Origin of the sequence: Mucilaginibacter sp. McL0603, assembly GCF_049992945.1 — a bacterium.
Lineage (GTDB): Bacteria > Bacteroidota > Bacteroidia > Sphingobacteriales > Sphingobacteriaceae > Mucilaginibacter.
On sequence record NZ_CP188251.1, the window covers coordinates 5,010,258 to 5,240,943 of the forward strand.

The 230,686-nt window shown below is 40.2% G+C and carries 220 protein-coding genes and 2 pseudogenes (2 of these 222 only partly in view); 67 read left to right on the forward strand and 155 right to left on the reverse strand.

Features of this window, described 5'->3' with window-relative positions; translation table 11 throughout:
• Window positions 1–301: the beginning of an alpha/beta hydrolase family protein gene (locus ACPPVU_RS22840; RefSeq protein WP_426669046.1), read on the reverse strand. The gene continues 1,592 nt to the left of window position 1, outside the view; 301 of the gene's 1,893 nt are visible here — the first part of the coding sequence; its start codon is at window positions 299–301; its stop codon lies off the left edge, out of view.
• A gap of 156 nt (window positions 302–457) precedes the next feature.
• Here ACPPVU_RS22840 and ACPPVU_RS22845 point away from each other — a divergent pair, with 156 nt between their 5' ends.
• On the forward strand, window positions 458–2,266 hold the full coding sequence (locus ACPPVU_RS22845; protein WP_426669047.1) for a tetratricopeptide repeat protein: 1,809 nt from the start codon (window positions 458–460) through the stop codon (window positions 2,264–2,266).
• Between the two features lie 231 nt (window positions 2,267–2,497).
• Window positions 2,498–2,806 carry a DUF4286 family protein gene (locus ACPPVU_RS22850; RefSeq protein WP_426669048.1) on the forward strand — a complete coding sequence of 103 codons (309 nt, stop codon included), beginning with the start codon at window positions 2,498–2,500 and terminating at the stop codon, window positions 2,804–2,806.
• Window positions 2,807–2,901: 95 nt separating this feature from the next.
• Here ACPPVU_RS22850 and ACPPVU_RS22855 read toward each other — a convergent pair whose 3' ends face one another.
• From ACPPVU_RS22855 to ACPPVU_RS22950, 20 genes are all read right to left on the reverse strand, one after another.
• Window positions 2,902–3,663: a metallophosphoesterase family protein gene (locus ACPPVU_RS22855; RefSeq protein ID WP_426669049.1), complete on the reverse strand. Its 762-nt coding sequence runs from the start codon at window positions 3,661–3,663 to the stop codon at window positions 2,902–2,904.
• Window positions 3,664–3,752: 89 nt separating this feature from the next.
• Window positions 3,753–4,580 carry an OmpA family protein gene (locus ACPPVU_RS22860; protein WP_426669050.1) on the reverse strand — a complete coding sequence of 276 codons (828 nt, stop codon included), beginning with the start codon at window positions 4,578–4,580 and terminating at the stop codon, window positions 3,753–3,755.
• A 21-nt stretch (window positions 4,581–4,601) separates the two neighbouring features.
• On the reverse strand, window positions 4,602–5,267 hold the full coding sequence (locus ACPPVU_RS22865; RefSeq protein ID WP_426669051.1) for a DUF2461 domain-containing protein: 666 nt from the start codon (window positions 5,265–5,267) through the stop codon (window positions 4,602–4,604).
• Window positions 5,268–5,360: 93 nt separating this feature from the next.
• Window positions 5,361–5,636: a hypothetical protein gene (locus tag ACPPVU_RS22870; RefSeq protein WP_426669052.1), complete on the reverse strand. Its 276-nt coding sequence runs from the start codon at window positions 5,634–5,636 to the stop codon at window positions 5,361–5,363.
• 116 nt (window positions 5,637–5,752) lie between these two features.
• Window positions 5,753–6,328: a DUF420 domain-containing protein gene (locus ACPPVU_RS22875; protein ID WP_426669053.1), complete on the reverse strand. Its 576-nt coding sequence runs from the start codon at window positions 6,326–6,328 to the stop codon at window positions 5,753–5,755.
• A 6-nt stretch (window positions 6,329–6,334) separates the two neighbouring features.
• The gene (locus ACPPVU_RS22880) at window positions 6,335–6,991 is read right to left on the reverse strand and encodes an SCO family protein (protein ID WP_426669054.1); all 657 of its coding nucleotides are present in this window, start codon (window positions 6,989–6,991) and stop codon (window positions 6,335–6,337) included.
• Window positions 6,992–7,032: 41 nt separating this feature from the next.
• Window positions 7,033–7,380: a cytochrome C oxidase subunit IV family protein gene (locus ACPPVU_RS22885; RefSeq protein WP_426669055.1), complete on the reverse strand. Its 348-nt coding sequence runs from the start codon at window positions 7,378–7,380 to the stop codon at window positions 7,033–7,035.
• A gap of 10 nt (window positions 7,381–7,390) precedes the next feature.
• Complete coding sequence (locus ACPPVU_RS22890) at window positions 7,391–8,101, reverse strand: cytochrome c oxidase subunit 3 (RefSeq protein WP_426669056.1); 711 nt, start codon at window positions 8,099–8,101, stop codon at window positions 7,391–7,393.
• 21 nt (window positions 8,102–8,122) lie between these two features.
• Window positions 8,123–8,710, reverse strand: a complete 588-nt coding sequence (locus ACPPVU_RS22895) for a cytochrome c oxidase subunit 3 (RefSeq protein ID WP_426669057.1) — start codon at window positions 8,708–8,710, stop codon at window positions 8,123–8,125.
• A 1-nt stretch (window position 8,711) separates the two neighbouring features.
• On the reverse strand, window positions 8,712–9,581 hold the full coding sequence (cyoE, locus tag ACPPVU_RS22900; RefSeq protein ID WP_426669058.1) for a heme o synthase: 870 nt from the start codon (window positions 9,579–9,581) through the stop codon (window positions 8,712–8,714).
• A complete protein-coding gene (locus ACPPVU_RS22905) occupies window positions 9,578–10,636 on the reverse strand; it encodes a COX15/CtaA family protein (protein ID WP_426669059.1) in 1,059 nt (352 codons plus the stop codon). Before ACPPVU_RS22905 ends, cyoE begins: the two co-directional genes overlap by 4 nt.
• 216 nt (window positions 10,637–10,852) lie before the next feature.
• Window positions 10,853–12,736, reverse strand: a complete 1,884-nt coding sequence (locus ACPPVU_RS22910) for a cytochrome c oxidase subunit I (RefSeq protein ID WP_426669060.1) — start codon at window positions 12,734–12,736, stop codon at window positions 10,853–10,855.
• A gap of 15 nt (window positions 12,737–12,751) precedes the next feature.
• Entirely contained in the window at window positions 12,752–13,933 is a 1,182-nt protein-coding gene (locus ACPPVU_RS22915; protein WP_426669061.1) for a cytochrome c oxidase subunit II, read from the reverse strand.
• A gap of 49 nt (window positions 13,934–13,982) precedes the next feature.
• Entirely contained in the window at window positions 13,983–15,245 is a 1,263-nt protein-coding gene (locus tag ACPPVU_RS22920) for a quinol:cytochrome C oxidoreductase (RefSeq protein ID WP_426669062.1), read from the reverse strand.
• Between the two features lie 14 nt (window positions 15,246–15,259).
• Window positions 15,260–15,844, reverse strand: a complete 585-nt coding sequence (locus tag ACPPVU_RS22925) for a c-type cytochrome (RefSeq protein WP_426669063.1) — start codon at window positions 15,842–15,844, stop codon at window positions 15,260–15,262.
• Window positions 15,828–16,364, reverse strand: a complete 537-nt coding sequence (locus ACPPVU_RS22930) for a DUF3341 domain-containing protein (protein WP_426669064.1) — start codon at window positions 16,362–16,364, stop codon at window positions 15,828–15,830. Before ACPPVU_RS22930 ends, ACPPVU_RS22925 begins: the two co-directional genes overlap by 17 nt.
• Before the next feature lie 2 nt (window positions 16,365–16,366).
• Window positions 16,367–17,839, reverse strand: a complete 1,473-nt coding sequence (gene nrfD, locus ACPPVU_RS22935) for an NrfD/PsrC family molybdoenzyme membrane anchor subunit (RefSeq protein ID WP_426669065.1) — start codon at window positions 17,837–17,839, stop codon at window positions 16,367–16,369.
• Window positions 17,840–17,862: 23 nt separating this feature from the next.
• The gene (locus ACPPVU_RS22940) at window positions 17,863–20,910 is read right to left on the reverse strand and encodes a TAT-variant-translocated molybdopterin oxidoreductase (RefSeq protein WP_426669066.1); all 3,048 of its coding nucleotides are present in this window, start codon (window positions 20,908–20,910) and stop codon (window positions 17,863–17,865) included.
• Window positions 20,911–20,948: 38 nt separating this feature from the next.
• On the reverse strand, window positions 20,949–22,217 hold the full coding sequence (locus tag ACPPVU_RS22945) for a c-type cytochrome (protein ID WP_426669067.1): 1,269 nt from the start codon (window positions 22,215–22,217) through the stop codon (window positions 20,949–20,951).
• 255 nt (window positions 22,218–22,472) lie between these two features.
• A complete protein-coding gene (locus ACPPVU_RS22950) occupies window positions 22,473–23,453 on the reverse strand; it encodes a deoxyhypusine synthase family protein (RefSeq protein ID WP_426669068.1) in 981 nt (326 codons plus the stop codon).
• 127 nt (window positions 23,454–23,580) lie between these two features.
• Between ACPPVU_RS22950 and ACPPVU_RS22955 the strand changes: the two genes are divergently transcribed.
• Complete coding sequence (locus tag ACPPVU_RS22955) at window positions 23,581–24,723, forward strand: polymerase (protein ID WP_426669069.1); 1,143 nt, start codon at window positions 23,581–23,583, stop codon at window positions 24,721–24,723.
• A gap of 102 nt (window positions 24,724–24,825) precedes the next feature.
• Here the strand turns inward: ACPPVU_RS22955 and ACPPVU_RS22960 are convergent, their stop codons facing one another.
• From ACPPVU_RS22960 to ACPPVU_RS22970, 3 genes are all read right to left on the reverse strand, one after another.
• Window positions 24,826–27,147, reverse strand: coding sequence for a hypothetical protein (locus ACPPVU_RS22960; RefSeq protein ID WP_426669070.1), 2,322 nt, complete (start codon window positions 27,145–27,147; stop codon window positions 24,826–24,828).
• 622 nt (window positions 27,148–27,769) lie between these two features.
• Window positions 27,770–28,264 carry a hypothetical protein gene (locus tag ACPPVU_RS22965; protein ID WP_426669071.1) on the reverse strand — a complete coding sequence of 165 codons (495 nt, stop codon included), beginning with the start codon at window positions 28,262–28,264 and terminating at the stop codon, window positions 27,770–27,772.
• Between the two features lie 50 nt (window positions 28,265–28,314).
• Complete coding sequence (locus ACPPVU_RS22970) at window positions 28,315–29,100, reverse strand: O-methyltransferase (RefSeq protein WP_426669072.1); 786 nt, start codon at window positions 29,098–29,100, stop codon at window positions 28,315–28,317.
• A gap of 42 nt (window positions 29,101–29,142) precedes the next feature.
• Between ACPPVU_RS22970 and ACPPVU_RS22975 the strand changes: the two genes are divergently transcribed.
• Window positions 29,143–30,012 (forward strand): transglutaminase-like domain-containing protein, encoded by an 870-nt coding sequence (locus ACPPVU_RS22975; protein WP_426669073.1) that lies wholly within the window; start codon window positions 29,143–29,145, stop codon window positions 30,010–30,012.
• 221 nt (window positions 30,013–30,233) lie between these two features.
• On the opposite strand, the gene ACPPVU_RS22980 is transcribed toward ACPPVU_RS22975, so the two are convergent.
• The 4 genes from ACPPVU_RS22980 to ACPPVU_RS22995 all read right to left on the reverse strand — a co-directional run bounded on the left by ACPPVU_RS22980 (window position 30,234) and on the right by ACPPVU_RS22995 (window position 33,315).
• Window positions 30,234–30,644 carry a hypothetical protein gene (locus tag ACPPVU_RS22980; protein WP_426669074.1) on the reverse strand — a complete coding sequence of 137 codons (411 nt, stop codon included), beginning with the start codon at window positions 30,642–30,644 and terminating at the stop codon, window positions 30,234–30,236.
• On the reverse strand, window positions 30,634–31,539 hold the full coding sequence (locus ACPPVU_RS22985) for an alpha/beta hydrolase (RefSeq protein WP_426669075.1): 906 nt from the start codon (window positions 31,537–31,539) through the stop codon (window positions 30,634–30,636). Before ACPPVU_RS22985 ends, ACPPVU_RS22980 begins: the two co-directional genes overlap by 11 nt.
• Before the next feature lie 13 nt (window positions 31,540–31,552).
• Window positions 31,553–32,645 (reverse strand): peptide chain release factor 2 gene (prfB, locus tag ACPPVU_RS22990; RefSeq protein WP_426669076.1). Its coding sequence is split into 2 segments (ribosomal slippage): window positions 31,553–32,584 and window positions 32,586–32,645, totalling 1,092 coding nucleotides; the frame shifts between segments, so codons are not numbered across the junction.
• 229 nt (window positions 32,646–32,874) lie between these two features.
• Window positions 32,875–33,315: a hypothetical protein gene (locus ACPPVU_RS22995; RefSeq protein WP_426669077.1), complete on the reverse strand. Its 441-nt coding sequence runs from the start codon at window positions 33,313–33,315 to the stop codon at window positions 32,875–32,877.
• 317 nt (window positions 33,316–33,632) lie between these two features.
• Between ACPPVU_RS22995 and pgi the strand changes: the two genes are divergently transcribed.
• Complete coding sequence (pgi, locus tag ACPPVU_RS23000) at window positions 33,633–35,279, forward strand: glucose-6-phosphate isomerase (RefSeq protein WP_426669078.1); 1,647 nt, start codon at window positions 33,633–33,635, stop codon at window positions 35,277–35,279.
• Window positions 35,280–35,322: 43 nt separating this feature from the next.
• Here pgi and asnS read toward each other — a convergent pair whose 3' ends face one another.
• Window positions 35,323–36,771 (reverse strand): asparagine--tRNA ligase, encoded by a 1,449-nt coding sequence (asnS, locus tag ACPPVU_RS23005; protein WP_426669079.1) that lies wholly within the window; start codon window positions 36,769–36,771, stop codon window positions 35,323–35,325.
• A gap of 216 nt (window positions 36,772–36,987) precedes the next feature.
• On the opposite strand from asnS, the gene ACPPVU_RS23010 reads away from it, so the two are divergent.
• Window positions 36,988–37,845: a DMT family transporter gene (locus ACPPVU_RS23010; protein ID WP_426669080.1), complete on the forward strand. Its 858-nt coding sequence runs from the start codon at window positions 36,988–36,990 to the stop codon at window positions 37,843–37,845.
• Here the strand turns inward: ACPPVU_RS23010 and ACPPVU_RS23015 are convergent.
• The gene (locus ACPPVU_RS23015; protein WP_426669081.1) at window positions 37,842–38,315 is read right to left on the reverse strand and encodes a hypothetical protein; all 474 of its coding nucleotides are present in this window, start codon (window positions 38,313–38,315) and stop codon (window positions 37,842–37,844) included. The genes ACPPVU_RS23010 and ACPPVU_RS23015 overlap by 4 nt on opposite strands.
• Window positions 38,316–38,463: 148 nt before the next feature.
• Between ACPPVU_RS23015 and dnaG the strand changes: the two genes are divergently transcribed.
• The 4 genes from dnaG to ACPPVU_RS23035 are packed head-to-tail and all read left to right on the forward strand — an operon-like array spanning window position 38,464 to window position 42,313.
• Window positions 38,464–40,389 carry a DNA primase gene (gene dnaG, locus ACPPVU_RS23020; protein WP_426669082.1) on the forward strand — a complete coding sequence of 642 codons (1,926 nt, stop codon included), beginning with the start codon at window positions 38,464–38,466 and terminating at the stop codon, window positions 40,387–40,389.
• On the forward strand, window positions 40,389–40,754 hold the full coding sequence (locus ACPPVU_RS23025) for a YraN family protein (protein WP_426669083.1): 366 nt from the start codon (window positions 40,389–40,391) through the stop codon (window positions 40,752–40,754). Before dnaG ends, ACPPVU_RS23025 begins: the two co-directional genes overlap by 1 nt.
• A 7-nt stretch (window positions 40,755–40,761) precedes the next feature.
• Window positions 40,762–41,817 carry a glutaminyl-peptide cyclotransferase gene (locus tag ACPPVU_RS23030; RefSeq protein ID WP_426669084.1) on the forward strand — a complete coding sequence of 352 codons (1,056 nt, stop codon included), beginning with the start codon at window positions 40,762–40,764 and terminating at the stop codon, window positions 41,815–41,817.
• Between the two features lie 40 nt (window positions 41,818–41,857).
• A complete protein-coding gene (locus ACPPVU_RS23035; protein ID WP_426669085.1) occupies window positions 41,858–42,313 on the forward strand; it encodes an SRPBCC family protein in 456 nt (151 codons plus the stop codon).
• A gap of 4 nt (window positions 42,314–42,317) precedes the next feature.
• Here the strand turns inward: ACPPVU_RS23035 and ACPPVU_RS23040 are convergent, their stop codons facing one another.
• Window positions 42,318–42,659 carry a hypothetical protein gene (locus ACPPVU_RS23040; protein ID WP_426669086.1) on the reverse strand — a complete coding sequence of 114 codons (342 nt, stop codon included), beginning with the start codon at window positions 42,657–42,659 and terminating at the stop codon, window positions 42,318–42,320.
• A gap of 73 nt (window positions 42,660–42,732) precedes the next feature.
• Here ACPPVU_RS23040 and ACPPVU_RS23045 point away from each other — a divergent pair, with 73 nt between their 5' ends.
• Window positions 42,733–43,971 carry an IS110 family transposase gene (locus tag ACPPVU_RS23045; RefSeq protein ID WP_426669087.1) on the forward strand — a complete coding sequence of 413 codons (1,239 nt, stop codon included), beginning with the start codon at window positions 42,733–42,735 and terminating at the stop codon, window positions 43,969–43,971.
• 175 nt (window positions 43,972–44,146) lie between these two features.
• Here ACPPVU_RS23045 and ACPPVU_RS23050 read toward each other — a convergent pair whose 3' ends face one another.
• From ACPPVU_RS23050 to ACPPVU_RS23070, 5 genes are all read right to left on the reverse strand, one after another.
• A complete protein-coding gene (locus ACPPVU_RS23050; protein WP_426669088.1) occupies window positions 44,147–44,344 on the reverse strand; it encodes a hypothetical protein in 198 nt (65 codons plus the stop codon).
• A 153-nt stretch (window positions 44,345–44,497) separates the two neighbouring features.
• The gene (locus ACPPVU_RS23055) at window positions 44,498–45,682 is read right to left on the reverse strand and encodes a M20 metallopeptidase family protein (protein WP_426669089.1); all 1,185 of its coding nucleotides are present in this window, start codon (window positions 45,680–45,682) and stop codon (window positions 44,498–44,500) included.
• On the reverse strand, window positions 45,675–46,127 hold the full coding sequence (locus tag ACPPVU_RS23060; RefSeq protein ID WP_426669090.1) for an SPOR domain-containing protein: 453 nt from the start codon (window positions 46,125–46,127) through the stop codon (window positions 45,675–45,677). The genes ACPPVU_RS23055 and ACPPVU_RS23060 overlap by 8 nt, the downstream gene beginning before the upstream one ends.
• Window positions 46,128–46,253: 126 nt before the next feature.
• Window positions 46,254–49,562 carry a preprotein translocase subunit SecA gene (gene secA, locus ACPPVU_RS23065; RefSeq protein ID WP_426669091.1) on the reverse strand — a complete coding sequence of 1,103 codons (3,309 nt, stop codon included), beginning with the start codon at window positions 49,560–49,562 and terminating at the stop codon, window positions 46,254–46,256.
• 392 nt (window positions 49,563–49,954) lie between these two features.
• Window positions 49,955–50,470: a hypothetical protein gene (locus ACPPVU_RS23070; RefSeq protein ID WP_426669092.1), complete on the reverse strand. Its 516-nt coding sequence runs from the start codon at window positions 50,468–50,470 to the stop codon at window positions 49,955–49,957.
• Between the two features lie 192 nt (window positions 50,471–50,662).
• Here ACPPVU_RS23070 and purD point away from each other — a divergent pair, with 192 nt between their 5' ends.
• The gene (purD, locus tag ACPPVU_RS23075) at window positions 50,663–51,937 is read left to right on the forward strand and encodes a phosphoribosylamine--glycine ligase (RefSeq protein WP_426669093.1); all 1,275 of its coding nucleotides are present in this window, start codon (window positions 50,663–50,665) and stop codon (window positions 51,935–51,937) included.
• A 113-nt stretch (window positions 51,938–52,050) separates the two neighbouring features.
• Here purD and ACPPVU_RS23080 read toward each other — a convergent pair whose 3' ends face one another.
• From ACPPVU_RS23080 to ACPPVU_RS23090, 3 genes are all read right to left on the reverse strand, one after another.
• Window positions 52,051–53,178, reverse strand: coding sequence for a redoxin domain-containing protein (locus tag ACPPVU_RS23080; RefSeq protein WP_426669094.1), 1,128 nt, complete (start codon window positions 53,176–53,178; stop codon window positions 52,051–52,053).
• A 74-nt stretch (window positions 53,179–53,252) separates the two neighbouring features.
• Window positions 53,253–54,407: a redoxin domain-containing protein gene (locus ACPPVU_RS23085; RefSeq protein ID WP_426669095.1), complete on the reverse strand. Its 1,155-nt coding sequence runs from the start codon at window positions 54,405–54,407 to the stop codon at window positions 53,253–53,255.
• A 55-nt stretch (window positions 54,408–54,462) separates the two neighbouring features.
• Window positions 54,463–55,644 (reverse strand): formimidoylglutamase, encoded by a 1,182-nt coding sequence (locus ACPPVU_RS23090; protein WP_426669096.1) that lies wholly within the window; start codon window positions 55,642–55,644, stop codon window positions 54,463–54,465.
• 290 nt (window positions 55,645–55,934) lie between these two features.
• On the opposite strand from ACPPVU_RS23090, the gene ACPPVU_RS23095 reads away from it, so the two are divergent.
• From ACPPVU_RS23095 to ACPPVU_RS23110, 4 genes are all read left to right on the forward strand, one after another.
• Window positions 55,935–56,906: an SDR family NAD(P)-dependent oxidoreductase gene (locus tag ACPPVU_RS23095; protein WP_426669097.1), complete on the forward strand. Its 972-nt coding sequence runs from the start codon at window positions 55,935–55,937 to the stop codon at window positions 56,904–56,906.
• A gap of 85 nt (window positions 56,907–56,991) precedes the next feature.
• Window positions 56,992–57,450 (forward strand): hypothetical protein, encoded by a 459-nt coding sequence (locus ACPPVU_RS23100; protein WP_426669098.1) that lies wholly within the window; start codon window positions 56,992–56,994, stop codon window positions 57,448–57,450.
• A 104-nt stretch (window positions 57,451–57,554) separates the two neighbouring features.
• Complete coding sequence (locus tag ACPPVU_RS23105; protein ID WP_426669099.1) at window positions 57,555–57,866, forward strand: antibiotic biosynthesis monooxygenase family protein; 312 nt, start codon at window positions 57,555–57,557, stop codon at window positions 57,864–57,866.
• A 101-nt stretch (window positions 57,867–57,967) separates the two neighbouring features.
• Window positions 57,968–59,260 carry an HAD-IB family phosphatase gene (locus ACPPVU_RS23110; protein ID WP_426669100.1) on the forward strand — a complete coding sequence of 431 codons (1,293 nt, stop codon included), beginning with the start codon at window positions 57,968–57,970 and terminating at the stop codon, window positions 59,258–59,260.
• Between the two features lie 92 nt (window positions 59,261–59,352).
• Here ACPPVU_RS23110 and ACPPVU_RS23115 read toward each other — a convergent pair whose 3' ends face one another.
• Window positions 59,353–59,826, reverse strand: coding sequence for a universal stress protein (locus ACPPVU_RS23115; RefSeq protein ID WP_426669101.1), 474 nt, complete (start codon window positions 59,824–59,826; stop codon window positions 59,353–59,355).
• Between the two features lie 80 nt (window positions 59,827–59,906).
• Here ACPPVU_RS23115 and ACPPVU_RS23120 point away from each other — a divergent pair, with 80 nt between their 5' ends.
• Window positions 59,907–60,854 carry a tryptophan 2,3-dioxygenase family protein gene (locus tag ACPPVU_RS23120; protein ID WP_426669102.1) on the forward strand — a complete coding sequence of 316 codons (948 nt, stop codon included), beginning with the start codon at window positions 59,907–59,909 and terminating at the stop codon, window positions 60,852–60,854.
• On the opposite strand, the gene ACPPVU_RS23125 is transcribed toward ACPPVU_RS23120, so the two are convergent.
• Window positions 60,851–61,273 carry a hypothetical protein gene (locus tag ACPPVU_RS23125; RefSeq protein ID WP_426669103.1) on the reverse strand — a complete coding sequence of 141 codons (423 nt, stop codon included), beginning with the start codon at window positions 61,271–61,273 and terminating at the stop codon, window positions 60,851–60,853. The genes ACPPVU_RS23120 and ACPPVU_RS23125 overlap by 4 nt on opposite strands.
• Before the next feature lie 75 nt (window positions 61,274–61,348).
• On the opposite strand from ACPPVU_RS23125, the gene ACPPVU_RS23130 reads away from it, so the two are divergent.
• On the forward strand, window positions 61,349–62,416 hold the full coding sequence (locus tag ACPPVU_RS23130) for a branched-chain amino acid aminotransferase (RefSeq protein WP_426669104.1): 1,068 nt from the start codon (window positions 61,349–61,351) through the stop codon (window positions 62,414–62,416).
• Window positions 62,417–62,479: 63 nt separating this feature from the next.
• Here ACPPVU_RS23130 and ACPPVU_RS23135 read toward each other — a convergent pair whose 3' ends face one another.
• Window positions 62,480–62,761 (reverse strand): ATP-dependent Clp protease adaptor ClpS, encoded by a 282-nt coding sequence (locus ACPPVU_RS23135; RefSeq protein ID WP_426669105.1) that lies wholly within the window; start codon window positions 62,759–62,761, stop codon window positions 62,480–62,482.
• 93 nt (window positions 62,762–62,854) lie between these two features.
• Here ACPPVU_RS23135 and ACPPVU_RS23140 point away from each other — a divergent pair, with 93 nt between their 5' ends.
• Window positions 62,855–63,715 (forward strand): hypothetical protein, encoded by an 861-nt coding sequence (locus ACPPVU_RS23140; protein WP_426669106.1) that lies wholly within the window; start codon window positions 62,855–62,857, stop codon window positions 63,713–63,715.
• Window positions 63,716–63,766: 51 nt separating this feature from the next.
• Here the strand turns inward: ACPPVU_RS23140 and dcd are convergent, their stop codons facing one another.
• Window positions 63,767–64,303 carry a dCTP deaminase gene (gene dcd / locus ACPPVU_RS23145; RefSeq protein ID WP_426669107.1) on the reverse strand — a complete coding sequence of 179 codons (537 nt, stop codon included), beginning with the start codon at window positions 64,301–64,303 and terminating at the stop codon, window positions 63,767–63,769.
• Here dcd and ACPPVU_RS23150 point away from each other — a divergent pair.
• The 3 genes from ACPPVU_RS23150 (at window position 64,302) to ACPPVU_RS23160 (ending at window position 66,467) form a co-directional block, all read left to right on the forward strand.
• Window positions 64,302–65,012: a 4'-phosphopantetheinyl transferase family protein gene (locus ACPPVU_RS23150; RefSeq protein ID WP_426669108.1), complete on the forward strand. Its 711-nt coding sequence runs from the start codon at window positions 64,302–64,304 to the stop codon at window positions 65,010–65,012. The genes dcd and ACPPVU_RS23150 overlap by 2 nt on opposite strands.
• Window positions 65,013–65,015: 3 nt before the next feature.
• Window positions 65,016–65,741 (forward strand): lipoyl(octanoyl) transferase LipB, encoded by a 726-nt coding sequence (lipB, locus tag ACPPVU_RS23155; RefSeq protein ID WP_426669109.1) that lies wholly within the window; start codon window positions 65,016–65,018, stop codon window positions 65,739–65,741.
• An 87-nt stretch (window positions 65,742–65,828) separates the two neighbouring features.
• Window positions 65,829–66,467 (forward strand): SGNH/GDSL hydrolase family protein, encoded by a 639-nt coding sequence (locus ACPPVU_RS23160; RefSeq protein ID WP_426669110.1) that lies wholly within the window; start codon window positions 65,829–65,831, stop codon window positions 66,465–66,467.
• Window positions 66,468–66,567: 100 nt separating this feature from the next.
• Here ACPPVU_RS23160 and ACPPVU_RS23165 read toward each other — a convergent pair whose 3' ends face one another.
• Window positions 66,568–67,008, reverse strand: a complete 441-nt coding sequence (locus ACPPVU_RS23165) for a VOC family protein (protein ID WP_426669111.1) — start codon at window positions 67,006–67,008, stop codon at window positions 66,568–66,570.
• 154 nt (window positions 67,009–67,162) lie between these two features.
• Between ACPPVU_RS23165 and parS the strand changes: the two genes are divergently transcribed.
• Window positions 67,163–67,567 carry a type II RES/Xre toxin-antitoxin system antitoxin gene (gene parS / locus ACPPVU_RS23170; protein ID WP_426669112.1) on the forward strand — a complete coding sequence of 135 codons (405 nt, stop codon included), beginning with the start codon at window positions 67,163–67,165 and terminating at the stop codon, window positions 67,565–67,567.
• A complete protein-coding gene (locus tag ACPPVU_RS23175; protein ID WP_426669113.1) occupies window positions 67,564–68,025 on the forward strand; it encodes an RES family NAD+ phosphorylase in 462 nt (153 codons plus the stop codon). The genes parS and ACPPVU_RS23175 overlap by 4 nt, the downstream gene beginning before the upstream one ends.
• A 55-nt stretch (window positions 68,026–68,080) precedes the next feature.
• Here ACPPVU_RS23175 and ACPPVU_RS23180 read toward each other — a convergent pair whose 3' ends face one another.
• Window positions 68,081–69,508: an L-serine ammonia-lyase gene (locus tag ACPPVU_RS23180; protein WP_426669114.1), complete on the reverse strand. Its 1,428-nt coding sequence runs from the start codon at window positions 69,506–69,508 to the stop codon at window positions 68,081–68,083.
• 120 nt (window positions 69,509–69,628) lie between these two features.
• Between ACPPVU_RS23180 and ACPPVU_RS23185 the strand changes: the two genes are divergently transcribed.
• Window positions 69,629–70,102, forward strand: a complete 474-nt coding sequence (locus tag ACPPVU_RS23185) for a DUF5684 domain-containing protein (protein WP_426669115.1) — start codon at window positions 69,629–69,631, stop codon at window positions 70,100–70,102.
• A 73-nt stretch (window positions 70,103–70,175) separates the two neighbouring features.
• A complete protein-coding gene (locus ACPPVU_RS23190; RefSeq protein ID WP_426669116.1) occupies window positions 70,176–70,463 on the forward strand; it encodes a DUF2752 domain-containing protein in 288 nt (95 codons plus the stop codon).
• Here the strand turns inward: ACPPVU_RS23190 and ACPPVU_RS23195 are convergent.
• Complete coding sequence (locus ACPPVU_RS23195) at window positions 70,445–71,188, reverse strand: RDD family protein (RefSeq protein WP_426669117.1); 744 nt, start codon at window positions 71,186–71,188, stop codon at window positions 70,445–70,447. The genes ACPPVU_RS23190 and ACPPVU_RS23195 overlap by 19 nt on opposite strands.
• A gap of 89 nt (window positions 71,189–71,277) precedes the next feature.
• Between ACPPVU_RS23195 and ACPPVU_RS23200 the strand changes: the two genes are divergently transcribed.
• From ACPPVU_RS23200 to ACPPVU_RS23225, 6 genes are read left to right on the forward strand one after another with little or no spacing between them, the layout of a single operon-like run.
• Window positions 71,278–72,237, forward strand: a complete 960-nt coding sequence (locus tag ACPPVU_RS23200) for a stage II sporulation protein M (protein ID WP_426669118.1) — start codon at window positions 71,278–71,280, stop codon at window positions 72,235–72,237.
• Window positions 72,224–73,117 (forward strand): hypothetical protein, encoded by an 894-nt coding sequence (locus ACPPVU_RS23205; protein WP_426669119.1) that lies wholly within the window; start codon window positions 72,224–72,226, stop codon window positions 73,115–73,117. Before ACPPVU_RS23200 ends, ACPPVU_RS23205 begins: the two co-directional genes overlap by 14 nt.
• Window position 73,118: 1 nt before the next feature.
• Window positions 73,119–73,877 (forward strand): hypothetical protein, encoded by a 759-nt coding sequence (locus ACPPVU_RS23210; protein ID WP_426669120.1) that lies wholly within the window; start codon window positions 73,119–73,121, stop codon window positions 73,875–73,877.
• Window positions 73,874–75,046 carry a DUF4350 domain-containing protein gene (locus ACPPVU_RS23215; protein WP_426669121.1) on the forward strand — a complete coding sequence of 391 codons (1,173 nt, stop codon included), beginning with the start codon at window positions 73,874–73,876 and terminating at the stop codon, window positions 75,044–75,046. The genes ACPPVU_RS23210 and ACPPVU_RS23215 overlap by 4 nt, the downstream gene beginning before the upstream one ends.
• Window positions 75,047–75,048: 2 nt before the next feature.
• Window positions 75,049–76,026: an AAA family ATPase gene (locus tag ACPPVU_RS23220; RefSeq protein WP_426669122.1), complete on the forward strand. Its 978-nt coding sequence runs from the start codon at window positions 75,049–75,051 to the stop codon at window positions 76,024–76,026.
• Between the two features lie 5 nt (window positions 76,027–76,031).
• Complete coding sequence (locus tag ACPPVU_RS23225) at window positions 76,032–77,378, forward strand: DUF58 domain-containing protein (protein WP_426669123.1); 1,347 nt, start codon at window positions 76,032–76,034, stop codon at window positions 77,376–77,378.
• Between the two features lies 1 nt (window position 77,379).
• On the opposite strand, the gene ACPPVU_RS23230 is transcribed toward ACPPVU_RS23225, so the two are convergent.
• The 9 genes from ACPPVU_RS23230 to ACPPVU_RS23270 form a co-directional block, all read right to left on the reverse strand.
• On the reverse strand, window positions 77,380–78,183 hold the full coding sequence (locus tag ACPPVU_RS23230) for a mechanosensitive ion channel family protein (RefSeq protein ID WP_426669124.1): 804 nt from the start codon (window positions 78,181–78,183) through the stop codon (window positions 77,380–77,382).
• Window positions 78,184–78,613: 430 nt separating this feature from the next.
• On the reverse strand, window positions 78,614–80,251 hold the full coding sequence (groL, locus tag ACPPVU_RS23235; protein WP_426669125.1) for a chaperonin GroEL: 1,638 nt from the start codon (window positions 80,249–80,251) through the stop codon (window positions 78,614–78,616).
• Between the two features lie 155 nt (window positions 80,252–80,406).
• Entirely contained in the window at window positions 80,407–80,682 is a 276-nt protein-coding gene (groES, locus tag ACPPVU_RS23240) for a co-chaperone GroES (RefSeq protein ID WP_426669126.1), read from the reverse strand.
• A 267-nt stretch (window positions 80,683–80,949) separates the two neighbouring features.
• Complete coding sequence (gene secG / locus ACPPVU_RS23245) at window positions 80,950–81,294, reverse strand: preprotein translocase subunit SecG (RefSeq protein WP_426669127.1); 345 nt, start codon at window positions 81,292–81,294, stop codon at window positions 80,950–80,952.
• 12 nt (window positions 81,295–81,306) lie between these two features.
• A complete protein-coding gene (locus tag ACPPVU_RS23250; RefSeq protein ID WP_426669128.1) occupies window positions 81,307–83,091 on the reverse strand; it encodes a hypothetical protein in 1,785 nt (594 codons plus the stop codon).
• A gap of 21 nt (window positions 83,092–83,112) precedes the next feature.
• A complete protein-coding gene (locus ACPPVU_RS23255) occupies window positions 83,113–83,628 on the reverse strand; it encodes an LptE family protein (RefSeq protein WP_426669129.1) in 516 nt (171 codons plus the stop codon).
• 3 nt (window positions 83,629–83,631) lie between these two features.
• Complete coding sequence (locus ACPPVU_RS23260; protein WP_426669130.1) at window positions 83,632–84,873, reverse strand: sigma-54 interaction domain-containing protein; 1,242 nt, start codon at window positions 84,871–84,873, stop codon at window positions 83,632–83,634.
• A 34-nt stretch (window positions 84,874–84,907) separates the two neighbouring features.
• Window positions 84,908–85,198: a four helix bundle protein gene (locus ACPPVU_RS23265; RefSeq protein ID WP_426669131.1), complete on the reverse strand. Its 291-nt coding sequence runs from the start codon at window positions 85,196–85,198 to the stop codon at window positions 84,908–84,910.
• A 126-nt stretch (window positions 85,199–85,324) separates the two neighbouring features.
• On the reverse strand, window positions 85,325–86,830 hold the full coding sequence (locus ACPPVU_RS23270) for a MiaB/RimO family radical SAM methylthiotransferase (RefSeq protein ID WP_426672222.1): 1,506 nt from the start codon (window positions 86,828–86,830) through the stop codon (window positions 85,325–85,327).
• A gap of 276 nt (window positions 86,831–87,106) precedes the next feature.
• On the opposite strand from ACPPVU_RS23270, the gene ACPPVU_RS23275 reads away from it, so the two are divergent.
• Together ACPPVU_RS23275 and ACPPVU_RS23280 are read left to right on the forward strand one after the other, a co-directional pair.
• A complete protein-coding gene (locus ACPPVU_RS23275) occupies window positions 87,107–88,933 on the forward strand; it encodes a hypothetical protein (protein WP_426669132.1) in 1,827 nt (608 codons plus the stop codon).
• 84 nt (window positions 88,934–89,017) lie between these two features.
• Window positions 89,018–89,731, forward strand: a complete 714-nt coding sequence (locus ACPPVU_RS23280) for a head GIN domain-containing protein (protein WP_426669133.1) — start codon at window positions 89,018–89,020, stop codon at window positions 89,729–89,731.
• A 54-nt stretch (window positions 89,732–89,785) separates the two neighbouring features.
• On the opposite strand, the gene sprA is transcribed toward ACPPVU_RS23280, so the two are convergent.
• From sprA to ACPPVU_RS23350, 14 genes are all read right to left on the reverse strand, one after another.
• On the reverse strand, window positions 89,786–96,802 hold the full coding sequence (sprA, locus tag ACPPVU_RS23285; RefSeq protein ID WP_426669134.1) for a cell surface protein SprA: 7,017 nt from the start codon (window positions 96,800–96,802) through the stop codon (window positions 89,786–89,788).
• A 64-nt stretch (window positions 96,803–96,866) separates the two neighbouring features.
• A complete protein-coding gene (gene ruvA / locus ACPPVU_RS23290; RefSeq protein WP_426669135.1) occupies window positions 96,867–97,451 on the reverse strand; it encodes a Holliday junction branch migration protein RuvA in 585 nt (194 codons plus the stop codon).
• A 16-nt stretch (window positions 97,452–97,467) separates the two neighbouring features.
• Window positions 97,468–99,777: an NADP-dependent malic enzyme gene (locus ACPPVU_RS23295; RefSeq protein ID WP_426669136.1), complete on the reverse strand. Its 2,310-nt coding sequence runs from the start codon at window positions 99,775–99,777 to the stop codon at window positions 97,468–97,470.
• A gap of 104 nt (window positions 99,778–99,881) precedes the next feature.
• On the reverse strand, window positions 99,882–101,108 hold the full coding sequence (locus ACPPVU_RS23300) for a transglycosylase SLT domain-containing protein (protein WP_426669137.1): 1,227 nt from the start codon (window positions 101,106–101,108) through the stop codon (window positions 99,882–99,884).
• A gap of 65 nt (window positions 101,109–101,173) precedes the next feature.
• Window positions 101,174–102,601 (reverse strand): Asp-tRNA(Asn)/Glu-tRNA(Gln) amidotransferase subunit GatA, encoded by a 1,428-nt coding sequence (gene gatA / locus ACPPVU_RS23305; protein WP_426669138.1) that lies wholly within the window; start codon window positions 102,599–102,601, stop codon window positions 101,174–101,176.
• Between the two features lie 133 nt (window positions 102,602–102,734).
• Complete coding sequence (locus ACPPVU_RS23310) at window positions 102,735–102,920, reverse strand: twin-arginine translocase TatA/TatE family subunit (protein WP_426669139.1); 186 nt, start codon at window positions 102,918–102,920, stop codon at window positions 102,735–102,737.
• A gap of 30 nt (window positions 102,921–102,950) precedes the next feature.
• On the reverse strand, window positions 102,951–103,418 hold the full coding sequence (locus ACPPVU_RS23315) for a Sec-independent protein translocase subunit TatA/TatB (RefSeq protein ID WP_426669140.1): 468 nt from the start codon (window positions 103,416–103,418) through the stop codon (window positions 102,951–102,953).
• Between the two features lie 58 nt (window positions 103,419–103,476).
• On the reverse strand, window positions 103,477–104,766 hold the full coding sequence (locus tag ACPPVU_RS23320) for a murein hydrolase activator EnvC family protein (RefSeq protein ID WP_426669141.1): 1,290 nt from the start codon (window positions 104,764–104,766) through the stop codon (window positions 103,477–103,479).
• Between the two features lie 18 nt (window positions 104,767–104,784).
• Window positions 104,785–105,564: a DUF4292 domain-containing protein gene (locus tag ACPPVU_RS23325; RefSeq protein ID WP_426669142.1), complete on the reverse strand. Its 780-nt coding sequence runs from the start codon at window positions 105,562–105,564 to the stop codon at window positions 104,785–104,787.
• A complete protein-coding gene (locus tag ACPPVU_RS23330; protein ID WP_426669143.1) occupies window positions 105,542–107,284 on the reverse strand; it encodes a tetratricopeptide repeat protein in 1,743 nt (580 codons plus the stop codon). Before ACPPVU_RS23330 ends, ACPPVU_RS23325 begins: the two co-directional genes overlap by 23 nt.
• Before the next feature lies 1 nt (window position 107,285).
• On the reverse strand, window positions 107,286–107,720 hold the full coding sequence (gene dut, locus ACPPVU_RS23335) for a dUTP diphosphatase (protein WP_426669144.1): 435 nt from the start codon (window positions 107,718–107,720) through the stop codon (window positions 107,286–107,288).
• On the reverse strand, window positions 107,717–109,222 hold the full coding sequence (locus tag ACPPVU_RS23340) for a polysaccharide biosynthesis C-terminal domain-containing protein (RefSeq protein ID WP_426669145.1): 1,506 nt from the start codon (window positions 109,220–109,222) through the stop codon (window positions 107,717–107,719). The genes dut and ACPPVU_RS23340 overlap by 4 nt, the downstream gene beginning before the upstream one ends.
• Before the next feature lie 32 nt (window positions 109,223–109,254).
• Complete coding sequence (locus tag ACPPVU_RS23345; RefSeq protein ID WP_426669146.1) at window positions 109,255–109,536, reverse strand: acylphosphatase; 282 nt, start codon at window positions 109,534–109,536, stop codon at window positions 109,255–109,257.
• Window positions 109,537–109,649: 113 nt separating this feature from the next.
• Window positions 109,650–110,822 (reverse strand): amidohydrolase family protein, encoded by a 1,173-nt coding sequence (locus ACPPVU_RS23350; protein ID WP_426669147.1) that lies wholly within the window; start codon window positions 110,820–110,822, stop codon window positions 109,650–109,652.
• Window positions 110,823–110,987: 165 nt separating this feature from the next.
• Here ACPPVU_RS23350 and rlmN point away from each other — a divergent pair, with 165 nt between their 5' ends.
• Both rlmN and ACPPVU_RS23360 read left to right on the forward strand, forming a co-directional pair.
• Window positions 110,988–112,049: a 23S rRNA (adenine(2503)-C(2))-methyltransferase RlmN gene (gene rlmN, locus ACPPVU_RS23355; protein ID WP_426669148.1), complete on the forward strand. Its 1,062-nt coding sequence runs from the start codon at window positions 110,988–110,990 to the stop codon at window positions 112,047–112,049.
• Window positions 112,050–112,076: 27 nt separating this feature from the next.
• A complete protein-coding gene (locus tag ACPPVU_RS23360) occupies window positions 112,077–112,775 on the forward strand; it encodes a ComF family protein (RefSeq protein WP_426669149.1) in 699 nt (232 codons plus the stop codon).
• Between the two features lie 88 nt (window positions 112,776–112,863).
• Here ACPPVU_RS23360 and ACPPVU_RS23365 read toward each other — a convergent pair whose 3' ends face one another.
• From ACPPVU_RS23365 to ACPPVU_RS23405, 9 genes are all read right to left on the reverse strand, one after another.
• Window positions 112,864–115,617, reverse strand: coding sequence for a PAS domain S-box protein (locus tag ACPPVU_RS23365; RefSeq protein ID WP_426669150.1), 2,754 nt, complete (start codon window positions 115,615–115,617; stop codon window positions 112,864–112,866).
• 5 nt (window positions 115,618–115,622) lie between these two features.
• The gene (gene glyA, locus ACPPVU_RS23370) at window positions 115,623–116,909 is read right to left on the reverse strand and encodes a serine hydroxymethyltransferase (RefSeq protein ID WP_426669151.1); all 1,287 of its coding nucleotides are present in this window, start codon (window positions 116,907–116,909) and stop codon (window positions 115,623–115,625) included.
• Between the two features lie 167 nt (window positions 116,910–117,076).
• Entirely contained in the window at window positions 117,077–117,814 is a 738-nt protein-coding gene (locus ACPPVU_RS23375; protein WP_426669152.1) for a segregation and condensation protein A, read from the reverse strand.
• A gap of 31 nt (window positions 117,815–117,845) precedes the next feature.
• Window positions 117,846–118,241, reverse strand: a complete 396-nt coding sequence (locus tag ACPPVU_RS23380) for a type II toxin-antitoxin system VapC family toxin (protein WP_426669153.1) — start codon at window positions 118,239–118,241, stop codon at window positions 117,846–117,848.
• Window positions 118,223–118,423 carry a hypothetical protein gene (locus ACPPVU_RS23385; RefSeq protein WP_426669154.1) on the reverse strand — a complete coding sequence of 67 codons (201 nt, stop codon included), beginning with the start codon at window positions 118,421–118,423 and terminating at the stop codon, window positions 118,223–118,225. The genes ACPPVU_RS23380 and ACPPVU_RS23385 overlap by 19 nt, the downstream gene beginning before the upstream one ends.
• A 143-nt stretch (window positions 118,424–118,566) precedes the next feature.
• The gene (locus ACPPVU_RS23390) at window positions 118,567–119,103 is read right to left on the reverse strand and encodes a DUF6252 family protein (RefSeq protein WP_426669155.1); all 537 of its coding nucleotides are present in this window, start codon (window positions 119,101–119,103) and stop codon (window positions 118,567–118,569) included.
• A gap of 73 nt (window positions 119,104–119,176) precedes the next feature.
• On the reverse strand, window positions 119,177–119,716 hold the full coding sequence (locus tag ACPPVU_RS23395) for a DUF6252 family protein (RefSeq protein ID WP_426669156.1): 540 nt from the start codon (window positions 119,714–119,716) through the stop codon (window positions 119,177–119,179).
• Window positions 119,717–119,789: 73 nt separating this feature from the next.
• Entirely contained in the window at window positions 119,790–120,329 is a 540-nt protein-coding gene (locus tag ACPPVU_RS23400; protein ID WP_426669157.1) for a DUF6252 family protein, read from the reverse strand.
• A gap of 60 nt (window positions 120,330–120,389) precedes the next feature.
• Window positions 120,390–120,938 (reverse strand): DUF6252 family protein, encoded by a 549-nt coding sequence (locus ACPPVU_RS23405; protein ID WP_426669158.1) that lies wholly within the window; start codon window positions 120,936–120,938, stop codon window positions 120,390–120,392.
• A 288-nt stretch (window positions 120,939–121,226) separates the two neighbouring features.
• On the opposite strand from ACPPVU_RS23405, the gene dxs reads away from it, so the two are divergent.
• Window positions 121,227–123,155 (forward strand): 1-deoxy-D-xylulose-5-phosphate synthase, encoded by a 1,929-nt coding sequence (gene dxs, locus ACPPVU_RS23410; RefSeq protein ID WP_426672223.1) that lies wholly within the window; start codon window positions 121,227–121,229, stop codon window positions 123,153–123,155.
• Between the two features lie 191 nt (window positions 123,156–123,346).
• On the forward strand, window positions 123,347–124,306 hold the full coding sequence (locus ACPPVU_RS23415; protein ID WP_426669159.1) for a glycosyltransferase family 2 protein: 960 nt from the start codon (window positions 123,347–123,349) through the stop codon (window positions 124,304–124,306).
• On the opposite strand, the gene ACPPVU_RS23420 is transcribed toward ACPPVU_RS23415, so the two are convergent.
• From ACPPVU_RS23420 to gmd, 3 genes are read right to left on the reverse strand one after another with little or no spacing between them, the layout of a single operon-like run.
• Window positions 124,303–125,928: a gliding motility protein RemB gene (locus ACPPVU_RS23420; RefSeq protein ID WP_426669160.1), complete on the reverse strand. Its 1,626-nt coding sequence runs from the start codon at window positions 125,926–125,928 to the stop codon at window positions 124,303–124,305. The two genes, ACPPVU_RS23415 and ACPPVU_RS23420, sit on opposite strands and share 4 nt — an antisense overlap.
• 14 nt (window positions 125,929–125,942) lie before the next feature.
• Window positions 125,943–127,532, reverse strand: coding sequence for a gliding motility protein RemB (locus ACPPVU_RS23425; protein WP_426669161.1), 1,590 nt, complete (start codon window positions 127,530–127,532; stop codon window positions 125,943–125,945).
• Window positions 127,533–127,570: 38 nt separating this feature from the next.
• A complete protein-coding gene (gmd, locus tag ACPPVU_RS23430) occupies window positions 127,571–128,707 on the reverse strand; it encodes a GDP-mannose 4,6-dehydratase (RefSeq protein ID WP_426669162.1) in 1,137 nt (378 codons plus the stop codon).
• A 278-nt stretch (window positions 128,708–128,985) separates the two neighbouring features.
• On the opposite strand from gmd, the gene ACPPVU_RS23435 reads away from it, so the two are divergent.
• Window positions 128,986–129,501, forward strand: coding sequence for a DinB family protein (locus ACPPVU_RS23435; RefSeq protein WP_426669163.1), 516 nt, complete (start codon window positions 128,986–128,988; stop codon window positions 129,499–129,501).
• 7 nt (window positions 129,502–129,508) lie between these two features.
• Here the strand turns inward: ACPPVU_RS23435 and ACPPVU_RS23440 are convergent, their stop codons facing one another.
• The 11 genes from ACPPVU_RS23440 to ACPPVU_RS23490 all read right to left on the reverse strand — a co-directional run bounded on the left by ACPPVU_RS23440 (window position 129,509) and on the right by ACPPVU_RS23490 (window position 139,874).
• On the reverse strand, window positions 129,509–129,961 hold the full coding sequence (locus ACPPVU_RS23440; RefSeq protein WP_426669164.1) for a hypothetical protein: 453 nt from the start codon (window positions 129,959–129,961) through the stop codon (window positions 129,509–129,511).
• 8 nt (window positions 129,962–129,969) lie between these two features.
• A complete protein-coding gene (locus ACPPVU_RS23445; RefSeq protein WP_426669165.1) occupies window positions 129,970–130,533 on the reverse strand; it encodes a DUF3109 family protein in 564 nt (187 codons plus the stop codon).
• 117 nt (window positions 130,534–130,650) lie between these two features.
• Window positions 130,651–131,439, reverse strand: a complete 789-nt coding sequence (locus ACPPVU_RS23450) for a DUF3108 domain-containing protein (protein WP_426669166.1) — start codon at window positions 131,437–131,439, stop codon at window positions 130,651–130,653.
• A 30-nt stretch (window positions 131,440–131,469) separates the two neighbouring features.
• The gene (locus tag ACPPVU_RS23455; protein ID WP_426669167.1) at window positions 131,470–131,985 is read right to left on the reverse strand and encodes a DUF2480 family protein; all 516 of its coding nucleotides are present in this window, start codon (window positions 131,983–131,985) and stop codon (window positions 131,470–131,472) included.
• Between the two features lie 181 nt (window positions 131,986–132,166).
• Window positions 132,167–134,269 carry a peptidylprolyl isomerase gene (locus ACPPVU_RS23460; protein ID WP_426669168.1) on the reverse strand — a complete coding sequence of 701 codons (2,103 nt, stop codon included), beginning with the start codon at window positions 134,267–134,269 and terminating at the stop codon, window positions 132,167–132,169.
• Window positions 134,270–134,452: 183 nt separating this feature from the next.
• On the reverse strand, window positions 134,453–135,031 hold the full coding sequence (gene lptC, locus ACPPVU_RS23465) for an LPS export ABC transporter periplasmic protein LptC (RefSeq protein WP_426669169.1): 579 nt from the start codon (window positions 135,029–135,031) through the stop codon (window positions 134,453–134,455).
• A 10-nt stretch (window positions 135,032–135,041) separates the two neighbouring features.
• Window positions 135,042–136,370 carry a hypothetical protein gene (locus ACPPVU_RS23470; RefSeq protein ID WP_426669170.1) on the reverse strand — a complete coding sequence of 443 codons (1,329 nt, stop codon included), beginning with the start codon at window positions 136,368–136,370 and terminating at the stop codon, window positions 135,042–135,044.
• Complete coding sequence (locus ACPPVU_RS23475) at window positions 136,363–137,106, reverse strand: type III pantothenate kinase (protein ID WP_426669171.1); 744 nt, start codon at window positions 137,104–137,106, stop codon at window positions 136,363–136,365. Before ACPPVU_RS23475 ends, ACPPVU_RS23470 begins: the two co-directional genes overlap by 8 nt.
• Window positions 137,106–137,798 carry a phosphoribosylformylglycinamidine synthase subunit PurQ gene (purQ, locus tag ACPPVU_RS23480; RefSeq protein WP_426669172.1) on the reverse strand — a complete coding sequence of 231 codons (693 nt, stop codon included), beginning with the start codon at window positions 137,796–137,798 and terminating at the stop codon, window positions 137,106–137,108. Before purQ ends, ACPPVU_RS23475 begins: the two co-directional genes overlap by 1 nt.
• A gap of 45 nt (window positions 137,799–137,843) precedes the next feature.
• A complete protein-coding gene (locus ACPPVU_RS23485) occupies window positions 137,844–138,830 on the reverse strand; it encodes a DUF6427 family protein (RefSeq protein WP_426669173.1) in 987 nt (328 codons plus the stop codon).
• A gap of 45 nt (window positions 138,831–138,875) precedes the next feature.
• Window positions 138,876–139,874 (reverse strand): glycosyltransferase family protein, encoded by a 999-nt coding sequence (locus ACPPVU_RS23490; protein WP_426669174.1) that lies wholly within the window; start codon window positions 139,872–139,874, stop codon window positions 138,876–138,878.
• A 284-nt stretch (window positions 139,875–140,158) separates the two neighbouring features.
• Between ACPPVU_RS23490 and ACPPVU_RS23495 the strand changes: the two genes are divergently transcribed.
• The 4 genes from ACPPVU_RS23495 to ACPPVU_RS23510 all read left to right on the forward strand — a co-directional run bounded on the left by ACPPVU_RS23495 (window position 140,159) and on the right by ACPPVU_RS23510 (window position 144,037).
• The gene (locus ACPPVU_RS23495; RefSeq protein WP_426669175.1) at window positions 140,159–141,712 is read left to right on the forward strand and encodes a hypothetical protein; all 1,554 of its coding nucleotides are present in this window, start codon (window positions 140,159–140,161) and stop codon (window positions 141,710–141,712) included.
• 27 nt (window positions 141,713–141,739) lie between these two features.
• Window positions 141,740–142,282, forward strand: coding sequence for a DUF6705 family protein (locus tag ACPPVU_RS23500; RefSeq protein ID WP_426669176.1), 543 nt, complete (start codon window positions 141,740–141,742; stop codon window positions 142,280–142,282).
• 138 nt (window positions 142,283–142,420) lie between these two features.
• A complete protein-coding gene (locus ACPPVU_RS23505; RefSeq protein WP_426669177.1) occupies window positions 142,421–142,915 on the forward strand; it encodes a DUF6705 family protein in 495 nt (164 codons plus the stop codon).
• A gap of 510 nt (window positions 142,916–143,425) precedes the next feature.
• Complete coding sequence (locus ACPPVU_RS23510; RefSeq protein WP_426669178.1) at window positions 143,426–144,037, forward strand: hypothetical protein; 612 nt, start codon at window positions 143,426–143,428, stop codon at window positions 144,035–144,037.
• A 256-nt stretch (window positions 144,038–144,293) separates the two neighbouring features.
• Here ACPPVU_RS23510 and ACPPVU_RS23515 read toward each other — a convergent pair whose 3' ends face one another.
• The 7 genes and pseudogenes from ACPPVU_RS23515 to upp all read right to left on the reverse strand — a co-directional run bounded on the left by ACPPVU_RS23515 (window position 144,294) and on the right by upp (window position 148,364).
• Complete coding sequence (locus ACPPVU_RS23515; RefSeq protein WP_426669179.1) at window positions 144,294–145,148, reverse strand: UDP-2,3-diacylglucosamine diphosphatase; 855 nt, start codon at window positions 145,146–145,148, stop codon at window positions 144,294–144,296.
• 257 nt (window positions 145,149–145,405) lie between these two features.
• The gene (locus ACPPVU_RS23520) at window positions 145,406–145,936 is read right to left on the reverse strand and encodes a DinB family protein (protein ID WP_426669180.1); all 531 of its coding nucleotides are present in this window, start codon (window positions 145,934–145,936) and stop codon (window positions 145,406–145,408) included.
• A 55-nt stretch (window positions 145,937–145,991) separates the two neighbouring features.
• Window positions 145,992–146,198 (reverse strand): type II toxin-antitoxin system HicA family toxin, encoded by a 207-nt coding sequence (locus ACPPVU_RS23525; protein WP_426669181.1) that lies wholly within the window; start codon window positions 146,196–146,198, stop codon window positions 145,992–145,994.
• A gap of 6 nt (window positions 146,199–146,204) precedes the next feature.
• Window positions 146,205–146,432, reverse strand: a complete 228-nt coding sequence (locus ACPPVU_RS23530) for a type II toxin-antitoxin system HicB family antitoxin (protein WP_426669182.1) — start codon at window positions 146,430–146,432, stop codon at window positions 146,205–146,207.
• 46 nt (window positions 146,433–146,478) lie between these two features.
• The gene (locus tag ACPPVU_RS23535; protein ID WP_426669183.1) at window positions 146,479–147,210 is read right to left on the reverse strand and encodes a YjjG family noncanonical pyrimidine nucleotidase; all 732 of its coding nucleotides are present in this window, start codon (window positions 147,208–147,210) and stop codon (window positions 146,479–146,481) included.
• Window positions 147,211–147,255: 45 nt separating this feature from the next.
• A pseudogene (locus ACPPVU_RS23540) lies at window positions 147,256–147,525 on the reverse strand (DUF4279 domain-containing protein); the annotation flags it as partial.
• Window positions 147,526–147,719: 194 nt separating this feature from the next.
• A complete protein-coding gene (gene upp / locus ACPPVU_RS23545) occupies window positions 147,720–148,364 on the reverse strand; it encodes a uracil phosphoribosyltransferase (RefSeq protein WP_426669184.1) in 645 nt (214 codons plus the stop codon).
• 453 nt (window positions 148,365–148,817) lie between these two features.
• On the opposite strand from upp, the gene uvrB reads away from it, so the two are divergent.
• The 4 genes from uvrB to ACPPVU_RS23565 all read left to right on the forward strand — a co-directional run bounded on the left by uvrB (window position 148,818) and on the right by ACPPVU_RS23565 (window position 154,247).
• A complete protein-coding gene (gene uvrB / locus ACPPVU_RS23550; RefSeq protein WP_426669185.1) occupies window positions 148,818–150,842 on the forward strand; it encodes an excinuclease ABC subunit UvrB in 2,025 nt (674 codons plus the stop codon).
• 287 nt (window positions 150,843–151,129) lie between these two features.
• On the forward strand, window positions 151,130–151,378 hold the full coding sequence (locus ACPPVU_RS23555; RefSeq protein ID WP_426669186.1) for a DUF4834 family protein: 249 nt from the start codon (window positions 151,130–151,132) through the stop codon (window positions 151,376–151,378).
• Window positions 151,379–151,654 (forward strand): hypothetical protein, encoded by a 276-nt coding sequence (locus ACPPVU_RS23560; RefSeq protein WP_426669187.1) that lies wholly within the window; start codon window positions 151,379–151,381, stop codon window positions 151,652–151,654. It abuts the gene before it with no gap.
• A gap of 103 nt (window positions 151,655–151,757) precedes the next feature.
• Entirely contained in the window at window positions 151,758–154,247 is a 2,490-nt protein-coding gene (locus ACPPVU_RS23565; RefSeq protein WP_426669188.1) for a YfhO family protein, read from the forward strand.
• A gap of 142 nt (window positions 154,248–154,389) precedes the next feature.
• Here the strand turns inward: ACPPVU_RS23565 and ACPPVU_RS23570 are convergent, their stop codons facing one another.
• Window positions 154,390–155,139, reverse strand: coding sequence for a glycosyltransferase family 2 protein (locus tag ACPPVU_RS23570; protein WP_426669189.1), 750 nt, complete (start codon window positions 155,137–155,139; stop codon window positions 154,390–154,392).
• A 5-nt stretch (window positions 155,140–155,144) separates the two neighbouring features.
• A complete protein-coding gene (locus tag ACPPVU_RS23575; protein WP_426669190.1) occupies window positions 155,145–156,416 on the reverse strand; it encodes a glycosyltransferase in 1,272 nt (423 codons plus the stop codon).
• A gap of 44 nt (window positions 156,417–156,460) precedes the next feature.
• On the opposite strand from ACPPVU_RS23575, the gene ACPPVU_RS23580 reads away from it, so the two are divergent.
• A complete protein-coding gene (locus tag ACPPVU_RS23580) occupies window positions 156,461–159,628 on the forward strand; it encodes a S41 family peptidase (protein ID WP_426669191.1) in 3,168 nt (1,055 codons plus the stop codon).
• Between the two features lie 102 nt (window positions 159,629–159,730).
• On the opposite strand, the gene ACPPVU_RS23585 is transcribed toward ACPPVU_RS23580, so the two are convergent.
• The 5 genes from ACPPVU_RS23585 to typA form a co-directional block, all read right to left on the reverse strand.
• Window positions 159,731–160,648 (reverse strand): sugar transferase, encoded by a 918-nt coding sequence (locus ACPPVU_RS23585; protein WP_426669192.1) that lies wholly within the window; start codon window positions 160,646–160,648, stop codon window positions 159,731–159,733.
• Window positions 160,649–160,656: 8 nt separating this feature from the next.
• Window positions 160,657–161,430 (reverse strand): class I SAM-dependent methyltransferase, encoded by a 774-nt coding sequence (locus tag ACPPVU_RS23590; protein ID WP_426669193.1) that lies wholly within the window; start codon window positions 161,428–161,430, stop codon window positions 160,657–160,659.
• Between the two features lie 3 nt (window positions 161,431–161,433).
• Window positions 161,434–162,081, reverse strand: coding sequence for an FkbM family methyltransferase (locus ACPPVU_RS23595; RefSeq protein ID WP_426669194.1), 648 nt, complete (start codon window positions 162,079–162,081; stop codon window positions 161,434–161,436).
• The gene (locus ACPPVU_RS23600) at window positions 162,078–163,394 is read right to left on the reverse strand and encodes a flippase (protein ID WP_426669195.1); all 1,317 of its coding nucleotides are present in this window, start codon (window positions 163,392–163,394) and stop codon (window positions 162,078–162,080) included. The genes ACPPVU_RS23595 and ACPPVU_RS23600 overlap by 4 nt, the downstream gene beginning before the upstream one ends.
• 174 nt (window positions 163,395–163,568) lie before the next feature.
• Window positions 163,569–165,380, reverse strand: coding sequence for a translational GTPase TypA (typA, locus tag ACPPVU_RS23605; RefSeq protein WP_426669196.1), 1,812 nt, complete (start codon window positions 165,378–165,380; stop codon window positions 163,569–163,571).
• Window positions 165,381–165,625: 245 nt separating this feature from the next.
• On the opposite strand from typA, the gene ACPPVU_RS23610 reads away from it, so the two are divergent.
• A complete protein-coding gene (locus tag ACPPVU_RS23610; RefSeq protein WP_426669197.1) occupies window positions 165,626–167,158 on the forward strand; it encodes a S10 family peptidase in 1,533 nt (510 codons plus the stop codon).
• Window positions 167,159–167,432: 274 nt separating this feature from the next.
• Here the strand turns inward: ACPPVU_RS23610 and ACPPVU_RS23615 are convergent, their stop codons facing one another.
• From ACPPVU_RS23615 to ACPPVU_RS23655, 9 genes are all read right to left on the reverse strand, one after another.
• Window positions 167,433–167,933: a hypothetical protein gene (locus tag ACPPVU_RS23615; RefSeq protein WP_426669198.1), complete on the reverse strand. Its 501-nt coding sequence runs from the start codon at window positions 167,931–167,933 to the stop codon at window positions 167,433–167,435.
• 1,008 nt (window positions 167,934–168,941) lie between these two features.
• A complete protein-coding gene (locus tag ACPPVU_RS23620; RefSeq protein ID WP_426669199.1) occupies window positions 168,942–169,604 on the reverse strand; it encodes a hypothetical protein in 663 nt (220 codons plus the stop codon).
• Window positions 169,605–169,770: 166 nt separating this feature from the next.
• Window positions 169,771–170,364: a dihydrofolate reductase family protein gene (locus ACPPVU_RS23625; RefSeq protein ID WP_426669200.1), complete on the reverse strand. Its 594-nt coding sequence runs from the start codon at window positions 170,362–170,364 to the stop codon at window positions 169,771–169,773.
• A gap of 75 nt (window positions 170,365–170,439) precedes the next feature.
• The gene (locus tag ACPPVU_RS23630) at window positions 170,440–170,925 is read right to left on the reverse strand and encodes an SRPBCC family protein (protein WP_426669201.1); all 486 of its coding nucleotides are present in this window, start codon (window positions 170,923–170,925) and stop codon (window positions 170,440–170,442) included.
• A 24-nt stretch (window positions 170,926–170,949) separates the two neighbouring features.
• Entirely contained in the window at window positions 170,950–171,453 is a 504-nt protein-coding gene (locus ACPPVU_RS23635; RefSeq protein WP_426669202.1) for an SRPBCC domain-containing protein, read from the reverse strand.
• Between the two features lie 12 nt (window positions 171,454–171,465).
• Window positions 171,466–171,771 (reverse strand): ArsR/SmtB family transcription factor, encoded by a 306-nt coding sequence (locus ACPPVU_RS23640; protein ID WP_426669203.1) that lies wholly within the window; start codon window positions 171,769–171,771, stop codon window positions 171,466–171,468.
• A 177-nt stretch (window positions 171,772–171,948) separates the two neighbouring features.
• Entirely contained in the window at window positions 171,949–172,515 is a 567-nt protein-coding gene (locus tag ACPPVU_RS23645) for a dihydrofolate reductase family protein (RefSeq protein ID WP_426669204.1), read from the reverse strand.
• A gap of 334 nt (window positions 172,516–172,849) precedes the next feature.
• Window positions 172,850–173,332, reverse strand: a complete 483-nt coding sequence (locus ACPPVU_RS23650; RefSeq protein WP_426669205.1) for a nuclear transport factor 2 family protein — start codon at window positions 173,330–173,332, stop codon at window positions 172,850–172,852.
• A gap of 154 nt (window positions 173,333–173,486) precedes the next feature.
• Window positions 173,487–174,302: an alpha/beta hydrolase gene (locus ACPPVU_RS23655; RefSeq protein WP_426669206.1), complete on the reverse strand. Its 816-nt coding sequence runs from the start codon at window positions 174,300–174,302 to the stop codon at window positions 173,487–173,489.
• Between the two features lie 131 nt (window positions 174,303–174,433).
• Between ACPPVU_RS23655 and ACPPVU_RS23660 the strand changes: the two genes are divergently transcribed.
• From ACPPVU_RS23660 to ACPPVU_RS23690, 7 genes are all read left to right on the forward strand, one after another.
• The gene (locus ACPPVU_RS23660) at window positions 174,434–175,141 is read left to right on the forward strand and encodes an esterase family protein (RefSeq protein ID WP_426669207.1); all 708 of its coding nucleotides are present in this window, start codon (window positions 174,434–174,436) and stop codon (window positions 175,139–175,141) included.
• Window positions 175,142–175,297: 156 nt separating this feature from the next.
• Window positions 175,298–176,398: an ATP-grasp domain-containing protein gene (locus ACPPVU_RS23665; protein WP_426669208.1), complete on the forward strand. Its 1,101-nt coding sequence runs from the start codon at window positions 175,298–175,300 to the stop codon at window positions 176,396–176,398.
• A gap of 69 nt (window positions 176,399–176,467) precedes the next feature.
• Entirely contained in the window at window positions 176,468–177,565 is a 1,098-nt protein-coding gene (locus ACPPVU_RS23670) for a carboxylate-amine ligase (protein WP_426669209.1), read from the forward strand.
• A 101-nt stretch (window positions 177,566–177,666) separates the two neighbouring features.
• Entirely contained in the window at window positions 177,667–178,500 is an 834-nt protein-coding gene (locus tag ACPPVU_RS23675) for a type 1 glutamine amidotransferase (RefSeq protein ID WP_426669210.1), read from the forward strand.
• A 146-nt stretch (window positions 178,501–178,646) separates the two neighbouring features.
• The gene (locus tag ACPPVU_RS23680) at window positions 178,647–179,840 is read left to right on the forward strand and encodes a hypothetical protein (protein ID WP_426669211.1); all 1,194 of its coding nucleotides are present in this window, start codon (window positions 178,647–178,649) and stop codon (window positions 179,838–179,840) included.
• Window positions 179,841–179,923: 83 nt separating this feature from the next.
• Complete coding sequence (locus ACPPVU_RS23685; protein ID WP_426672224.1) at window positions 179,924–180,064, forward strand: FeoB-associated Cys-rich membrane protein; 141 nt, start codon at window positions 179,924–179,926, stop codon at window positions 180,062–180,064.
• A 46-nt stretch (window positions 180,065–180,110) separates the two neighbouring features.
• Window positions 180,111–183,485 carry a glycosyltransferase gene (locus tag ACPPVU_RS23690; protein WP_426669212.1) on the forward strand — a complete coding sequence of 1,125 codons (3,375 nt, stop codon included), beginning with the start codon at window positions 180,111–180,113 and terminating at the stop codon, window positions 183,483–183,485.
• A gap of 196 nt (window positions 183,486–183,681) precedes the next feature.
• Here ACPPVU_RS23690 and ispF read toward each other — a convergent pair whose 3' ends face one another.
• Both ispF and porV read right to left on the reverse strand, forming a co-directional pair.
• Window positions 183,682–184,164 carry a 2-C-methyl-D-erythritol 2,4-cyclodiphosphate synthase gene (ispF, locus tag ACPPVU_RS23695; RefSeq protein WP_426669213.1) on the reverse strand — a complete coding sequence of 161 codons (483 nt, stop codon included), beginning with the start codon at window positions 184,162–184,164 and terminating at the stop codon, window positions 183,682–183,684.
• Window positions 184,164–185,363 (reverse strand): type IX secretion system outer membrane channel protein PorV, encoded by a 1,200-nt coding sequence (gene porV, locus ACPPVU_RS23700; RefSeq protein ID WP_426669214.1) that lies wholly within the window; start codon window positions 185,361–185,363, stop codon window positions 184,164–184,166. The genes ispF and porV overlap by 1 nt, the downstream gene beginning before the upstream one ends.
• A 265-nt stretch (window positions 185,364–185,628) precedes the next feature.
• Between porV and ACPPVU_RS23705 the strand changes: the two genes are divergently transcribed.
• Window positions 185,629–187,329 carry an SUMF1/EgtB/PvdO family nonheme iron enzyme gene (locus ACPPVU_RS23705; protein WP_426669215.1) on the forward strand — a complete coding sequence of 567 codons (1,701 nt, stop codon included), beginning with the start codon at window positions 185,629–185,631 and terminating at the stop codon, window positions 187,327–187,329.
• Between the two features lie 101 nt (window positions 187,330–187,430).
• On the opposite strand, the gene ACPPVU_RS23710 is transcribed toward ACPPVU_RS23705, so the two are convergent.
• The 31 genes from ACPPVU_RS23710 to ACPPVU_RS23860 form a co-directional block, all read right to left on the reverse strand.
• Window positions 187,431–187,928 carry a biotin/lipoyl-containing protein gene (locus ACPPVU_RS23710; protein ID WP_426669216.1) on the reverse strand — a complete coding sequence of 166 codons (498 nt, stop codon included), beginning with the start codon at window positions 187,926–187,928 and terminating at the stop codon, window positions 187,431–187,433.
• Window positions 187,929–188,016: 88 nt separating this feature from the next.
• Complete coding sequence (locus ACPPVU_RS23715; protein ID WP_426669217.1) at window positions 188,017–188,673, reverse strand: DUF4159 domain-containing protein; 657 nt, start codon at window positions 188,671–188,673, stop codon at window positions 188,017–188,019.
• Window positions 188,670–189,380: a 16S rRNA (uracil(1498)-N(3))-methyltransferase gene (locus ACPPVU_RS23720; RefSeq protein ID WP_426669218.1), complete on the reverse strand. Its 711-nt coding sequence runs from the start codon at window positions 189,378–189,380 to the stop codon at window positions 188,670–188,672. Before ACPPVU_RS23720 ends, ACPPVU_RS23715 begins: the two co-directional genes overlap by 4 nt.
• 14 nt (window positions 189,381–189,394) lie before the next feature.
• The gene (locus ACPPVU_RS23725; RefSeq protein WP_426669219.1) at window positions 189,395–190,735 is read right to left on the reverse strand and encodes a hemolysin family protein; all 1,341 of its coding nucleotides are present in this window, start codon (window positions 190,733–190,735) and stop codon (window positions 189,395–189,397) included.
• A gap of 8 nt (window positions 190,736–190,743) precedes the next feature.
• Window positions 190,744–191,289: an inorganic diphosphatase gene (locus tag ACPPVU_RS23730; protein ID WP_426669220.1), complete on the reverse strand. Its 546-nt coding sequence runs from the start codon at window positions 191,287–191,289 to the stop codon at window positions 190,744–190,746.
• A gap of 21 nt (window positions 191,290–191,310) precedes the next feature.
• Window positions 191,311–191,952 carry a DedA family protein gene (locus ACPPVU_RS23735; protein WP_426669221.1) on the reverse strand — a complete coding sequence of 214 codons (642 nt, stop codon included), beginning with the start codon at window positions 191,950–191,952 and terminating at the stop codon, window positions 191,311–191,313.
• Between the two features lie 57 nt (window positions 191,953–192,009).
• Window positions 192,010–193,395 (reverse strand): NADH-quinone oxidoreductase subunit N, encoded by a 1,386-nt coding sequence (locus ACPPVU_RS23740; protein WP_426669222.1) that lies wholly within the window; start codon window positions 193,393–193,395, stop codon window positions 192,010–192,012.
• Window positions 193,396–193,443: 48 nt separating this feature from the next.
• Window positions 193,444–193,812, reverse strand: a complete 369-nt coding sequence (locus tag ACPPVU_RS23745) for a four helix bundle protein (protein WP_426669223.1) — start codon at window positions 193,810–193,812, stop codon at window positions 193,444–193,446.
• Window positions 193,813–193,852: 40 nt separating this feature from the next.
• Window positions 193,853–195,346: a complex I subunit 4 family protein gene (locus ACPPVU_RS23750; RefSeq protein ID WP_426669224.1), complete on the reverse strand. Its 1,494-nt coding sequence runs from the start codon at window positions 195,344–195,346 to the stop codon at window positions 193,853–193,855.
• A gap of 24 nt (window positions 195,347–195,370) precedes the next feature.
• Window positions 195,371–197,275 carry an NADH-quinone oxidoreductase subunit L gene (gene nuoL / locus ACPPVU_RS23755; protein WP_426669225.1) on the reverse strand — a complete coding sequence of 635 codons (1,905 nt, stop codon included), beginning with the start codon at window positions 197,273–197,275 and terminating at the stop codon, window positions 195,371–195,373.
• A gap of 112 nt (window positions 197,276–197,387) precedes the next feature.
• On the reverse strand, window positions 197,388–197,717 hold the full coding sequence (gene nuoK, locus ACPPVU_RS23760; protein ID WP_426669226.1) for an NADH-quinone oxidoreductase subunit NuoK: 330 nt from the start codon (window positions 197,715–197,717) through the stop codon (window positions 197,388–197,390).
• Window positions 197,717–198,217: an NADH-quinone oxidoreductase subunit J family protein gene (locus ACPPVU_RS23765; protein WP_426669227.1), complete on the reverse strand. Its 501-nt coding sequence runs from the start codon at window positions 198,215–198,217 to the stop codon at window positions 197,717–197,719. The genes nuoK and ACPPVU_RS23765 overlap by 1 nt, the downstream gene beginning before the upstream one ends.
• Before the next feature lie 58 nt (window positions 198,218–198,275).
• A complete protein-coding gene (locus tag ACPPVU_RS23770) occupies window positions 198,276–198,776 on the reverse strand; it encodes a NuoI/complex I 23 kDa subunit family protein (RefSeq protein WP_426669228.1) in 501 nt (166 codons plus the stop codon).
• Window positions 198,777–198,789: 13 nt separating this feature from the next.
• Complete coding sequence (nuoH, locus tag ACPPVU_RS23775) at window positions 198,790–199,824, reverse strand: NADH-quinone oxidoreductase subunit NuoH (RefSeq protein WP_426669229.1); 1,035 nt, start codon at window positions 199,822–199,824, stop codon at window positions 198,790–198,792.
• On the reverse strand, window positions 199,824–200,834 hold the full coding sequence (locus ACPPVU_RS23780; RefSeq protein ID WP_426669230.1) for a 2Fe-2S iron-sulfur cluster-binding protein: 1,011 nt from the start codon (window positions 200,832–200,834) through the stop codon (window positions 199,824–199,826). The genes nuoH and ACPPVU_RS23780 overlap by 1 nt, the downstream gene beginning before the upstream one ends.
• Before the next feature lie 140 nt (window positions 200,835–200,974).
• Window positions 200,975–202,336, reverse strand: coding sequence for an NADH-quinone oxidoreductase subunit NuoF (gene nuoF / locus ACPPVU_RS23785; protein WP_426669231.1), 1,362 nt, complete (start codon window positions 202,334–202,336; stop codon window positions 200,975–200,977).
• A gap of 6 nt (window positions 202,337–202,342) precedes the next feature.
• Window positions 202,343–202,522, reverse strand: coding sequence for a hypothetical protein (locus ACPPVU_RS23790; RefSeq protein ID WP_426669232.1), 180 nt, complete (start codon window positions 202,520–202,522; stop codon window positions 202,343–202,345).
• 20 nt (window positions 202,523–202,542) lie between these two features.
• Entirely contained in the window at window positions 202,543–202,728 is a 186-nt protein-coding gene (locus ACPPVU_RS23795; protein WP_426669233.1) for a hypothetical protein, read from the reverse strand.
• A gap of 5 nt (window positions 202,729–202,733) precedes the next feature.
• Complete coding sequence (nuoE, locus tag ACPPVU_RS23800; RefSeq protein WP_426669234.1) at window positions 202,734–203,258, reverse strand: NADH-quinone oxidoreductase subunit NuoE; 525 nt, start codon at window positions 203,256–203,258, stop codon at window positions 202,734–202,736.
• Entirely contained in the window at window positions 203,251–204,462 is a 1,212-nt protein-coding gene (locus ACPPVU_RS23805) for an NADH-quinone oxidoreductase subunit D (RefSeq protein WP_426669235.1), read from the reverse strand. Before ACPPVU_RS23805 ends, nuoE begins: the two co-directional genes overlap by 8 nt.
• 82 nt (window positions 204,463–204,544) lie before the next feature.
• Window positions 204,545–205,048, reverse strand: a complete 504-nt coding sequence (locus ACPPVU_RS23810) for an NADH-quinone oxidoreductase subunit C (protein WP_426669236.1) — start codon at window positions 205,046–205,048, stop codon at window positions 204,545–204,547.
• Window positions 205,048–205,590, reverse strand: coding sequence for an NADH-quinone oxidoreductase subunit B (locus ACPPVU_RS23815; RefSeq protein ID WP_426669237.1), 543 nt, complete (start codon window positions 205,588–205,590; stop codon window positions 205,048–205,050). The genes ACPPVU_RS23810 and ACPPVU_RS23815 overlap by 1 nt, the downstream gene beginning before the upstream one ends.
• Window positions 205,591–205,710: 120 nt before the next feature.
• On the reverse strand, window positions 205,711–206,082 hold the full coding sequence (locus ACPPVU_RS23820; RefSeq protein ID WP_426669238.1) for an NADH-quinone oxidoreductase subunit A: 372 nt from the start codon (window positions 206,080–206,082) through the stop codon (window positions 205,711–205,713).
• Between the two features lie 78 nt (window positions 206,083–206,160).
• Entirely contained in the window at window positions 206,161–207,921 is a 1,761-nt protein-coding gene (locus ACPPVU_RS23825; protein WP_426669239.1) for a tetratricopeptide repeat protein, read from the reverse strand.
• Between the two features lie 88 nt (window positions 207,922–208,009).
• Window positions 208,010–208,933 carry a PstS family phosphate ABC transporter substrate-binding protein gene (locus tag ACPPVU_RS23830; RefSeq protein ID WP_426669240.1) on the reverse strand — a complete coding sequence of 308 codons (924 nt, stop codon included), beginning with the start codon at window positions 208,931–208,933 and terminating at the stop codon, window positions 208,010–208,012.
• Between the two features lie 234 nt (window positions 208,934–209,167).
• Entirely contained in the window at window positions 209,168–209,995 is an 828-nt protein-coding gene (locus ACPPVU_RS23835) for an energy transducer TonB (protein WP_426669241.1), read from the reverse strand.
• 38 nt (window positions 209,996–210,033) lie between these two features.
• Window positions 210,034–210,573 carry an ExbD/TolR family protein gene (locus ACPPVU_RS23840; RefSeq protein WP_426669242.1) on the reverse strand — a complete coding sequence of 180 codons (540 nt, stop codon included), beginning with the start codon at window positions 210,571–210,573 and terminating at the stop codon, window positions 210,034–210,036.
• Between the two features lie 3 nt (window positions 210,574–210,576).
• Window positions 210,577–211,188, reverse strand: a complete 612-nt coding sequence (locus ACPPVU_RS23845) for an ExbD/TolR family protein (RefSeq protein WP_426669243.1) — start codon at window positions 211,186–211,188, stop codon at window positions 210,577–210,579.
• Between the two features lie 97 nt (window positions 211,189–211,285).
• Window positions 211,286–212,125: a MotA/TolQ/ExbB proton channel family protein gene (locus tag ACPPVU_RS23850; RefSeq protein ID WP_426669244.1), complete on the reverse strand. Its 840-nt coding sequence runs from the start codon at window positions 212,123–212,125 to the stop codon at window positions 211,286–211,288.
• A gap of 267 nt (window positions 212,126–212,392) precedes the next feature.
• Window positions 212,393–213,997 carry a phosphoenolpyruvate carboxykinase (ATP) gene (pckA, locus tag ACPPVU_RS23855; RefSeq protein WP_426669245.1) on the reverse strand — a complete coding sequence of 535 codons (1,605 nt, stop codon included), beginning with the start codon at window positions 213,995–213,997 and terminating at the stop codon, window positions 212,393–212,395.
• 154 nt (window positions 213,998–214,151) lie between these two features.
• Window positions 214,152–214,493 (reverse strand): translation initiation factor, encoded by a 342-nt coding sequence (locus ACPPVU_RS23860; RefSeq protein ID WP_426669246.1) that lies wholly within the window; start codon window positions 214,491–214,493, stop codon window positions 214,152–214,154.
• A gap of 167 nt (window positions 214,494–214,660) precedes the next feature.
• Here ACPPVU_RS23860 and ACPPVU_RS23865 point away from each other — a divergent pair, with 167 nt between their 5' ends.
• Window positions 214,661–215,242 (forward strand): outer membrane beta-barrel protein, encoded by a 582-nt coding sequence (locus tag ACPPVU_RS23865; protein ID WP_426669247.1) that lies wholly within the window; start codon window positions 214,661–214,663, stop codon window positions 215,240–215,242.
• A gap of 66 nt (window positions 215,243–215,308) precedes the next feature.
• Here ACPPVU_RS23865 and ACPPVU_RS23870 read toward each other — a convergent pair whose 3' ends face one another.
• The gene (locus ACPPVU_RS23870; RefSeq protein WP_426669248.1) at window positions 215,309–216,199 is read right to left on the reverse strand and encodes a diacylglycerol/lipid kinase family protein; all 891 of its coding nucleotides are present in this window, start codon (window positions 216,197–216,199) and stop codon (window positions 215,309–215,311) included.
• A 237-nt stretch (window positions 216,200–216,436) separates the two neighbouring features.
• Between ACPPVU_RS23870 and metK the strand changes: the two genes are divergently transcribed.
• Window positions 216,437–217,687: a methionine adenosyltransferase gene (gene metK / locus ACPPVU_RS23875; protein ID WP_426669249.1), complete on the forward strand. Its 1,251-nt coding sequence runs from the start codon at window positions 216,437–216,439 to the stop codon at window positions 217,685–217,687.
• A gap of 90 nt (window positions 217,688–217,777) precedes the next feature.
• On the opposite strand, the gene ACPPVU_RS23880 is transcribed toward metK, so the two are convergent.
• Window positions 217,778–218,284: a hypothetical protein gene (locus ACPPVU_RS23880; RefSeq protein WP_426669250.1), complete on the reverse strand. Its 507-nt coding sequence runs from the start codon at window positions 218,282–218,284 to the stop codon at window positions 217,778–217,780.
• Between the two features lie 39 nt (window positions 218,285–218,323).
• Between ACPPVU_RS23880 and ACPPVU_RS23885 the strand changes: the two are divergent.
• A pseudogene (locus ACPPVU_RS23885) lies at window positions 218,324–219,051 on the forward strand (DUF4184 family protein).
• On the opposite strand, the gene ACPPVU_RS23890 reads toward ACPPVU_RS23885, so the two are convergent.
• The gene (locus ACPPVU_RS23890; RefSeq protein WP_426669251.1) at window positions 219,048–219,248 is read right to left on the reverse strand and encodes a YqaE/Pmp3 family membrane protein; all 201 of its coding nucleotides are present in this window, start codon (window positions 219,246–219,248) and stop codon (window positions 219,048–219,050) included. The pseudogene ACPPVU_RS23885 and the gene ACPPVU_RS23890 sit on opposite strands and share 4 nt — an antisense overlap.
• A gap of 78 nt (window positions 219,249–219,326) precedes the next feature.
• Here ACPPVU_RS23890 and ACPPVU_RS23895 point away from each other — a divergent pair, with 78 nt between their 5' ends.
• From ACPPVU_RS23895 to ACPPVU_RS23910, 4 genes are all read left to right on the forward strand, one after another.
• Complete coding sequence (locus ACPPVU_RS23895) at window positions 219,327–219,887, forward strand: NUDIX domain-containing protein (protein WP_426669252.1); 561 nt, start codon at window positions 219,327–219,329, stop codon at window positions 219,885–219,887.
• Between the two features lie 237 nt (window positions 219,888–220,124).
• The gene (locus ACPPVU_RS23900; RefSeq protein WP_426669253.1) at window positions 220,125–222,557 is read left to right on the forward strand and encodes an ABC transporter permease; all 2,433 of its coding nucleotides are present in this window, start codon (window positions 220,125–220,127) and stop codon (window positions 222,555–222,557) included.
• Between the two features lie 66 nt (window positions 222,558–222,623).
• Window positions 222,624–225,083: an ABC transporter permease gene (locus ACPPVU_RS23905; protein ID WP_426669254.1), complete on the forward strand. Its 2,460-nt coding sequence runs from the start codon at window positions 222,624–222,626 to the stop codon at window positions 225,081–225,083.
• A gap of 138 nt (window positions 225,084–225,221) precedes the next feature.
• Window positions 225,222–225,974, forward strand: coding sequence for a lysophospholipid acyltransferase family protein (locus tag ACPPVU_RS23910; protein WP_426669255.1), 753 nt, complete (start codon window positions 225,222–225,224; stop codon window positions 225,972–225,974).
• Window positions 225,975–226,029: 55 nt separating this feature from the next.
• On the opposite strand, the gene ACPPVU_RS23915 is transcribed toward ACPPVU_RS23910, so the two are convergent.
• Together ACPPVU_RS23915 and ACPPVU_RS23920 are read right to left on the reverse strand one after the other, a co-directional pair.
• Window positions 226,030–226,755: a LytR/AlgR family response regulator transcription factor gene (locus ACPPVU_RS23915; RefSeq protein ID WP_426669256.1), complete on the reverse strand. Its 726-nt coding sequence runs from the start codon at window positions 226,753–226,755 to the stop codon at window positions 226,030–226,032.
• Window position 226,756: 1 nt separating this feature from the next.
• Window positions 226,757–227,767, reverse strand: coding sequence for a sensor histidine kinase (locus ACPPVU_RS23920; protein ID WP_426669257.1), 1,011 nt, complete (start codon window positions 227,765–227,767; stop codon window positions 226,757–226,759).
• A gap of 201 nt (window positions 227,768–227,968) precedes the next feature.
• On the opposite strand from ACPPVU_RS23920, the gene ACPPVU_RS23925 reads away from it, so the two are divergent.
• Genes ACPPVU_RS23925 through ACPPVU_RS23935 form a run of 3 tightly spaced genes read left to right on the forward strand, consistent with a single transcriptional unit; the run spans window position 227,969 to window position 229,879 of the window.
• On the forward strand, window positions 227,969–228,175 hold the full coding sequence (locus tag ACPPVU_RS23925; RefSeq protein WP_426669258.1) for a hypothetical protein: 207 nt from the start codon (window positions 227,969–227,971) through the stop codon (window positions 228,173–228,175).
• Complete coding sequence (locus ACPPVU_RS23930) at window positions 228,169–229,062, forward strand: ABC transporter ATP-binding protein (protein ID WP_426669259.1); 894 nt, start codon at window positions 228,169–228,171, stop codon at window positions 229,060–229,062. Before ACPPVU_RS23925 ends, ACPPVU_RS23930 begins: the two co-directional genes overlap by 7 nt.
• 10 nt (window positions 229,063–229,072) lie before the next feature.
• Complete coding sequence (locus ACPPVU_RS23935; RefSeq protein WP_426669260.1) at window positions 229,073–229,879, forward strand: ABC transporter permease; 807 nt, start codon at window positions 229,073–229,075, stop codon at window positions 229,877–229,879.
• A gap of 27 nt (window positions 229,880–229,906) precedes the next feature.
• Here ACPPVU_RS23935 and ACPPVU_RS23940 read toward each other — a convergent pair whose 3' ends face one another.
• On the reverse strand, window positions 229,907–230,416 hold the full coding sequence (locus ACPPVU_RS23940) for a hypothetical protein (protein WP_426669261.1): 510 nt from the start codon (window positions 230,414–230,416) through the stop codon (window positions 229,907–229,909).
• Window positions 230,417–230,432: 16 nt separating this feature from the next.
• A protein-coding gene (locus ACPPVU_RS23945) for a M28 family metallopeptidase (protein WP_426669262.1) crosses the window boundary here: on the reverse strand, window positions 230,433–230,686 show its final stretch. The gene runs 1,099 nt beyond the window's last position; the window shows 254 of its 1,353 coding nt (coding positions 1,100–1,353); its start codon lies off the right edge, out of view; its stop codon occupies window positions 230,433–230,435.

Below are 230,686 nucleotides of genomic sequence, written 5' to 3' on the forward strand. Positions count from 1 at the left end.
CATCCTGTATGAGCGCTATCTGGTTACTGTAGGTCCATGAATAATTGCCAACAGAGTAGTCAGCAAATGAAGTGGCCATCTGTTCTTTTCCATCAGCCAGCGATTGTATAAATAAGTTTTGCCTTCCTTTATACGGTTTTAAGTAGGAGATATACTTGCCATCCGGTGATAGTCTAAAAAAGCTCTTTTCAGGATTCTTAAAAAAATCACTAATGGGTATTTGCCTTACATGTTCCTGGTTGCAGGAGCATGTTATGGATATTATGGATATAAAAAATAAAAATCTTAAACGGTTTAGCATTTTACGCAATCGGTTCAAACCACTATATTATGTTAAACTTAATCAAATTACTTAATGGAATCAAAATGTCACTACAATTTTACTGCATTATAGCGTTATTGTAACAATCATTTTGTCCATCGGCACTATTGGTAATAATTGATTAATTTTGATTTAATGAAGCGGATTATCCTGGCATTTTTCTTTCTGTTTATGCTTAGTTCCAGGCTTTTCGCCCAGGAAAACGACCTGCAATTGGCAAGGCAATTTACCACAAATGGCGAATTCCAAAAAGCGCTCGACATTTATCAAAAGCTATATAAACAGAATAATGAAGTATACTTTCCTTATTATATAAATGGGTTATTAAGTGTAAAAAAGTTTGATGACGCAGAAAATATCGCCAAAAAAATGCTCCGCAAGCATCCGGGCGATTATCAATATAGCATAGCTCTCGGCCGCATTTATACGCAAAAAGGAGAAACAGATAAAGCCAACTCCGTATATGACGACCTGCTTAAAAACCTGCCAGCAGATGCAGGTGCAATTGCTAACCTTGCAACACAGTTTTACCAGGCCGAGAATGTTGATTATGCCATTAAAATATTTGAGCAGGGCCGTAAATTACTGCGTAACGATAACCTATATTCTTTTGAATTAATTAACCTGTACCGGTACAAACGGGACAAGCCGGCGCTAACAGAAGAATATTTAAATTTTCTACCATCCAATCCGGCATTCATCACCCAGGCAGAAAACACGCTGTCTTCTCTATATGAGGGTGAGGATGATTACAATATGCTGAAGGCCGCCCTCTTTAAACGTATACAAAAAGATCCGCAGCAAATTATTTATACAGATCTGCTTACATGGCAGTTTCTACAGCAAAAAGAATATGACCAGGCGCTAAACCAGGCACTTGCATTAAGCAGGAGACAAAATGATGACGGCAACAGTATTTTTGATCTATGCCAGACATTTGTTTCAGACGAGGCCTATGAACCCGCTATACGTGGTTATGAATATATCATCAGTAAGGGAAAACAGAACCAGCTTTACATACCGGCAAAAATTGAGCTGATCAATACTAAAAACCTACTAGTAACGGCTGGTAAATACACACAAGCTGATCTTTTAAGCCTGGAAAAGGACTACCAGGAACTGATAAATGAATTTGGTAAAACAGGCAGTACCGTTTTTGCCATGCAGCGATTAGCCAAATTGCAGGCTTTTAAACTGCATAAGCTAAATGATGCCCAAAAACTACTGGAAGAGGCAATCAATATCCCTAATATTAAGCTTAACCTGCTGAATAGCTGCAAGCTTGACCTTGGGGACGTATACATTATGAATAACCAGCCCTGGGAAGCCACCTTATTGTATGGCCAGGTTGAAACAGGTTATCCGAATACCAACATCGGCCAGGATGCAAAATTCAGAAATGCAAAACTTGCTTATTACACTGGTGATTTTAAGTGGGCCAAAGGCCAGCTTGATGTATTAAAAGCTGCAACTTCGCAACTGATCGCAAATGATGCATTGAATCTATCGTTACTCATTACAGATAATATATTAGCTGATACTGCCGGAAGTGCCCTCAAAATGTACGCCCGCGCCGATCTGCAAATATTTGCAGAACAACCAGAAAAAGCGGTAACGATATTAGATAGTATCGATGTTAAATACCCGAATAATAGTTTAAGCGATGATATCTTGATGGCAAAAGCGCGCATACTGATCCAACAAAAGGATTTTAATGACGCCGTAGCTCCTTTAAAGAAAATAGTTGCCGAACACCCATTTAACCTTTGGGCCGATGATGCTGTATTTATGCTTGGTGACATTTACGAGAACCACCTTGCCAATAAAGACCAGGCGAAAATCTATTATCAGAAAATCATAACCGATTACCCCGGCAGCCTGTGGATCAATGAAGCCAGGAAACGTTTCAGGCTTTTAAGGGGTGATAAACCGGATGCTTCTTAGGTAGAGTAGAATCAAGAGCTAAGAATCAGGAGTCAAGACAAAGCTTCTAAAAATATATCTTGACTCTTACATCCTGAATCTAATACATGTCTTGATTCTTGACTCTTGTATCCTGACTCTAAATCCATATCTTGATTCTTGACTCTTGTATCTTGATTCTAATCTATATCTTGATTCCTGGCTCTTGCATCTTGACTCTAATCTATGGTTCTAAATAACTACTTTTGCCGCATGTTAGTTTACAACGAAACCTTTATTGTCGACGATACCATTATTGACGAATGGTTATTATGGATAAAAAATAATCATATCCCTGCCATAATGGCTACGGGTGCTTTTGACAGCTATAAAGCATTAACTGTTCTTGATTCCCCAAACGAGGGTGTTACTTATTGCATCCAGTATCATACTGATGCTATAGAACGATACAGTGATTTCTACTATAAACAAATGGAGCAATTACACCAGGCCCACAACGCCCAATTTGAAGAGCGCTTTGCCTTGTTCCATACGTTAATGGAAACGATAGATGAGATTTAATTTGGATTTCTGAGGACTGAGTTCAGAAGTCAGAGTTTCATATTTTTCTTTTTTCTGACATCTGACATCCGACTTCTGACATCCAAAATCCGACCTCATTCCACCCTCAACTCCTTCGGCATACGGCCATAAAGTAAAAAAGTGGCCCATTTCTCATTGCCATTTTTCCGGGCTGCTTCCGAGGCTTTGTGCCAGTCATAAGCGCAAAGTACCTGTTCAATGCTGACATGGTCCCCATCAGCATGTACAACAGCGTATTTGGCATGTGGCGTCATAGATTCCATCGCAAAACGATGCTCACCGTTACCGAGGTAAGCCGGTAATCCTACACTGCCGGGATTGAGGATGATCTTGTCATTGCTCAGATAAATCACCCGGTTTACATGCGAATGCCCGCATAATATAATACGTTCCTTAATATGAGCAGTGCGTTTAACAAGGTCTTCATCATTATGAATAAAAACACCTTTTGCTGTTACTTTTTCTAAAAGGTATTCATCATCACTTTCGGGTGTACCATGGCAAACAAAAAATAATCCGTCGCATGTTGAAGTTTTAGGTAAAGTTCGAAGCCATGTTATACTTTTTTCAGACAAGTCGGCTTTTACTCTGTCCATTCCTTCTTTGGTAAAATCACTATCGATAGCTTGTAATATTTCCCTATCGGTATTACCACTGATACATAGCATTTCATTTTCACGCATCAGATTGGCGACCGCCTCCGGTTCAAGCGCTCCAAAGAAATAATCACCCAGGTTAATGATCTGCTTTATTCCCCGCGACCTGATATCTTTCAAAACAGCCTCAAAGGCTAAAGAGTTACCGTGTATATCCGAAATGATAGCGTAAGATTTCATGATTTGAATTTACTGATAGTAACAAAAAACTAAGGCCCCTTGTTCAGGAGCCTAAGTTTTATTATTACCCCTTCAGGGGGCCAGGGGGTTTATTGTTTTATTAAATTATATAACTCATCCAGTTTGGGAGACAATACAATTTCAATACGCCTGTTCTTAGCCAAAGCATCAGCTGCTGTACCCGGATCGATCGGCTGAAACTGACCTTTGCCGGTTGCTGTAAGCCTGTGAGGGTCTACATTTTGTGTCTCGGTTAAGTAACGTGTTACTGATGTTGCACGTAATACACTCAAGTCCCAATTATCTTTGATTTGTCCAAGGTTGATCACTTTTTTAGTATCGGTATGGCCTTCAACTGCTATATTGATATCCGGTTCTTTATTAATTACTACAGCAAGTTGATTTAATGCCTGCTTGCCACGCTCATCAATCACAATACTGCCTGATGGGAAAAGCAATTTATCAGCCAGGGAAACATAAACTTTCCCATTTCTGATATCAACTGTTAATCCACTGTTCTGGAAACCTAATAACGCCTTCTGCAATTTATCCTTCAATGCATTGGTGGCTGCATCACGTTTCTTTAGCGCATCCTCAACCTCCTTTAGGCGTTGTTCCCTTTTTTGTAGGTCGCTTGAGAGCTGACTTACTTTTGTCGAGCTGCTGCTATAATTATCATTCAGTTTATTATAGTTGGCGTTAAGCGCGTTATAATTGTTTTGCAGGTCTGCCAATTGGTGGTGCAGGTTCATCGTATCAGCCCGTAAACTTGAAAGCTGTGCTTCCAGACTGGTATTGTGGTTTGAAAGCGAATCACGCTCTGCCAGCAATGCTTTATATTTTTTGGGTGACAGTATAACGCATGAATGCAGCATTGTACACAAAATAGCGGCTAATAAATAATATTTTAATTTCATGGTTTGTGGTTTTACAAATGGTTAAGCAAGTGCGTTTCTTAAGAAAATGTTAAGCGGGTATAGTTTACTGCAAACATCTGCAATATATTCAACTCCATCCGCTTTCATCAGGTTCTTATCACTTATCTGATGTGAAACTATGAAACTTTTTAGCTTTAGCAAATCAATATTTTCATTATCAGCACTATACTCTCTCGGAATGGTTTTTAATTGCTCCTGCTTTCTAAAATCGCCAAAGAGTTTTCTGAATTCTGCATCATCAATAACCTTTTTCAGATCAGCTGCATTATAGTCAATTTCCTGGCGTATCTTCTTTAGATGTTCGGTGTCGGGCATCCAATATCCGCCGGCGATAAATGCTTTGTCGGGTTGTATATGGAAATAATATTCTACCCCTCCTAATTTTGAACCCAAGGTGGGTATGCTTACTCCAAAATTATTTTTATATGGGATTTTATTCTTACTGAAACGGATATCCCGGTAAATGCGCAAAACACATTTTTTAGGATCAAGCTCAGCATCAACCAGCGGATCTACCAAATGCAATTGTTTGATCAATGCCCCGGCAAATTCAATTACATTTTCACGGGCTTTATCATGATCAGCTTTATTTGCCTGGAACCATTCGCGGTTATTATTTGCAACCAGCTTTTTTAAAAAATCAAATGTTTCCGGGTTAAGCCTCATGATCTGGACTACCTGCTAGTGTGTTTTTAAAGTGTTGTATTACAGACGTGAATATCTGAAATTTATCAGCGAAAGTAAAGTGGGAGCTGACTATTAATTTAAATTCAGTTTCTCGTGGTGAATGTTCAGATCAACATTCTTGCGGCGATATTTTTTGTACCATATAATCCCCACAATTGCTACTGCCAGGTATGGTGCTGCCAATAAATAAACAATGCCATTATTAAGACCGTGCGTAGTTTTGCTTCCGCTTTTGTTGTTAGATTCAACAGCAGTGGTACACATTGCACATTGCGCTTTCACTCCCAGCGAGCCTAATACCATCAGGCTGAAAGCAACTGAAACGAAGAATATTCTAATGCTTTTCATCGCTACAAAAATACTTATATAATTCGGATTTCGGATGTTCGATTTCGGATTTAGAGTTTGTTTAGAATTTAGGGTTTAGAAATTAGAATTTAGGGTTTAGAGTTTATTTCAATTTTCTACCTAAAAGGATAATATGGCGCAATCATGAAATAAACAATCACCCCCGTTACAGTAACATATAACCATATAGGGAACGCCCATCTTACCAGTTTCTTATGTTTTTCTACCTGCATTTGTAAACCGCGGTAAAAGCTCAATAGTATTAATGGTAAAACACCGGCAGCAAGTATTATGTGTGAGGTTAAAATGATTAGATATATAGTACGTACAGACCCTACAGCTGCAAGCTCATCAGGTGATAAAACGCCATCTCTATTCAAATCACCAAATTTGGTTTCGGGATTCAAATAGTGGAACAATATATACGATACCAAAAACAACGACGACAGGCAAAAGGTCAGGATATTTATCCGCTTATGCATTGTAATATTTTTCTGTTTGATAAAATAAAGCGAGGTCACCAGCAAAACGCTGCATGTACCATTCAATATTGCATTAAGCTTAGGCAAATAAGGTACAAATGACGGAACAGTGGCAGGCGCAGGTATCAGGTGCCTGTTTAAAACAAGCACTACCACAAATACAAAAGTAGATATCGCAGCCACAAAACGGAATATAAATTTATCAGTCATTTGTTATCAATATAAGGGTTGCTCCCTGTTCAACAATTCTTCTTTTATCAGCACTTTGATCTCGTCATTTAACCTCAAAACATCCTTTAATAAGGTACCGGAGTAATATCCTCTAATTCTTTTATGGCTATCAATTAATATCAGCTTATCTGAGTAGATATAATCATCATTACCGGCTTTCAGTGCATTAACCAAAAACCCCTCACGCGCAAGGTGATATATGGTAGCGGTGTCCCCGGTCATGAACGACCATTTTGGTAATGAGACAAATTTCTTAGTATAAGATTTAAGAGCTTTTACCGAATCACGTTCAGGATCAACGGTGATCGAAGCAAAATAAACCATTTTGTTTTTTGCCCAGGCTTGCGCCAAACTATCCATATTGGCATTCATCACATTGCAAACTGTTGGGCAATGTGTATAGAAGAAATTAGCTACAAATATTTTGTTATCAAATGAATGCAACGAGACTTCCTTACCATCCTGATCGTATAGACGAAAATCGTTTAAGGTATGATAAATAGTGTCAGGAATATCCTTGCCTTTAACACGATGGGTAGTTTTAGCTAACTCTTTAGGACCGAACTTAGGCAGACTATGATATCTGTTCTCCCCTTTTACGGTTAGCAAATAATATAAAAATCCTGGTAAAGCTAAGATCATTACCAGGATTAGAATTTTTTTTATTAAGCTTAATTTGCTCATTACATTCTCAGATCGATCCAGTGGTGGCTTTCATTTGTAAGCACAAGGATCAAACCGATGATAAACAAAACAGGGACTATGATTGCAAACACCAACCCGAGTTTTTCAAATTTAAGGTGCATAAAATAGCCAACGATATAGAACGCTTTAGCTAACGTTAAAACGATGTATATTGGATTAGCACTATGATAGGTCATATGACCGTGCGGTACCAAATAAAGAGCTATAAAGAACTCTACACAAGTGATACCCAGTAATACAAAGAAAACGTTCCAGATTCTTTTCCTGGTCATGCCCTCATGCTCCTCGGCATGATGTTCTGTATGAGTTGTTTCTGTTGAAGACATACGATGATTTTTAAACTAAGTAAAAGAAAGTGAACACGAATACCCAAACCAAATCTACAAAGTGCCAGTAAAGGCCTACTTTTTCGATCATTAAATAGCTTCCGCGTTTCTCATAAGTACCCATTAAAACATTAATGGTAATAATGATATTGATAACAACACCACTGAATACGTGGAATCCGTGGAAACCTGTTATAGTAAAGAATAAGTTAGCAAACTGATGTGCATAAGTAGTTGATGGCGCACCATGAAAAAGGGTTTTCAGCTCTTCTATACTCGGTATTGAGCCCCACCAAAAGCCCTCGCTATGTAAATGGTTCCACTCCAACGCCTGGCAGCCCAGGAACATTAAGCCACCGATAACAGTACCGATCATCCACCAAACAACTTCTTTCTTAGAATTACGATGGCCAGCCTCAACAGCTAATACCATGGTAACCGAGCTCATGATCAATATAAAGGTCATTAACCCAACAAATACAAGTGGTGCCCCGTGCTCAATCATTCCGGGTACCGACTGGAAAACCAGGTCTGGTGCCGGCCACGCGTTTGAACTGAAACGTAATGCACCGTAAGAGATCAGCAATGATGAAAAGGTAAACGCATCCGAAAGGAGGAAAAACCACATCATCATTTTACCATACTCAACAGCGAAAGGCGATCTTCCCCCCGCCCATGGCGTTGTTTTAACTTCGTCTATTTGTGATACAGTTGTACTCATTTGTACTTGATTGTTGTGTTATTAATATTGGTTCAAAAGTAAAAAAACATATAGATAAATCCATATAATATCGAGAAAATGCCAAAATATTGATGTCATTTCCATTTTGTATAAATTGATTACCTGTGATGTGTTGCGATAAACATTTCTTAAAGCGTTAATTATTACCAGCAAGCCAGCAACAATGTGTATTAAATGCACTCCTGTAAACACATAAATAAATGATTGCGAAGCATTCGCATTGCCGGTAAAAAATATCCGCATTTTATATGCCAGCAAATACCAGCCATATACCTGCAAGCAACAAAAAGTTATCCCTAATGCAAAGGTTAACCACAAAAAAAGCTTTTGTTTTGCAAATTCCAACCTTTTTGTGGCCCTTGATGCTAAAAATAAAGTTATACTGCTGATAATGATCACAGCAGTACTGTATTTAAACACATCAGGCAATTGTACATTTATTCCGTGTCCCCTGCCCCCCGAATACACAATAAAACCACTGGTAAATGCTGCAAAAAGCATAAATGAGGTGAAAATAAACAACCACATATTAAACTTTTTGGGCGACAGGTTTAACCTGTCTTTTTCTTCTTGTATCTGAGCCATCATCTCACTTTCCTAAAAAATCAAACAAAAACATTAATTGCACTACCGGCAAATAAAAAAACGAACCAAACATCAGTCTTTGAGCCGATTTAATATCTCGTTTAATTAAAAGCATTAAACCGAGGTACAAAAATAATAAACTGCAAACTAATGACACACCTCCTACCCAATATCCTCCATAATGATAAATAGTCGGCAATAAACTTACCGGCAACATAATCAATGTGCTGATAAAGGTGATAATAGCGCTTCCCAGGTCACGTTTCCCCGTAGGTAGCAATCTGAATCCTGCCAGCTTATAATCATCATCCAATACCCAGGCAATAGCCCAAAAATGCGGGAACTGCCATACAAACTGAATACCGAAAACAATTAAAGCAATTTGGTCTACCGTACCGTAACCGGCTACATAACCAATAAATGGCGCCAATGCACCTGGTATAGCACCTACAAATACAGCTATAGGTGATAATCTTTTAAGCGGAGTATACGCAAAAGCGTAAAATAAGATCGAAAATACTGAAAGCAGACCGGCAGTCAAGTTTAAGCTACCTAATAAATAAGTGCCCGCTAAAGCCATAATCAAACCTAATATCAGCGCCTGTCCGGTAGTCATATGTCCGGCAGGGATTGGCCGATCCTTAGTACGCTTCATTAATTTATCAAGGTCCTTCTCAATGATCTCGTTAAAACAATTTGCGGCTGCAGTCACTAAAAAACCACCTATAATAAGCATGCCCCAGTGCTTCCAGTTGATTACACCGTGGGTTGAAGCATTTGCCTTGCTTCCGATAAGGAAGGTAACCGATGCCGAGAAAACCACCAGGAAAGTAAGCCTGAACTTGATCAGTTTAGAAAAATCTTTCCACTTCATTTATACCCCCCTTGTCTGTTTGCTGATTGATATAAATTCAGCATTAAATAAAATTGTGCACCAAACATCAAACTGGCAAAAACAATATGAAGCGTTTGTGCAAACGGTGGCAAAGCTAAATAAGATAAAACAATACCCGTAACTATCTGCAGCATAATGATCAGAAAGTTAAAACTCATCAATTGCTGCTGTATAGAGTGCCTGCTAAAGTGACGTCGTATCAATGCATAAAGCATTATATTAATAACCAGTACCAGTATAGCCACGTCTCTGTGTTGAGTGAATATTTGTCCGGCACTATTTACCCAACCATCCCTGTAACCACTTAATCTGGTCGCTACAGCATCTATCTTTTCTCTTACTTCTGTACCAAAAGTGATCTGCACTATACTTAAAATCAATGCCAGCAAAGCTATAATATGGATGATAGGAATAGTATCGAGTTTGGGTTTTCCGTATGCTTTAGCCAAATGATAAGTAGTTATACTCAGGGCCAATATAGCCAATGCCAGCAACATGTGTACGGTAACAATCCATGCCACGAGGTTGGTTGATACCACTATCGACCCAAGCCAACCCTGGAAACCTACCAGGATCAGGTTTAAAATACTGAGAAAAACAATCAACTTGCTTTCTTTTGAATAGCTAAAAGCATATACAGCCGTCAAAAGCAAAAACAAACCGGATATAGCCCCAATTAACCGGTTAATATATTCCGTCCAGGTTTTGGCGGCATTAAATTCTTCGGGGACTAATATTGATCTGTCCTGACGCAGACGAGTAGCTAAATCACTAAATCCAAATACATCAAGTGTTTTTGCAAATCTTTGATTTTTGGCTTCGCGGCCAGCGACATATTTTTGCTTATAATCTGCAGGTAATTCGGAGCTTTCGGTTGGAGGCACATAGCGGCCAAAGCATTTTGGCCAATCCGGGCAGCCCATTCCTGAGCCCGTGCTTCGCACTACCCCGCCAGCAAGTATCAATACAAAAAGCAGAACAATTGTAATAAGATTGATCTTTTGGAACCTTTTTTGGGATACTGCTATGTTCATCTAAATATTAAAAATTTAGGGTACCTCGTTTTTAGTTTTGAGTTAGGAGTAGTGAGTCATAAGTCAATTTTAATGATCTTACTTAAAACTCAAGACTTAGAACTCAAGACTCCAAAACAGATACCCTAAAAGATCAGATCAGGAATAATTTAATTATTGATTTAGTGAATTAGTAATTGAGTGAGTTGCTGATCACCAATCACTGCCCATCGTTCACTATTTTACTTCTTCGCTTGATCTTTGCGTTTTTTTCCACTCATTATAGTGTTCCAAACCGGCAGGATTATCTTCAAAATCATGAGGTAAATTAGAGCTCATGGTTTCTGAATATGGTGTTGTCTGTTGAATGAAATCCGTATCATGACCTGGTTTGCTATAGTCATATGGCCAACGATAAACCGTTGGGATCTCTCCTGGCCAGTTGCCGTGAATATGCTCAATAGGTGCGGTCCACTCAAGTGTTGTTGACTTCCATGGATTCTGTGGTGATTTTTTACCAAAGAAAATGGTATGAATAAAGTTATAAATGAATGCTATCTGCGCCAGTGCAGCAACAATTGCAGCCCAGGTAATAAATGTATTTACTGATAGCCAACGATTAAATGCCGGGAATTCTGTCATGGCATAATAACGACGTGGTACACCATCAAGACCCATAAAGTGCATAGGGAAGAATACCAGGTAGGCGCAAATAAATGTTATCCAGAAGTGCAGATAGCCTAATTTCTCGTCCATCAGTCTGCCAAATAATTTCGGGAACCAGTGGTAAACACCCGCAAGCATACCAAATATTGCTGCCGAGCCCATTACCAGGTGGAAGTGTGCTACCACAAAGTAAGTATCGTGCAGGTTAATATCCAAAGCAGCATTACCTAAGAAAATACCAGTTATACCTCCAGAAATAAAGAATGATACCATACCAATAGCAAAAAGCATAGCCGGAGTAAACCGGATATTACCACGCCATAATGTAGCCAGCCAGTTAAATGTTTTTACTGCCGATGGCACCGCAATAATCAGCGTAGTGATCATAAACACACCACCCAGGAACGGGTTCATACCGGTTACAAACATATGGTGCCCCCAAACAATAAATGACAGCACAGTGATACCGATCAATGAGTAAACCATCGCATGATAACCGAAGATAGGTTTACGTGAGTTTACCGCAATAACTTCGGATGAGATACCCATCGCAGGCATAATTACGATATATACTTCAGGGTGGCCCAGGAACCAGAATAAGTGCTGGAACAGGATAGGGCTACCACCTTCATACGGCATAATTTTGCCATTCAGTATAATATCTGACAAGTAAAAGCTTGTTCCGAAACTACGATCAAAGATCAACAGTACCACACCCGCAACTAATACAGGGAATGATAATACGCCTAATACAGCAGTTAAGAAGAAAGCCCAAACGCTCAAAGGCATTTTCCAAAGGTCCATCCCCTTGGTACGCATATTCAATACAGTACTTATATAGTTTATACCACCCATTAGTTGTGATGCAATAAAGCATACCATACTGACCAGCCACAGGGTCATACCTAGCTCAGAACCTTTCATAGCTTTTGGCAATGCGGATAATGGAGGGTATATTGTCCAACCAGCACCAGCAGGGCCTTTTTGTACAAAAAACGAAGATATCATGATCACACTGGCTATGAAGAAAAACCAGTACGATAACATATTAATAAATGGAGAAGCCATATCCCGGGCCCCTAACTGTAATGGGATCAACAGGTTACTGAAGGTACCGCTCAAGCCTGCTGTTAATACAAAGAATACCATAATGGTACCATGTATAGTTACCAGTGAAAGATAAAACTCCGGATCCAAACGTCCGCCTGGCGCAAAACGTCCTAACAAAGTCTCCATTAATGGAAATGTTTTGTCAGGATAAGCCAACTGTATCCTGAAAAGGATAGAAAGTAGCATCGCAACAACCGCCATTATGATCCCTGTGATCAGGAATTGCTTGGCGATCATTTTGTGATCCTGGCTGAATACGTATTTAGTTATAAAAGAACCATGATGGTGTTCGTGCTCGTGCTCGTGACCCACTACCCCATGATCGTGAACTGCTAATGTTGACATAATCGCTATACTTGATTAATTATTTAATGCTATCCTGTTTTGTGCCTTATCCTGCTGACCTGCGTCTGCAAGATGCAATTCCTTTTTCAACTGATCGCTCAGGTAAGGTTTTTGATGTGAAAGCCAACTCTGGTATTCAGCTTCGCTAACTACACGTACTACTTTTTGCATGTTATAGTGACCGCCACCGCATATTTTGTTGCAATACAATAGGTATTCAAATTTAGGATCATCTAACCTGTTACGCATTTCAGCAGTAGTGATGGTTGGTTTAAACTTAAAAAAGGTTGGCAAGCCCGGTACAGCGTTCATCTGAACCCTGAAATGTGGCAGATAAACACTATGGATCACATCCTGAGCATGAATGTTAATACGAATAGTTTGATTTACCGGCAACACTAATGTATCCGCCTTCAAATCATCAAAACTATTCCTGTCTTTAAAATTAACTCCTAAAATATTGTTTGCTGTGTACAGTTGATAATTCACCGTACCCAGTTTACCATCTTTACCCGGGTAACGTATTTCCCATGCAAATTGGTGCCCGGTAACATCAATATTGATATCACCTTTGTTATTATCAACATTGGTAACTGTTCTCCAGGTGAAAAAACCGAATACAACCAGTATAGTTAAAACGATAGCCGGGATAATTGTCCAAACCTTTTCAATGGTATTGTTATGCGGTAAATAGTAACCCTTACGTTTGTCCGACCCACGATATTTGAAAAGGAAACCAAACAATAATATCTGTGTAATAAAAAATACAAACAGAGTAATGATAGTTGTGGTCCAGAACATGAAGTCGATCTTCGAACCATGCTCAGATGCTGATTCAGGAAGGATCATGCTGCCTTGTACTGTAAGTGACCAATATGCACCGTATAAACCTACTACGAGGAATATGATACAGATGATACCTATGATATTATTCCAGTTCATTCCCTTTTTGCCTTGCATTTGAAGGCTCAGGTCATATACCTTTAATATTTTACCGATCACAGCTACCACTGTACATGCTAAAAACAGCAGCAATACATAGTAGCCTACTCCCGCCCACATATTAGCCTTATCTGCTGATGATTGAGCAGCTGCACCGCTGCTATCCTGCGCCATAACCAAATTGGTTCCAAGCAGCATGAACGCAGCAGAAAGCGAAAGTATTTTTTTAGAGTTTATTAAATTTTTGAATCCCATTTTTAATGTCTGTTTGGTATTCTTTACCCGTTGTAAATTTAGCAATATATTATATGTGATGGTGAAGGCTCTCCTCCAGGAATGGATGCTTTTTAGGAATAAGCGATTTAAACTTACTTAACGCATTCAATACCACGAAAGTGAACAATCCCGCAAATCCGATAAAAATACCAGGTTCGATCAAACTAAACTCTGTGTACCAGTGTTCCTTTGGACCGATAGTTCCCGGCATGATCATTTGCCAATAATCTAACCAGTGACCTATGATTATAATAATAGCCATCGTTTTCAATACACTGACGTAACGTTTTGAATCACGTGACATCAATACTAATAATGGTGCAGCAAAGTTGATCACTATATTAAGCCAGAACCATGGCATAAACTGTGGCTCCCATCTTATGAAAAAATATGCTGATTCTTCCGGTATATTGGCATAATAGGTTAGCAGGAATTGAGCAAACCATAAATATGTCCAGAAAACAGAGAAAGCAAACATAAATAAGCCCATGTTGTGTAAATGGTCTACGGTGATCCATGACATATAACCTGCTTTTCTCAGATAGATGATCACTAATGTCATCGCTGCAAGACCGCTTACCCATAAACCGGCAAGGTTATACCAGCCAAACATTGTAGAAAACCAACGTGCCTCTAATGACATGATGGTATCAAATGCAAATACCGGTATGCTAAACCCAAATAATACCAGGAATACTGCTGATATTGCGAAACTTTTGTTGTAAAACTTCATGCCGCCCAGATCATCTTCGTTATTTGAATATTTATGAAGCAACCAGCCAAATATGCTATAGCAAAGCAGCATAGCAAAAATACGGGCTAAAAAGTATGGTTTGTTCAAATAACCTTCTTTACCTGCGATAACGTGATCGTATATACCGCTATCTTTCACATGCAGATCATGTGTTGCCCAACGGGCGTATAGATAAGGCTGTATGTGATCTTTTCCGTCAATATTTACCGTATGTGTAAATGATAATCCGCATACGATAATGATAAATAATATGATCGCAGCTATTGGTAATATCTTTCCAAATGCTTGTGGTATACGTAATATAGAGGCCGACCAACCCGCCTGCGCAACGTATTGTATAGCGCAAAACATGATACCTGCTGCGCAAACACAGGTAAAATAATACCCATTCAATAAGAGATTATCAAATGTTTGCTCCGTATTGGTCAATAACCCGGCTATAATGGTAATTACACCTATAACTATAGCAATCAGGCTCCAGGATTTAACTTTCCCGGTAAACTGGTATTGCTCGTCAAAACTGTTATGAGTCTTCATCTAAATTATAATTCTTATAAAGTTTGTAAATGGTGTACATACATAATTACTTTCCAGCGCTCCTCAGGTGCAAGTTGTGAGGCATATGATCCCATTGCATTCACGCCATAAGTTATGGTGTGATATATTTTGCCATCAGTAAGGTCTTTCATAGCGCCACCGCGTGATGATTGTCCTTTTGAGTATGATGGAGGAGCCGGATATCCATGTGCTACAACCAATCCGTCGCCCTGGCCTGACATACCGTGGCATGGCGAACAAAAATGTTCAAACAATACTTGGCCATCGGCAAAATTTGCCTGGGTTTGTGGTAGCGGGCTTTTCACTTCAGTACCAGCTAATTCATATCCATCCTTTGAGTTTGGATAATCAAACGGTGTAAAACCGATTGGAATAGTACCTGCTGGCGGTTTCTGTGCAGTCTTACCATCTTTAAAATTCGGGTTAGGCTGATCGGGATCATACGCAATATGTTCGTACATATTGGGGGCGTACTCCCATCCGGTATTTCTTTTGTCTTTGCACGATGTAATTACAACCGTGGCAGCAATAGTAACAACCGCAAACCCCAATATTTTCATTTTATTCATAGCTAACATATTTTCTATCGTTATGCTTTACTTCTACTGCTCCAGCTTCTTTTAATATATTTGTGATATCCTCATGCGGGATATTTCCTTTAGCGTCTATGGCTATTACAAAACGGTCATCAGTCGCTCTGAAATCCATCACCCTTGGCGCACGGCCCGGGAAAAGGTGAGTAGAGAAGAAAAACGTTATCGTCATACCAAAAGCGGTAAATAATACTGTCCATTCAAATGTAACCGGGATAAAATCCGGAACTGCGAAGGCTGGTTTACCACCGATATTTATCGGCCAGTCATGTACCAGGAAGTAATATACCAAACTGAATATGGTTGTACCGCCCAGGCAGCCAAACATGAAGGCAGCAAATCCTAAACGTGATGGTTTAACCCCTAATTTAGCCTCAATACCGTGGATAGGCATAGGTGTATACACATCGTAAATAGGAACGCTATTTTTTTGTAATTTGTCGATCCCATGCATCATTACATCCGGATCGTCAAAAAGGCCCAATATAAATTTAGTACTGCTCATTATTATACTTTTTCATATTTTGACAGTTCAACGCTGTCAAATTTGGTTAATGATTCTTTATAGAATTCAACATGAGACGGATCAACATGTCCCTCTTCAATTAATTTCTTCTTAGCCTGTTCACTTGAGCTCTTCAATAACAATTTCACTTCGGCCATTGCTATAGATGGTGCTACCCTGATAAACAATAAGAACAAGGTAAAGAACACACCGATAGATCCGATAAATACGCTCATATCAACCCAGGTTGGATAAAACATAGCCCAGCTTGAAGGGATAAAGTCGCGGTGCAGAGAGGTTACGATGATAACGAAACGCTCAAACCACATACCGATATTTACTACGATAGAAAGCACCCATGAAATTGGAATATTGGTTCTTACCTTCTTGAACCACATCATTTGGGTCATCAATACGTTACAACCATACATCATACAACCTGCCCACCAGTAAGGACCGATAAAACGGTTTAAGAATGTATACTGTTCGTATTCGCCGCCTGAGTAGTAAGCGATAAAAAATTCTGTCAGATAAGCCACACCAACTATCGATCCTGTTAAAAGGATGATCTTGTTCATCGATTCGATGTGGAACATAGTGATGTAATTCTCAAGGCCCAACACTTTACGTGCTATAAGCAATAGTGTTTGCACCATCGCAAATCCTGAGAAAATAGCTCCCGCAACGAAGTATGGAGGGAATATGGTAGTATGCCATCCTGGTTCCAGTGAAGTAGCAAAGTCCATGGATACAATGGTGTGTACCGAAAGTACCAGTGGTGTTGAAATACCTGCAAGGATCAATGACACTGTTTCAAAACGTTGCCATGTCTTTACTGATCCGGTCCAGCCAAATGATAATACTGAATATATTCTGCGGCGGATACCGGTAGCACGGTCACGGATTGTTGCCATATCCGGCAGCAAACCTGTATACCAGAACACCAATGACACAGAGAAATATGTTGATATCGCAAATACGTCCCAGATCAATGGCGAGTTAAAGTTAACCCACAATGAGCCGTACTGATTCGGGAAAGGCAGTGAATATACAGCCATCCATGGGCGGCCCATGTGTGCTACGATATAGGTAGCTGCGCAAATTACCGCGAAGATGGTCATCGCTTCTGCCGACCTGTTGATAGAGTTACGCCAGTTTTGACGGAACATTAAAAGTATCGCTGAGATCAGCGTTCCGGCGTGACCAATACCTACCCACCACACGAAACCGGTGATATCCCAGGCCCAGCCTACTGTTTTATTTAAACCCCACGAACCTATACCATACCAAAAAGTCCAGCTTACTGCAAACACCCAAAGGCATGCAGCTAACGACGCGACCGTGAAACCTATCCACCAAGCCTTGGTTGGCATATTTTCTACCGGCCTCAAAACATCATTCGTAATTTTTGCATACGTGATGTCGTTACCGGTAATTAACGGTTCCCTTATTATTGATTCATTATGAGATGCCATATTCTATATCTCTATCTTATAATTTAAGCTTCTAACTCAGTATTAGTTGTATTTCTAACTTTTACCTGGTAACCAATACCTGGTTGTACGTTCAATTCTTCAAGCACGTAATAAGTTCTTTCGCTCTTCAATGCTTTTGAAACTTCTGAATCCGGATCATTTCTATTTCCAAACACGATCGCATTTGCAGGGCAAGTTTGCTGACAAGCAACTTTGATATCTCCGTCTTTAAGCGGACGTTTCTCAATTTTTGCTTTAAGTTTACCAGCCTGGATACGTTGAATACACATTGAACATTTTTCCATTACACCACGGAAACGAGGCACAACATCAGGATTAAGTACTAAGTGTGTATGTTCGTTGATCAGGTAGTTGTCAAAACGTGAGTCGTTCCAGTAGTTGAACCAGTTAAAGCGGCGAACTTTATATGGACAGTTGTTAGCACAATAACGCGTACCTATGCAACGGTTATAAGCCATCTGGTTTAATCCTTCAGATGAGTGTACTGTCGCCAATACCGGGCAAACAGTTTCGCAAGGCGCATGATCACAGTGCTGGCACAGCATAGGCTGGTGCACTACTGATACATGGTCAAGATCTTCCAATGTTGAAATTTCCTGCTCTTCGGTTACTTCTTTGCCCTTATCATTAAAGCTATAATAACGGTCAATACGTATCCAGTGCATTTCGCGACGGCGGCGAACCTCATCACGACCAACAACCGGGATATTATTTTCAGCGCTGCAAGCTACCACGCAAGCACCGCAACCGGTACAAGCATTGAGGTCTATAGCCATTACCCAGTTATAAGCGGGGCGTTCGTAAGAGTCCCACAAATCTTCGTATGGTTTATGTTTTCTCTCTTCGCCGCTGCTTGATGACGGATCTTTTAAATATTCTTTAAATGAAGTCTCGCGTATTACGTTACGTCCTTCAAACGAGTGGTGTGTTTGGGTTTGAGCCAATATCACATTATCACCGGTCTTTGAAATCGACGCAACCGCTGCCCCCTGGAAAGTTCCATTAATGAAAGTAAGGAACGGGAAGGCATTTTTACCTACATCATTACCCGCAGGACCTGCTTGTGTACGGCCATAACCAACAGCTACAGAGATAGTGCCCTGTGCCTGGCCTGGCTGTGATAATATTGGCAATGCAATTGAATAACCATTTGCATCGATAGTAATCACATCACCCTGTACATGTCCCAGCTTTTTGATATCAGTTGGAGACATGGCAGCAAAGTTGTCCCATGTTACTTTTGATACCGGATCAGGCAATTCCTGCAACCATGGGTTGTTTGCACGTTTACCATCGCGCATAGCAACAGTTTGGTATAATTGCAATTCAAATTTACCAGCTGAAGTTTCCAGCTTATTGCCCTGGTTAATGATAGTTTGAGCAACACCATTCAAATCACGGCTGAAAGTATAAGTACCGGCTGGTTTATCTTCTACTTTTATAAAACCTGTTTGTAATAATGTTTCCCATCCTTTTTGACCGGATAATCCGCCTTTTGACAGCAGGTTTTTATCCCAGTTATTTCTTACGTAAGTATAATATTCTTTAACAGCATTATCAGACCATAATAATAAGCTTTGTTCAGCCTGACGCGTATTGTATACCGGGTTGATGGTTGGCTGTACTACAGTGTAATATCCTTCCAATACATTACTATCACCCCATGATTCAAGGTAATAATGATTTGGTGCTGCTACATTACAAAGTGCCGCAGTTTCATCACTACGTTCTGAGAAAGATATTTTTAAACGAACTTTCTTCAGTGCATCCTTTATAGCGGCGCCGTTATGATAATCATAAGCAGGGTTTGCATTCAGGAACATAACTGCGTCAACCTCGCCACGGTTCATTTCTTTTACAAACTCAGTATAGTCATGATCATTACCTGCATATTGATTAGAGTAATTATCAAGATCAATTGTAGTACCATAGCTGCCCAACAAAGAGTTGATAGCATTAACCAATACCTGCGTAGCGACGTCATTTGAACCTGATACCACTAAAGCTTTACCTTTTGCTGTCTGTAATTCTTTGGCAGCGATGGTAATGGCTTTATCAGCAGTAACGTTATTTAATTTTTTAGTTCCTGGTAAAGTAGTACCGGAAATCTGATTGTATAAATTAACTAAAGCAATTCCTTCTTCTGATGGCTTAACCGGGATACGCACATCGGCGTTTGTACCGGTAAGGCTCATACCCGTTTCAAACTGGATATGACGAGACATCTTTTTGCTTTCGAGCGATTTGTTGTTACGGTTCTGAACATACTGGTTCATGAACTCAACAGGTGAAATCCAGGTACCAAGGAAATCTGCTCCGAAACTTACTATAACGTCAGCTTTATCAAAACGGTAGTGCGGCAATACTGCTTTACCAAAGCTATTTTGGTTTGCCTGTATAATACCGGTATAAGAAACCGCATCATAAGTAACATGTTTTGCGTTTGGATAAGCTGCAATAAAATCAGCTATTACAGCTAACGTAGAAGGGCTGTGGATAGTTGATGAAACGATCCTGATCTGTTTGCCACCGGCTTTGATCGCAGTTAATTCATTTTTAACAAAAGCATCAACCTCATCCCAGGTAGAATCAGCTCCCTTAAGAACCGGATTCTTTAAACGGCTGTAATCGTACAGGTCCAATACGGAAGCCTGTGCTTGTCCGCTTAAGCCACCTTTTGATAACAGGTCATTAGGATTACCTTCTATTTTGATCGGCCGGCCTTCGCGGGTTTTTACCAGGATGGCGTGTCCTTCATAGGTCGAAACATAATAGTTTGCTATACCCGGAGTTACTTCTTCAGGTTTGATCAGGTAAGGGATCGATTTATGTACAGGAACTTTCTGACAAGCAGCCAGCGTAACTGCACCTACACCAAAACCCAATGCCTTTAAAAAGTCACGACGGGGTGTTTTAGCCATTAAGCCACCACCGCTCAAAACTTCTTCAATCGGAATAGGCTCGGCAAATTCGTGTTTATTTTTCTCAACAAATTCCGGCTCGTTGTTTAGTTCTTCTAAACCTTTCCAGTATTTTTTATTGCTGTCCATTTAAGCTATATAAACTGTAATGTTTTTTCAAATAATTATTAATAATGGCACTTGCCGCACTCAATACCGCCCATCATGGCTTCAGTTACTTTTTGGCCATCTCTGATCATTTTGTGCACTGCTTCCATTTTCTCATAGTAAGCGTTGCCTTTGATATTGATCTCGGTACGTTTGTGGCACTGAATACACCATTTCATTGTAAGTGGTGAGTATTGATAAACCTCTTTCATGGTTTCAACCGGTCCGTGGCAAGTCTGGCATTTTAAGCCCTGAACTTTCACGTGCTGTGAGTGGTTGAAATAAGCAAAGTCTGGCAGGTTATGAATACGTATCCACTGCATAGGGTGCGTTTTGGTACTGTCATATTTCTGCGTTGCAGGATCATATCCTAAAGCATCATATATCTTATGTATCTCCGGCGACTCTGTCTTTACTACCTTATGGCAGTTCATACACACATTCAACGAAGGAATTGAAGCATTCTTTGACTTGTAAGCACCTGAGTGGCAATACTGGCAATTGATTTTCATTGCCCCGGCATGCAGGTCGTGAGGGAATTTAATTGGTTGAACCGGCTGATAACCTGTGTGCACGTTAGTGTTCCACAATGTAGTCCATGTCCAGCTTCCTAAAGCTATTGTACCGCAAAGGATAACAAAGAATACGAATTTCTTATTCTTGGCTAACCTCTTTACCAATGCATAACGATCAGCAGGAACAACAACTTCAACAAGTTCTTCTTCCAGTCCAAGACCTTGTCTTTTTAACAGCAAACGCTCTAAAGTGCCAATTACCTTGTTCAGCACCAGTATAACTAAAAAAGCAACGATGATCACACCGATCAGACCGAAGATCACAAGGTCACTTGGACCTGATTCTTCAGCTTTGGCTGTGGCAGCACCGGCAGCAGGAACAGCTGCCTGCATTTTCTTATACTCTGTACGAACATAAGAGATAATGTTAGCTACATCCCCGTCAGACAAATCTGCAAAAACAGTCATGCCTGATTGATTGTAATCGTTATAGATCTTAAGCGCCTTAGGATCCTTAGCAGCGATCAACGCCTGGTTGTTCTGGATCCATTTGGTCAGCCATTTGTCGTCGGTTTCAGACTGCATTTGCGGGCCTAATGCCGGACCAATCAACCGCTGATCAAGCTTATGGCAGGTGGTACATTTCGACTTGAACAGGGCCTCGCCTTTGGCAGCGTCTCCCTGGGCATAAGCAGAGAATCCACAAATAGCAAGTCCGGCTACCAGTAAAACCGACCTTGAAAATTGTTTTAAAATCAATGAGATACTTCTCATAAAGTGTATTTATGCTAAATAATTTTTATTTATATGTTTGAAAATCGACAAAGATGGATGCTTTTTATCCGCTTTTTCAGCCACAAAAGTAAAATTTATTACAGTATGGCTGACAAATTAATGACAGTTATATATAATTTATAATCGTTCTAAATAAATGCAAAAACATACTTTAAAGTTGTAATTTGGCTCTTTTTTAGTAGGTGGAATCAATCAGGTTTGATAATACAATATTACCTTTTTTTTGAAATATAATTATTGTTTTAATATCCATGCAAAAATTAGCGGTACCACAATGGTTGCATCAGATTCTACTATGAACTTTGGTGTGTGAATGTCCAGTTTTCCCCAGGTTATTTTTTCGTTCGGTACAGCTCCTGAATAAGAGCCATAAGAGGTAGTCGAATCCGATATCTGGCAAAAGTAGCTCCAGAATGGTATATTCTGCATTTCCATATCCTGGTAAAGCATCGGTACCACGCATATCGGGAAGTCACCTGCAATACCTCCGCCTATTTGGAAAAAGCCGATGCCCTTACCTTCAGAGTTCTTCACATACCAATCGGCAAGCCAGGCCATATACTCAATACCACTTTTCATGGTTGTAGGTTTTATCTGCCCTTTTATCACATACGATGCGAAAATATTTCCCATTGTTGAATCTTCCCATCCCGGTACTACAATCGGAAGATTTTTTTCAGCCGCTGCCAGCATCCACGAGTTTTTAGGATCGATCTCATAATATTGCTCCAACTCGCCGCTAAGCAATATCTTGTACATAAACTCATGCGGGAAATAGCGCTCACCTTTGTCATCTGCGTCTTTCCATATTTTATGGATATGTTTCTGCAGGCGTCTGAAGGCTTCTTCCTCTGGTATACAGGTATCAGTTACACGGTTATAATGATTTTCAAGCAAATCCCATTCGTCCTGCGGACTAAGGTCGCGGTAATTCGGCACACGTTTATAGTGCGAATGTGCTACCAGATTCATAATATCTTCTTCCAGGTTAGCGCCGGTACAGGAGATAATATCAATTTTATCCTGGCGGATCATCTCGGCAAGGGATATACCTAATTCGGCAGTGCTCATTGCGCCTGCAAGTGTTACCATCATTTTGCCGCCTTCGGTCAAATGGGTCTCATATCCTTTAGCTGCATCCATTAATGCTGCAGCATTAAAATGCAGATAATTTCTCTCAATAAACTGCGAAATTGGTCCTCGTGTAGTGCTCATGGGATTAGCGGTATTAATTTGCTGCAAAAGTAGGTATTTTGTTTAATCTGCTGTTTTAAATTCAAAATTAGCAAACTGACAGAACAACTATGCAGAATTTGAGTTTATCTTAGCGGCATTCTGATCTATGAAAAAAATCCTTACCCTAATTATATTTCTATTCTGCATACACCACGTAAAGGCACAGGTAAAATGGCTGCCAAAGTTTGTTCAGAAAATGTATTTTGATAATGACAGCACAAAGCACAGCAGTTTTGTGGTGTTACCTGTGTTAAGTTCTGCACCAGAGACCGGGCTGGAAGTTGGAGGCGCAGGGCTATATTCCTTTTATACCGATACAACGAGAGGAAACAATACCAAGGTCTCCAATATTTTTGGTTATGCCACGATTACCACCAAAGGCCAGAGCCGTTTTAGTTTGAGCAATACTTATTGGACACCGCAAAACACCTGGCATATTTATTCAGCGATCAGTTATACACATTTTCCATTTAATTTTTATGGGATAGGCAACAATACCAGTAAGGCCGATGGTGAGCTGATAGATGAAAAACGCTTTAAGTTGAATTTCGATGCCGAAAAAATGGTGACCAAAAACTTCTATGCCGGTGTAGTAGCCGGAGGCTTTAATTACAAATATGCCAATGCTGACTCTACTAGCACCTTTTTTGAAACTAATCCGCAAGTCCAGGACCAGTCAGGTGGTGCGAGCGTTTACATAGGCCCAAGCCTGATATACGATACCCGGGATAATAATACCTACACCACCAGGGGTATAATCATTACGGCATATTATAATCTGATGCATGGCATTTTGAGCAATAATAGCTACGTGGGAGGATTTTTTAATATAGAATATTCACAGTTTTTTAAGCTAAGCAGAAAACTGATATTAGGCCTGGATATACAGGAACAAAGTCTTACCGGCGGGCGTTCACCATTCTATTTGTTACCCACATTAGGCAGCGACGAAATGATGCGTGGTTATTATAATGGCCGTTACCGCGACCGGAACTTTATAGCAGGCCAGGCCGAATTAAGATATCGCGTTTGCAACCGTATCGGAATTGTAGGATTTTTAGGCACAGGTGAAGTTGCCCATAGCAGTTTTAGTTTCAACTCACTTAAACCTGATTACGGTGGTGGTTTACGCTATTTCTTTGATACCGAAAAAGGACTCAGCATCCGCGCCGATTACGGCATCGGCGAAAAAGTACCAGGCGAATCACGTCAAAGCGGATTTTATATTGGACTTGGGCAAGCGTTTTGATGTGTCTGAAACAGAATTCTCAGAATTAAAGAATTAACAGAATTCAAACTCATAAAATTCGGGCAATTCTGCAAATTCAAAAAATCCGGTTCAGAATTTGGTTCAAGGTCTATTTATTTCAAATTCTTTTTCTCCATAAATGACGTCACTTTCGGTCAGGCCCTGAACTATTATCTTAAATGGGCCAGTTATATCGCTCGTATAAAAACTAAACTGTACATTGTTTTTTGAATTAATATAAATTAAGTGTTTCCAATAAATAGTCGAAAAATAGTCCGGTGCAGAAAGGCTAAATTGAGAGTAGTCGGAGCCATAAAATTCTTTGCTGTAATAGATGCCATTTACGGTCAACATTGACAAAGGCGGTAATAAGGGGCATCCTTTATAAACTATTTTGACGCCATGACTATTATAGTATTCCTCCCCTATAACCGGCATTCGGTTGTCCGCCTCATGAGGGTGAACTACACAATTAAGGAAATCGTAACGACAAACGTAATCGCCACAAGAATTCGACAGGTCTACGGCCTTCAGCGGCTTATCGAATTGATCGTCCTTGAAGACTTTTATGGTTACTCCTTTTAAATTGATCGTATGTTCAAAACCATTTATTATATCATTATCACCAGTTGAGTTGGTCGTTGCTGGTAAATTATAAATAAGTGGCTGGAACTCTTTAACCAGGGTATTATTAATTGAGTCAAAAGGATCTTTTATCGCTATTGAATACCCTTTTTCGGATCTATCGTTTAGCAACAAATGAATTTTTTTGTCTTGCGCGGTGATCATTTTTTTAATACCCAAAGAAAATTCCCCGTTTTTATTCGTCGTAATGAAATTGCTTGCAGAATCTGCCATTACTAATATCTGCGTAGATTTATTGACGTTTTTACCATTGTGCGTAACCACGCCGTTGAAGGCCGAGATAACCTGCATTTTGTTTACGGTATCCGAGGACTCCGTTTGCATCATTTCCTGCCAGGTAAATCGTCTCCAGCCCTTAATTAACAATACTTCTTCTAAATAAATCCTGTCAGCCTTACTCTGACCCATGTAGCTTTCTTTTAAGGGGATATCGTCCAGGTCATGTTTCAAATAAAAGTAGCTCTCGATGTCGTTGACTTTTTTCGTATCAATTCGGCTACTTTGAACACAGGCTACCGATACCCCTCCTTTAACCACAACAGAGTCCGCCGAAATGAGCTTCAACCGTACGCTTACTTTCTGCCTGGTATTATATTTTGGTTTATCGATCAATATTTTTATCGGTATGCGTGTATCGTAATGCGCAAAAAATATTCTTTCGATTAGCGGCCTTTGCATGCTATCCAAAATGGTTACGGAGTTCAGACCTTTGGGAACATCTTTTAAATTAATCAAAACTGTTTTTCCAGCTCCATTCAGTTCAATGGGGATATAAAAGAAAAACTGCCGGTAATTATGAATCATTAAAAAGAACTTTCCGGGAGATTTGCTCACTAACCTGATTTTGAGCGAGTCATTTGCTATCGAATTATCGACGTTGATTACCGGCCCACTCAATAATATTGAGGGCAAAGCGTAAACTGTGTCATTACCGTTACCGCCTATCTTAACTTCATATTTACTTCCAACAAGCGGGATCAATTTAAATTTACCCAATCCATACCTGTCGGTATGAACAGTATCAATGGGAACTTTATCTTTATACAAAATTCCATCGATTTCTAAAGGCATACCAAACGAATTCTTCGCTTCCCAGCCAATAATACTTTTAGTCGCATGTACCAGATTACCTCCTTCAGGATAAAATTTTACAGAATACCTGTTTTTTATTACAGGTAAAGCCATCTGTAAAGTCTTGATTTCTTTATTGTAGCTGACCTCTGCAGTTAAAATATTTGAGCCTGCATTGATTTTATCGATCGGAATTGAAAGCAGGTATTCTCCATTCTTATCGGTCTTTATTTTATTAGACGATAGTGCCTCAGAGTTTCCACCCAGATGAAAGAAGATTTCCGCGCCTGGCAATGGCAGTTTCTCTTTATTTGCGACCTTTATTTGTACCCGCCGGTATGCCCCAATCGGTGATTGCACTGAATCTACAAGATTTAAGGACGCTAAAATGCCGGAAGCAGACGTCGCTTTAATTGTGATAGGTTGAACGAAGCTGTCAATAGGCTTATCGGTAGCCAAAACATTATTATAGAGTAAAAAGCTGTAGTTGCCTGGAGGTATCGTATCAGGGATCAAGACATTTCCGAACGACAATCCATTTTCCATCACAAACCGTTGTTTAAGGACAATTGATTTTTTGTTGTCATTTACTAACAGTACTGAAAGTACCGTTGGGTTATTATTTTTCTCAGTATTCAGAAGATAAGCAGTAAACCAAACATTCTCATTATTTACATACACGTTTTTATCAAAGTGTGCAAATAACATGGAAGGTGACTTTGTGAGCTGATAAAATTTTAATTTTGAAAGTAAGGAATCAATATTTTGTTCGCCTGCTTGACCAAACAAACAGGACGTGTTCAACGATAAATAAATTAGTGTGATACAAAGTTTATAGATGGTCGTTTTCATATAGGCCACGTGCATCAATCTGTTTTAACCGAATGAATTTTTTAATTTAAAATCTATTGTAAATTCGATTTTTTAAGGGATTTTCAAGATGACTCCATTGGGAGAAAATAAGTGGGAATTATGACAATAATTCCAATATTGTATAGGTTGGCAACGTAGGTCATAAAATAGGCTGGTTAGGGTAATATAATTATTGAAGTTATAAGTAATATTCTTCAATAACTACCCGTAAAAACACCCATTTTTCAGAAAACGACGAATACGTATGTTAGGTATTTCAAAATCTGCATTGATGAACCGCTAAGCCGTATGTTATGAAGCAATTCGCTTTTATTGGGGTTTACTTCAGTTAGCATAATAGTTTAGTTTGGTTGATTCGGTTAAGTTGCATTTTTTTGTTCGAAATTTAGAATGCAAGAATTATAGTTGTGCTTCCTTTGATATTGATGCGCCAATGATTAGATAATTAAGTTTCTTCTCAATAAATCTTTTCCCAGAACCCTATACTTTGGGGACTTATTACAATATGTTCACTTTTCTGAAACGGTATTATAAAATCACTTTCAAAATGCTTTAGAAGTTCTTTTACACCTTGGCTTTCGATTGAATATCCCCCGATATTATTTGTTTCATTAAAAGCATCAACAAGTTTTATTATAGTTTCCGATTTATCGTCATTTTCTTCACAGACCAGGGCGTATGAAAAATTCTTGGAACTATCCTTGAGTTTGATTTCAATATCCCGGTAGCTAACATCAAGATTACTGCTATCACGAATTGATATCTTATAAGTTAAGTAAGGATTTGACTCTGAAAAGAACTGTAAAAATTGACCAATTTGTTCGATGCTGCCTGAGAATTTGTACTCCTTAATTGGTGGATATGTGGCACTGACACCGCCAACAAAATATACACATGTCCCAACAAAACCTAATAATATTAATCCGCAGACAATAGCAGTAATTTTTCTCATATAATAATTAGTCCATTTGCATATCAGCATATTTGCACATCTGCACATCATTAAATTTTTATCAAAAAATCCTCCTTCACCTGTCCCCTTTTAAAATACACCAGTCCTATCCAAAACAAGTCTACCGTAACTGTTACCTGCGGATTCGCTTTGATAATTTCCCAGGCTTCTTTCATGCCTTCGCTCCAATAAATATCATCGAAAATCAGCAGCGTGTTTTCGTGTACTTTAGGCAGGCACCATTCAAAGTATTTCAGGGTGGCATCCTTTTGATGATTACCGTCAACAAAAACAAAATCCAGTTGATCAAGGCCGTCGATCACACCCGGTAGCGTATCATCAAAATTTCCTATTACTTGTTTGATACTATTTATGTCAGCTTTATCGAAAACGTCCTTAGCCACTCCTGCCGTTTCAGGACAGCCTTCAAGAGTAAATAGTTGGGCATTTGGTGCGGCATTTTGTAAATATAGCGATGTTGTGCCCAGGCAGGTGCCTAATTCAATAATATTGCGTGACTGCAGGTCCTGCACTAACCGGTAAAGCAATTGTGCCAGTTTAGGTGGCTTCAAAGCATTGCGCGCAATGTCACTTATTTTCTTTTGTTTATTGTTGTTTACGTGTGAGCCAGCCCCCAAATCGGTTACAGTTATCACCTGATTGTCAGAAAGCAACCCGGTACGTATGCTTTCTATTTCATTGTAAATATCTTTGTATTTATAATCGTAAATAACCTCATCCACCAGCCTGTAAACAAAAGGCGAATGTAACCCATGCCTGCTTTTTCCGCGTATACGGTGCAGCAGGTAATCCTTCGCGAACCTGAAATTTAACATGGCTGTAAAATTAGAAAAGGTTTAGTATTTTAGACTTAATATATGTTAGACCCTAAAGTAATTAATTCGCTCATACGTTTGCTTGACGATCCGGACAGGGAAATATTTGAGCATATACATGATAAACTTGTTTCCTATGGCGGCGAGGTGATAGAATACCTCGAATCTGCATGGGAACAGGCTTTTGACCCGATACAACAAGAACGCATAGTCGACCTTGTACACGAAATACAGTTTGGCCTGATGAAAGAGGAATTGAAGCTTTGGTACCAGGGAGGTGCATTTGATCTGCTGCAAGGCGTGATCACCGTTAATAAATATCAATATCCCGATCTGGATGAGCAAAAATTGATCAACCAGATCGAAGCTATCAAACGCGATATCTGGCTGCAGATGATCTACGATGGCAGCCCGTCCGAGCAGATCAAACTGATCAACCATGTGTTTTACAATATTCATGGTTTTAGCGGAAATACCTCCAATCACCAGGACCCACAGAACAGCTTCCTGAGCCAGGTGCTCGAAACAAAAAAAGGCAATCAGATATCATTGGCCATTATTTATTCTATCATCGCCCAAAAGCTGGACATACCTGTTTATGGCGTAAACCTGCCGCAGCACTTCATTTTAGCTTATGTGGATGAAACGATGGAGACAGAATTTGAAGGCGGCATCCTGTTCTACATCAATGCTTTTAACAAAGGCTTTATTTTCGGTCGCCGGGATGTGGACATGTTCCTGAAACAACTGAATCTAAAAGCTGAAAAGCAGTTTTATGAGCCTTGCTCTAACGCGGATATCATCAGGCGGGTACTGCGTAATTTGATTAGTGCTTATGAAAACCTGGGCTCTGCTGAAAAGGTGGCTGAGTTAAATGAGTTGTTGGAGATAATGACCGGAGATCACCATTAATTACTCTTTAATTACCCTTGGCCTTAATTTCAGCTATCACCGGCTTTGATAACTATTTTTAATTCCGTTAGGAATAACCTGTTTATAGAATAACGCCACCAGGATATTTTAGGCTCCATATTCCAGGTGCCTCCTTTATACAGCCCAGATTTATAATCCAACCCAACGAGGAAAAGATTGCGGAGTTGAATGAGATGTTAAGGATATTAGGCTAGCAATAGTCACTTGCTTGCTAAATTTCGTATTATCGCAATGCTTGTATTCAAAGCAATTGCAAAAACCAAAACTGATATCACATACACGTTTCGTTTATAATTAAACTCCTTTGCTTTCAAATAGTCATACTCTCTTAGCCTTTCCTTATACATTTTATTTTTTGAAATTGACCAGTAAGGAATAATAAGTGCTGGCAGGCCACAAAAGGCTATAAATGCCATTCCTGATAATTTAATTCCAAATAAAAGGGCAATCTGTAACAACCCGGATAGAACTAAAAGTGTAATTAAATATAATAAATTGATTGCATTGCTCTGTGGTGTATTCTTCTCTCCCCAATTATAGGCGCTCCAATAAGCTGAAAAATATAAATACCACCAATAATGTCTTATTCCTTTTAAAATATTAAAACCCATTCTCATTCAACCAATTTGCAGCCCAATCAAACCAATGATCTTTGTTTTTGGGGTTGACCATTCCGAACCCATGCCCGCCCTCCTCGAATAAGTGCATTTCGGCTTTTACTTTATTATTCACCAACCCATCATAAAACATAATACTGTTTTGAACAGGCACGGTGTTATCATCTTCGGCGTGTATCAAAAAACATGGTGGAGTATCTGTTGTGATTTGTTTCTCGTTCGAGTACAAATCAATCAATTCCTGTGACGGGTTTTTACCGATCAGGTTTTCGCGAGAGCCTGAATGAGCAAACGGTCCGAAAGTAATTACAGGGTAGATCAGCATTGCAAAATCTGGTCGCAAACTGATATTTGAGGTATTTGCTATTACTGCTTTTTTAAAATGTGTCGCCAGAGTTGATGCCAGGTGCCCTCCGGCAGAAAAACCGATAATGCCTATTTTATCAGGCTTTACACCCCACTCTGAAGCCCTTTCGCGCACTATTTGTATTGCCCTCTGTGCATCCTGCAACGGCCCTATGGTTTTATCCACCATAATCTCATCACTCGGCAAACGGTATTTTACAACAAAAGCGGTAACGCCAATTTTATTAAATTCTCGTGCGATATCAGCTCCTTCGTAGGTTACTGTCAGGTTGATATAGCCACCTCCCGGAAACACAATAACAGCAGTGCCATTGGCTTTATCCTTTGCCGGAAAATAAGGTGTAATGGTTGGATCCGTCACTAAACTAACACTATACCCTTCCCGCTTTTCCACATAAGTAGTCGGCGCCTTTTTCGAATTAGGGACACCATTAGGGTATAAAAGAATTGGCTTTTGCTCTTGTGCAAAAAGCGACTGCGAAACCATTGCCAGCATAAATATAGCTCCTAAACGATTGAACATAGTATAAAATGAATTAACTCTTAGGCCCCCCAAATTCCATCAGGTAGGCTTTCAGAAATTCATCCAGTTCGCCATCCAGTACGGCATTTGCATTAGATGTTTCATGATCCGTACGCAGGTCTTTAACCAGTTTGTATGGATGCAGCACATAATTCCTGATCTGTGATCCCCATTCAATTTTCTTTTTATTGCCTTCAATCGCATTGCTGGTTTCCTGGCGTTTGCGCATCTCTATCTCGTATAATTGAGATTTTAACAGGCGTATCGCGTTATCCTTATTTTGCAATTGCGAGCGTGATTCCTGGTTCTTGATGATGATACCGGATGGCTTGTGGTACAAACGTACGGCAGTTTCCACCTTGTTCACATTCTGCCCACCTGCACCACCCGAACGAAAAGTCTCAAACTCAATATCAGCCGGGTTAATATCTATTTCGATAGTATCATCCACCAACGGATAAACATAGACTGACGCAAACGAGGTATGGCGTTTGGCATTCGAGTCAAAAGGCGATATGCGCACTAACCGGTGTACACCATTTTCTCCCTTTAAATATCCGTAGGCAAAATCCCCTTCAATTTGAAGTGTAACGGTTTTAACGCCCGCCACATCACCTTCCTGAAAATCCTGCTCGGTTACTTTATAGCCGTTCTTTTCGCCCCACATAATGTACATGCGCATCAGCATACCTGCCCAGTCGCAGCTTTCTGTACCACCAGCCCCTGCTGTGATCTGTAAAACTGCATTCAGCTGGTCTTCCTCAGCCGAAAGCATGTTTTTAAATTCAAGCTCTTCAACCGCTTTGGTAGCAGCGTTAAATTGCTCCTGCATTTCTGCTTCGGTAGCGTCGCCGGCCTGGTAAAATTCAAAAAGCACACCGGTATCTTCCACAACCGATACTACTTTCTGAAAAGCGTCTGTCCAGATTTTTTTTGTTTTGATCGAAGCCAGCACTTTTTCGGCCTCTTTAGGCTGATCCCAGAAATGGGGGCCAACAGTTATTTCTTGTTCCTTTTGTAGTGCATCGAGTTTCTTATCGATGTCAAAGATGCCTCCTCAGGGAAGCTGCTCTATCCCTCAAATCCTGGATCTGTTCTTTAGTCATGCGGCAAATATAGGTTTAATGTGCAAATTTCAGATGTGCAAATATGCAGATGATTGTAGCCTCACCCCAGCCCTCTCCAAGGGAGAGGGAGCTTAACGAAAATGTCGTTATAATACCCAAACTTAAAAGTCCTCTCCTTTGGAGAGGATTTAGGTGAGGCTAAAACTGTCAAAGGGGTTGCAAACTTAATTACACCCCCTCTGAACTCGTTTTTATAGGTAGTAGACCTTTAACTGGCAAGCATCAACCTGTTTACTATAATGCTCAGGTCGGCACGGTTACCATTAATTTTTGATAGAAATGAACTTAATGTAAATTCCTTGTTCTTTTCGCCTTTTGTTTGCTCAATCAGATCAAGCATTACCGGCGGAATCAAAGATTTTGAAATGTTTAAGGCTGAAGCAGGGTCGATATTATAAAATCTGTTTAGTTTATTGGCAAACTTATTAACCACACTCGTAGTCAACGGACTCTTATATATCTCGGGGAACTGGAAATATTTTACAAGGTCCTTTAACTTACCCGACTCCATCTGTCCTTTAAAGACTTCAATAATAGAACTTGACGCATCATTGATTACCGCTTCACGGTCTTTCTCGCGTATTTCCGGATTTTCCATAACAGCCTTCCCGGCGTTATTTTTTACAAGCAAAAAGAGTTTTTCGAACATAAATTTTTTCTTTTTAGCGGATTAACAAAATGATTATAAATAACACTTTTATTTATGATGTAGACAAATATATGATTTAATTGTTTTTAAAATCAAAATAATTGTCAAACTATTTTAAAATTTTAATAATTTTTCAGTGTAAAACAAACACTATGTATGGTGTGTTATTTGGACACCGAAAGCAGGTGTGTTTTTGACACTGAAACCGGGTGTAATTTCAACACTTAAACGACTTTTTTTGTCATTGAAAAAACACTAAAATTTATTTGTCATTCACCTGAATATTTAATTCTATTTTTGTGTAAAACCATTCAATTATGCTGCCAAACATTGATTTTACTACCACACAGGCTTATAAATATTTAGCCGACCATTTCATTGATATCACATCAAAAAACCTTAAGGACCTTTTTAAATCTGATAATCAGCGTTTTGAAAAATTTTCGGCGCAATTCAATGACATCCTGCTGGATTACTCAAAAAACCGCATCGACGACGAGACCGTTGCTTTATTGATACAATTAGCAAAAGAATGTAGGGTAAAAGAGGCAGCAGAGGCCATGTTTTCGGGCGAAAAGATCAACGTAACGGAAAATAGGCCTGTATTACACATCGCGCTCCGTAACCGCAGTAACAACCCTATTTATGTTGATGGCCAGGATGTAATGCCCGATGTGAACAAGGTGCTGCAACAAATGAAATCTTTCAGTGAAGCCATCATTTCGGGCGAGTGGAAAGGCTTCAGCGGCAAACCAATTACTGATGTTGTAAATATCGGTATTGGTGGCTCTGACCTTGGACCCGTAATGGTAACCGAAGCATTAAAATCATACAAAAATCACCTTAACATGCATTTCGTTTCCAATGTGGACGCTACCCATATTGTTGAAACACTAAAACCGCTTAACCCGGAAACCACACTATTCCTGATCGCATCAAAAACCTTTACCACCCAGGAAACAATGGCCAACGCACATAGTGCGCGGGATTGGACTATAGCCGGTGGTGCTACTGATAAAGATATTGCCAAACATTTTGCCGCATTATCAACCAACGCCAAAGCGGTTGAGCAGTTTGGCATCGACACCAAAAATATGTTTGAGTTTTGGGACTGGGTTGGCGGCAGATACTCTTTATGGAGTGCGATTGGTCTATCAATCGTATTAAGCATCGGTTTTGAAAACTTCACCGAGCTTTTAACAGGCGCCCACCAGATGGACCAGCACTTTAAAAATACCGAACTGGAGCAAAACCTTCCGGTAATACTGGCGCTTGTAGGTATATGGTACAATAACTTTTTCGAAACAGAAACTAATGCCATCCTTCCATACGATCAATACATGCATCGTTTTGCAGCATATTTCCAACAAGGAGATATGGAAAGTAATGGCAAGCATGTAGATCGTAACGGAAACACTGTAGACCACTCTACCGGCCCGATCATCTGGGGCGAACCGGGCACCAACGGACAGCATGCCTTCTATCAATTAATTCATCAGGGAACCAAACTGATCCCTTGCGACTTTATAGCACCTGCACAGTCGCATAATCCGCTTGGCGAACATCACCAGATGCTGCTTTCAAACTTCTTTGCACAAACCGAAGCATTAATGAATGGCAAAACCCGCGAGGAAGTGGTTGCTGAATTAAAAGCATCTGGCAAATCAGATGCAGAGATAGAAAAGCTGGCGCCATTTAAAGAATTTGATGGCAACCGTCCAACTAACTCTATATTGGTAAAAAAGATCACGCCGCGCACTTTAGGTTCACTAATTGCAATGTACGAGCACAAAATATTTGTACAGGGTATTATCTGGAACATCTACAGCTTTGACCAATGGGGTGTTGAATTAGGAAAACAATTAGCCGGAAAAATTCTTCCTGAACTAAGAACCAATGATGAAGTAAGCAGTCATGATTCATCAACTAATGGCTTGATCAATCAGTATAAGGCCTGGAGGTAAAATAACAAGGCCCTCTTTTTTGGAGAGGGCTTTCATTTTTCTATTAAAATTCCGCATTCTTCGGAAACCTTGGGAAAGGAATCACATCCCTGATATTACCCATACCAGTAACAAACTGCACCATCCGCTCAAAGCCTAAACCAAAACCAGCATGCGGACAAGCGCCGAAACGGCGGGTATCTAAATACCACCACAGTTCATCTTTTGGTATGCCCATTTCATCCATGCGCTGTTCCAGTTTTTCTAAACGTTCTTCACGTTGAGAACCGCCCACCATTTCGCCAATGCCTGGGAATAGGATATCCATCGCGCGTACAGTTTCGTGTCCGTTTGCATCAGGCTCATTCTGGCGCATGTAAAATGCTTTTATGGCTTTAGGATAATCGGTTAGAATAACCGGTTTCTTAAAGTGTTTTTCAACCAAATAACGCTCATGCTCTGATTGCAGATCAGTGCCCCATCCTTCAACCGGGTATTGAAATTTCTTCTTTTTATTCGGAGTTGATTCTATCAATATATCGATAGCCTCAGTATAGGTCAGGCGCTGAAAATCATTATCCAGGCAAAACTGTAACTTCTCTGTTAATGACATATCAGAACGCTCCTGTTGTGGCTTCTGCTTTTCTTCTTCGGCTAAACGCTGCGTTAAAAATTCAATGTCCTCTGCATTATGTTTTAAAACGTATGCGATCAGGTATTTCAACAGCTCTTCGGCCAGATTCATGTTATCTTCCAGGTCATAAAAAGCCATCTCCGGCTCTATCATCCAAAACTCAGCCAAGTGGCGCGTCGTATTGGAATTTTCGGCACGGAAAGTCGGACCGAAAGTATAAATATCACTCAGAGCCATTGCACCCAACTCGCCTTCCAGCTGACCGGAAACCGTTAAATTAGTAGCCCTGCCAAAGAAATCCTGTTTAAAATCAACTTCCCCGTTTTCAATTCTTGGCGGATTTGCCATGTTTAAGTTGGTCACATGGAAAGTCTCCCCTGCCCCCTCTGCATCTGATGCTGTAATAATTGGTGTATGCAGGTAAACAAATCCTCTCTCCTGGAAAAATGTATGCACAGCAAATGCAAGGCTGTTACGCACACGAAAAATCGCCCCGAAAGTATTGGTACGGAAACGCAGGTGTGCAATTTCCCTTAAAAACTCAAGGCTATGTTTTTTAGGCTGAAGCGGGTATTTTTCAGGGTCACTGTCGCCTAATATTTCTATTGTTTTGGCTTTTACTTCCACCTTCTGGCCTTTGCCTAATGAGGCAACTAACTCGCCCACCACGCTAATAGCTGCGCCTGTAGTAAGTCTTTTTAAAATAGATGGATCAGTGTTCTCAAAATCAACTACTATCTGGATATTGCTATTGGTAGAGCCATCATTTAAAGCAATAAACTGGTTATTACGAAAGGTACGCACCCATCCTTTAACTGTTACTTCAATGTTGGTTTGCTCACTTTCAAGCAATGCTTTGATCTTTGTCCGCTGACTCATAATAAATATTTAGAGGCGCAAAAATACGATTATTTGCTCTTTGTCTGAACCGGAATTAATAGAATTTATGAATTAACAGAATGAAATACACAGTGCTACATTTTCAATTAAAATTCTGGCAATTACTTAATTCGATAAACGGCGCAGCCTTCTTGAACGCCAATGAATAAACAATAGGTGATAAATTCAGGTTCAGAAACTTTACCTTTGCCATTAATGAACCCTAAAGCAAGCCTTATTATTGGCATTATCTGTATTTCCTTTTCGCCAATATTTGTAAAGCTTGCTGTTGCACCGCCAATTACATCAGGTTTTTACCGTATTTTCATCGCCTGGCTGTTCCTGGCGCCTTATTGCATTTATAAAAAACAATTAAAAATCAACAGAAAAGACCTTTTAGTGGCCCTTGTTGGCGGCGTGGTTTTCGGTGCCGATATCGCCGTGTGGAACCTGTCGCTTGTAAAGATAAGCGCTACCATTTCCACATTATTAACTAACCTGGCACCTGTTTGGGTGGGGTTATTAAGCTTTTTGATACTCCGCAAAAGGTCGGGCGTATTATTCTGGGTAGGTACCTGGATCGCAATTTTTGGGATGATTATCCTGGTAGGGTACAACAATATCCTCCATTTGCAATTCAATATCGGCCTGGTTTACGCCTTGATCGCCAGTTTTTTTTATGCTATTTATATCATGATCACCAAAGGCATTTTGCGCAGGATAACTACCGTTACCTTTATGTTTTATAATATGCTGGGGGCATCTGTTTTTTTGTTGCTCATCTGCGTTTCACAACATAACGAACTGATCCATTTCTCCACCTCAACATGGCTTTGCCTGTTAGGCATGGGATTAATTTGCCAGCTCGTTGGATGGATCACCATAAATTATTCTCTTAATTACCTGGAGGCCACCAAAGTTTCTATCGCATTGCTAAGCCAAACCGTTATAGCAGGCTTTTGGGCCATGCTTTTTCTGAACGAAACGTTGGCGTTTAAAGAAATAGCAGGCAGCATTATTGTGCTCGCGGGTATTGCGGTTACTTTTTTAAAACGGAAGTCTTTAAGCAATTAAGGTATCTGCATCCAAAATTGTCCGTTCGTAAAATCAAGTGTAGTACCCAAAGAGCCTGTAGCACTCGTTCTGATAAAATGCAACTCAAAACCTCCTGCTGAAACACCTGTTGCCGCATTATACTGATCAAAATGCACGTTATTCATCTTTGTAGTATCCAATTTATACTGACTTGTTACAACATCACTACCCATTGTTGTATAAAATGAGCCTTCATTAGCTTTCAGGGTATAAGTGCCAACGCCCCGAAATTTTACCTTAAATGTAATGTTCTGCTCGCCACCAGCATGAAATCCTTTTACAAGCAGTGTATCCCTGCTGTTATTAAGGAATTGGGTAGTTGGATCTGCTATCCAATTTGCATTATTAAAATTAGCACCAATAAATGCCTGGTGCACCGGATTATCCTTCTTGCAGGAAAAAGCAAGCATCACGCCCATCGCAATGATTGTTATTAATATCTTTTTCATAGTCCAATTGATTTTTTTCTCTAAATTAAGATACGACAAAATAATGCTTACTGCTACAATCGTTTATAAATTTATTGATACGATTAAGACCCTGCGATAAGTAAAAAAGTTATTTTTGTGATTACGCCCTTGCGCACAACAAACTAATATGATCACCAAACCCACCATTGACCGCATTATGGAAGCCATCGACATTGTCGAGGTGGTGGGCGAATTTGTGCAGTTAAAAAAGCGCGGAGCAAATTATGTAGGTCTATCGCCATTTGCTAATGAGCGAACGCCTTCATTTACGGTTTCACCTGCAAAGGGTATCTTTAAAGACTTTTCATCAGGCAAGGGCGGATCTGCCGTCACCTTTTTGATGGAACTTGAAAAGTTTACCTATCCCGAAGCACTAAAATGGCTGGCCAAAAAATACGGCATCGAGGTTGAGGAAACTGTAGAGGCGTCTGAAAATAAAGAAGAAGAACTTCGCCGCGAAAGCTTAATGATCGTCAGCGCGTATGCCGCTAAATTCTTTCACGAAAGCTTACTGGATACTGATGAAGGCAAAAATATAGGTCTTAGCTATTTTAAAGAGCGGGGCTTTAGTAACGATACGATTAAGAAATTTGAATTAGGCTACTCGCCCGACCAATGGGAAGCCTTTACCGGGCAGGCCTTAAAGGATGGTTACCAGGAGGAATTTTTAGTAGAAAGCGGTTTATCTGTTAAGCGTGATAATGGCTCATTATATGACCGTTACCGCGGCCGTGTGATGTTCCCGATACATGGATTTACAGGTCGTGTGATCGCTTTTGGCGGCAGAACGCTTAAAACGGACAAGAACGTACCAAAATACGTCAACTCGCCCGAGTCGGAGATTTACCATAAATCAAACGTATTATACGGGCTTTACTTCGCCAAAAAGGCAATAAGGGATGAAGATAATTGCTACCTGGTAGAAGGTTATGCCGACGTGCTTTCGGTTCATCAGGCGGGCATTGAAAATGTGGTGGCCTCGTCGGGTACTTCCTTAACAATCGAACAAATCAGGCTGATAGGCCGATTCACAAAAAATATCACCATTTTGTACGATGGAGATGCGGCCGGTATCAAAGCTTCACTGAGAGGTTTGGATATGATATTGGAAGAAGGACTCAATGTAAAAGTGGTTCTCTTCCCAGACGGACATGATCCAGATTCCTATGTACGCAGTGTGGGTACCAATGCCTTCAAAACTCATATCGATAAAAACCGCAAGGACTTCATTTTATATAAAACTGATATCCTGCTCAAAGAGGCTGGTACAGATCCGATAAAACGTGCTGATGTGATAAGGGAAGTGGTAGAAAGTATCGCCAAGATCCCGGATTCTATCAAAGCTTCGGTGTTCATTAAAGATTGCAGCCATTTATTACAGATAGATGAACGGGCACTGCTTTCTGAGCTGAACAAAATGCGCATGGCTAAGGCCAAAAAAGATTCGCAGCAGCAAGCTACGAAACAGGCAGAGGCCGATTATTATACCGCTGCTGAGGAAATAAGTCCCGAAAAGCCTGTCAAGGAAGATTTTACGCAAGAAAAAGAGATCATCCGCCTGTTACTGCTTTATGGTAGCAAGATGATTGATTGGGACGGCATCGCCAATACCTATATCGGACCATTTATGGTAGCCGAACTGAGCGACGTGGATTTCGAGCACGAACCCAGTAAAAAATTCATGGAGCTCTACAGCAAAGAAGTAGAAAATGGCGTTTTGCCCGATGAGCAATTTTTTATTCACTACCCGGACAAGGAAATTGTTGATTTGTCCGTTACCCTGATAGCTACGAAATATACCTTAAGCGAAAACTGGTACGAAATGCATAAAATATTGGTGCCGGACGAGCAAGTGAATATGAAAGCCACTATTTTGGGGGCGATATTTCATTTGAAAAAGCATAAGGTGGGTAAGATTTTAGACGGATTGCGTACAGAACTGCAGAGAGCCGAAGGAGAAGCAGATACAGATATCTTGCTGACCCAATACATGCAGATGAAAAAGGTGGAGAAAAGTATTTCGGATTATTTAGGCTCAGTGATCATCAGATAATGGCTGTACATCTCGACCTGGGCCGAAAAGGCGAAAGCCTGGCAAAAACATTTTTGGAAGGATTGGGTTACGAAATACTGGACGAGAACTGGACACATGGTAAAGCCGAAATTGACCTGGTTGCTTATAAAGATAAAGTGATCATATTTGCCGAGGTGAAAACACGAACCGGAAACGCATTTGGCGAACCGGAAGATTTTGTGGACAATCGTAAGCAAAAATTGCTGGCCGAAGCCGCAGATGAATATATTTACCTGATGGATCACCAGGGCGAAGTGCGGTTTGATATCGTATCCATTTTGTTTGATAAGAATGCTAATTATACACTAAAACATATTGAAGATGCCTTTTGGCCTTCTGCTTGATTAAACTATGAAAAATAATACCGTTCTGCTTTTAATAGCAGTTGTTGTACTGGCATTAGGCTGTAATAGCTGCAATAAAAAACCACAGGAAGCCAATTTATCTATAAGTCCCGAAGCCGGCACCAGTTATAAGCAGGGACAGGATGTTTCTGTAAAGATCAGCTATCCTGCAGATATGAAGCCCGACTCGATAGTTTACCTGCTTGATTCGGCCAGGTTTGCTTCCAAAAAGGATTCATCTGCCGCAACCTTAAAAACGGATACGATGCCTTTGGGGCCCAGGTCAATAACTGCGAAACTGTACCAGGGTGGCAAAAGCCAGGATATATCAACCAATATTGTTCTGCTGGCAGCAAAAGCTCCTGAAGAATATACTTTTAAAATTGAAAAGGTATATCCGCATGATACCAGCTCGTTTACCGAAGGGTTATTATATCATGACGGGTATTTATATGAAAGCACTGGCCAAAATCATTCAAAACTATTGAAGATAAACCTCGAAACTGGCAAAGCTGTTATGCAGGCGAAACTTGATACCCAGTATTTCGGGGAAGGCAGCGCCATCATCGGCGACAAGATCATCATGCTAACCTACAAAGACCCGAGGTCTCTTTTTGTGTTTGACAAAAACACATTTAAATTACTGAAAACCTTGCCATATCATGTGGGTGTAGAGGGCTGGGGCCTAACCTTCGACGGGAAAAAACTGTATACTGATGATAGCACCAACCGGATTTGGTTTTTAGATAAAGATACTTACCGCCAGACAGGCTTTATTGATGTGTATGATAACGAAGGTGCAATAAATAACATCAATGAGTTGGAATATATTGATGGTAAATTGTATGCCAATATCTGGGAGAAAAACACGATTGTGATCATTGATCCTAAAACCGGTGCTGTCACCGGAAGAATAGACCTGACCAATCTTTATCCTCAAAATAAAAGAAATCTTAACTCGGATGTATTAAACGGGATAGCTTATGACCCCCAAACCAAAAGGATATTTATTACCGGTAAAAATTGGGATAAATTATTCCAGGTGAAATTTATAAAGAAATAATTCTCATGAATCCTTCTCCTAAAGAAGCATTCTAAACCATATGCCCAAAATAGAACTCTTAACGGAGATCAGCGCACCTATCGAAAAGGTTTTCGACCTGGCCAGGAGTATCGATCTGCATATGGAATCGACCAAGCAAACCGGTGAACAAGCAATTGCAGGGAAAACAAGCGGCCTAATAGAACCGGGCGAAACTGTTACCTGGCGGGCAAAGCATTTCGGTATCTGGCAAACGCTAACCTCAAAGATCACAGAGTTTGATCGCCCCAATTTCTTTGCCGATGAAATGGTACAAGGCGCTTTTAAATCCTTTCGTCATGAGCATCATTTTATCAGGGCTGACGATCATACTGTAATGAAGGATATCTTTGTTTTTGAATCGCCGTTTGGGGTAGTGGGTAGGGTGTTTAATTGGCTGGTGCTGACCAATTATATGACTAAGTTATTGAAAGAGAGGAATAGGGTGATAAAAAAGGTGGCTGAAAGTTACCAATAAAACATTATCCCTTTTTCAACGACTTGCTTATTTCTTGAAGGCTTTCGGCAATTCTACCTATGTGTGTTGGAGATGGTGTAATTGTTGACCAATTTGACATCTCGTTTACAGCTATACTAAATGACTCTTTGATAGGTGATTTAAAAGCGTCTTTATAACTGACTGTAAAATGTGCTTCGTCATTCATCTTCGCTTTATAATTATTAACCGTTTCCAATATAAAGTATCTTTTAGTAAAGCCAGGAGGACAATATTTCATTCCATGTTTAAAGATTCCAATAAATCCAAGCCTACCAGAGCCATCGCCTTTTTCACGATCTTTTATATCTTTTGTAATATGAAGCATACATGAGTTTTTAACGCACACAGGGGCATGTAAATTGAAAGATTTGTAACTTTCTTAAAAGGGAGACAAATCGATGAATCAAGAAGCAAACCCATCTGTGGTATTATTTGAACAGGTTGTATTGCGAGGCTGCGGTTTAGATGTACACGAAAAGACCGTAGTAGCTACAATCGATGGAGAAGGGATCGTCCGGGAGACGAGAACCTTTGATACTTACACGAGTTCTTTGAATGAATTAAGCGAATGGCTGCAGCTACATCAGATTAGCGATGTAGCGATGGAATCAACAGGGGTTTACTGGAAGCCAGTGTTCAATATACTGGATGAGAGCTTTAAAGTTACGCTGGTCAACGCCAGGCACCTGAAGAATGTTCCGGGAAGGAAAACGGATAAAAAGGACAGTCAATGGATCTGCAAACTGTTGCTGGCAGGATTGTTAAAAGCAAGCTTTATCCCCGAAGAGAAGATTCGGGATTTAAGGAATTTGACCCGATATTCCACGAAGCTTACCCAGGAGATGGCAGCAGAAAAGAACCGGATACAAAAGATCCTGGAGGAGGCCAACATTAAACTAAGCAGCGTGGTGTCGGATATCAGCGGAACGGTGGCAATCAAACTGATCGACGGACTGATAACAGGCAGGACGGATCTTGAAGCGATGATCGATGAATGTTATCATGGTAAGATGAAAGCCAGTAAAGCAGAGCTGTTAAAAGCGATAACAGGAAGAATGGCCCCTAGTCATCGTTTTATGCTGAAGCAGATGAAACATCATATCTCCTACCTGGAATCGCAGATAGCGGTAGTGCAGCTGGAAATAGACAGCTTACTGGAACAAGACCAGCAAAGCATAGGGCTGCTGACGACGATTCCAGGCGTGAGTAAACTAACAGCGGTAAAACTGCTTGCAGAAACAGGAACAAAAGTAGAACAGACGTTCGGCAGTACCAAACGATTGGCTAAATGGGCAGGCATTTGCCCGGGTAACAACGAGAGCGGAGGGAAAAAACTGAGCGGGCGTACAACGCATGGGAACAAATACCTGAAAAGTCTTTTAGTGGAGGCTGCCTGGGCAGCAACGCGAACAAAAGGAACTTATCTGAGAGCAAAGTATAACAGCATGGCCGCAAGCAAAGGAAAGAAAAAAGCGCTACTGATAATAGGACATAAGATCCTGAACGCGGTTTATATTATCCTAAGCAGCCAGCAACCTTACCAGGCTTTTTCAGTAGAGGAATTTGAGATCAGACGTAACCAAACGCGTATTAAGCATTTGAAAAACGAATTAAAGGAGCTAGGCATAACAGCCTGACTCTAATAAGAAAGCCGTTTTTTTTACTGGTGGGCAAGACCCCGCGTATGAAACAGGTGTTACACAGCTAAGCACACAGGGTTGAGCTTAGAGCTCGAGGATGAAATTTTACAAACTCTTGGCTGTGTTTTATTAACAGAATTTAAACCGTTGACTTATCTGTCAACATAATTATTTACGGATGAAACTTAAGATCATACGCGGTTCCATGTCCATTATTTTCAACTACGATAAACATCAATGTTGGGTCTGTTTCCGCATGTTCGAAATAAACCGAAATATTTGGCCTGATTTGTTCTCCCCTCATTTTCCTTGTTTCATCAACTAATTTCCATGTGTAAATGGCTAATAGCACTGTTGAAACTGTTAGCACTAAGGTTAATGAAAAATCTGCAATTTCCTTAATATAAGTTAAATCCAAAATCATTAATTAGGTGTCAGCATTGGATAAGTTGTCCTGATAGCAGACCAAAAAATTTTATAATCTAATCGGTGTAATCTCAATATAATCAGTGTAATCCCAAAATCAATTCCCCAACTGCTTCAAAGCCAAATAAGCCATCAACCCAGTACTCACTTTAAAAGCATCCTCCTCCACATCAAATGTTGGAGTATGTACTGATGAGGTGATACCGCGGCTTTCGTTACGGGTACCAAGGCGGTAAAAGCAGGAGTCGGCTACTTGTGAGTAATAGGCGAAATCTTCGGCAGCCATCCAGATATCAAGATCGAGCACGTTTTCTTTCCCTAAATAATCTTCGGCATGTGCGCGGGTTGCGGCAGTTAGTTTTTCTTCGTTGATCAGGAAAGGATATCCACGCATTATATTAAAATCACAGCTTCCGCCCATGCTTTCAGCAATGCCTTCGGCCATTTTTTTCATCTTTTTGTGGGCATCGTTACGCCATGCCTCATCCATCGTACGGAAAGTACCTTCCAGGTAAACTTCATCAGGAATCACATTGGTAGCACCATTGGCTATCACCTTACCAAAAGAAAGCACCGAGGGGCTCTTGGGATCATTATAGCGACTAATGATAGTCTGCAAAGCGGTTAATATATGCGCAGTAATAATTACCGGATCGATATTTTGTTGTGGCTGTGCACCGTGGCCGCCTTTTCCTTTTACAGTTACATAAAGTTCATCAGTCGAGGCCATGTACTTGCCCGCCCTGAAACCTACCTTACCAGCATCGATCAAAGGCATTACATGCTGACCTAATACGGCTTGCGGCTTTGGATTTTCTAATACACCTTCTTTGATCATCAAACTGGCACCGCCGGGCAATTTCTCTTCAGCAGGCTGAAAGATCAGCTTTACTGTTCCAGCGAACTGGTTTTTTAATTCAGTCAATATTTTTGCCGTGCCCAATAAGGATGAAGTATGTGCATCATGACCACACGCATGCATTACACCTGTATTTTGAGATTTATAAGAAACATCATTGGCTTCAGTGATCGGCAGTGCATCCATATCGGCACGCAGGGCAATTACTTTATCAGATGGTTTACTGCCCTTTATCAATGCAACCAAACCGTTTTCTGCCATTCTATGATATTCAAGACCCAATTCATCCAACTTTTTGGCCACATAAGCAGAAGTCTCAACTTCGTTAAAAGAAAGCTCCGGATGCGAGTGCAGGTGACGGCGGTTAGCCACTACCTCGTTAAAAATACTGCTTGAAAGTTCCTGTATCTTTTCCTTATTCATCTGTTTCCGGTTTAGGCTGATTGATTTTTTCCTGGATGATAAACAGGCCTGTGAACCATTTTTTTAGCTCGTCCTGCATCTTCTCGGCATCTAAACGTGTTCTAAAATCTCCGACACGCACTTTAAAATTGGGATCATTATAGATCACATAGGTACGCACATCCGGAAATTGTTCCTGGAATTTTGCCTGGGTGTTGTAAGCTTCTTTTCTGTCGGCCCCTGTAAATATCTGCACCCTAAACCCGTTGATCATACCGCCATCAGCACCAACTGCTTTAGCCAATTCAAGTCGCCTTGCGGCAAAAGTATCTATCCTCGCATCTTTTACTATCTCAACCTTACCACGCGTTTGCGCTACGGCAGAAGAAGTAAAAAATAAAACAATAAAAAAGCAGCATCCGGTTAATTGCAAAAACGCTTTATAAATTGATGCTGCTTTATTCATAGTATAAATTTATTAAAACCTATTTGTCATTCTGAACATAGTGAAGAATCTTCTCCACCAAGTCTACGGGCGACTTATCTCTTTAAGAAGATCCTTCGTTCCTCAGGATGACAATATTGATATAGCTTACCCCTGCCCTACGCCGTGGCAATTCTTATATTTTTTGCCGCTGCCGCAAGGACAAGGATCGTTACGTCCTATCTTTTGCTCAACCCTTACCGGGGTTGCTTTTTGTGTTTCTCTGAAATCATCCATCGGCATGCCATTTGCCTCAGCTACCAATTCTGGTTTCGAGGTGCGCAGCTTTTTCATATCTGTTTTAGGCTGAGGTTTGGCTTCCCTTATTTCCTCTGGCTCCTGCTGAACCGGTATACCGCCCCTGAACAGGAAGCTCACCAATTCTTTATTCACCGTAGCCAGCATTTGGCGGAACAGCTCAAACGCTTCGAACTTATAAACCAGCAATGGGTCTTTTTGTTCGTAAACTGCGTTCTGTACAGATTGCTTTAACTCATCCATCTCGCGCAGATGCTCTTTCCATGCATCATCTATCAGATAAAGTACCACGCTCTTTTCAAACGATTTAAATACCTCTACCCCTTTATTTTCAACTGCCTTTTTAAGCGGAACAGAAACCTGGAGGGCATTAATACCATCTGTGAACGGCACCACAATATTTTCAATATACTCGCCACGGGTGGTAAATACATCTTTTAACACAGGGTATGCCTGGTTAGCTATTGCTTCTGATTTACGCTTGTAGAATGCAGTTACTTCGTAGAATACCTTATCCGTCAACGGGTTGATATGCGTTGAAGCAAATTCATCTTCGTTAATTTCAGTATCTACAGAGAACAACCGGATCAGCTCCAATTGGAAACCTTCATAGTTATTTTCCTCTTTGTATTGGGTAACCACATCAGCCACCACATCAAATACGGTGTTGTTGATATCTACTTCCAAACGTTCGCCGAACAAAGCATTTTTACGCTTAGCATAAATAACCGTACGCTGCGAGTTCATCACATCGTCATACTCCAACAAGCGCTTACGTATACCGAAGTTGTTTTCCTCTACCTTTTTCTGGGCACGTTCGATAGATTTAGTGATCATCGAATGCTGTATCACCTCGCCTTCTTCAATACCCATGCGTACCATCAGGTTAGATATACGCTCTGATCCGAACAAACGCATCAGGTTATCTTCCAGTGATACAAAGAACTGTGTTGAACCCGGGTCACCCTGGCGTCCTGAACGGCCACGTAACTGCCTGTCCACACGGCGCGACTCATGGCGCTCTGTACCTACAATGGCCAAACCACCTGAATCCTTTACACCTGGCCCTAATTTTATATCCGTACCACGACCAGCCATGTTGGTGGCGATAGTCACCGTACCGGCCTTACCAGCCTCAGCAACAATATCTGCTTCTTTCTGGTGCAACTTGGCGTTCAATACGTTGTGTTTGATACCACGTAGCTTAAGCATACGGCTCAGCAACTCAGAAATATCTACTGAAGTAGTACCCACCAGTACTGGTCGGCCAGCCTGCGTTAACTGTACAATTTCATCTGCTACTGCATTATATTTTTCGCGGATGGTACGATAAACCAGATCCTGGCGGTCATCACGTATAATATTGGTGTTGGTTGGTATTTCAACAACATCCAGTTTGTATATTTCCCAGAACTCACCTGCTTCGGTAACGGCAGTACCCGTCATACCACAAAGCTTGTGGTACATCCTGAAATAATTTTGCAGGGTGATGGTAGCAAAGGTTTGTGAAGCATCTTCTACTTTCACATTTTCTTTTGCCTCGATAGCCTGGTGTAAACCATCCGAATAACGACGGCCATCCAATACACGACCAGTCTGCTCGTCAACGATTTTTACCTTGCCTTCGTCAATAATATACTCGGTATCTTTTTCAAATAAAGTATAAGCTTTCAGCAATTGATTTACTGAGTGAATACGTTCTGATTTGATCGAGAAATCACGCATCAAAGTATCTTTCCTTGCGATCTTTTCCTCAGCGCTTAAGTTTGATTTTTCAATCTCAGCTATTTCCGAACCCACGTCAGGCATCACAAAGAAATGCGGATCTTCACCCGAAGCTGTGATCAGCTCGATACCTTTTTCGCTCAGTTCAACCTGGTTATTCTTTTCATCTATTATAAAGTACAATTCGGCATCAACCTTAGGCATTTCCTTGCTCTGATCCTGCATGTAGTAATTCTCCGTCTTCAATAAAACCTGCCTGTTACCGCCTTCGCTCAGGTATTTAATTAATGCTTTGCTCTTAGGCAATCCACGGTGCGCACGTAATAATGCTAAACCACCTTCATCTGTTCCGGTTTTGCCTTCTGCTATCGCTTTCTTGGCCTCATTAAGTACACCATTGATATAGCTTTTCTGGGTATTTACCAGGCGTTCGATACGTGGTTTCAGTTCATAAAACTCATGTTCATCACCGCGCGGAATAGGGCCCGAAATGATCAAAGGCGTACGGGCATCATCGATCAATACCGAGTCAACTTCGTCCACCATGGCATAATGCAGCTTGCGCTGTACCAATTCTTCAGGGGTACGTGTCATATTGTCACGCAGATAATCAAAGCCGAATTCGTTATTGGTACCAAAAGTAATATCAGCCAGGTATGCAGTGCGGCGCTCTTCAGAGTTTGGTTCATGTTTATCGATACAATCAACCGATAACCCGTGGAACTCATACAGAGGCCCCATCCATTCAGAGTCACGTCGTGCCAGGTAATCATTCACCGTTACAATGTGAACACCTTGTCCGGCTAAAGCATTTAAGTAAGCAGGCAATGTTGCTACCAGCGTTTTACCTTCACCTGTTGCCATTTCGGCAATTTTACCCTGGTGCAATACCACACCACCTATCAACTGCACGTCGTAATGCACCATATCCCAGGTAACTTCGTTACCGGCGGCAAGCCAGGTATTATGGTGTGTAGCCTTATCACCCTTTATTACTACGTTACCTTTGCGTGCTGCAAGGTCGCGGTCAAATTGGGTTGCGGTAACCTCAATGGTCTTGTTTTCTTTAAAACGGCGGGCCGTTTCTTTTACCACTGCAAAGCCTTCCGGCAGGATATCCATTAATATCACTTCCAGTTCCTTGTTGCGATCTTTTTCAAGCTTATCTGCCTGGGTATAAAGCTCTACCTTTTCGCTTACATCAAGGTCGGGGTTATTTTCTATCCTGTCCTTAATTTCCTGCAATTCAGCATCAATCCCGGCAAGGCCTTGTTTTATCGTTTCTTTAAAAGCTATGGTTTTAGCACGGAGCTCATCATTGCTGATACCGTCCAGTTTTGAAAATTCAGATTTGATTTTCTCCACTATCGGCAGTATGCCTTTCACATCACGTTCCGATTTGCTTCCAAAAAGCTTGCTTATAAAATTCAACATATTTAATTTGATATAATCCTACAAACTCAACAATTGCGCCATAGCAATTTATGAGGTCATAATGGCAGGCAAAGGTACATTTTTGGGCGGAATTCTTAATGTGCAAATATGCAGATGTGCGGATGTGCAGATAATTTAATTTACAAATGCACAGATATGCAAATTTTCAAATCGAATTTCTTTTACTTCAACCATCTGTACATCCATTATACATTTTTTCATTTGCACATCTACACATTTGCACATCCATTTGCATATCTGCACATCTATTAAATCATCTGTACATCCATTATACATTTTTTCATTTGCACATCTACACATTCGCACATCTGCAAATCCATTTACATATCTGCATATTCGCACATCTGCACATCTATTAACACATCTGCATATTAAACATCATCCTCCTCATCTTCGTCAAAATCATCATCTTCAAAATCATCAAAAAACTTATCTTCATCAAACATCAGCTCTTCCAGTTTCTCCTGTTCTGGTGTACTGGCATCAAAACGGATAGCCCAATTATCGGGTATATCGTAACTTTTATCAAATCCCCTTATCCAATCAACAAATGCCAGCCTGAATTCTTCAACCTTTTCCCGCATCAGGGTCACATAATCTTCTTCATTTATCTCAACCATCGCGGCAAATATTACCGCATTAAGCATATCGTGTGCCGCCAGTTTAATCAAAACCGCATTCTGCATCTTGAGCGAATACAAACCACCGCCCTCTGCACCGGCAATTTTCACCTGCATTATCATCGCATTACTTAATATCTCACTGTCCAGGTGCTCTTTTTTATCATCCTCTTTCAAAGTTTCGGCTATAACATTTGCCAGTTCCAGTATCTCTTCTGATTTTTGAAAAACGGGCAACTTGCGGTATTTATCCAACCTTTTAGACATATTGTAAAAATAATCTTTAACGGCTATAATTTGTTTTAAACTGTTTTAAAAAATTGCTCTCTCTCAAAGAATCGTAATAATTACAAATTTATTGTCCCAAAATATAAACAGATCGGATGAATTTGCACATCCGCACATTTACACATCTGCACATTATTTACACATCTGCACATTAAAAACTATCTTTGGCGAATGAATATCCTGCTCCTCGGTTCGGGCGGAAGGGAAAGCGCCTTCGCCTGGAAAATAGCCCAAAGTCCAAAATGCAGCCAGCTTTTTATTGCACCCGGCAACGCCGGAACTTCACAATACGGCAAAAATGTCAATATAAAAGCTACTGACTTTAAAGCTATTGGCCAGTTTGCCCTTGACAATGCCGTAGATATGGTATTGGTTGGACCCGAAGAACCATTGGTAAAAGGTATTCATGATTTTTTCCTGGCTGATGAGAAACTAAAAAGCATCCCTGTGATAGGCCCGCAACAAGAGGGTGCACAACTGGAAGGCAGCAAGGATTTTTCTAAAGAGTTCATGTTCAGGAACAATATTCCAACTGCTGCTTCCAAAACTTTTACCTGCGACACTTTAGAAGATGGTTTAGCATACCTGGCAACCCAGGGCTTACCCATCGTTTTAAAAGCCGATGGATTAGCTGCCGGCAAGGGTGTATTAATTTGCACTACATTACAGGAAGCACAGCAGGAACTAAAAGAAATGCTCACCGAAGCCAAATTTGGCGATGCAAGTTCAAAAGTCGTGATCGAGCAGTTCCTACAGGGTATAGAACTTTCAGTCTTTGTAATGAGTGATGGTGTAAATTATAAAGTTTTACCCGAAGCCAAGGACTATAAACGTATTGGCGAAAGTGATACCGGATTGAATACCGGTGGCATGGGCTCTGTTTCACCGGTTCCGTTTGCAGATGCCGCTTTTATGCAGAAAGTAACCGATAGGGTGATCATCCCAACGGTTGAAGGACTGAAGAAAGAAAACATCCCTTATAAAGGCTTCATTTTTATAGGATTGATGAACTGCGAGGGCGAGCCTTTCGTAATCGAATACAACTGCCGCATGGGCGATCCGGAAACTGAAAGCGTAATGCTGAGAATAGAATCAGACTTCGTCGATCTGCTAACAGGTGTTGCCGAAGGAAACTTAAATGAAAAAGAATTGGTTATTTCTGCCAAAACTGCCGCCACGGTGGTTATTGTAGCAGGAGGATATCCAGGCGAATACCTTAAAAATAAAGTAATAACCGGCACTGAAAACGTTCGCGATTCACACGTATTCCATGCCGGTACTTCCATGCAGGGAAATGATGTGATCACTACCGGCGGTCGAGTTTTAGCGATCTCAACTTTACAGGATAATATATTTGATGCCCTGCAACAAGCCACTGCTGACGCCAGTCGCATCTATTATGACGGCATGTATTTCAGGAAAGATATTGGATTTGATTTGTTGTAGTCATTGGTCATTTGCTGACGCGTCATTAGTCATTTGTTAATTAAATCAGAAGGCTGAACTGCTTTATGCAACTCAGCCTTTTTCAATGACCAATGACTAATAACCAATGACTGTTATATTTTACCAAATATCTCAGCTAATTTATCTGTAAGGTCAAGACCCATTAGATTTTTGCCGACTATTTTGCCATCCGGATCTATCAGGAAGTTTTGGGGGATAGCACGTACGCCGTACAGATCGGCAGTTTTACTTTTCCAGAACTGCAGGTCGGATACATGCGTCCATGTCAAACCATCTTTATGGATCGCGGCCAGCCATTTATCTTTAGCATTAGGTTTGTCTAATGACACACTTAATATGGTAAAGTTTTTGCCTTTATACGTATTAAAGGTTTTTACCACATGCGGATTTTCCCTGCGGCACGGGCCACACCATGATGCCCAGAAATCAACCAGCACATATTTTCCTCTGAATGAGGATAGGTTGATCACCTTGCCGCTCGTATCAGCCTCAGCAAACTCAGGGGCTGTTGCGCCAATAGCTACTGCTTTTAATTTAGGCAATCTATCGCCGAATTCTTTTCCGCGTTCAGATTGTTTTACCTCATCAGTTAATCCATTGTATAATGGCGCTATGTCAGCATAGTCATTACTGTAAGCAAATGATTCCAATGCATTCAGACTGATAAAAGAACCAGGATTGTCTTGTATAAATTTTTTATTGATGGCATTTTCTTTCGCCTCCAATGCTTTTGTTTCGCTATGGATATCTCTTTCAAAAGCATCTGAATTCCTTTGCTCTGGTGCAGTGTTCTTAATTTTGGCTTCCAGCGCATCATCTTCCGCATTCACCTGCTTCACAGCTTCCTGGTACTGAATATTCTCAGTGTTGGTTTTAGGGCCATCCACTTTGGCATTTTTCAGCAAATCACTGCTGGTGATGGTAACAGTGCCTTTTTCAAGGTATATTTCCTTATAATCTTTGTAACTGGCACCTGTGCCTTTCTCACTGAAAATAAGGTATGCATCTACAGGAACATTACCTACCGAACCGCTAAACTGGAATTTACCATCTTTTAGTGTAACAGAATCAGTCAACGTTTTCCCTTTAACGTAGGTTTGCAGGTACACTTTAGCCGGTGCGTTATAAGTACCTACTGTCCCCTGCACAATATACTTACCGTCCTGTGCAAAACCCATTGCCGGTAATAATACAGCAATTGCGAAAGTCAATTTCTTCATAAGTTTTCCTATTGAGTATTCAATAATAGCAATATTATTTGTGCATTTAGGGATCGAAAATCCGAAATCAAAAATTAATTGCTTTTACCCAACACCTTTTCCAGTTCAGCTTTCAAATCATCACCACGCAGGTCCTGCGCTATGATCTTGCCGGTAGGGTCTATCAAAAAGTTTTTTGGTATGCTTTGCACATAATATAATTGCGCTACCGCATTGTTCCAGAATTTAAGATCCGATAATTGTGTCCATCCACCCAAATGGTCGCTTCTGATGGCGTTTAACCAGGCGAAAGCATTCTCGCGTTTATCCAATGAGATGCCAATTATCGTAAAGTTCTTATTCTTATACTGATTATATACCTTCACAACATTTGGATTTTCCTGGCGACATGGACCACACCATGAAGCCCAAAAATCAAGCAGCACGTATTTACCTCTGAAAGATGAAAGTTTTACCGGGTGACCAAGCGTATCCGCTTGTTCAAAATCAGGCGCCATAGAGCCGTTTGCGGTAGTTTTTAAACTTTCTAATGCATTTCTGAGCGTCCTGGCTGTTTCAGTGTCTTTCAAATCTTTGGATAGTCCGTCCAGCAAAGGTAAAAGCTCGTTAGGGTCAGGCGAAGGGCCACCCAATGTACCAATTGTAAGCAAGCTTAAATAACTATCAGGGTTAGCTTGTATAAAGGCTTTAAGCGCATTATGATAATCTGTTTGTATCACTTTTAGCTTTGCCTGCAAGTCATTTTGATCAACTGCTTTGTTCGCATTTGCCGGATCATTGCTGGATTTTACCGCATCACTCATCAGCTTATTTGTCCGGTCTCCGGCTTCCTGATTAATAGCAAGCAGCTTTTTATACTGATCATTTATTGGTGAGCCTGTGATCTGCGCCTTATAAGCTGAGTCGGGGCTTTGGATATTGATCTTCCCCTTTTCAAGATATAACACCAGCTTATCCGAATTTGGACCAATATCCATTTTGGCTGATCCTACTCCCTTATAATCTACCACTATAATTGCAAGCGACGGATACATGATGTCGCCCTTAAATTCAAAAGCGCCGTTTACCGCCTGTGCCGAATCCAGCACCTTATTCGAACCCAACTGATAACCTATATAAACTTTAGCGTTCAGGCTACCAAACTTGCCAACCACATCAAAAGGTTGCGGAACCTGTGCAAACGCCATTACAGGCAATGTAAGCAACAGGCAAAAAAGTAATTTCTTCATTTATACTGTCTAAATAATGATTTTGATAACGTTTATTTTGTTAATGAATTGTATATCAGTTTAATTTTTGGTAGGTGCGCCACCAAAGATCGGGCATTTCGCCTGCAACAGCCGTCTTATAATCATCATACCTGCAGGGCACCAGGTGAAAGCGTTCATTCATCGAGCCGCCTGTTGGATATGGCACCTGCATCCACCAGCGGTCAGATTTTTTGCTTTTCACAAATACTACCTCATGGTCGTCGTGCTTCAAACTGGTTTTATAGATCAGATACTGCGATTTAGGGTTTAACGGAAAATCTCGTTTACGGTTGTAAAATCCGTCAATAAAATACCATATCATTTGTGCTACCAAAGTAGCCGTTTGGCCATTACTATCATAAGCCGGGTTAAATTCATAAAACCCTATCGAACTTAGCTTATCATTAAAACCTGCATAACGGGCTATTTGACAAGCTTCTTCACCATAAAAACCATTAGGTGTAGCATTAGCATTGCCCGTAGCATCTGATGAACGGATAGCCCCGATATCAAAGCTGATCATATTCGCATTACGGATAATGGGCTCTGTCACTGCTACCTGTCCGGTTATCTCGCCCAGCCTGTGCACATCAAAATAAAGCTTATCCATCACCCGCAAACTTTCCTGGCTCGAAAAATAGGTTTGATACCCCAGGTTACTGTAATTAAATAGATAATTCGGTTCGTGTAAAAATATTTTATTCAGATAGGATGCCGAGGTAGTCTCCAGACTTTCTGTTGCGGTTTCATCGTCAAGATCAAAACGCGGATCAACAACTACCAGGTCAACTTTTTGTTCCAGTTCTTCATAAGCCATGTACTGAGCGTAGGTTATATCCTGTCCGCCGCCAATAATGATGGGCAGTATATTCTTTTTTATCAGCTCATGTGCCACAGTTTTAACCGCGAAGTAGGTATCGGTAATAGTTGCTCCCTGCCGGATATTACCCAGATCGGCAATTTTGGTTTTATAGCTGCCTTCGAATAACTGGTAAAGCTTTTCTCTTACATAATCCGGCCCTAAGGCGCATCCGGGGTTATTAATCGCATTCCTATCATCCTGAACACCGATAATAGCAATATCCGTTTTCTGATTCAGGTCAGGAAAATCAACTGAAAAGTGCGCTATCTTATCCCCTAAATGACTGGTATAATACCCATTTTTAGGCATTATGCTTTTAAGATCTATCGGCGTAAAAAAATCAGATAAAGACATTTATGGATGTGCAAATTACTTTTGATGTGCAAATATGCAGATGTGCAGATTTTAATATGCAGATGTGCAGATGTGCAAATGTGCAGATTTTTTTAATACGCAAATATGCAGATGTGTAAATGTGCAGATTTTTTTATCTGAAATAGCATTTTCCAATTTCTTAACTCCAGTCGCCTGCTCATCAATTTGCAAATCCACACATTTGCAAATCCATACATTTGCACATCTGCACATTCGCACATCTGCACATCTATTCGCATATTTGCACATTAAAATACATATTAAATAAGATGATACTGGTTACGGGTGCAACAGGTTTTCTGGGTTCTGAAGTGGCAAAGCAATTGGTGTTGCAAGGCAATCCTATCCGATGTATTAAACGCAGTACTTCAAAAATACCTCCACTTTTATCCTCCTTACAAGCAAGTATAGAATGGGTTGAGGCTGATTTGCTGGACATCTTTGCACTGGAGAATGCTCTCGAAGGCATCACACAGGTTTATAACTGCGCAGCATGGGTCTCATTAAAACAGGCCGACAAAGAGCCGATGATCTACACCAACGTAACCGGCACGGCTAACCTTGTAAATTTATGCGTAAAAAATAACATACGGGTAGTACATGTAAGCTCAGTAGCTGCTGTTGGCGATGCCAAGCCCGGCGAATTGATCACCGAAAATCATCACCTCGACCAGGCCATTGAGACCGATGGTTATGCCATTTCCAAGCTGGAAAGCGAAATGGAAATATGGCGTGGTATTGCGGAAGGATTAGATGCCGTAATCGTTAATCCATCCATTATCATAGGAGTCAATGCCGGGACCGAAGGCAGTGGCGCATTATTTGAGACTGTACGCAAGGGACTTAAGTTTTATACTACCGGCAGCGGTGGCTTTGTGGATGTTGAAGATGTTGCCAAATGTATGATCACCCTGATGAACACCAATATTAGTGGTGAACGTTTCATCATCAGTGCCGAAAACCATAATTATAAAGAACTGACTGCTGAAATAGCGCGGGGCTTCGGCATAGAACCACCAGCTAAACTTGCCAAACCGTGGATGATGGAACTAGCCTGGCGCGGGGCAGCTTTAGCGGCATTTATTACCCGAAATGCTCCTTCTATCGATAAAGTATCAGCAAAAGCTGCATCGCTGACAAAGAATTTTGATAACAGTAAGATCAAAAAAGCCATCAATATTCAATTTAAGCCATTGAGCGGTTCTATTAAAGAGGTTTGTGTGGCATTGAAAATTGTCTGAACCAGGATTTACAGAATTGATACTCCGGATAAAATTCAAATAATTCTTAAATTCGTTTAATTCCGGTTCAGACAGATTAAACCCAATGAAGAAATACCTTTTCCTATTGGCAATATGCCTATGCGGCTGTGTGCACAATGAGCAGCAGTCAAAAGCCGAGAACGTGGCTGAAATCTATATTCGTACAGAATTGAGTAACCCTAAGAATTTTAAATCCGTCTCCTTTTCTGCATTAAAAAAAAGACGTTACACTACCGCGCTGGATAGCTCGATGACTTATGCCGGTGCAAATGCCGATAGCAGGCAGACTATGGAGAAATACGTCGACAGTGAAAATGGCCAGCGGCCTGATCTTGCTATTAATAATGACAAGGACATTTATAATATCGAACACAACAAACTCAGCTACTACTTGCTCATTTATTCATTCAGGATCGATTCAGCGGGGCAGAAAAAATTAAGAAAATACCGCTTCGAACTGGACACAGCCTGCAATATTATTAATGCTACCGATATTACAAATAGTCGCAGTACCGGGGAGTAATGTCATCACTCGTTAATTTCTTTCGTTGATATTAGCCTTAGATAATATACCATTGAAACAATACACAATACCAATAGTTGAAATTACAGTTCAACATTAATAAGATGATAGCAAGAATATGGCATGGGAAAACCAACAAGTCCAAATTTGATGAATACAGTGCAATACTGGAAAAAATTGCTATCCCCGATTATCAAAAAACTGACGGTTTTAAAGGCCTGACATTTTTGAGAAATATTGTTGGGGACGAGGCTCATTTTAACCTGATAACCTATTGGGAAAATATGGAAGTAATTAAAAACTTTGCCGGCGAGGACTTTGAAAAGGCCAAGTACTACCCCATTGATAACGACTACTTATTAGAGTTTGAAGAGAAGGTACAGCATTATGAGGTATTTGCGAGTATAACTATTTAATACGCTTTTCTGCAAGGACTTATCAACACTCTCCATACTCTATCAACAAACTCAACATTTGTTATGATGCATCGCAACTAATTTGCACCTTTGCAGGCAGTATGGACCAGTACTTTATTATCGATTTTGATAGCACATTTACGCAGGTTGAGGCATTGGACGAGCTTGCACGTATTTCGCTAAGAAAACATCCCGACAGGGAGCAAATTTATCAGCAGATAGAGGATTATACTAACGCCGCCATGGAGGGCCGTATACCTTTCAGCGAAAGTTTGGAAGGCCGTGTAAAGCTGCTGCAAGCCAATCGTGAGCATTTAAAGCAACTGATTACCCATTTAAAAAAGAAGGTATCTACCTCGTTCTCACGCAACAGCGCTTTCTTTAAACAACACCAGGACAATGTACTCATCGTGTCTGGCGGCTTTAAGGAGTTTATTACCCCGGTTGTTTCCGAGTACTATATCAAGAAGGAAAATATTTACGCCAACACTTTTGTGTTTGACGAAAACGATAATATCGTAGGCTACGACCGCGAAAATCCGCTATCACAAGAAGGCGGTAAAGTAAAGCTGCTGAGGCAGATGAACCTGCAGGGCGAGATATTCGGCATTGGCGATGGCTATTCTGATTTCCAGTTAAAGGAATCCGGACTGATCAAAAAATTCTTTGCCTATACTGAAAATATCGAACGCAAATCTGTAGCCGAAAAAGCCGACCATATTACACCAAGCTTTGATGAGTTTTTGTTCATCAACAAGCTGCCGCGTGCTATATCCTACCCTAAAAATCGTATTAAATGTTTGGTTGTGGGTGATATTGAAGAAGAGGCATTGGAACAAATGCGCAAGGAAGGCTATAACATTCGCCAGAAAGAAAGCATCGAGGAAAAATACCTGGAAGAAGCAGGTGTATTGTTTTGTGATGAGGCCAATCAACCTACTCCGGAGCAATTACAAAATGCAGGCAGATTAAAAGTGATTGGTTGTTTCGGTCGCGTGGCAAGCCGCAAACTGGCAGAAGCCGCATGCGAAAACGGTATCATTATATTTGACGATCCGAAATACAACCCCCGCAATGTAGATTTTATCCCCAAAAGGGTAATCGCATTTATGAACGAGGGTAAAACACACATGAGCTGCAATTTCCCTGATCTGCAGCCACCACGTAATGACAATACCCACCGCTTAATACACATCCATACCAACGTACCGGGTATACTGGCGCAAATAAATGGTGTATTGGCAAGGCATAATATCAATATTGTAGGTGAATTCCTGGTAACCAACGCACAGATAGGCTATGTGCTCACCGATGTTACAGCCGGATACCGCAAACAGGTACTAAACGAACTGAAAGCTATTGATCATACCATAAAGTTTAGATTGCTTTATTAATATTGGTTGATTAAGTTGATTGTGAGAGTGGTTGATTAGGTTGATGTAAAAAACTCAATCAACCTTATTCTAACCTAATCCAACTCAATCAACTAACTCTCCTCCCTTAAAGGCACAACCAGCACCGGCACGTGCGAATGGCGCACTACATGTTCGGATACACTTCCCATTATTAGCCTGTTAAGTCCTGTGCGGTTGTGGGTGCCAACCACTATCAGATCTGCATTAAATTCTACGCTGCATTTCAGTATACCATCGGCAGTTGAGCCGTATTCGGTAAAATGGGTAACCTTCCGGTCGCCGGCAAACTTTTTTATGGTTTGCTGAATAACATTTTCTGCCGACTCAGATTGTATTTTAATCAGTTCCGCTTCATCAATGTTCATTGATTCCATTGGTAAGCCGGTTATTACATCCGTGCTTGACTCAGGAAGTATAAGTGGCGCTACAATGCTTACAAGGCCAACATCGGCGCCAAATAGCTGCGCCATATCAAAACCTACTTCGGCTGCGTGCTCGGCATATTTATTATCGTCAACTGCGATCAGGATTTTATTTATTTTCATGGTAATTGCTTAACTATAAAGTTAATTGTTTTGTTTCTGTAATTGCAAGCTTTATTACCTTTGTTGGCATAAACCAATCAATGAGTATCACTCCCGAAATAGAAACACGCCTGGCACTCTTGCAGGAAAAATATGAAGCAATGGGCCAGGATATGATATCCTACCTTGACGGCCTGCTGCATGCCGATTTTTTAACTTACTGGGATTATATCCATTTGGATACCCTTTTAAGCCTGCAAAGCCCTAAAACACCTTTCCCCGACGAGGAGATATTTATCATGTATCACCAGATCACGGAATTGTATTTTAAGCTGGTGCTGCACGAGTGCAAACAGATCACCGAAAAACAACCGCTTACCGCTGATTTTTTCACTGCACGCATAAGACGTATCAACCGGTACTTCGATGCACTTATCCAGTCGTTTGAAATTATGGTAGATGGGATGGAAAAAGAGCAGTTTCTTCATTTCAGGATGTCATTGCTCCCGGCCAGTGGTTTCCAGAGCGGTCAGTACCGGATGATTGAAATTTATTCAACCGATTTTATCAACCTTGTAGCCAAAGATAAACGCGAGGAATTGCGCAGCGCACCAATTGAAGATCAGTTTGAATACCTCTACTGGAAATTTGGCGCTACAGAGCTATCAACCGGCAAAAAAACACTGACACTGAAACAATTCGAAAAGAAATATTCCAAAATCTTTATAGAATTAGGGAAGGCCACTACACAGCATAATTTTAGTGCCCTGTTACAGCAATTGCAATACAATCAGCAATCAACCACCGAACTGGAGAATGAATTGCGCCAACTGGACGTAAATGTAAACGTGAACTGGCCGCTTTCACATTACAAATCAGCCGTACGTTACCTTAACCGCGAGCCTGATGAAATAAAAGCCACCGGAGGCACCAATTGGCAAAAATATCTGCCCCCGCGTTTTCAGAAACGCATATTTTATCCTTCACTATGGACAACAGAGCAAATTGAGAATTGGGGTAAGGCTTGGGTTGAGGACGTATTAGGTTAGCAACCTCCCTCTCCTATTATTTGTTGTTGGTATAAAATCTTACCGCTCGATTTAATAGTAATGACACCTTTGAATTGATAATATTCGGAGTCAAGTTGTTTCACATTGACTTTTTTGACACTTAAGATATATTGATCTGAGGTATAAATCTCTTCGTTTTTATCATGACTTATCTTTTCATTTGCTTTTAGCCGGATTGATTTATTATTAATATGAATTAGTGCTGTAGCATAATCAGTCCTGCAAATAAGTATATCTTGCTTTTTATCCTTCTCGGACAAATAGCAATCATCTCCGCAACCCATCAGATCGTCAGGTACATTTTTAAAAGTTGAGATTTTTAATGCCGATGGTCGTTGAGCTTGATTAATATTTAATCCTATTGTAAAAAAGAGAATTGCAGATAAGAGTAATTTCATATGATTTAGGTTCAATTAGACAAATATGATCAATTTTTCCTAACTTGCCATTTTCCGAATTAATAAACCAATGCTATGACTGAGACGCTGGATATCAAGATCACAAAAACTACCAATTCCCGTTTGGCGCAAACGGATTTCAGTAACCTGCCCTTTGGCAAAATATTTTCTGACCACATGTTGGTGGCCGATTATGCCAATGGCGAATGGAAAAACTTTGAGATAGTCCCTTATGCTGAAATTGGGCTAAGTCCTGCTATTTCAGCTTTGCACTACGGTCAGGCTTTTTTTGAAGGATTGAAAGCTTACAAGCACGCCGATGGTAAAGTGTCTGTTTTCCGTCCGGATAAAAATGCTGAGCGCTTTAATAAATCAGCAGAACGCCTTTGCATGCCTGAGTTACCAGAAGATATTTTCATACAAAGTATAGCCGCTTTGGTGGATGTTGACCGTAACTGGATACCAGGAAATGCTAATCATTCCCTTTATATCAGGCCGTTTATGTTTGCTACCGATGCTTTTTTGGGCGTGGCACCATCATCAACTTATAAATTTATGGTGTTAACCTGCCCTGTAGGACCATACTTTTCAAAAACACTTAGGGTTAAGTTCGAAACACATTATACCCGCGCTGCCGAAGGTGGTATGGGCTTTGCCAAATCAGCCGGAAACTATGGCGGTGCAATGCTGCCTGCCCGCAAGGCGGTTGAGGAAGGTTTTGACCAGCTGATATGGACAGATGCCAAAGAGCATAAATATGTGGAAGAAATGGGTGCCGCAAACGCCATGTTTGTACTGGATGGCAAATTGATCACTCCTTCTACCGACGAAAATACGATATTGAAAGGCATCACCCGTGATACGGTAATCACATTGGCCCGCGACTGGGGCTTCCCGGTTGAGGAACGCCGTGTATCAATAGCGGAGATTGTGGAAGGTGCTAAAAATGGCAAGCTTACCGATGCCTTTGGTGCCGGAACAGCTGCTACTATTGCCCCGGTTGGTTCATTGAGCTACAACGGCGAAGAATACTTTTTAAGCGACCCAAAAACACGCGAGTTTTCGCAGAAAGTATTAAAGAGTCTGGATGGTATCAGGTACGGTAACGCTCCTGATCCGCATGGATGGAATTACATGATTTAATTTTAGACTGAGTCTGAAGTTCTAAGTTTTGGGTTAAATACTGAAATACTTAGAACTTTGGACTTATTCCACAGTAACTGTCAATCCTTCCTGCTGTAGTATTTTACGATATATCTCCATTTCATTGAATGAGCCCTCCAGTACAGCGCACTTACCTTCATTATGTACTTTCCAGGCTATTTTCTCAGCTTGTGCTTCAGAGTAATCAAGATACTTCATCATACAGAAGATCACATGATCAAAAGTATTGATATCATCGTTCCATAAAATAAGGCGGTGCAATTCCTTAAGGCTGGTGAGCAGCTCTTCAAGGGTAAAGGTTTCTTCCTGTACTTCTGTTGGCATATGTAATGACAAATTTACCTAAAATCGGCAATAAAAAGATTAAAATACTGTTAGCTTCTGTAAAACAACGCCATATATTATCACAGTAAATTTATGAATACACTCCCCTTTCGTTGGTTTGGCATTTGCACACTGCAATTAGCCATGGTCAGCTTATGTATTGCCCAGGATAAGTCCACACAAAACAAACTACAACCACCACCGCCTAATATTACTATTGATGGCGATGCCAAAGAGTGGGGCGACAGCCTACGCTATTATAACCAGGAAAAACAACTCAACTACAGTCTCGCTAATGACCAGGAAAATCTTTACATGGCCATCCGCATTAATGACCGCAGTGAACAAATACGGGTGCTAAAAGCAGGGTTGACCCTAAGCATCGACACTCGCGGCAAGAAAAAAGAAACTTTCAGCATCACTTTCCCCATTGGTGATCAGAGTCAGAATAATCCGGCATTGCAAACAAATGACCTGCAGGGAAACACAAATATAACGCAGGAAGATCGTGATGACCTGAAAGAAGCACGTCTCACAAAATTAAGAGAGATCAGGGTTTCGGGCTTTAAAGATATTGAGGGTGAAACGATCACCACATCAAACACCTATGGCATTAAAACAGCTATTGATTATGATGAAAATGGCAACCTGGTATACGAAGCCGCTATACCATTAAAGTTTTTCCATGTGGATGATCTTTCAAAAAGCGAGTGGGCCTTTAATTTTAAAATAAACGGCATCGTAAAACATGGTCAAACAGCAGATAATGGAGCACATGACGGCATGACCCGTGGAGGAAGTGGTGGTGGATTTGGCGGCGGTGGCGGTGGAAGAGGTGGCCATGGTGGTGGTCACGGCGGACACGGAGGTGGCGGAAACAGCGCGCCGGTAGACCGCAGCGAACTATCAAAGTCGGTTGACTTTTGGGAGAAATATTATCTTGCAGGCAAGTAAGATATGAATGGTAGTCAGTAGTGAGCAATTAACTATTCACTACTGACTATATTAAAACTTATTCTTCCACATCATGCTCTCTACCGGGCGGGTAGTGGGATTATTGTACTTGGCATTAGCTTTGGTGTTGTACATTGTCTCAATCTCGCCTTCTACTACAAAATAGATCAGCTGGCCAATAGGCATACCGGCATATATCTTTACAGGTTGTGCGCAGGATATTTCTAATGTCCAGGTATTGCAGAAGCCTACGTCTCCCTTTCCAGCGGTAGCGTGTATATCTATCCCTAAACGGCCGGTACTTGATTTGCCTTCAAGGAACGGTACATGGCGGTGTGTTTCGGTATATTCCATCGTAACACCCAGGTAAAGTGTGTTAGGTTGTAAGACAAAGCCTTCTTTCGGAATTTCAAAGCCATCGATCTCATTATGCTGTTTGGCATCCAAAACACGGTTGCGATAGGTAGCCAAATGCTTACCCAAATGCACATCATAAGAATTAGTGCCTAAACATTCGCGTTTAAACGGTTCAATAATGATATGACCTTTATCAATTTCTTCAAGAATGCGTTTGTCGGATAAAATCATGCTACGTGATATTTGGCCTAAATTAGAATTATTTGGTTTAAGTTCGCCATCCTTTTTGCAATTTTACATTATGGCCATAGCATACAAAAAGCAAATTGATGACAATACCGAATTTGCTCTTTGGAAAATAGAAGAGAAAGCTGATGATCTGTACAGCCAACTGCAGTTGAACGCTTATGAAAAGGCTTATGTTGAAAAGCTTAGCCACGGCAAACGGCACCTGCATTGGTTAGGTACGCGCGTTCTATTGCGCAAGATGCTGAATACTGATGAATATATTGATAGTCGGGCTGATGAGCATGGAAAACCTTATTTGGTTGATCTTCCTTATCATATATCGCTTAGCCACTCATTTGACTATGCAGCGGTAATGATCAGTAAAACGCGACCTGTAGGTATAGATATCGAACAGATAAAAGAGAAAGTTGAGCGTATAGCGCACAAATTTATGGGCCCTCAGGAAATGGCATTTATTAAAGATGAGCACAAAATACAGCAGCTCTATGTTTGTTGGTGCGCCAAAGAAGCAGTTTATAAATGTTACGGGCAAAAAGAAGTTTCATTTGCTGATAATATATCGCTTGAGCCCTTTAACTTTGCAGATAAAGGTGTAGTAAACGCACACTTGAGCAAAGATATTGTCGATCTGGATTTTAAGGTTGATTATCTGCAATATGAAGATTACATGATAGGCTACGTAAAGGGATAGGATATGAAAAACAAAAAAGTAACTTTCCAGGATTGGGGCTTGATCGATTACAAAGAATCATGGGACAGGCAGGAGGTTTTATTCGGGCAAACAGTAGCACTGAAAACCCGGATAAGAAACTACAAAATAACCAGTGAGGGCGACGAATATGGTGAAGATGAATCAACCCCTAATTATCTCATATTTTGTGAACATCCGCACGTATACACCTTGGGCAAAAGCGGCAAGCCAGAACATTTGCTGTTAGATGAAAAAGGCTTAAAAGAAAAAAATGCTGTTTATTACCTCATAAACCGTGGCGGTGATATTACGTATCACGGTCCCGGACAAATAGTTGGTTACCCGATACTTGACCTTGATAATTTTTTTACCGACATACATCTTTACCTGCGTACACTGGAAGAAGCTGTAATACTAACCATGGCGCAATACGGACTGAAAGGTGAAAGATATCCTGGCTACACCGGTGTATGGTTAGATCCAGATAATGAAAACGCAAGAAAAATTTGCGCTATGGGTGTGCGCTGCAGTCGTTGGGTAACTATGCATGGGTTTGCGTTTAATATTAATACCGACCTGGATTATTTTAAAAATATTGTTCCCTGCGGCATTGACGATAAAGCCGTTACCTCTATGCAAAAGGAACTCGGCAAAGAAGCAGATATAGAAGACATCAAAAAAAACTTAAAACATCATATTTCCGTATTGTTTGATATGGAGATATTATGAAGATACTGTGTTCGATTTTTGTTGCTATTACTAACTTTCACCGGATGTACAAAAGAGGCCAATAACAGCACTCCCGTTATCACTAATATGACCAACGCTGATACTACCGTTAAAGCTTCCGATAGCACATTTACATATCTTGCTCTTGGCGATTCTTATACCATTGGTCAATCTGTCCCGGCTGATCAGTCATATCCTAACCTGTTAGCATTAGAATTGACGGCACACAAATACCCGGTAAACCCTCCGAAAATCATAGCAGTTACCGGGTGGACAACCGACGAATTAATTAATGCCATTGCCAGTAGTGGCATCACCGATAAAAAATTCGATTTTGTTACTTTACTTATTGGCGTTAATGATCAGTATCAGCAATTAAGCCAGGATAACTACCGTACCAAATTTCAACAAGTATTAAACACCGCCATTAAATTTGCCGACGGTAATAAAAATCGTGTTTTTGTATTATCTATTCCGGATTGGGGCGTCACTCCTTTTGCTGCTGGGCGCGATAGTATCATTGGCCCGCAGATAGATCAATTTAATGCCATTAATAAACAGATAAGTAATGTGGCACAAGTAAACTATATAAATGTCACAACCATATCCAGGTTGGCAGCAAATAACCCCTCACTGATAGCCAGTGATGGATTACATCCTTCTGAAAAAATGTACCAGCTTTGGGTTGATCTATTAGAGCCGGTAGTTATAGCAAAGTTAAGATAGCCTCACCTAATCCTCTCCAAAGGAGAGGACTTGTCTCCCTTTTCATTTAGAATTTTTTATTCAAAACCCTCTCCTTTGGAGAGGATTAGGTGAGGCAATGTCATTTGCTATTAACCCACTCAGAATATTTTGTTTCTTCGGGGACATCGGTCGGGCTTTCAAAGTGTAGTTGATAACCATCCGGATCGATAACTTTTACATCCCATAATCCATTGCCAACAAATGGCTCATGCGCAGCCACTGCCCTGTCGATAAATTCATGATAGAGTGTCAATGAATCCTTGCATTGGTAAAATATGGTTACGCCTGCGCCTGGCTTGTCACCTGCAAGATAAGGTTTGCTCTCTGATATTCTGGCCTCCTGCAACATCAGCGGCCCGCCTTCCCGCTGAAGCCAGCACCATTCAATTTTGCCTCGGGGTGTCCATGTATTTAGTATGCTAAAACCTAAGCCCTCAGTATAAAAATTCAGAGAGGCCTCCATGTTTGATACCATGAAAAATGGCGCAGCATATTGTATGTTGGGCTGATTATTTTCCATAACAATTCATTTTCTGAAAATATATTGACATGATTAAAACTAAATTACTGTTTAAAACGTCAAAATAAAAAGGATATAAATTCATTTATAAAATCACTTGCATTTATGCGACAAATTTCATAAATTTGATGACAAATGTCATAAATCAAAAAAAATGGCTGTAAAAAAATATAAATTACCCGAAGAAGATTCTGTAGCAATGGTAAACATGCTGAGAGAAGGTGTGGAGTTTACTTATTTGAACAGTATCTCTGATCGCATCAATTTCACTTTAGAAGATTGGTCGTCTTATCTGCATCTATCAGAACGTACTATCCAACGCTACAAAAAAGAGAAAAAGCCTTTTGATACCATTTATTCTGAAAAGATCGTCCAGATAGATCTGCTATATAAAAGAGGTGTTGAGGTGTTTGGCAACGAAGACAATTTTCATACCTGGATGGCGACCAAAAGCATTCCGCTGGGTAATATTAAACCGAAGGAACTATTAGATACTACTTACGGTATTAACCTGGTTGCTGATGAGTTGGGTCGTGTTGAACATGGCATATTCGCATGATCGTTTACCGTCTATGTAAAAAGCGTTATGCAAACGACCTGACCGGACAGGGTGCTGAACTAAGGGGCGGGCGCTGGAACGGTAAAGGAGTAGCCGCATTGTATACTTCCTCTTCCCGCGCGCTATGTACGATCGAAATACTTGTGCATATACCGGCCGGCATTATCCCTAAAGATTATTATCTCATAACCATCGAATTCCCGGATAGTGCGCCGGTTAAATCTATTGAGATAAAGGACCTGCCGGGTAACTGGAACAGCAATCCTATATCGGTTTCAACGCAACGTATCGGAAATACATTTTTCTCCGAACAAAAGGCATTGGTGCTAAAAGTACCGTCGGCAATAATAAAAGACGAATGGAATTACATCATCAATCCGATGCATGAAGCATTTAAAGATGTAAAAATTCTAAGCATCGAGCCGTTTGCTTTGGATGCACGGTTGTCTAAAAAATAGTTTCACTATGAAATTCTGGGAATTCGTTAATTCAATAAATTCCGGTTCAGACACATTAACACTCCGGCAAGCTGATCGGTATATTGATCGCAAGGCCGCCATCTGATGTTTCCTTGTATTTTGAGTTCATATCCAATGCTGTTTGCCACATGGTTTTCACCACGGCATCAAGACTCACTTTGGCATTATCCGGATTGGTTTGTAATGCAAGCTGCGATGCTGTAATGGCTTTTATTGCACCCATAGTATTACGCTCGATACAAGGCACCTGCACCAGGCCGCCTATTGGGTCGCAGGTCATTCCCAGGTGATGTTCCATCGCAATTTCGGCAGCCATTAATACCTGCCTTTGTGAACCACCCAAACATTCTGTTAGTGCTGCAGCAGCCATAGCAGATGATACTCCTATCTCAGCCTGGCAACCGCCCATTGCTGCAGATAAAGTAGCACCCTTTTTGAAGATACTGCCTATCTCTGATGCCGTTAAAATAAATTGTATGATCTTTTCTTCGGTAAAGCTGTCACAAAAAACTATTAAATATTGCAACACTGCCGGCACTACCCCGGCTGCACCATTGGTAGGCGCTGTTACCACACGACCAAAAGAGGCATTCTCTTCGTTTATTGCTAACGCGAAGCAACTTACCCAGTCCAGGGTATTCTGAAAACCATTGCCTGTTTCCCTTATCGCTTTTACCCATTCATCATAATTTTGATATGGGCGACTACCAATCAATCTACGGTTTAGGTTCGCAGCACGCCGGGCTACATTAAGCCCACCTGGCAGGTGACCGCTAGTATGACATCCCCGGTACATGCATTCCTTCATCACCCTGAAAATATTGAGTACACCGGCACGGGTATCTGCTTCGCTTCTCCACGCCAGTTCATTTTCCATTACTACCCCGGATATTTTCAGACCGGTCTTTATGCACCAGTGTAACAGGTCGCCGGCTGTCTCTATCGGGAATGGAAGGTCGACTTCGTTTTTAGATTGTGCTTGCTGATCTTCTTTTACTACGAATCCGCCGCCTATTGAATAAAAAGTTGCCGAAACTGCTTTGCCATTATTCAAAAATGCTTGGAAAGTCACTGCATTAGGGTGAAAAGGCAGACTTTCATTGTAAAGAAACAACAGATCATCCTCAACAAAAAAACCGATCTCACGACGTCCTCCAAGCATCAGTATATTGCTTGTTTCGATGTCTTTTATTTTGCCATCTATAGCATTCACATCAAAGGTAACAGGATCATCACCGCTCAGTCCCAATAGGATAGCGATATCCGTTCCGTGCCCTTTACCGGTCTTGGCTAATGAGCCATAAAGCAGGATTTTTATCCCTGTTACTAAATTCAATACATCCTGCTCAACCAGCAATTCTACAAATTGCTGTGCCGCCCGCCATGGCCCAAGTGTGTGCGAGCTTGAAGGGCCTATGCCAATTTTAAATATATCAAATACGGAGATCTGTTCGCGTTTCATCGGGGCAAACTTACGTAATAGTAAGAGAATGTTTTTTTACCAAAGGTTTCGTATTTTAAAACTTATTTAATACTTTCAATCAAGTTAACCTATTTATCAATCAATTTAAACCTCTTTACAATGGGAAATTACGACTCGTCATCGGCTTCAAGCGTAGCGGCTCTTTTTGCAATTATAAGTGTGCTGATTATTCCAATTCTAATAATTTCAGTGATCATGATCATCGCGCACTGGAAAATTTTCGAAAAAGCAGGTAAGCCCGGATGGGCTGCAATAATCCCTATTTACAACATTATTGTTTTGCTTGAGATTATTGGCAAACCGATATGGTGGATTTTCCTGCTCTTATTTCCATGCACCAGCTTTATATTCCTAATTTGGGCAACTAACCTATTAAGCAAAAGCTTTGGCCAAAGCGAAGGCTTTACAGTAGGGTTACTTTTATTGGGCGTAGTCTTTTACCCAGTTTTAGGTTTTGGAAATTATCAATATTTAGGTCCCTCAGCTAAAGAAGCAGGCGGTTTAAGACCTTTTGATCCTTCAGCAAACTATAAGGACCCATTTAATAACCCTAATACGCCCCCGCAGGTTTAATGTGATTAGTAGTTTGATACATACACAAATATCTTGTAGCCATTTGGTTTTTATCAAATGGTTACAAGATCATATGCTCCCCTGCCCTTTTAAGTATATCACAGGTATAGATTGCCCCGGCTGTGGTTTTCAACGCTCCGTTATTGCTCTGATACAGGGGGATCTGCATAAAAGTTTCCTTTTTTATCCACCTGCTATACCATTGCTTATCTTTTTTACCTATGGTATTACCGGCAGCTTTTTTAATCTCGATACCCAAAATCATTTTGTTAAAAAAACCGGGTTTATGATAGTAGGTACTATTATCCTGGTGAGCTATTGCCTTAAGCTATATAACTTGGATCATAAAGTCTCCATCTGAGCGCTTATATGGTTATAGTCTTTGAGTATAGTTTGCAAAAACAACATATCGTTCATCCCTTTTGGAGGCATTATATTAAGGTGTTCTTTTATACGCAGCGCCATGTTATAAACCACTACATTATTGCCGGTTTTAATATAGGAGTTAATAACCTCATGTATCAACTCAACATCCTTATCGTTTAATTGTCCTGCTTCTTTAAATACCGGCTGATAACCATCATACGAAGGCATAAAAACGATATCATTCATTTTTGTACGAGGGCTGGTTCTTATGAGCATAGTACCTGCAACCATATCACCTATTCTTTGCGGCTTTTCGCTTACTGCGGCTACTATTAATGCGATCAGTCCGGGTTCAATAATTAAAAAATCAACTATGCGAAACAGCCAGCGTAATACATACTGACCAAAACGCGGCTGAGCCCCATCTAAACTGATCACTTTTATTTTCATGATCCGCTTGCCTATACTTTGTCCGTTCATAAATACTTCGAACAAGAGATCGTAAAACACAAAAAGTGCAGCGTAAATACTGATGAGTATTATCATGCCAACACTCCCATTTACGTATAGATTTAACAAGCTTACAACGAAAACACCTAAGATAAATATTAGAAAAAAGATGGCCAGATCTATCAAACGTGCTATAATACGCTCACCCAAACCAGCAACCTCATAATCAATATCAATATTCTGTGAAGTTTTTATTCTTATAGTTTGCATACAATAAATTCTAAGGCTAATATACTTTTTTAGTTGAAAGATTAAGTTTTTGTATTTATTTTAAGCGATTATTAAACATGAGCTAATTAATGCGCGAACCGCTGTTTGTTAAACAAAATGCTGAGAAGTGGAGCCAATTTGAGCAATCACCGACAGATGACCCCGATGAGATAGCAGAACGTTTTATCAAAATCATTGACGATCTTGCTTATGCTAAAACTTTTTATCCAAAATCAAAAACAACTGCTTACCTTAACGGATTAGCTGCTAAGCTCCATCAATCCATCTATAGAAACAAAACTGAAAAAAATAATCGCTTTATTACATTCTGGAAATTTGAACTGCCATTATTATTTAAAAAATATCAAAAGCAGTTGCTCTATTCGTTTATTTTTTTCCTGGTGTTTTGCCTGATAGGTGCTATTTCTGCAAAGTACGATGAGAACTTTTTGAGGCTAATATTAGGCCCAACCTATGTTGATATGACCAATGAGAACATTGCCAAAGGTGACCCATTTGGTGTATATAAAAGTCACGACGAGTTCTCGATGTTTTTTTCAATTGCAGCAAATAACATCTTTGTTTCGCTTATGATATTTGTTAGCGGCATTATTTTTTCCGTGGGATCAATTTATTATATGTTTCAAAATGGGGTGATGCTGGGCTCATTTGAATATTATTTTTTCAGTAAGGGCCTGGGCCTGCAATCAATCCTCGTTATCTGGATACATGGTACAATTGAAATATCATCAATTATTATAGCAGGTGCTGCAGGTTTGGTTTTAGGCAACAGTTTTCTATTTCCAAAAACTTATACCAGGCTTGCATCATTAAAAATAGGTGCTAAAAACGGCATGAAAATGACCATAGGGCTGGTTCCTTTATTTATTATTGCAGCTTTTTTTGAAGGCTTTGTTACACGGCATACAGAAATGCCTTTATGGCTCAGTATAACTATATTAGCTACGTCCCTTTTCCTTATTATCTGGTACGTAATTATTTATCCTAATAAACTTTATAAAAACCAAACCTTACATGTCAAACGTTGAACTCGCAAAACCCCGTGATTTCGGGGAGATCATTAATGATACCTTCATTTTTGTTCGTCAGAATTTTAAGCCACTGCTAAAATATTTTTTTATTTTCTGCGGCTTTTTTTTATTGGCAACTACTGCCACATCCATCCTGAATCAGATCAACATGATCAGGAGGGTGAATAATTTCAATCCCAATAGCTTTGATGCGGATAATCGCTTTGGACCTTTTTTAGTTTTTACTCCCACTTATTTTCTGGCTATGTTTTTCGTGATACTTGAATATGTATCTATTAGTGTTGTCGTATTATCCTTTATGGCACTCTATAAGGTAAAACAGAACCAGGTTCCTGATACTGAAGAGATGTGGGGATATTTTAAGTTTTATTTCTTAAAAGCATTAGGCAGCTCTTTTGTAATAGGCCTATTGGTAATAGTTGGTTCTATCTTCTGTCTTATACCCGGTATATATCTTTACCCTGTTATGTCATTGGTGCTTCCTATCATGATCATAGAAAACACCAGCTTTGGCTATGCCTTTAATCACAGTTTCAGGCTGATAAAAGACAATTGGTGGTCAACTTTTGGTGTATTGGTGGTTGTAATCATTATACTATCGGTAGCAAGTATGATCGTAACAATTCCATCAGCCATAATAGGTGCAGGCAGCATATTTTTACATTTTACAAAGGGCACTACCATATCTGTAACTGCGGTAATAATAACTACCATACTTCAGCAATTTATACACGTTCTCAATATTTTAATAATAGTGGCTACCTGTCTTTGTTATTTTAATTTAACTGAAAGTAAGGAAGGTACGAGCATGCTTGAACGCATTAACAAGTTCGGCACAGCCAACCCCGAATCAGATGTAACGCCGGAACAGTACTAAAATGCGCCTGTTTTTATATGTGGTATTATTTATTCTGGCAGTGAGCACAGGCTATTGTGACACTGCCAAGCCCGTAATACCTAAGCATGAAAAAGCTGTACTAAAAACTGACACCGCAGAAGTCAACATCCGGCATTTTAACCAGGCTGCGCTAAAAGAATACAGCCTGCAACCAGAGTTTCAATACAAAGAAACTACTGCCGGCGATACTTCTCTGTGGACACGTTTTTGGAGATGGTTTTGGCAGTGGATAGCACACCTGTTTAATTTTGGCCCGAAAAAAAGTGCGAGCCTTTGGAGCTTGTTTTGGGGCATCATCCAAATCTCATTACTCCTTGGGGGTGTTGCTGCATTAGTGTTCTTTATATTTAAATCGCAGGGAGTTAATGTGCTAAATATTTTCAGGCGAAAATCCGCAGCAGCACCTATACCCTATTCTGAATTTTTTGAAGATATTAACGAGATCAACTTTGATTTAGAGATAGAGAACGCCGTAGCAAAACATAATTACCGTTTTGCAGTACGATTGCTTTATTTAAAAAGCCTTAAACGCCTTAGTGATGCGGGACTTGTAAAATGGCAGATAGATAAAACCAACAGCAATTATATTAATGAACTCACCGATGAGGAGCAGCGGGTTGCGTTTAAGTTGCTTACACTTCAGTTTGAATATGTTTGGTATGGCGAATTCTTAATAGATAGCCAGGTATATACCAACATCAATACTTTGTTTCAAAATTTTAACAAGCACGTGGCATGAAAGATTTTAAATTATACCTTTCTGTAGCCACCATTTTGCTTATCGTTTATTTGGTGGCACAGTATAATAAACCTGCACCCGTTAACTGGCAGCCAACTCTTTATTATAAAGACAAAATTCCCTTTGGCTCATATGTTCTTTACAAAGAACTACCGCATATTTTTCCTGATGCCAAAATCATCAATACTAATCAAAATCTATATAACCTGTTTCATAATAAGGGGCTTACTAACAGCAATTATCTAATTCTATCAAAATCTGTTTCTTTAAGTAAATATGACTTTAAGGAAATGGTCAGCTATATCAAATCGGGCAACTCTGTGTTTATCGCATCGGCTGGCTGGGAGGGGGTTTTGGCTGATACCCTGAATATCCGTACAGGACAAGAATATGAAAAGAAAAATGTGCGTTTAAATTTCACCAACAGCAAATTAAAACGAGCAAATAATTATCGGTTCGAAAAGGATATCAGCAATGAATATTTTAGCCGTTTTGACACAGCCCACGCCATAGTACTCGGCAAAAACGAATTGGGACATAGTAATTTTATCAGCTTTAGTTATGGAAAAGGTCATTTATTTCTATGTGCCAATCCGCAGTTGTTTACCAATTTCAGCTTACTGAATAATCAAGGCGACGACTATGCCGCTAAAGCATTATCTTATCTTCCAATTCAACCTAATATTTATTGGGATGAATTACAAAATGGCGATATCATGGAAGATCCATCACCACTAAGGGTATTCTTTAGTTATCCAAGTTTGCAATGGGCCTATTATATCAGCCTTTTTAGCCTTGTAATATTTGTTCTCTACGAAATGAAACGCAGGCAGCGCATTATTCCTATAATTGAGCCTTTGAGAAATTCGACAGTTGAATTTGCAAATGTTGTTGGGCAAGTATATTATGAGCAACGAAATAATATGAACATTGCCCAAAAGAAAATAATTTACTTTATGGAGCATGTGCGGACAAAATACTATTTGAAGACAAATCCAATAGACATGGATTTCATACAACGGCTATCACAAAAAACAGGAATAGAGCATTCATTTATTGTGAAGCTTGTTAATCATATCAATTATATAAACGTCCAGAAAAAAATAACAGACGACGAACTTATTTTACTAAACCAACTTATCGAACAATTTTATAATCAATCCAGATAGATATGGAAGACGAACTTTTTGAAGAAAGAACCGACCTGAGCAAACTAAGCGCCGCGGTCGAACAAATAAAAGCAACCCTTGGAAAGATCATAGTAGGGCAGCATGATACGATTGACTTGCTGATTGCCGGGATATTAGCCGATGGGCATATCCTGATTGAAGGTGTACCCGGTGTGGCTAAAACCTTAACAGCAAAATTAATTGCAAAAGCAATCGACGCCCAATATTCGCGCATACAGTTTACTCCCGACCTGATGCCATCGGATGTATTGGGTACTTCAGTTTTCAATCCCAAAACCATCGACTTTGAATTTAAACAGGGACCAATATTCGGTAATATCATCCTGATAGACGAGATCAACCGTGCACCTGCCAAAACACAATCTGCTCTATTTGAAGTAATGGAAGAGCGCCAGGTAACCATTGATGGAAAAAATTATAAAATGCAGGAGCCATTTATAGTATTGGCTACTCAAAACCCTATTGAACAGGAAGGCACTTATCGTTTACCCGAAGCGCAACTGGACAGGTTCCTTTTTAAAGTGGAAGTGAAATACCCTTCATTAGAAGAAGAGATAATGATCATTACGCAACAACATCAGCAAAAAACAAATGATCAATTAGCAGATATAAAACCTATCCTGACAAAGGATGATATCATCGAGTTAAGGCAACAGGTACGTGGCTTTTTTGTAGAACCCAAGATATTGGAGTTTGTGGCTAAAATCATTCACGAAACACGTAATAACAAGTCACTTTACCTCGGTGGTTCGCCACGTGCATCGCTGGCAATAGTTAACGCAGCTAAAGCATTGGCAGCCATCAAAGGTCGTGATTTTGTGACTCCCGATGACATTGTATGGGTGGCCCCTGCCGTATTAAGGCACCGCATTATGCTTACGCCTGATAAAGAAATGGAAGGCGTTAGTCCGGATGAGGTGGTGAAACAAATTATTCAGAAAATTGAGGTACCACGCTAAGCAGAGTGAAAAATATTTTTAGCCTATTTTACAAAAATCTCTTTTTAACCAACCGGCTTTTTGCCGGGTTGACAGCTTGTGCTATACTATTTTTACTTTCCTTCTTTTTTCCATGGTTGGGTGTCATTCCTGAATTATTCTTTTGGACACTGGTACTCCTTTTCCTTGCCGATGTATTAATGCTTTACCGCACATCAAAAGGTGTATTCGCCAAACGTCACGCCCCCGAGCGGTTAAGCAATGGTGATGAGAATGAATTGGGTATCTATATCGAAAATTCATATCCATTTAATATCAACGTGGGTATAATTGACGAGATCCCATTCCAGTTTCAGAAAAGAGATATTTGGTTTAAAACTGTTTTAACAACGCGCCAGCATAAACTGATCAATTACATTTTGCGGCCTACCAAACGTGGTGAATATGAATTTGGAGATATCAGGGTATACGTTAAATCGCCATTAGGGATCATCAGCCGGAGATATAATTTTAGCCAGGCAGAAACATTACCTGTATATCCATCCTTCCTGCAGATGCGTAAGTATGAGCTGATGGCTATATCAAACCGGTTAAGCGAGATCGGTGTAAAAAAGATAAGACGATTGGGCCATAGTCTCGAATTTGAACAGGTAAAGAATTATGTTGCCGGGGATGATTATCGCACCGTCAACTGGAAAGCCACCGCACGCCGCGGCGACCTGATGACAAATGTTTACACTGATGAAAAATCTCAGCATGTATATTGTGTGATCGATAAGTCGAGAGCCATGCAAATGCCTTTTGAGGGTCTAAGTCTGCTTGACTATGCCATTAACGCCAGCCTGGTATTATCAAATGTGGCTTTGTTGAAAGAGGATAAAGCAGGACTAATCACCATTGCAGAAAAATTAGGTGCCGTAGTGCCTGCAGACAGGCGGCCTATACAATTGAACCGAATACTGGAGGTACTGTACAATGAAAAAACAAGGTATCTGGAAACCAATATGGAGTTATTGTACAGCACTATCCGCAATGTGCTGAAGCAACGCAGTCTGGTGGTGTTCTTTACCAATTTTGAGAGCATGTCGGCAATGGAAAGGCAGTTACCATTCTTAAAGCGGATCTCTAAGTTCCATCTGCTCCTGGTTGTATTTTTTGAGAATACCGAACTTGAAAAACTAAGCGAACAGCCGTCTAAAGATGTGGAAGGTATTTATATTAAAACGATTGCTGAAAAATTCGCCTACGATAAAAAACTGATTGTAAAAGAGCTGACCAAGCATGGCATACAGTCTATATTGAGTACGCCACAAAATCTGACGATCAATACTATTAACCGTTACCTGGAATTAAAAGCTAAACAGAAAATTTAAATCAGGTTCCTGGAAGTAAATGGTGATTAGGTAATTTTACATCTGCTTCACGCAAATCTTTCACGATCTTTTCCTGCAGAAATAACTTGATATCAAAATAATCTGCCGGGTTAACCCATACACGGACTGTAAACCGGATACCGTCGATCTCTAAGGCATACACACCGATAATTGGTTCTGGCTTGCGGATTATCCCTTTGGTATTTTTAATCGCATTGTCGATAATACCTTTTACCTGTTCCACATCTACTATATAACCGAGCTTCAGTTCAAAATCCAGCCGACGTTTACCTTCACGTGTTACATTGACGATCACCTCGTTAAACAGTTTTCCATTTGGGATGATGATCGTCCGGTTATCACCCGTAATTAAGACTGTATAAAAAAGCTGGATAGAAGTAACTATACCATCCTGCCCTTGTGCTATAATATTGTCTTTTAACTCAAATGGCTTTAGTAACAGTATGAGTACTCCGCCAGCAAAATTTTGAAAAGTACCTGATAATGCTAAACCTGCCGCAACGCCAAATGAGGCAATGATGGCGCTCAAAAAGCCTAGCTCCCAGCCTATGATATTAAATACACAAAGGGTTAATAAAACATATAGTGTAGTAATGGTAAGGCTTAAAAAAAATGGCTGCAATGTAGAATCCACCTGCCGGTTGCTCATTCGGTTACGCATACGCACTTTTAGAAACCGGATGAACCAGAGACCTATTAAAAATATTAAAATGCCTGAGATATAATTTGGCCCGCGTGTGATTAGCCAATGGTGAAATTCTGCGTAAAATTCTTCGAGCTTCATAGATTAGAAGTCAAAGTTAACAATTTATTATTTCCCGTAGATCGTTACAAATAATTCAGGACCTTTTACAAAAAACCACTCTACTATCTGGGTCCTGAGAAGTGTAGTGGTATCATTAATCGCTTTCATGGCTGGGGTTATTCAAATGTTGTGCCTTTTCTGCATCCCGGCAGTTCCAATAATCAATTATTGGGTTTGCTGTACAAAAATATACCTTATCGCAATCAAATTATTACTTAATTAATCATTTGATTAACAGATGACCGTCCGTTTACTTTTTCATGACGCTACGATGGTTCACTAAAAAAGAAATCCCTGTCTAAAAAAATAGACAGGGATTTTCTTTTAATTTATTAGGCTAAAGTCGTTAGTCTAAAGCCAAAAGTCTTAGACTTCGGACTCAGAACTTATGACTTGAGGCTTTGGGGGGTTACATCATACCGCCCATACCGCCGCCGCCCATTGGAGGCATGCCGCCGCCTTTTTCATCTTCCGGATCGTCAGCTAATATACATTCAGTAGTTAATAACATTGCTGCAATTGACGCTGCATTTTCTAATGCTACACGACCTACTTTAGTCGGGTCGATAACACCTGCACCAATCAAATTTTCATATTTGTCGGTACGTGCATTGTAACCAAAATCAGCTTTACCTTCTTTTACTTTTTGCACTACGATAGAACCTTCGATACCCGCGTTTTCGCAGATCTGACGAAGTGGTTCTTCGATAGCACGACGGATGATCTGGATACCAGTGTTCTCATCTTCGTTAGCACCTTTCAGGTTCACCAAAGCTTCAACAGCGCGGATGAATGCCACACCACCACCAGCTACTATGCCTTCTTCAACAGCGGCACGGGTTGCGTGTAACGCATCATCAACACGGTCTTTCTTTTCTTTCATTTCAACTTCTGTAGCTGCACCAACATATAATACAGCAACACCGCCTGATAATTTAGCTAAACGCTCTTGTAATTTTTCGCGGTCGTAATCTGAAGTAGTTGATTCGATCTGTGATTTGATCTGGCCAACACGGGCTTTGATCTCTTCAGTTGAACCAGCACCATTGATGATAGTAGTATTGTCTTTATCAACAAGTACTTTTTCAGCAGTACCTAAGTAAGAAAGGTCAGCATTTTCTAATTTGAAACCTCTTTCTTCAGAGATCAAAGTACCACCAGTTAAGATAGCGATATCTTCAAGCATTGCTTTACGGCGATCGCCAAAACCAGGAGCTTTAACAGCAGCTACTTTCAGTGAACCACGGATTTTGTTAACTACTAAAGTAGCTAATGCTTCGCCATCAAGGTCTTCAGCAATGATCAATAATGGCTTGCCAGTTTGTACTTGTTTTTCAAGGATAGGAAGTAATTCCTTCATTGAAGATATTTTTTTGTCGTAGATCAGGATATAAGGATTATCCAATTCTACTTCCATTTTATCAGCGTTGGTAACGAAGTATGGAGAAAGGTAACCACGGTCAAACTGCATACCTTCAACAGTTCTAACTTCAGTTTCAGTTCCTTTAGCTTCTTCAACAGTGATCACACCGTCTTTACCTACTTTAGCCATAGCTTCAGCAATTAATGAACCGATGATCTCATCGTTATTAGCTGAAATAGAAGCCACTTGTTTGATCTTGTTATTGTCTTCGCCAACAGTTTGTGACTGGCTTTGCAGGTTTTTTACAACCGCTGCAACAGCTTTGTCAATACCGCGTTTCAGATCCATTGGATTTGCACCGGCAGCTACGTTTTTAATACCTGCTGTTACAATAGCTTGTGCTAAAACGGTAGCAGTAGTAGTTCCATCACCTGCAATATCTGCAGTTTTTGATGCTACTTCTTTAACCATTTGTGCACCCATATTTTCTAAAGCATCTTTTAATTCGATCTCTTTAGCTACAGTTACACCGTCTTTAGTGATAATAGGTGAACCGAATTTTTTATCGATGATCACATTACGACCTTTTGGTCCTAAAGTTACTTTAACCGCATTGGCTAAAATATCTACGCCGCGTTTTAATGCGTCACGTGCCTCTACATTATATCTAACTTGTTTTGCCATGTCTGTTTAATTTTGAATTAGTGAATTAGTGAATGATTGATTTATTTCACTAACCCAATAATTATTTTTTTTAATTGATGTTTTGAATGATTGCTTGTTTGAATGAACATTAAATTAAGAAAACTCACTAATTCAATAACTCACTCATTCACTAATTAAAGCACCGCGTAGATATCAGATTCACGCATAATTAAGTACTCTTTACCGTCATAGGTAATTTCGGTACCGGCATATTTACCATATAAAACCTGGTCACCAGCCTTAACAGTTAAGGGTTCATCTTTTTTACCGTCACCAACAGCAACGATTGTTCCGCGTTGAGGTTTTTCTTTAGCAGTATCCGGGATAATGATTCCGGATGCAGTCTTCTCTTCGGCGGCAGCAGCTTCCACTACTACCCTGTCTCCGATAGGTTTAATGTTTAATGCCATAGTTATACTAATTTAATTTTATAAAAAGTTTAAAATTTTGACCCGAATAGTTATTCCGGGCAGGTTGCAATGAACATCAATTATGCCAACCAAACGGTAAGGTCTCAAATTGGCATGTTAACTGTTCAATTGTCACATTTAGGTGAACTGGTTTTTTATTCTTAACGATGACTTAACATCACAATGCCATCGTGTCAGTATTGTTTTAGCCAAAAAAGGCTCTGGAAATAACCCAAAGCCTTTTTCAATATTTTTGCTATTCTCTAACTATTTCTTTTTCCCTGTTGGTGCAGCTTGTAAAGGTAGTGGCGCTGAATTGGTAGGCGCTGTTGGTGTAGATGCCTTTTTAACTGTCTGATCTATATCACCGTTATCATTTTTAGCTAAGTTGCCTTTAACTGAAATATTAATAGCAAGCGATAATACCATTAATGAAATAGCAAGTATCCAGGTTCCTTTTTCAAGGAAATCACCGGTTTTCTGTACACCCATCAATTGTGATGAGCTTGAAAAATTGGATGTTAAACCTCCACCCTTCGGGTTTTGGATCAATACGATTGCCCCTAAAAGTACACACACTACTACGGCAAGGATCACTAAAATCAAATACATTTCTTTATATAATTAATTGGTTTTTCTTTCTAACTGTTCAATCTGGTCGGCAAAGTAACGGCTTTTTTCCGGAAATTTCAACATCAATTTTTTGTAAGTATTTATGGCCTTGTGATAAAGCATCTGATCCACATAAATATGTGCCAGGGTTTCAGTTACCAGCTCATCATGGTCTTCAGCACTTTTTTTCGCTTTATTCTCAGTATCCAGTTTATCGCTGCTTGGCGTACTGATATGTGGCTCTTCAGCTATAAATTTTTTAATGATCCTGTCCTCTTTTCTCTTCGGATCAAATTCAATAGTAGGATGCGACATACTTCTGTCCAATTCTTCAACCGAGCTCAGGTGAAAGATATTTTCATAATACTGTTGCTGCAATTCATCAGCACCCTGCTGACGAATTGCTTGTGATGTATCCAGTTTAAAAGGTTGATAGATACCTGAATGTTCCTTACGGGTTTTATTTAACCACCACATAAAGGTATAAGGCATCGTATCATCATCATATTTGGATACATTCTTATTATCGTCTGCCAGTATCAATCCGGTATTAGCGGATTCCTTAACTGTATCTGATGACGCAACAAATGATTCCTTTTCAACTGGTTCAGCCTGTTTGCGTTCGGTAAAGGCCCTGTCGAATCTAAAATAATCCGTAGCGGCAATGTTTCCAATAATCAATTTTTCAGCCTCATCATCCATATTCAAGGCACGTTCTTTTTGGACTATGGGTTCAGTCACAGGCTCTTTGACTGTTTCCGGTAACTCTTCCTCATCAATTACTGGTGTTTCAGTGGGCGGGGGCACCAGATCCAGGGGTTTGGCAGACTGTACAAAATTGATATTTTCGATACCCGTTATTTCATCAAATACCTCATCATCTATGCTATGAGGCTGTTCGCTTAATTGGAAACTAGGGGTTTCGGTTAATAACTCATCCTCGTGGATATCATGGGTAACTTCAGCTTCATGTTCTTCAACAGGTGATTCGGAACTTTCCTCTGGTAAAGTGTCTTTTGCAGGTTCATCGGTAATTGCTTCAGGTATTACTTCATACTCCGAAGTATCTGCTTCGATTATTTCCTGCTCATATTGTTCGTCCGCTTCAATTTCGTTAACAGGCTGTTCAACTTCTTCATGCTCCTGTTTATCCGGGATAGCTTCTGCTGTCACTTCCTCGTCCCATGTGTTTTCAACCGCCTCAATCTTATAGTCAGTCAATTCTATCACATCTTCACTTTCTCCACGGGGGAATTTTTCGGCTTCGGCCCTCTCATCATGTATCGGTTCCGTCTCAACTAAACTCGGTTCATCGTGAATGATTTCAGTATCTTCAACAGGTGCTGGTTCCTCTATGGCATCAGCTTTTAATTCATGATTTGTCTCAACAATGCTATTTTCAGTCTCAGTAAAAGGATGATAATTTTCTTCCTCAACCGTATCGCTAAAATTATTTGATTGCTGTTCTTCCTCTGACTGTAAATCCCCGGCTTTCTCAACAACGGCATAATTTACCTGATCACTTAATTGCTGGATGATCTGTTTATCAGACACTTCAGCTAAAATTTCAGGTGAATTAACAAGAATATATAACGTTTTCGGGTTTACATAAGCTGCGGCATGGCTTACATTCTGTTGGGTATCAGCGTGCGAAAGTAACGCATGCAACAAACCACTCTGCGGAAAATCATTTACCAGCTGTTGCAATTCAGAAGCATGCAAACGCCCCTTGTCGGCCGGGTTGGCCAATAGGTTCCATAAAACTTCGTTATGCCCGTTATTTAGGTGTTTATCCACGTGGTTGAAACTACGAATTGCTTACCAATTAGCAAAGGCCTTGTTAAAAATATCTTCTGTTAACTGCTTATTAATAGTTGCTATCAGCCCCTGCTCCTGGTTGGCAATATCTCCGGTAAAATCAGCAAAAGCAGGGAATGACTGTGTAAAATTATTCTTTTTATCAGCAATATTTGTATACGTTACATTTACTGTAATGGTTAGCCGGTTTGCACCTGCTATAGGGGCTACATTATTATTGGTTGCCTGTACAGAGACCGGTGCTATAGAATAGCCGGTAATGGTACCGGATAACTTAGCATCCGCCTCACCCTGCACTATTGACAAACTAGTGGTAGTACGAATGCGGTCCTTCAATGCTTCAGTAAAATTCTGGCTAAGATTACCAACAACCAGGGGAGCATTGTTTTCAAAATACTCAACATTGATAGTTTTTAATCCTTGTGTTGAGGCGCCACTTAGTTTTATTGTACATGATTGGGTAAATAAAACCAAAGCACTTACAGTAACCAGGATAAATAATATTCTTTTTATCATCAATTATAAATCTAACTCTTTTATTTTTCGATATAAGGTCCGCTCAGATATTCCCAATTCATTAGCTGCAAGTTTGCGTTTACCTTTATGCTTCTTTAAAGCTTTACGTATCAGGTCTGATTCTTTTTCAACCAATGAAAGTGATTCCTCAACCTCTTCAGCATCATGTGTTATATTGAAAGTATCATTGCTGATATTGTTATTATTAACGGGATGCTGCAGCGTAAATTGTGTATCCTGGCTGCCTTGTGGCAACTCAATGTCACGGTATAGTTGATTCAATGTTTGTGAATGATTAGCATAGTTTGTGCTAACGCCACCATGTTCTATAATATCGGCTACCAACTTTTTCAATTCATTCATATCACGCTTCATATCAAATAAAACCTTGTATAATATGTCGCGTTCAGAAAAATCTTCTTTAGGCTGATTGTCGAGGCGCATAGGCAGGTTTCTACCTGTTGCTTCGGCAGGAATATAATTAAGTATTACTGGTGCTGTTATCAACCGGTCTCTTTCTAACACAGCCAATTGCTCTGCCATATTTTTTAACTGGCGCACATTACCAGGCCATGAATAATTAACCAAAAGCTGTTGTGCTTCTTCATCAAGCTGTATAGGTGGGGTGCGATATTTATCTGTAAAATCAGCTGTGAATTTTCTAAAAAGCAGGTAAATATCTTCCTTCCTATCGCGCAAAGGTGGGATACGCAGTGGTACTGTATTTAAACGATAATAAAGATCTTCCCTGAATTTTCCGTTTTTAACAGCCTCATAAACATCCACATTGGTAGCGGCAATTACCCTTACATTAGTCTTTTCAACTTTAGATGAACCTACTTTAATGTATTGTCCTGACTCCAATACGCGTAGCAAGCGTGCCTGTGTACCCAAAGGCATTTCGGCTATTTCGTCCAAAAAGATAGTACCGCCATTTACTGTTTCAAAATAACCTTTACGCTCTCCCACTGCACCTGTATAGGCCCCTTTTTCGTGACCGAATAATTCAGAATCTATTGTTCCTTCCGGGATGGCGCCACAGTTAACGGCAATAAATGGCCCATGCTTACGCGGACTCATTTGGTGAATAATGTGCGAAAACACTTCTTTCCCGCTACCACTCTCACCGGTGATCAGCACGGATATATCTGTTGGCGCAACCTGGTTGGCAATATTTATCGCCCTGTTTAATAAAGGCGAACTACCAATAATTCCAAACCGCTGTTTAATTTCTTGTACTTCCATATTAAGTTAAGAATCAAGAGTTAAGAATCAGGAATCAAGAAGGATTATCACCGCTCAAAATATATTCTCTGAACGAGAAGATCATCTTTTGAATCTCTGTTACAAGCTCCAAACATTCTTTTAATTTTTCTTTAGAGCCATAGGATCTACGCTCACATATTAATAATTGTGTTTCTGCCTCAAATGAGGACGTTAATGCTGTTGTTAAAAATTCACCAAAATGAACTTTGGTTCTTTTACCTGAACCTTCGGCTATATTAGATGGTATAGAACAAGAACTTCTGTTTAATTGATCAATAAGGCAAAAACGTTCATCACTTGGCAAGCCTTTACAATATCATAAGTCAAATCTGTAAAGTCCATTGATCTTTGCCAAATTTTTAATGCTTTAAAATTATGCTTCATTAAAAGTTTTTATTCTTTCCTGACTCCTGATTCTTAATTCTTGATTCTATTCCACTATTTTACCTATCAAGGTCGCAGTTGTCGTGCGCTCAACTACCACATTCACATACTGACCAGGTTTATATTTTTCGTTAACCGGGAAAACTACCATGGCATTGTCATCGCTTCTTCCGCAATAATCTTTATCTGATTTTTTAGAGAAACCTTCGATCAGCACTTTTTGTATTTTACCCAATTGCGACTGCAAACGGATATAAGAATGCTGCTGCTGTTTGGCTACTACTTCTTTCAGGCGACTGCTTTTTACTGCATCAGGTATATCATCGGCATAACGCTTGGCTGCGAGGGTTCCTGGCCTTTCAGAATACATAAACATGTAGGCAAAGTCATAATGCACATAATCCATCATGCTTAAAGTATCCTTGTGCTCTTCATCAGTCTCACTGCAAAAGCCGGTTATTACATCCGTTGATATGGCGCATCCCGGAATAATTTTGCGGATCGCATCAATACGGTTGATATACCAGTCACGATCATAAGTACGATTCATTAGCTCCAGCACACGACTATTGCCTGATTGTACTGGTAAGTGAATGTAATTGCAAATGTTTTCATGCTTTGCAATGGTATACAATACCTCATCTGTAATATCTTTTGGATGCGAAGTAGAAAAACGAACGCGAAGATCAGGATTGATCAATGCAACCATTTCAAGCAGGTTAGCAAAGTTGACGGTTGCCTCACCTAAATCCTCTCCAAGGGAGAGGACTTTTTCTTCTCCTTCATTTGAAATTCCTTCTTCAGAACCCTCTCCTTTGGAGAGGGCAGGGTGAGGCTTACTCCATTTATAAGAATCTACATTCTGCCCCAACAAGGTTACCTCGCGATATCCCTGGTTAAACAAGTCGGTGCATTCTTTTATTATTGATAACGGTTCGCGGCTACGCTCACGGCCACGGGTAAATGGCACCACGCAAAATGAACACATATTATCACATCCGCGCATAATAGAAACAAAGGCATTAATGCCATTGCTGTTTAGCCTTACCGGGTTAATATCAGCATAAGTTTCCTCGCGGGATAACAGTACGTTAACGGCTTTCTGCCCGTCATCAACCCTGCCTATAAGCGCAGGCAAATCACGGTAAGCATCCGGACCAACGACTACATCAACCAACTTCTCCTCTTCAAGAAATTTGGATTTCAGGCGCTCGGCCATACAGCCCAAAACACCTACTACTAAACCCGGGTTTTTAACCTTGGCTATAGTAAATTCTCTTAAGCGATTACGTACACGCTGTTCTGCGTTTTCGCGAATAGAGCAGGTATTTATAAAAATAACGTCTGCAACATTATAATCAGAAGTAGTCTCAAATCCATCATCAGATAAAATAGACGCAACAATTTCACTATCCGAAAAATTCATGGCGCAGCCATAACTTTCTATATAAAGTTTGCGTCCATTGTTTTTACCTTTTACTGGCTCTAGTATTAAAGCCTCCCCTTGCCTGCTCTCGTCGTGTGTTTTATCCGGTACAACCAAATCCATTATCATTAAAAAATTTGAGCAACAAAATTACATAATCTTTTGAAATAAAGTGACAGTTTGTCAGCATTTAACAAAATCATGATATTGTTGTTACAGGTTGACGGAACAAGGAAAACTTCTTTCTTAAGTTTCCTGTATAAAGTATTACAGTATGTTTAAACCAGTTTTTGATTTGTAACTTGCAGATTAGTACCTTCAATAAAAAAGAGCGGCGAAAAGGATGAAAGTAAAAAAGGAAAGAAAGATGCTGAAAAACAAAATAATAGCGTTATATAGTCAATGGCAGTAGATTTTTTGAAACATAAATGGCAAAAAAGGCTACTTACTTTTTTTCTCATCTTCGTAGGCTTAATATTAATTCTATCATTCCTGGTTAATCTATACTGGTCGCCGATATTAGCAAAAAAAGTGCGGAATGTTGTTTTGACCAGTAGCGATGGCTTATATAAGATCGATTTTTCTGATGCTAAATTGCATATCATAAGGGGTGAGATTGATATTTATAATATCGTTTTAAAGCCTGATACTGCCGTATACAATCAAAGGGTAAAAGATCACCTCGCGCCAAATAACCTGGTAGAGCTGCATGTAAAGCGTCTCATTTTATCGCATATACATCCATTTAGTCTATATTTTCATCATAAACTGGATATTGGACAGATCATCCTAAGTCAGCCAGAATTAGATGTAAGTTATCAGCTTAACCATTCAAAAGATACAGTAACCAAAGACCACCGAACTATCTGGCAAAAAATGTCAAAATCTTTGCGGTCTATTCATATCGGCGAGATATCCTTAAGTGATGTAAATTTTAAATACAATGATTACTCCGGGCATAAACTGGCTATATCCGAATTAAAGGAGATGAATTTAAATGCAACCGATCTGCTGATAGATTCGGCCACACAAGCCGACAAATCAAGAATACTATATTGCAGAGATATTGTTGCCGAGCTGAACAATTACACAGGTCATTCGCCGAACGGCCTGTATAGTTATAAAATAAAGTCTCTGCGTTTATCTACCCGGACTTCAAAATTAACAGTAGTAGGGCTTGATCTCCACCCTGTGAAAACCAGTGTGTTTTTTGAGAAAAGTGAAAAAGACCGTTTTGATGCTCATCTCGATTCCCTTCAGATCAGCAATTTTGATTATTTAACTTTTCATAAATACCGGCTTATTAACGCATCACATTTGATATTATCCAGGGGCTCGTTAAGCCTTTTCACTAATCCGAACAAAAAACCGGCAACAACTGACAAGGAAAAAACCTATCCTAATTTTGGGTTGAAAGAGATACGGGCCGATTTGAATATAGATACAATTGATGCCAGCCATATCAATGTCTCTTACACTGAAATTGGTAAGAAATCTCAAAAAGCCGGGACTATTACATTTAATAATTCATCGGGACGCTTTTTAAACGTCACTAATAATAAAGCCGCCTTACAGAAAAACAACATCAGTACAGTAAACTTAAGCAGTTATTTTATGAACCGCAGTAAGCTTAATGTGCATTTGACTTTTAATTTAACAGACGAAAATTTGCCTTTTACCTATAAAGGGGATTTAGGCCCGATGGATCTTTCTGTTCTCAATCCTGCAATAATGCCATTGGGGCTGATCAAAATCAATTCAGGCAAATTGGTACGTTATGAATTTGATATTACTGGTGATAATAGTGTTTCAAAAGGTAAAATAAGCCTGCTATATAATGACCTTAAGGTAACTGTATTAAAAGCCGATACCGTAAATGATAAGCTAAAGCACATGACAATTGCTTCACTTTATGCTAATTTATTGGTCTTGAAACACGACAATCCTGATAAACCGGGCGAAATACCGAGGTCGTTTTATGTTAACTATTACCGTCCAAAGGATTACCCTTTTTTCAAAAACATCTGGCACACCCTCCTCACAGGTATTAAACCGTGTGTAGGCCTTGATGAAAAAATGCAAAAGGATGTTAAAAACAAAATGGCCGACATGGCTATAAAAAAACAACAGCACCAGATAAAAAAAGAGCAAAGAAAACAACGCCGGGCTGAACGCCAACAGAAAAGAGAACTAAAAAAACAACAAAAAGAACAGGCTGCTTTACAATAGAGGTCATTACCATTTACTCCTATTCTTTCATGCAATGCAACGTTTACGTTTGGCAGCGCGTCTATTGATTAAAATCCAATGATTATGAAAAGAATAGTTTTCGCCATTTTATCAATAATGTTGTTCTCAGCAGCAGCAATAAAAGTTTCGGCCCAGGAAAGTTCCGTACAAACCCGCCAGGTTTCGGGCTTTAGTGCAATTGCATCATCAGGGCCATTTAACGTTCATATTAAGCTTGACGGAACTGAGAGTGTAAAAGTAGATGCCGACTCCAATGTCATTAATGATATTGAAACCGTAGTTGAAGGTAATACTTTAAAGATCAGATTTAAAGACCATGACCACGGCCGTTACGAACACAATGTACACAAAGCCGAAGTTTATGTTTCTGCTAAATCATTAAATGCCCTTGTCAACAGCGGATCAGGTTCGACAACTGTAGAAGGTGTAATAAACGCAGATAATTTCAAAGTGGTATTAAGCGGATCTGGTTCCATCAAAACCTCAGTGAAATCCGGTGATTTAAATGCTACGATCAGCGGGTCTGGTTCTATCAAGTTAAACGGTAGTACAGGCGATGCCAGGATCGTGATCAGCGGTTCCGGACAAGTGGACGGCAAAGACCTGAAAACTGAATCGGCAAATGTAGTAATAACCGGTTCAGGCAATGTTTATGTTATAGCCGAAAAGAGCGTATCAGCACATATTACAGGATCTGGTAACGTTGAATATAGCGGCAACGCTTCTGTTGTTGATTCGAGAACTGTTGGCTCGGGCAGAGTTAATAAGGTAGATTAATTATTTTTTTGAGTGAGCTTATTTAATGTAAAAACCGCCCAACCAGGCGGTTTTTTATTGTAATAACAGCTTCAGGTTGATACCGAAATTGGCAAATGAAGTATTAAAAGTTTGCGAGGTATATGGCCTTGTAATGTTTGAATCATAAAATAAACTCATGGTAAACCGCTGGTTGATCATATAATCAATTTCGGGGCGGTAAGTAATATTTTGTGCACCTGATGATATTTCAGCCCCTGCTACATCCGCCTGGTATATCAACGTTTTATTATTACGTACCGAAAAATCAACTTTAAAGGTAAGATCGTTACTCAGCTTTTTACCATCAAACAGCCCGAAAGGGAACCTGAAATTTTTGGTCTTGTAGCCAATCCCAAAAACGATATCATTTTCATTTTGCTGTGCCAGTTGGCTGTTAGACAGACTAAGGCTCAACGCCCTGCTTTGCCTGTATTCCAGGTTGGCTGTTACATTATTTTTAAACCTGACATCTATACCCAGCAAAGGCACAAACTGTTCAAAAATTGTAACTGAAGAAAACTGGTACATAGGTAAAAAGTCGTTGTTTGCATCACGCGAACTTACATGGCCACCCGTTTCTGCGTATTGTAATAATGTGGTGTAATTTCCGATTGTATAAGTTGACCGGTATCCGTCTCTTACGTCGACTGATTCAAAAATATCAGCTAAAAAAGGTATATGCGCAAGGCCTGAATACCTGATGTCCCAGTTAGGTATAGGAATATCCGGGAAGCCACTTAAGCCAACGCTGGTGGCATTTCTACCCGTGTAGGCTGCAAGAAAGGCCGGAACGACAACATTTTGTGAATTTTTCCCATACCCATCCGCATAGCCATTGGCTAATGATAATGAATTAGGATTTTGTTGTCCAAGCCGCTGTGATATGATAGCCCGGTCACTCAAAAATTTATTGAATACACTTGATGAATTATCTACCCCGCTTATTTTAGAAAACGCAGTACCAATAGACATGTATGATATGGTATAATCACCTGTTATTGTAGGCGAAAGATTCAGGAAACTACCCGAAGCAGGTAAATATTTAAAGTTGGTTTGATAGCTGTGGTCTTGAGTTTTAAAAGCAATCAGATCGATTGTCAGGTATTTGAACGGCTCGAGCGTACCTTTAAAGTGCAGATCTTCATTCAGCGTTTTCACATATAACTGGTTTTGCAAAGTATCAGTGGTTATCCAGCCATTGGTCACTGCTTTTTGTCTTATATCACTCTGGCTACCTAATAAAAACCCTATACCTGGTGCGTCATAATTAAAATCCTGGCCGGCAAAACCCGAGTTAGGTAAGTAACCGGGCAGGAAAGTTCCATCAGTACGTGTATAAGCAGCGCTTATATTTTTAACACTCGTCAATAACCCGATAAGCACTTTGCCCAAGCTGCTACTTTCATCATCTTTTTTATTTTTATCGGTTGCCTTTCGCAAAAACGGGAACTTGTTATACAAAGTCACCATATTAAATGTAGGATTCAACTGCACAGTACGTGAGTTTTGTATACTGTTACCTACGTTAAAAGAAGGATCATTTATTGCGAAAAGCGGTTGTGCCTGCCAGGTAAAGTGGGTAGTATAACGAGCTATCAAATTTGTCCAATCCATAAACGGAAGCTTATTGATCGGCACATTATAATTAAAAGTTAGCGTATGGTTATAATTGGTGGTACGGCCCAAACTTAATATATTATGCCATAGTGTGTCCTTTTTTAAACCATCCAATCTGCCTGCAGGTTCATCCACTGTAGCCAGGTTGGTAGCATCAATATCCATGGTGAGGGATTTTGTCAGGTTCCATCCCAACCCATATACTGTTGTAATGTTAAATGTCTTATTATAAGTAGTGGGTATCGGGATCAGGTTGGTCGGATCATTATTACGCAAGGTGTTTTCAGAATAAAACCGATCAAAGTTGATACTGTAATTTAACCTCGAAGGCATCAGATCGATATTAATATCACGAATAAGAGACAATAAGTTATTCTTTATAACTTTCTGAAAAGGACTGTAATATACTGGCTGAGTAGTAAAATTATAAGCCAGGGAAGCATGATAGGTTTTCTCAAAATCGCTGAGCGTTGTAAAATCGTGATGGTCATATTCCGTATAGGAATATGAGGCATTAAGATTCTCAACATCCCAAACATGGCTCGGCGCCGTCGGGTTGGTTTTTGCCTTGTGTACGTTAGTTAAGTTAATACTTTTTCTGAGCGTATAATCTTCAGCAGCATTTTGTATCGAGTCGCGCTGTTTAGAACTTGTTGCGCTATTCAGCGTCTGTTTCAGTTCAATATCCGGGGAAGCCGGGTCATATTGAGGCGTACTTACCTGTTGTGAAACATCAACATATAATGGAATGTGAACGCCAGCCTTGTCAGGGAAAAATTTACCTAACTCCACGTTACCTGATACATCATATACTCTTGTATCATTCATGCTCCGGTCTTCCAGTCTCGAATCAAGCGTACCAAAACCAACTGTTGTTTTGCTTCCTGATACTGTAAGTGTAGCAAAATCAGCTAATTTGGCATCGAACCTGCCTGTAGCTGCCCATCCGCCTCTATTATCAAAATCCGTCAGTCGTAATTCGTCAAACCATAAAATACCAGACTTATTCAATCCGTCATCAGTGGCTGTTGTTGACCCCGTTTTAAGCGGATTACGTACACCCAGCATTACAGCAGCCAATCTGCTCAGGTCAGGCTGACCTTTTATCGTTATTTTATTATGCCCGTCGGAGATAGTAAAAGGTACCGTTAAAGGCCAGGGCTGGCCATTAAGTTTAGCATTGTTACGGGCCAGTTTTGCATTGGTTAGTAAAGACAGCTCCAGGTCAAGTTCATTAGCAGCAGGCCATATGGCATTGGGATCTGCTGTGCCCGGTTGCGTTACCGCTAACGGAATTTCATACTCATAATAGTTATCTGTATAATCAACACCCAACCTAATGAAAGCACTTACATCATTATTTTTTAAGGAAGGGCCTTCGGCATGAATAAACATTTGCATGCGTTTGTATTTCCTAAGATCGCTGCTGAAAGGCTTAAAGGCTGCCCTTGAATAGCCGTCGCGCAGGTTGGTGAAACTTAAAGAGAGCGATTGCTCGTTCAACTTAGTATCTGTTTGTACGTTATTATAGTTGCGTTGGCGTGTAATACCTGGTGGCACAACGTAAGGTATAGGCGTGCGGTTACCGTTCTGTTCTATACTTACAGTTTCAACATCCAGTGCCGAATTATCAAGCGGCGGGTTTACTATAGTTGGATCGGCAATTACGTTGGCCGGATTGTTTTCTGAATTGAATGCTCTCCATTCGCCCCTTACCAATTGTAATGTAGCAAAACGCAAAACGGCGGTATCAGCAAAATTGGTCATAAACATCCTTATAAAACGGATAGACTTAAAATCCTGGATACCCCCAACTGCTGTTTGGTAATTGTTAATGGGAATACGGAACTGATACCAGGTTACTGATTGTGTTTGTCCGTTAGCCAGCTTAACCTGCGAAGTGACCTTATCATTAACATAACCTTGCCCTACAACCAAAGTTTGTGGCGTAATGGGTACTTTGTATTGAAAATACTCATCACCCTGGTTCATATTATTGTCCCGGTCAACATCTTCTGCATCGGGCAGGGATGTAGACGCTGACGTAGCTATACCAAGTGCTGCCTGTGACTGTTCGGCGGTTTTGGAGTTGCTTTCGGTACCATTGTATTTACTGTAACGTTGCAATATACCTGCTCCCGCCTGGTCAAGCTGTGGCCCCAGGTAGTATTGATAGTCATCTGATGATGGGTCACCGGTAAAAGCACTTGCTGCCTGGGCGTTTACTTCTCCTTTTACCTGCTGTACTACGCTTGTGAATTTTTTCTGCTCTTCGGCATCGGTCAAACCATCAAGCCCCACATCCTGCAATACGCGCGCGCTGGGGTTATTATCAAATGCGTTCACAACAGGCTGTAATTTTGCAACCTTACCCCATACCGTAGTATCAACCTGGCTTGCGTCTCCATTTATTGGCAGGCCGTTTTCCAAACTTTTACGCCCATCCAATAATATATCTTCAGATATGTTACCCAGGTTAAAGTACAGATCACCACCCCGTGAAGTTGGTTTATTGATAAAAGGGTCCATTACCCAAAACTCAATATACTGCACATTTAATGATTCAAAATCACTGGTTGATATTCCACGGAATATACCTCCCCAGTTTCCCTGAGGATTTGCCAATGTTCCATCATTATTTATTTGAGAAGTTCTATAGTTATATGGACCACGAATTTTCGGATAGAAGGCAAGGTCAAATGTAGGCAGGGTTAAAGGCTGACCTGTAACAGATTGCTTGTTAGGGAATACTTCAGTTTCTAATACTTCCCTTACGTATGGATTGGATAATTCTGTACGCGAAACCGGTATTGTTCCTCCCGTATAAAATGTTGGATCAATATTATAAAAAGCCAGCCTGGCCCTATGGTAACCATAACTCAGATTATTAAATTGAAGAGCATCCGGGGTTATCATTTGTGGCGTACCGGAGATTTGCCATGTTGAGGCACTTTTAATATCGATCACGGATTGACTGGCTTCAAAATCATCAAGGTATGATGTGCCATTTTTTGAACCGGCAAAATTTAAGGACGAAGGGCTACCAGGCAGTAATTGTGCAAACTCTCCGTTGAATGCAACAGACGAAGGCACTTTGGTGGTAATAAATGGTATTTTGTTCACCAGCCTGGTAAGCAATCTGGAATCGGATTTGTAGTTGACGTCGAAACCATAAATGGTATTGGAGACAGACTCCTGCCCTACAATTTCATTCTGCGTAATAGGCTGTTCAGTCAAATGCATTACAGTAGCGCCCAGGGCCAGTTTATCATTTAACTGGTAATCAAAGCGCGATCCAAATAATGACTTTTGTTGTACACCGAACAGTTCGTTGTTTTCAATATTTACAGTGATTGGCTGTCCGGATGCTAATAAAGCCTGATTGATGATCCTGATCCTACCTGCAGTGTAGTCAACGGTAAAGTCGGTTCCTTCCACTAATTTTAATGAGCCGGAATTAACAAGTACTGATCCCTGCGGGATATTTGTAGCATTAAGCTGAAAATCCGAACCACCCTGCGAAGTATAGGTTCCCCTTAAGGTATATCTGTTTAATTGTGGGAAAAATTGCTGCGCTATAGTTTTTGTCGAGTCATATATAGGCTGGTAGACATAACGTTTGATCAGATCCTGTTCGCCGGGATCAAACTGCTTGGCCAGATCGGAGCCAAATGGCTCCAATACCGGGAACATGATGCGACCGTTTTGCGAATCTATAGTAATACCTTCCAGATAATCAAAGTAGCCGTCAGGCTTTTTATCATTTTGCGCATCCAGATTATCCAAACCAAGCAACTGAATCCATAGTTTACTTTTGGTATGAATACCTTCGTCCATTATAGGTTTTGCTATGCCCGATTTTTCGTCCAGACGGGCTATATTCAACCTGAAGTTATTAGGGCTGATCTGAAATGCACCCAGCGAATAGATGTTTTTCATCATCAGTTTCCACGTAGGCAAATTGGTTTTTAGTAATGAGTTCTTAAGCAGCTTTACATACAATACCTTTGGTGTGGATGGGTCAACTGCAATATCTGTTGAAAATTCACCAACCTGGTAAGTCACGCCATTTACCGTATACTGGTAAGCAACCGCGAGTACCTCATCATTATTTAAAGGATAATTAAGCGAGATATAACCTAGTTGCGGATGCAGAACAAAATCTTTATCCGTCAATTTATGCGCATACGTTAGCTTGGCGTAGTTATCATTCCCACCCGATCCCTGGAAATAACTGATAACAGAATTTGAGTTGGTTTGCCGTGTAGTAGCCGGTAAGTTTTTCAGCAATGAGTTCGATTGCTGTGGAAAGCCCGGTCCTTGAAAACCTGCAGGCAAACCGCTATAGCCCGGTCCGCCCTGTATTAAAGCCTTATTATATGGCTTGTTCTCGCCCAGGTCCATAAAGGCAAGTACATCGCGCGAGCCGGTTGTGTTGTTTGTTCGGTTGGTAACCCACACCTCTACACGTGTAATATTTATATTCGAGCTGATGATAGGTATGTTGGCCAACGCCCTGTTATAATTATCACGGAAATATTGCGACAAAAAGTAGTGCTTATTCGCTTCGTAATCGGGAGGGGTAAGTGTGAAATTACCCTGTTGCGCACCGTTGGCAATGGTAATTGTTTTTGATTGCGAGCGTTGCTGCGAGAAAATACTCGTTACGTTCAACTTACCAAACTTCAATTTAGTTTTTATACCGAACAGAGCTTGGGTACCTGTAATTAAAGTGGTATTTAATGGAAAACTAACTGTACCAACTTCAACCTTTTGTATTATTTCGTCCGGAGTTCCTGTATAATCAAGTTTTATCTGGTTCTCAAATTGAAACTGTGCCTGTGTATTGTAACTGGTAGATATTTTCAGTTTATCACCGATAGACCCCGTCACATTCATTTGTATTTTCTGGTCGAAATTAAAGTTGAATTGACTACGCTGGGCCGAATTATACAGCGGGTTTTGGTTGCTGTTGATCTGTCCGGCCATGATCATTTCTGCCGAACCCTGTGGTCTGATAGTAATATTCGAGCTGCCAAATATCTGCTCAAATGTATGGCTGCGCACATTTATCGATGGAATAAATCCCGGCTGTTGCGATTGATAGCCATAGTTATCTGCCAACTGTTTGTAATACAGTCGCTCATCTTCCTTTTGTTTAAGATATAAATATTCGGTAACGGTAAGGTAACGCGGTGGGCGGTATAAATAATTGCCAACCCTCTCATACAGGATGTATTGGTTAGTGGCTGCATCGTATTCAAAAGTGCGTACGAGATTCGGCGGGTCTGGTGCGAAAATCCCCTCGCGCAATTGATTGTTTCTTGATTCAATCCCGGTAAAAGGGGTCTTAATAATTAGCGAATCTTTTTTTGCTCCCGGAATTTGTTGTGCAAAAGCATTGCTAAAACCACATACCGCGGAAATTATCAATAGAATCAATACAACCTTTAGGGTAAAAATCCGGACCAATTGTGATAGTAAAAATATTCGTAATTTATAAGCTTTTTAGGGCGGACTTAATCAGCTGTTCAACTGTTAAGTCGCCACTGTTTTTATTCAATTCCTGCTCAAGCACCTTCTCAACGGCATTTCTGGCAAAGCCCAGCATAACAAGCGCGGATAATGCTTCCTCTTTAACTGTTTTATTCAACGGTACTGCAATCAGTGTATCAGGGCCTTCTTTCTTCAATTTATCCTGTAATTCCAGAATAAGACGTTGTGCCGATTTCGGGCCGATCCCTTTAATGCGTTGTATCAGAGGAATGTCCCCTTTTACAATTGCAGCTTGTATTTCCTCAGGTGTAATTGACGAGAGCATCATGCGCCCGGTATTCGGGCCTATTCCCGAAACGGATATCAGATGCAGGAATAATCTTCGTTCACCTTCATCGGCAAAGCCATACAAAGTATGCCCGTCTTCTTTCACATGAAGCCAGGTAAATAACTTACACCTTTCAGCATCTTTCAGCTTGGAATAAGTGTTAAGTGATATATTGATATGATAGCCTACACCACCTGCATCAATCACCACATACGAAGGGCTTTTATAAGCCAATTTTCCTTCAATGTAAGCGTACATATTTTATCGGGGGGATTTAGGGACGTGTACGTGAAAACGCGCCTGGGGTTGCGTTTTCGGCCTTTCCTTGTGCATCTACCACTGCAATTGTTACCATATTTACAATTTCCCTGACAGAACTGCCCAATTGCAATACATGCACTGACTTTTTCAGCCCTAAAAGGATCGGTCCGACGGCTTCTGCGCCACCAACTTCCTGGAGTAATTTATAGGCAATATTGCCAGATTCAAGGTTAGGAAAGATCAAAGTATTGGCGGGTGCGCCATTCAATATGGAGAAGGGGAAATTATCTGCAAGCAGGTTTGAATTTAGCGCAAAATTGGCCTGCATATCACCATCCACTATCATATCCGGGTATTTTTCGTGGAGTACACGTACAGTTTCGCGTGTTTTTACCGGTATAGCTCCTTCGTTTGAGCCGAAGTTTGAATAAGACAGCATCGCAATGCGTGGTTTTATATTGAACTGTTTAACAGAACGATCGATCAAAACAGTAATATCTACTAACTCTGATACAGTAGGATCGACGTTTACAGTAGGATCGCCGATAAATACCGGGCCCTTATTGGTCAGCATCAAATACATACCCGCCACCCGGTTTACTCCTTCTTCTGTACCGATGATCTGAAGCGCAGGTTTAATAGTTGACACATAATCTTTGGTTAGTCCGGATATTAATGCGTCGGCCTTCCCAAACTGAACCATGCAAGCACCATAATAGTTACGCTGGTGAATCATCTTTCTTGCTTCAGATAGTGTGACTCCTCTGCGCTGACGTTTATTATACAGGTACTCGGCATACTCATCAAAGTTTGCGCAATCTTCCCTCGGATCAATGATCTCTACATCATCCAGTATCAGGTCGCTTTCTTTAATGATCTTCTTTATCCTGGCAACATTACCCAATAATATCGGCGTAGCTATACACTCCTCCTTCACAATTTGAGCAGCACGTAATATTTTATAGTTATCAGCTTCCGCAAACACTACCCGTTTAGGGCTTTGTTTTGCCTTATTGGCGATATTGCGTAGCAGCCTGTCATCAGCTCCTATTCGTAATCTTAACTGCTCAAGGTAGGCGTCCCAGTCAGTAATTGGCTTGCGAGCCACACCTGATTCAATTGCCGCTTTTGCTACAGCAGATGATACCTCGGTAATAAGCCGCTGATCCATAGGCTTTGGAATGATGTAATCTCTCCCAAATTTCAGGTTATTGGTATTATAAGCCAGGTTGATCGCTTCAGGTACGGTTTTTTTAGCCATTTCGGCAATTGCCCGTACGGCCGCCAACTTCATTTCTTCATTTATTGCGGTAGCCCTTACATCAAGTGCCCCTCTAAAAATATAAGGGAAACCTAATACATTATTTACCTGATTAGGGAAATCAGCACGACCAGTGGCCATTAATATATCTTTGCGTGTTTTGATAGCCACATCGTAATCAATCTCGGGCACAGGGTTGGCCATGGCAAATACAATGGGATTTTTTGCCATTGAACGCAGCATATCCGGGTTAACCACATTACCCGCCGAAAGACCGATAAAAACATCAGCATTTTTCATTGCGTCGCCCAAATTTTTAATATCCTTGCGTGTAGTGGCAAACTGCATCCGGATATCATCAAGATCTTTACGTTCAGGAGTTATCAAACCGTTGATATCAAACATCACCAGGTTCTCTTGCTTTACACCAAGCGAGAGGTATATTTTTGAGCACGAAACCGCTGCGGCACCGGCACCGCTAACCACCATTTTTATTTTGTCGAGCTTTTTTCCTTGAATCTCGCAGGCATTTATTAATGCTGCGCCGGATATGATAGCCGTGCCATGCTGATCGTCGTGCATTACCGGGATATTCATTTCGGCTTTTAACCGGCGTTCTATCTCAAAACAGGTTGGTGCTGAAATATCTTCCAAATTAATACCACCAAATGTGGGCTCCAATGCCTTCACTATCGCTACAAATTCGTCAACCGTTTTTGCATTCACTTCCAAGTCGAAAACATCGATATCTGCATAAATTTTAAATAACAGACCTTTACCTTCCATTACCGGCTTGCTTGCCTCGGGACCGATATTACCTAAACCCAACACCGCGGTTCCGTTTGTAATAACACCTACCAGGTTACCTTTGGCAGTATATTTATATACATCCTCTACGTTATCGGCAATCTGCAAACATGGTTCGGCAACACCGGGCGAATAGGCCAGCGTTAAGTCACGCTGCGAATTTGTTGGCTTGGTAGGTACTACCTGTATCTTGCCGGGACGTCCGTTGGAATGGTAATCCAACGCGTCCTGCTTACGCGTATTAGGTTTATTCATGGTTTGTAATTCAAGTCTCAAAATTACAATTCTTTTTGAGCTGATATAAAAAAAGCCCGGTTCTTATTTAGTTCGGAACCGGGCTTAAAAATATTATTTCCGTATCAGATTTTGCTGATCTTTAATGTCATTCCGGGCTGCAGATGCGAGCCTTTTAATCCGTTTAGTTCTTTGATCTCCCCGGCACTTGAGCCGTCAAATTTATTGGCTATTACAACAAGTGTATCGCCGCGATGAACTTTATAAGTTATATAACCTGCTTCAGGCTTTGATTCCTGATGATGCGCTTTGATCAATTTATCACTAACATATAATGGCATATTATGCCTTTTCCTATTATATGTCATGTCGGCATTAAGCGCATCATATAAGGCACTATATTTTTCTTTTGATGCTTGTGGTATTACCATCCTTTTTGGTGAAGCTGGGCTACCATTTATGATCATCATTTTATATGACGGGTTAAGGATAGTTAACTGTGAAAGATTAATACCCAAAACCTTCGACACACTGTTCAATGAAACATATTTATTAACCAATACCGTATCTGTCTTCATTGACATGTTGCAACCCTGTTCTACGATATTGTGCTTTTTGTAATAGTTCATTACATAAGTCATAGCGATATAAGCAGGCACATAACCTCTTGTCTCCGCCGGTAAATATTGACGGATCGACCAGAAATCAGTAGCGCCATTTGCTTTTTCTAAAGCCCTTATAACATTGCTTTTACCGCAATTATAGGATGCTATGGCCAATAGCCAATCACCAAATTCCTGGTAAGCATCTTTTAGGTAAGCCGCTGCTGCATAACTTGACTGGATAGGGTCGCGCCGCTCATCTACATAATTATCCATATTAAGGCCATACGATTTTGCAGTGGTAGTCATAAACTGCCATGGACCGGTTGCTCCTACTCTTGATACCGCATAAGGATTTAACTGCGACTCAACTATAGAAAGGTATTTTATTTCTTCAGGAATACCTGCATCGTGGAAAGCCTTTTCGTAGATCGGGAAGTAATACTTGGTGAGGCCCAAAACACGGCCTATATCATCTCGCTGGTTATAATTCAGATATGTATCTATATAGCTCTGTACATATTCGTTATAATCAAGAGGAACATCTTTTTTAATAGAATCCAGGCGGCGTTTGTAAATGCTACCCTGATAACTATTAATCGGTGCCGCGTTTAAAATCGGTACCATTATAGTATCATGTACACCTGCTGACTGCAATGATGTTCGTGAAGAATCGGGGATAAAAAGGGAATTAGCTTTTACAGCATTTAAGGAAAATAGCAAGATAGCACACATCAATAATCTCTTCATTCTTACCAGGGGGTTTAATTTATAGCCTAAGCCCAACTAAAATCTTTACTAATTTATTAAATTCTTTATAGTTTTAAGAAATATTTAGAAAAATTTAACAGTTCCTGCTCTGCAAAACGCTTCGTGAGTAATTGTAAGCCCAAAGGCAAACCCGCTTTATTCGTCCCTGCAGGCAATGAAATAGCCGGTACACCAGCTAATGATGCTTGTACGGTAAAAATGTCATAAAGATACATTACAACAGGATCTTTTTCAGTTTTTCCGATAGCGAAAGCCGGTTCAGGCGCAGTAGGTGTTAAAATAAAATCAAATTCCTCAAGCAAACTATCTGTTTTTTCTTTTATCAGTCTGCGTACTTTTTGTGCTTTAGCATAATAAGCATCATAATAACCTGCACTTAATACGAATGTACCCAGCATTATACGGCGCTTTACCTCCTTACCAAAACCTTCTGAACGCGAACGTTTGTAAGTGGATTGCAGGTCGGTTGCACCAGGGCTTCTATAACCGTAATGTACTCCGTCATACCTTGCCAGATTGGATGAAGCCTCCGCTGTGGCTAATATGTAATATGTCGGAACTATGTAATCCAGGAATTCAAAAGCTATGGGTTTTACCGTATGACCTTCGTCGATCAATTTATCGATATATTGAACAAGGGCGGTTTTCACTTCCGTATCAACACCCGGGCTTGATAAGGCTTCTTGTATATAAGCAATTTTCTTTTTAGAAGTATCAGTTGAAAGTTTCTTACTGTATGAGGGTACAGGTGCTTGTGCCAATGTACTATCATAATCATCAGCCCCGGCCATAATTTCCAGTAAAAGCGCAGCGTCTTCAACCGAACGGGTAATAGGACCAACCTGGTCAAAAGACGAAGCATACGCTATAACACCGTGCCTGGAGATACTACCATAAGTAGGCTTTAACCCCACCAATCCGCAAAACGATGCGGGCTGTCTCACAGAACCACCCGTATCGGTGCCGATAGCCGCATGGCACATATTGGCCTGTACTGCAACTGCCGAACCTCCTGATGATCCGCCGGGAACTTTGGTATTATCAGCATAGTTTTTAACCGGGCCGAAGTAAGAATTTTCATTTGAGGCCCCCATTGCAAATTCATCGCAATTGCAGCGGCCTATAATTATTGCGTCTTCAGCAAGCAAACGCTCTACTATGGTTGATGAATAAATAGATGTAAAGTCCTTTAATATTTTGGAAGATGCAGATACTTTATGCCCTTTGTAGCAGATATTATCCTTTATCCCGATTACCATACCTGCAAGCCTGCCTGCAGTACCCGCTTTGATACGTTCGTCAATTATTTTTGAGCGTGAAAGTGCCTCAGCTTCAAAAACCTCGTTAAAAGCATTCAGATGAGCATTTGATCTGATCTGTGTAAGATAACTGCTTACCAATCCTTCAACCGTAATCCCGCCACTTTGTATTTCCCTCTTTATTTCATCTAAAGAGGAATAAAATTTAGCCATGGGCCTAAAATAAAAAACTTATCCGTTGAAATAGAAATTTCAGCAGATAAGTTTATAAGTAAAATGATATAAGTAGAAATCCCTTCAAATCCCATTGGCCGTAGCCGAAAGGATTTAAACTAATCCATGCGGATTAATTTTTAGGTTTTTCTTCTGTAGTAGCGTTCGTAGGATTGCTGCTTTCGCCGTTCTGGGCATCTTTAAATTCTTTCATGCCTTTTCCCAAACCCTTCATTAATTCAGGAATTTTCTTCCCGCCAAACAGAATTAATATTGCAATGATGATCAGAATAATTTCTGGTGCGCCTAATGAGCCCATGATTTTTTAGTTTTATGTTATGATTATTTATTAGTGCGTTGTTTTAATTGGTTTGGTTTCAGTACCGGCCTCTTCAGTATGATGACCTTCGCTTATATGGTTTTCTGAAACTGTACCATGATTCTCATTATATGGAAGGGTATTAGCTACTCCCTGTATCTCAGCAATCGGATTCGGTACATCATGTTCATGAACCTCGACCTCTGCTTCCGCCGACACATTATGTTCTTCGGTGGCCGGAGGTAATTCATATTGAGCCTCAACTACAGGAGTTTCAACTACAGGAGGCTCTGGCCTTCTTTCTTCGTAGCTATTAATCTGGTTTGTTATTTCGCGCTTTACACCTTCAGAAGCATCCTTGAAATCTCTTATCCCCTTTCCCAAACCACGTGCAATTTCTGGTAGTTTTTCGCCCCCAAAAAGCAACAATGCCACAAAAACGATCAAAATCATTTCTGGTCCGCCAATATTCAAAAACAATAGAACAGAGCTAAACATACAATAAGAATTAATTTACAAATATAGATAATATAATACTACAAAATTTAAACAATTATCAATCAGGCACCAGCCATATCTTCGGATTAACCGGAGTTGAGCCCTTCCACAGCTGAAAATTAACCTTCGGAATACCCGAGGCACTTTCCATAGCAGCTACGCCGATGTTCTGTTTAGTACTCACTTTCTGTCCCTGGGACACACTTACCGATTTTAAATTTGAATAAACCGTAAAGTATTCGCCATGTATGATAATCACTATATAGGTTCCGTAAACATTGTTTATGGCTGCCACTTTTCCTTCAAAAACTGCTCTTACAGGCGCATTTTCGTTGGTTTTTATGTCTATACCATTGTTCTCACTTTTAATGCCTTCAACAACAAAGATGCCAAATCCCTGTACCACTACACCGTTTGTAACCGGCCATGGCAAACTTCCCTTGTTGCCTAAAAAGTCGTTTGATAATCTTGCTGCCTCTGGCGTTGCATTTAAAACTTCACTTGTTGTGGAGCTTTTTGTAATGGTCTTTTTAGAGACTGTAACATTTTTGTTAACAGGTATACCTGCTGCTGCACTGGCAGCTGCCGCAGCTTTAGCAGCGGCTTCAGCCTTTCTTCTCTGCTCTTCAATTTCTCTCCGGATAGCTGCATTAATTTCCTGGTTTGTCCTGGTTATTTTCCGCTGCAGATCTCTCTGCTGATCTTTTAATTGGCCTTGCTGCCTTGAAAGATCAGCTACTACCTGCACCTGATCCTTCCGCTGTTTACCAAGTGTTTCCTTCTCTTTAACCTGGTCAACTAGCAACGTACTCTTTTGCTTTTTGGTATTATCCAGCTCATTTATTTTCACATGCAGATCCTGTTCGGTGCCTTCAATATATTGTGCCTGCCTTTCGCGGTAAGCCCCGAATTGCTGCAGGTATTTTAAACGTTTATAGGATTGGTTAAAGTCTTTTGCTGCAAAAATAAACATTAGCTTATTGTAGGAGCTTTGATTACGATAAGCAAAAAGTATCATAGCAGCATATTCTTTTCTTAACTGATCCAGCTGACTTTGTAAGCTATGTACGGTATTAGTACTCTCAGAGATTTGATTATCTAATAATCTTACTTGTGAGTTTATATTGCTGATCTTTTCTTCGCGCAGATTGATCTGGGCCTTCAACAGGTTAAGCTGTTTTAAAGAGCTTTTTTTGTTATTAGCAGTTTCCTCATACTCCTGGTTGAGCTTTTGCAGTTCCTCATTATATTTATCACGGCGCCGTTTTAATTCGTCGCTGCTTTGCGCATGTGCATTTACAGCTATGAAAACCCCGATCAAAAAGAATAATATTTTAAAAAATTTCATTAACCAAAAATATAAATTTTAATTAGCCGGATCGTATCTTGAAGGAATACTGAACGGATACTCTAAAGGCAAGTCAAAATCAGCCTTAATATAGTGTAAATTCACTTGTACTTTTTTTGAACTTGCCATTGATGACATATTAATTTGGGATGGTACAACCCGGTTTTCCGCCGGCATTAAGGCAGAATTGTCAACAATCAGCGACTGGCCTTCTGATTGATTCGCTAATTCAGTATGGGTCACCTTCATATCGGCACCTATTATCAGTTTATAAACCAGTTCCTGCAGATTGCCAGATAAAACGGTACGTCCGCTATCAGCCTGCATTTTTGCATCTTCATTTAATAGTTGTGGTATGGCATTCCCTACTAAAATTGCCTCTAATGAGCTATAATCAACCTGCTTACTTGTAAACGAATAAATATAGCTGAATGGCTTGCGAATATATAAGCCCTGGAGCTTATTGATCACTAATAAACTATCGGGAGTGATAAGCGCACGGGCAACTTCAATCCCTGCTATTGCTGTTACAGAAACCCATATTTTTTGTCCTTTCTGAATACGGATATTCAGGGTAACATCATTGCTGCTTCCGTTAATATCCAGTTTTGTCCGTGCCTTGCCCGAAAAGGTGGTAAAATTTGTTTGTCCTGACTTTATAGCATTTAATTTGCTGATGTTGGGGTTAATTTTTTCAGTAGGTTTTGGACTAACGGCGAGCTGTTTTTTTGCTTTACAACTTAATATTGCGAGTACGCAAAACAGGATAAACAGCTTATTCAACATATTTCTTCTCATTGATCTTTCGTTCTAAAATAGGTGAACCGCCGCCATTGTCTTTTGCCTTTTTCCAATTCTTTATCGCTGTGTCGGTATCTCCTAACTGGAACATGATATCACCATAATGTTCAAATTGCACTGCACTGTGATCTTTATCATTAGCCAAAGCTTTCTCCATCCACACTTTAGCATCAGCATATTTCTTCTGCTTAAATAAAATCCAGGCGTAGGTGTCTTCGAACGATGCGGTATTGGGCTGCAGATCGTTAGAGTGTTTCGACATTTCGGCCGCCTTATCTAGTGAGATGCCACGTACTGATAAATAGTAGGCATAGTTATTTAAAGTGTAAGCATTGTCCGGATTATATCCTAACGCTTTTTCGTAGGATTGATCCGACTTTTGAAAATCATTTAATGAATGATAACAATCACCCATAGACGAAAAACACTGGGCCAGTAACTCTTTATCCTGTGTCTCCAACTCTGATGCATTTTTGATGTACTCCAGGGCCTTTTTGAAATCTTTTTTTTGCAGATAAGCAACCCCTACCAGGTAGTTGAGCCATGCCTGGTTTGGAAAGAGTGATAAAGCATCCTGGCCATCCTTTATTGCTCCATCTATGTCATTATCTCCCAATTCAAGCCTTATCAGTTGTTCCCTTACTTCGTATATCTGTCCATTTAGTTCTACTGACTTTTTATAATTGAGTTTAGCGTCTTTATATTTTTCATTCTGCAGCAGCATATCACCATAAAGTGCATATGATCTTGAATCATCAGGATGAGAGACTGTCAACAATCTGCTTAATTCCAGTGCGCTTGCTTTTGCACCAGGGTCAGGAAATTTGGGCAGATAACCTAAAACGATCTTTATTTCCTGGTCAATGTCCAAATCAGGAATTGCAAAAGCCAATGTCAGTTCATTAAAGCTATCTTCAGGCATTTTTTTATCCCGATAAATATCAGCCAGCGCCAGGTGTACTTGTCCATTGTTCGGATCTATCTTCTCGGCTGATAGCAATGTTTGAAGTGCTTTATCAGGCAATCCGTTTGAATTGTAAACTTCAGATAGAAAAAGGTAATATCTTATTTGTGTAGGATTTGCATCGATCATGGCTTGCAAGTCGGCTGCTGCCTGATCAACTTTCCCCTGTTTCAGATAGATCGCCTGCCGTTTGATGACCAGTTCATCAGTTATACCGGTTATTTGTTCAACCTGTTTGTAAACCTCCAAAGCATCATCATATTTTTTCTCGAGGAAATAAACATTAGCCTTATCGAAATAATAATCCGCTTTATCCGGGTTTATCCTTATCAATTCATTAAATACATTCTCCAGTTTATCAAGCTCATTGCTTTTTTCGTAGCAATCGGCCAGGGCTACCCAGTACCACTCATTATCGGGCTTAACGGTTACCGCTCTTTCGAGCAAGTCACGTGCATCGGTATATTCGTTCTTAAGCTTCTTGATATTGGCCAGCTGAAACATACTGGCATCATTTTGCGGGTCTACCTGCAAAACCTGGCTGAACATTTCTGTTGCCAATGGAAAATTTTCAACCGTTTTTTCTCTTAATGCCGAAAAGAAAAGCTGCCTCACCATCAGGCTGTCATTATTGGTCATAGGTTTACCTACAACCATTACCACGCGGTTGCCTTTGCCCGAATCTTTGTTTTGTGCGAAAACAAAAACCGGCGCCAGTAAGCACCATAAGAATACAACCAGTTTTCGTTTCATTTTATCCTATCCCTGTATGTCCATAACCACCCGCACCCCTTGATGTTTCATTCAAAACTTCAACTTCATGCCAATCTACTTTTTCGTGTTTTGCCACGATCATTTGTGCTATCCTATCGCCTGTATTGACTTCAAACGGCTCGGTTGATAAATTGATCAGCAATACTTTGATCTCACCGCGATAATCCGCATCAACAGTGCCCGGCGAATTAACAATGCTTATCCCATGTTTAAATGCCAGTCCGCTGCGCGGCCTGATCTGCGCTTCAAAACCTTCGGGAAGCTCTATATGAATACCTGTCGGAATCAGCTTACGTTCCATCGGATTAAGCCTTACAGAACTTTCCAGGTCGGCACGTAAATCCATGCCTGCTGAATGTATAGTTTCGTAAGCCGGTAAACTATTTTTTGACCTGTTGATTATCCTGATGTTCATCGTTTAATAAAAATAGCTTTTAGTTCTTTTCCTTCCATTAGTAATGCGCCACCTGCAAATATGGCTAACAGCGCGTTACCTACAAATATATTACGTTTAAATACATAGAATGATAAGTAAACGAGTATAAGTGAAATTATGATATAAGTCAGATTCTTTTTTAAATTATAAGGGATTGGATAATTTTTTTGTCCCCATAAATAGGATAAAATCATCATAACAGTGTAGGCAATTAATGATACCCATGCCGACGCCATATAACTATATTTTGGTATAAACAGCACATTTAATACTATCGTTAATATAGCCCCAATGCCCGAAATGTATAAGCCGTATTTAGTTTGATCCGATAACTTGTACCAAACAGATAGATTCATATAGATGCCCAGGCTTACGTATCCAAATACCAGGGGCGGCACAGCGCCAAGGCCTGTCCAATACAAAGCGGTTTGTTTTGCATTATGCCCTTTCACAAAATATTTTAATATTTCGATATTAGCCACCAACGCCACAAAAATAATGCAGACGGTGATAACAAAATAGTTCATGATACGAGCGTATGTTTGGCCGGAATTTTTGTTCTTGGCGTGACTGAAGAAGAATGGCTCTGCACCAAGGCGAAAAGCCTGTACGAAAATGCTGAGGAACAGCGATATTTTAGCGCATGCGGCGTATATGCCTACCTGGCTCACACTGATATTCTGTGGCAGGAGTTTTCCTAAAAGCAGCTTATCTAAATTCTCATTAATAATAAAGGAAAGATTAGCGATCAATACCGGCCAGCTGTAAGCATACATTTCCATAAGCATCTTACCATCAAAATCGAACCTGATCTTTAATAATTCAGGCAGTAGAAGCAGCAGGGTAATAATACTTGCTATAAGGTTTGAAACGAATACGTAACCAACCCACCCTTTGACATACCATTGACTTATCCAATCCGAGCCTACAAGATGGTGATGTATCCAAAATGGCAACAACCATATAAAGGTGAGGTTGAGGCTTATGAAAATTATGATATTAATGAACTTGATGATGCCATAGCGTCCTGGCTTGCCATCTGCCCGGATCTTTGCAAAAGGAATAACACACCACGCGTCTATTACCAATATGGAAATAAAATAATCAATATATCTCACAAAATCGTGATGCTGGGTATTATCGCCAACTTGAATAAAATCGGCTATATGACCAACAAAAGGAAGCGTTAGAAGCAGGAAAAGAATGGTAATTACAAATACTGTAGCAAAAGCATTATTATAGACTTGCCTTTTGTTTTCGCTATATTTATTCAGGTATCTGAAAAATGTTGTTTCCATACCAAACGCCATAACGGCATTCAATATCGATACCCAGCTAAACATTGTAGTTAAGATACCATATACACCAGTGGCATAAGCGCGCGTATAAACCGGTGTCAGAAAAAAACTTAATACCCTGCTGGCAATAGTACTAAGCCCATATATAGCGGTTTGGCCCGCAAATTTTTTAGCTGTCGACAATGATTAAATAGAAATAATTAGTTTTTAACGGGTTAAAATACCGTCTTTTTTGTTACCTCAAAATTACGATAGTTTTTCAATTCGCCTTCATGGCTTTCAACAGAAGTTACTTCGGCATTTTGGGGGCCTTCATTACACCAATCCAAAAACATTTCAAGACTCACCTTATCGCCTTCAGCAGCGATAAAAACATCGCCATTAGGTTCATTTCTTACATATCCTTTTACACCCAACTGATCAGCGACTGCTTTAGTTGATCCCCTGAAAAAAACACCTTGTACCTTGCCCTTTACTGTTATATCCAGGTGAATCATGGTTGTAATAGTTATAGAAGTCGTAAATGTTGGAATTGTTAGATCGCAAAGTTAATAGTTTCAATAAATAAACCTTTTAAACTTCTACAACCTCTACAACATTTCCAACTTCACTAAACCAAACGCTTAACCTTTGTATCAGAAGTAATTTTTAAATTATCCAAATCTGTGATCAAGTTTAGTCCCGGTGTTTTCCCTTCTTCAAGGGTGCCTTTTTCATCAGATATCCCCAGGTATTTTGCTCCGTTAATTGTACCCCATTCAATCAGCTTTTCAATACTTAACGAAGGGGATTTCTGCTGAATCAACCTCATTTCATTCAGTATACAAAGCTTGGTATTTGATGCGAGACTGTCAGTGCCTAATGTTAAGTTAAACCCCTGGTCAACAAAAAGGTCGATCTTGGGAAGCTTTTTTTCGATATATAAATTTGCTCCGGGACAAAAGCAAAAATGGACTTTTCTGTCAAAACGCTTTATAAAGTAAATGTCTTTTAAATTGGTGCAGGTGTTGTGCACAAATAAAATGTCCTGCTTATTAGTAAGCAAAGGCAAAATGGATTGCAATGAATTGCGTGCCTGTGATTTAAAAAAGCTGATATCTATACCAAAATGTTCGTAGAGATCGATAAAGCCCCCCAGCCTGTAGCGATAAAATTTATTTTCGTCCTCACTTTCCTGGTTGTGTATGCTGAGCAGATTGGTATTGTTGTCGCTGTATTTTTTTATCAGCCTAAATAATTCTTTTGACACCGAATATGGTGCGTGCGGCGTAATTGAGCAAGATTGCGGTTTAAATTCGCCTAATAATGAAAGTGCTTTATCAAAAGTTTCCTGCGCTTTATCCGGCAAAAAACTAAATGCCTCTACAAAAGTATGGTAGTATATTTTGCTTTTAGCTTTGATTGCGATACTTGCATTGCTGTTTGATATATCGCCAACGGCCACTATACCATTCTCATACATTTCGGCATCTGCTTTTTCAGCAGCCTTGAGTATTGTACTGCTATCAGCAGCACGCACAGCCTGGATATCTTTGATAAAATTTATTAATCCCCGACCGGGCACTAATTTATCTTTAAGATGAGAAAGCTCCAGATGGCAATGTGCATTAACAAAGCCCGGGCAAATAATACCCTTAAAATGCTCCAAATGGGCATTCTTTGCCTGCGTGGCATGATTGTCAGTCACTGAAATGATCTTACCAAGATCGTCTATGGTGACTACACCGTTTTTAATTGGATCGGCACAAACTGGAAAAACGTAATCGGCTGTAAAACTCTTCATTAAAATTTAATTTAACCTAGTGCTCAAACGCTTTCCCTTACAATCCTTTCCTCTTAATCTATTAATTACATACAACAACTATTGATTATTGTTCTTTAATTAAAAGATTACAAAAGAATTGTTTATAAAAAAGGCAGACTTTTTTTATTTCAGTACTTTTGCAAAGTGAAGAGTACGAGAGATAAAATTGACATCCGCAGCTTAAGCCTCGAGGCCTTATACGAACATTTTACTAAAATGGACGAAAAAAGTTACAGGGCAAAGCAAGTTTATGAATGGCTTTGGGAAAAATCCTGTTTTTCTTTTGACGATATGAGCAATATTTCAAAAGAACTGCGCAAAAAACTGGATGAAAACTTTATTATCAATAATGTAAAAATTAACAACTCACAGTTTAGTGCGGATAAAACTATAAAAAATTCCTTTATTTTACACGACAATCATTTAATCGAGGGAGTTTTAATACCTGCGCCCGAACGAATGACTGCTTGTGTATCATCCCAGGTGGGCTGCAGCCTTACATGTAAATTTTGTGCTACAGGCTATATGGAGCGCAAACGCAACCTTAATCCTGATGAAATATATGACCAGGTGGTGCTTATTGATAAGCAAGCAAAAGAGAATTATGGTCTCCCACTAACCAATATTGTTTACATGGGCATGGGCGAGCCACTGCTTAATTACGCGAATGTATTAAAATCTGTTGAACGGATAACGGCAGAAGACGGACTCAATATGTCGCCAAAGAGAATTACGGTTTCAACAGCGGGCATTGCTAAAATGATTAAAAAATTGGGCGATGACCAGGTAAAATTTAACCTGGCCTTGTCCCTGCATGCTGCAAATGACGAAAAACGAAATACCATAATGCCTATTAATGAGCAAAATTCATTGAAGGCCTTGGCTGAGGCATTAAAATATTATTATGCACGCACAAAAAATGCGGTTACATACGAGTACATTGTTTTCAATGATTTTAACGATGAACTGCAGGATGCAGCCGAGCTTGCCAAGTTTTGTAAACACATTCCGTGTAAAGTAAATATCATTGAATACAACCCCATTTCCTTTGCTAATTATATTAACGCTGGCGAAGATAAGATCGAGGCTTTTGCAGAATATCTTAGAAATAAGGGTGTGATAACCAATATTCGTCGCAGCCGGGGTAAAGATATTGATGCCGCCTGTGGGCAATTAGCGATTAAAGAAAAAGCAAAAGTTTCTTAATAGCCGGATTTCTGCTAAATTCAATGCATGAAATTGCAGGCAAGTTATTTAGCTGATTTTGTTTCCTTATTATTTCCCGAACTGTGTAAAGCCTGCGGAGAAAGCCTGGTTTCTGGTGAAGATTTGCTTTGTATCGATTGCCGCTATAATCTCCCTTTTACAAACTTTCATCTCAAAGCTGATAACATCGTTGCCCAGCAATTTTGGGGCAAGATCAACCTGGAAGCTGCCTACGCCATGTGCTATTTTACTAAAGGCGGCAAAATGCAGCATTTGATGCACCAGTTTAAGTACAGGGGCATTCAAAATATCGGAAATCTGTTAGGAAATATTGCGGGCGAACAGTTAATTAAAAATCCTGTTTTTAGTAATGCCGATCTGATCGTACCTGTGCCTTTACATAAAAGCCGCCTTCGTAAAAGAGGCTATAATCAAAGCACCAATTTTGCGGCGGGCTTATCTCAAAAATTAAATATCCCTTTTAACGAGCTGAATCTTGTACGCATCAGGGCTACAGAAACACAAACTCACAGGTCTCGTTTTTCAAGATTTGAAAATATGCAACAGGTATTCACCTTGACAAATCCTGAAGTACTAATAAACAAGCATGTTATATTGGTGGACGATGTAATAACTACCGGGTCTACATTGGAGGCCTGCGGTGCAGAATTACTGAAAGTTGAAGGACTGAAACTAAGTATTGCTACTATAGCATATGCCGAATAGGACCGTTGATTTTTATGATTTTATGATTTCGTTGACTTTATTTACCATAATTCAACTAACCACTGATCACCGGTTGACTGATAACTAATCAACTAACCTTCTGGTACTTAGCTAGTTTATCATACAAGTCTTTCGGATCAAAAGGCTTTAGTATGTAATCATTCATACCGGCATGATTAATATCATTTACCTCGCTGTTCAGCATTGAAGCGGTTAGTGCAATTATAGGCAATTGCTGAAAGTATGTATCGCTTTTAGACCGAATGATCTCTGTCGCTTCCAAGCCGCCCATTACAGGCATGTGAATATCCATTAACACGACATCAAAGTTTTGTTTGCTTTCGATCTTTTCAACAGCTTCAAGACCGTTTTCGGCAAAATCAATGGTTGCACCCCATTTACCCAGAACTTTGTTGATCAGTAATCTGTTTATTTGATTGTCATCGACAACCAAAACATTTAATTGCAATCCCGCTTCCACTTTATTGTTATTATTATCGGTGTTAATATATCCTTTTTCAAATTTTATAGTAAACCAAAATGTTGAACCTTGCCCCTGTACGCTATCCACATTTATATGTGAATCATGCAGTTCTATCAGCTTCTTTGTGATAGCAAGGCCAAGACCAGTGCCACCATATTTACGGGATGTATCCGCTTCGGCTTGCTTGAACGACTCAAAGATGGTATTTATTTTGTCATTTGCAATACCAATTCCGGTATCAGTAACTGCAAAACGTATTTTTACATCCCTTTCGCTTTGTTCTACAACACTCAAATCGATCGTTATCCCACCCTTTTCAGTAAATTTAACTGCATTTCCTACCAGGTTCAACAATACCTGGCACAGGCGTGTACTATCGCCTAAAAGATGTTTAGGTGTAGCCTCATCAACAGTGTATTTTATATATATGTTTTTATCATTGGCACTAAACTGCATTGACTGGGCAATACTTTGAACCAACTCGTGCAAATCAACATTAACTTTTTCCAGTTCAATATTACCGGTTTCTATTTTGGTAAAATCAAGCACATTGTTAATCAGGGTCATCAAATTTTCTGCTGAGAACTTAAGAATTCCTAAATTTTCTTTTTGTATCTCAACAGTATTATCGTCCAGCAATAAATGCGACATACCGATCACAGCATTTAACGGTGTACGTATTTCATGACTCATTACCGAAATGAACATATCCTTTGCCCTGCTCAATTGTAAAGCTTCTTCTTTTGCTGCTATCAGTTCCATTTCGGATTTCTTTTTAGCAGTAATATCAATGATCACCTCGATGTATTTATCGATCTGACCAGTGTTATCAAGAATTACTGAATTAATGACTGATATCCATAACGGCTGCCCGTCTTTTCGGTAAACCAGCAGATCAACTTCAAATGATTGTTTATTTTTAGAAAGCTCACGCGACTTCTGTATCACAGAAATATCCGTTAACTCGCCCTTGAGCCTATCGCCCAATGGCTTGTTTATAACATCTTCAATAGCGTAACCGGTAATTTTCTCGAACGCCTTATTTACCCATTCAACTTTACCTTCTTTATTATTAATAATAACGCCGCTTGTAGTACTGCTTGCTACTAATGATAGTAAAGTAAGCTGCTCTTCTGCTTTTTTACGTTCACTGATGTCAACCATCATGCTGATGTGACGCTCTACGTTGCCGTTATCATTAAATAACGGACTGTTGGCGATGGATACCCATATCGGCGTTCTGTCTTTCTTGTATACTTTGAGCTCTATCTCGTAAGCTTTGTTTTGCTTAAAGGCTTCAACAGCGCTATTAAACATCTCCATATCAGTTTCTTCACCGATTATCCGCGTACCTACCGTTGTGCCCTTTATCTCATCCAGTGAGTAACCTAATAGCTTTTCAAACGCCTCATTAAACCAAATTATATTTCCCTGATTGTCCCGGATCACTATACCGCTGGGCGATTTTCGTGCTGCAAATGAAAGTATATCTAATTCTGATTCTGCCTTTTTCTGATGGGTAACATCACGGCCGCTGGCGTACCACTTGTCTTCTTTAAATACAAATGACCAGCCGATCCATTTGATATCTCCCAAATGTGTTAAAACCGGTGTCTCAATTACTGTCGATTTAGACTGAAGATTTCTTTTAAGTTTTTGTGTGGACGAAACTCTTACCCCTTCTGAGAAAAAATCCCAGATAATATGGCCCGTAGCTTCATCAGGAGTATAGCCAAGAATAGCATTAACCGGATTATTTATTATCCGGATACGAAAATCTTTATCCATTATACAATGGATCTCAGATGAACTATTGAATAAATTAAAGTGATCCTGGTCTTTTAATTGATAATCAGCAAGGAGCCTTTTCTGTTTTCGCAGAACCAGGTTTGACATCACCTCGTTGGCCAAAGTGCGCAAGGCATTGAGCTGCTCAACGGTGAGTTTCCTGCGGACCATATCCATTACGCACAACGTTCCTAACTGATAACCATCCGGGTCTTTCAGAGGAGCCCCGGCATAAAACCTAATCTGCGGGTCATTTATTAAAAAAGGGCTGTTACTGAAATTTTTATCTTCAAGTACATCCTCAACCTCAAGTATCCGATCATCAAGGATAGTTTGGTTACAAAAAGCGCCAGTACGGGGTAACTCCTTAATGTCTATCCCTATGCTTGATTTTACCCACTGCCTTTCAGCATCAACAAATGATATAAGGGCAATGGGTGTTTTGCAAATTTGAGAAATAAGCCGGGTAATGGCATCAAAATCCTTTTCGGGCGGGGTATCTAAAATTTGATACTCACCGAGTGCATTTAAACGTTTATCTTCTGCAAAAAGGGATTGATTTTTACTCACTTTAATTAATCCTGGTCTTTATGGCGGTACAATGGGTACTCATCCATAAGCCTGTGAACCTTTTTACGTATTTTCTTTAAAGAAGGTTCATTTTCGGGATCAACTATTACGGCATCAATAAGCTCTACAATGTAGTCCATTTGCTTCTCTTTCATGCCACGGGTTGATATAGCTGCGGTACCCACACGGATACCTGAAGTTACAAACGGCGACTTGTCATCAAATGGCACCATATTTTTATTAACGGTGATATCAGCAGCAACCAGGGCGTTTTCTGCAGCTTTACCAGTTATGTTTTTGTTTCTCAGATCGATGAGGATCAAATGATTATCTGTACCCCCTGATACGATCTCGTAACCACGGGCTACAAATGCCTCAGCCATTGCATGAGCATTCTTTTTCACCTGTACGATATACTTCATATACTCATCGGTCAAAGCCTCACCGAAGGCTATAGCTTTTGCTGCGATGATGTGCTCCAACGGCCCGCCTTGTGTTCCGGGGAAAACTGCCATATCCAATAATGATGACATCATTTTGATCTCCCCCTTTGGCGTTTTTAAGCCCCATGGATTTTCAAAATCCTTACCCATCATGATCATTCCGCCACGTGGGCCACGCAGAGTTTTATGTGTGGTTGTACTTACAATATGGCAATGCGGAAGCGGATCGGTTAATAATCCTCTTGCTATCAATCCCGCCGGGTGGGCAATATCAGCTAATACCAGAGCACCTACTTCATCAGCCACTTTGCGGATAAATTCATAATCCCAATCGCGTGAGTAAGCCGAGGCACCGCAAACGATCAGTTTTGGTTTTTCCTTTAATGCCACTGCTTTAAGCTGATCATAATCGATGCGACCGGTCTCTTTTTTCACCCCATAAAAATGAGGTTGATATAATTTACCTGAAAAGTTAACAGGTGAGCCGTGAGTTAAGTGACCGCCATGAGAAAGATCGAAACCTAATATTTTATCACCGGGCTGAAGACAAGCCAGCATCACTGCCGCGTTGGCCTGTGCGCCTGAATGCGGCTGAACGTTTACCCATTCGGCATTAAATAACTGCTTAGCTCTTTCAATGGCGATGGTCTCAATTTCATCCACCACCTGGCAACCGCCATAATAACGTTTACCAGGCAAGCCTTCAGCATATTTGTTAGTAGCTACAGAGCCTGCAGCTTCCATTACCTGCCTGCTTACAAAGTTTTCTGATGCAATCAGTTCAATGCCTTCTTCCTGGCGTTGCTGCTCTTCGTCCAACAGCTTAAATATCAATTTGTCTCTTTTCATGGCCTCTTTAAAATCGGCGCTAAGTTAGCAAAAATTAGATATGAGATGTGAGATTTGAGACATGAGACATGAAGATTGCAGTTCGGGCGTATTTTTGCCTGCGTTTTTGAATTAGACATTATTTTTGATGTCTTTTGTCTCACATCTCATATCTAATTTCTCACATCCTATCTCACAGATATCCAAAAATTATTGTAACCTAACCCTATTTGTATGTCGATGAGTTCCTGCTGAAGCATTTCGAGTACGGCCAGGAAATTATAAACGAAGTGCACTTTGTTTTCTGAATTGCCGGCTATGGACTTAAAGTCGAGCTTTTTATTGATCATAAGCAGATCGTTGATCGCTTTTTTCTGCTTTTCGATAGTATAAGGATATTGTACTACAGTATGCGTAACTTCTTCGGTGCGGTTCACATATCGTTTAGTCACCCTGTCATAAACCATCATCAATTTATATAATGTCAGTTCAGAAAGCTCCTCGCCCGGCACCACAGTTTTTTCTATCTGTTGCAGATCGTATGCTATATTTCCGCGTTTCTCTTGTTTCAGGCGCTCCTCCTCTATCGGACGCAGCTCTTCACATATCAATTTAAATTTCCGGTATTCGATCAGTTTTCTTACCAGCTCAGCTTTGGGGTCCAGCTCTCCGTCTTCTTCGGCAACGTAGCGGGGCAATAACATTTTTGCCTTGATACGCATAAGAGTTGCGGCAACAAAAATAAATTCGCTGGCAAGCTCCATGTTCAAACTGGTCATTTGATGAATGTAGTTCAGAAAATCATCAGCAATGCGCGCAATGGGAATATCATGAATATCCAGCTCATCCCTTTCGATAAAAAAGAGCAGCAGATCAAAGGGACCTTCAAACTGGGGTAATTTTATTGCAAAACTATCGTCGGTCATAATTGAATTTGAGTACCTATCATCCTAAAACTCAATCGGCAATTGTTATGGGATTAATATATTTTAATTCAGGCACTTGCTTAAAATCCTTGTCGTTATCTGCAATAAGAGTCATGTTATTAGTTATTGCTGTAGCTGCAATTAAAGCATCTGGTAATTTAAGCTTAAAGAATTTGCGTATCCGTATGGTTTCTTTTATAGTATTATCATCAACACCTATAATTGTAGAACTTGAAATAAAGAATTGGTAGATTTTAAGGTCCTCCGGATTTGGAGGATTCCATGCCTGTAGCTCAATTTCAGTAATAAAAGAAATCGTACTTTCTTCGTCAACAATCCTATCCACAAGAGATAATCCGTTAACGGGCAACGTCTCATTTAAATATTTGATTACCGCAGATGTATCGATCAGGAATCTCTCTGCCATTCTTTACGGATTGCGCTCAGCTGTGTATCAATTTCTTCATTACTCATACGTGTCTTAACCTGACCGCGTATTGAAGATATTTTTGGCGATTCCTTCAATACCCGGATAAGGTTTAATTCTTCCATGTCTTCTAAAAGCTTGTATGCCTTAGGGTCCGTTAACTGAATAATAACCGTATTCATAATTAATTCTATGCCGTATAAAGCAAATATACACTTAATTACTGTTTAAACTTTGTAAATGGTGAAAGAATTGCAAAAGATTTAAAGCAAGGTACCGAAGATTTAGGTTTGTAAAATTTTATTATTCAATGCTTTGCACATCATTACCGGTAGTGCATATCAAAACGACCATTCGTTATTCTTACGGTATCGCCATTTGTACTCACTGCATTAAAATAAAAGGTACCGGATACAATGTGATTGATGCTATCCAAATGAGTGATCATTAGTTGCCCTTTGGCGTTGTCATTAGTCCTGTGATCTGGCAGATTTTCCAGATAGAAGCCTGCGGCATAACCGGGGATAGCAAACTTGGTTAATGGCACAGTTTCACCCTCACTGATCTTAAGACTGTCTGTTTCAATGGATATAGATGCGAAATTTCCGGAGCGAACCTTAGCGCCAGCGCCAAGGTTAAAAATATAACCGTTTCCAAACAAACCATATTGACAGGTCAATAGAGGCCCTGTGATAAGGCTTCTGTTTCCGGGTATAAAAGCGAAGCCGTTTACCAAACAGCCAAAGGTGTTGGCTCCCGTTTGCGTAGCTGGAGGCAAAAGTGATAACTGATCTACAGGTTGCTTTTTGCACGACAAAAGCGTCATGATAAAAAATGTCATTACAAAACAGGAAGTTTTCATAAGGCTTAAAGGTTTAGAATTGTAAATAATTTTTTCCTACAGATTAGTTGATAATTATTGAATGCTTCGCACATCAAAACTTGTAGTGCATATCAAAACGACCATTCGTTATTTTAACGGTATCGCCATTTGTATTTACTGCATTAAAATAAAACGTACCAGATACAATCTGTTTGATGGTATCCAAATGTGTGATCATTAGCTGCCCTCTGGCGTCATCATTAGTTATGTGAGTTGGCAGATTTTCCAGATAGGAGCCGCAGGCATAACCGGGGACATAAAACTTGGTTAATGGCACAGTTTCACCTTCACTGATTTTAAGGCTGTCGGTTTGTATAGATACAGCAGCAAAATTACCTGAGCGAACCTTACCGCCGCCGGTAATACCAAAAAGATAACCGTGTTCAGACAAACCATACCCGCATGACAACAGAGGCCCTGTAACAAGGCTTCTATTGTGAGGTATTAAAGCGAAGCCGTTTACCAAACACCCAAAGGTGTTAGCACCCGTTTGCGTAGCTGGTGGCAAAAGTGATAACTGGTCTACGGGTTGCTTTTTACACGACAAAACCGTCATGATAAAAAATATCATTACAAAACAGGAAGTTTTCATATGGCCTAAAGGTTTAGAATTGTAAATAATTTTTTGCTACAGATTAATTGATAATTATTGAATGCTTCGCACATCAAAACTTGTAGTGCATATCAAAACGACCGTCCGTTATTTTAACGGTATCGCCATTTGTATTCACTGCATTAAAATAAAAGGTACCAGATACAATCTGATGGATGGTATCCAAATGTGTGATCGTTAGTTGCCCTCTGGCGTTATCATTAGTTGTTTGTATTGGCAGATTTTCAATATAGATACCCGCGGCATAACCGGGGATACCAAACTTTGTTAACGGGATTGTTTCACCCTCACTGATCTTAAGGCTGTCTGTTTCAACGGTTACAGATGCAAAATTACCAGAGCGTTCCTTGCCACCCGAAGTAAGGTTAAATAAATAGCCTTTTGAATACAAGCCGTACTCGCATGACAATAGGGGCCCGGTAACAAGGCTTCTGTTGCCCGGTATTATGGCGAAGCCGTTTACCAAACAGCCAAAGGTGTTGGCTCCCGTTTGCGTAGCTGGAGGCAAAAGTGATAACTGATCTACAGGTTGCTTTTTACAGGACAAAAGCGTCATGATCAAAAATGTCATTACAAAACAGGAAGTTTTCATAAGGCTTAAAGGTTTAGAATTGTAACTATAATATTTTTTTTGCTATGAATTAATTGATAACTACTGTCTGTAGTGCATATCAAAACGACCATTCGTTATTTTTACGGTATCGCCATTTGCACTTACTGCATTAAAATAAAACGTACCGGATACAATCTGATTGATGGTATCTAAATGTGTGATCGTTAGTTGTCCTCTTGCGTTATCATTGGTCATATGATATTGAAGATTTTCCAGATAGATACCTGAGGCATAACCGGGGACATAATCCTTGGTTAATGGCACAGTTTCACCTTCACTGATCTTAAGACTATCTGTTTGTATAGATACAGTAGCCAAATTACCGGAGCGGACGTTCGCTCCCCCGGTAACGTTAAAAAGATACCCTTTTGAATACAAACCATACCCGCATGACAACAGAGGCCCTGTAACAATGCTTCTATTGTGAGGTATTAAAGCGTAGCCGTTTACCAAACAGCCAAAGGTGTTGGCTCCCGTTTGTGTAGCTGGTGGCAAAAGTGATAACTGATCTACGGGTTGCTTTTTACAGGAGACAGATAAAAAAGTTATGCTGAAAAAGGCTAAGATTGAAAATATAAGGTTTCTCATGACAGATTTAGGTATGGAGCAATGAAAAATAGATATTATTTAATTAATATGCAAATTTTATAACACAATTTATTCGTCCGCGATAGCGCATCTATTGCATTCGTCCGAAATACTTTTTTTAAGAATTTTAGTGAAACTATTGATTTTTTATTCTGTACGTATAGGTTATAAGAAACGCTACCCGAGGTATTTGATAAAGACCGGCAATTTTACTATTGACGATATTTTATCATTTTTTTAGCAATAAAATGCCTTTCTTTGTAAGTTAAAATTTCTATAAGGATGTCTATGCAGGTAACCCCCGGTGATTTACTACAAAAAATAAACTACCCTTCTGATTTAAAGCAAGTTACCGAAGACCAACTTGAACAAGTTTGCCAGGAATTACGCCAGTATATTATTGATGTTGTATCTGTAAATGGTGGGCATTTTGCCGCAAGTTTAGGTGTTGTTGAGTTAACTGTAGCTCTGCATTATATACTGAATACACCCTATGACCAACTGGTTTGGGATGTGGGCCACCAGGCATACGGGCATAAAATATTAACCGGCCGCAGGGATAATTTCCATACAAACCGTGTTTATAAAGGCATTAGCGGTTTTCCGAAACGTGCCGAAAGCGAATATGATACTTTTGGCGTGGGGCATTCATCTACGTCTATTTCTGCTGCTTTGGGCATGGCAGTAGCCTCCCGGTATAAAGGAGAAACGGACCGCCAGCATGTTGCCGTAATTGGCGACGGCGCAATGACAGCAGGTATGGCATTCGAGGCCCTTAATCATGCCGGCATTGAAAACTCCAACCTGTTAGTGATATTGAACGACAATAACATGTCTATCGATCCGAACGTAGGTGCATTAAAACAATATCTTACTGATATTACTACTTCAAAACCATATAACCGTTTCAGGGATGATATCGCACATGTGCTGACAAAAATATCATCTATGGGGCCTGATGCTTTCAAGATCGCCAAAAAGATCGAAAAAAGCATAAAAGGTACTCTTTTAAAGAGAAGTAACTTTTTTGAAGCGCTGCAGTTCCGTTACTTCGGACCGATTGACGGCCACGATGTAAAGCACCTGGTAAAAGTGCTGCGTGATCTGCGTGATATCCCCGGACCAAAAATCTTACATTGTATCACTACTAAAGGCAAAGGATATGCGTTGGCCGAAAAGGATCAAACCAAATGGCATGCACCTGGCTTATTTGATAAAATAACAGGTGAAATCAAAAAGGCAAAGACCGATAAGCCGCAACCGCCAAAATATCAGGATGTATTTGGCCATACCATTATTGAACTGGCAGAGCAAAATTCAAAGATAATGGGCATCACCCCTGCTATGCCATCAGGCTGTTCATTAAATATGATGATGAAAGCTATGCCCGACCGCGCTTTTGACGTAGGTATAGCCGAACAGCATGCGGTGACTTTTTCAGCCGGTTTAGCAACACAGGGCCTTATTCCGTTCTGCAATATCTATTCGAGTTTTATGCAAAGGGCTTACGACCAGGTGATACATGACGTAGCCATACAAAAGCTAAATGTGGTATTTTGCCTTGACAGAGCAGGCATTGCCGGTGCCGATGGACCGACCCATCACGGTGCCTATGACCTGGCTTACATGCGTTGCATACCTAATATGACGGTATCTGCACCGATGAATGAGGAAGAACTACGCAACCTGATGTATACTGCGCAACAGGATGATATGGGGCCTTTTGTTATTCGTTATCCGCGGGGAACAGGTGTTATGGTCGACTGGAAACGTCCATTGAAAGCCATACCTGTAGGTAAGGGTCGTAAAATATCTGATGGTGAAGAAGTAGCTATACTATCTATAGGCGCTATAGGCAATGAAGTTGTAAAAGCTGCTGCCGAATTAGGTAATGAAGGATTTTATCCTGCGCATTATGATATACGTTTTGTGAAACCCCTGGATGAAAGTTTACTGCACGAGGTGTTTACAAAATACAATAAAGTGATCACCGTTGAAGATGGATGCATTGAAGGCGGTATGGGAAGTGCTATACTGGAATTTATGGCCGATAATAATTACAATGCCGAAGTTGTTCGTTTAGGAATACCCGATCAATTTATAGAACACGGTGAACAGCCGGAACTGTGGGCCGAATGTGGCTATGATGCAAATGCGATAGCTGAGCAGGTTAAAAAGATGGGCATTAAGAGGAACACTCATACTATTGCGTCTTAAATTAATAGATTCATCATTACTAATTCAGATCCGTAAAAACATTTTTGCCAAAATAGTGTTTCTGCTGATGATGAAGCAATTGCTGCTATTTTCTATAAAAGTTCAGTACCTTTAACTGAAAATACATTCGCAGTTGATTTTTAAACAGTTGATTAATTGGATTTCCAAAATTCATCCTTAACTCCATCCATATGAAGGATAAAAACATCTTTGTGGTCATTGTTAGTTATAATGGCATGAAATGGATAGAAAAATGCCTTCATGATGTTTTATTGTCAGACGTACATCCGCATGTTATTTTAATTGACAATGGCTCTACTGATGGAACAATAGAATTTATCGAAAACAAGTATCCGGGGATGGAGTTGATAAAATCGGACACCAATTTAGGTTTTGGACAAGCGAATAATATTGGTATAATAAAAGCTTATAAAGCACAGGCTGATTTTGTTTTCTTACTAAACCAGGATGGATATGTTGAAAAGGATACCATACGAAAATTAATAGAATTTAACCAATCTCATCCTGAGTATGGTGTATTAAGCCCACAACAAATGAATGGTAGCGGGACTGCCTTAGATAAAAAGTTTGAAAGTATCGCCCTTAGTAAAAAATGTATAATTGATTCTTTTGAAGATTCAGGTGCAGCTGCCTATAATGTACATTTTGTTATGGCGGCATTCTGGCTGATATCCATTGAATGTTTGAGAAAGGTTGGAGTTTTTGATCCGATTTTTTTCCATTACGGAGAAGATGGCGACTATTTAAACCGTGTTCGTTATCATGGCTTTAAAGTAGGCGTTGTTATGAATTCAGTAGGTTATCATGATCGGCATGAAAGAGTTGTTCCTGATGCAAAAAAGCTTAGTGGCTACTATGCCTCTCAATTGGCGACACTAACTAACATTAATCATAATTATGCATTATGCTGTGCAAAAGTAACCTATATGTACCTAAAGCTTTCTATCCAATATATTTTAGGCCTCAATTTTGAGCTTTTAAAGGTAAATAATAAAGGATTTTTCGGCTTGGTATCGAAAACAAAGCAAATATTAGCTACGAGAACAGATAACAAAAAAATTGCCCGGATCTTTAATAAGCCCATCACTTCGGATAATGAACCGACGGGCAATAATTTTGAAATAGCTTAATGTGTTTTATAACTGGCCAAATCATTATATATCTGGCGGAATGAACTTCTTAAACCAATCGTCAGCATTGAGGTTCTGTCTTTAAACTCGCTATTTTGTTCCTGCCTGTATATGCCACCCAGTTCAATTCTTAAATTATATTTCGGATTGAGCATGTAAGCCACCTTCCCTTGCAGGAAATACATATTGGTAGTTAAACCTTGTCCTATATAGTTACCATAAGGTCTGGCCGGAGAGGTGTATAATTGGAAAATATCTTTGCCATAATTTAAGCCGTCTACGTCGAGACCGTAGTGCCCGTAATCGGCTTCGCCAGTAAAATCAAATCTTTTATATGAATAATTTAACAAGCCCACCAACTCACGGAAGTTAGCCCCCCATGGATGCGCAAGCGGCTCACTATTTGATGAATAATTTTCTATTGATGATCTCGCTGAGTATGTATATGGTTTTGCATTATTACTTTCTAACAGGTAGTTCAGATTTTTTACACCAAATAAGTTAGCCCCCCTAATCCCTAACTGCCATCCATATTTATTAACTGACGCGCCGTCACTTGAGAAAAAGTCTTTTGATACGAATTCATTCAGCGCAAATTGCCCATACACTGTAATGCCATTCGTTATCTTGTACTTACCTGTAAAGCCTAGTAAAGATTTATCGGGGTCATCGCTTGCATTATTAACCGGTTTTAGAAAGATAATTGGATTGATATAATTGACATCAAAAGGCCGTTTTATACCGTTATCATCAGTAAAAAAACCCATAATGTTTTCAAAAAAACCAAAAGACAGCCTGTTGTTCACATTCCAGTCAAGGTAATGAAACACTCCGAATTTCTTTCTGTCAGCGCCATATTGTGACGTAAATGCAGGATCATTCATATAGGTCCACATCACCATATAGGTTACATTCCCTAAGGTACCTGTCAGTTTAAAGAATGGATATGGCGATGCAAAGTCAGATAATAACATTGACCTGTAACCATCCCCTATAAAAGTTTTATCACGCCCGGCGGAAATATTTAAGTATTTGAAAGGCGTATAGGATACTGTTGCCGTAATGTACGACCAATCATATCCATTTTCCCGGTAAATTTTGGCATAAGCCTGTCCTGGAACAATACCAACCTGGTTAATGTAGGTCGCCAGGTAATCAGGCACAACAGCACTGCTTAAATAACCCGTCACATTGTAATACAATTTATTGCTGACGGTACCTCCTAATTGCAAACCCATTGAGGTTGTGCTGGTGGTAAGTTTCCCTGAAAAATCTCTTCCTATACCAAAATCAGGCAGCAGATCAGTATAAAAGGTAGAATTTGATCCTTTGTAATCAATCAAATGCTCATTAAACAGTTTGCGATACAACAAGCTATGTTGTTTGCCATCTGCGCCATAATTCATTATTGAATCATAATGAAATCTAAGAACAGAATCTATTATTAATGGCTTTAGTGCGGTATGCTCACGTGTACTTGTTGAATAAAGATCATTATTAAGCTTTTGATAAAAATCGTATGAATAGGGCTGATAAACTGATTGCCCGAGTACCACATTTGCCAACACCAGGTTCAGTATTACAACAAAGATCTTTTTATATATGGAGTAGATATGTTTCATGAGTGAAGTCGAAATTAAAAATCATGATAAAGGTTTCTGAAAGTACTTCTTAATCCAAATGTGATCATGGCTGTTTTGGTGTCTGAAACACTATTGGTTTCCTGGCGCAGCAATCCGCCAACCTCTATCCGCAAATTGTACTTTGGATTAAGCAAATATGAGATCGTACCTTCTGCATATTTTAAAGTCGTTGATAGTCCCTGCCCTGTACTGCCAATCGAGGGTGGCAGATTTACATTATCTGGCTGCGTAATATCCTTCCCATAATTAATATTCTCAATATTGAGCCCATATTTGGCATAATTGATCTGGCCCTGCAAATCAAATTTCCCGATGGAATAATTAAGTATGCCTACAAACTCTTTATAATTGGCTCCAAGCGGATCAGCCAGTGGCTCACTCAATTCCGCATAATTAACAATAGGGTACTGGTTAGAGTAGGTATATGGCTTAGAGGTATTGTATTCAAATAAGTAATTTAACTTATTCACTTTAAACAGATCGGAACCCCTAAAACCCAGTTGCCATGCGCTCCTGCTACTACTATTAATATCCGATGATGCTACCTGGTCAAAAAGGAACTGGCCATATACGGTTGTTTTATCCAGCACCTTGTATTTGCCATTAAAGCCAAATAAAGTATGATCAGGTGCAGGATTTGACGGCCCTAATGAGGATACAAAAAATACTGGATTAATATAATTAACATCAAACCCGTGATATTGACCCTGGTCATTAGCTTCTTCGGCAATTAAAGCATTAAAGAATCCGATAGATGCCCTGTTTGTGATGTTCCAGTCGATATAATGAAATGCGCCCCATTTCCGCCTGTTATTTGAAAACGAATTAAATTGGGTCGCATTCTGGTCTTGCATGTAGGCCCACATGGCCATGTACTGTACATTTTTACCCAGATTTATATTTAATCGAAGCAGCGGATAAGCTGATGCATAATCAGATAACAACACGGAGCGATAACCATCACCTATAAATGTTTTATCCTGGCCCAGGGCAATTGTAATGACTTTGCCCGGCGAATAACCTATCAATGTCGTTACCATTGACCAATCCTTTGTTGGCTTACCATAACTTTTATCAAAAGCCTCACCAGGTATCATACCAACCTTGTTGATATAATCATTTTCATAATTGGCAAATACTCCCTGATTTTCATAGCCACTGGTATAGAAAAAGAAATTTGATCCTATAGTTCCCCCTAGCTGGTAACCACGGGTATTGAGCCAAACGGTTTTAGGTTCGGAAAAATCCCGGCCGATTTGCAGATCAGGCAGATAATCCATGTAAAAGGTATAATCTTTGTCTTTTACTTCGATCAGGTGCTGCCTGAATAATTTTCTGTATAGCCAGCTTTTCCCTGTATTATCCGCATTAAGCATTAGCAAAGAATCATAAAGTGGCCTGATCGCACTTGAGTCAGCAATTAAATAGGGTTTAATTGAAGTATGTAAGTCAGTTGACGGAGAATAAACGCTATTGTTTAGCTTTTGATAAAATTGATAAGAATAAGGCTGATACATTAATTGCGCCTGTACAGCGCCGGAAAATAATAGCAATATTGATATACAAGTAAAAAGTTTCTTCATAGGGGACTAAATCGTATTATTTAGATTATAAACCTTATTTATTCAAAATAGTTTAGCGTTTTAAAGCCACCCTTTTTCAAATAGTCATCTTTTTTTACCAAATGCAGGTCGGCATGTACCATATCTTTTACCAGGGTTTCCAGATTATATTTAGGCACCCAGCCTAATTTCTCTTTTGCCTTTGTAGCATCCCCGATCAAGAGGTCAACTTCCGTTGGCCTGAAATATGCCGGATCAACCTTAACAACAGTCTGGCCAAATCTTAAAGCATCCAGGTTCAATCCCAACTCCTCTGCTCTCTGCTGGTCAACATCAATGATCACTCCTTTCTCGTGCTGGTCTTTACCGCTAAACTCTACCTCAACACCAAGTTCGCCAAATGACATTTTGATAAAATCCCTTACACTGGTGGTAACACCCGTTGCGATCACAAAATCTTCTGCTTTATCTTGCTGCAGCATCAGCCACATGGCTTCGATATAATCTTTGGCATGCCCCCAATCGCGTTGGGCCGAAAGATTGCCTACATAAAGACAATTTTGCAAACCTAATACAATTTTTGAGGCGGCACGGGTAATTTTACGGGTAACAAAAGTTTCTCCTCTTATTGGGCTCTCGTGATTAAACAAAATGCCATTGCACGCGTACATATTATAAGCTTCGCGGTAATTAACAATGATCCAATAGCCATACAACTTGGCCACTGCATAAGGCGATCTAGGATAAAACGGCGTCGTTTCGCTTTGCGGAACTGCCTGCACCAGCCCATATAGTTCGGAGGTTGATGCCTGGTAAATGCGGGTTTTCTCCGCCATACCGAGCAGGCGCACAGCTTCCAGTATGCGCAATGTACCTACGCCATCCGCGTTGGCGGTATACTCAGGCGTGTCAAAACTCACTTTTACATGGCTTTGCGCAGCAAGGTTATAGATCTCATCCGGCTGCACTTCCTGCACAAGGCGAATTAAGTTAGTAGAATCAGTCAGATCACCATAATGCAGTTTAAACTTCACATTGGGCTCATGTGGGTCATGATACAGATGGTCAATACGATCAGTATTAAATAAGGATGACCTCCTTTTTACGCCATGTACCATGTAACCCTTCTTTAGCAGAAACTCGGCTAAATAGGCCCCATCCTGCCCGGTGATACCGGTTATTAAAGCTGTTTTCATCTGATCCAGTAAATGCGATTACAGTACAATATTATCCATTTTAATTGTAAAAGTTGGCATTGGGCTTGCAAGTGTTCACGTTCACAATGCGCTGAACGCTAATGATTACATATAAAATTATGATTATCAAGCATTTGCAATTTTACCAATACTGACAAAGTACTGTCACCACGTTTGAACATAAGCCAGTAAATTTACATATGCAGGTCATAAAACAGATCGGCTATGCATCAATAAAAATCCATGCATAACTTAGTCTTACACTTATCATCGCTCATATGAAAAAAGTAAAGTGGTTTGAAAGAAGTTTCGATTTCAGTTCAGAACAAAATATCTTTCCGTCTATCATTGAACGGCTTAAAGGGACTCCGGCAAGGCTTGATGAAAAATTCAGATCGATACGAATTAACATACTCGAAGTAAAAATTGATTCTACCTGGTCGATAAAAGAAAATCTTGGACATTTAACCGACCTTGAACCGCTTTGGCAGGGAAGGTTGAAAGATATCATAAATGGGGATATCGAATTACGCCCTACTGATCTGGCCAACCGGAAGACCGACCTGGCAAATCATAACGCAAAATCGTTGGAAGAGCTTTTAAATTCTTTCAGGCAAATAAGGGCGCAAACCGTATCGGTGCTTGAAAAATTAGATGAGGAAACCATATTCAGGTCAGCGCTTCACCCGCGACTGAAAACTCCTATGCGGACAATGGATTTGTTTTTATTTGTTGCTGAGCATGACGACCATCATTTGGCGAGGATAACGGAGTTGGTTAAAATCTTAGGATAGAATACTATTATTTGTTTAAATCAGAAGCATCGTAAAAGCTTAATTGTATTCTATTTATATCCATATCACTTATTACTCGATTATTGTACATTATCTTTTCTTTAGAAGTAATTCTAAGGGTATGATTATACTTTGCGGATTTGAAAAAGATATACACATACTCATCATCATAAGGAACAAAACCCTCAGTATAACAAGGGTAAACAGAGTATAATTCTTTTAATGTTAATCCTAAATTAGGGCCACCTAAACCGACTGTCTTAATTTTTGAGTTTTCTTCAAAAATCCAAAAAGTACTAAAAAGATGATTCTTAGGTTTAACGAACGTGGTGCCATATCCATTTTTATTTGATACTTCACCAAAATCACTTATTACTTTTTCAATTTGACTTTGGTTTTGAAAAAAATAATTGATTAAAATATCGAGACTATTTAGAGTTAACTTTTCTATTTTAATCATTTTTCAAATTACATTTCAGCGACTTGGTCTTCCAGCTCCTTATACCATTCTTCCCCATACTTACGGATCAGCGGTCCTTTTAAAAACTCGTGGACATGCACTTTTAGCTCATCGCCAAAAGCACAGGCCGGGCTGCAGATGCTCCAGCGGTCGTAGTTTAATACATCAAACTCAGGGTATTTGGTAATACGAATGGGATATAAATGACAGGAGATAGGTTTTTTCCAGTTGATAACGCCATATTCATAGGCTTTTTCTATAGCACATTTGGTAATGCCGTTTTCCCATATTACATAGGCACATTCTTTATTGGTGTCGACGCAAGGCGTAGTATAATCGCCTTCAAAGTCGGTTACATAAGTACCGTTCTCTTCAATGGTTTTAATACCCTTCGCTGTCATAAAGGGTTTTACCTTCGGATAGATCTCATCCAATATATGCAGTTCATCATGATTTAAAGGTGCACCCGAATCTCCTTCCAAACAACACGCACCTTTACACTTATTTAAATTGCAGACAAAGTTTTCTCTAACTACGTCCTCATGCACCAAAACACTGCCAACTTCTATCATGGACCGTTGATTTATTTGATTAATTGATTGCGTTGATTCAACAAACAATACTAATGACTAATGACTAATGACTAATGACTAATGACTAATGACTAATGACTAATGACTACCCCACCCTCAATCCGTCTCCTTGCTCGCCGGGTTTAAAGGATATTTTAATCCCGAAGCAGCAGTAAGGTCCATCGTTAAACTTCCCAAAACCACTTCTACATGCGCTTTTACAGGGATACGGTTGTTGTCATCCGTTATCCAAAGATACAGTTTACTGTCCTTTTTGAAAATACGGCCGGGAATAATGGTTGGATTAAATTTGAGACAGTTAAAAGTGCCCATTGAGCAGGCCATCTTTTCTTTTCCAACATAGGTAATGCTCAGCGTATGCACGCCGTCTTCCAAAAAATATTGCAGGTCGAGTTTTTGACCGATATGGATTTTGGAAACATCAATACAACGGGCAAAATAATAGGCCGATACAAAATCAAATACCTTATCTGCCGAATAAGGGAATGTACCCTTCGCCGCGGTTATCGTTTTCTTCTCATGGTCAAAAGTCACCTTATCCGTGTGCTTATAGTTTGATTCGCGCCTGTTTTCGGCATAAAAATAAGGCAGCAGGGTATTCTTGTCCACATAACTTTCGTATCTGTTCCGCACCTTATAAAAAACATCGAATGTTCCTGCTGTTTTCCCTTCTGCAATGATGTGATAAGCAGGCTGACCATTAAATTGTATCGGACTATCCTCTACATGGATATTAGCTTCGGCAGCGGTGAAAATGCCATACTTCATTTTATAGCTCAATTTTTCGCCTGCTTTAAAAGCAACTTCGTTGGTTTTACTAAGTTCCTGGGCAAAAAGTGTGGTAAGGCAGCAACAGGCAATAGCCAGTAAAAAGCATTTCTTCATTGGCTACCTGTTGGGAAAAAAGAAGGTCATTTAGTCTTTTCGTTTATAAATCGGGACAGTTGAACATGGCTCGCCAAACATAATACTCTTTGCTACAGGCGTTAGTTTTTTTGTTAATTCTACATACGCTGAAACCGGAACCTCTGTGTCGCCACACCCCTTAATAACGACGCGCTGGTCGCGATATTGCTCAACGTCCAACCCGGCCATAGCTTTTTCAAACAACACGGTTTCAAGCACATTCGCGTCACCAAACACTACTTCCTTTGCATAAGGTGCCAGCCGGTTTGCTATCAGCATATAGGCCCATGCCGGTACAATGGCATCTGCTGTACAGGTAATCGCAACGTTCTTTCCTTCATATTGCGTCCAGTCGTGTGTTTTCACAAATTCCCTGAAATCCTTTTCACGCAACATCAGTTCCATATACAGATTATCCTTAATATCATATATTACGCGCTCCCCTGCAGGATAAAAAGCAGCAGGGTCCAGTGTAACCAGCCCGCTTTGGGCCACTTTGTTTACTATATTTTCCTGGATATCCATTTTCCTAAAATTAATGATCGATACATTATAACGGTTATTGCGAGGCGCATGGCGGGTATTATTTGTGGCACAATGAAGCAATCCTATTACTCCATGCGCCATCCGCCCCACGCAATCCCCAGAAAACAAAAAAGCCGGAAACAACTATATGTTCCCGGCTACAAAATTACTTTAAATTTCCTTACATGAACTTGGCACGGTAATCTTTTACATTCGCCTTATCTTTCAGAGCGTCAAAGATCTGTCCTTGCGAACGCTGAAGCAGTGCCTGGCCGATCTGTTCTTTAATTCTCACAGCATTATTAAGCGGTGTCGGATTGATAAAATTATCGATCACAAACACATATGCTCCATGCTGGCCTTCAACCGGTTTTGATAATTTGCCGGGTTGCGAACCAAAAATGGTACCTATCAATTTGTATTCAAGTGATAATCCTGGGATAGCAGGGTTAGCAAATACAATGTTTTGCACAGGAACAACGTTTGTGTTGTTCTTTTGGGCCACCTGATCAATAGTTGAACCTGATGACTGCAATTTATCCATTAATTGTTTTGCCTTTGCATGATTGCGCACAGCCGGCTCAATTTGCTTCTTAACTACATCAAGCGGCAATATGCCTTTAGGCTTAATTGTTGTTAAAACAGGGATGATATATTGATCGCCAACTATATATACCTGGTCACCAAAGCTTCCTTTATCTGCTTTAAATGCCCATCTAACTACCTCACGTGCATTATCAAGGCCCGGAAGGCTTGATGCCATATCATTTACATCAGTAGCTGTTTTCTTTACAAGACCAGCTTTTTTAGTTTCTGCATCAAAATTATCTTTTGTAAGCGTACCTAAAAATGCCTGTGCTTTGCTGTAAGCTACCGCTTGTGTTTTAGCACTTGCTGTTATAGGTTTATCTACCACAGCTACTTTAACCACCGGTGAAGAGCCTTTTTGATCTTCGATCTGGATCAGGTGGACACCAAACTGTGAAGCTACTACCTTCAACTCACCTTTTTTGCCATTGAAAACTGCATCTTCAAAAACAGGGATCATAGCGCCGCGACCAAAAGTACCCAGTTCACCGCCTTTTTCTCCTGAATTTTTATCAATTGAATATGTTTTTGCCAGCTCCTCAAATGATTTGCCGCCTTCGATCAGTTTCTTTAAAGAATCTGCCTTTGCAAGCGCCTTTTGCACACCAATCTGTTGCGCATCGATCAATATATGACGAGCTTTTACCGAATCAGGGCTTACACGCGAATCAACCAGCTTTGCAAGCTTGTAACTTCCGTTTGCAAGATATGGGCCATAAACAAATCCTTTTTGTGCGCCAAACATCACCGTATCTAATTTAGGATCGCCAAGCTGTCCTTTCCTTTTATAAGCAAGTGGTACTTTCGTTTCGGCGTTTACCTGTACAAATAGCGAGTCATTAGCGTCGCTTTTAAAAGCAGGCAATAATTTCTCAACCTGGTCTTTAACTGCTGCAGAATCTTCTTTTGAAGGGGAAGCATTAAAGCTCACATAATCAAAAGTTCTCAGTTCCTGTTTGTTTTTAAACTCAGCTTTATGCTCATCATAGTAGCTCTGGTAATCATCATCTGTTAATGTCACTTTGTTATCAGGTATTGATGCATAATCAAGTGTAACATATTTAAAATTAACCAGCTTGTTCTTAGCTTCGTACTCGTCTTTTGCATCAAGTGCATTTACATAAAGGCCATTGCTAACTAATGACATATACTTGTCGCCGTTTTTAGCTTCAATCATTTGCTTAATAAAAGCTGTCCAGCGTACGGCTTGAGGATCATCAGCTTTTGCTGTTTTCAGATTGTTCAGAAAAGTATTCAACGCAGCTTTATCAAATTGACCGGTCTGGGGGTTTGAGAATGCCTGAACTATCTGTTGGTTAGGATTATTACCTGACACCATTGACTGCGCCTCGTCACCGCTTACGGTAAGGCCCAGCTTTTCAATTTCTTTAGATAAAATGATCTGGCTTATTGCCTGGTTCCAGGTGTTCTCCTGTAAATAACCGGTAAACTGTGCGTTTATAGTAGCCTGACCAGATTGTTGCTTAACTTGAGCAATATTTTGTTCAAGTTGCTTAGAATATTCATCGTAAGCAACTTTTTCTCCGGCCACTTCGCCTAGTTGATTACGATCATCATGAAACATAGAACTACCCTGCCGTATCGCTTCTTCAGCCACAAACGCAAAAAGCGCTAACCCAATACCTATTGCGACGATTTTCCCCATCCGCTCGCGCAAAAAACTCATTATACCCATATAACCTATTTAATATTAATATTTTAATTATTCAAAAGAGCGCGCAAGATACAACTTTTAGTAAAAATATAAACACAAAAAATTGCATCACCTAAATCCTCTCCAGAGGAGAGGACTTTTTGTTAACGGTTCAGTTATTGCACAATCTTCAGAACCCTCTCCTTTGGAGAGGGCAGGGTGAGGCTAGTGCGCCATATCCTGGCTATTAACATGGAAAATGCCCGTTCCACCGGTCATGGTCCAATGGTTAAGATTCTCATCGCTTACAAAACTGGTCCCATCGGTAATACTGCCATCGGCCATTTTTACATGCACTAGCTTATTGGAGTGTATTTGCTTAGAGGTTTCGTCCCAGATCAGTTCATCAGACATGAAAGTATCGCCTTTGACATTGGTACCCACAACATTATCACGCAACTCAATTACCTTTTCAGTTTCGCGCCTCACAGCATATTTAGATGTTATCGTGCTCGATACATTTAAATTATTGTCGTAAAAGATCACTTTTACCCCTTTGGGCATTTCGGTATAAGGTTTTTTTACCTTGTAAGTGATCATTACAGGCGCGGTCATATGTGCCTTTACCTTTGCTGAGTCGCTATAGACCACATCAACGCCGGTATAACGTTCCCCTTGTTGATTTACTTCCTTTGCAGATATTCTCCGCAGATCCTTCAAGTCGTTCTCACAGCCCGTCAATATGGCCATACCAGCAATTATTACCGGCAAAAATATATTGAACAACTGTTTTGCCTTACTCATATATCCGGGTTTAATCAAATTTAAACCGCTGGAACCATTTATCGTTAAGCGTAAATCCTAGATGGAAGTTTACGTAGTTCTCCTTAACCAATTGTTGAGTAAGTGCTCCGCGCTGCCCTATTTCGGCCGAGAAGTTTATTTTGTAAAATGCTGATGACGCACGGTCATGTGGCAATGGTATCCCGAGGCCGAATGTACCTGCGTATTTTTTAATACTAACACCATTTACATTAAGATAAGTTTGCTCATAAATAAATCCTAAACGATAATCTATCAATGCAAAAAAGTTAGATAATGAATTTACGTTGGGAGTTATCTGACCGCCTATATTAAACAATTTACTATCCTGGATGTTTATTGGTGTCACACCACCGATGGTAAGGTCTGACCATTTTCCCATAGTATAATCAGCACCTATCAGGAACCTGTTATCATACTGGTACGAAATACCAAAGCGATTGATCTGAGGTAAGTGCAGCTTTGCATTAGGCGTGTTTGAATTGACTAAGGAATCCGAAGGAACGTTTTCATTGCCGGCTGAATCGTGTGTATACTGGCTCACTATATATGTGCTGTTCACATTAAGCGTTGAACTAGCGGAGCCCGAATAGCCCAGTACCAGGTGTTTTGTATCAGAGAAATCAAAAGAATACTGAACCCCATAGTCATAATTTAAGCCTTTGACATGATTACTCTGTTCAATACGCGAATCCAGCGTGCCATATAGATCAGGAATTTCAGTTGATTGATCTTGTTGCAAATTACCGAAAATATAGGATACGTTAGCGCCTAATAGTAAGTGTTTCCCAATGCCAAACCCATAACCCAAATATAATTTTGATAAACCGCCATCGCCCGAGTAAATATAATTTGTTGTGGTATCAGCAGCCCCTTTACCATTGTCATTACGTACAGAAGACTGTTTGTAACTGTACCCCATTTCGCTGTAAGGCAATAAACCAAAGCTCAATGCAGAGCGTTTAGTTATAGGAAGTGCGAAAGAAATGTGGCTTAATCTTGTATTTGAAGTAACTTCATTGGGTAAACCATTCTGACTAAAGGTGCTTACATTGGTATAAAGGCCTACGTCAATAGTAGTAAAACTGATCTTACCATATGAAGCAGGGTTAAGTTGATTAATATTGTTATACCCGCTGATGGTATTTATAGCAGTAGAAATACCACCCATACCTATATTTTGTGGCAGCAATTGGTCGTTGAGGTCTCCTATACCATAACGTGAATAAGGTGAGCTTGTAGTTGCGGTTGATTGAGACTTAGCTTGCAATACAATAACAGCAAGTAAAAATGTAATAAAGAGCCTGGTATATTTAATCATTATTGTTTTGTATAGCTGCGTTTAATCCTTTAAGAACCAAATAAGGTTCATTTTTAATATAGGGGGCAAAGATGCTATTTTTCAATAGAGTATCAAAAAAAATACTGTCGCCCCCAGTTAGTATAATATTCAGTTCCGGGTGGCTCTTTTGATAGCTTTCAATAAAACCGTTCATCTCGTATTTAATCCCGTTTTGCACACCCGACCGCATGGCAGATGTGGTGTCATTTCCGTAAAAATCATTAAACCGCTCGTCTGCATTTATTAAAGGCAACGCGCCCGTATAGTAATTTAATGCTTTATAACGCATATTTAATCCCGGTGATATACTACCACCAAAATAATTTCCTTCGGCATCTACCCAGTCATAAGTAATAGCGGTACCTGCATCTATCACCAAACTGCCTTTTCCCCGATATAATTGATTAGCCCCTATGACAGCAGCAAGGCGGTCAAGCCCAAGTGTTTGAGGAGTTTTATATTGATTATGCACACCGGCGGTCATTTCAGCATTAAAATACTTCAGATCAACTTTCTTTGCCAATTCGCTCCGCCAGTTTTCCGTTTCCTTTTTTACTGATGAGATGATCGCTTTATTTACCTGGTATTGATCTATTAAATCGAACAAGGTTCCGGCTTCAAGGGCTGAATAATGTGCGGTATGCAATAATTCATCCTGCCTGAAAACTGCAATTTTTGTAAGAGTATTACCAATATCAATAACCAGGTTGGCCATCAGGCTTTAACCAATGATAGTATGGATTCAAAAATAGCCAGTCCATCCTGGTTAGCAAGCAAACTGTCCGCTGCACGCTCAGGGTGCGGCATTATTCCAAACACATTACGGCCTGCATTACATACGCCGGCGATATTCTCAATAGAACCATTCGGATTACTTTCGGCAGTAATATTACCCGATTCGTCAGAATACCTGAACAATACCTGGTCATTATCATTTAATGATTTCAAAAGATCTGCATCAGCAAAATAATTACCCTCACCATGTGCAATAGGTATTTTTAATGCCCTTTGCGGATCGATCTGAGAGGTAAGCATTGAATTGGACGTTTGCGGTAGTATATAAATATTACTGCAATTGAACTTCCTGTTATTGTTATGCAATAACGCACCCGGAAGCATGCCGGCTTCGGTCAATATCTGGAACCCGTTGCATACTCCCCAAACGTATCCGCCTTTGGCCGCAAACTGGATAACTTCCTGCATGATAGGTGAAAAACGTGCTATTGCGCCTGAACGCAAATAATCACCGAAAGAGAAACCACCTGGCAGAACTATAAAATCGCAACCCTGCAAATCGTGGTTTTTATGCCACAGGCGAACAACCTGCTGGCCCATAATTTTTTCTAATACATAGATGATATCCTCATCGCAATTAGAACCCGGAAATATAACTACTCCAAATTTCATGATACAAAACTAATATAACCCCTGAAATTTGAACGAATGTAAAAGTTAAAAAGTGTTAAACTGAAAGTAAATTATGCTGGCAAGCAGCAAAATATATAAGCTTTCGTAAAACCAACGGCCGGTGGCATTCAAAAAGTAGTATGAGAAAAATATCGTCGCAGGCACTGCGCAGAGCAAAAAATGATCGAGATAAAAACCTGTCCGGATATAAAATGAGAAAGCGGCAATTAAAAAAACAAAAAACAGCAGCTGAAACGATTTACGTGTTTGCACATAACTCTTGTAAAAATTTTGCTGCAATGTAAAAAAACACAGCACCAGGATAATAATTACCGGGATAAGCTCCAGGTAATTATAGTAGTTAATATTAACATGAATAGTAAACCTGGTAGTAAGCGGGCGCCATATTTCATAAAACTGCCCTAATTTGTCATTAAGATAATAATATACCGCCAGGAAGAAGAATATGGTAATAAAGCCTATTATACAAGCTACCCACTCGCGCCAGTCAAATGGCCTGAAAATAATCAATGCTATCCATATTACCAGGAATATATATATAAATGGCAAATAGATCATAGTGCCGACAGCTACAATCATCCCCAGATCATAGGAGATCGGTTTGGTTTCGTCACCTTTATAAAGATCAAACATTTTGAACAGCATCCATATCAATAAAAGATTGCATACCATCGTAGGACTAAGCATTAAAAAGGGGGCAAACATACACGAAGTGGTGATATACATTAATGCCGGCAAAAAAGTGGATTTACCCAGTAAATTATGCTTATTCGCCAGGTAATTGATCAATATAGCCTGTAAAAAAATCAATACACTCGCCAGGAATAAATTAAATAAAGGTGAAATAACCGGTTGCCGGGATACAGGTATAAGGAGCCTTGAATAAAGCTCGGCAAAAGGGAATCCGGCTTTATCCGGCATCCTGGAGGCAAATCCTATTCGCATTAGAAACAAAAAAATTGCCAGCCACACTATGTTTACCGGACTAAAGGACCTGAACAGTTTGATCATGAATACAGATTTCGAAAGCAATAATAACAGAAAAACTGGGTAAGCTCAAAAAGAATTGGGCTTTGCATAGCGCTTTATCATATTATCCACGATCTGTGCAGTCTCGTCCGGGAAATTAACTTCAATTCTATTATCATCGGCTATCCATTTATTTAGTTGTTCAGTAAAATCTTCGTCAATAGCATGAATAACAGGCACACCTATTTTGGAGGCTGCAAGTGCATTGCACTGTTGTTCATATTGACCAATCATTGGTATCATCAATACCTTCTTTTTTAAATACAATGCTTCGGCCGGGCCTTCAAATCCTCCACCGGTTAGCAATCCTTCGCAACTTGCCATACTTTTATTAAACGACTCATTATTAACCGGGAAGATTTGAATATTTCCGTCCTGGTAATGCATTTTCTGTCGTTTTGAAAATATATGCCATTGTACACTTCCTGTTTTACGTAAATAACTCACCAGTGTTTTATCATCGTATGCAGGAAGGTAAACGGTATAGTGCCCGTCGTTTACAGGTTCCAGGTTACGGATGTCGCCACGGATAACCGGGGTATGTATAAAATCATCATATTTTTCAAAATGAAACCCGATATGATGGGTGGTAGGCGAATAATATTTAAAAAGCCATTCGGCGTAATTCCACTTTGCAGGACGCGGAGTTTTATGCGATACAAATGAACATTGGTGGCTCAACGAAACAGAAGGTAATTTTTGCAAGCGACAAGCCCAGGCACTAACCGGTTCAAAATCATTAATGATAAGATCATACTGCGCCAAAGGCAGGTGGTGCATATCATGCCACAATTTGCGCAGGTTCATTAGTTTAAAAGTGGCCCATTTATCTACGCCGCCTCTTGTGCCAAATACAAAACTAAAACCATGAAGGCGGTATTTGATAGGTTGCGATAAGGAGACTTCTGCTTCGGTGCCGCTTATCAGCAGGTCAAGCTCGCCGTATTGCTGCAATAGCGAGACAATCTCACGTGCACGGCTGATATGCCCATTACCTGTTCCCTGTATGGCGTAAAGTATTTTCATGATAGATGATTTGGATCAAAATAACCTTGCAACAAACCGGAGCAAGTTACTAAAGATAAAAACCGTTAAGAAATTAATAGAATCGCTTTTGAATAATTTCCCACAGGTTAAAACACCCATTAAAATACCGCGAAAACACGAGTTGTAAAACTTGCTTCATTAAATTAGCTTGCAGTCGTTATAATAATCTAATAATCTAAACCTTACACTATCCTATGAAACACCCCGGGCTAAAACCTTTGGCTCTTTAGCTGATCACGGTATTCCTATTAATTAGCGTCGCCTTGATAATCCATAGCTGTAAAAAGGAAAATAACAGTAATAAGGAACCGGTTGTTAATGACCCAACAGTTAGCGCTGCAAAAACATGGTACCAAAGCACCTATCCGGTATCCGCTGCTCCAGCGGGTAAGCTTACAACACAAAGTGTCGGCTCAAGCTCAACTGCGGTATTTAATTACAGTAAGTTTATTAATCCCGACTGGCAGCACGCAGCAAGTTATACCAGGGAAAAAACAGGCGTGATAGAGCTCCCAATTGATCCGGCTTCCGCTAAGATTGGTTCTGCTTTCAGAAATTTAACCAGCGGCAAAGTGCTTTATAAACAAAAATATAGCCGCAGCTCTTTTTTATTGCTAAAAGACAGCACACAATACCAGGCCTATATCATGACAATTATTGCCGATTCGGCCTATCTCAAAAATGATCTCAGCAAACTTGCGCTTAATACCTACCGCAAACGGGATGCTGACTTTAGCGGGGTGGTGGTGTACTTTACGCCCGCTGGAAAGTTTGTTAGCAGCTATGGCTATAAAAACGGCCAATTGATCCCGGCTCCGTCCGCAGGTAAGCCGGCATCCGGACAGGGCATACAAAGCGTTAATGACCCCCGTTTAAAAACAGATGAGGTAGCTGCCTGTGATGACTGGTACCTGGATACCTATGAAAATGACGAATTGGTATCCTCTGTATATCTTTATACCATATGCAACGGCGACGGAAGCGAAGCCGGTGGCTCATCGCCTCCCCCTGTCCCGGTTCCATGTGCCATGCCTCCGCCTTCCCAATATGCCGACGCGGTACATTTTGTCACGAACGTGGCTGCTCCACCCGGCGACGGAGGAGGTGCTGGTGGTGGCTTTCCACCGCCCGCGCCGGCACCGCAGCCTTGCACTACTACTACAACCGTGATAACCGCCGACACTACACTTATTGCATGCAACGAGATAACATTACTTAATCAAAATACAGACTTCCAAGCAGCAATGAAGGCATTAAAAGCAGATATAAATACCAGTTACGAATCATCTTATAGCATTCAGAATAATAACGGCACAATCAGTTATAATCTAAATAATCTTGGAAAAGATGGAGTAAATTCCGGGAACATTCCTGGACTAATTACAAGTAATTCAATTGGATTTATACATAATCACGATAACGACCCAAATGATTTATCGATATTTTCACCAGGGGATGTGAGAACATTATATGCTAACGTTAAAAATGGAACTATAAAAAATACCAGTACATTTACTTTTGCGGTAGTAACGGCTTCAGGTACAACTTACTCGCTTGTGATTGATGATCCACATAAATTTCAAAGTTGGGGGGATACATATTTTGCAAATAATGGATTATTATTTAATTCGCTTTATAATAATAACGTTAATGCTTCGAATACTGTAGCCCAAAATGAAGCCGGCTTCTTGGCTATTTTAAATGCTTCTGGTTCAGGTTTAACTTTATTAAAGGGAGATGATAGTTCATTTAACGCATGGAAGACCGTTATCAAAGATTCAAACAACAATATAATTTATAAGGATTGTAATTTATAAAGATTGTACACATAGAAAATAAATATTATGAAAATATTAAAAATAGTATTGTTACTTATAATAGGCTTTAGAGGTGTTGTTATGGCTCAGCAAAATAACCAGTCAGGCTTAAAGGAATATGATATCAGTAATCCGGACAAAAAATTTACTGATTATTCGAATACCCATATGACTGATAAAAATGCCGACAAATATATTGGCACTTGGAAGTGGAAAATTGGCACCAATGAATTTACACTAAAGCTAGAAAAAGGTCAAAAGAATATGGGAACTAAGGAAAAGCCATGGTTAATGGATATTCTTAAAGGAGGTTTCCAGAGCATAAAAAATGGTAAAGAATCAATAAATAATTTGAGCGTTGAACCGTTAATAGGTGGCACTGAAGGCAATCCGGATAAGATTATTTTGTATTATTCTGATTCTCAGCAACATAAGCTTTTAATTTTCGAAGCAACGTTGACTGCTAACAATACGTTGCGGTGGACTTTAAGTAAACGACCTCAGGAATGGCAGGCTCCAATTTCAAGCGTCCCGGTTCCTGTTGATATCGAGCTCAATAGAATCCAATGAAAGGGCTTGGATTTTGGTGATAGATGAATAAAATCCACACAACTGGCACAAATGTGAGGGGTTGAGTTAACGGGTAATGGCGACTCGTGATTTAATAAGATTTGCAGGTTGCGAGGGTGAAACAACCTCTTTTTGAATATGAAAAAATATATTATACTGAGCTCAATAATTATAGCATGTACAACATGTTATGCACAATCAAATCAAATCGACTTAAAAAGTGGAAAACCTATTACGGGTACAATAAATATTAATGTCAATGGTACATGGCATTGTCGAGGATGTAACGATTCACTCGAAGTTGTGATAAAAAAAGGCAACAAACATTATCAGAAAAATGGATTAAATGTAAATTTTGATAACTTATATCTTACCATTAATAAACTAATCGTTAACGGTATAAACATTAAGAAAAAATTTGTTGATACAATCGGATTAACGATTTTGGCAAATAATATGAACACATATGAAGGTATTTATCGAGATCCAGTCACCGAGAATTATATAATCATATCCTTAAAACACATTGACGATAAGAATCTCACATTGACAACCCGATTTCCAGAAATGGAACCAAGAAATGATAACAGCAAAGGCACTGTACTTAAAAAAACGTATCAGTTTATTCAATAGCAAATAGGTTTATACATTTACTCACAACTGGCGCAAGTCTGAGGGGTTAGACTAACGTGCAAAGGCGACTAGTGACTTTCTGGTAGTACGTTGCGTCAGATGGGGGGCTACAAACGGTTTATGGTAGCCCCGCAGAATAAACGGAAAGGCTGGTGAAAGTAAATTATTTGTTTTACCATTAATTTATGAATTGGAAGCAGGGTGCTATGTTAATAAAAGCCAGTAAATAACGGCATCTTAAATTCCCTTTTAGGTTTCCTGGATTTTAAAGATAGCAATGGAAATAAAGTAAATCAGCTTGATTGTATATTATTAAGTCCTTTACATATTTTTTCAGCCAATTGAGATCTTAAATTGATTTATTCACCCACAACTGGCGCGAGTCTGAAGAGGTTGGGTTAACGTGTTAAAGACCACACGCGACTTTCTAAGGCAGTACGCAAGTCCTTGTCCGAATTTTTAGTTGACCATGTATGTTTACATCAATAATTATATACATTCATTGAACTAGTGGAAATAAACGAATTAATAAAAATTGTCGATAGTTATTATCCTGAAGGAATCACTTTAAATGATCCCGAATTGCTAAATAATAGTTTATTTATAAAACTGCTCAACGTATGCTTAGAAGCCAATGAAAATAATTATCAATGGATAGAGCTATTAAAGGGGCTTAAAAATAAATTGAGTATCGAAATAACAGAATTTGTTTTATTAACTGACTGTAATCCGTCATTTGTAGCTGTTTTTTTAACTGAGAATTACGAACGACCTAAACCCAAAGATTATGAACCATTCCAATTGATTCTTAAGATAAGTGTTATAGCACCAGTTTATAGCATCTATTTCGATAATTTCGTTTCTGATGGGAATAAACGAATTATAAAAAGCAACCCTACTACCGAAAAAGAAAAGCTGGTTTTTAATGAGGTTCAGGAGAGCGTCATCAAACTTTATCAAAATTATTCACCGTTAGATCTTTCCATGGCTTTCCATATGTTATCGCATTTGGGCGATATAAGTATTTCAAACAAAAGAAAACCATTTTTAGACGAATGTATTTTTGGTTCATATTTGAGTATTCATCCTTATAACTATTTGGAAGATAGAATTGCAAAATAGGGTATAAGCACGACTCAACCTGGCGCTAGTCCAAAGGGGACGGTTAACATGCAAAGGCGACTCGTGACTTTCTAACGGGGGAGAATCTTTTAACAATGATCACTTTATGTATATTGTTGAATTCAATGGCGGCCAGTATGTCAAACATTTGGTTCGACTAATTCCTCCAAGAAAGAACGAACCATCAATAGATTATGAAATCATAAAATAATTGAAAGCCACGCCCATTCACGCCTTTCCAACCTTCCAACAGAAGCTAATAAGCCTCCATCCTGAAACGCTCCAACAAATTGCGTACATCTAATTTAGCGTCCAGATCTTCAGCATCGGTTTTATCTTCTTCGTCAATATCACTTCTGAAATCGGCCGGATCATATTTGAATATAGTCCATTCCTTATTATGGTATTCAAGCGAGGTAAGGCTTTCTACCCAATCCCCCGAATTGAGGTAAAGTACCGAGCCTTGTTGATCTGTGTCGTGTATCTCCCTGATCTCTGCGTGATGGATATGTCCGCAGATTACATATTGATATCCTTTTTCAACTGCCAGGTCGGCAGCGGTCTGTTCAAACTGGTTTATAAATTTTACGGCGTCTTTGAATTTTGCCTTTATTTTTTGCGAAAAACTCATTTTTTCGCGACCGAATGCTGTCAAAAGCCAGTTGGTAAAGCTGTTCAACAATATCAATGTATCATAGCCCACCGCACCCAGTTTAGCCAGCCATTTGGAATGCTGCATGGTCACATCAAATACATCACCATGAAATATCCATGCCTTTTTGCCGTCAATATTTAAAACGACCTTATTCTTTAGCATAAATGATCCGAGGTTGAAATCGGCAAATTTGCGCAGCATTTCATCGTGGTTTCCCGTCAAATAGTAAACGGGTACGCCATCTGTCACGAACTTTAAGATGCGACGCACCACTTTCATGTGCGCTTCGGGCCAATACGATTTACTGAACTGCCATATATCTATGATGTCGCCGTTCAGTATCAGCATTTTAGGCTTAATACTTTTTAAGTATTTAAGCAGTTCTTTGGCATGGCAGCCATAAGTGCCTAAATGCACATCGGATATTACTACAATATCTACTTCGCGTTTTGCCATGAAATTTGGGGGGATAATTTGCCATCCGGTAATTTATACCGGTAAATGCAGTTAAGGAGCCGTTTTTTATAACGACTATTCGTCGTCATCGTCTTCATTTACTCTTAGTTCATAAGGGCTGACATAGAACATCGCTACCAATAATAGCAGTCCTACAACAATCAGATACGCATACTCAAAATTCATACAGAGTTATTTAACAAATGTCAGTAATTCAGATTATCTGAATATTAAGACTCTGTTAAATGTAAAAGGTTTCATCGGGACTGCAACTTTTTTTCAACGCGATCAAGCTGTTTTAGATGATGTTTGGAATGAATTAGGATAAACTTGAGCCATTGTTCAGCATTGAGCATGCCAAAGCGCTGATGCTTTACCCGGCGATGTGGCGATGCATCACGAATAAGCGGTGTCACTTCATTAATTTTCTTTCTGCATTTGATCAGCATATTGCGGGTTTCTTCCTTGCTCATATTCTTAACAGGGATTTTGGCAGCAATCGCTGGGGGAACTTTTACCTTTAAAGGCGGTAGTCTACCAAACGATAAAACCAATAGTCCCAATAATGAAAGGCCTTTTGAGGTAGGTACACAACTATTTAGCGTACATTTTTCAATAGCAATCCCCGATCCGATGTTAGATTGTAAAATATGAGAATACACTTCGGCGTATGACCATCCCCCATCCGGCGGTGTAACATTAAACAGATCATCCGGAATAGTATCCAGCCGGCTCCGGTAAGTATCCAGTGCAGCTTCAATCTTCTTACGTGTTGATCCGATCTTCATTGATACCCAAATATCGGATTTCGGATATCCAATTTCGAATTTAGAAGTTTAAAAATTATTCACCTTCAATTAATTCAATACCCGCCTGTTTTAGTATCCCATGTAAGGTACCTTTCTTTAGATCCTTCCCATGCATTGGCACTACAGTTCTTTTACCATTTGTCCTATTGATAAAAATTTGGTGACTACCTTTCGTACGGACATGTTCAAACCCATGTGCTATCAGGATAGCAACTATTTCTTTTGGAGTATAGGACTTCATGCCCTTTTAAGATGCGAATGTTAATGAGTACTCAAGGCTTCGGCTATCATCGGGAACAGGTTCACCATCTTCTTCTAAGCTTTCAACATATAAGCTTATAGCTTCTTTTGCCATTTCGATAGCCTCCTCAATAGTTTCACCTTGTGTAAAGCATCCAGGTAATGCAGGTACAGAAACACTAAATCCCCCCTCATCTTCTGGAGTAAGTAATATACGATAGGTACGCTGTTTCATATTACAAATTTACAAAATATTCCTATTCAAATTACAGCCTGTGTCATTACAACATTGAAGTCAGCTCTTTTAAATGCTTGATCTGCACCGGCACATCATCCGGCTTATCCAATCCCGCCGGATTAAAATAAATAGCATCCATACCAAAATCTAAGGCCCCGCGTACATCAGCTTCCAGGCTATCCCCTATCATCAGGCTTTCACTTTTTGTTGTTCCTGCCAAATTAAGGGCATGCTCAAAAATTGCTTTATCCGGTTTGTTTACACCGATCTCTTCAGAAATAATTACATGCTGAAAATAGCCGCCGATGTTTGTTCTGCTGATCTTTACTGCCTGTGACTCGCGAAACCCATTCGAAATTAAATGAAGCGTATATTTTGATTGCAGGTATTGCAGTGTTTCGTGCGCACCGGGAAAAAGATTTGTTTTAGTTGGACACAACATTACATAGTCATCCTCAAAACCGACAGGAATTATTTCGTGATCCAAACCCAGATCAAGAAAAGTCTTTTTAAAACGCGCTTCGCGTAATTCAGCCTTTGTGATGTTACCCACATGGTATTCCGCCCAAAGCCGGTGATTATTGCGGGTATAAGTTTCGATGAACAGATCGGCAGAATGGAGGCCCAAGTCTTTCAATCCATAAATGCCATACAACTCGTGCAAGGTCTCCTCGGCATTCTTATCAAAATCCCAGATGGTATGGTCAAGGTCGAAGAAAATATGTTTGTAATTTTTGATTTCGGATTTCGGATGTTCGATTTCGGAATTAGCCATAATTGATATACTACAATAAGTGCGACAAATTTAATCTAATTGCTTTTACCAGGCATAGAGATCAATGTCAAACTCTATATTAAGCAATCCCGCAATTTCGTTGTATCGCTTTTCTAAATGTACCCAAGGCGTACTTTCGTCGTTATCCTTGTAAGTAAAAATGGCACAGGCAAATTCTATATAGTATTTTGAAGATAACAGTTTAAATGCATCCATTTTTTCTTCGATAATATCTAATATCCTATTCATTTGCTGTTCAAACGATGCGAACTCGTTAAGTCCACTATCCATTGCCCAAAGGTTATTAGTCCAAACCGGAGAACCGGAGTTTTTAGGACTTTTTTTTCTCTCCTTTTATATGGGTATGTACTGGCTCGATGCCTAATAATTTTGCAATATCATTATGACTAATGTCTTCAAAATCGCAGATGAGCAGGCGTAGGTCAACCTTATTTTTCTTCATTAAACAAAGATAAATCCGAAATCGAACATCCGAAATCCGAAATCAATCAAACCTTTTCCCCGAATGATAAATCCCCGGCATCACCCAATCCCGGAACAATATAAGCTTTCGATGTCATTTCCTCATCTATCGCCCCCAACCAAATGTGTGCTTTAGGCAGATTTGCTTTCACATGCTCCACTCCTTCGGTACTGGCTATTACGGCAGCAATGTGCAGCTCTTTGATGTTATATTGAGCTATCAGTTCTTTACATACCAATACCATACTTTGCCCGGTGGCCAGCATGGTGTCACAAATAATCACGGTCTTCCCTTCCAGGTCGGGCGATGAGATGTGATCGATATTAATGATAAAAGCGCCAGTCTTCTTTACTTTACGATAAGCAGTAATAAATGCTGAAGGCGATTTATCAAAAAAATTCATGAACCCCTGGTGAAAAGGCAATCCAGCCCGTAAAATAGTGCCGAGCACCGGATATTCTTCGGGAACATCGAGGGTTGCGGTACCTAATGGCGTCTGTACCTCTACAGTGGTATATTTTAGTTTCTTGCTGATCTCATAAGCTAATATCTCACCCAATCTTTCCTGGTTTTTCCTGAAACGCAATCTATCCTGCTGAGTAGTTGCGTCACGCAGTTCGGCCAAAAATTGGTTGCCTATAGTGTTGGTTTCGTTGAGTACAAAAAGCATAGGTTAGTGATTAGAGATTAGTTTGCCTGGTTATAACATCTGGATGTGTCATTAAATTTATCAATCTTTATTTGTTACTACAATAAATTAAATGCCCCTCATGTTTTAATTCATTTAAATTTCGATTGTTTAGTATCGGCATTACAATTGGCTGGTGTCGTGTCAATTAAGAACTGACATTTAGGCCGGAGTATAAAGTATTGATTTCTAAGTAGAAATGAGTAAGATTTGACTTATGACTTACGACTAAAGACTGTTGACTTTACACTAATTGCCTTTTTAAAAACCCTGCTGACATAGTGCTGTCACTCGTGCTTTTTAGTTTTGGTAATCAAACTAAGAAAAACATGAAGATCCTTAAAAAGCTGACAGTAAATAACTCACTTATAGCTCGGTTGTTGCCTCTTTACACGCAAACCTTTTACACTATTATTCGTATTTTTGTAACGATCTATGGATTTTAATTTAACCTCTCAATACCTGCCAACCGGAGACCAGCCAGAAGCCATAAAGCAACTGGTAGAAGGTGTAAATAATAATGATCCGTTTCAAACCCTGCTAGGTGTTACCGGGTCGGGCAAAACTTTTACTATTGCTAACGTAATTGCACAAACGCAAAAGCCTACGCTGATACTCAGTCATAATAAAACACTGGCTGCACAGCTATACGGCGAGTTCAAACAGTTTTTTCCCGAAAATGCGGTTAACTATTTTGTATCCTATTACGATTACTATCAGCCCGAGGCATTTATACCTACTACCAACACCTATATAGAAAAAGACCTGCAGATAAACGAAGAAATAGAAAAGCTTCGCCTTCGCACAACTTCTAATTTGATGTCGGGCCGAAGGGATGTAATTGTGGTATCGTCAATCTCATGCATCTATGGTATGGGTAACCCGGATGACTTTAAAGATTCTGTTTTCAAATTCGCTGCGGGTACACGCATCAGCCGCAATGCTTTTTTGCACCGACTGGTTGAAATTTTATATGCCCGTACAACTGCCGATTTTAAACGCGGTACTTTCAGGGTAAAGGGCGATGTAGTGGATATTTTCCCGGCTTACCTGGATTATGCCTACCGTATTTCATTCTTTGGGGATGATATTGAAGAATTAAGCACATTCGATCCCGGAACCGGTAAAACCATCGAAAAGATGACCCACATGGTGGTATTCCCGGCCAATTTATATGTAGCCCCCCGCGAGCGTTTTACTCAATCTATATGGGCCATACAGGAAGAACTGGAAGTACGCAAAAAGCAATTTATTGATGATAAACGTTTCCTTGAAGCCAAACGACTGGAAGAAAGGGTAAACTACGACCTCGAAATGATACGTGAACTGGGTTATTGCTCAGGCATTGAGAATTATTCCCGGTTCTTTGACGGCCGCAAACCTGGAGCGCGCCCATTCTGCTTGCTGGATTATTTTCCAGATGATTACCTGATGGTGATCGATGAAAGCCATGCTACTGTGCCCCAGATCAGGGCAATGTATGGCGGCGACCGTTCGCGCAAAATATCACTGGTCGAATATGGGTTCCGCTTGCCGGCTGCTTTGGATAACCGCCCGCTCAATTTCCAGGAGTTTGAACGCCTTGCGCCTCAAACTATTTATGTGAGTGCTACCCCCGGCGACTTTGAACTGGAAAAATCAGGTGGTGTGGTGGTTGAACAGGTAATTCGGCCAACCGGTTTGCTCGATCCTGTAATTGATGTTCGCCCGGTAATTAACCAGGTAGATGATCTGCTGGATGAGGTAGATAAAACTATAAAAATGGGCGACCGCGTTTTAGTGACCACCCTTACTAAACGCATGGCCGAAGAACTGGCCAAATATATGGATCGATTGGGTATCAAATGCCGTTATATCCACTCCGAAGTAAAAACCCTGCAAAGGGTAGAAATATTAAGAGGTTTACGTTTAGGTGAGTTTGACGTACTGATCGGAATTAACTTATTACGCGAAGGATTGGACCTGCCGGAAGTATCATTAGTAGCTATTTTGGATGCGGATAAAGAAGGTTTTTTACGTTCTGAACGCTCACTAATACAGACTATCGGCCGCGCTGCGCGTAATGATCGTGGCCGGGTAATTATGTATGCCGATAAAATTACCGACTCAATGCAGGTGACTATGGACGAAACCAACCGTCGCAGGGAAAAGCAAATCAGTTATAATGCGGAACATGGTATCACCCCTAAAACGGTTGGTAAATCAAGGGAATCTATTATGGAACAAACATCTGTAATGGATTTTGTAGGCGGTGTACAAAAAGCTTACGTCGAGGCCGATTCCATTTCGCTGGCTGCTGATCCAATCGTTCAGTACATGACCAAACCCGACCTGAAAAAGGCAATAGAAAACACCAAAAAAGAAATGGTTGCCGCAGCCAAGGATATGGACTTTTTAATGGCCGCCAAACTCCGCGACGAAATGTTTGCCCTTGAAAAGATGATGGAAGAACGGTTTTGATGTGCAAATTTCAGATGTGCAAATGTGCGGATTTTAAATGTGCAGATGAGTTTAATGTAAATCTAACGTCATTTGCACATCTTCACATTTTCATATCTGCACATCCAAAATTTGCACATTCGCACATCTGCACATTCTCTCATTTGCACATCTGCCCATTCTCTCATTTGCATATCTGCACATTCGCACATCTGCACATCCAAAATTTGCATATCTGCACATCTGAAATCATATGCAAACATTTTTAACGTTATAACCTTATATTTGTAAACTCAAATTTAATTCAGATGTATTTCATTCGTTTCCTGCTCATAGCCATACTTGTTCTATATATCATACGCAATCTTGTCCGTATCTTATTGCCCATGCTGTTTCAAAGTCTGGTTAATAAAGCACAACAACAAGGTCAGCAGCAACAACAATATCGCAATCCAAAGCAACCTGACGGAAAGGTTAAGGTCGATTATATCCCCAATAATAAAAGCCAGGTTCCCGATTCAGAAGGCGACTTTGTAGATTATGAAGAGATAAAATAAATGAGGGATCAACCGAATCAGGTATTCAAGCGTCGTCACTATGGCACACCAGAGTCATTCACGCTGATCACAACTAATTATATTGTTGTAGCAGTAGCCCTTGCCATTTTCGCTTCACATCATAAAATACACTGGTTTTTTTGGGTGGTTTTTGGATTATTGGCTGTATACAATGTTTTTAGCCTGCGCAAAAACTGGTCAGAATACGATAAAGCAGGGATCATTGCCTATATCATCGGAGTGGCCGGACTACCTTTATTATTCCTGATGTTCTGACGACATCAGTCTGAACTGTAATTTTTTGGACAATTAAATATAATTCCTTTTCTCAGTCAAATTTCTATTTTTGGGGAATTATATTATCCATTAAAAAACTTAAATGAATAACTGGTTCAAGAAAAACGGCATCCACTTCGCCGTTGTAGCAATATTTTTAGCTGTTTGTTTCTTCTATTTCACACCTGCATTCCAGGGCAAAACTTTAGGCCAAAGCGATGTAATAGGCGCTCAATCTACCCAAAAAGAAATTAACGATTATCGCGCAAAAGATACTACCATTTTATGGACCAACCAGATATTTGGCGGCATGCCGGTATTCCAGATATGGGCACCTTATTCAAGTAATATCGCTAAACACATCATCTCTGCAGGTAAAGCGACATTCCCTAACCCTATTGATACTGTTTTAATATTTCTTTTGGGAACGTATTTCCTTTTCATTGTATTAAAACTTAACCCCTGGCTTGCAGCTGCGGGCGCTTTAGCGTTTACATTTTCATCGTACAATATAATTCTTCTGGTCGCGGGGCACTCCAACCAGGCGTACGCTATCGCATTTTTCGCTCCAATATTAGGAAGTATCATTTTAACATTCCGGGGCCGGTATTTGCTGGGTGGAGTGTTAACTGCATTGTTCTTAGCAATAGAAATAGCAGCCAACCACGTGCAGATGACCTATTATCTTTTATTTGCGATATTAATACTCGTGGGCATTGAGCTGTACCACGCAATAAAAGAAAAGAAAACTTCTGAATACCTAAAATCAATCGCTTATTTAGGAGGTGCTACGCTGATTGCTTTGGCAATTAACGCCTCATCACTGTGGAGTACTTATGAATATGGCAAAGATACTTATCGTGGAAAATCTAACCTGACACAACATACAACTGAGCCAAGTGACGGTCTTGATAAAGAATATGCGTATCAATACAGCCAGGGCGTTGCAGAAAGCTTTAGCTTCCTGGTTCCAAATGCATCTGGTGGTGGTTCGGGCACAGAATCATTTGATTCAAATTCAGAAACTGTAAAGGTATTCACCGCTAAAGGAGCTTCTGATGAACAAGCAATAGGCGCCGCACAGCAAATATCCGGTATTCCTGGTCTTTCATTGTACTGGGGTTATAAACGCCCATCAACATACGGACCATTCTACTTTGGTGCCGTGATCTGCTTCCTGTTTGTGTTTGGATTACTGGTAGTAAAAAGTCGTTTTAAATGGTGGCTCTTAGGTACTGTTGTATTGACGATGCTCTTATCATTTGGAGGCAGCTGGCCCTATGTATCTGATATCTTCTTTAAATACTTCCCTCTTTACAATAAGTTCCGCGCTGTTGAATCAATACTTGCAGTAACCGGCCTATGTTTCCCGATACTTGCCCTGTTAGCTGTTAATGAAAGCATTACCAACACAGATAAAGCAACCTTATTTAAAAAATTAAAAATCGCCTTTTATATTACGGGCGGCCTTACTTTAATATTGATCGTATTACCGGGTATATTTTTAAGTTTCAGACCAAGCGACCAGGCGAGCGGCATAACTACACTTACCCAAGCATTAAAGGGCGATAGCGGTATGGCAAACAGCGTAGGCAGCGCATTGGTTAGGGATCGTCAAAACCTGGAGCAGGCTGATGCAATTCGTTCTTTGATTTTTATCGTGATAGCTTTTGGTATCCTGTGGGCTTTCCTTAAACAAAAGATCAATGTTACTATACTATCGGTAGCTTTCCTGGCTCTTATTTTAGTTGACCTTTGGCAGGTAGATAAACGTTACCTAAGAGAAGAAAACTTTGCCGCAAAAGAAGATAATACCCAGCCAAAACCGCGTGAAGTTGACCAATTTATTCAACGCGATACCGACCCTGATTTCAAGGTTGTCGACCTGACACAGGCACCGAAATTTGATCCCTATACGCCGTTCTTCCATAAGTCATTATGGGGCTATTCAGCTGCAAGGATGAAGCGCATTGATGAGATCATCGACAACCAGTTTTCAAAAAGCCTAAACCAGGATATACTGGATATGATGAATGTTAAATATATCATTACACAGGACCCTAAAACTGGTAGTTTGAGCATGAAGAGTAATGGAACAGCTTGCGGACATGCCTGGTTTGTGAAAAGTGTAAAATTTGTAAAAGATGCTGACCAGGAAATGCAGGCGATCACAGCTTTTGCTCCAAAAGAAGAGGCTATCGTCGATCAAAGTTTCAAAAGTAAGCTCGCTGATGCATCAGGATTTGATCCAAACGGCTCTATAAAATTGGTTAAATACTCTCCTGACGATATGGTATATGAAAGCGGAAGTACAGTTGCTTCAGTTGCTGTATTCTCAGAGATCTATTATAATAGGGGTTGGAAAATGTATATCGACGGAAAAGAGGCCCCTTATTTCCGTGCCGATTACCTTTTACGTGCAGCGCAATTACCTGTAGGTAACCATAAGGTTGAATTTATTTTCCACCCGGCATCCTATTACACCGGCGAGAAAATATCACTGGCAGGTTCAATTCTGTTAATTCTTGCGCTGGGCGGTGCAGCTTACACCGGTTACAGGAAAAAAGGGGAAAGCCAAAAGAAAGCGGCTTAGTCTTGCAAGCACTACATAAAAATAGCGATGGATTTAAACCCATCGCTATTTTTTTGCCTTTACTATTGATCATTCCATCAAAATCAACGTAATCAATCCAATCAAAAAATCAACGTAATCAATCCAATCAAAAAATCAACGGTCAGTCGTTCGTCCTCCTATTCCTCAACCAATACCATCCCAAATTAAAGGCAATTACAAAATGGTTGAATACTGTTGGCATCAACCCATAGTATTTCTTCATAATATCAAATCGCTCCATCAGGCTTTGGCGGTGCTTTTTCTTTGACATCCCGCCTACCAGGTATTTGGCTACATACTGGTGCGTATTCACTATTACTTTGGCTTTCTTAGCGGCGTTGAGTATCCAGTCAATATCCGCGCTTAAGGCATATTTATGGTCGAATGGCTCAGTTAAGGAACGTTTGATATAAATAGCCTGGTGACTGATGCTCATTCCGTACTTAAAGCTTTTCAAGGTAAAGTTTTCAGGCGTTTTATGCCTGCGCTGCCCCAGGTTCTCTCCCTTATCATTGATCATTTCTGTTTCGCCATAATAAATATCAGCGTTATCGGCTGCGGCAAAAATCTTAGTTACCGTATCCGGTGCAAAGATCTCATCCCCCGAATTCATGAACAACACATAACCACCTGTAGCTATTGCCAGCCCTTTATTCATGGCATCGTAAATACCTTCGTCCCTTTCACTGATTAGTTTGATGCGATCCTGGTATTTTTTGATAACGTCTAATGTTCCGTCTGTTGAAAGTCCATCGATCAGGATATATTCTATGCTCGGATAAGTCTGGTTCAATACAGAAAGCATTGTCCGCTCAATGCCTATTACATCGTTATAGACAACTGTGATGACGCTTAATTTAGGCTGAAACATGGTTTTTACTGCGTAACTTTCACTAAGCTGTGATACAAATCTAAATGCCTTTTGGCTATAATATCTTCCGAAAAATTATCCATAATGGATTGCCTGGCTTGCTGCTGCAATTTGGGCCGATTTGGATAGTTGATGATCCATTCCATGCCATCTGCAAAACTTTCAGCCGAACGATATTCAGCAAGATAGCCATTATACTCATGCTTTACCATATCCGGGATACCACCTGTTGTAAAACCGATAACCGGCGTTCCGCAGGATAAGCATTCCATTACTGTATAAGGTAAATTATCTTCAAGTGATGGGATCAGAAAAGCATCAGCTGCGGCATAGCAAAGCGCCAATTGTTCATCATTATTTATCGTTCCTAAAAAGGTGGTCTTGAATGGAAATTCCGGAACATCTTCCGTATTCCGGTTACCAAAAACAACGAGTTCAATTTCATCAGCCTTTACACCTACCCTCTTCTTTAATAATTCCAGGCTCTCAAGCAGGTAGCTGGTGCCTTTATGCAAATCCTTCCTGGATGGCATAAATCCGCTTAAGAAAATGAATTTTTCCTTTGCAAACCCCATCTTCTCTTTTGCAAACTGTTTGTCAGCAGCTTTAAAAACATCAGTTGGCAGCGTATTAGGTATCTGACCTATCGCTTTCCCCCTCATCAAGCTGCTCCTCAATACCGAAGCCTGCATCCATAAACTGGGTGCAATGATCTTAAAATCTAATTTTTGATAGGCACTATTCTTCTGTGTCCAGATACGATGTGAATAATCATCAGGCGACTCATTCTTTAGTAAAGGACAACTGCCACATTCCCGCTCAAAATGATCGCAGGTATAGCGCACGTGGCACCCCCCGGTAAAGGCATTGCTATCATGAAAGGTCCACACCACCGGCTTACCCAGTTTAGCGATCTCTGCTATATGCGAGGGGTTTAAAAACGCATGGTTTACCCAATGTAAATGGATTATATCAGCATTCTTAACATCCGGATGGTGAATAACCGAACGCCCGAACCAGGCAAACGAAAAAGGTGTTTTTAGTGCTTTCAGGTATCTTTTGGCCCATATCCGCTCCAATACAATTGTGGCGGCAGTATAATATTTTTGAAAAAAGTTTTTATTAAAATCTCCTATCTCAGGATTTTTACCAAATTTATAGTGAACAATTACTTTAGAATCAATATTTTGGCTCAGTAATGCATCATTCAACCTGATGCAGGCCCTGCCTGCGCCTCCATTACCGTCATAGGTGTTTAAATGCACTACTTTTAGCATGTTTCAAAAATACATTTATTCAGTTCAAATAAATTTCAACCTGTATGAAAAAACTGTACCTTTTATTGTTTTCAGCTTTTCTGTTTCAAAGCTTTGTTAAGGCTCAAAACCAGGAAGTCTATTTTGCTTCCTATCCAACCCTGACTCCCGATGGTAAAACCGTCATTTTCAGTTATGAAGGCGACCTTTGGAAAACCGATCTGAACAATTCTGTCGCGGTAAGACTGACCGCCATGCAGGGCGAAGAAACCAGTCCGCGCGTATCTCCAGACGGTAAATGGCTGGCATTTTCATCCAACCAGTTTGGCAATAACGATGTATATGTGATGCCGCTTGCCGGGGGCGAGATAAAGCAGCTTACTTATCATGAGGCCAACGACCAGGTAGACTCATGGAGCTGGGATTCCAAATCGATTTATTTTACCTCAACCCGTTACAATGGTTTCAGCGAATATAAAATTGGCTTAGGCGGCGGTACTCCAACACGGCTTTTCAGCAACTATTTTAATACCATTCACGGTGTATTTGAACATCCGCAAACAGGGGAGTTGTTTTTCAGCAATACCTGGGAGAGCATATATTTTGCCAATCGCAAAAAGTACAAAGGCGCTTATAATCCCGATATACAATCCTACAACCCTAAAACCAAAGCCTATAAACAATACACCGACTGGATAGGCAAGGATTTCTGGGCTACACTCGATCAAAAAGGGAACATCTTTTTTGTATCTGATGAGGCAAATGAAGAATATAATCTCTACACTTTTATCAGCGGCAAAAAAACTGCTTTAACACAGTTCACCACTTCTATCAAAAGGCCATTTGTAAGTGCCAATGGCGAAAAGGTGGTTTTTGAGAAGGATTACCAATTATATGTGTATGATGTAGCATCCAAACAAAGCCAGAAGATCAATTATACCATATTCCGTAACGATGTGCTACCGAAACAACAGGAGTTTGATGTGAAAGGGAAAATTGATGCTGTGGACGTATCTCTGGACGGCAAAAAGCTGGCGTTTGTATCAAGGGGCGAACTGTTTGTAAGTGATGTGGAGGGCAAATTTGTGCGTGAAATCGAGCGCGGCAATGCCGAGCGTGCTGCCGAAGTAAAATGGCTGCCTGATAATAAGACACTTATATTCAGCCAAACATCGGGTGGTTATTATAACTGGTACAGCATTGCTGCCGACGGCTCCGGCAAGGAAAAACAGATCACTGACGACAAACAAAATAACCGTGCAATATCTGTAAATAAAGCACATACTCAAGGGGCTTATTTAAGCGGTCGCGAGGAAGTGCGGATGATTGATCTGAATACCTTAACCAGCAAAACCATTGCAAAGGATGAGATATGGGGAATTCAAAATTCGCAACCCATGATATCTCCAAACGGCGAATACGTGGTGTACAATGCGCACCGTAATTTTGAATCGGATATTTTTGTTTACGGCATTAAAACAGGCAAAACATTAAACCTTACCAATAGCGGTGTTTCTGAATCGGAGCCTTTCTGGTCGCCTGATGGTAAGTACATTTATTTTAGTTCCTCACGTACTGCCCCGGATTTTCCATATGGTGGTCATGACAGCCGTATTTACCGTATGCCGCTTCAAAAATTTGATGATGCATTCCGGATGGATAAATTCAACGATTTGTTTAAGGAAGAAAAGAAAGACAGTACAGCTAAAAAAGATAAAGACAAAAAGAAACCACTGTCTGAGCAGCCTGCACCAAAAGCACCTGCGGATATCGTAATTAACACCGAAGACCTGATGAAACGACTGGAACATATCGGGCCCAGCTTTGGCGATCAAAACTCACCTTATGTGATCCAGAAAGGCGATAAAACATTGGTATATTTTAGTTCGAATTATGTGGAAGGAAAATGGGGCACCTATCGCACCACCTTGCAACCATTTGAAGATCCGAAAACAGAAAAAGTGAGCGGACCAGATACACGTGGTTTTGATATTGTCTCAAGTGGTGACAAATATTATTTGATCGCCGACGGAAACATCTACACACTCAACATCGATAATAACAAAATAGATAAGATAGATCTTGGATATAAGTTTGACAGGAACCTCGATGGCGAATTCAGGCAGATGTTTGATGAAGCATGGGCAGGATTAGAGGAAAATTATTACGACAGTAATTTCCACGGCGCCGACTGGAAAAAAGTGCATGATAGTTATAGCGTTTACTTGCCGTATCTGAATAACCGTGCCGATCTGCGTTTACTGTTAAATGATATGCTGGGCGAACTTAACTCATCACACCAGGGATTTTACTCTGGCGGCAGTGAAGAGAGCAAAACCCTGCATTACCGTACCATGGAAACCGGGATAGTATTTGATAATGATGATCCATATAAAGTGGCTTCTGTATTAAAAAACAGCAACGCCGATAAAGCCAGCATCAATGTTGAGCCAGGCGACCGTCTAAGAGCTGTAAATGGCACCCCTGTTGATGAAAAGCAAGACCGGAACTTCTACTTTACCAAACCATCACTGGATAAGGAACTGACATTAACTTTTGATCAAAAGGGTAAAGAAATACAGGTAAAAGTACACCCCGAGTCGAGCGGTCAGTTGGGAGATGATCTTTATGATGAGTGGATAGATAATAACCGTAAAGTAGTAACCGACAAAAGTAAAAGCCGCATAGCCTATGTATACATGAAAAATATGGGCACAGGAGCTTTGGAGGAATTTTTGCAGGATATGGTAGACGACGCCTACAAAAAAGATGCGCTTATACTTGACCTGAGATATAATACAGGCGGTAATGTGCATGATGCCGTGTTGCAATTTTTATCGCAGAAGCCTTATTTACAATGGCAGTATCGTGGTGGACAAATTAGCCCACAGCCAAATTTTGCACCTGCAGCAAAACCGATTATTTTATTGGTAAATGAACAAACGCTTAGTGATGGAGAAATGACAGCCCAGGGATTTAAAGCACTAAAATTAGGGAAGATCATCGGTACTGAAACCTACCGCTGGATTATCTTCACCACAGGTCGCGGTTTGGTTGATGGCTCATTTTACCGCATACCGGCGTGGGGCTGTTTTACTTTGGATGGCAAGGATATTGAAAAAAACGGGGTTACACCAGACATCAATGTAAAAACAAGCTTCACCGACCGACTGGAGAATAAAGACCCGCAATTAGACAGGGCTATTGATGAGATTATGAAGGATTTGAAATAATAACTTCAAACAAAGGGTGTCATGCTGAGCCCGTCGAAGTATGGTGGGCAGGCCTTTACGCGCCGCTCTTCGACAAGCTCAGAGTGACACCTTTTTTTATTACTACTTCTTCACCAAATACTTCACCTGCATCTTTCGCATAAAGCGCATACCCCGTTGTAGCAGATTTCCTTTACGGCGACTTAAGAAATACCGGATAGCGCGGTAAGCCTGTTCGTTTTCTTTTACTTCTTCAGGGAAGTGTTTTACAGGCCGATTGGCGATTTGCACATCATACATATGCTCTATATTAGAATGTACGCCCGTGCCATCATGCCCTATATTGTGAGTAAAAGAGTGCGATGGATTAAGCGTAAGGCCATCTCTCAAAAAAATAGAAGCATACCAGCGTATCGCCCATGAATTGTTTTTTCCGGCTTTAAACTCACGCATCTGTTTCCAGAAATTCATGGTGCCTTCAATAGAAAAACGCAGGATGCTTTGTTTATTAAATTGCTCGGTTAGCTTATCAATGTCCGGTTCAAAATATTTCCAGGCGCGTGCCCAGGTAGCCCACCCCCAGCTGCTTGCTGCCCGGTAAAAAAAGGTCTCGGGCAAATCTTTGTCTTTCAGATCATACATATAAGCCCCGATATGCATTACCTGCTCTTCATCTGCATAACGGCCAAGTCCTTCATTGAAATAGTCCAGCGTATAGGGTGATGATAACAGGTCATCTTCAAAAACAATCACCTTATCGTACTCATTCACCAATTTGGTTACCCCACTGATGATAGAATTTGCTAAACCCAGGTTCTCTTTTCTCGCAATCAGTTTTACTGATTTAAACCCGGTTACCTCTTTTGCCATTTGCCTTACCTCTTCAACCTTTGCCTTATCAGTCTCCGTATTCGGCCCGTCAGAAAAAATAAACAGGCGCGACTCCTCAGCCAACAGGTTCTTTTGCAAATAACTGATGGTACGGCGTGTATGCTCCGGTCGGTTATACACAAATAAAGCTATGGGGGCCAGATTTTGCATAAGGTAGATTAGAATATTTCCAATTGATGATCTGCCTTTTTGCAGAGCACCGTATAGGCATTCGCCAGCTTCTCGCTCATCTTTTTACCGAAAAGATTAACCAGTCCGCTTTTTACCGCATATTCTGTGCTGATCTTCAGATCGGTCACCACACTTTTCGGTTTCTTCTGGTTAACGTAGGTATTAAACTTAGTCACCTCTGGTTCTATCATCGAGGTAAGATCAGCTTCGATCTCAAATCCTTCCGTGCGTAATAAATATCTTAACGAGGTTGGGGTATATACATTAATATGTCCGTAAGCCAGAAAATGTTTTATCCGGTTATCAACACCTGCTTTATAGTCGCGCGGTACTTCTATTACACAATAGCATGCCACACGCTTTAACTCGCGCAGTAGTAAACGTTCGTGTTCTACATGCTCCAGCACGTGTGAGAGAATGATCAAATCAAAACTATTATCCTCAAAAGGTAATTTATACCCGTCAAATATTTGTACAGATTTAAGGTTGGCAATATTTCTTGATTTAATATGCTCCACACCACTTTCCGAAATTTCAACGGCATAATATTCAGGCGCAAAGTTCTGATGGGCCAGCAACTTTAATATACTGCCATCCCCTGCCCCTACTTCCAATACTTTATTAAACGAATGCCCTTTGCATACATCAATAATATGCTGCGCCTTGTATTTGGCGCTTAGCATACGCCATGCTTCGTCATGTTTCTGGTAAAACTCGTCGTATGCGGTTTTAACGTTATCGCTGATTATGTCTGCTGCCATTTCTTATATCCCCAAACAATTATCGCTCTTATAAAAAACTGAGGTTGATTTACGGTAAAATAAACCCGGAGAAATACCACTAAATGATAAATGCTTAAATCCGTTATTTATCAAAAAATCTACCCCTTGTTTGTATTTATCCCGCTCAGAATCATCCAATACCACTACCCCGGTTGTCGATAATGCATTAACCGCTTGTTTGCAGCAATTCACCCTGTCGCGCCCATCAACTATAATGATATCAAATTTCTCTTCCAGTTTAACCGGCATATGGCAGTAATCGCCGCCCTTAACTAACTCACAAAAGATCATCTCCGAGTTTTCCGGCTTTGATTTGACGATCTTTTCAAACCATTCCTTATCATGCTCTACAGAGACCACCAGTCCTGCATATTTTGCATAAAAGAAAGTGGAATTCCCTGATCCAAATTCAAAAACCGTATGCTGCTTGCGTAGTCTTTCTTTTATAAAATCAATAAAAGAATAAGTTACCCATGGGATAGGATTACCCTCACCATCAACCGGCGAATGGCTCTCAAATGCTTTGAACCAACCGATATCATTCAGATAACCCTTGTGATTAAACGACAGTATCGACTTTAATCTTTTGGGACTTGATAAAACTTGCAGCAGCGATGAAAATTTACTCAATGTTTAATTAATTTTTGAAACAGCGAAATTAAAAATAATGATCTTAACATCATTAACCCCTGGGCGCTTACTTTTGGTATAACCAATATAAAAAAAGTAGCACTGGCGTAAGCCACCAATGTAGCTATAGCAGCACCCATCATACCCATTTTAGGTATCAGTATAAGGTTAAGAACTATGTTAACTATCGCACCAAAACCCGTGCGTACAAATGTCAGCTTATTAAAATTCTCGGCGATGAGGTACTGCCCGCTGGCTGCACCCAAAAACACAAATACACCCGACCAAATATGAACCGACAGCACTGGTGCCGCATAAGCATATTCAGGTTTAAATAATTTATAGATCAACGGCGATGCAAAAGTGATCACTATGGCTACGGGCACACTCAGGTAAACCATCAGGTCGTATAAATGTTGTATTCTTTTTTTATATCTGTCGGCGTCATCGCGACGAGCATTTAATATAGCCGGGAATAAGGAAGTAACGATAACTGACGGCACAAAATTCCATGCTTCACTCAACTTTGCAACTGTGTCATAAGCACCTGCTTCTTTCACTCCTTTTATATTTTGGAGCATTATGGCATCGATCTTCATATACAATGCTACCATAATGCCCGAAATGATCAATGGCCAAGAATAGTTCAGTAATTTCTTCGCTAATATTGAGTTATAGGTCCATTTGAATATATCCCTGTCCGTCCGTTGGTAAGTGAAATAATACCCGACAGAGATCAGAACAAAATCGAACGCATAAGTATAAACAAACCAAACCAATGGCATTTTGGTTAAGATCAGCGCCATCTTAACCGCCGCAGATACCAGGTTACCCACTATCTGAACCTGCATGATATACTTCGACTTTACCTGCGACTGGAAGTACGAATCGATTACCGTAAAAGCTTGTATTACTCCAATAAAAGATAGAATCAATACATAACTATAAGGTGTCCCCTTTGCCGGGTAAATATGAAATGCCGCCCAGATCAGCGGTATACAACAAAAGCCTGCAAATACTTTCATCCAAAAGGATGTACCCAATATCTGGTCACGATTTTCAGGAAAAGCATGCAGCTCCTTAACAATAAACTGATCGAGCCCTAACGTTGCAATAGCCGAAAAGAAATAGATATATACCGTACCTCCCGCCAGGATACCGTTGTTTCCCCTGCCCAGGTAGTTGGCTACGCTGATACCAACGATCATTTTAATGACCAAACTGCCGATACGACCGACAAATAACATTCCCGTATTTTTAAAATACTTCTCGAATGCTTCCTGATCAAATCCTGGGATACGGGGTAAACGCATAGTTTTTAGAATCGGGAGCCAAGATACAAGAATCATGGGAAAGAGTAGAAATCATGAGTGAAGAATCATGAGTCAAGAGCCAGGAATCAAGACCAAAAGATAAATTAAATAAAAAGAGCCGGGAAAAAGATTCTTTCCTGGCTCTTATATCTTGATTCTTGGCTCTAAATCAAATTATTGATTCACAAACTTCTTAGCATTTATTCTGCGTTCGTTTTCGTTAAGGTATATCTTACGCATACGGATGCTTTGGGGGGTAACCTCGATGTATTCGTCAGCCTGGATATATTCCATTGATTCTTCCAATGAGAATTTAATAGCTGGTGCTATCCTAACGTTGGTATCACTACCTGAAGCACGCATGTTGGTTAACTGCTTGCCTTTAGTCAGGTTGATCACTAAATCGTTATCGCGGATGTGCTCGCCTAATACCTGTCCTTCGTAAACATCAGTACCCGGATCTATGTGGAAACGGCCTCTGTCTTGTAGTTTATCAATTGCGAATGCTGTGGTTTTACCAGTATCCATAGATACCAATACCCCATTCAAACGACCGGGGATTGTACCTTTCCAAGGTTCGTATGCTTTAAAGCGGTGTGCCATAATTGCCTCGCCACCTGTAGCTGTCAACACGTTGTTACGTAAACCTATGATACCGCGTGCAGGGATATCAAATTCCAAATGCTGTAAATCGCCTTTTGGTTCCATTACCAGTAAATCGCCTTTGCGTTGTGTTACCAGCTCAATTACCTTACCAGCTACTTCTCCCGGTACATCAACAATTAAAGTTTCAACCGGCTCGCATTTCACACCATCAATTTCCTTGATGATAACCTGCGGCTGGCCTACCTGTAACTCATACCCTTCGCGGCGCATGGTTTCAATCAATACAGATAAGTGAAGGATACCACGGCCATAAACCAGATATGAATCCGGTGATTCGGTTTCAACAACCTTCAACGCCAGGTTTTTCTCCATCTCTTTATATAAACGGTCGCGCAGGTGACGTGATGTCACAAACTTGCCTTCTTTGCCAAAAAATGGTGAGGTATTAATGGTGAACAGCATGTTCATGGTAGGCTCATCAATTTTGATAACTGCCAGTTGTTCCGGTTTTTCAAAATCAGCAATGGTATCGCCAATATCAAAACCTTCTATACCAACAACCGCACAAATATCGCCCGAGCTTACTGAGGATGTTTTAACCTTACCTAAACCTTCAAAAGTATATAATTCTTTTATTCTTGATTTCTGGATAGTGCCATCACGTTTTACCAACGATACCGGCATGTTTTCTTTGATAGTGCCACGGGCAACACGACCGATAGCGATACGACCTACGAAAGATGAATAATCCAGTGAAGTGATCTGCATTTGCAAAGTACCTTCACTAACTGGCGCAGGTGGAATATTTGCCAATATCGCATCCATCAAAGGGAAAATATCTTCAGTTGGTTTTTTCCAATCAGTGCTCATCCAACCTTGTTTTGACGAACCGTAGATTACCGGGAAATCCAGCTGATCTTCAGTAGCCTCAAGGTTAAAGAACAATTCAAATATTTGTTCGTAAACTTCTTCGGGACGGCAGTTTTCTTTATCCACTTTGTTTACAACCACAATTGGTTTTAAGCCTAAAGCCAAAGCCTTTTGGGTTACAAAGCGGGTTTGAGGCATAGCGCCTTCAAATGCATCGCATAATAATAAAACACCATCAGCCATTTTCAATACGCGCTCAACCTCACCGCCAAAGTCGGCGTGACCAGGCGTATCGATAATATTGATCTTAACATCTTTGTACATTACCGAAACGTTTTTAGAAACGATGGTAATGCCTCGCTCACGTTCAAGGTCATTGTTGTCCAGTATCAATTCACCAGTTTCTTGCCCTTCGCGGAAGATGGCGCAACTGTGTAAAATCTTATCAACCAATGTGGTTTTACCGTGGTCAACGTGTGCGATGATCGCTATATTTCTTATTTTTTGCATGAAAATGCCCCTCTAAATTTGGCGCAAAGATACGCTTAATATATGAAATTTGGAAGTGGCTGCCTGATTATTAAAGCAATAATGATAAAAGGTTAACAATGGAGTTAATGGTCGATGGTTCATAGTTCACGGTTAGCACACGCTGCACACATTTGTCAATACGGGGTAATATTATAAAAAAACAGGCTAAGCTTAAGCCCGATGCTGGTTAATAATTTACTTTGCAACATTATCTAAGCCCCTGTATGAAAAATTCTTTAATTTTTGTCCTGATTCTTTCCTTTATTACGAAAGCGTCATTTGGCCAGGCATTGGCTCCAATTGCCGATATAGCCGCTAAAAATAATAATCCCGTAACAAAGAACCGGTCGCTACAGATTGATTCTTCCGTTGCCACCAAACATCAGGTGACCATAAACGGCAAAACAATAACTTACACGGCTACAGCCGGCAGCATCCCTGTTTGGGATGAAGACGGACGCCCCATTGCTGGGATCTTTTACACCTATTATGAACGTGATGATATAAAAGATAAATCAAGCCGTCCGTTGGTAATTTCCTTTAATGGCGGCCCTGGGTCGCCTTCTTGTTGGATGCAAATCGGTTATACCGGTCCAGAGCTGGTTAATGTTGATGATGAAGGATATCCCCTGCAACCCTATGGCGTTAGCGAAAATAAGAACTCCATCCTGGATGTCGCCGATATCGTATATGTCGATCCGGTAAATACGGGCTATTCCAGAATTGTAGATAAGAATACGCCGGGGTCAAAATTCTTCGGCGTAAATGAAGACGTCAAATACCTCGCCGAATGGATCAATACTTTTGTAACGCGTAAAAACAGGTGGGCCTCGCCCAAGTTCCTGATTGGTGAAAGCTCAGGTACCAACCGGGTTTCCGGACTGGCACTGGAGCTCCAAAACGTCCACGGAATGTATCTTAATGGTGTAATATTGGTATCACCAACTGACCTTGGGATAGACCGGAGCGGGCCATTAGGCGTCGCTTTGCCACTTCCGTATTTTACGGCTGCGGCCTGGTACCATGGCATGCTCGCACCAGATCTTCAGCAAAAAGATTTAATGGCACTACTGCCCGAAGTGGAAGACTTTACGATCAATCAATTAATACCGGCGCTTTGCAAAGGGGGCTTTATGGACGATGCGAAAAAGGATGAGATGGCCGAAAAAATTGCGCACTACAGCGGTCTTCCCAAAAAACTGATATTGGAATATAACCTCAATATTCCCCGCAATCTGTTTCAAAAAGCGCTACTGCGCGATAAAGGTTATACGATAGGCAGGCTCGATTCTCGTTACAAAGGAATTGACAGGCAGACGGGCGGTTCTGCAGCCGATTACCCCGCCGAAGCTGCCGCCTGGGCAAATGCTTTTACACCGGCAATTAATATCTATTTAAAGAATGATCTGAATTACAAAACTGACCTTAAATACATTATGTTTGGCTACGTACCTGGATGGAACTATGACAATGACCATACCGGTGAAAATTTGCGGCAGGCTATTGCCCAAAATCCACACCTCCATGTACTTGCCCAATCGGGATATTTTGATGGTTCATGTGACTATTTTGATGTCAGGTACACGCTTGGGCAGCTTGATCCAAGCGGCAGACTAAAAAATCGTATAAAATGGATTGGCTACAAAAGCGGGCATATGATCTATATGCAGAAAGATGCACTGGTATCGGCTACAGAAGATCTAAGGAAGTTTATTTTGGAATCAGTTACTAAACCCGGAGAGCCAGCCAAATATTAAAGTATTTTATCAACATAGCCATCAAAATGTGCAACGTGAGTGATTTGGTTTAGCATGGCGCCCGGGCGGTCCGCCAGCTGGCGGATTATACTGCGCAGACCTTACGCTCTTTGTGCATCTATAATCCCAATGCAAAAAAAGCAAACTGCCAGCTCCTGACTGCCAACTGGAAAAGGCCGGTATTCGCTGCGTAAAGGGCTCCCCACCGTGCTTTGAGCGCCAACAAAAAGCCGCCCCATAGTGACCCATAAGGCGGCAAATCAATTAAAATATATTATTGAACTTTAGTGTGCTGGACAATGGCACACCTGTATATTTCAGTAGTAGGAACAAGGGTAATTTCAGGATTAGGCCCGGCAGCAGCAGGTAAAATGTCATTATCGGTCAAAAACTGATGCGGCGCAAACCCTGTATTAAATACGATATCCACTTCCTGCCATAATGCGTTATAACCGGGACCACCACCCTGTATAGCATCGGTCACTGTGACAAATCCATCTGATTCGTAAAGAATATTTATCGATTTGTTGTTCGCAAGCAAGCTCGACGCCGGTTGGTCTGTGAATTGCTTAGAGTTCATTTGAAACAGGTTGCCATCGTAGTATACAAGGATAATACCACCGCTCCCGTTCGGGTTTGAATTTAAGTTAGCTGTTGTGTTTGAAGTCATGCTGCCTTTTGTTGTTGTAACGGGGGCAATATCCTTCATTGCGGTTTTGTTGCAGCCTGCAAGCACAATCATGCCTGCCAGCGCTAGGTTAAATATAATTTTCATGTTTTAAAGATTTTCATAACTGATCACTTGTTAGTACTTATTATCGTGGGTTAACAACTTAGTCAGAAAACATAAAAACAAATAGGCCCATAAACCTATTTATAGAAAAATAGCGGTAAGGATTAAGTGTAAATGACAGAAATATAACTTGGTGTTATACAGTTACGTACATAAATAATATATGGTTGCCCGGAAGTAATAAATAAGTCTGTCCGTCCTTTACCGTGTAACTATGCGAGGCGAACAACCACAAGGTTGTTGAGAATAATGCAAAAATAAAGACCGGTGTTATGAACATTTACGTGGGCAACTATTCAGACCCGGAAATCCAGGAAATGCAAAATGCTATAGCAAATAAAAAATGAAATTTTTTTGCCCCTGCAGGGTCTCCTGATAAGGGACCCTGCAGTACCAGTCGCTTTGATATCGCAGGGTCCTCTGCGAGAGACCCTGCGGGGACAGGAATATACCGGTTAGACCACGTCCTTGCTTCGTTTTGGTTTTCTAAAGCTCACCAGCATAAGTAAAAACCCAACAATCAATAAAGAGATTGTTATACCAAAACTTGCTTTATTAGTATTATCCAAATATGTGCCTATAAATAACAGAATAGCACCCGTATAGAATAAAAATTTGTTATGAGGATATATTTCGTGAAGTTTCATTCAACTATTTTACTGTTATATATTTTGAAAACTCATGACCATTAGGGCAATTAAATTGTACTACTAAATTTCGACCATCCTTAGATGTTGGTGGTATAAAATTAGCAAGCACTCCGCATTTTGGGCATTTCTCCGGGTCAAAATTTTGAGGCTTAACAGACGCCTTCATTATACTATGAAAGATGTTAGATGCTTCTTTGGGGTTTTTCTTGTCTGACATAAAGCACTAAGTTACGGATTTTTTTGTCCCTTCAGGATCTCCTGATAAGGGACCCTGAAGTACCAGTTGCTTTAATACCGCAGGGTCCTCAACGAGAGACCCTGCAGGGACCGTGAAATAAGTTTATTGACCGCCGCGCGACATAGTGTCAAGCTGATCTTTTGATATCTTATCAAAATCGGGTGCTATGCCAAAAGTGCCTGCAGGAGCCTTTTGATCAGAAACGCTGCTTACTGTATTATCAGCAGATACCCATACACCATCTGGTCCTTTCTGAAATGATGTATATTGTATAGGAACGCCTCCAATAGATGCATAATATTTTTCTATAACAGCAGAGGGCAATGATATATCATTGGTTATCCAGATATCATAAGTCTTTTGAGTCTTAGTATCTGTTGCCACTACTTTTTTGCAGTTAAAACCAGATATCTGTTTTGTTTCTGTTGATGGAGCAAATGTAAATGTGGGGAAACCGCTTAAAACCTGAGCAATTTCATCAGGTGTATAAATCGCAGCTTTTTTTAATTTGAAAGCAGCTACCTCAGCTACTACAGCAAAAAATTTGTAGTTAGCATCTGCTAAAAGCTTAATATTTGCAGGACCGGCAGAAAATGTTGTAGCGATGGAATCACTTCTGAAGTATTCCTTCATTTCAATAGCCTGGCCACCTGCACTTGTTTTGATGGTTACCAGGCCTTCGGTATAGCTTTTTTGCGCACTGGCGCTCAAAATGGTTGCTGATAAGGCAATGCCAAGAGCAACACTCAAAAATTTGGTTTTCATTGTATTTAATTTGATTTTTAATTGTAATGAAGCTATAATGAGCGGTATTAGTTTTTTGTAGCTCATGATGGTTTCATAAATTTGGTTTTTATGTTGATACATTCAAGAGATTAATTGGTATAGGGTAAAATGCAAGCTGCCAACCTGCCTGCCGGCAGGCAGGCTCCTAACTGCCAACTGGAACCGGCACGTACTTATTGAGCACTTTCCCGCTCTTGTAAGCTATTGAACTTTCTAAGTTCAGTATTTTTCTCTCCTTAAAAATGGATAGGCCTGCACCTATGGCGACGGGGTTGACGATCATATAATATTCATCGATGAGGTTGAGGCTGATGAGCGAACTTACAAAATCGGCGCCGCCATAAACGAGGATATCCTTGCCCGGTTGTTCTTTCAGCGCCTGTACTGCAGTAGCCAAATCGCCGTTTTCCACCTCGAGGTTGCGGCCGGGGAGGGTTGTTTCGGTGCGGCTAAAGGCAATCTTGCGATGATCGGTTATCAGCTGCGCCAAAGGGTGCCAGGGGTTGTCGTGCTGATTGTCGGCCACGTTTTCCCAGTACTTGCAGAATTCAGCAGCAGCCAGTTTACGGCCCAGCAGAAAGGTATCGCAGCTGGCGGCAAGCTCTACGCCGAACCCGATAGTCTTTTGTAAAACCTCCAGGTCCTGTTTGCCAGGGAGGAACACCCAGTCGTTCTCACCGTTCGGGCCGGCTACGAAGCCGTCGAGGGTGATTTGCATTTGTAATTTTAATTTTCGCATAGCAATCGTTTTTAAAATTGGTTATGTTTTTTTCTATCACAGCAGCACTTTGATTAATAAAATAAACGCTGCAAACTATCCCAGCAACTCTTCCAGTTGGTTGAGCCCCATGGTAAAGCCACCTTCAAAGCCCATTTCTACCATCATTTTAATAGTTGATTCATCATCGAAGTGAATATCGACCACTACCTTGGTTTTATTGCCCACAGCTACAAATTTGTTGTCCCAGTGTCCTACCGGCGCATCGGGAGCTACGGTACCATTCTCATCAGAGAATGCAGCATCAGCCGCGAAACGGCTACCATTTTCAATAGCGGTAAACTTTACATGGCTCCAGTGTATTTGGCCTTCCGGACCTTCCATATAATACAGCCAGGCGCCGCCTACAGTAAAGTTCATCGTTTTGGTTTTGGCTACCCAGGGCTTCGGTCCCCACCATTTTTCAAGCTGGTCTGGATCTGTCCAGGCTTTCCATACTTTTTCAATCGGCGCGTTAAATTCGCGTACTACGTGAATTTTTTTAGCGGCAAGGTCTTTTTCGAACACAAAATTGTTTGTCATGATTGTTTGGTTTTTGTAAGTGATTTATTGGACATATTCTGCGGCCAGCAATTCATCCAGTTGATTCATACTCATGACGGTACCTTCTTTAAAGCCTCCTTCTACGAACCATTTGATGGTAGATTCATCATCAAAGGTAATCACCGTATCAACCTTCGTTCTGTTACCGTCAATGGATGAGAATTTAGTATCCCGGTATGATTTTGGCCCATCGGTAACCGGATTACCATTTCCGTCACAAAACATACCCATTATTGAAATGGAGCTGCCATTTTCTATTGCAGTAAATTTACCATACACCCAATGTTTCTGACCTTCCGGGCTAATCATGGCATACAGCGATATTCCGCCAACGGTAAAATCCCATATTTTGGTTTTGGCCGTCCATGGTTTCGGCGCTACCCATTTGTCAAGCAGATCAGGCTCTGTAAAGGCTTTCCATACTTTTTCAATCGGCGCGTTAAATTCGCGTATCATATGAATTTTTTTAGCGGCCAGGTCTGGTTCGAACACAAAATTGTTTGTCATGATTGTTTAGTTTTATAATTCGTTTAATAGGTTATCTAACTGATCAAAACGAGTCTCCCACAACTTGCGGAAGGCTTCCATCCAATGGTCTATCTCTTTCATTTTATCAATATTTAGCTGGTAATAAATTTCGCGTCCGCTGTGTGTTTGGTCAACGGCGCCGCATTCGGCCAAAATCTGGATATGTTTTGACACTGCCTGTCGGCTGCTGCCAAAATGCACGGCAATGGCGTTGGGAGTCAGGGCGCCTACAGTAAGTAATGTCAGGATCGCCCTGCGGGTCGGGTCGGCTATAGCCTGGTAAATATCGCGTCTCATATATATTTGCAACTGATTGATTGCAAATATAACTGCAACCAATCAGTTGCGCAAATTTATTTGAAAATATTTTTAGTGAGCCCTATTCTATCCGCTGTTCGAAGTCTCTGACTTCGGATAGCGAGCGAGATTAACTCTGTCAGGACGCTTGCGGGGCGGGAGCAAATACATCTCGGCTTATACCGGCAGGTATTTATTGATTATTTTACCATTTTTGTAAACGGTTGAGCTCTCTAATTTCAGCACTTTTTGCTCCTTAAAAATTGTAAGTCCATTCCCGATGGCAACCGGGTTACTGAAAATATAATATTCATCAATAAGGTTCAGGCTGATCAGCGAACTTGCAAAATTGGCGCCGCCATAAACCATAATATCCTTGCCCGGTTCTTTTTTCAGCGCCTGTACTGCAGTGGCCAGGTCTCCGTTTTCCACTTCTAAGTTCCTGCCTTTGATAGCCGTTTGTGTGCGGCTGAAAACAATCTTGCGCATATTTACCATCCGTTGCGCCAAAGATTGTTCCGGGCTATCGGGTAGGTTGTCGACCACATTTTCCCAGTGATCGATGAATTCCCGAATCATGCCGCGTCCCAGCAAAATGATATCGCAACTGTCGGCAAGCTCAATTACTTTCCTGAAACCAGCTTCATCCCGTTCGCCGGGTATCCACATCCAGTCCAGCTCACCATTTGGCCCGGCTACAAAACCATCAATGGTCATTTGCACCTGTAATTTTAATTTTCTCATAGAATTAATTTTTAAAAGGTGATTGTGGTCTTTCTATCACAAATATCTGCAAACGGTCCATGACATTGGGGGTATAATTACGACAAAACAGCAGGTGATTTGCGTAAGAATAGCAGGTGGGGTGCGTACGGCCTAGTCGCCGTGCTTATTTGTCTGAACCATGATTCGAACTTATAAACAGGTAGTCTGAGACTACCGGGATACTTATCCGATTTACAAACTTCGGATTGCGGAGGTGTCTGAACCTGAATTCAACGAATTAAAGAATGAACAGAATTCTGAAAATTTATAAATTCTATTAATTCGAGTTCTGACAAAAACGTTTCACCTCAAATCAATGCAAACTTATCACCCGCGTTACCTGCCAGGTGTCTCCCGCTTGTTTCCAGATACAAATAAACTTATCGGGTTTCGACTCATGGTCATTTTCCTGGTGATTGATAAACCGGTGAAGGCCGATTTCTACTGCACCGAAGTTAGCTATAGGATAAACCTCAATGCTCCCCGGCACAAGCACACGGGTAACCTTGCCGCAGATATTTGCTTTGATGGCATCCAGCACATCCTTTTTAGAGGTAGACAGGCCGCCTTTATCGTGGTAAAACTCCAGGTTATCCGCAAATATCTTAGCCTGCGTATCCATGTCGCAGTTATTATAGGCGTTAAAAAGCACGCTATCCATGTGTACAATCTTGTTGTACAGCTCTTTCGATTCGGGTACATATTTGTATCCTTCCTGCGCCCGGGTAGTTAAACTTGCAGAAAGCATGATCACAGTTAGCAGAATTAAGAGTTTTGATGTTTTTAAAATTTCCATTGGTTGCTTTATTATTTGATTAACAAATTACATAATACTACCAATGAATTCCCAAACACGTGCCAATTAATTAATTAACTTACAATCAATATTTTATACAGAATTGCAAATTTGTCCCCGTACGCTTCTGATACAGGAAATGTGCGTTTTTGATCTATCTCCCAAACGCCCACACCAAAAACTTAGGCATGGCATAAGCCCAGGTATCCACATTATGTGCCCCGCCAACCATTTCAACGTATCGTATGTCAGCGGGACGGGTATAGCCTTTGTCTTCAAGTTCTTTTATCAGGTCAACCGTATCATCAATAGAGTCGATAATACCGTTCTTATTCCTATCAGCAGTTTCATCCCTGGTACCTGTTTGCAGCCAGAATTTCAGGTCAGGTTTATCAGTAGCATTCCTGATGATGCTGTGCATAATGCGGTCGTTATCCGTATAGCCTTTACCTAACTCTTTGCTCCTCCACCAGAATGAACCTGATAGTACACCCACCTTATCAAATAACTGCGGGTTGTTCCAGGCGATGTCCATAGCCGAAAGTCCGCCAAGCGAAAACCCGGCGAAAGCAGTGGTGTTAAAATCTTCTATCCCGGTTTCTTTTTTAATAGCAGGCAGCAATTCTGTAGTGATAAATTGGGTATACGCTGCAGCTTTTGAACCGCGTTGCTTAAAATCAGGTTTACCGGCAGTACCGTATTCCTGCAAACGCTCTTCACTTGCATGTATAGCGGCAACCAACACAGGTTTTATAAAGTGGGTATTATATAAGCCCTCAAGGGTTTCTTTTATTCTTAGATTTTCGGCCTCCTGGCCGTCGTTCAATAACAATAGGTTAAGCGGCTCAGACTGCTCATAATTCTCGGGCAACAGCAAAGTGACCGTTACCTCTCTATCCAAAGAATCAGAATTAATCGTAATTTTTTGTTCAGTCACATCCATTTCACTCACATTCCAACTCCAATACATCTTCAATCAATATTTAAGGGCACAAAAATAGTTTTATCAATTTATTAAATCGCATCTACGTAATAAATTGACAGAATGTTGTCTTTTTAAATCAAACAAGTTAACTTACAGTACTAAAAATCAACACTATCTTGATAGAACAATATCATAAATGGTATTCGCATAACCTGGGGTTAGACGTGGAAATGCTGGTATTCGGCGACCGTGGCTACCCGGTAATTTTGTTCCCTACGTCAGAGGGCAGGTATTATCAGAATAAAGATGAGGGGCTGATAGATGCCGTAAGATGGTTTGTTGACGAAGGACTGGTAAAGATATACTGCCCGGACAGTTTGGACTGGCTAACCTGGTATAACAAAGGTGTTCATCCGACCGACAGGGCGCGTAATTATAATTATTATGACAAAATGCTTTACGATGAACTAGCACCCTGGGTCATGCACGAAACCGGTGTTAACAAAATAGCCACGGCAGGGTGCAGCTTTGGTGGTTACCATGCAGCTAATTTTGGATTAAAGCATCCGGATAAAACAGCGCACATATTCAGCATGAGCGGTGCATTTGATATTAAGCAGTTTGTCGATGGGTTTTATAATGATGATGTTTTCTATAATAATCCGGTCGATTTTTTACCCGGGAGCGACCGATTGGAGCTTTGGCAGATGAACATTATTTTGGGCACTGCCGAACATGATATTTGTTTGGCGGATAACAGAAGAATGTCAAACATTATGGCACAAAAAAATATTAATCATTGGCTGGATATCCGCCCGCATGCAAGCCACGATTGGCCCATTTGGCGCGAGATGTTTCCGCATTATCTGTCAACGATTCGTTAGATGTGTTACAGGGGAGCGGATGGACGCTTTTAGAAGCCTCACCCCAACCCCTCTCCAAGGGGAGAGGGGCTTTAAAGTCCTCTCCTTTGGAGAGGATTTAGGTGAGGCGAAGAATGATTTTAATATTTAAAGATTTAGAATTTAACCCATCATACCATGAAAAAAATAGGCATTCTTTTCGGACAGGAAAATTCATTCCCACAGGCATTTGTAGACCGGATCAACCAAAAAGCAGAAAAAAATATAACGGCTGAGTTTGTGCGCATTGATAAAGTGATGCAGGCAGAACCATTGGATTATGCGGTGATTGTAGACCGTATATCACAGGACGTGCCCTTCTATCGCGCTACCCTAAAAAATGCGGCGATATGTGGTACGGCAGTGATCAACAACCCTTTCTGGTGGAGTGCTGATGAGAAGTTTTTTAATAATGCACTGGCTGTAAAGATTGGTGTGCCGGTACCAAAAACCGTTATCCTGCCGTCAAAAGAATTGCCCGATGATACCACAGACCTTTCATTCCGCAACCTGGCTTACCCGTTGGATTGGGAAGGCATATTCCATTATATAGGTTTCCCGGCTTATATGAAACCTTTCGATGGTGGCGGATGGAAGGAAGTTTACCAGATCAACAACCTGGATGAGCTGTGGGATAAATACAATCTCACCAAGCAATACGTAATGATGCTGCAGGAAGAGATCATTTTTGAAGATTACTTCCGCTGTTATTGCATTGGCGGCAAGCATGTGCGCATTATGCAGTATGAGCCACGAAACCCACACCATCTACGTTACGAGCACGGTAAAGCCCCTGCTGCCAAAAAACTATTAGAAACAGTTAAGGATTATGTGATCAAGCTGAATAAATATTTAGGATACGATTTTAATACAGTTGAATTTGCAATCCGTAATGGTGTGCCTTATGCTATTGATTTCTGCAACCCTGCCCCAGATGCCGAAGTAACCAGTGTAGGCCAGGAAAACTTTGATTGGGTAGTTGAAACCGCTGCTGATTATGCAATAGAGCGCGCTAAAAAGCAAAAGGATAATCATGATAATTTAACCTGGGGCGAGTATGTGAAAACCGGGGCAGCTAATCAGCCATTGCTGGAGCATGAGAAAAAAGTAGAAAAAAAGGCCAGTAAAAAAGAAGCAGAAACAGGTAAAATAGATCATGCTATTAGTGCAGAAGTAACGATAAGAAAGGCGGCAGCACCTAAAAAGGTAGCTAAACCAAAAGCTCCGGCTAAGAAATGATACCACATACCTTATAGCGATGGGTTTGAAACCCATCGCTATAAGGTATAACTAAACCAATAACCAATTATGAACAAGTTTACCCTAGGTGTTGAAGAAGAATTCATGGTGATAGACCCCGTAAGCAGGGAGTTGAAATCGCATGAGCAAAAGATAGTTGATGGCGCCCAAAAGATACATGAAGACCAGGTAAAAGCCGAAATGCACCAGGCCGTGGTTGAAGTGGGCACACATATCTGCAACAACACCCAGGAGGCACGTAAGGAAGTGGGTAAACTGCGCGGAACCGTAGCTCAACTGGCTGGAGAACTTGGTCTGCGCATTGGCGCTGCGGGCACACACCCTTTTTCGCACTGGCAGCACCAGTTGATCACTGATCACCCCCGTTATTTTGAGATCGTGGATGAAATGCAGGAGGCGGCACGTTCAAACCTGATCTTCGGGCTGCATGTGCATGTGGGCATACAGTCGCGCGATCTGGCTATACATATTGCCAACCAGGTTCGTTATTTTTTGCCGCACGTTTATGCGCTGTCAACCAACTCTCCTTTTTGGGAAGGCAGGAATACAGGCTTTAAATCATTCCGCACTAAGGTATTTGACAAATTCCCCCGCACAGGCATACCCGATTATTTTAACAGCATTGAAGAATATGACCGTTACATCAAGCTTTTAGTAAAAACTAACTGCATCGATAACGCTAAAAAAATATGGTGGGATATCCGTGTACATCCATTCTTTGAAACCATCGAATTCAGGATATGCGATTGCCCTATGTTAATAGATGAGACGATGGCCTTTGTGGCTTTATTCCAGGCTTTATGGGCCAAATTGTATAAGCTTCGCCAACAAAATATGTCGTTTATTACGTATAACCGTGCGTTGATCAATGAAAATAAATGGCGTGCAGCACGTTATGGCATCGATGGTAAAATGATAGATTTTGGTAAGGAGATGGAGGTAAACACACGTGCATTGGTATTAGAACTACTGGATTTCGTGGATGATGTAGTAGACGAATTAGGCTGCCGCGATGATCTTCAATATGTACACAAAATACTGGAGCATGGCACAGGGGCCGACAGGCAACTGGCAGTTTACAATCAAAATAATAACTTTGCAGACGTTGTGGACTATATTACTTCACAAACTTTAAAAGGAATATAAATATAGATGTGAGATATTAGATTTGAGTATTGAGATTTAGCGCACTTTGCTTCTTTGTCTCATATCCCATATCTCACGTCTCATATCTTAGAAATGAAATTATGACAGATAAACCGGAAATAAAAGTAGCCATATTAGACCTATACGATGGTATTGCCAATGAAGGTATGCGTGGTTTCCAGGATATTTTGAACCGGTACAAAGCAAAGAACCAGTTAAACCTGAGTTTTGAGATATTTGATGTGCGGGGGAAATGCGAGGCTCCTGATTATAAAGATTTTGACATTTACATCTCAAGCGGCGGTCCCGGCGACCCTTTAATTACAGAGGGTACACCATGGGAAAAAGTATATTTTAACCTGATAGACAAACTGGAAGATCATAACCTATCCAACAATCCGCAAAAGAAACATGCATTTTTTGTGTGTCATTCCTTTCAGCTGATGTGCCGTAAATATCAACTGGGTGAGATCAATACAAGGCGTTCGTCTTCATTCGGCGTGCTGCCTGTGCATCAAACTAAGGCAGGACTGGCGGATCCGGTTTTTGATGGTTTGGCAGATCCATTTTATTCAGTCGACTCGCGCAGCTGGCAAGTGATCCATCCAAATGAAAAACGTTTTGTTGATCTGGGTATGCAATTGCTTGCTATTGAAAAGGAACGCCCACATGTTAATTTGCCAAGGGCAATGATGGCTATCCGTTTTAATGAATATTTTATTTCGACACAGTTCCACCCCGAAGCTGATGCTTTAGGTATGCAAACTTATCTGTCAAAAGAAGAAAAGAAAAAAGAAATTGTAGGAGAACATGGTCTGGATAAATACAACGAGATGCTGGAACGCCTGGAAGACCCGGATAAAATAATGCACACGCAAAATACCATCATTCCAAACTTTTTGGACCAGGCGGTTTTGAGTTTGCAGCCTGTCTGAACCATGATTTTCAGGATTTAAGGATTTTCCTGATTACTGTTTTATACTGTTATTAAATCATGGTAATATATTAATCCTAAAAATCACGGTTCAGACAATTAAGAATTTTTAGAATTTATTTTTTAGGATTTAGAATTTTCCCCAATATGGATCCATCAGCCAGGAAAGCATTCAACGACAATTTTACTCCCGAAAAATACGAGGGATTTTTAGAGTCGTTGAATGATGGCCTGAAAAGCCCCGTGTCATTCCGCGTTGCTGAGACTCCTGTCTTTCTAACCGACGATTTCCGGGATAAACTTCTGGCGGCTGGCGAAGGCATTATCAATGTTATCCTTCAACCTGATTTTAAGCAATTAACCGAAAGGGCGATCCCAGAAAAATGGAGTGTTGCCAATGAAAATGATCATCCGCATTTCATCGCACTTGACTTTGGCGTTTGCCGGGATGAGAAGGGCAATATCGTTCCAAAACTAATCGAGCTGCAGGGGTTTCCATCTCTATATGGTTTCCAGGTTTACATGGGCGATCATTACAGGGATACTTTTGACATACCCGAAAACTGGACGATCTACTTTAGTGATCTTGAGGGCGAAGAGTATATCGACCTGCTTAAAAAAACCATCATAGGCCCCTACCAGCCGGATGAAGTTGTACTGATGGATGTAAACGCCCCTGAGCAAAAAACAGCAGTCGACTTTTACATCACCCAAAATCAAATCGGTATACCAATAGTTTCTTTGAGTGACCTTATTGAGAAAGATAACAAGCTATTCTATGAACAAAATGGCGCGTTAAAACCAATAAAACGAATCTACAACCGCTTGATATTTGATGAGATCGAAAGCGACCCGGATATCTTTAACAAGGTGGTAGATATCCGTAAAGCGTTTGATGTAGAATGGATCACACACCCCAACTGGTTTTACCGTATCAGTAAATTTACCATGCCCTTTTTAAAGGGTGATTATATCCCAAAAACACAATTTCTTAACCAGGTAAAAAATATCCCTGCCGATCTTGAAAATTATGTATTAAAGCCATTGTTTTCATTCGCCGGCCAGGGTGTGATCATCGATGTAAGTTCTGAGGATATTAAGAATATAAAAGACCCGGAGAATTGGATATTACAGCAGAAAGTAAACTATGAACCCGTTGTAAAAGCGCCCGACGGTGGTGTAAAAGTGGAGATACGCTTACTTTTCCTTTGGCCTGATGGCGAAAGTAAACCGACGCTTGCTATTAACCTGGCACGCTTAAGTCGTGGCAAAATGATTGGTGTTAGGTATAATAACGATTTTGACTGGGTGGGCAGCACCGTAGCCTTCATGCGAAAGTAAAATCTTATACTATTACGGTTGTATATTCGTATATAGATAAGAAAATGTATTAAATTTGTGACGTGAATATTCAATTAATCATAGTGATATTACTTTTTGTCGCTGCCGTCATTTACGTTGGCCGTTTGGTTTATAAAAGCCTTACAGCCAAAAGCGGATGCGGTACAAACTGTAAGTGCGGGGTGGATTTTTCAAAAATTGAAGCACCTATAGCCGATAAATAGACTCTTATCACAATACCGATTATACTTTTAAGAATATTAGATCTTAATGGCCGAAAAACAGGTTTTTCAAGCTGATACCCCCGGCAGGTGGACGCGTTTTAAATGGCTTAGCCGGTTTCTACTTATTGTTCTGGCTGCTGCCGTAGTAGCTGCTGCAATAACTGTTACCTCAAAGCAGTACCCCAGTTTACCCAATCTAAATCCTGCTCCAAAAAAGCTTACTAAGGATGAATTAGAACAACTAAAAAGATCGACAAAGTATAAAGACTTTAAAATTGATACGGAACGTATCGGTGTTTTAAAACGTAAGCTAAAGCAACATCAACTCAAGCACCCGAACAATAAAGACCGTATTAATGCGGCATTCTATCGTGCCTGGGAACCACAAGCCTATTCTTCGCTGGTTGACCATATAGCCAGGCTGGATATGGTGATAACTGAAGGCTTTACGGTAACACAAAATGCAGATACAATAACGGCCAAAATTGATACCGGCTTAACCAATCTTAACAAAAAATACAAAAAACCGGTACTGGTATCCATCTCCAACTATATTAACTATGATTCCCAACATGGCGGATTTGATACAAAGGATATTTACCGCATAGTAAAAAGCAAAAAGCTGCGTACAACGTTTATTAACAGTGTTGCTGTACAATTAACTAAATATCATTTCCAGGGTATTAACCTTGAACTGGACAATATTAAAGACCGGAACGATCCTGATTACGTGGCATTTGAGAAGGAACTTTATGAGATATTACATCCGCAGGGTTTCCTGGTAACTACCAATGCATGGCCTAATGATGACCAATATGATATTACCAAGTTGCAGCATTTTAATGATTTCCTGTTCATCATGGCTATTGATGAACACACGGATGAATCTAACTCTGGCGACCTTTCAAACCAACGCTGGGCAGAGGAAATACTGGATGCCGTATGTTCTAAGATACCTAGCGAAAAAGTAATATTTACCGTACAGGCGGGTGGCTATGACTGGCCCGAAAGCAGCACAGGTAAAGCAATAAGTTACCAGCAGGCAATCAGCTTTGCACAGGAAAACAATAGCAAGATCACATTCGACCCAAATTCAGCCAACCTGCATTACAATTATTATGATCAGGATAGTTTGAGGCATACTGTTTACTTTACCGACGCAGCTACCAACTTTAACGTGATCCGCAAAGCGGATGACTGGGCAACGGGTGGTGTGGCACTCTGGAGGTTAGGCGCCGAAGACCCAAGATTGTGGTCGTTCTTTCAGAAAAATCTATCAATTGATTCATTAAGAAAAACAGGTGTTGATATCAAAAGATTGCAAACTGTAGGTTTGAACAACAGGATAGATTATGCCGGTGATGGTGAAGTTTTGGATTTGGTGACCACGCCTACTACAGGCGAGATCAATGTTGGAATGGACACCGTCAATTATGTCATCACCAACCAAAAATATATTAAACTGCCTACCAAATATGTGATCAGGAGGTATGGCTATGCGCCCGGAAAGATCGTATTAACTTTTGATGATGGCCCGGACCCTGATTATACGCCAAGGATACTTGATATATTAAAAAAAGAACATGTACCTGCCGCATTCTTTGTAGTGGGATCAATGGCTGAGAAAAACATTTCTATTCTTAGGCGAGAGTACGAAGAAGGCTACGAAATAGGTAACCACACCTTCTTCCACCCGGATATTTCGGCAGTAGGTATACAGCGTGTAAACCTGGAGTTGAATGCTACCCGCAAACTGATTGAATCGGTTACCGGCAGAAGCACCATATTGTTTAGACCACCGTTCAACGCGGATGCTGAACCACAGACATTAGCTGAGGTAATTCCGGTAGCAGAAAGCCGGAAACAAAGCTACATCACCATTGGCGAATCAATTGACCCCTGGGACTGGCAGCCTGGCGTTACTGCCGATAGTATAATTGCGCGTGTCATTAAGCAAAAAGATGCAGGATCTATGCTATTGCTTCATGATGCGGGAGGTGATACCCGTGAAGAAACGGTAAAGGCACTGCCAGAGATCATCCACTTCTTCAAAAGTCATGGTTATCAATTTACCACGATTGCAGATGTTCTGCACAAGAACAAAGCTGATTTGATGCCTCCCATCAGGGATGATGCAAATAGCGGTGTAATGGGCACTTTGTATGATATTTTTATACAGGGATTTTTCTATGGCAACTGGTTCTTATTATATCTGTTTTTATCCGCTATTTTCCTTGCTATTGGTCGTGTTGTGTTGATTGGCGTACTGGCTATAAAACAGTATTATGATGATAAAAAGGGAGAAAAAGAAAGACTTAGCGACAAAGAGCTTGTTTATGTAAGCATCATAGTACCGGCATATAATGAGGAAGTTACCGCTATAAAAACTATCCAGAGCCTTTTAGAAACAGATTATCCGCATTTCGAGATCATATTTATTGATGACGGATCAAAGGATAAAACTTATGAGTTGGTTAATGCTGCTTATGGCCATCACCCGTTGGTTAAGGTACTTACAAAGCCTAATGGTGGTAAAGCTTCTGCATTAAACTTTGGCATTTCACAGGCGAGTTATGATTTTGTGATTTGTATAGATGCCGATACACAGCTAAAAAATGATGCGGTTTATCATTTGATGACTTACTTTACTGATAAGGAAATTGGTGCTGTAGCAGGTACAGTAAAGGTGGGTAACGAAAACAATATGATCACCCTTTGGCAGTCTATCGAGTATATTACCGCTCAGAATATGGACCGCAGGGCATTCGACTTGATCAATAGTATAACTGTAGTTCCGGGTGCTATTGGTGCTTTCCGTAAAGAAGCTATATCTAACGCCGGTGGTTTCACTACAGATACTTTAGCCGAGGATTGTGACCTGACTATGCGTATATTAAAGCAAGGCTATATCGTGAAAAACGCTGGTGAAGCCATAGCCTATACTGAGGCCCCTGAAACATTGAATGCTTTGTTAAAACAACGTTTCCGTTGGAGTTTTGGTGTAATGCAAAGTTTCTGGAAAAATCGTGACGCACTGTTTAACAAAAAGTACAAATTCTTTGGAATGGTAGGCATGCCTAATATTCTTATCTTCCAGATCATATTGCCATTATTCTCACCATTGGCCGATCTGATGATGATTATCGGCTTATTAGGAGACAAACCTGGTAAGATATTGACTTACTATGTAGCTTTTGTGCTGATTGATTTTCTTGTGGCGATTATTGCTTTCAGAATGGAGAAAGAGGATTATAAAAAACTGGTGTATATCATTCCGCAGCGATTTATCTGGAGGCAATTGATGTATTACATTCTGTTTAAGTCGATCCGCAAAGCATTAAAAGGCGAATTAAGTGCATGGGGTGTTTTAAAACGCACAGGAAACGTGAGTGTGAAGGATAAAACATTGCGGGCAGAATAGTCTTAAGTCCGAAAGTTGGGGAAGACCGGAAGCTAAGTGGAGTTGCGGATTTCTTCGTTTACCATTGATAGCAAGATATGCTAACAGTTTTTACTGCCGTTACCAGTAATCTTAGGCAACTTTTTGGTGCACTAGTAGAAGTCTCTATACCGTCTATTCTAAAGACTCTGGACTTAGGACTCCTAACTTAAGACTTTTACAACTTCTCTAACAAACAAACCGCATAAGCAACTACCCCCTCTTCACGGCCTATAAAGCCCATTTGCTCGTTAGTAGTAGCTTTTATGGAGATATCCTCTTCACTGATACCTGCTGCTTTGGCTATGTGCACCTTCATCTCAGGTATATGGGGATTTATTTTTGGTGCTTCCAGGCATACCATCGCGTCAATATTGCCTATTGACCAGCCTTTTTCGCTTAATAAACTGGTCACTTCGTGCAGTAATATCAAACTGCTGATGCCCTTCCACCTGTCATCTTTGTTTGAAAAATGGTAGCCGATATCGCGCAGGTTTGCCGCACCCAACAAGGCATCACATATTGCATGCACTAATACATCAGCATCAGAGTGTCCATAGGCCCCGGAATGATGTTCAAGGTTTACTCCACCTAAAACAAAAGGGTGCCCGGCTTTTAACTGATGTACATCAAAACCAAATCCTACTTTTATTTTACCCATTATTTATTATCAGTCGAGCCGAAATTTGCTGTCAGTGTAAACCGCAAGGTATTTGCCAAAGGGCTGTTTTGCTGACTGGCAGCAATGTAAGAAAAATCAAACGCAAAAGATTCGTATTTGAAACCCGTGCCTAAAGTAAAATAATGTAAACCGCCCTTATTGGGATTTTGATAATAATACCCTGTCCTTAATGCGAACATCTTATTATACCAATATTCAATACCCGGCGAAAAGCTTATTTCCTGCAATTCCTCACTAAAACCCCCGGGTGCATCCGAAAACGAACCGAATATACCAGCTGGCACCGATACATTATCATCTTTACCCTTAATAATATTTCCATCAACATCCCTTATCGGGGGCGTAGGAACCAGTAATTTATTCAGATCAAGTGCGAAGGTAAGTTGATTGGTTTCGTCCAAATTCATGGTATTAGCCACTCCAATCTTTAAGTTAGTAGGCAAAAAATACTTGGTACCGTTATCAGAGTAGCTAATCTTTGAGCCTATATTAGAAATATTAGTACCGAATGCAAATGTGGCATCATTACCAAATTCCTGGATCGGTTTCCTGTAATAAAATGAAATATCTGCTCCAACGGCATTACCCGCTTTAGTTTGCTGGCTTGACGAAGAAGCATAACCAGTATACAAATTTGAGTGAATATATCTTAAAGTTAAGCCGAGTGAAAAGTCGTTACCAAACGTACGTGCAAAAGAGCCATCAATCGAAAATTCGTTAGGTGTATAAGTACCCTGGTTGTTTTGGCTGTTATCCGTTAAATTAATAGTCCCCAGGTTAAAGTAACGTATAGATGCTCCGATAGTATTCCGGTCATCCAACTTATGCGCATATCCTAAATAAGAAAGGCTTACATCAGGAACCAGGGAACGTAACCATGGACTATAAGATGCAGATATATCATCAGTGCCTTCAATAAATGCGAGCTTTGATGGGTTCCAGAAATTTGCGTTTGCATCAGGTGATATAGCTACACCGGCCTCACCCATCCCACCTGAGCGTGAATCAGGTGTGATAAGCAGAAATGGTACTGCAGTAGGTATTGCGCTTGAACTTGTTCCATTAGTATTGGTAGTAGTAGTACCGCCGCTGTTTATTAATTGTGAAAATGCTGCAGATGGCAACAAAAGTAATAGGTAAAAGAAAACTCTTTTAATGGTTAGGTTGAAAAAAATCATTTGGCGCAATATAGCTTATTATTTACTATTAAAAAAAACCTTTGTTTTTTGAGAATTAATTGATTGGAGATAAACTAAGGCCGAAAATCATAAGATTCTGCGACACCAAATCAACAAAAAATAGATTTGTGTAACTCAATACGAATTTTTACGTTTAAAGCCATATCAAGGTTCATTCAGATTTGATCAATGCACCAAACTGAGTTTAATTATTTTAATTATTAATTCAATTTTTTAGATTTACCCATTATTAATTAGTAAAAATATGAAAATACTTTTTACGAGAACTGCTTTAGTGCTGTTAGGTTTAGGAGCCCTTGTTAGCAGCTGCAGTAAACGTCCCCAATCGCAAAAAACCGGTATCACTTATAACGATAAGTATAACGGTGGATATGAGCGGTTCAGACAAACGCATCCATCTCCCGGGCCGGGCGTTATCCCAATTGAGGGTGGTACATTTGTAATGGGTGGAAGTGCCGATCAGGATGTTACTTTTGATTATAACAATGTACGCCGCAGGGTTACTGTCCCTTCATTTTATATGGACGAGACAGAAGTGTCAAACCAGGACTGGCTTGACTACTTACACTGGATAAGTGTAACCTTCCCGGACGACCACGAATACTATTATAATGCGGTGCCTGACACTCTTGTGTGGCGTAAACCGCTATCTTATAACGAGCCTTATGTAGATAATTATCTGCGTAACCCTGCATTCCAGGATTATCCGGTTGTAGGTGTAACCTGGGATCAGACACAGGATTATTGCACATGGAGAACTGACCGTATGAATGAGAATATTCTTCGTGAAACCGGCAGATTAAAAACCTGGCAAGAATTAAACGGAGCCAAGGGTAAAAGTGCCCAGGCTGGCGGTTCGGCAAATAGTAAAGACCCTTTCAATACGGCTATTTATCTGAACGGCCAATATAAAGGCCCTGGTATCGATGGTAAAAACATGGTACCGGATATTAGTCCAAATGCAAAACCATCTACTGGAAAAGGTGGTGGTAAAGCAGTAAGGCCTGTACGTATGGAAGATGGTATTGTAAAACAAGGTTATCGCCTTCCATCAGAAGCCGAATGGGAATATTCAGCACTTTCACTGGTTGGAAATACCACATTTGAAAACGAAAGTGCAGGTAAAATATATCCATGGAACGGTTTGGGCGTACGCTCTGCCAAGAGACAAACACGTGGCTTAATATTAGCCAACTTCAAACGTGGATTGGGTGATAACATGGGTGTAGCTGGTTATTTGAATGATAAAGCCGATATTACTGCTCCTGTACGTTCATACGTTCCCAATGATTTTGGTTTGTATAACATGGCGGGTAACGTTAACGAATGGGTACAGGATACATATCGTCAAACCTCTTTCGAAGAAGTTGAAGACTTTAACCCTTTCCGCGGTAATGAATTCAAGGACAAACGCCTTTCAGATCCATCCAAAGGATATTACGCTAAGGACAAATACGGAAAACCTATACTTGACCCTGCAAAATCAGGAAAGAAAATGAAATACGCCGACCTGATCGCTTTACAGCAGGCACAAAATACTAATACTACTGCTGGTGCGACAGATGCGAATGGAAATGCAACAACACCCCCTGCTGCTACCCCTACGCCGGCAGGCACTACTGTAGCCCCCGTTGCTGCTCCGAAAAGTTCACTTGCAGGTAAGCCTTACAATCCTGATTTCAGGGGTGCGCTAGACTCTGTAAATACAACTTTATACGGTACAACTACTTTAGTTAATGACCATTCAAAAGTCTTCAAAGGCGGTTCATGGAATGATTTGGCTTACTGGTTAAATCCTGCAACCCGTCGCTTTATGAACGAGGATGAGTCGAGTGCAGAAGTTGGCTTCCGTTGCGCAATGACAATGGTTGGCCAGCCTGAGATCAATCCTGGCGGTAAACCGCATTACAGAGTTAAACAGGCTAAACCATATAAAGCTCACTAAACATATACCTTATAACAGTAAAAAAGGGTGCCCGTAAACGTTTACGGGCACCCTTTTTATTTTAATCAAATTCCTGAAAGTCAAAAATATAGCTATGCCAATTATTGGAATATCACCATCACCTGCCCCTTCTCAACTTTGTCACCAGGCTTTATTTTCACAGTTTTTACAGTAACATCCGCAGGCGATTTGATAATATTTTCCATCTTCATCGCCTCCAATATAAACAGGTTATCCCCTTTCTTTACTTCGGCGCCTTCGGTTACAAATAACTTAAGTACCATACCCGGCATCGGAGCTTTAATTTCACTTACCCGGGAAGTATTCAAAGCACTCAAACCCAATTGGTCAAGCAAAATATCAAACTGATCCTTTGCTTCAACAGTATAGATAGTACCATTTACTTTTATTTCGGCTATTTTAGTTTCCCTGTTAAAGCTTACAACTTCCGCGTTATAAGATTTAAGATCATTCAAAATGTGAAATATCGAAGGCTGTAATTGCTGAATATCTATATTCACCCGTTTGCCATTGATCAATAGCTTGCCCTCATCTTTTTCAAGCTTATAATCTATGCCGTTTATTTTTAGTTGGTACATTCTTTTGGATTTGAGATGTTAGATATGAGATCTGAGATTGGTAAGATTCAATATTAGAATTTAGGTTTTAGAGATTAGAATTTATTATTTACTGAGTTAATACATATTGCACCATATTAGCGCCCATTTTTAAGGCTTTTATGCGGGTTTCTTGTGTATCGCCGGCATAAGTTCCATAGTCCTCCCATCCGTTGCCCAGATCGCACTCATAATCGTAGAAACAAACCAGGCGCCCTTTGTAGATCAGGCCAAAACCCTGTGCCCGTTTTCCTTCATGCTCATGCACTTTAGGCAGCCCATTCGGGAAATCATATTTTTGGTGGTAGATAGGATGATTAAGCGGCAGTTCCACAAAATCAAGTTCAGGGAAAACCTTTTTCATTTCACGTCTAATAAATTGATCAAGTCCATAGTTATCGTCAATATGCAAAAAACCACCACCGGTTAAATATTTACGCAGGTTGCGGACCTCCTGATCAGAGAAGATCACATTGCCATGCCCTGTCATAAAAATAAATGGATAATTAAATAGCTCGGCACTTCCTACATCAACCACTTCGTCTTCTGCCTGGAAATTAGTTTTTAAGTTTTCATTACAAAACTTGATGAGGTTAGGCAATGCGGTCCTGTCGCCATACCAATCGCCTCCGCCATTATACTTCAGCTTGGCCATCTTATAGGTTGGTGCATTAAAACTGCTCAAACTTAATAATGCCAGTACTGCTATAAATGAAAAGATTCTCATACACGGTTCAAAAAATTCACTTCAAAACAGGCTTCTAAAGCTGCTGTCTCAGTGCGTAAACGACTTTCACCTAAAGTTAGGGCTTTAAAATCATTATTTAACGCTTCACCGATCTCTTTTGGTGTAAAATCGCCCTCGGGTCCAATTAATATTAAGTATTTTCCGAATGGCTTGAGCTCCTCTTTTAAAGTAAACTTATCGTCAGGCTCACAATGTGCAATAAATTTTTGTCCATCAAATCGGGTTGATATCAATTTATTAAGGGCTACGGGTTCATTTAAAACCGGATGCCATGCTTTAATAGATTGCTTTATAGCCGCGGTGATGATCTTATTCAGGCGCTCAACCTTGGCTTCCTTGCGCTCAGAGCGTTGGCAAATGATAAGAGAAATTTCATCTATGCCAATTTCAGTTGCCTTTTCAAGAAACCACTCCAGTCGTTCAATATTTTTTGTAGGTGCTATCGCTATGTGGAGATAATGGTTCCTCTTATGAAAATCTTTCTCTATTGAAACGATACGTAGTTGTGTTCTTTTCGGGTGGGCATCAGCTATAGCGGCTGTATAAAAATTCCCTCGTCCGTCAATAAGTTCAATTTCGTCACCAGGTTGCAAACGTAATACTTTTACGCAATGCTTGCTTTCCTCTTCATTTAGAAAATAGGTTGAAGATGCAGCATCTATATCCGGTGTATAAAAGAGTTGCATTTCCAAAAGAGGTTTTAATGCAGATCGATTGTATCCTCGGCGTTCAGTAACAATTCAAGCTTCACCGATTCTATATTCTGATCCGACTTTTTCAATACAGTAATATTATAGCCGTTGGATTCCTTTTGCTCACCTACATCTGGTATTTTACCAAATATGTCACCCAGCCAGCCCGAAACCGTATCGAAGTCTCCATCTTCGGGTAAATCATGTGGCAAATGGCTGTTCACATCATATATAGGTGCAAGAGCATTTACTATAAATTCCGTATCATTTACCTTTTCAACTATAGGCTTTTCCTCATCATATTCATCCTGAATATCGCCTACCAGTTCTTCAACAATATCTTCCAGGGTAACCATACCTGCAGTACCTCCAAACTCGTCCAATACAATAGCTATTTGTATGCGTTTTTGCTGCAACTCGGCCATCAGATCGTTTATCTTTTTTGTTTCAGGAATAAAGTAAGGCTTGCGGATAATATCTTTTATAGCGAAGACCTTCTTATGAACCAATAGGGGCAGAACATCCTTTGCATGAACAATACCTACTATCTTATCAATAGTTTCTTCATAAACAGGAATACGTGAATAACCTTCGGTTATCAGCATCTCTAATAATTCTTCCTGATTTGTATCGATCTCTACGCCTGATATTTTGGTACGGGGCACCATGATATTTTTAACAACGCGCTCATTAAAATCGAAAACATTCTGAATAAGCTCATGCTCGGTTGAATCCAAAGCACCTGTTTCTTTACCTTGTTCAAGCAGGTACTGTAACTCTTCCGAACTGTGGTGGGCCTCACTACCCGGTACCGTATTTATACCAAATGATTTCAATATAAAGTTTGCAAACCCGTTCAAAAACCAAATGAAAGGCCTGAAAACAAGGAAAAAGAAACGAAGTGGAACAGCAATAGTCATTACCGTACGCACCGACCGCTGTATAGCTACCGATTTTGGTGCCAGTTCACCAAATACTATATGTAATACAGTAATGAACACGAAGGCCACTATGTGGCTGGTATTTATTATTATCGGAGAAGTTATAATAAGGCCAAAAATCGAAAACAGGTTCAGCATCAATTTGGTAACAACCTCCTGCCCAGCCCAGCCTAAGCCCAGTGAAGCAATGGTAATACCCAATTGTGTTGCGGCCAGGTAACCATCAAGATTACCCATGATGCCTTTGGCTACTTTTGCCGTGCGGCTACCCGCCTTAGCTTTAATTTCTATCTGCGAGCCCCGCACCCTTACCATGGCAAACTCAGCAGCCACAAAAAAGCCATTTAATAATACCAGGCACCCGGTGAGAACTATATAATAACCGTTTATTTCAAGATCAGGGCCCATTTACTGATTTATTGGTACGAGGGAAAAGTAGATTTATACAATTCCAGGCTTTCTAATATCGCTTTATGTGCGTAGCGCTTACCCAAAAGGTGTTCAATAGTGACATTTTTACCTTCAAGCTTTTTATAGTCCTGGAAAAAACGAACGATCTCTTTCATAGCGTGCGGCGGCAATTCGCTTAAATCGTCAATATAATTAACAGACATATCATTCTTAGCTACCGCAATAATCTTATCATCCTGCTCTCCATTGTCCACCATATGCATTACACCCACTACTTTAGCTTCGATGATTGACATCGGGAATACATCAACAGAGCACAATACTAAAATATCCAATGGGTCATGATCATCGCAATAAGTCTGCGGTATAAACCCATAATTTGCAGGATACATTACAGATGAAAAAAGAACCCTGTCTAATTTTAGCAATCCTGAATCTTTATCTATCTCATATTTAGCTTTTGATCCTTTGGGGATCTCAATTATTGCATTTACTATGTCAGGCATATTTTCGCCCGGTGAAACCTGATGCCAGGGGTGCTGTGTACTCATTATTTATTATAGTTATAAATTCTATTCTGTCGTTTCTTTACTAAATACCTTTTTCAGGTAAGCAAAAAGTAACGGAATAGATGTAATTAATATTAATCCCAATATCACATACTTAAGGTAAAATTTAATCTCATCAGGGTATTTTCTTCCTAAAAAGAACCCTGCTAAAGTTAAAGTGCTTACCCAGGTTATGCTGCCTATTAAATTGTATAAGGTGAATTTTTTGAAATCCACTTTGACCACTCCTGCAAAGATAGGAGCAAAAGTTCTAATTATAGGGAAAAATCTGCCTAAAACAAGAGCCATGCCTCCGTACTTTGCATAAAATTCTTCAGCCATGGTTACATAACGCTTTTTAAAAAACAAGGATTCGTTGCGTTTAAACAGAACCGGGCCTGTTCGGTAACCAAACCAATAGCCCGCATAATTACCTAAAACTCCGGCAATGATCAGTGAAATAACCAGTGTATAAATGGGGACATCGACAATTCCGGCTGCGCATAAAATCCCTGCTAAAACCAGCAAGTAATCACCCGGCAGAAAGAAACCGAAAAACAATCCTGTTTCGGCAAAGATTACAACTAGTAAAAGATAAAAGCCACCTGTCCGTATTATGGATTGAGCGTCTGTTAAATTTTGAAGATGTTCCCAGAATTGTTCCATTCACTATCTCCGTAAAACTACTAATATAAAATTAATTAATAGTACTGTAATTACGGATTATATGAGGTTGGCTATAAAACCCGGGCAAACGCCAATCACAATAGTTGCCAAAGCCGCCAATCCCAATACAAAACTGAAATAACCGGGTACTGTCACTTCATCACGTTCGCTGCTGCGGAAATACATGGCTATGATCACCCTGAAATAGTAGAAAATGCTGATAATAGCATTCACAACAGCCAGGATAACTAAGGTAGTATGGTATTGTGCCAGCGCTCCTGAGAACACAAAGAATTTACCGATAAAGCCCGCCGTAAGTGGAATACCCGCTAACGATAACATTGAAATAGTTAAAACCAGCGCAAGAAAAGGGTTTCTTTTTGCCAGACCATTAAACGTATCGAAGTTATCGCTACTTGCTTGCTGCTGAACCAGTATCAGGGCTCCAAACGCTATGATAGATGCAATGGAATAGGCCGTGGAGTACATAAATACAGCGTTAGCGGAGCTACTTCCCAAAGCCACTATAGCAAAAAGTAGATACCCGGCATGCGAGATACTGGAAAATGCCAGCATCCTTTTAAAGCTTTGCTGATATAATGCAGTAATATTGCCAATAAACAAGGTAATGATAGTGATGATGAGCAATGCGGGCATCCAGAATTCAGACATTGGCGCAAAGCATTCTGAAAACAAACGCAGGAAAGCAGCAAAACCAGCAACTTTAACTACCGTAGACATAAAAGCGGTAATCAATGTAGGTGAACCTTCGTAAACGTCAGGTATCCAAAAATGGAATGGTGCAGCCCCAACTTTAAAACATAATCCTACTATGATCAGCATAATACCAGTTCCTAGCATCGGATCAATGCCTTTGGGATTCGCTAATGTCCAGTCGCGTATTGCCTGCAGATTAAATGAACCTGTAGCGCCGTAGATCAAAGTAATACCGAATAGTAAAAATCCCGTGGAGAATGCTCCCATCAGGAAATATTTTAACGAAGCCTCGTTTGAAGCAAAATCGTTCTTTTTGATACCTGCCAGTATGTAGAGGCTCACCGACATAATTTCGATACCGATAAACAGCATCGTTAAATTATTGTAAGAAAGCATTACGATGATACCTGCTAATGAGAACAGAATAATGGCATAATATTCGGCAACGTGACTGCTTATTTTTTCAAAATATTCTTTGGACAGCAACAATATCAGTATTGTAGAAATAATGGTGATCGCTGAAAATGCTATTGCGAAGTTGTCAAACAACATCATGCCATGGAAAATTGGCTGGGCATTATTAGATTTTGTCCATTCCATTACAGCTAATCCTAATGCAACAAGCAAACCTATCACGGTAACCGGCAATAAAGCATTTTTAGCCTTAAACAGGCCTAAATACAGCACCAGTATAGGTAAAACAGATAATATAATTAAGGTATTCATTCCTTTTGAAGTTCTAAATTCTAAACTCTAAATTCTAAATCAGATATTCTAGTTACTCTTTATTTTTTCCAGCATGGCTCCAAAAATCTTCATTAGTTCTGTAGCCTCCTGTATTAGTAAAGCTCTTTGAGCTTCTGATAATTCATTTATATCTATTAGTCTGAGCCATAAACGACTCTCTTTTGCTTCTTTTCTGCAAATTTTTATTCTATGCACAAAATCGTTACGACTAAAACTTTCATTTGCTTCTATAAAATTAGCTGCAACCGATCCTGACGAACGGACAAGCTGTTTATAATATTCAATGTTATGTATGGACTTATCTATCTTTTTTAAAAACTCCTTACAATTATTGGCGAAATCAAATGTCCTATCCTCCAGATCAAACTTTTTAACATATTCAGTTCCTTCGTCCACTCAAATTAGAATTTAGAGTTTAGGATTTAAAATTTATCACCTACGGTTTTACCGGTAATGTCTTATTGAAAACTAAACGTAATAAGTTATGTACACTCGCTTCTGACAAATGCAGTATCGGTTGCGGGTAAATCCCGATAACAATAATTAATGCACAGATAATTCCAAGCACCAAAACCTCCGAACCACTGATGTCAGTAAATGTAGCTGTTAATGCATTAGTTTCACCTTGCATTACGCTTTTATACATCCTGAACATATACACGGCTCCAAATATCATAGTCAAACCAGCTATAGCTACCAGCCATACACTATTCTGGAACACGCTGTTCAGCAATAAGAACTCACCCACAAATCCATTGGTTAATGGTAAGGCTACGGTTCCTAATACAATAATTAAAAAGGCGATAGCAAACTTTGGTGCGACTTTGGCAATACCGCCCATCTCACTTATTTCGCGTGTATTAAGTCGCCTGCTAATGATATCCCATACAAAGAAAAGACCAACCACGTTAATACCATGATTAAGCATTTGTATCAATGCACCCTGTAAGCCTTGTGATGTCCAAATAAATGAACCATCAGAACGGATAAATGTGAACAATGCTGCAGCTATCAATCCAACGTGAGCGATAGATGAATAAGCTACTAAACGTTTACCATCTGTTTGTTTAAAAGCGATAATTGATGCATAAACAATACCGATAACGGATAATATTACCGCCATTGGCCCCCATTGCTGAACACCAAGCGGAGCAATAGGTATCAGCCAGCGGATAACCCCATAGATACCCATTTTAAGCATGATACCTGCCAACATCATAGTGCCTGCTGGTGGTGCTTCGGTATAAGTATCAGGCTGCCAGGTATGAAAAGGGAATATAGGCATCTTAATGGCAAACGCCAGGAAGAAAGCCCAGAACACAAAGCTTTGCTGGTGAGCAGTCAAATTCAGATCGTAAAATGCATGCAGGTCATACAATTTTGACGGGGTTTGCATGTACAGGTAGATAATACCTACCAGCATAAATAACGAACCGGCAAACGTATAGATAAAGAACTTGATATTGACCTTTATCCTGTTCTCTCCACCCCACATCGCGCAAATGAAGTAGATCGGTATCAGGGCAGCTTCCCATCCTACGTAGAATAAAAAGCCATCCAATGCGGTAAACACGGTTAGCAACCCGGCTTGCATAAACAGGATCAGCGCATAAAATACCGGGGCGTTTTTATATTGATGCTTATAAGTGGTTAAAATGATCAGCGGCACTAACAACGTGGTCAATATCACCATGATCATACTGATGCCATCGATACCTGCAATAAAATAAATACCTGCCCTTGGCAACCATGGGAGATTTACAGCAAACTGCGTAGTAGCATCGGGTACAAAGCGGCTTAAAAAAATGCCTGCTATAACCAGCTCAGCAACAGAAAATGCTAAAGCAGCATATTTAGCCACCTCGTTTTTAAATAATAAAACAACAAGTGCTGCAACAATCGGCAAAAAAAGTAAAATACTAACTGTCATTTTTTATATCGTAAACGCTTATTGTTATATCTTAACTAAACTAAATATTAATATCGCGATGATGCCAGCTACCATCATAAAGATGTAAAAGCCAACATTACCGGTTTGTAAAAGGCGTAAGCCTTTGCTTGTTTTTACCGAGAGCTTACCCAGGCCATTTACCAGGCCATCAATAACCAATAGATCAACCACTTTATAAAAGAAAACTGATAATGCATCCAGCGGCTTGCGGATCAGCCAATCATATATCTCATCAATATAAAACTTATGATAGGATAGGCTAATCAGACCTGGACGCTCTTCACCATCAGCAACAGGTACATGAGATTTTCTCACATATTTTATATAAGCATAGATCAAAGCGATCACCGCGCCGCTAACTGAGGCGATCATTAAGGTCATTTCTGTTGATGACGCTAAATGTGCTTCAGGTAATAAAGTATTAGATGCTGCAAATACAGGCGCCAGGAAATGTTCCAGCCAATGATGACCTCCCAATACTTCCGGTATACCTATAAAACCACCAATTATAGAAAGTATAGCAAGTGCAACAAGCGGGACAGTCATGCTTGGTGGCGATTCATGTAAATGGTGCTCTTGCTCTGTAGTTCCGCGGAACTTACCGTAAAAAGTAAGGTACAACATACGGAACATATAAAATGAAGTGAACATGGCTGTTATCACTCCGATCACATACATGGTAGTACTGTGTGCGAAAGCATGAGCCAAAATCTCGTCCTTAGAAAAGAAACCTGCGAATGGCGGGATACCCGAAATAGCCAGTGTACCAATCAGCATAGTAGCGAACGTTACAGGAAGCTTACCTTTCAAACCACCCATTTTACGCATATCCTGTTCATCGCTCATCGCGTGAATAACAGAACCCGCACCTAAGAATAACAATGCTTTAAAGAATGCGTGTGTGAGCACATGGAAAAATGCGCCGGTATAAGCACCTACACCTAATCCTAAAAACATATAACCTAACTGTGAAACAGTTGAGTAAGCTAAAACCTTTTTAATATCTGTTTGCGAAAGTGCGATCAATGCTGCAAATACCGCAGTAGCCAAACCAATGATCGCTATGATCTCCATGGTGATTGGCGACATCGTAAATAAAATATTTGAGCGTGCCACCATATAAACACCTGCCGTAACCATGGTAGCGGCATGTATCAATGCAGATACGGGTGTCGGGCCTGCCATTGCATCGGGTAACCATGTAAATAATGGTAGTTGTGCCGATTTACCAACCGCACCTACAAATAGCAGGATAGTGATCAATGTAAAAGGCACTTCACCACCCTTCATGCCAGGTACTTTCGGAAATATATCTGAAAATGTAAGGCTGCCAAAATATCCAATGATAAGGAACAAACCTATGATAAAGCCAAGGTCGCCGATACGGTTCATCACAAATGCTTTCTTAGCAGCATCGGCATAATCCGGATTGGTATACCAGAAGCCAATAAGCAGGTAAGAGCATAAACCTACACCTTCCCACCCAATAAACATCACCAGGTAGTTTGAGCCCATCACCAATAATAGCATGAAGAACACAAACAGGTTAAGGTAAGAGAAAAATTTACCAAAACCCTTATCATGATGCATGTAGCCTACTGAATATAGGTGGATCAGGAAACCTACGCCTGTAATGATCAGCAGCATTAAGGAGCTCAACTGATCAATCAGGAAAGCAAATTGTACTTTGAAGGACGCTACACTAAACCAATCGAATAAACTAACCTCAATTGGAGTACCTGTAGATTTAATCTGTAAAAAGGCCCCAACACTTAGGCCAAATGAAATCAAAACCATCAGGTTACCGATAGTGCCAATTACTCCCTTTGAAAAGATATTACGGCCAAGTCCGTTGATCAGGAAACCAGCTAAAGGTAGAATAGGAATAAGCCAGATATATTTATCCATGTTATAAGTTGTACGTTATACGTGTGACGTTTTACGTTTATATATTATAAATCTTCCAAATCCGAAACCTGCCTGCCGCAGGCAGGTTGAACTTCCGAAATCCGAAATTTGTTTACCACTTTAACCTGTTCAGCACATTAATATCTATCGAATTAGTATTGCGGTAGATCATTACTATGATAGCCAAACCAACTGCCACTTCTGCAGCAGCAAGCGCCATAACAAAAAACACGAAAACCTGTCCGGTTGCATCTCCACGATATACTGAGAATGCAGTGAGTAACAAGTTTACTGAGTTCAGCATCAGTTCTATCGACATAAAAATTATGATCGCGTTACGACGGATCAATACACCTATTACGCCAATCGAAAATATGATAGCACTTAATAAGATGTAATGATTGAGCGGTACCGATTGTACGGTTTTAAAAAAACTATCCATCACACTGTGGTTTTTTTATCTTTTGTAGCCAGTAATACCGCTCCCACCATTGCTGATAACAGCAAGAGTGACGATACTTCAAACGGCAATAAAAATTCGTTGAATAATACTTTGCCCAGGTTTTTCACTAAACCAAGGCTTGGATCTTTAAGCAATACCGGTTGTGAAACGCCAACGGCTTTTAAAGCTGCTATTACTACTACCATCAAACATCCACCACCCAATACTGCAGCAATCTTTACCATAGTTGATTTCATTGGCTCTGAATCCTTGTTTAGGTTGATGAGCATCAAAGTGTACAGGAACAATACCAATATGGCACCCAGGTACACAATAAAATTTACTACGGCCAGGAACTGGGCATTGAGCAGAACATACTGCACGGTAAAAGTGAAAAATGTGAGTATAAGGTAAAGTATACTGTGCACAGGATTTTTTGCAGATATTACCAATACTGCGAACAGTATGGACAAAATTGCGATAAAGTAAAATATACTCATTTCTATTATTTACAATATAACTCTGCCTCTAAAAGTGAGGCAAAGTTATAAACTTCTTTTATTGATTTAAGGGTGCCTCTACTAATTTGTCTTTACCGTAAATAAAATCTTTTCTCAGGTAGTCGGCAGGGACAATATCACCATCCAGATATATCGCTTCTTTAGGGCAAGCCTCTTCACAAAGGCCGCAAAAAATACAACGTAACATATTTATTTCGTATACTGCTGCATATTTTTCCTCACGATATAGATTCTCTTCTCCCGGTTTACGCTCTGCTGCGATCATGGTGATCGCTTCGGCAGGGCATGATAAGGCACACAGTCCACATGCTGTACAACGTTCACGTCCATCCTCATCGCGTTTTAGTGAGTGCATACCTCGGAAATTCTCAGAGAACTCACGTTTTTGCTCAGGGTAGCGAACAGTCACATCTTTCCTAAACAGAAAGTGCTTCATGGTAATCGCCAAGCCTTTTACAATTGCAGGCAGGTATATCCGCTCCGCAAAATTGAGTGGCTTTGATTCAATTACCTTCTTTTTATTGCTTAATGATTCCATTTAATGTCTTTCTTTAAAATTTTATAAATGTCATCCAAAGTCCGGTTACTATTATATTAGCTATGGCAATAGGTATTAAACCCTTCCAGCCCAGATCCATCAACTGGTCATAACGGAAACGCGGTATTGTCCAGCGTACCCACATAAAGAAGAAGATGAACAAGAATATTTTTGCAAACAGTACCACAGTACCAATAAGCGGTGCCGCCACCGGGCCTGCGTGTACAGCAACCCAATCCATACCCGGGTAATTATAACCACCCCAATATAAAGTTGCCATTACTGCCGATGATACAAACATATTAATGTACTCAGCAAACAGATAAAAGCCCAGCTTCATGGATGAATATTCGGTATGATAACCACCCACCAATTCAGTTTCGCATTCAGGTAAATCGAATGGCGTACGGTTAGTTTCGGCAAAAGCACAAATAATAAAGATGATGAAACCCAGGGGCTGATAAATGATGTTCCAATGCCAGCCATGCTGTTGTTCTGCTATTTCCTTTAAGCTTAAACTACCGGTTGTCATCAATAAAGCGATGATTGACAGACCCATTGCAATTTCGTAGCTGATGTTTTGTGATGCAGCACGGATCGCGCCTAATAATGAATATTTATTATTTGATGCCCAGCCACCTATCATTACACCATACACACCTAATGAAACTACACCAAATATGTAAAGCACACCAACATTTATGTCTGTTACCTGCAGGTCATAAGCATGGCCACCGATAACGATCTGCTGTCCCCATGGAATAACTGCAGTACCGATACAGGCTGTCATAATAGCCAGTGAAGGGCCAACAATAAACAAAAATTTACTTGAATTGGTCGGGATGATCTCTTCTTTCAGGAACATTTTGCCACCGTCAGCCAAGGGCTGCAATATACCAAATGGACCTGCACGGTTAGGGCCAACCCTATCCTGGAAAAACGCAGCAATTTTACGTTCAGCATAAGTGGAGTACATGGCGATCACCAAACTGATCAGGAATATCACCACAATCAGTACCAGTCTTACTATAATATCTGTAGTTTCCATTATAATCGTGTCTCCCGTTCAAATTGTTCTTTATTGGCTTCCTGCAACACCGGATTAGTTTTTACCACCGGCAGCGGGTGCATCATTTCATAATGATTTGAGCTGATCACTGAGTGGTTTGATACCTTACGCGGCCCTTCAATTACCCAGTCACTGGTTTTCTTTTTATCAAAACGGCAAGTATTGCAAATAAACTCTTCTACTTCGCCATATACATCTTTGCGTGCGGTTACACGCAACACATCCTCGCCTTTGTACCACAAGGTAACTTTACCATTGCAGCCGGGGTGATCGCAATCACGATGCGCCTCAACAGGTTTGGTAAACCAAACACGGTTACGGAAACGGAAAGTCTTATCGGTTAATGCACCTACCGGACAAACATCGATCACATTTCCTGAGAAATCATTATCAACTGCAGCCTGGATATAGGTAGATATTTCTGAATGATCGCCACGGTTTAAAATACCATGGATACGATGGTCGGTAATTTGGTCAGCTACAAAAACACAACGGTAGCACAGGATACAACGCGTCATGTGCAATTGTATCTTATCACCGATATCTATTTTGTGGAATGTGCGACGGTCAAACTCATAACGTGTTTTAGCAGCGCCGTGTTCAAAACCTAAATTTTGCAGATCGCACTCGCCGGCCTGGTCGCAAATAGGGCAATCCAGCGGATGGTTGATCAATAACATTTCAACAATGCCTTTACGTGCTTCAATTACCTCAGGCGAAGTAATATTCTGTACTTCCATTCCGTCCATCACCGCGGTGCGGCATGATGCTACCAGTTTAGGCATAGGGCGTGGATCTTTCTCAGAACCCTTGCTCACCTTCACCAAACAGGTACGGCATTTACCACCACTACCCTGCAATTTGGAGTAATAGCACATAGCAGGCGGAACAATGTCACCACCGATCTGCCTTGCGGCATTCAGGATGCTTGTCCCCGGGTCTACTTCAACGGGAATACCGTCTATTGTTACTTTATGTTTATCTGACATTATATTAAGTCAAAATATATTATCTCTTTTTTGTCATGCTGAGGAACGAAGCATCTTCTTCGTCCTGCTCATCGGCGATGTCTGTCGCAGAAGATTCTTCGCTATTGCTCAGAATGACAATTCTATTTTTATTCAGAGGCTTACGCCACTTTTTCTTCCAACTTCGGCAACGGATCGGCATAATGTGCCAGTCCATAATTTCTTGTTGTTGCTTCTGACGGATTAGTCACGTGCCATTCAAATTCATCCCTGAAATGGCGGATCGCACTGGCTACAGGCCATGCTGCTGCGTCACCCAGCGGACAAATGGTATTACCTTCAATCTTTTTAGATACGTCAACTAACAGGTCCATATCACTCATCTTACCATGGCCGTATTCTAAACGGTGCAATACCTTTTCCATCCATCCTGTACCCTCACGGCATGGCGAACATTGTCCGCAGCTTTCGTGGTGATAAAAACGGGTAAAGTTCCAGGTGTTTCTTACGATACATTGATCTTCATCATAAGCAATAAAACCACCTGATCCCAGCATCGTACCGCTAACAAAGCCGCCATCAGCTAATGATTCATAGCTCATCAGGCGTGGCTCGTTATTAATAGTTTTCAAGAACAAGTTTGCGGGAAGGATCGGCACTGATGAACCACCAGCCACCACAGCTTTCAGGCGTTTGCCATTGGCTATACCACCACAATATTCGTCTGAAAACAAAAACTCTTCAACCGGTAAACCTAAGTCAATCTCATAAACGCCAGGGTTCTTTACGTTACCTCCGGCTGATATCAATTTGGTACCTGTACTGCGACCAATACCAATTTTTGCGTATTCCTCACCACCTTCATTGATGATCGGAACAACGGCAGCAATTGATTCCACATTGTTCACCACAGTTGGGCAGCCATATAAACCTGCAATAGCAGGGAAAGGCGGCTTAATACGCGGGTTACCACGTTTGCCTTCCAATGATTCCAATAAAGCGGTTTCTTCTCCGCAGATATAAGCACCACCACCCGGTTGAACATAAAGCTCCAGGTCATAACCTGAACCTAAAATATTTTTACCTAAAAATCCTTTACTCTTTGCTTCCGCGATGGCTTTTTCAAGGATGCGTATCTGCGGCATCATTTCACCACGTACGTAGATGTAAGATGTATTAGCACCCAGTGCAAAGCTCGAAACGATCATCCCCTCAATTAATAAGTGAGGGATATAGGTCATCAGGTAACGGTCTTTAAAAGTGCCCGGCTCTGATTCATCCGCATTGCAAACCAAATAACGTGCAACACCTTCTGGCTTAGCCAAAAAGCTCCACTTCATCCCTGTTGGGAAACCTGCACCGCCACGGCCGCGCAAGCCTGATTTTTTAACTTCCTCAACAATATCGTTGGGGGCCATTTTCAGTGCTTTTTCAACAGAAGCATAACCACCCTTTGATCGGTATACATCAAAAGTGTTAATGCCGGGTACATTTATATGTTCTAAAAGTAATTTGCGTGCCATTACTATTTAATAAATCTTTTTAGTCATATTATAATAATTAATATGCCTGATTACACAAGTTGCAAAAGCTGCAACAATGAACGGAGCCAGGATAATTGGATAGGTTTTTAGCCCATCAGTGCTGTAAACCATAATTAATACGATAACAAATACTATGTCGGCCAATACCAAGGTTGTTCTGTCCATATTAATTATTTTAAGCTTCGTCAATATATCTTACCAGTTTGCTTATACCAGGTGACATGCCAGAAAATACTCCTGCCAATCAACACCAATATTACCAAACTCATAGCCAGTACGTTTTGGGTAAAATGTGCGGTAACAAAGTACAGCGCAGCAAGTGCAACCAACACTATTATATCACCATAAATTACCCTGTTCTTCGTTATCATTATTATTAATTATTCGTTTTTTTCTTTAAACTATCGATCAATGTATCAACTGATTCGTTAGTTAATTTCTCATAAAACGTATATTCAGGACCTATCTGCAAAACCGGACCATAACCACAGGCTGCAAGACACTCCACTCCTCTCCAGCTAAATAAGCCGTCCGGAGTTACATCACCTTCTTTCACACCCAATTTTTGTTCGATGTGATCCATTATTTTTTCGGCACCTACTAAGCAGCATGGACTTGTACGGCAAACCTCCAGCACATATTTCCCTTGCGGGCGCATAAAGTACATGCTGTAAAAAGTGGCTACCTCATATACTTCAATAGACTGTATATGTAAATACTCAGCAACTTTATCCATTGCAGGTGGGCTAACCCAGCCAAGCTCAGCCTGTACCAAATGCAGTATAGGCAGCAAGCCTGATTTTTGCTTTCCTTTCGGATAGCGGCTCACAATATCATCAAACTGCTTGATCAACGCCGGCGAAAACTCAACCGGTACGCCTGTATTTTCTACTTTAAGCATCTAATTCTCCGGCAATTACGTTTAAACTACTCATATTTATGATCGCATCCGATATCAGCATACCGCGGCTCATAGGTGCATACATCTGGTAATTGATGAAGCTTGGCCTGCGGAAATGCAAACGGTATGGCGAACGTCCACCATCATTTACCAGGTAAAACCCTAACTCACCGTTAGCGCCTTCAACTGCATGGTAAACCTCAGTATTCGGAGTCGGCACCTCTCCCATCACAATTTTAAAGTGATAGATCAGCGCTTCCATATTATTATAAACTTCTTCTTTTGGAGGCAGATAGAACTCAGGCACATCAGCATGGAAAATATCTGATGGCTCACCCTCAATTTTTTTCAGTGCCTGCTCAATCAGGCGAAGGCTCTGCCACATTTCCTCGTTACGCACCAAAAAACGATTGTAAACATCGCCATTGCTGCCAACAGGAACTTCGAAATCAAACTCTTCGTACGAGCTATATGGCTCCATCGCACGAACATCGTAATCTACCCCAGCAGCACGTAACAAAGGACCGCTCCAGCTATAGCTTAAAGCCTCTTCGGCTGTAACAGCAGCAACATCTTTAGTACGATCTACAAAAATACGGTTACGGTTAAACAGCGCTTCAAACTCCTTTAATGCAACAGGAAATTCCTTCAAAAACTTGCGCGTTTTCTCAAACAGGATATGATTAAAATTACGCTCGAAACCACCTATACGGCCAACATTGGTAGTAAGGCGCGATCCGCATATCTCCTCATATATTTCGTAAATATCCTCACGATATTTCATCATATAGAGGAAACCGGTAAAAGCACCTGTATCCACGCCCAATACACCATTACAGATAATATGGTCTGATATACGGGCAAGTTCCATAATAATGATGCGCATATAATCTACGCGCTTAGGCATTTGTATGCCTAAAAGCTTCTCAACCGTCATATGCCAGCCCATGTTATTGATGGGCGATGAGCAATAGTTCATTCTGTCAGTCAACGGTGTGATCTGGTAGAATGGCCTGTGCTCGGCAATTTTTTCAAAAGCACGGTGGATGTAGCCTATGGTTGATACGCCGCTTACGATACGCTCGCCATCAAGGGTAAGCACATTCTGAAACACGCCATGTGTTGCAGGGTGAGTTGGCCCAAGATTAAGCGTTGAGTATTCGTTTTGCGGGTCGTTATCGGTATATACTGGATGATTCTGCATTAAACAATTTGTTTTTTAATGGTATGCAGGCTATTATGAATTATATTATTTGTTTTAAAAATGTCATTCATAATGGTTTGCATTATCTTCCGAAAAAATAATCTCTTTTATCAACACGGTTAGGGTCTTCCAGCGGATACTCTTTACGCATCGGGAAAACCGTCATGTCATCAACATTTAATATTCTGCGTAAGTCAGGATGACCTTCAAACACTACTCCAAAAAAGTCATAGGTTTCACGTTCCATCCAGTTAGCGCCATTCCAAAGTACGGTGGCCGTAGGCATCTTCACATCGCCATCGGCAACAAAAACTTTTATACGGATACGCACATTATTCACCAGGCTATGCAGATGATAGATAATACCTATCTGCTTTTCAGCTTCAGGATAATGGATCGCCGTTATATCTGTCAAATAAATAAATTGCAACGCAGCATCAGTTTTTAAAAAGGTCAGCAGGTCGATGATCTTTTCGCGGCTGGTTTCAAGGGTCAGCAATCCGAAGGGTTCGCTGATGTTGGTTACATCGCTGTCAAACCGGGCTTTGATGCTGTTTAGCAGCTCTTCGTTGGTTATCTTGCTCATTATTGGATGCCGTATGAAGCTAATAATTTCTGATACTCAGGGGTATCCCTTCTGCGCAGGGACTCTGTTTGCACCAAGTGTTGAATCTGCATAAAACCATCGATGACGGCTTCGGGCCGCGGCGGGCAACCGGGTATATAAACATCAACAGGTATAATCTCATCAATACCCTGCAACACCGAATAAGTATCAAATATTCCGCCGCTTGAAGCACAGGCCCCCATAGCTAATACCCAGCGCGGCTCAGCCATTTGCAGGTAAACCTGCCTTAAAACCGGGCCCATTTTTTTTGAAATTGTACCCATCACCATCAGCAGGTCTGCCTGCCGGGGTGAAAAACTCAATCGCTCTGCACCAAATCTCGACAAATCGTAGGTGGAAGCCATAGTCGCCATAAATTCGATGCCACAGCAAGATGTGGCAAAAGGCAGCGGCCATAATGAATAGGAACGCGCCAAACCGACTGCTTTATCAAGCGATGTAGCAAAAAATCCTGCGCCTTCTACACCTGGAGGAGCTTCAACAATTTGAATATCACTCATGATCTATAAATAACATAATACGTTACAGCAAAAGGCTAAAACGTATACAAATTTACAATAAATTACAATGTAAAAAACACACTATGGTACACAGGTGAATTATTTAGAACCAATCTAAATTTAGTCCCAATCCAATGCACCTTTCTTTATAACATATATAAAGCCAAGTAAAAGTGTACCCATAAATATGAACATCTCTACCATACCTTCCTTGCCCAGTTCTTTAAAATTAACTGCCCATGGGTACATAAATATTACTTCCACATCAAACAGCACGAACAATATAGCTACAAGGAAATATTTGATAGACATTGGTGTACGGGCATTACCAATTACTTCGATGCCCGACTCAAACGGAGTCAATTTATCACTGGTAACACGTTTTGGACCAATTTTGTGCGTTACAAACATGGTGGTAACCACAAAACCCACAGCCACTAACATTTGAAATATGATGGGCAAATAATTTACAGGCAAACTTTGTACTTCCATGGTGCAAATATACTAATGGAACAATAATAAAAAAGCCTCCCGATAAATCGAAAGGCTTTTAATTTTTGTGGAGGAAGATTATTTACTCTTGCCGCCACCTGCTTTGCGCTTAAAATAATCAAGCGCCTGTTTATTGGCGGGGTCAATATCCTTTGCTTTTCCGAAGTTTTCGGCAGCTTTGGTATCATCTTTTTCCTTAAACTCGTAGTAAGTTCCTAAATAGGCATAAGCTTCTGTTAACTGATCTTTATCCTGCTGTGTAGCCGGGGGGCCCTTAGCTACAGCTGCCGCAATAAACTTTTCATACATTGGCTTAGCTAAACCTTTAATATTATTTCTATCAGTCTCACGAAGGTCAGCTATTCTCGCGCGGTACAGGTAAGCTATTGCCGGCGTACTAGCACCTGCTTTTTGTATTACATAGCCAAATGCTGTATCTGCTTTTGCAAGTAACACGCTATCTGCTCTTGGAGCCTTTGGGTCTTTAATAGTCTTTTGATCTTCAATAGTAAAACCGAAGTAATAACCCATACCAGCGTAAAAGTGGTCAGTCAGTTTTGCGTTACGTGATTTGAAAGCATAAATGTCATAAGCTTCACCTGCTTCTTTGTATTTCTTAGCCGCAAAATCAGATTTGGCAATATCCTGGTAAACGTCCACATATCCACTATCCAATTGTAAAGCTTTTTGCAATGATTGAATTCCTAATGAGTCCTGTTTAGTCGCAATTTGCAAACGGCCTAAATATAAATAGTCACGTGGAATTATACGTTTCGGATCTGCTTTAGTGATCCAGGTATTCATCGCAGTTAAACCAGCTGGGTAATCCTTATTTTCATAAGCAGCATAACCTAAGTAACGGAACGCTCTTAAATTTGAATTACTCGATTTGGCTAATTCCGTAGTCACTTGTTGTAAAGTTTGGAAATCACCGGCATTGATCAGGAAGTCAGCATAACGCATTTGCGACTCCGGAGAATTATCTGTTAAGCTGATATATTTTTTGTACTGCACGGCAGCTTCCTTTACTTTTTCAGAAGCTTTTGAAGGTACACTTTGTGCCCAGCGCAGGTCAGTTTCTGCCCATTCGCGGTAAGCCGGGCCATAATTAGGATCGATAGCTAATGCAGCCTGGAACTGCTTTTCAGCATCTTCAAAGTTGTCTGCATATTTCCACAATACACCTAATGCTACGTTAGCACCTGGTGATCTTGGATCAAGTGTTAAAGCTGTTGAGAAATTGGTATAAGCATCATTACTTTTTAACAAGATACGATCTGCCTCTCCCATTGTAATAAATAACTCAGGATCACTTGATGCAGCAGTAGCATTTTTGTCTTTGCTTTTTACCGCACTGGCAGTATTACCTTTCGTTAAGATATCCAAAGCTGCAGTTGCATCAGCAGGAGCAACTTTTCCGCTTGCATCTGGCAACAAATAACCTTTACCTATGTACACATAAGGTTTGCTATCCTTAGCCGCCAAACTAACTGCTTTGTTAAAATTGGTGCTGGCGCCTGAATTATCTTTATCCAAACGTGCTACTATGCCCATCCCGGCATAGTTTAACGCTGAAATTGGATTAACGTTTAATCCTTTTTGAAAAACTGCTTTAGCTGAGTCCGGGTAATCCTGTTTAATGTATACCCAACCCAGGTAAAAATAATTTTCATCTTTGGTTGATTGTGTAACAACCAAATTCTTAAGCATTGATTTAGCTTTCTGGAACTGCTCGGCATCAATAGCTTTTTTAGCATCGGCTAGGCTTTGCGCAAACACTGATGAACCCATAAATACCAGGCCCAATCCGGCTGCAGCTATTTTACTGATAATTTTCATTTTTAAAATTTGTTTACTTTTCAATTGAGCTAAACTATGGTGTATCTTTTTATATTGATAAGAAATACATCCAATAGTTTATTTTTAATTATAATTTATTACTGCGTATCAATATATTCCTTTCAGGAATTGCAATTGGTAAAAGACCCGATCTCAAAATAATTCGCTGGCCCTTATCGCCTTTAATAAAATGTTCAAAGCCATTTCCCAAGCCGTCTCTACCAGTGCAGTTTACAATGTATAAATACCTTAATAAGGGGTATTGTTTTAAATAAAGTGTTGTTTGCGATGGCCTGAAGTATTCCGTAGGGGCGGTTTTACTGTTTTCATCCTTTATTGCCAGAACCTTAACTTTTTTAGCAGCACCCGCATAATCAGCGTCAGGGTCATCTACCCAGCCATAGCTCGTGATACCAATGGCCTCGGGATGTTTACTAACGTAATCTATTACCTCTTTATTTGATTTTAAAGCATAAATATTTTTTTGCTTCAGATTGCTGCCGCCAGTAAAATCTTTCAAATACCGTACCAGGCTGGAGTTGGGGTTATCGAAAACTATGCTTCGGTCTGTTTTAGCTTGCCCGGTAAGCATCTTCTTTATTTCATTAACCGAAGTAGCTGTATCCGTTGACGCCACATTTACAATTATCACCACTGCATCAATAGCAAATTTGGTAACTACTGCGGGTAAACTGTGACTCTTTAACGTATTTACTTCATCAGCATTCAGACTGCGTGAAAGAAAACAAAACCTCGCACTATCAGCTAATAAATATTTTACAACATCATTTTCTGATTTATAAACTATTTCTGGCTTAGCCTTCGGGTAATCATTCTTAAAAATATACAGTTCCTGGTCGAGTATAGGGGCAAATGATTCGTCAGAAACAAATACCGCCTCACCAGAGTCATGAGTATCAGTAAAAACTTTACCGGCTGGAGTTCTTTTACAGGTTTGAAGAGTGCCCAATAAAAGTATCCCCGATAAAATAACTATTATATTATTCTTCATCCTCTGGATCTACTTTAAATAATCGCAAAAACCTTAATAATCCGTATATTATAAACAACGCACCAATTCCTACTCGCTCTGTAGTACCCATATCCAGTTTTTGAATAAGTTTATCCCAAAACATGAACATGAGTCCAAGACTAACACAAGCAATAAAGGTAGCGAAGCCTAAAATAAGCAAAAACCGCCTTTTGGGCGATTTTTGCCTTAAACTAAATTTATAGGGCATTGATCCTATTGATCGTCTGTTTGTAAAGTAAAACTAATTGGCATGGTATAAGCCACACGTACAGGGCGGCCATTTTGTATACCTGGTTTCCATTTAGGTGAGTTCCTTAACACGCGCATTGCTTCTTCATCAGTACCGCTTCCAAGAGAGCGTACAACTTTAATATCAGTAAGCGAGCCGTCTTTTTCAACTACAAAGCTTACAAATACTTTACCCTGTACGTTATTTTCCTTTGCGACAGCCGGATAATGGATATTGTTTCTTAAGAATGCATAAAACTTCTCTATACCACCTGCAAATGTAGGTTCCTGCTCAACCGCTGTAAAGATCTTGTTCGGGTCTTCCTCAGTTACCTGCTTCACGTCCGAATTACCAACTGGTTCATCGATCTTGATATCAGCATTCGGGTCACCTTTTACTGTCTTTTGGCCAGGGTCAGCAACTTCCAATTCCTTTACAGTTGGTGGTTGCTCTTTTACCTCGTTATCGGGTTTTACTACCGGAGGAGGGAATTTTACCTGGTCAACTTTCGGTTTTGGTGGTTCCGGAGGTGGCGGAGGTGGTTTTGTTTTGTCAATTGGGGGTGGTGGTTGTAAAACCACATTGGTTATCTTCACTTTTTCGGTAGCTTTTGGAATAAAGCCACTAATAAAGTTGAGGATGGTTTGGAATGACAAGATAAACACAAATACTGCAATCCCGATAACCAGGGCCTTGGTAGTATTTTTAGGGTTCGACTTTCTTAAATCATAAGCCCCATATGCTTTATTTCTGTCGTTAAAAACGACATCAAGCCATTCAGGTTTCAGTATGTCTAACTTTGATCCTAACATCTTTTAGGCTTTTAAATTTTAACGTTAAATAGCATTTATTAGTATAACTGGTCTTTTTTAAGCTGGGCTACTTCTGCCGGCGTGATCGCAATCACCGCGTAACTCTTTATACCAGTAATAGTGATCTCATCCATTATACTTACAAAATTCTTATAAGTAGCCTTGTCACTTACCTTGATAAGTACAATCATGAAATTATCAGGACCAGCATGCGATGCTTCTATTTCCTTGTTTTTTTCTACAAGGGCCTTGCGTATACCGTTTTTACCAAAATTATCTACTGTTGGTGCAGTTTTACCCGGCTCACCTACAAACCATTCCATTTTATCATTTGCTCCTAAAAGCACTGTCATGGTTCTTGATTCAGGTACAGGTAACTGAACTTCTTTTTTAGATTTATCAGGCCAATATGTATCCATTGCCTTGGGCTTGGCAAGGGTGGTGGCCATTATGAAGAATGTGATCAGTAAGAATGCAAGGTCAACCATTGCTGTAAGATCTATACGAGTGGAGGCTTTCTTACTTCTTACTTTTCCGCCTTTTTTCCCTCCGCCCCCGGAGGTATCTAATTCTGCCATAGCTTACTTACCTTGATTTAGTGATGTTATTAAACTAAATTTATTGACTGTCTGTTTTTGCAGTACATCAATTACTTTTTGAATCTCAGGATATTGCTCGCGTGAATCACCTTTAATTGCAAATCTAAGCTCCTTGTTATGAAGATTCTTCGTAACAATACGGGCCTGGTATATCCAATTAAATAACTCACTGTTTGTGGTGCTATCAACAGGTATACCGGGTGCAACATATTTTTTCTTCTCGTCGGTACTTAAATTGATGTACTGTTTCATTACGTTCATCGGCACGCCGAAAGTAGGTATTACTGAGAATTTCTGAATCTCTTCAGGAGTAAAAGGTTGATTATATTTTTTACCCATCTCTTCAAGCAGCGACTTGCGCAGATCGGTACCTTCTAGCCCGAAGAAAACTTTGCCATGACCTACAGTAATGGTGGCCATATCCACATCAGGGACATTTACCTTGATACTTGAAGCCGGAACATCAACACGCAGAGGGTCTTCCTGTTTTAATTTTGCTGTTAATATGAAAAAGGTAAGCAAAAGGAAAGCCACGTCGCACATAGCCGTCATATCGATCGCTGTACTTTTTCTGGGAATTTTTATCCTCGCCATAATTAATAATTTTTGAAAATATAATAGTGTTTGTAAGGTTATTAAACACCTGTCCGGGTAATACCCGGACAGGAAAACTAAGCACTAAAATATTTTATTATTTCCTTGCGTGTGAAGCTGCAAATGTTTGAACGATACTGAAACCAGTTTCGTCAATAGCATAAGTCAACTTATCAATTTTTGATGTAAAGAAGTTGTACAATACGATTGAAGAAGCTGAAGTGGTGATACCTAACGCGGTATTGATCAACGCTTCAGAAATGTTAGCTGAAAGTTGAGAAGTATCAGGAGCACCTGAAGCAGATAATGTAGAGAATGCTCCAATCATACCCACAACTGTACCTAACAGACCGCTCAAAGTACCGATAGATACCAGAGTAGCAATGATAGTAAGGTTTTGCTCAAGCATAGGCATTTCCAAAGAAGTTGCTTCTTCGATGTCTTTTTGGATAGCTACTGTTTTTTGATCAATGGTCAGTGTATTATCGGCTTCCATTTCGCGGTATTTTTTCAAACCGGATTTGATAACGTTGGCTACTGAACCTTTTTGTTTGTCACACTCAGCGCTGGCAGCATCAATGTTACCTGCGTTAAGTAATGAAGTGATCTTTCTTACGAAAGCGTCAACACTGCCTGTACCGGCAGCTTTACCAATCACGATAGCTCTTTCGATAGAGAATACAATTACCATCAATACAAATGACATGATCACCGGTACGATTGGGCCTCCTTTGTGTACAGTACCGAAGATATCCTGTGGTAAGCCATGTTCGACATCACCACCTGCATAATGGCTCGGATTACCCAATATAAATAGGAAGATCAAAATCCCGACGATAATACAGATAGGTATAGCCAATACTGCAAACATGCCCGTTGCACTGCTTGAGCTTTCTTTTTTTACAGGAGTAGTTGGTTTTGTTGGTGCGGTTGCCATTACTTTTTAGTTTTAGTTTTAGTTTTGTTTATAAAAAAGTTAATTAATGTGCGTGTTAAAAGGGATAACAAAATTAGAATTTTAATGAAATAAAAAAACTTTTTCTGATAATCTTTATCATTATTTAATATAATGTATGGTATTCGCCTGTAAATACAGATTTACATAACGTTACCAAACAAAAAAATTGTCCCTTCTCGGACAATTTTTTACAATGAAAACCATTTTTTTTAATAATCGCAAGTACCACCGATAAAAAATATGTAACTAAACTGATATAGTTACGTATGGCGCTGCATTTATGATCTCTTGTGTGCTGTGTGTAACATATTGTTCGAAGTTTTTCACAAAAGCCATGGCGAGATTATTTGCTTTCTCATCATAGCTGTCTTTATCAACCCATGTGTTACGCGGATTTAATATATTATCAGGCACATTCGGACAGCTCACAGGCATCTTCAAATTAAATACCGGGTGCCCCTGATAGTGTACATGGTCTAATTCACCATTAATAGCCGCAGTAATCATTTCGCGTGTATATTGCAATTTCATTCTTTTTCCCGTGCCATATGGGCCGCCTGTCCATCCGGTATTCACCAGCCATACATTTACATGATGTTCCTTAAGTTTAGTACCTAAAAGCCGGGCATAAACTACCGGATGCAAAGGCAGAAAAGCCTGACCAAAACAGGCCGAAAATGTAGTTTTAGGCTCATTTATCCCAGCCTCGGTGCCTGCAACTTTTGCTGTATAGCCCGAAATAAAATAATACATGGCCTGTGCAGTAGTTAATTTTGATATAGGGGGCAATACGCCAAAGGCATCAGCGGTTAAAAAGAAAATGTTTTTTGGCGATGCTCCTAATGAGGGCATTACCGCATTATTTACATAATACATGGGATAAGCCACGCGTGTATTCTCTGTTTTGCCAATATCAGAGAAGTTCACCTCGCGAGTCCCTTTGATAAAGTTGACATTTTCTAATAAGGCCCCAAATTTTATTGCACTGAATATCTGTGGCTCTTTTTCGGGGGTCAGATCGGCGCATTTGGCGTAGCAGCCTCCTTCGAAGTTAAAAATAGTATAATCGCTCCATCCATGCTCATCATCACCAATGAGGCTGCGATCGGGATCAGCAGAAAGGGTTGTTTTGCCAGTACCTGATAAGCCAAAAAATATAGCCGTGTCTCCTTTAATGCCTGTATTAGCTGAGCAATGCATTGGAAGCACCTGTTTTTCATGAGGCAGAACAAAATTGAGAACAGAAAATATTCCTTTCTTTATTTCGCCGGTATAACCGGTTCCGCCTATCAGTACAATCTTTCTGCTGAAATTCAGGATAGAAAAATTATGCTGACGTGTACCGTCTATAGCCGGATCGGCCATAAAACCTGGAGCCGCGATAACCGTCCACTCTGGTTGTGTGGCTGCATTTACTACTTCAGGCCGACGGAACAGATGGTGTACAAAAAGGTTCTGATACGCATTTTCAGTGATCACCCTTATGTCAATACGATACTTTTCATTAGCGCAGGCTGATGAATCACGAACAAATATCTCGCGTTCGCTGAGGTAGTCGGTTACCTTTAGCAATAAGGCATCAAACTTAGCGCTGTCAAATTTTATATTTATTTCTCCCCACCATACAGTATCATGGGTTATGTCGTCATCAACGATAAACCTGTCTTTGGGTGAGCGTCCGGTAAATTCGCCGGTGTCAATTGCCAGTGCACCTGTCTCGGCAAGAACGCCTTCTTTTCTTTGCAAAGCTGCTTCAACAAGTTGAGCAGCCGATAATTGGTAAAAAATATCCTTTGCCCGGTCCAGGTTTAGGTACTCCAGACCAGGTAGTCTTTTAGAAGATGTTTTCATTAAAATCGATATAATTGGTTGCCACAAAAATACCGGTTTTAAAAAGTAAGAAACAAGTAAATTAAGATATTTATTTACTTTATGTATTTTTTACACTTACTTAATTTATTGATTTATAATAACTTATAACCAAGTATAAAAAATTATCAATACACTAACCCCCTGCCTTTTTGGCCTTATATCCATCAGCTTGTAATAAAGTAAGCACCCTGTCTCTAAAGTCGCCCTGGATCAATATTTCTCCATTTTTAACTGAGCCGCCTACACCGCATTTTGATTTCAACTGTTTCCCGATTGCTTCAAGATCTGCCTCTTTACCTATAAAATCTGCAACGCGGGTAACTACTTTACCACCACCCTTGCGATCAAGATATATTTTTAGATTTTGCTGTTGCGGAGGTAAGGTGGATGCTGCATAACCTGTATCGCCATTGTATTGGTATTCAGAGTCGGTAGAATATACGATACCTGAAAAGTCTTTAAATTTCTTCGACATAGGGTTGCTAAATTAAAATTCAAAAGTAAAAAAATCAAAAATTTAATTGAGTAACTGATTGGATTTAAATTAAAGTATCGCCATTTTAGGCATAAAACATATTTTTCCTATTTATGATTAAATTCATAAGTTTAGAAAAAGAACTACAACCTTTAATAAACCTTATCATGAAACTCAAATTAATATTTTTAGCCTTAGTTTTACTAAGCACCCAAGCCTATTGCCAGTTAAAAAACAATTTCTCACTCGTATATGGAGCAGGCTTAAACACTATTAGCTCAATTGGGATAGGCGGTCCGGGTTACGAAGGGAAAGTGGGAAAAATATATGGGTTTAACTACTCCAGGAATATAACAAAAGTATTTTCCATAGAAACTGGATTAGAGTACTCTGTTAACAATGTCTTACGGAATTTTGAAGATGCCTATAATCCTTACTTTACCCCACAGAAAGGCAGTATCAAGATGCTGTCGGTGCCTATATATGCCAACTTTACTTTTTTAAAATACTTGTTTGCTGATGCGGGCATAATTGCTGATTTTGAAACTAATTACTACTCCAACTCCATCACGCCTAAACAAAGTGGAATAGGCATTAACGTGGGCACCGGTTACAAATTCAATTTTAATAAGATATTTATATTTGTCAATTCATTTTTACAGGTACATTCAGTTATTGCTTTTCAAAATGACGACAACAGTTCGTTAATAAATTTAGATGCAAAGTTTGGTATCGGATACAGATTTTAAGATATCCTATTCAGAGCCATGCTAACTATATTCACCTCCTGGCGGCCTACTTTTATTATCCGAATTTTAATTACTATTAAATGAGCTGCCTGTAATTATCTTTACTGAATTGGGCACCACGTTTATTTCTGTTTCGGTTCCCAAAATCTGTGGCTCACCGTCCAGGTGTACCGGTCCATCTTTGCTGCGTTTAACTAATATGTTTTTACCGCGGATGATTTCTACATATTTGGTGCCCTCTGATGTTTTTGTAAACATGCGGAGGCCCATTTCAATAAATCTGTATAAAGGAAAAGGCTTGATAATGCAAACATCTAATAACCCATCCTGTACGGAAGCATGGGGCGATACGTGGGCATTATTGCCATATTGTGATGAGTTGGCAAAGCTCAGCATAAATGCTTGACGCTCATATGCAGCCCCGTCTATTTCGATGTGGTAATTCTCTGATTTATAATTAACTATCTCGCGAAAGGCTGACCGGACATATGCCCCGAAACCACGCGTCTTATAATGCGAGAAAACTTCGCTGATATGGGCATCAAATCCCATTCCGGCCATATTAAAAAAATATTGACCATTCAGTTTTGCTGAATCGATTACTTCTACACGCTCTTCATTAAGTGTTTTTATAGCTTTTACAGTATCCATGGGGATACCTAAAAAGCGCGCCAATCCATTACCCGAACCAAAAGGAAGTATACCTAATGCTGTATCCGTACCGACAATAGAAGAGGCTATTTCATTAACCGTACCATCGCCGCCCACGGCTACTACATACTCATAATTTCCAACCGCATTTTGGGCAAGTTCACTGGCATGCATAGCCCCCGTAGTAAAGACGATGGTCGGCTCAAAAATATTGATGTCCAGGTTTTTTTGTATCAGGTCTGGCACTTCATCCTTCCTTTTACCGCCCGATACCGGATTTATTATAAATAAGACTTTCCTTTTCAAGTAATTATAATTTCGCCGTCAAAAGTAACCGTATTTTCTGCTTTGTGAAAAATTGTTTTATTTTTGCCATTCGAAAGTGGACTGATTTGATTGTTCCGGGTCACTTATAAATAAAAGGATCGCGGAACTGGATTGCAACCACGTAAAAAAGTGCTAAACCCGGTTTTCTTTTTTTACCGCAATCCCGTTGAATTTCCTTCTTTTTTAATAGTTAGCTTAATACTTAAAAAAACATTTATGCCCTATTTATTCACTTCAGAATCTGTGTCAGAAGGACACCCGGATAAAGTTGCCGATCAGATATCGGATGCATTAATTGATAATTTTTTAGCTTTTGATCCCGAGTCAAAGGTTGCCTGTGAAACACTGGTAACTACAGGACAGGTTTTTTTGGCCGGAGAAGTAAAGTCAACCGCTTACCTTGATGTTCAAAAAATAGCCCGTGATGTGATCAACAAAATTGGCTATAACAAGAGCGAGTATATGTTTGATGGTAACTCATGCGGCGTTTTATCAGCTATTCATGAGCAATCGCCTGATATTAACCAGGGGGTTGAGCGTAAAGAAAAACAGGAACAAGGTGCCGGCGATCAGGGAATGATGTTTGGCTATGCCACTATCGAAACTGATAACTACATGCCTTTGGCGCTGGACGTGGCTCATGCACTTTTAATCGAGCTGGCAGCTATCCGCCGCGAAAATAAGGAGATCAAGTACCTTCGCCCTGATGCAAAATCGCAAGTTACGCTGGAATACGATGATAACAATCAGCCAACACGCATTGCTGCCATCGTTATATCAACGCAACACGATGATTTTGGCGAAGAAAAAGCTATGCTGAAAAAGATCAGCGATGATATTATCGGAATACTTATTCCGCGTGTAAAGGCGAAATATCCAAAATATGCCCACCTGTTTAACGACGACATTAAATATCATATTAACCCAACAGGCAAATTTGTTATTGGTGGCCCGCATGGCGACACCGGCTTAACAGGCCGTAAGATCATTGTTGATACCTACGGTGGCAAAGGCGCACATGGTGGTGGTGCATTCTCCGGCAAAGATCCTTCAAAGGTTGACCGTTCTGCTGCTTATGCTACACGTCATATTGCTAAAAACCTTGTTGCTGCAGGTGTTTGTGATGAAGTGCTGGTGCAGGTATCATACGCTATCGGTGTAGCACAACCAATGGGCATTTTTGTGACCACTTACGGTACAGGCAAAGTTGGTTTAAGCGATGGTCAGATCGCTAAAAAAGTGGAAAGCATTTTTGATATGACCCCTTACGCTATTGAAACACGTTTTAAATTACGTAACCCTATTTACAGCGAAACAGCAGCTTATGGCCACTTTGGTAAACCAAGTCAAACGGTTACTAAAAGTTTCTTTAGTCCAAATGGACAGGAACTGAAAGTTGAAGTGGAACTGTTTACCTGGGAAAAACTGGATTACGTTGATAAGGTAAAAGCAGCGTTTGGGTTATAGTTGATTAGGTTGATTGAGTGAGTTGTTGATTAAGTTTCCTCTTGTTAACTAAATCAACTTAGTCTAACTCAATCAACCACTCACTTCTATTTAGTTGGTAAGCGTAAGTGATGCAAAAAAGTCATCCCGCCCTTTTGTACTTATGCCATCCGGGACAATAGCTGACAAACTGTACAACTTATTTCCAATAAGGACCATGAACGTATACATTTTTGTTTTTTGTGCGCTGTTAACACCTTTAGTGGTATAGCTGCTAAACCCCTTCCATTTACCGATAGTAAAATCATCCAGGGTAACGCCAGGAAGACTTGAACCCATGCCTTGCTTTAATTGCGCAGCAAATTCGGGGGTATCTTTCATAGGTGCCAGGGCGACAGAATCAATACCGGCTACTGCAACAAAATCGATTACTGTAAACGCATAACCTACACTGTCTTTATCATGGGCTATAAAGGTACCTGCGGCTACCTCCTTAGGCTCGTTGGGGAATTTGACGGATATTCTGTTATCAGCTTTGTGGCTTACCCAGCCATCCTGTGCATAAACAATGGTTACGCAAACAAAAGTTATTATAAACAGCCAGATTATCTTTTTCATATTATAAATTTAGAAAAACAAATTAGAAAATCATATTAAATGCCCTTTACCTTTTCACATCCGGCGGTGGTTTTGCCGTTCAATTATCTATCTAAACGCCGGATCTCGCTTACCGCATTAGTGATTGGCAGCATTACACCTGATTTTGAATATTTCATCAGGATGAAAGTAGCATCTTATTACAGCCACTATTGGGCAGGCTTGTTTTGGTTCGATCTTCCATTAGGATTGTTATTGCTGCTTATTTATAATCATATCGTTAAAGATAAATTGATAGATCATTTACCTGCTTATTTCAATAAACGATTCTCTCAGTTTAAAAACTCAGGAAAGAGTTATTCCAGCAGCTATATAATTACTATCGTAGTTTGTATACTTATAGGGGCAGCTTCTCACGTTTTTGGGATAGCTTCACTCATCCGACAGGATATTTTGTAAAACATATTCACCATTTATCACATCGCATTCTTGTCGGTCATTATGCAATTCCTTTTTATAATATTGTACAACATCTGAGCTCATTAACAGGTGCGATCATTATCCTTTATGCAATCGCACAATTGCCTATTGGTCAATCAACCCAAAACAATAAAATTATAGCTTACTGGGTAAAAATATTAGCTGTGACCTTGCTTGTATTAATTATCAGACTGCTTACAGGACTAAAGCTTCATGAATATGGCGATGTGATAGTTACAGCATTTTCGGGTATGTTAATCGGGCTGATTATAATATCTGCTATTAGCCCGGCGAAACAAATGGCTTAATACCTATTTCTTTTCACAGCACGCATTAACTGGCGATGCCTTCTCGACTCATAATAATCATTGGTAACCAATATAGCATGGATCACCCCTGGTATCCAAAAGCAAAGTGTAAGAATACAGCTTAAAATAAATGCGCCGATACGCCCGGTTGTTAAAACCGCAGCCGGCGGAAACAGGATGCAAAGGAAGTAACGCATAATACTGATTAGAGTGTGGTTGTAGTACTAAGTTACAATTGAAACGCATTTTTTAAAAGCCTTTACTAACTTTATCCCATGCAGCAACCTGAAGATAACCCCTGGCAAATCGTTTCAGAAAAGATCATTTATGATAATCAGTGGATCGGATTAACTGAATACCAGGTAATCAATCCGTCAGGAAATCCTGGCATCTATGGTAAAGTGCATTTTAAAGGTTTTGCCATCGGTATTATACCATTGGACGATGATATGAACACTTACCTTGTAGGCCAATATCGCTTTCCTTTGAATCAATACAGTTGGGAAATACCCGAAGGTGGTGGAGCATTCAATGCCACCCCGTTAGACTCAGCCAAACGCGAGTTATTGGAAGAAACTGGTTTAAAAGCGTCACAGTGGATCGAATTGCAACGCATGCACCTCTCCAATTCGGTAACTGATGAACTGTGTATCATCTATCTGGCCCGAGACTTGCAGCAATTTGAACCTGAACCCGAGGATACCGAGCAGCTCATTATCAAAAAAGTTCCTTTTGATGAAGTTTATAAAATGGTTTGCAATGGCGAAATAACCGATTCCGTTTCGGTGGCAGCGGTTTTTAAAATACGACTGATGCAAATGGAGGGAACATTATAAAGCTTCACCCTGTCCTCTCCGAAGGAGAGGGTTTTAACTCACATCGCTGTATAGCTAAATCAGGACGGGTCACAACGGTCCAGAAACGCACACTAATTGTATCATAACCGAACGAATTAGTAACGTTAATGTATACATAAAATATTGATATACAATTAAATAACTATTTGGCATCGGTCTTGGGTAAATCTGTCCGAATCGATTTCAATTAGTTGTACAACAATAAATTAAGTAGCTATGCTTAAAAGTTATCTTAAAACCGCCCTGCGTTTTCTGTTAAAAAACAAAACGTTCAGCTTTATTAATATTATAGGTTTGGCCACAGGCACGCTATGTTGCTTGTACATATTGCTTTATGTACAGGATCAATACAGCTATGATAAGCATCATAAAGATGCAAAGGATATTTACCGTGTTACGTCATCGTTGGAGATCACGGGAGACAAACACGACAATTCCACCGCCTCTCCTCCGATTGCTCCGGCTATTAAACGGGATTTCCCCGAAGTAAAACAATTTACACGGCTTATACCAACAGGGCTTCTTGGGAACAGCAAAAACTTGCTGAAATACAAGGAAAAGTCTTTTTATGAAAAAGACATGGTATATGTCGATTCTACATTTTTTGATGTGTTTTCTTATCATTTTGTTTATGGTAAAAACACCAAAGATATTCTTGCACAACCTTATTCATTAGTGCTGTTGAAGCCTGTGGCCGATAAATTGTTCGGCAATGAGGATCCTGTAGGCAAAGTGATCACGATTGATAACGGTTTCGGCAAACATGATTTTAAGGTAAACGGCGTGGTCGATGAAAGCCTTGGTAAATCGAGCATAGCTGCCAATATATTTGTTACCATGCGCAGTGGCGGCTTTGGTGAATTTGTATTAAGCAACACCGCATGGGCAGGTTATAATTTAGCCTGCTCCTATATCAAATTACAGCCAGGTGCAAGCGCACAGGCACTGGAGAAAAAACTGCCCGACTTTTTGAATAAATACGGGGCACAACAGCTCAAAGCATTGGGAATGAAAAAAGTATTACACCTACAGCCTTTCACTTCTGTGCATACTACTCCCGGCTACGAGGTTGAGCTGAGTAAAACAATCAGTCCGACGCTATTATATATACTGATACTGATAGCGATAATGATTCAGCTAATAGCATGCATCAATTTTATGAACCTGTCTACTGCGCGTGCATCCAAACGCGCCAAAGAAGTAGGGGTACGGAAAGTAGTGGGTGCAGGCAGAGGCGATCTTATCAAACAGTTTTTAGGCGAATCGTTTTTACTATCACTTATCGGGGTATTATTGGCCATACCATTAATGTTCCTTGTGCTTCCTTACCTGAACGATATCACGCATACCGATATCCAATTTTCTTTCCTGGCACATTATAGTGTCTGGATTATGCTTGGTTCAATCGTAATTATCACCGGTTTAATTGCCGGTAGTTATCCTGCTTTTTACCTTTCCGCCTTTGAGGCTATCAAAGTGATGAAGGGGAATTTCACAAGCCATATTTCAGCATCGGGTATTCGTCGTTCACTGGTTATTTTCCAGTTTGTGCTGTCGATTATATTGATAACAGGAATTATTATTATTTACAGTCAGTTGAACTATATCAAAAATAAAGACCTTGGTTTTGATAAGAGCCAAAAGCTTGTTTTTAGTTTTTACACCGGCGACGCGCAACAAAAAATGACGCCCCTTGCTACTGATCTTCAACAACTGTCCGAAGTAAAAGCGGTAAGCAGATCAAACAATTACCTCAGCCAGTTTGTGGGCCGCGATCATGGTGTATATCTTTCAGGCGGTAATGCGGCCACCGCCATCGATGCCCAGAATATGGATGCGGACGAGAAGTTTGTTAAAGCGAATGGTATTAAACTCGTTAGCGGGCGTGATTTCAGGGTAAAGGATTCCTTAAAAACGCTGATCAACGAAACTTTGGCAAAACGGCTGGGCTTAACGCCTGAAAAAGCCGTTGGGGCAAGGCTTTATAGCCAGTACCTGAACGGACCGGTTTCTTATGTGGATGTGATAGGGGTGATGAAAGATTTTAACTACAACTCGCTTCACGGCGAAGTACGTCCCTTCATGCTGTTTTATAATGGCGATCCGAATGCTTTCTCATTTATTACCGTTTCAACCGACAGCAAGGATTATAAAGCGCTTTTGGGAAAGATTGAGACTGTATGGCAAAAGAACCTGCCGGGTGTACCTTTTGAATATGCTTTCCTTGACGAAGAGGTTCAAAAGCAATATGAGGCGGAAATAACTTTATCGCAGATCATCAATTCATTTACCATAATGGCTATACTGATCTCATGCCTCGGGTTGTTTGGACTGGCCGCCTTTAGCGCCGAACAACGTCAAAAGGAAATCGGCATCCGTAAAGTGCTGGGTGCAAGTGTTGCCGGGGTTGTGGGTTTGCTATCCAAGGAGTTTGTAAAATTAGTGAGTATATCTTTTATCATCGCAACTCCCATAGCGTGGTGGGCCATGAACAAGTGGCTACAGGCATTTGCCTACAAAGTGCACATCACATGGTGGATGTTTGCCCTGGCCGGCATAATGTCAATCTTCATCGCGTTAGCTACTGTAAGCTTCCAGGCGATAAAGGCGGCGCTAATGAACCCGGTGAAAAGTTTGAAAACGGAGTAAATTGTCATTGGTCATTGGTCATTAGTTATTAGAGTTTAGAAATTAGGATTTAGGATTTAAAAAAACATGATAAAAAACTATTTTAAAGTTGCATTCAGGAGTTTTTGGAAGCACAAACTGTTTACGCTGATCAATGTGATCGGTTTAACCATAGGTATTAGCGCTGCACTCGTCATTTACCTTATTGTACATTACGATTTCACTTTTGATAAGTTTCACAAGGATGGTGATCGGGTCTATCGCGTAGTAACTAACTTTTCATTTTCAGGCAGCCCGGGCTATAATGCCGGTGTTTGCGGACCTTTGCCGTGGGCCACTAAAACCCAGGTAACAGGTCTTCAGCAGGTAGCCCCAATATTCCGATTGTCGCAGCCTAACGTAACTATCCCCAATGGCAACAAATCATCATCCCGTTTTAAGATCCAGGACAATGTGATAGTTGCTGATAGTGATTATTTTAAACTCATTGAATACAAATGGCTTGCTGGTTCGGTCAAATCTGCATTAACTGCACCATACCAGGTGGTACTTACATCTGAACAAGCCGAAAAGTATTTTCCTGGAGTAAGCTACGAGCAAATGCTGGGACGTACAGTGATGTATGATACTTTGAAGACTATGGTGAGCGGCATTGTACAAACTATCAAACAAAATACCGATCTCACTTTTCATGACTTTATTTCATTTCCGACAGCTTTTTCAAATCCCTCACTAAAAGCGCAATTGCGTTTAAATAACTGGGGAGGTACAAGTCCCGAATACCAGCTTTTTGTAAAGTTAGCGCCTCAAACCACAACGGCACATATTGAGACACAATTGAACGATATAATGAAAAAGAATAATCAGTCCAGGCCGGGTGTAACGGAAGCATTTGCATTGCAGCCCTTGGATGATATTCACTTCAACGCTAACTATGGAACTTTTAACGGCCGCGTTGCTGATAAAACAACTTTATATGAGCTATCGGGCATAGCGATTTTTCTGCTCCTTTTGGGATGCATCAATTTCATTAATCTTACTACGGCACAATCTGCCAATCGGGCCAAAGAGATAGGTATACGCAAAACCATGGGCAGCAGCCGCAAACAAATTGTATTCCAATTTTTGATTGAGACTTTCCTGATCACTTCTGTAGCTGTTATTATCTCAGCGGCAAGCACTCCTGCTATACTCAAATTTTTCGCAAGCTTTATTCCACAAGGTATTCAGGCTAATTCGCTTGTTCAGCCCAACATTATCCTGTTTCTTATCTTACTGGTAATTGTTGTTAGTGTGGCTTCCGGATTTTATCCAGCACTCATCCTTTCCGGCTACAAACCGGTTTCGGCAATTAAAAATCAGGCCAATGAAGGCAGCAGCAAAACACGCAATGCCTTATTCAGAAAATCGCTTACTGTAATCCAGTTCGCTATTGCGCAATTTTTTATCATGGCAACCATATTGGTGAGCAAGCAGATCTATTACGCCGTTCACAAAGATCTTGGCTTTAAAAAAGATGCTATTCTTATCATCAATTCGCCATGGAAAAACAGGCAGGATCGTTTAAACCAGGTGTTTCTCAACAAGCTCAGAGTTATTCCGCAAGTTAAACTGGTAAGCATGGGCCGAGACGCGCCTACGTCAGACGACTCTCATTCAACCGAGGGTGGCTATAAGGACGGGAAAAAAGAGATCAAGATTGAAAACCTTGGCTTGAAATTCGGTGATGAGAACTATATTAAAGTCTATCACATCAAGTTACTGGCGGGGCGCAATCTTATGCCCGGCGACACATCAAAAGCTTTTCTTATCAATCAAACTCTTGCAAAACAGATTGGTTTTAAGAACCCGCATGACGCCGTTGGCCAGGTGATCAGCAATTTTAATGGTGATACCAATATGCAAATTGTGGGGGTAGTGACAGATTTTAACCAGGAATCAATACATGCCGCTATTGCACCGCTGGCTATTCTCACCAGTACCAATCATTATTTTAACGGTACATTCCACATCGCATTAAAACCACAAACGGCAACCGGCAATGAATGGAAAATGGCTATTGCAGCAATGGAAAAAGCCTGGAAGCAAGTCTATCCGGAAGATGATTTTGAATACAGCTTTTTTGATGAAAGCATTGCCCGGCTATATGCTAATGAACAAAATACTTCAGCATTATTGGGTTGGGCAACGGGATTATCGATATTGATCAGCTGCCTGGGTTTGCTTGGCCTGGCTATTTATACCACCAATCAGCGAACGAAAGAAATAGGGGTGCGTAAGGTATTAGGCGCCAGGGTGAGCCAGATCGTCATCCTGCTTTCAACCGAAATGGCCTGGTTGATTGTACTGGCTTTCGTGATCATAAGTCCGGTAGCGTGGTGGGCCATGAACAAATGGATGCAAGGCTTTGCCGATAAAACAAGCATCAGCTGGTGGATTTTTGCCGTGAGCGGCGGTGGAATGTTGCTTACTGCTTTATTTGCGTCCGGTTTCCAGACTATTAAAGCAGCGTTGATGAATCCGGTAAAGAGTTTGAAAACAGAGTAAGTTGATTAGGTTAGATTGGGTTGATTAAGTTAAGTGGTTAAAATGTTTCTAACTTAATCAACTCAGTCAACTTAGTCCAACGAAATCAACTAATCCGACCCCTTCCAACTTAATCAAGCAATTCCTACCTTTGCCTGAATGAGGAAATTTTTAGGCTACATCCTTTCACCTATCCACTACATCCTTTTTGGATTGCTATTGGTTATTTTCCATCCCATACAGTGGATTTGCTTTAATGCATTTGGTTATAAGGCGCATAAACGTTCTGTTGATACCTTGAATTTTTGCCTGGTTTGTAGTTATTACGTGTTGGGTGATATTGTAAATTTTACCAATAAAAAGAACCTGCCAATTGGCCGGCCTATCATCTTTATAGCTAATCACCAAAGTCTTTATGATATCCCGGTAATGATATGGTACCTGCGTAAATACCACGCCAAGTTTATTTCGAAGATCGAGCTGGCAAAAGGTATTCCATCTATATCTTATAATCTGCGTCACGGCGGCGCGGCAAACATCGACCGTAAAGATTCGCGGCAATCAATTACCGAAATTGCAAAACTCGGTACCCGGATGAAGGAGAATAAATGGTCGGCTATGATATTTCCGGAAGGTACACGATCAAAAGACGGAACTGTAAAAACTTTCCAGGTAGGCGGCATTGCAACACTTCTTAAAAAATGTCCCGAAGCCCTGATAGTACCAATTGCCATCAACAATTCATGGAAGATGGTGCGCTATGGCCAATACCCCTTAAATACTTTCTTAAATATGACATGGGAGGTTTTAACACCTATCGAACCCGAAAAAAGACCACTTGAGGAGGTAGTGCTGGAAGCTGAAAATGCGATAAGAAAAGCATTGCCCCCCAGCCCCCTAAAGGGGGAGTAATTAACGTTTAGACTTATATCCTAATCAAAAACTCCCCCTTTAGGGGGTTGGGGGGCTATATATTCTTCCCGTCTACAATCTTAAAAAACTCTTCGCGGTATGTATCTCCTACCGGAATAATTTTATCATTGATAAAAATCCGGCTGCGCTCAATGCTGTCGATCTTGTTGATAGAAACGATGTAGGATTTATGCACCCGGATAAAATGTTTCTCTGGCAACGCATCCTCCATTTTCTTCATATTCTGCAAAGTGATGATACGCTCGGCAGGAGTAAAAATTGAAATGTAATCTTTCAGACCTTCAATAAATAAAATATCATTCAGATATACCTTTTGTATTTTATGTTCGGTCTTCACAAAAATAAAATCGCTCAAAAAGTCGCTTTGCGGGACGGCTTCTACTTTTACTTCCGGCTTTGCTGATGGTTGTATAATAGACTGCGCTTTTTGTACTGATTTAAAGAAACGATCGAATGCAATGGGTTTGAGCAAATAATCAATTACATCCAGTTCATAGCCTTCCAGTGCATATTGTGGGTAAGCTGTGGTTAAAATAACTTTAGCCTTTCCGTTAGCAATGCGTAAAAATTGTATGCCTGTTAGCTCGGGCATTTGCACATCCAGGAACACCAGGTCGATATTGCCTTCCTGCACCAATTGTAATGCCTCAATTGGGTTGGTGGTTGCCTTTACCAATTGCAAAAAAGGCATTTTGGATATATAATCTTCCAGAATATGAAGCGCCAAAGGCTCATCATCAATTACAATGCATCTGATCATATTATAAAACTAATGATAATTCACTGGTGTATATATTGGGTTCGTCCTGTATAGTTAGGCTATATTTCCCGGGATAAAGCAGATCAAGCCTTCTTTTAACATTATTTAACCCGATCCCTCCCTCATTGTCACGATTAAGCATATGCTTCTTGTTCTCCATATAAAAATGCAAATGGGTGCCATCAAGGTTTATCAGCAAAAGTATCGGCGAAGACGGATCATTGGCAACCCCATGCTTAAAAGCATTTTCAATAAATGCAATTAGCAATAAAGGTACGATCTTTTGATTTCCTACCTCGCCTGTAATTTTAAAATCAACAAAGGCTTTGTTCCCAAAACGTATCTTTTGCAGGTCGATATAATTTTGCAGGTATTGCAATTCCTTTGCCAGATCAACTTTATTATCATTGCTTTCATAAAGCATATACCGCATAATTTCTGATAGCTTTAATATGGCTTCGGGTGTGGTATCTGACTTTTGGTATGCGAGTGAATAAATGCTATTTAGCGAGTTAAATAAAAAATGCGGATTGATCTGTGATTTCAGGAAGGCCAGTTCGGCACTCAGTCTTTGATTTTCCAAATCACGTTGTATTCGTTCATTTAAAAACCAATCAATAGCAAATTTCAGTGCCGTGCTCAGGAAGAGATAAAAAATGTTTGTTAAGGATGCCCCGAGCATAAAACTCCCGAAAGGAGTTTGTTTGCCATGTTCCATTAGGGCATAAGGCTTAAAAATAACAGCCAGACCATATTTCCCCAATGCAAAAACAATAATTGCACCCAATAATGCAAGGGTATAATATCTATATTTTTTATTATCTAAAAACTTGGGAATCAGATACAGGTAGTTGAGATAAAACAGACCAATACTTACAGAATTAAAAATCCCAAAATAGACCAACAGCTCTTCGTTGCTTATTTTGCTGTTACTATAGGCGAGGTAAATAAAAAAAGAGGTAACGCTAACCCAAAAAACAATATGCCAGAATATTTGCCAGTTACGTTTCATTGCATCTAATGTAATATAATAAGTGCTTTGCAGGAGGATATTTATATATAGTAATCTATTTTGCCGATGAACCAGCCAAAATTTACGATAAACGCCTTTACCCGCTAAAATGTCCGTTCATCTACAAATCCCGTCCGTTGGTCTAATAAGTTTTAGCAGGTTAAACTTTCGCTGTTTATTTGTATCATAATCAATCACACAATGAAAAGGCTGATCACAAACTCGAATCCATTTATCCTACTGCTATTACCTGTAGTATTTGCTTTAGTAATGGGGATAAGTTATCAATCTCAAAAAAAGATTTACACCGAAGGAACTTCTGCCGCAGTACATGCAACATCTTTGTTTTATAAAGGCGTAACTTTAGCTAAGACTGTTTGCTCAATTGCCAAAGAAAAACTATGGTAATCAGCACGGAGGGATTAAGTTTTAACTTCGGTAATCAACAAGTTGTTAAATCGCTATCCTTGCAAGTGCCCGAAGGCAGTATCTACGGTTTCCTGGGGCCAAATGGCGCCGGTAAAACCACTACTATAAAATTGCTGCTCAATCTGCTAAAAACAGATCAGGGCAGCATTCATGTTTTTGATAAGGAGTTGCAAAGTAACCGCATCTCTATACTTTCACAAATAGGTTCGCTGATAGAGCAGCCTGCCATTTATCTTCACCTTTCTGGAAAAGAAAACCTGATGAACAGGGCCCTGCTATTAGAGGTTTCTGAACAACGTGTTGATGAAATGCTGGCATTGGTGCACTTAAGCGATGCAGCCCATAAAAAAGCCGGCAAGTATTCATTAGGGATGAAACAACGCCTCGGCATTGCCCTGGCTTTATTATCAGATCCCAAATTGCTTATCCTTGATGAACCCACTAATGGCCTCGACCCTAATGGTATTATCGAGGTGCGCGAATTATTGATCAGGCTGGTCATCCAGCATAAAAAAACTGTATTTATATCAAGTCATTTACTGGCAGAAGTGGAACGGATGGCCACTCACGTAGGTATCATTCACAAGGGAGAGTTATTATTCCAGGGAAGCATTAAGGATTTACAGGCAATTAGTCAGCCACAGATCAATATCGAATTGGATAATACGGTTGATGCAGCCAATTTTCTAAAAAAGAAGGGACTGAATGTAACTGATATAAATGATAATCATCTATCTGTTCCCTATACTTCAAAAGCACAGATGGGTGAGGTTAATACCTTGCTGAACAAAAACGGTTATATGGTATATAGTATCCACAAAATACATAAAGACCTGGAAAAGTTATTTTTAGACATTACCCAATAAAACTGAGTAAATGAAAGGATTTCTACTATCGTTCCGGTCTGAGTTTTACAAAACGCGCAAAACAATGGGCTTTTGGAGCGCTGTTTTGTTACCCTTGCTCATTTGCCTTTTACTTTTTGTAGGATTTTTTAATAAAAGCGAGCGTTTGGCAAATATGCCTGGTATGATGGTTTGGCTGCAATTTGCCGGGGCGATCTTACGTGTAATGGGATCATTGCTGCTGCCTATGCTCATCATATTTATTGCTTACTCTGTTAATAGTATCGAACATAAAGCCGATACCTGGAAATCACTTTTTAGCTTACCAATACCAAAATCGTCGATCTATTCTGCCAAGTATTTCTATGCATTCTTTTTGGTGTTCTTATGTCTTGCCTTGTTCATGCTTTTCACACTGGGCTTTGGCAATTTTCTGAGTATGCTAAAACCTGAGCTAAAGTTTAATGAATACCATATTGAGAAATTACTGACACAGATTTATTTTAAACTATTATTAGCATCCCTTGGGATTTTATCCATCCAGTTTTTGTTGAGCTTGCTTTTTCACGACTTTTTAAAGCCTATGGGCATAGGTTTCATTGCAACAATTGCCGGAGTAATATTTGTAAATGTAGACTGGAAATATGCATACCTGTACCCTTATTCGCATCCCATGCTTACGATAAAAGGCCTGGTAAAAAATAGGATGAACACCGGAGGAGACATGCCGCAACTCACCGTCGACATATTCACTAAGGATATTTTTGTGAGCCTTGGCGTAGCTGTGGTGGTATTTATATTGGGGTATTTTATTGTCTTGAAAAAGAGTGTGAAGTAGCAGACTTACAGCATTATTGAACCGCAGTTACCTTATACGCCTTTGCCCCGATTTAGATATTTTATAACTAACAAATTCTATCAAACTAACCTTAGGGTCTTTAAGTTTTGTTAAAAGCTGTTTGAAATTATAAGTTAAATGTTCGAATGATGCCTTGAAGCTGTAAGGTGCGAAAATATATATTGGCCTCTCTTCTATTTTAATCGATTCAATGTTGGATTTGAATATCCAGAGTGAAGATAAATAAAGGTCCGTTTTTTCTCCAATTAAGTTTTTTGTATTCGAATGCACCTTTCCCATCGCCCTAAATTCACGTCTTTCTGAATAAATTAAAAACCAATCAGTTATATCTTCGTCAATGATATCCTTAAATCTGTCAGAAGAAATTATTTTCCAATAATATTTTTCGTCTTCTACTAAGAATTCTGAAGCATCATCGCTTTCAGCCCCTTCTATCCAATTATTTAATCTTTCAATCGGCTCACTTTCTCCTTTTGAGTTTAAGTATATCGCCCTATCTATTAAGTCTATTGACATTTTAGAAAGATTAAATTTACCTCACCGGCTTAGGATACACTGGCAAACTCTCATGCCCATCTGCATCAACCGATTGCACTGCAAAAAAATAGTTATCTTTTGAGTAAGCTATGTCAGCATGGGTATCGGTTACATAAAACTTTTTCTCCCAGTATGGACTTGTTGTTTCGCGCATCAGCACATAATAACCTGTGGGCTTCTTACCATTGGCGGGAGCATCCCATTTTAACTGGGTGCGGTTAGTTAAACCACTGGTAAGCACACCAACAT

What these genes read in the sequence shown, in the direction of transcription:
- ACPPVU_RS23490 (WP_426669174.1), bottom strand. Translation starts at nt 139,874, where the DNA reads ATGAAAATACTTTACGCCATACAGGGAACAGGTAATGGGCATATCAGC.
- ACPPVU_RS23770 (WP_426669228.1), bottom strand. Translation starts at nt 198,776, where the DNA reads ATGGAATCATTAAGCAATAAAAAGAAGGTAATTGAATCAAAGCCACTC.
- dcd (WP_426669107.1), bottom strand. Translation starts at nt 64,303, where the DNA reads ATGATTTTATCCGACAAACGCATTCTTGAAGAAATTGATAAAGGTCAT.
- ACPPVU_RS23710 (WP_426669216.1), bottom strand. Translation starts at nt 187,928, where the DNA reads ATGTACCAACTAAAAATAAACGGCATAGATTATAAGCTTGAAAAAGAT.
- ACPPVU_RS23330 (WP_426669143.1), bottom strand. Translation starts at nt 107,284, where the DNA reads ATGAAACGAAAACTGGTTGTATTCTTATGGTGCTTACTGGCGCCGGTT.
- ACPPVU_RS23460 (WP_426669168.1), bottom strand. Translation starts at nt 134,269, where the DNA reads ATGGGTATAATGAGTTTTTTGCGCGAGCGGATGGGGAAAATCGTCGCA.
- ACPPVU_RS23930 (WP_426669259.1), top strand. Translation starts at nt 228,169, where the DNA reads ATGGTAATCAGCACGGAGGGATTAAGTTTTAACTTCGGTAATCAACAA.
- ACPPVU_RS23140 (WP_426669106.1), top strand. Translation starts at nt 62,855, where the DNA reads ATGAATACACTCCCCTTTCGTTGGTTTGGCATTTGCACACTGCAATTA.
- ACPPVU_RS23880 (WP_426669250.1), bottom strand. Translation starts at nt 218,284, where the DNA reads ATGAAAAAGATAATCTGGCTGTTTATAATAACTTTTGTTTGCGTAACC.
- ACPPVU_RS23645 (WP_426669204.1), bottom strand. Translation starts at nt 172,515, where the DNA reads ATGAGAAAATTAAAATTACAGGTGCAAATGACCATTGATGGTTTTGTA.
- ACPPVU_RS23190 (WP_426669116.1), top strand. Translation starts at nt 70,176, where the DNA reads ATGCTCCCCTGCCCTTTTAAGTATATCACAGGTATAGATTGCCCCGGC.
- ACPPVU_RS23680 (WP_426669211.1), top strand. Translation starts at nt 178,647, where the DNA reads ATGGATCCATCAGCCAGGAAAGCATTCAACGACAATTTTACTCCCGAA.
- ACPPVU_RS23665 (WP_426669208.1), top strand. Translation starts at nt 175,298, where the DNA reads ATGAAAAAAATAGGCATTCTTTTCGGACAGGAAAATTCATTCCCACAG.
- ACPPVU_RS23450 (WP_426669166.1), bottom strand. Translation starts at nt 131,439, where the DNA reads ATGAAGAAATGCTTTTTACTGGCTATTGCCTGTTGCTGCCTTACCACA.
- ACPPVU_RS23915 (WP_426669256.1), bottom strand. Translation starts at nt 226,755, where the DNA reads ATGATCAGATGCATTGTAATTGATGATGAGCCTTTGGCGCTTCATATT.
- ACPPVU_RS22950 (WP_426669068.1), bottom strand. Translation starts at nt 23,453, where the DNA reads ATGAGCACTACACGAGGACCAATTTCGCAGTTTATTGAGAGAAATTAT.
- ruvA (WP_426669135.1), bottom strand. Translation starts at nt 97,451, where the DNA reads ATGTACGCTTACATTGAAGGAAAATTGGCTTATAAAAGCCCTTCGTAT.
- ACPPVU_RS23470 (WP_426669170.1), bottom strand. Translation starts at nt 136,370, where the DNA reads ATGATTAAATATACCAGGCTCTTTATTACATTTTTACTTGCTGTTATT.
- ACPPVU_RS23620 (WP_426669199.1), bottom strand. Translation starts at nt 169,604, where the DNA reads ATGAAAACCAAATTTTTGAGTGTTGCTCTTGGCATTGCCTTATCAGCA.
- ACPPVU_RS23100 (WP_426669098.1), top strand. Translation starts at nt 56,992, where the DNA reads ATGAAGAAATACCTTTTCCTATTGGCAATATGCCTATGCGGCTGTGTG.
- ACPPVU_RS23010 (WP_426669080.1), top strand. Translation starts at nt 36,988, where the DNA reads ATGAACCCTAAAGCAAGCCTTATTATTGGCATTATCTGTATTTCCTTT.
- ACPPVU_RS23115 (WP_426669101.1), bottom strand. Translation starts at nt 59,826, where the DNA reads ATGAAAATAAATAAAATCCTGATCGCAGTTGACGATAATAAATATGCC.
- ACPPVU_RS22960 (WP_426669070.1), bottom strand. Translation starts at nt 27,147, where the DNA reads ATGTTATTTGCACACTTTGATAAAAACGTGTATGTAAATAATGAGAAT.
- typA (WP_426669196.1), bottom strand. Translation starts at nt 165,380, where the DNA reads ATGCAAAAAATAAGAAATATAGCGATCATCGCACACGTTGACCACGGT.
- ACPPVU_RS23375 (WP_426669152.1), bottom strand. Translation starts at nt 117,814, where the DNA reads ATGACCGACGATAGTTTTGCAATAAAATTACCCCAGTTTGAAGGTCCC.
- ACPPVU_RS23135 (WP_426669105.1), bottom strand. Translation starts at nt 62,761, where the DNA reads ATGCCAACAGAAGTACAGGAAGAAACCTTTACCCTTGAAGAGCTGCTC.
- ACPPVU_RS23845 (WP_426669243.1), bottom strand. Translation starts at nt 211,188, where the DNA reads ATGGCGAGGATAAAAATTCCCAGAAAAAGTACAGCGATCGATATGACG.
- ACPPVU_RS23080 (WP_426669094.1), bottom strand. Translation starts at nt 53,178, where the DNA reads ATGAAGAAATTGACTTTCGCAATTGCTGTATTATTACCGGCAATGGGT.
- ACPPVU_RS23890 (WP_426669251.1), bottom strand. Translation starts at nt 219,248, where the DNA reads ATGCGTTACTTCCTTTGCATCCTGTTTCCGCCGGCTGCGGTTTTAACA.
- pckA (WP_426669245.1), bottom strand. Translation starts at nt 213,997, where the DNA reads ATGAAAACATCTTCTAAAAGACTACCTGGTCTGGAGTACCTAAACCTG.
- ACPPVU_RS23035 (WP_426669085.1), top strand. Translation starts at nt 41,858, where the DNA reads ATGCCCAAAATAGAACTCTTAACGGAGATCAGCGCACCTATCGAAAAG.
- ACPPVU_RS23850 (WP_426669244.1), bottom strand. Translation starts at nt 212,125, where the DNA reads ATGGCAACCGCACCAACAAAACCAACTACTCCTGTAAAAAAAGAAAGC.
- ACPPVU_RS23025 (WP_426669083.1), top strand. Translation starts at nt 40,389, where the DNA reads ATGGCTGTACATCTCGACCTGGGCCGAAAAGGCGAAAGCCTGGCAAAA.
- ACPPVU_RS23815 (WP_426669237.1), bottom strand. Translation starts at nt 205,590, where the DNA reads ATGAGTGATATTCAAATTGTTGAAGCTCCTCCAGGTGTAGAAGGCGCA.
- metK (WP_426669249.1), top strand. Translation starts at nt 216,437, where the DNA reads ATGCCCTATTTATTCACTTCAGAATCTGTGTCAGAAGGACACCCGGAT.
- ACPPVU_RS23515 (WP_426669179.1), bottom strand. Translation starts at nt 145,148, where the DNA reads ATGGCAAAACGCGAAGTAGATATTGTAGTAATATCCGATGTGCATTTA.
- nrfD (WP_426669065.1), bottom strand. Translation starts at nt 17,839, where the DNA reads ATGGCATCTCATAATGAATCAATAATAAGGGAACCGTTAATTACCGGT.
- ACPPVU_RS22995 (WP_426669077.1), bottom strand. Translation starts at nt 33,315, where the DNA reads ATGTTCGAAAAACTCTTTTTGCTTGTAAAAAATAACGCCGGGAAGGCT.
- ACPPVU_RS23275 (WP_426669132.1), top strand. Translation starts at nt 87,107, where the DNA reads ATGGCAGTAGATTTTTTGAAACATAAATGGCAAAAAAGGCTACTTACT.
- ACPPVU_RS23650 (WP_426669205.1), bottom strand. Translation starts at nt 173,332, where the DNA reads ATGGAAATTTTAAAAACATCAAAACTCTTAATTCTGCTAACTGTGATC.
- ACPPVU_RS23600 (WP_426669195.1), bottom strand. Translation starts at nt 163,394, where the DNA reads ATGCGTTTACCCCGTATCCCAGGATTTGATCAGGAAGCATTCGAGAAG.
- uvrB (WP_426669185.1), top strand. Translation starts at nt 148,818, where the DNA reads ATGGATTTTAATTTAACCTCTCAATACCTGCCAACCGGAGACCAGCCA.
- ACPPVU_RS23520 (WP_426669180.1), bottom strand. Translation starts at nt 145,936, where the DNA reads ATGAAGATCGGATCAACACGTAAGAAGATTGAAGCTGCACTGGATACT.
- ACPPVU_RS23415 (WP_426669159.1), top strand. Translation starts at nt 123,347, where the DNA reads ATGAAGGATAAAAACATCTTTGTGGTCATTGTTAGTTATAATGGCATG.
- ACPPVU_RS22860 (WP_426669050.1), bottom strand. Translation starts at nt 4,580, where the DNA reads ATGAAATTAAAATATTATTTATTAGCCGCTATTTTGTGTACAATGCTG.
- ACPPVU_RS23570 (WP_426669189.1), bottom strand. Translation starts at nt 155,139, where the DNA reads ATGTTTCAGCCTAAATTAAGCGTCATCACAGTTGTCTATAACGATGTA.
- ACPPVU_RS22885 (WP_426669055.1), bottom strand. Translation starts at nt 7,380, where the DNA reads ATGTCTTCAACAGAAACAACTCATACAGAACATCATGCCGAGGAGCAT.
- ACPPVU_RS23255 (WP_426669129.1), bottom strand. Translation starts at nt 83,628, where the DNA reads ATGATAAAAAGAATATTATTTATCCTGGTTACTGTAAGTGCTTTGGTT.
- ACPPVU_RS23565 (WP_426669188.1), top strand. Translation starts at nt 151,758, where the DNA reads ATGAATAACTGGTTCAAGAAAAACGGCATCCACTTCGCCGTTGTAGCA.
- ACPPVU_RS23405 (WP_426669158.1), bottom strand. Translation starts at nt 120,938, where the DNA reads ATGAGAAACCTTATATTTTCAATCTTAGCCTTTTTCAGCATAACTTTT.
- ACPPVU_RS23820 (WP_426669238.1), bottom strand. Translation starts at nt 206,082, where the DNA reads ATGGAAGTACAAAGTTTGCCTGTAAATTATTTGCCCATCATATTTCAA.
- ACPPVU_RS22915 (WP_426669061.1), bottom strand. Translation starts at nt 13,933, where the DNA reads ATGGGATTCAAAAATTTAATAAACTCTAAAAAAATACTTTCGCTTTCT.
- ACPPVU_RS23940 (WP_426669261.1), bottom strand. Translation starts at nt 230,416, where the DNA reads ATGTCAATAGACTTAATAGATAGGGCGATATACTTAAACTCAAAAGGA.
- ACPPVU_RS23560 (WP_426669187.1), top strand. Translation starts at nt 151,379, where the DNA reads ATGAGGGATCAACCGAATCAGGTATTCAAGCGTCGTCACTATGGCACA.
- ACPPVU_RS22980 (WP_426669074.1), bottom strand. Translation starts at nt 30,644, where the DNA reads ATGGGTTTTAATATTTTAAAAGGAATAAGACATTATTGGTGGTATTTA.
- ACPPVU_RS23530 (WP_426669182.1), bottom strand. Translation starts at nt 146,432, where the DNA reads ATGAAACAGCGTACCTATCGTATATTACTTACTCCAGAAGATGAGGGG.
- ACPPVU_RS23320 (WP_426669141.1), bottom strand. Translation starts at nt 104,766, where the DNA reads ATGAAATTTTTTAAAATATTATTCTTTTTGATCGGGGTTTTCATAGCT.
- ACPPVU_RS23385 (WP_426669154.1), bottom strand. Translation starts at nt 118,423, where the DNA reads ATGAATACGGTTATTATTCAGTTAACGGACCCTAAGGCATACAAGCTT.
- asnS (WP_426669079.1), bottom strand. Translation starts at nt 36,771, where the DNA reads ATGAGTCAGCGGACAAAGATCAAAGCATTGCTTGAAAGTGAGCAAACC.
- ACPPVU_RS23040 (WP_426669086.1), bottom strand. Translation starts at nt 42,659, where the DNA reads ATGCTTCATATTACAAAAGATATAAAAGATCGTGAAAAAGGCGATGGC.
- ACPPVU_RS23500 (WP_426669176.1), top strand. Translation starts at nt 141,740, where the DNA reads ATGAAAATATTAAAAATAGTATTGTTACTTATAATAGGCTTTAGAGGT.
- ACPPVU_RS22870 (WP_426669052.1), bottom strand. Translation starts at nt 5,636, where the DNA reads ATGAAAAGCATTAGAATATTCTTCGTTTCAGTTGCTTTCAGCCTGATG.
- ACPPVU_RS23205 (WP_426669119.1), top strand. Translation starts at nt 72,224, where the DNA reads ATGTCAAACGTTGAACTCGCAAAACCCCGTGATTTCGGGGAGATCATT.
- dut (WP_426669144.1), bottom strand. Translation starts at nt 107,720, where the DNA reads ATGAACATCAGGATAATCAACAGGTCAAAAAATAGTTTACCGGCTTAC.
- ACPPVU_RS23455 (WP_426669167.1), bottom strand. Translation starts at nt 131,985, where the DNA reads ATGGATATCCAGGAAAATATAGTAAACAAAGTGGCCCAAAGCGGGCTG.
- ACPPVU_RS22920 (WP_426669062.1), bottom strand. Translation starts at nt 15,245, where the DNA reads ATGAAGACTCATAACAGTTTTGACGAGCAATACCAGTTTACCGGGAAA.
- ACPPVU_RS23730 (WP_426669220.1), bottom strand. Translation starts at nt 191,289, where the DNA reads ATGAGTACACAGCACCCCTGGCATCAGGTTTCACCGGGCGAAAATATG.
- ACPPVU_RS23790 (WP_426669232.1), bottom strand. Translation starts at nt 202,522, where the DNA reads ATGGACAGAACAACCTTGGTATTGGCCGACATAGTATTTGTTATCGTA.
- ACPPVU_RS23310 (WP_426669139.1), bottom strand. Translation starts at nt 102,920, where the DNA reads ATGGGCTCATTAGGCGCACCAGAAATTATTCTGATCATCATTGCAATA.
- ACPPVU_RS23740 (WP_426669222.1), bottom strand. Translation starts at nt 193,395, where the DNA reads ATGAATACCTTAATTATATTATCTGTTTTACCTATACTGGTGCTGTAT.
- ACPPVU_RS22855 (WP_426669049.1), bottom strand. Translation starts at nt 3,663, where the DNA reads ATGAAATCTTACGCTATCATTTCGGATATACACGGTAACTCTTTAGCC.
- ACPPVU_RS22985 (WP_426669075.1), bottom strand. Translation starts at nt 31,539, where the DNA reads ATGTTCAATCGTTTAGGAGCTATATTTATGCTGGCAATGGTTTCGCAG.
- ACPPVU_RS22940 (WP_426669066.1), bottom strand. Translation starts at nt 20,910, where the DNA reads ATGGACAGCAATAAAAAATACTGGAAAGGTTTAGAAGAACTAAACAAC.
- ACPPVU_RS23125 (WP_426669103.1), bottom strand. Translation starts at nt 61,273, where the DNA reads ATGAAATTACTCTTATCTGCAATTCTCTTTTTTACAATAGGATTAAAT.
- groES (WP_426669126.1), bottom strand. Translation starts at nt 80,682, where the DNA reads ATGGCATTAAACATTAAACCTATCGGAGACAGGGTAGTAGTGGAAGCT.
- ACPPVU_RS23825 (WP_426669239.1), bottom strand. Translation starts at nt 207,921, where the DNA reads ATGAAAATTATCAGTAAAATAGCTGCAGCCGGATTGGGCCTGGTATTT.
- nuoH (WP_426669229.1), bottom strand. Translation starts at nt 199,824, where the DNA reads ATGGAAACTACAGATATTATAGTAAGACTGGTACTGATTGTGGTGATA.
- ACPPVU_RS23180 (WP_426669114.1), bottom strand. Translation starts at nt 69,508, where the DNA reads ATGAAACGCGAACAGATCTCCGTATTTGATATATTTAAAATTGGCATA.
- ACPPVU_RS23525 (WP_426669181.1), bottom strand. Translation starts at nt 146,198, where the DNA reads ATGAAGTCCTATACTCCAAAAGAAATAGTTGCTATCCTGATAGCACAT.
- ACPPVU_RS23160 (WP_426669110.1), top strand. Translation starts at nt 65,829, where the DNA reads ATGACCAACGCTGATACTACCGTTAAAGCTTCCGATAGCACATTTACA.
- ACPPVU_RS23220 (WP_426669122.1), top strand. Translation starts at nt 75,049, where the DNA reads ATGGAAGACGAACTTTTTGAAGAAAGAACCGACCTGAGCAAACTAAGC.
- ACPPVU_RS23150 (WP_426669108.1), top strand. Translation starts at nt 64,302, where the DNA reads ATGCTACGTGATATTTGGCCTAAATTAGAATTATTTGGTTTAAGTTCG.
- gatA (WP_426669138.1), bottom strand. Translation starts at nt 102,601, where the DNA reads ATGGCTAAATTTTATTCCTCTTTAGATGAAATAAAGAGGGAAATACAA.
- ACPPVU_RS23920 (WP_426669257.1), bottom strand. Translation starts at nt 227,767, where the DNA reads ATGAAACGTAACTGGCAAATATTCTGGCATATTGTTTTTTGGGTTAGC.
- groL (WP_426669125.1), bottom strand. Translation starts at nt 80,251, where the DNA reads ATGGCAAAACAAGTTAGATATAATGTAGAGGCACGTGACGCATTAAAA.
- ACPPVU_RS23905 (WP_426669254.1), top strand. Translation starts at nt 222,624, where the DNA reads ATGATAAAAAACTATTTTAAAGTTGCATTCAGGAGTTTTTGGAAGCAC.
- ACPPVU_RS22875 (WP_426669053.1), bottom strand. Translation starts at nt 6,328, where the DNA reads ATGACTGATAAATTTATATTCCGTTTTGTGGCTGCGATATCTACTTTT.
- ACPPVU_RS23895 (WP_426669252.1), top strand. Translation starts at nt 219,327, where the DNA reads ATGCAGCAACCTGAAGATAACCCCTGGCAAATCGTTTCAGAAAAGATC.
- ACPPVU_RS23625 (WP_426669200.1), bottom strand. Translation starts at nt 170,364, where the DNA reads ATGCGAAAATTAAAATTACAAATGCAAATCACCCTCGACGGCTTCGTA.
- ACPPVU_RS23120 (WP_426669102.1), top strand. Translation starts at nt 59,907, where the DNA reads ATGAGTATCACTCCCGAAATAGAAACACGCCTGGCACTCTTGCAGGAA.
- ACPPVU_RS23300 (WP_426669137.1), bottom strand. Translation starts at nt 101,108, where the DNA reads ATGAAGAGATTATTGATGTGTGCTATCTTGCTATTTTCCTTAAATGCT.
- ACPPVU_RS23585 (WP_426669192.1), bottom strand. Translation starts at nt 160,648, where the DNA reads ATGCAAAATCTGGCCCCCATAGCTTTATTTGTGTATAACCGACCGGAG.
- ACPPVU_RS23090 (WP_426669096.1), bottom strand. Translation starts at nt 55,644, where the DNA reads ATGTCTTTATCTGATTTTTTTACGCCGATAGATCTTAAAAGCATAATG.
- ACPPVU_RS23805 (WP_426669235.1), bottom strand. Translation starts at nt 204,462, where the DNA reads ATGCAGAATCATCCAGTATATACCGATAACGACCCGCAAAACGAATAC.
- ACPPVU_RS22965 (WP_426669071.1), bottom strand. Translation starts at nt 28,264, where the DNA reads ATGAGAAAAATTACTGCTATTGTCTGCGGATTAATATTATTAGGTTTT.
- nuoK (WP_426669226.1), bottom strand. Translation starts at nt 197,717, where the DNA reads ATGGATAGTTTTTTTAAAACCGTACAATCGGTACCGCTCAATCATTAC.
- ACPPVU_RS23690 (WP_426669212.1), top strand. Translation starts at nt 180,111, where the DNA reads ATGGCCGAAAAACAGGTTTTTCAAGCTGATACCCCCGGCAGGTGGACG.
- ACPPVU_RS23175 (WP_426669113.1), top strand. Translation starts at nt 67,564, where the DNA reads ATGATCGTTTACCGTCTATGTAAAAAGCGTTATGCAAACGACCTGACC.
- ACPPVU_RS23655 (WP_426669206.1), bottom strand. Translation starts at nt 174,302, where the DNA reads ATGTATTGGAGTTGGAATGTGAGTGAAATGGATGTGACTGAACAAAAA.
- ACPPVU_RS23475 (WP_426669171.1), bottom strand. Translation starts at nt 137,106, where the DNA reads ATGGCCAACCTGGTTATTGATATTGGTAATACTCTTACAAAAATTGCA.
- ACPPVU_RS23505 (WP_426669177.1), top strand. Translation starts at nt 142,421, where the DNA reads ATGAAAAAATATATTATACTGAGCTCAATAATTATAGCATGTACAACA.
- dnaG (WP_426669082.1), top strand. Translation starts at nt 38,464, where the DNA reads ATGATCACCAAACCCACCATTGACCGCATTATGGAAGCCATCGACATT.
- ACPPVU_RS22975 (WP_426669073.1), top strand. Translation starts at nt 29,143, where the DNA reads ATGTTAGACCCTAAAGTAATTAATTCGCTCATACGTTTGCTTGACGAT.
- nuoE (WP_426669234.1), bottom strand. Translation starts at nt 203,258, where the DNA reads ATGCTTAAAGTAGAAAATACAGGCGTACCGGTTGAGTTTTCGCCGGCG.
- gmd (WP_426669162.1), bottom strand. Translation starts at nt 128,707, where the DNA reads ATGAAAACAGCTTTAATAACCGGTATCACCGGGCAGGATGGGGCCTAT.
- ACPPVU_RS23445 (WP_426669165.1), bottom strand. Translation starts at nt 130,533, where the DNA reads ATGATAGAAGTTGGCAGTGTTTTGGTGCATGAGGACGTAGTTAGAGAA.
- ACPPVU_RS22925 (WP_426669063.1), bottom strand. Translation starts at nt 15,844, where the DNA reads ATGTTAGCTATGAATAAAATGAAAATATTGGGGTTTGCGGTTGTTACT.
- ACPPVU_RS23735 (WP_426669221.1), bottom strand. Translation starts at nt 191,952, where the DNA reads ATGGAACAATTCTGGGAACATCTTCAAAATTTAACAGACGCTCAATCC.
- ACPPVU_RS23830 (WP_426669240.1), bottom strand. Translation starts at nt 208,933, where the DNA reads ATGAAGAATAATATAATAGTTATTTTATCGGGGATACTTTTATTGGGC.
- ACPPVU_RS22945 (WP_426669067.1), bottom strand. Translation starts at nt 22,217, where the DNA reads ATGAGAAGTATCTCATTGATTTTAAAACAATTTTCAAGGTCGGTTTTA.
- ACPPVU_RS23060 (WP_426669090.1), bottom strand. Translation starts at nt 46,127, where the DNA reads ATGAATAAAGCAGCATCAATTTATAAAGCGTTTTTGCAATTAACCGGA.
- ACPPVU_RS22970 (WP_426669072.1), bottom strand. Translation starts at nt 29,100, where the DNA reads ATGTTAAATTTCAGGTTCGCGAAGGATTACCTGCTGCACCGTATACGC.
- ACPPVU_RS23435 (WP_426669163.1), top strand. Translation starts at nt 128,986, where the DNA reads ATGAAAAAAGTAAAGTGGTTTGAAAGAAGTTTCGATTTCAGTTCAGAA.
- ACPPVU_RS23780 (WP_426669230.1), bottom strand. Translation starts at nt 200,834, where the DNA reads ATGTCAGATAAACATAAAGTAACAATAGACGGTATTCCCGTTGAAGTA.
- ACPPVU_RS23280 (WP_426669133.1), top strand. Translation starts at nt 89,018, where the DNA reads ATGAAAAGAATAGTTTTCGCCATTTTATCAATAATGTTGTTCTCAGCA.
- ACPPVU_RS23750 (WP_426669224.1), bottom strand. Translation starts at nt 195,346, where the DNA reads ATGACAGTTAGTATTTTACTTTTTTTGCCGATTGTTGCAGCACTTGTT.
- ACPPVU_RS23380 (WP_426669153.1), bottom strand. Translation starts at nt 118,241, where the DNA reads ATGGCAGAGAGATTCCTGATCGATACATCTGCGGTAATCAAATATTTA.
- cyoE (WP_426669058.1), bottom strand. Translation starts at nt 9,581, where the DNA reads ATGAAGTGGAAAGATTTTTCTAAACTGATCAAGTTCAGGCTTACTTTC.
- ACPPVU_RS23615 (WP_426669198.1), bottom strand. Translation starts at nt 167,933, where the DNA reads ATGAAAATTATATTTAACCTAGCGCTGGCAGGCATGATTGTGCTTGCA.
- ACPPVU_RS23765 (WP_426669227.1), bottom strand. Translation starts at nt 198,217, where the DNA reads ATGAGTATATTTTACTTTATCGCAATTTTGTCCATACTGTTCGCAGTA.
- ACPPVU_RS23200 (WP_426669118.1), top strand. Translation starts at nt 71,278, where the DNA reads ATGCGCGAACCGCTGTTTGTTAAACAAAATGCTGAGAAGTGGAGCCAA.
- ACPPVU_RS23195 (WP_426669117.1), bottom strand. Translation starts at nt 71,188, where the DNA reads ATGCAAACTATAAGAATAAAAACTTCACAGAATATTGATATTGATTAT.
- ACPPVU_RS23325 (WP_426669142.1), bottom strand. Translation starts at nt 105,564, where the DNA reads ATGAGAAGAAATATGTTGAATAAGCTGTTTATCCTGTTTTGCGTACTC.
- ACPPVU_RS23350 (WP_426669147.1), bottom strand. Translation starts at nt 110,822, where the DNA reads ATGAAGAGTTTTACAGCCGATTACGTTTTTCCAGTTTGTGCCGATCCA.
- ACPPVU_RS23360 (WP_426669149.1), top strand. Translation starts at nt 112,077, where the DNA reads ATGAAATTGCAGGCAAGTTATTTAGCTGATTTTGTTTCCTTATTATTT.
- ACPPVU_RS23725 (WP_426669219.1), bottom strand. Translation starts at nt 190,735, where the DNA reads ATGGGCCCTGATCTTGAAATAAACGGTTATTATATAGTTCTCACCGGG.
- nuoL (WP_426669225.1), bottom strand. Translation starts at nt 197,275, where the DNA reads ATGGATAAATATATCTGGCTTATTCCTATTCTACCTTTAGCTGGTTTC.
- ACPPVU_RS22865 (WP_426669051.1), bottom strand. Translation starts at nt 5,267, where the DNA reads ATGAGGCTTAACCCGGAAACATTTGATTTTTTAAAAAAGCTGGTTGCA.
- ACPPVU_RS23720 (WP_426669218.1), bottom strand. Translation starts at nt 189,380, where the DNA reads ATGCAACTCTTTTATACACCGGATATAGATGCTGCATCTTCAACCTAT.
- nuoF (WP_426669231.1), bottom strand. Translation starts at nt 202,336, where the DNA reads ATGGCACGCAAATTACTTTTAGAACATATAAATGTACCCGGCATTAAC.
- ispF (WP_426669213.1), bottom strand. Translation starts at nt 184,164, where the DNA reads ATGGGTAAAATAAAAGTAGGATTTGGTTTTGATGTACATCAGTTAAAA.
- ACPPVU_RS23705 (WP_426669215.1), top strand. Translation starts at nt 185,629, where the DNA reads ATGAAAATACTTTTTACGAGAACTGCTTTAGTGCTGTTAGGTTTAGGA.
- ACPPVU_RS23670 (WP_426669209.1), top strand. Translation starts at nt 176,468, where the DNA reads ATGAACAAGTTTACCCTAGGTGTTGAAGAAGAATTCATGGTGATAGAC.
- ACPPVU_RS23420 (WP_426669160.1), bottom strand. Translation starts at nt 125,928, where the DNA reads ATGAAACATATCTACTCCATATATAAAAAGATCTTTGTTGTAATACTG.
- ACPPVU_RS23185 (WP_426669115.1), top strand. Translation starts at nt 69,629, where the DNA reads ATGGGAAATTACGACTCGTCATCGGCTTCAAGCGTAGCGGCTCTTTTT.
- dxs (WP_426672223.1), top strand. Translation starts at nt 121,227, where the DNA reads ATGCAGGTAACCCCCGGTGATTTACTACAAAAAATAAACTACCCTTCT.
- ACPPVU_RS23130 (WP_426669104.1), top strand. Translation starts at nt 61,349, where the DNA reads ATGACTGAGACGCTGGATATCAAGATCACAAAAACTACCAATTCCCGT.
- ACPPVU_RS23675 (WP_426669210.1), top strand. Translation starts at nt 177,667, where the DNA reads ATGACAGATAAACCGGAAATAAAAGTAGCCATATTAGACCTATACGAT.
- ACPPVU_RS23260 (WP_426669130.1), bottom strand. Translation starts at nt 84,873, where the DNA reads ATGGAAGTACAAGAAATTAAACAGCGGTTTGGAATTATTGGTAGTTCG.
- ACPPVU_RS23110 (WP_426669100.1), top strand. Translation starts at nt 57,968, where the DNA reads ATGGACCAGTACTTTATTATCGATTTTGATAGCACATTTACGCAGGTT.
- parS (WP_426669112.1), top strand. Translation starts at nt 67,163, where the DNA reads ATGGCTGTAAAAAAATATAAATTACCCGAAGAAGATTCTGTAGCAATG.
- ACPPVU_RS23485 (WP_426669173.1), bottom strand. Translation starts at nt 138,830, where the DNA reads ATGATCAAACTGTTCAGGTCCTTTAGTCCGGTAAACATAGTGTGGCTG.
- pgi (WP_426669078.1), top strand. Translation starts at nt 33,633, where the DNA reads ATGCTGCCAAACATTGATTTTACTACCACACAGGCTTATAAATATTTA.
- ACPPVU_RS22930 (WP_426669064.1), bottom strand. Translation starts at nt 16,364, where the DNA reads ATGAGCAGTACTAAATTTATATTGGGCCTTTTTGACGATCCGGATGTA.
- ACPPVU_RS22880 (WP_426669054.1), bottom strand. Translation starts at nt 6,991, where the DNA reads ATGATCTTAGCTTTACCAGGATTTTTATATTATTTGCTAACCGTAAAA.
- ACPPVU_RS23440 (WP_426669164.1), bottom strand. Translation starts at nt 129,961, where the DNA reads ATGATTAAAATAGAAAAGTTAACTCTAAATAGTCTCGATATTTTAATC.
- ACPPVU_RS23795 (WP_426669233.1), bottom strand. Translation starts at nt 202,728, where the DNA reads ATGATAACGAAGAACAGGGTAATTTATGGTGATATAATAGTGTTGGTT.
- porV (WP_426669214.1), bottom strand. Translation starts at nt 185,363, where the DNA reads ATGATTTTTTTCAACCTAACCATTAAAAGAGTTTTCTTTTACCTATTA.
- ACPPVU_RS23215 (WP_426669121.1), top strand. Translation starts at nt 73,874, where the DNA reads ATGAAAGATTTTAAATTATACCTTTCTGTAGCCACCATTTTGCTTATC.
- upp (WP_426669184.1), bottom strand. Translation starts at nt 148,364, where the DNA reads ATGCTTTTTGTACTCAACGAAACCAACACTATAGGCAACCAATTTTTG.
- lipB (WP_426669109.1), top strand. Translation starts at nt 65,016, where the DNA reads ATGAAAAACAAAAAAGTAACTTTCCAGGATTGGGGCTTGATCGATTAC.
- ACPPVU_RS23635 (WP_426669202.1), bottom strand. Translation starts at nt 171,453, where the DNA reads ATGACAAACAATTTTGTGTTCGAACCAGACCTGGCCGCTAAAAAAATT.
- ACPPVU_RS22850 (WP_426669048.1), top strand. Translation starts at nt 2,498, where the DNA reads ATGTTAGTTTACAACGAAACCTTTATTGTCGACGATACCATTATTGAC.
- ACPPVU_RS22890 (WP_426669056.1), bottom strand. Translation starts at nt 8,101, where the DNA reads ATGAGTACAACTGTATCACAAATAGACGAAGTTAAAACAACGCCATGG.
- ACPPVU_RS23055 (WP_426669089.1), bottom strand. Translation starts at nt 45,682, where the DNA reads ATGAATAAGGAAAAGATACAGGAACTTTCAAGCAGTATTTTTAACGAG.
- ACPPVU_RS23295 (WP_426669136.1), bottom strand. Translation starts at nt 99,777, where the DNA reads ATGAATAAACCTAATACGCGTAAGCAGGACGCGTTGGATTACCATTCC.
- ACPPVU_RS23630 (WP_426669201.1), bottom strand. Translation starts at nt 170,925, where the DNA reads ATGACAAACAATTTTGTGTTCGAAAAAGACCTTGCCGCTAAAAAAATT.
- ACPPVU_RS23095 (WP_426669097.1), top strand. Translation starts at nt 55,935, where the DNA reads ATGATACTGGTTACGGGTGCAACAGGTTTTCTGGGTTCTGAAGTGGCA.
- secA (WP_426669091.1), bottom strand. Translation starts at nt 49,562, where the DNA reads ATGTTGAATTTTATAAGCAAGCTTTTTGGAAGCAAATCGGAACGTGAT.
- ACPPVU_RS22910 (WP_426669060.1), bottom strand. Translation starts at nt 12,736, where the DNA reads ATGTCAACATTAGCAGTTCACGATCATGGGGTAGTGGGTCACGAGCAC.
- ACPPVU_RS23390 (WP_426669155.1), bottom strand. Translation starts at nt 119,103, where the DNA reads ATGAAAACTTCCTGTTTTGTAATGACATTTTTTATCATGACGCTTTTG.
- ACPPVU_RS23580 (WP_426669191.1), top strand. Translation starts at nt 156,461, where the DNA reads ATGAAAAAACTGTACCTTTTATTGTTTTCAGCTTTTCTGTTTCAAAGC.
- ACPPVU_RS23395 (WP_426669156.1), bottom strand. Translation starts at nt 119,716, where the DNA reads ATGAAAACTTCCTGTTTTGTAATGATATTTTTTATCATGACGGTTTTG.
- ACPPVU_RS23345 (WP_426669146.1), bottom strand. Translation starts at nt 109,536, where the DNA reads ATGATTCACCTGGATATAACAGTAAAGGGCAAGGTACAAGGTGTTTTT.
- ACPPVU_RS23400 (WP_426669157.1), bottom strand. Translation starts at nt 120,329, where the DNA reads ATGAAAACTTCCTGTTTTGTAATGACATTTTTGATCATGACGCTTTTG.
- ACPPVU_RS23925 (WP_426669258.1), top strand. Translation starts at nt 227,969, where the DNA reads ATGAAAAGGCTGATCACAAACTCGAATCCATTTATCCTACTGCTATTA.
- ACPPVU_RS23640 (WP_426669203.1), bottom strand. Translation starts at nt 171,771, where the DNA reads ATGAGACGCGATATTTACCAGGCTATAGCCGACCCGACCCGCAGGGCG.
- ACPPVU_RS23030 (WP_426669084.1), top strand. Translation starts at nt 40,762, where the DNA reads ATGAAAAATAATACCGTTCTGCTTTTAATAGCAGTTGTTGTACTGGCA.
- ACPPVU_RS23840 (WP_426669242.1), bottom strand. Translation starts at nt 210,573, where the DNA reads ATGGCAGAATTAGATACCTCCGGGGGCGGAGGGAAAAAAGGCGGAAAA.
- glyA (WP_426669151.1), bottom strand. Translation starts at nt 116,909, where the DNA reads ATGAAAAGAGACAAATTGATATTTAAGCTGTTGGACGAAGAGCAGCAA.
- ACPPVU_RS23900 (WP_426669253.1), top strand. Translation starts at nt 220,125, where the DNA reads ATGCTTAAAAGTTATCTTAAAACCGCCCTGCGTTTTCTGTTAAAAAAC.
- purQ (WP_426669172.1), bottom strand. Translation starts at nt 137,798, where the DNA reads ATGAAATTTGGAGTAGTTATATTTCCGGGTTCTAATTGCGATGAGGAT.
- ACPPVU_RS23230 (WP_426669124.1), bottom strand. Translation starts at nt 78,183, where the DNA reads ATGAAGCTCGAAGAATTTTACGCAGAATTTCACCATTGGCTAATCACA.
- ACPPVU_RS22905 (WP_426669059.1), bottom strand. Translation starts at nt 10,636, where the DNA reads ATGAACATAGCAGTATCCCAAAAAAGGTTCCAAAAGATCAATCTTATT.
- ACPPVU_RS23535 (WP_426669183.1), bottom strand. Translation starts at nt 147,210, where the DNA reads ATGGCTAATTCCGAAATCGAACATCCGAAATCCGAAATCAAAAATTAC.
- ACPPVU_RS23715 (WP_426669217.1), bottom strand. Translation starts at nt 188,673, where the DNA reads ATGAGAATCTTTTCATTTATAGCAGTACTGGCATTATTAAGTTTGAGC.
- ACPPVU_RS23610 (WP_426669197.1), top strand. Translation starts at nt 165,626, where the DNA reads ATGAAAAATTCTTTAATTTTTGTCCTGATTCTTTCCTTTATTACGAAA.
- ACPPVU_RS23425 (WP_426669161.1), bottom strand. Translation starts at nt 127,532, where the DNA reads ATGAAGAAACTTTTTACTTGTATATCAATATTGCTATTATTTTCCGGC.
- ACPPVU_RS23165 (WP_426669111.1), bottom strand. Translation starts at nt 67,008, where the DNA reads ATGGAAAATAATCAGCCCAACATACAATATGCTGCGCCATTTTTCATG.
- ACPPVU_RS22845 (WP_426669047.1), top strand. Translation starts at nt 458, where the DNA reads ATGAAGCGGATTATCCTGGCATTTTTCTTTCTGTTTATGCTTAGTTCC.
- ACPPVU_RS23590 (WP_426669193.1), bottom strand. Translation starts at nt 161,430, where the DNA reads ATGGCAGCAGACATAATCAGCGATAACGTTAAAACCGCATACGACGAG.
- ACPPVU_RS23070 (WP_426669092.1), bottom strand. Translation starts at nt 50,470, where the DNA reads ATGTCTAAAAGGTTGGATAAATACCGCAAGTTGCCCGTTTTTCAAAAA.
- secG (WP_426669127.1), bottom strand. Translation starts at nt 81,294, where the DNA reads ATGTATTTGATTTTAGTGATCCTTGCCGTAGTAGTGTGTGTACTTTTA.
- ACPPVU_RS23865 (WP_426669247.1), top strand. Translation starts at nt 214,661, where the DNA reads ATGAAACTCAAATTAATATTTTTAGCCTTAGTTTTACTAAGCACCCAA.
- ACPPVU_RS23045 (WP_426669087.1), top strand. Translation starts at nt 42,733, where the DNA reads ATGAATCAAGAAGCAAACCCATCTGTGGTATTATTTGAACAGGTTGTA.
- ACPPVU_RS23810 (WP_426669236.1), bottom strand. Translation starts at nt 205,048, where the DNA reads ATGAGCAAGATAACCAACGAAGAGCTGCTAAACAGCATCAAAGCCCGG.
- ACPPVU_RS23910 (WP_426669255.1), top strand. Translation starts at nt 225,222, where the DNA reads ATGAGGAAATTTTTAGGCTACATCCTTTCACCTATCCACTACATCCTT.
- ACPPVU_RS22895 (WP_426669057.1), bottom strand. Translation starts at nt 8,710, where the DNA reads ATGATGGCTCAGATACAAGAAGAAAAAGACAGGTTAAACCTGTCGCCC.
- ACPPVU_RS23555 (WP_426669186.1), top strand. Translation starts at nt 151,130, where the DNA reads ATGTATTTCATTCGTTTCCTGCTCATAGCCATACTTGTTCTATATATC.
- ACPPVU_RS22955 (WP_426669069.1), top strand. Translation starts at nt 23,581, where the DNA reads ATGAAAAAAATCCTTACCCTAATTATATTTCTATTCTGCATACACCAC.
- purD (WP_426669093.1), top strand. Translation starts at nt 50,663, where the DNA reads ATGAATATCCTGCTCCTCGGTTCGGGCGGAAGGGAAAGCGCCTTCGCC.
- ACPPVU_RS23575 (WP_426669190.1), bottom strand. Translation starts at nt 156,416, where the DNA reads ATGCTAAAAGTAGTGCATTTAAACACCTATGACGGTAATGGAGGCGCA.
- ACPPVU_RS23210 (WP_426669120.1), top strand. Translation starts at nt 73,119, where the DNA reads ATGCGCCTGTTTTTATATGTGGTATTATTTATTCTGGCAGTGAGCACA.
- ACPPVU_RS23935 (WP_426669260.1), top strand. Translation starts at nt 229,073, where the DNA reads ATGAAAGGATTTCTACTATCGTTCCGGTCTGAGTTTTACAAAACGCGC.
- ACPPVU_RS23105 (WP_426669099.1), top strand. Translation starts at nt 57,555, where the DNA reads ATGATAGCAAGAATATGGCATGGGAAAACCAACAAGTCCAAATTTGAT.
- ACPPVU_RS23860 (WP_426669246.1), bottom strand. Translation starts at nt 214,493, where the DNA reads ATGTCGAAGAAATTTAAAGACTTTTCAGGTATCGTATATTCTACCGAC.
- ACPPVU_RS23015 (WP_426669081.1), bottom strand. Translation starts at nt 38,315, where the DNA reads ATGAAAAAGATATTAATAACAATCATTGCGATGGGCGTGATGCTTGCT.
- ACPPVU_RS23085 (WP_426669095.1), bottom strand. Translation starts at nt 54,407, where the DNA reads ATGAAGAAATTACTTTTTTGCCTGTTGCTTACATTGCCTGTAATGGCG.
- ACPPVU_RS23835 (WP_426669241.1), bottom strand. Translation starts at nt 209,995, where the DNA reads ATGTTAGGATCAAAGTTAGACATACTGAAACCTGAATGGCTTGATGTC.
- ACPPVU_RS23315 (WP_426669140.1), bottom strand. Translation starts at nt 103,418, where the DNA reads ATGTTTAGCTCTGTTCTATTGTTTTTGAATATTGGCGGACCAGAAATG.
- lptC (WP_426669169.1), bottom strand. Translation starts at nt 135,031, where the DNA reads ATGAGTAAGGCAAAACAGTTGTTCAATATATTTTTGCCGGTAATAATT.